Origin of the sequence: Flavobacterium bizetiae (assembly GCF_024271895.1) — a bacterium.
Taxonomy (GTDB): Bacteria; Bacteroidota; Bacteroidia; order Flavobacteriales; family Flavobacteriaceae; genus Flavobacterium; species Flavobacterium bizetiae.
In genome coordinates, this window is sequence record NZ_CP091861.1 from 1,675,927 (window position 1) to 1,906,612 (window position 230,686).

Genomic DNA, 230,686 nt, shown 5'->3' on the forward strand with positions numbered 1-230,686 from the left:
GTTGTTTGTTCGTTAACAACTCCTTCTTGCAGTGCAACTAAACCAGTTAAGATTTTAAAAGGTGAGCCAGGAGGATATTCTGCTAAAAGTCCTCTGTCATATAATGGTTTTGCAATCGAATCGTGATATAAAAGTGTATAGTTTTTAGATCTTTGTCTACCAACCAAAATACCCGGATCATAAGAAGGTGCAGTAACTAATGCTAGGATTTCACCTGATTTAGGTTCAATAGCAACAATTCCACCTCTTTTATTGATCATTAATTCTTCTCCGTATTTTTGAAGTTCAGCATCAATACTTAAATTAATATCTTCTCCGGCAACGGCAATAGTGTCGTATTTACCCTCTTTATAAGAACCAATTTCTCTATTGTATTTGTCTTTTTGAATGTATTTTACACCTTTTATACCGCGTAAAACATCTTCGTAGCTTTCTTCAACGCCCTGTTTACCAATTAAATCACCACTATTATAATAAGGGTTCTTTTTAATTAAGTTTTCGTTTACCTGAGTAATGAAACCAAAAATATTGGCGCCGTAATCTACTTCGTAATCACGAAGAGAACGTTTCTGGAAATAGAAGCCTTCATATTTTCTGATTTTTTCCTGAAAAGCAGCAAATTCGTTTTTGTTTAATTGAGATAAAAATACAGAAGGAAGTCTTGGGCTGTATACTTTAGCCTTGGCAATTCTTTTCTCGTAATCTTCTTTGGTAATATTTAATAAAGTGCAAAATTCATTAATATTAAGATCTTCTTTGATCTCTCTTGGGATAACCATGATATCATAAGAAGCCTGATTGGCAACTAATAATTTTCCGTTTCTGTCATAAATATAGCCTCTTTCGGGATAGTCATATAGCTTCTTTATTGCATTATTTTCTGATTTTAATTTAAAAGAATCGTCTATAATTTGCAAATAAAATACCCTCATCACTAGCAAAGATGCTGCAACGATAATTAAAGAGGGCAGCAGAATTTTTCTCATCGTTTATTGGGCTTAATAAGGTAAATTATGATAATTGAGGTAATTATTGTGAATATTGAGCTAAATAATGTTCGGAGTAAAATGTCCCAAATAAATTTAAATTGAAATGCTTCTAGTACGAATAATACAATGTGATGTAATAGAACAGATACTAAAATAAATGAAAACCTTTCAGGTGTTAATGAATCATTTAGTTTAATAGTTTGATATTCGTAACTCAGTCCAAATGAGAATTTAAAAATATAAGGTCTGTAGTAGGCAAGGATAACGCAGGCTGTTGCATGAATTCCGCCTGAATTACAAAACATATCCATTGTAAGCCCTAGTAAAAAGCTAGAGAAAATTAAACCTGCTCTGTTACTGTTTACCGGATACAAAATAATATATAGGATGTATGGGAAGGGACTTATGTACCCTAAAAAATTCATATTATTGAAGATAACAATCTGAATTGCTAGTAAAATAATAAATCGAAAAATATTGCCTAATACAGCGCTATTCATTTTTCTCCTTTTTTTCTAAATTAATAAGTTCTTCTCTGTCCTTACTCTTGATAATGTAAACGTGCCCTAAGTTTGTCATGTCGTTAAATAGTTTAACGTCTATAACATAGTAACTAGTATTCTTTTTAATGTAAATTTTAGAAACAGTACCAATATTGATTCCTTCCGGAAAAATTACAGATTGACCACCGGTAACAATTGTATCTCCTTTTCTGATAGAAGCTAATCTAGGTACATCTTCTAACTGAACAAATCCTGTGCTTTTTCCATCCCACGTTAAAGAACCAAAGTGATTTGATTTTTTCAATTTGGCATTAATGTGCGATTTCATGTTCAAAATACTTACCACTGTTGAGTATCTTGGCGAAGTATTATCGATTACACCAATAATTCCCAAACTGTTAATTACTCCCATATCTTGTTTAACTCCTTCGTTTGATCCCGAATTTAGTGTGATATAGTTCTCGTGCGTATTGTATGAATTGTGAATTACTTTTGAAACAATGATATCTGCAGGTTTTACTCCTTTTACGTTATTTGCTAAAGGTACTTTTGTAGTATCAGTATCTTGTTTGTTGAATAGAAGACTTTTTAATCTCGCGTTTTCAAGTACAAGCTCGTCATTTTCGGTTCTTAAATTCAAATACTCATTAATATGATTGATTTTTTCATAAACGCCTCCGCTTAAAAAATTAGCCGAGCTGATTACTCTGCTTCTATGAAAAGAATGCGCTTGAATTGTGAGAGCCAACGAAATGCCTAAAAGCAGCAAAAACAGCAATCGATTACTGTTTCTTATAATAAAATTAAAAATTTGCTGCATTTCTTGTTTGGTTATTTTGTTTCAGGATATGCTATTAAGTTTCAAATTTTATAAGAGTCAAATTCAATTAATTTAACTCTTATAAAATATATTTATTATTGGTTGAATCTTATTTAATTAAGATGCTTTTAAATTTTGCAATGTTTTTAAGAGCCATTCCGGTTCCACGAACTACAGCTCTTAACGGGTCTTCTGCAATGTAAACAGGTAAATCTGTTTTTTGCGAAATACGTTTGTCAAGACCTCTTAACATAGATCCACCACCAGCTAAATAAATACCAGTGTTGTAGATATCTGCAGCTAATTCCGGAGGAGTCTGAGATAATGTTTCCATTACCGCATCTTCAATACGCTGAATCGATTTGTCTAATGCTTTTGCAATTTCTCTATAAGAAACATCAACTTGTTTAGGTTTACCGGTAAGTAAATCTCTACCCTGAACAGACATATCTTCTGGCGGACCATCTAAATCTTCGATAGCGGCTCCAATTTGAATTTTTATTTTTTCAGCAGTACTTTCTCCCACAAAAAGGTTGTGTTGAGTACGCATATAATAAACGATATCATTTGTAAAAACGTCACCTGCAATTTTAACAGATTTGTCGCATACAATACCACCTAATGCAATAACTGCAATTTCTGTAGTACCACCTCCAATATCAACAATCATGTTTCCTTTAGGCTGCATAATATCGATACCAATACCAATTGCTGCTGCCATCGGCTCATGAATTAGGTAAACTTCTTTTCCGTTTACTCTTTCACAAGATTCTTTTACAGCACGCATCTCCACTTCGGTAATACCAGACGGAATACATACTACCATTCTTAAGGCTGGAGTAAACATTCTTTTTTTCAATGCAGGAATACTTTTGATGAACATGTTGATCATCTTTTCCGAAGCATCAAAGTCAGCAATAACACCGTCCTTCAAAGGCCTTATGGTTTTGATATTTTCATGCGTTTTACCTTGCATCATATTGGCTTCTTTACCAACAGCAATGATTTTGCCTGATATTCTGTCACGTGCAACGATTGACGGACTATCAATAACAACTTTATCATTATGTATGATTAAAGTGTTTGCGGTACCAAGGTCTATCGCAATATCCTCGGTCATGAAATCAAAAAATCCCATAAGTTTTTTAGGGGTTTAAAATGTTATAAATTATTTTGAACAAAGTTAAACAAATTAATGTTTAAAATGACGTGTTCCTGTAAATACCATTGCAAGATTATTTTCGTTGCAATAATTTATGCTTAATTCGTCTTTTATTGAACCTCCAGGCTGAATTACAGCTGTTATTCCTGCTTTTTTAGCTAATTCTACACAATCCGGAAATGGGAAAAATGCATCACTTGCCATAGAAGCACCGGTTAAATCAAATCCAAAAGCTTTAGCTTTATCTACAGCTTGTACCAAAGCATCAACTCTTGATGTCTGGCCAGTACCTGAAGAAATTAATGTTCCGTTTTTTGCAAAAACAATCGTATTTGATTTTGTGTTTTTACAAATTTTTGAAGCAAATATTAAGTCTTCTATTTCCTGAGCGGTTGGCTCAGTAATGGTAACGGTTTTTAAATGCTCTTTAGTATCTGTAATATTATTTCTGTCCTGAATTAACAAACCGTTAAGACATGTTCTTACTTGTCTTGAAGGTAATTCAACTTCATTTTGAACTAATATAATTCTGTTTTTCTTTTCTTGTAAAACTGCAATTGCATCATCATCATAACTTGGAGCAATTACTACCTCACAGAATAATTTATTGATTTCCTGTGCTGTAGCTAAATCAATTTTAGTATTTGCAATTAAAACTCCACCAAAAGCAGATGTTGGGTCGCAAGCCAAAGCAGCTAAATAAGCTTCGCTAATTGTTTTTCTTGAAGCTAAACCACAAGCATTGTTATGTTTTAAAATAGCAAACGTTGGTCCGTCAGTTTTAAACTCGTTGATTAAGTTTACAGCAGCATCAACATCTAATAAGTTATTATATGATAATTCTTTACCGTGAACTTTTTTGAACATCGCATCAAAATCTCCAAAAAAGAAACCTTTTTGATGAGGATTTTCTCCATATCTTAAAACCTGACCATCTGCAATGCTTTCTTTGTAGATAGTTTCATCAGTATTAAAATAATTAAAAATCGCACCATCATAGTGAGATGAAACGTGAAACGCTTTTGTAGCAAATAATCTTCTGTTTTCAAGAGTTGTTGCTCCGTTTTGCTCTGTAATTAAATCCAAAAGCAAGCTGTATTCGTTAACCGAAGCTACAATAACAGTGTCTTTGAAATTTTTTGCACCGGCACGAATCAATGAAATTCCACCAATATCAATTTTTTCAATAATATCCTGTTCGCTTGCACCTGAAGCAACCGTTTTTTCAAATGGATACAAATCAACAATAACCAGATCAATCTGAGGAATGTCAAATTCCTTCATTTGTTGAACATCACTTTCGTTATCCTGACGGTTTAAGATTCCTCCAAAAATTTTCGGGTGTAAAGTTTTTACTCTTCCACCAAGAATTTCAGGGAATGAAGTAATATCTTCAACAGGAACTACAGGAATTCCAAGATTTTTTATAAAATCTTCAGTTCCTCCAGTCGAATAAAGTGTTACGTTTTGCTCATGTAATTTTCTAACGATTGGCTCAAGTCCATCCTTAGAAAAAACAGATATTAATGCTGATTGTATTGTTTTAGTTGTGCTCATTGTGTAGTTATGATTTTTCAGACTGCAAAAGTAGTTTTTTTATATATTAATTTAAAGAAAATTAGTGTAACATTATGCTAAAAAAATCTACTGATGAGTAAGTTAACTTTTATTAGGATTTTGATTTTAATTTATTGAATTTTACTTTCATGAAAAATACACGTATATGCTGGTTTATCTAAGGTTATTAAAAGAAAGTTTCCGCTTTGCTATAAACGCTTTGAGGAATAATAAATTGCGTACCTTATTATCACTCTTAGGTGTTACTATTGGTATTTTTTCGATTATTGCAGTATTGGCAGCAGTAGATTCTTTAGACAGAAAGATTTCAAAAGACTTGAGCAGCTTAGATAAGAATACGATTTATTTGATGAAATATTGCTTCGGGCCTTCTGAAATTCCACAATGGAAAAGAGAGCAATTCCCAAATGTAAAATACGACGAATATATAAGTTTAAAAAATTCACTTAATAATACAGATCAGGTCGCTTACCAGCTTTTTGTAAAACATGAAACTTTAAAATACGATTCAAAAACCGTTAGTGATGTTAATATAGTACCATCTTCCAGCGAAATGGTCGATATTGAAGGGTTGAGTTTTGATAAAGGAAGATTTTATACTGAATCTGAATCAAATTCAGGAAGCGCCGTTATCGTTCTGGGTTATGATATAGCCGAAGGACTTTTTGGAACCAGCGATCCTATTGGAAAAAATATTCGTTTATACGGACAGCGTTTTACTGTAATTGGTGTAATTAAAAAACAAGGTGCTGGTTTTTTTGGCGACAGTAATGATACATCGGTTTATTTACCAACCAATTTTTTACGCCGAATGTACGGTGACAGTGACGCAATGACCCCGGTTATTGTTTTAAAGCCTGTAAAGGGAGTAGATATGGAGGCTTATAAAGCCGAAGTTGCGCAGAAACTACGTGCGATTCGCGGAATGAAAGCAGGGGAGTCTGATAATTTCTTTATTAATGTACTTTCCGGTTTTACTGATTTTGTGGATGGAATTCTTGGAAGTTTGAGATTTGGAGGAATATTTATAAGTTTCTTTTCGTTTTTAGTAGGAGGTTTTGGTGTAGCGAATATTATGTTTGTTTCTGTAAAAGAACGAACAAATTTAATTGGTATCCAAAAATCGTTAGGAGCAAAAAATCGTTTTATATTATTTCAGTTTTTATTTGAAGCTGTTATACTTTGTTTGATAGGTGGGATGATTGGTTTGTTGATTGTCTGGCTGATGTCGATACTTTTAACTAATTTATTAGATTTTGAATTTGTTCTAAGTTTCTGGAATATCATTATCGGGGCAGGATTGTCAATTTTGGTGGGTGTAATTTCAGGAATTCTTCCGGCAATTTCAGCAGCGAAATTAGATCCGGTCGAAGCGATTAGAACGGGAATGTAAAACTAATCCTAAATAAAAAAGAACCATTGCCACTTCAATTTTTACTTTGATGTTGAATTTTATTGTAATTTTAATAGCTTAATTCAAAAAAACAATAAAATGATACCAGTAAAAGCTTATGCAGCCTATGATGCTGAAAATCCGTTAAAACCTTATACGTTTGAAAGAAAAGAAGTTGGTGCTCATCAGGTTCAGATAGAAATTTTGTATAGTGGCGTATGCCATTCAGATATTCATACCGCAAAAGGCGATTGGGGACCTGTTGATTATCCTTTAGTTCCCGGACATGAAATTGTAGGCCGAATTGTTGCTGTTGGTAGCGAAGTCTCTAAATTTAAAGTTGGAGAATTAGCTGGTGTAGGTTGTTTTGTCGATTCGTGCAGAGTTTGCCCGAGTTGTAAGTCAGGCGAGGAGCAATTTTGCGATGAAGGAATGACAGGAACGTATAATAGTGTAGAAAGAGGAACTAATATTCCAACTCGTGGAGGATATTCGACCAGTATCATCGTTGATGAAAGCTATACGCTTCATGTTTCTGAAAAATTGGATATAAAAGGAGTTGCGCCACTATTATGTGCCGGAATTACAACTTATTCTCCATTACGATATTTAAAAGTAGGCAAAGGTCATAAAGTTGGGGTTTTGGGTTTGGGTGGTTTAGGACATATGGCGGTAAAATTTGCCGTTTCATTTGGTGCTGAAGTTACGATGTTAAGTCATTCTCCTTCAAAAGAAGCCGATGCTAAAAAATTAGGAGCGCACAAATTTGCTTTAACTTCAGATCCTGCAACAATGGAATCTTTAGCGAATAGTTTCGATTTTATTTTGAATACTGTTTCAGCAAAACACGATCATAATGCCTATTTGAATTTATTAACGACAAACGGAACCATGATTGTAGTTGGTGCTCCGCCGGCGCCCGCAGAAATCCCTGTTTTTACTCTGATCATGAAAAGAAGAAGTATTATAGGAAGTTTAATTGGAGGAATAAAAGAAACTCAGGAAATGCTGGACTATTGCGCTGAACACAATATTACATCAGATGTTGAAATTATAGATATGGCGTATATTAATGAAGCTTACGACCGTATGAATAGAAGTGATGTTAAGTATCGTTTTGTAATTGATATGGCTTCTTTGAAGTAGCTAAGGTTCTAAGGTGCTAAGTTTCTAAGTTTTTTGTGTTGAGTTTTATTTGGCTTTAGCTAAATAATTTCAACTTACTTTTTATGAAAATATATGATATGAAAAAAATCCTGAGAAATATTTTTCTCAGGATTTTTTTTAGTTCTTATTTCGAAACTTAATTTTGCTTCGATCCCATTTAATGGAATCAGAGTAATAGTAATCACTATTGGTTTTGTATTTTAAAACAGTATCTTCCTCTTGAGTTGTTCTTCTTATGTAGTACGTTTGTATAATGTTGCTTTTTAAAAAATCCAAAAAGTAAGGGGTTTTAATCGTATCGCTTTGTGAGCCTATTACTAAAATTTGTCTCCTTTTCTCTTTTGTTAAAATGTTTTCTGATAGAAAATCGTTTAGACATTTTTTCGGAATTTTGACAATGTCTTTTGGTTGTAAGTCAAGAAAATGAGGGAGTGTGTCCTTTCCACTGCCATAACTACAAAATTCAAGGAAATATCTTTTTTGATAAAAATAAAAATTTCCTTTTTTGTCAATTATTAATTGGCTTTCTCCATAGAAAAATCCTTTTGTCGATGGAGGAGGTACTGCTAATGAATCGTAATATTTTTCAAGTTTTTCATCTTCATAAGAGATAATGTAAGATTTGTTTTTCTCAACAATCTTTTCTTCTTTCCTATTACAATTCAAAAGAAGAGAACAAATTATAAAACCAAGAAAAAGTCTTGTCATAAAAGATGGATTTAAAATAAAGATATAAAAAAATCCCATTTGCCGGAGCAATGGGATTTTTTATATTTTTAGAAGTTTAAAACTATCTAATAGGATTATTTTGAATCAAATCGATATACAAATTAATTTTGTCTTTCAATTCTTTTCTTGGCGTGATAAAGTCTAAGAAACCGTGTTCTAATAAGAACTCAGCAGTTTGAAAACCTTCTGGTAAATCTTTTCCTGTAGTATCGCGAACAACACGAGGACCAGCGAAACCAATTAAAGCTCCAGGCTCAGAAATATTAATATCTCCTAACATTGCATATGATGCAGTTGTTCCTCCGGTAGTTGGATCTGTACAAAGCGAAATGTATGGTAATTTAGCTTCAGCTAACTGAGCTAATTTTACTGATGTTTTAGCTAATTGCATTAGCGAATAAGCAGCTTCCATCATACGAGCTCCACCTGATTTAGAAATCATCACAAAAGGTAATTTGTTTTTGATCGCATGATCAATACCTCTGGCAATTTTTTCTCCAACAACAGCTCCCATAGATCCGCCAATAAAGGCAAAATCCATACAGCAGATAACAAGTTCTTTTCCTTTAGATTTTCCCACTCCGGTACGCACAGCGTCTTTTAAGTGAGTTTTCTCCATTACATCTTTTAATCTTTCTGCATATTTTTTTGTATCCACAAAATGCAAAGGATCTTTTGATGTCATGTTTTTATCTAATTCAACAAATTCATTATTGTCGAATAAAATTTCAAAATAGGTTGCGCTTCCAATTCTAACATGAAAATCATCTTCAGGACTAACAAATAAGTTTCTGGCTAATTCGTCAGCATCAATAATTTTTCCAGTAGGAGATTTGTACCACAATCCTTTAGGAACGTCCATTTTATCTTCGGTCGCAGTCGTAATCCCTTTTTCTTGTCTTTTAAACCAAGCCATTTTTTTAATTTTAGAATGTAGATTTTAAATTTTAGATTTTTCAATCTGATTCAAAATTTAGATTTCAGGCTTTTTTAGAAGTCTGAAATCTAAAATCAGAAGTCTAAAATTTAAAGTGTATTTACGTTATTCAAGTCAGCAAAAGCTTGCTCAAGTCTTGTATTGAATGTCACTTCGCTTTCACGTACCCATCTTCTTGGGTCATAGTATTTTTTGTTAGGAACATCAGCACCTTCTGGGTTACCAATTTGAGTTTTTAAATAGTCAATGTTTTTAACCATATAATCACGAATTCCTTCAGTATATGCAAATTGTAAATCTGTATCAATGTTCATTTTGATAACTCCGTATCCAATAGCTTCTCTAATTTCTTCAAGTGTAGAACCTGAACCTCCGTGGAAAACGAAATCTACCGGGTTAGCACCAGTTTTGAATTTGTCTTGTACGAAATCCTGAGAATTTTTTAAGATTTTTGGAGTTAATTTTACGTTTCCTGGTTTGTAAACACCGTGAACGTTTCCAAAAGCAGCTGCAATTGTAAATTTAGGGCTAATTTTAGATAATTCTTCGTAAGCGTAAGCTACTTCTTCTGGTTGAGTGTATAATTTAGAACTGTCAACATCCGAATTGTCAACACCATCTTCTTCACCACCTGTAATACCAAGTTCGATTTCTAATGTCATTCCCATTTTACTCATTCTAGCCAGGTATTCTTTACAGATCTCGATGTTTTCTTCGATTGGCTCTTCAGACAAATCGATCATGTGAGAACTAAATAATGGTTTTCCTGTTTCTGCAAAATGTTTTTCAGAAGCATCTAATAAACCATCAATCCAAGGTAATAATTTTTTTGCACAGTGGTCAGTATGTAAGATTACGGTAGCTCCGTAAGCTTCTGCCAAAGTATGAATGTGTTTTGCTCCGGCGATTCCTCCAGCGATTGCTGATTTCTCGTTAGCGTTAGATAATCCTTTTCCAGCGTTAAATTGTGCTCCTCCGTTTGAAAATTGAATAATAACTGGCGCATTTAGTTTCGCTGCAGTTTCAAGAACTCCATTGATTGTGCTAGACCCAGTAACGTTTACTGCTGGTAAAGCAAAACCTTTTTCTTTTGCATAATTAAAAATTTCCTGTACTTGATCTCCTGTAGCTACTCCGGGTTTAATATTGTGTGCCATTGTAATTTTTTTTAGTTGTTTTTAGTTTTTAGGTTGCAAAAATAAGAATTAATTAGCATTAGAAAGGATAATTTATCCCAAAATTTAAAACCGAATGGCCAAAATTGTATTCTTTGAACCAACGGTCTCCCTTCTCATGCGCCGGATTATAAGTCTTAAAGCCTAAATCTAAACGAATAACAAAAAAGCTTAAATCGTAACGTAAACCAAATCCTGATCCTAAAGCAATTTCAGCTAAATCGTTTACGTTGTTAAATTTTGCCTTTTCGTCGATGACATTATCGAGCACATTCCAGATATTTCCGGCGTCTGCGAAGATCGCTCCCTTCACATCTCCAAAAACTTTAAAACGAAATTCTGCGCTCAATGCAATCTTCATATTCGCCTCATTAAAATCGTTTGCAGCGTTCGTGCTTCCCGGACCCAAAGAGTAAGGTTGCCATGCGCGGTTATCATTTGAACCTCCTGAATAATAACTTCGTGAGAACGGAATGTAATCTGAATTACCAAACGGAATGGCTATCCCGAAAAAGCTTCTCACGGCCAATACTTTTTCTTTTCCAAAATCCCAGTGTTTGATATAATCAAATTCGGTTTTAATGTATTCTGAATATTCTAAGTTGAAAATTTCGTAGTTACCTCTCGAGTTTTCAGGAAGTTTTGCAATGCTTGAAATAGCAGATAATAAAGTACCTGCAGATTCTATTTTGGTTTTAAACTGGTAAAAAGTATTATCAGCAAGATCCTTTTTAGTGGTTTTGGTAAACGTATAACTTGTTGCTAGAATAAAATCATTTTCTGTCAAACGAATTCTTCTTTCTTCTATGCTTTGTACGTCTTTATATTCTGCATCTCCTGGTCTTAATACAGTTTGGTCGGCTAATACTTCTTTCGTAAAGTTATTTGCTCCATCGGGAATTGTTAAGTTTCCATCATTGTCAATATTGCCTGGTACAGTATTGTAAGTTCCTGCAATGTTATTTAATTCATTATATGAAGAAGTATAAACCCTGAAATAGTTACTTGGATTTAAATTGCGTACAAATTGTGCATTAAGCAATTCAAGTTTTGCGGTGTTATTTCGTTTTGGAGACCAATTGTAAGCAATACCTCCTGTGAAATTTTCTTTATCTAAACCAATATTCCGTTGTTTAGAGAAACCTGCAGCAATACTTGTAGAAGGAATCATCCTTTTTGGAATAATTTTCTCCGTTCCAAAAGGCAATAGAATCCTCGGGAAGTTCAGTTTTAAATCAAGACCATATTCAGATACGTTAAAGAAATTATCGTTAGGATTGGCCATATCTTTTGACGAACCTACATTTAAACGCGCCGAAATTTCAAGTGTTTCAGCTCTGTTAAATACATTTCTAATCGTTTCAGAAATACTGGCTCCAATACCAAAATCCTGAATATTAGAGTGAGTTACGTCAAGCGAAGCGCCAAAACTATATTTCTTTCTGGGTGTCAAATAAACATTTGCAATTAAAGATTGTGCCGTTGAGTCGCGTTTGTCGACTTCGTATTGAATCGAAGGGTAGTTAAAGATTTTTAAGTTATTTAAATACCTTGAAGAAAGTGTTGTTCTCGTGTCAGAAAAAACACCTCCTTTATTGATGAAAACGGCATCAGTAATAGCGCGAGGTTTGTATTTTAATTTTTTGTGACTGTACAAATTAAAGTTGTTGTACGTTGTACTGTCTGTTATTTTTGTTTTTGCATTTGCAGCAGAATAGTCTGTGTAAATGTTAACATCACTTATTTTGTATAATTTAAAAGGCTCCGTTCTGCTTGAATCTCTTTCCTGAATATTGTTGTTGTTAACGATTAAAGTTACGTCAGCTTTATTCTTTTTACCAATGGTGTCAATATCAAAAGTAACATAAGTGGGTTGAAAGAAATAAGCTCCGTGATTTCTAAAATAGGTAGTAAGTCGATTTTTTTCATCTTCAAAATCAGCAGTTTTATATTGTTTTCCGGATTTTAAAAATGAAGGCTCATTGTTGGTTCTGTATAAAGAATCCAGAGCAGGAGTCTTGATATTAGTTTTAATCGTATCTAAAGTATAGGCCGGACCAGTTGTAATAAGATAATTTATTTTGGCTTTTTTTCTGGCAACACTATCAATACTATAATCAGTTGCTACATTAAAATAACCATTATTAAAGTAATAGAATTTTAAACGTAAAAGAGATTTTTTTGTTTTTGCGGTATCAATAACAACAGGAGGTTCTCCTGTACTTCTAAGGAATTCATGAATACCTTTATAAAGAAAAGATTGTCCAAGACGATCTACTTGCTTTGCTGATAATATTTTTGCCTGACGTTCGTATAAACCAGGATGATTTTTAAATTTTGCCTGATAAGTAGAATCCGGATTTAAGTTGGCTAAGTTGTATAAGTTTAAACGCAAACGATACCCAAGCAAAGTACCATTTGGTTTTTGATACATCTGATTAGACGCTATTTCATCGTTCGTAGCCTTTCCGTTTACGAGAATTGTGTTTTTTACAAGAAGGTTTTTTCCATCTGGAACTCTTTTTACAGCATTACAACCGCAAATAAATGTTGCTATTAGAATAAATGCTGTTATTTTTGTGGAATTCTTTTTCAAGTGTTCTTAAATATTTAATTCAAAAGTACATTATTTTATGGTTAGTAAAAACCAAATAAAACTTATATCAAGTTTACATCAAAAAAAGCAACGTTTTGCAAATCAATTATTTTTCGCCGAAGGAGTAAAAGTAATTCAAGAATTGTTGTTATCCAATTTTGAATTAGAGCATTTATATACGACTCTAAATGATTTTGAAGAAGTTCATTCTTCAAAACGTACGCTTATTTATGAGCAGGAACTTAAAAAAATTAGTGCCTTATCAACTCCAAATTCATGTTTGGCGGTTTTTAAAATTCCATCAGAAAATAAAATAACCAGTTCGGGTTTGATTTTAGCTCTCGACGATATTCGTGATCCCGGAAATTTAGGAACGATTTTACGTCTTTGTGACTGGTTTGGTATCAAACAAATTATTTGTTCTAAAGAAACTGTCGATATTTATAATCCAAAAGTAGTTCAGGCAACTATGGGGTCTATTGCCAGAGTAAATGTGAATTATGTTGATTTGAAAACTTTTATTGCTGAAGCTAATATTCCTGTTTTTGGAACTTTTATGGATGGCGAAAATATTTATCAATCTAATTTACCTCAAAGCGGAATCATTATTATGGGTAATGAAGCGAATGGGATTTCATCAGAAATTGAAAAAATAGTTACAAGCCGACTCACAATTCCTAGATTTGGAGAGCTGCAAAAAACCGAAAGTTTAAACGTAGCTACTGCAACAGCAATTATTCTTAGTGAGTTTAAACGAAATAGTTAAGAATTTGTTTTAATGAAAAGTAAAATTAATTAAAATAGCTCTTGACTTCATAGAATCGATATTATCGGTCCATGGGCTAGGTCCTTTTGCTGGATTATCGTGAATTAATTCATTCGTAATACCAAACATACCTCTGATAGAAGGAGAGAAGATAAAGTATTCAGAGAAGAAATCAATTCCAAAACCTACTTCGTAAGCTGCGGTCCATTGTTTTGTTCTAAACTTTCCTTCAAAGTTATCGTCTTTAGATTTTGCGTTGCTGGATAAATTTAGCGTTGTAGACATTCCTCCTACTAAATAAGGGCGAATGTTTCCGGTACGCAAAGACGAAAACTTTAATAATAAAGGAAAGTGAATATAAGTACTGTTTACTTCTCTTAAATAATCTTTCTCTAAAGGTTGATTTGGATAATACAAATCACGCTTAGTATAATACAAACCTGGCTCAAAACGCAGGTTAATATATTCCTGTAATCTTAAATCGGCTACAACACCTACATTAAAACCAGTAGTCTTTTTTACCTGAATATCCGGACCGGGAGTTTTGTAGTCAAATTTAAAATCAAAACTATTAAAACCTAAATAATATCCAAAATACAAGCGTTGTTTTTGCCAGTTTTCAAGATTTATAATGGGGTCCTTGCTGAACATGCTTTTAGCAAATTGAGAGTATCCGTTTGTCGTTAAGACTAATAAAAGTAAGACTACAGTTTTTTTCATACTATTTTTTAGATGCAGAATAAATGGTGGCAACCCCAAAAGTTTGAGGCATAGCTACAACATCTATAAACCCAATTTTTCTCAAAATATTGTTTAACGCTTCACCATAAGGAAAAGCAGCAGCAGATTCAGACAAATAACCATAGGCAGAATTGTCTTTAGAAAACAGTTTTCCAATAATAGGAAGTATGTTTTTGCTGTAAAATTTATAGCCTTGTTTATAAGGTGTTTTGTCCGGAACAGAAGTTTCAAGAATTACAAAAACGCCATTAGGTTTTAAAACTCTTAAAATTTCAGCAAATCCTTTTTCTAAATGCTCAAAATTTCGCACTCCAAAACCAACCGTTATAGCATCAAAATAATTGTCCTCAAAAGGTATTTTTTCAGAATCTCCCAAAACCATATCGATTAAATTCGATAATCCTTTTTCTGCGATTTTCTTTTTTCCAACTTCCAGCATTCCTGCAGAAATATCAAGACCAATAATTTTTTCTGCATTAGTTTGTGCCATTAAAATAGCCAAATCACCAGTTCCTGTAGCAATATCAAGAATAACTTTTGGTTTTTTATCCGAAACTATTTTTAATACTTTTTTTCTCCACTTAATATCGATTCCAAATGAAATTACGCGATTCAAATTGTCGTAGTTCCCTGAGATGTTATCAAACATTTGGGCAACTTGCTCTTTTTTACCTAAAGAAGAGTCTTTATATGGGGTTATTTTTTCAGACATTTTTTTTATTTACGCAAATATAATACAATCTGACTTAACTGTAATTGAGTTTTTGAAATTGTAAATTAATTGTTTTAGCAGGAGGCTTTTAATTGTTGATAGATGCTGGATTTTTGACCATCACCAAAAGTGGGTATTTTGAAAAAATCACTAAAAGTGGGTATTGTGGGACATAGATTTTATGGCCAACTTTGCTTCAGTTAAAAAGATAAAATTTTAATGATTGATTGAATTAATGACTTGAATCAAATGAATATTTTTTTCGCCTTGGTAATTTCATTTGTTCTTGTAAGTAGCTTTGAAAGTATTGTTCTTGGGGCCAATACTCTTTTTAAAGCGCGAAATACGTTCTTAGGATTAAATTTGTTTTTGGAAATTTTAATTTTCTTGCCTTTAATATCTTAGTGGTATTTGTTATTAAAGGCACTTTGAGATTCGTTCTCATTTAACATTAAATGTTATTCAGTTATTCAAATGTTTCTTAACATTTGTGATTTTTTTTCCAAAGCTATTACTCGAATGAGTCAGATTTAAAAATCAATCGTTTTAAAAAACATCCTTCACAAGAGGATGTTTTTTTTTGTTTTATTATTTTCTAATGTATGTTTCGTAAGTGTAGTCAAAAAGATGTTTTTCATCTTTAAAATTTTCTTCAGATTCTACCAGCTGCCACTCACTTTTATTGATTTTTGGAAAAAAAGCATCCGCTTCAAAAGTATGGTGAACTTTGGTTATTTCTATAATATCAGTATAAGGTAAGGCTAGATTGTAAATTTCGCCTCCGCCAATAATATACGAATCTTCGTTTTCAGGACAGGCAGCAATAGCTTTTTCGATGCTATCCACTACAATACAGCCTTCCGGATGATAATCTTTCTGGCGTGTTATTACAATATGAACTCTGTTTGGAAGTGGTTTCGGGAAGCTTTCAAATGTTTTTCTTCCCATAATAATATGATGATTCGTTGTAAGCGATTTGAATCTTTTAAAATCATTTGGTAAATGCCAAACTAATTCATTGTCTTTTCCAAGTGCGTTATTTTCGGCAACAGCCGCTATCATTATAATCATAGCAATCTAGTAACTAAATTTTATTTTCGGTATCCTCAATTATTCTGGATTCTAATTGACTAATTCTTTTTTGTTGTAGACCAACAAGTCTGTCAATTTGTTCTCTTTCCCATTTTTTATTCATGAACCTGTCTGTGATGTATACCTTGATAAAGTGCAAAATAAAGATAAAGAACCATATCGTAATTCCCCAAACACACCAGTTTTGTTCTGTGTTAGCGCCAAAACCGAAAAATCTGTTGGCAATAAATAAAAATAAACTTCCCAGGAGAAAAAGTACAAAATGAAAGTATAGAATCTTCTTTTGTCTAAGTCTTCTTCTGGCATATTCGTATTGTTCGTGCACTTCTTTTTCCATAAGATATTAATGAGGTTATAAAGTTAAAATTTATTTTCTAATGACCGTATTTAGATGCTGGAATATTTCTCCTTAAATGCGCTGAGAGTTTGAAATCCAAAATTTTAAGCAGATTTAATTATTAAATAGCTAAAAAAATATTCGGTTTTTGATATTATCATAAATCGGTTGTGAAGGTATCGAAAATTCATCTGAATTTGTGTAATTTAGTCTATGAATCTAAAAACTAAATAGTTATGTCTTTAAAGAAACAATTTATTAAAACGAAGCCGGTAGTTAAAGTTACATTTTCTATAGATGCTAAAGACGCAAGTTCGGCAGCGGTTGTTGGCGATTTTAACAACTGGAATGTTGAGGAAGGAACTTTGAGTAAGTTGAAAAATGGCACTTTTAAGGCCACTTATGACTTAGTTAAAGATGCAATTTACGAATTTAAGTACGTAATTGACGGGAGTTATGTAAATGATCCTGAAGCAGATTCTTATAAATGGAATGACTTTGCAGGAAGTGAAAATAGTGTTTTAGTAGTATAAAAAGACAGTATAAAAAAATCCGCTTAAATTTTTAAGCGGATTTTTTTATAATTTATACAGCAACACTTCCTTTTATTCCCGCATGCGGTTCGTAATCTACAAGTGTAAAGTCGTTATAATCAAAATCAAAAATATTTTTAATCTCTGGATTTAAGATCATTTTTGGTAATGGTTTGGGCTCACGTGTTAATTGCAATTCTAATTGTTCGAAGTGATTGTTGTAAATGTGCGCATCTCCAAACGTATGGATGAATTCACCATATTCTAAATCACAAACCTGTGCAATCATCATCGTTAACAACGCGTAAGATGCAATATTGAAAGGAACTCCTAAAAATATGTCAGCACTTCGCTGGTACAACTGGCAGGATAATTTTCCTTTTGTTTCTCCTTTTTCAAGATCAGGACTACTTACATAAAACTGAAAAAAGGCATGACAAGGAGGTAAAGCAGCTTTGTTATTGGCTACGTTTTCTTCAAATGACTTTTTAGTATCTGGTAAAACAGAAGGATTCCATGCGGAAACCAACATTCTGCGGCTATTTGGATTTGTTTTTAGTTCTGTGATTAATTCAGAGATCTGATCAATTTCTTCGCTATTCCAATTGCGCCATTGATGTCCGTAAACAGGACCTAAATCTCCATTAGAATCTGCCCAGGCATCCCAGATTTTTACTCCGTTTTCCTGAAGATATTTTATATTCGTATCACCTTTTAAGAACCAAAGTAATTCGTAAATGATCGATTTTAAGTGTAATTTTTTGGTTGTAACCATTGGGAAACCTTCACTTAAATCAAAGCGCATTTGGTAGCCAAAAACACTTTTGGTTCCTGTTCCTGTTCTATCTCCTTTTTGATTACCGTTTTCTAAAACGTGTTTTACCAGGTCTAAATATTGTTTCATTTTTTGTTTATTCGGTTATTCGTTTAATTGTTTAATCGATTTAACGAATAAACAAACCAACGATTAAACAATAATTTATCTTTTAGAGATTTCGTCTCTGATTTTTGCTGCTTTTTCATAATCTTCCTGCGAAACAGCCTGATCTAAAAGTTCATTTAATTCCTGTAAACTATGTTTTGCATAAACATCTCCGGATTGATTGCTTTCTTCTTCATGACCAAAAGTTTCCGGATTAGAAAGTACATCATCAATTTCCTGAGAACCCTGATCAGTTTCTGCAGTATTTGATTTTAAATAGATACCAGCTTTGTCTAAGATATTTTTATAAGTAAAAATCGGAGCGTTGAAACGTAAAGCCAATGCAATTGCATCAGATGTTCTGGCGTCGATAATTTCTTCGATTTTATCTCTTTCGCAAATTAAGCTCGAATAAAAAACGCCATCTACAAGTTTGTGAATAATCACTTGTTTTACGACAATATCGAATCTCTCAGCGAAGTTTTTGAATAAATCGTGCGTTAATGGGCGAGGAGGTTTTATTTCTTTTTCTAAGGCAATAGCGATTGACTGGGCTTCAAAAGCGCCAATAACTATTGGTAATTTTCGTTCGCCATCAACTTCGTTCAAAATTAAGGCATAAGCGCCATTTTGAGTTTGACTGTATGAAATTCCTTTTATGGATAATTTTACTAGACTCATATATGTGGGTAAAAAAGGGCAATTATTGCCTCATTTTAAGACTTTTTTTGATTGAAAAATAAAGGTGCAATTTTAATCAAAAAATATGGAACAAAAAAGCCACCTAAAACAAAGATACGATTATCTTGTTTTTAGGCAGCTATATTTTTATAGAGAATTTTTAAATTAAGAATGTTGCGCTTTAAAAGCTTTTAATTTCTCAATTAATTCAGGAACAATTGTAAAGGCGTCTCCAACAATTCCGTAATCAGCAACTTTAAAGAAAGGAGCCTCAGGATCGTTATTGATTACTAATTTTACTTTTGATGAGTTAATACCCGCAATATGCTGGATTGCACCAGAGATTCCTATTGCAATATATAAATTTGTTGCAACTGGTTTTCCTGTTTGTCCAACGTGCTCGCTGTGAGGTCTCCATCCTAAATCAGAAACAGGTTTAGAACATGCTGTTGCAGCGCCTAATACCGCTGCTAAATCTTCAACTAATCCCCAGTTTTCAGGACCTTTTAATCCACGTCCGCCAGAAACTACGATATCAGCATCAGCGATAGATACTTTTCCGCTTACTTTTTCTACAGATTCTACTTTTACCCCAAAATCATTGTCTCCAATTGATGGATTAAAATCTTCTTCAGTTGCAGATCCTGCACTTTCGAAAATTCCGTAAGAGTTTTTAGCTAAACCAAGAACTTTTACATCAGTATTGATCTCTGTGATATTGAAAGCTTTGTTTGAAAAAGCATTTCTTTTTACCTGAAAAGGTGAAGTGCTAACCGGTAATCCAACAACATTTGATGCGAAACCGGCATTTAAAGCCACGGCAACTAATGAAGAAAGATAAATACTGTCTGTAGTCGAAGAAAGTAAAACTACTTTTGTTCCTTCTTTTTCAGCAGCTTGTTTGATAACATCGGCGTAAGCCTTAGCAGTAAAACCAGCTAATTTATCGTTAGTTACTTTTAATACTTTGTCTACTCCGTATTTAGATAATTCGCTTACATCGCTAATGTTAACTGTTAAAGCGGTTACGGTTGTACCTAGAGTTTCTGCTACTTTTTTAGCGTAAGAAGCTAATTCAAAAGCAACTTTTTTAAATTTTCCTTCTGCAGATTCTGCGTATATTAATATTGACATAATAATTTTAGATTTTAGATTTTAGATTTCAGATTTTAAAAATTGAAATCTAAAATGATTATTGATTTTAGATTTGAAGTGAATCAAATGTTGAGTTTTAGATTTTGCGTTGCGATCAGCAATCTAAAATCTAAATGCTACAATCTTAAATCACCTTAGCCTCGTTGTGTAATAAATTGATTAACTCATCTAAATTATCAGGAGAAACTAATTTTACTGCTGATTTTGGAGCTGGTTTTTCAAATTTCACCGCTTTTGTATTTACAGGAGCGTCAACCGGCTCAAGAATAGTAAGTGCTTTTGTTCTTGCAGTCATGATACCTCTCATGTTCGGGATACGCAAGTCTTTTTCTTCAACAAGACCTTTTTGACCGCCAATGATTAATGGTAAAGTTGTGCTTACAGTTTCTTTTCCACCATCGATTTCACGAACCGCTTTTACATTGCTTCCGTCAACGGTAATAGCTGTACAAGAGTTTAAAAAGTTAGAACCTAAAATTCCTGCAATCATTCCAGGAACCATTCCACCATTATAATCAAGAGATTCTTTTCCTGCAATTACAAGATCATAACCTCCGTTTTTAATTACTTCGGCCAATTGTTTTGCAACAAAAAAACCATCAGTTGGGTTAGCATTTACACGAATAGCTTCGTTTGCACCAATTGCTAAAGCTTTACGCAAAGTTGGTTCAGTATCAGGTCCTCCAACATTTACTACAGTTACAGTAGCGCCTTGTTGTTCCTGAAACCAAATGGCACGTGTCAAACCAAACTCGTCATTAGGATTAATTACATATTGAACACCATTGGTATCGAATTCTGAGTCGCCATTGGAGAAGTTGATTTTTGAAGTAGTATCAGGCACGTGGCTGATGCAAACTAATATTTTCATAAGTATATATTTTATATTTATAATATGCTTTTACAAATTTAGAAATTAAAATCGGAATAAAATACTATGCATGCATAATATTATTTAAAAACTATTACGATTTCGCAGATTCTGAAATTTAGAAGCTGTTTTGCTATATCTAAAAATAAATAATTCATTCATTTCTGTTGATTCTTAGGAATTTTGCAAATCAGGCAATCTGCTCAAGTGTTAAAGTTTAGTCTAAATTATACTACTTTTCGAATTCTTACGTTCTAGTGAAAGAATTTGATAAAATAAAAATCAAACAAAAAGAGTTGAGTTTGTATGATAAGCACTTTATGAGCGAAATAATTACAATTATATCGATTTCGTAAATGTCACAATAAATTTTAAAAAGTTAAAAGCGCAAGGTATAAGGAAGTTCATGTGATTTTAAATCTAATTTATGCTTTTAAGTTATTTAAAATATTTATTTTTGCTCTTCAGAAAATTCAACATACAATATAAATATGAGAACAATACAATTTAGAGAGGCCATTTGCGAAGCGATGAGCGAAGAAATGCGTCACGATGAATCCATATATTTAATGGGCGAAGAAGTTGCAGAATACAACGGAGCATACAAAGCTTCAAAAGGAATGCTTGCTGAGTTTGGCGAAAAAAGAGTAATCGATACTCCAATTGCTGAGCTTGGTTTTACAGGAATAGCAGTAGGATCAGCTATGAACGGTTGTCGTCCTATTGTAGAGTACATGACTTTCAACTTCTGTTTAGTAGGTATTGATCAAATTATAAATAATGCTGCTAAAATGCGTCAAATGACAGGTGGACAATTTAATGTGCCTATCGTTTTCCGCGGACCAACTGCTTCTGCAGGTCAATTAGGAGCAACTCACTCACAAGCTTTAGAAAACTGGTTTGCAAATACTCCGGGTCTTAAAGTGGTTGTGCCATCAACTCCTTACGATGCAAAAGGACTTTTAAAAGCTGCGATTCGTGATAACGATCCGGTAATCTTTATGGAGTCTGAGCAAATGTATGGTGACAAAGGTGAAGTGCCAGACGGAGAATACACAATTCCTTTAGGAGTTGCTGATATTAAACGTGAAGGAACAGATGTTACTATCGTTTCTTTTGGTAAAATCATCAAAGAAGCTTTTATCGCTGCTGACGAATTAGCTAAAGAAGGTATTTCTTGCGAAATTATCGACTTAAGAACAGTTCGCCCGATGGATAAAGACGCGATCTTAAAATCTGTAAAAAAAACAAATCGTTTAGTGATTCTTGAAGAGGCTTGGCCATTCGCTAGTATTTCTTCTGAAATTACTTATATCGTTCAAGAACAAGCTTTCGACTTCCTTGATGCGCCAATTCAACGTATTACAACAGCAGATACTCCTGCACCGTATTCTCCGGTATTATTAAAAGACTGGTTACCAAATGCAGGTGATGTAGTAAAAGCAGTTAAAAAAGTGTTATACAAATAATACACATTTAAAATACTCACAAAACTTCATCATTCATAGTTAATTGATGAAGTTTTTTTTTGCCCAGACGATGAAAAGAATAATTTTACTCAGCCTATTTTTTGTATTCGCATTTGCGACGATTGCTACTGCACAAACTAAAGTGAGCGGAATTGTTTTGGACAAGTCTAATCAGCCGATACCTTTTGCCAATGTTGTGTTCAAAGGTTCAAACACCGGAATTGTTTCTAATGAAGACGGTCGTTTTTATCTCGAATCGCCAACAACTTACACTGCTTTATTGGTAAGTTCTGCAGGATTCTCAGATAGAGAAGTTTCATTAGACAAAGCGGTAAACTATGATTTTAAAATAGTTTTAAGCGAAGCTGAGGCATTAAATGAAGTAGTAATTTTTACCGGAAAAACATCTAAAAAAAATAATCCGGCATTAGACATATTGAGAAAAATTTGGGAACGAAAACGTAAAAACGGTTTGTACCAATTCAATCAATACCAAATGCAAAAGTACGAGAAGGTTGAGTTCGATATGAACACAATCGATAGTGCTTTTATGAAAAACAAACTCTTCAAAGGAATGGAGTTTGTATTTAAACATGTTGACACATCTGATGTTACGGGAAAAACCTATCTTCCAATTTTTATCAACGAATCAGTTTATGATGTTTACGGAGATAACAAATTAAAGAAAGTAAAAGAGAACATTACAGGAAATAAAATGTCAGGTTTTAATGGAAACCAACAAATTCTTTCATTCGTAAAAGACCTTTATTCAGATTATAATATCTACGACAATCACCTTAAGTTTTTCGATAAAAGTTTTACAAGTCCGCTTTCAAGAACCGGAATTGACGTTTATAACTATGTTTTAAAAGACAGTGCTTTTATTGATAAAAAATGGTGTTATAACATTGTTTTTTATCCAAGACGTAAAAACGAATTAACCTTCAAAGGAGACTTTTGGGTAAACGATTCTACTTTTGCGATCAAGAAAATTAATATGGGCGTTACCAAAAGTGCCAATATTAACTGGGTAAAAGATATTTATATCGAGCAGGAATTCGAGGTAGAAAACGATTCTGTTTTTCTGTTAACACGCGACTACATGATGTCGGATTTTGCTTTAAATAAAAAAGAAAAATCAAAAGGTGTTTACGGAAAACGAACAACGCTCTATCGTAATCATAAATTTAATATCCAGAAACCAGAGAAGTTTTATAAAGAAGAAGTCAATTATATAGACAATGCTGTTTATGAACGACCGCCTGAATTCTGGGAAGAAAATCGTTTCGAGAAATTAAATAAAGACGAAGCCGGTATTTACAAAATGCTGGATACGCTGCAAACCGTCAAGCGATTTAAACAATTATATAGTCTCGTCTCTATTTTAGGTAGTGGTTATGTCGAATTTAAAAACTTCGATTTTGGCCCCATATTCTCGACTTTTGGTTATAATGAAGTCGAAGGATTAAGACTTAGAGCAGGAGGAAGAACCTATTTCGGCCCAAATGATCCATGGCGTATACAAGCTTATACGGCTTACGGTTTTGATGATAATAAATTCAAGTACGGAGTTTCAGGAAAATGGATGCTTGACAAGAAAAAGCGAATCATTATTTCCGGAGGAAACAGACGTGACATCGAGCAAATTGGTGCCAGCTTAACCACAACAAATGATATTTTAGGACGAAGTTTTGCGTCATCAGCCTTATTTACAACAGGAAGCAACGGAAAACTAACCAATATTAATCTGAGCAACGTTTCGATCGAAATGGAACCTTTAAAGAACTTTGTTGTTCAGGCAGGTGTTTCATACAGGACATTAGAATCTGCTTCGCCAACTTTTAGTCTCGATTATTATACAACGCTGCCAACCGCCGCAAATCCTGCCGGAGTAGTACAAAGTGCAGTAAAGCAGTTCGAAGCCAATGTTCAGTTTGAGCTTATGCCAAATCGTAAAACTATTGGTTTTGGTGTAGAACGTAGTCTTGTAGACAGCCCGTTTAGTCATTTCTTTGTTAACTTTAGTTACGGACTAAAAGGAGTGATGCAAAGTGATTTCGCTTACGAAAAAATACAATTATTCTACAAACAACCTATTATAATTGGACCACTAGGAAGATCGAACATTATCCTTGAAACCGGAAAAACCTTTGGTACAATTCCTTTAGGATTAATGAGTGTTATTCCTGGAAACCAGACTTATTTTACAATCGAAAATACGTTTAGTAACCTGAATTTCTACGAATTTATTACAGATCAGTATACTACTTTACAATGGAATCATGATTTTGGAGGAAGATTATTCGCCAGAATTCCATTTATGAGAAAACTAAACTGGAGAGAATTTGTTGGAGTAAAAGGAGTTTACGGAACAATTTCAGATGCAAACAGAGCGATCAATGCTTCGGGATTACCGTACAATGCGCCAGAAAATGTATATTGGGAATACAACGCCGGGATAGGAAATATCTTCAAAGTATTCCGTATCGATTTCTCCTGGAGAGGAAGTTATTTAAACACTCCGGATGCTAATAAATTTGCAGTAAAAGGATCTTTCGGATTCTATTTTTAAGATAATTAGAGCGAAATAATCTCGCAGACACGCCAAGTCGCTAAGTTTTTATTACTAGCAACTTGGCGTGTCTGCGAGATTATTTTTTAATTTTAGGAGCTATTCCCGCTATCCGTTCCAATCTTTTGTGCTGAACCCCGGCACAAAAGGATTTCCACTTCTATCGGGGCTAAAAATCACGTCATGAAAGAAGCTATCGATTTTCTATCCACAAAAAATCCTGTATTTCAGGAAATCATCGATAAATATGGATTGCCGCCAATCCCAAAACGTCCGCAAGGTTTCGAAACTCTGGTATTATTGATTCTCGAACAACAAGTTTCTATAGATTCGGCGAAAGCCACCTTCTTAAAAATAAAAGCTTACACAACTTGCAATCCGGAAACGATGTCGGTTTTGACAGATGAAGAATTTCGTGTTTTAGGCGTAAGCCGGCAAAAAACAAAATACATCAAAATATTAGCCGGTGCTGTTTTAAACAAAGAATTAGATATAGAAAGTTTAGCTGTAAAATCAGCAAAACAAGTTCGGGAAGAACTCATCAAACTAAAAGGAATCGGAAATTGGACAATCGATATTTACTTAATGTTTTGTCTTCAGGAGCCGGATTTAATTCCGTTAGGCGATATTGCAGTCGTTAATACAATCAAAGAATTATTGAATATTCACGACAAAAACGAAATGGAAATTCATGCTCAGCAATGGAGTCCGTATCGATCTTATGCGACATATTTGCTGTGGCATTATTACTTAAATAAGCGAAATAGGAAAATTACATATTAACTGTCTGTTATTTAAAAGAAAAGTAGGCATATTAATGAAGTTTTTTATTGTAAAAAAGGATTGTTTAGTTACTTTTGCAATCGAAATTATAGAAAAAATAAAAAACGAAAATGACCGCAGACAAATTAACAACTTTCGATGTTTTAATCGAAATACCACGTGGAAGTAGAAATAAATACGAGTACGATTTTGAAATCAAAAGAATGCGTTTCGACAGAATGTTATTCTCTTCAATGATGTACCCGGCAGATTACGGATTTATTCCTGAAACTTTAGCACTTGACGGAGATCCTCTTGATGTATTAGTTTTAATCAATGAGCCAACTTTTCCTGGTTGTGTGATAGAAGTAAAACCAATTGGAGTTTTCCATATGGCAGATGATAAAGGACCAGACGAAAAAATTATCTGTGTACCAGTTTCAGATCCAATCTGGAATTCATTAAATGATCTTTCAGATATTAACGGTCACTTATTAAAAGAAATCGAGCACTTCTTCCAGGTTTACAAAGACCTTGAAAACAAACAAGTAGATGTAGAAGGTTGGGGAGATGTAAACGAAGCATTTGCAATTATTGCTGAGTGTACAAAGCGTTTTGATGATATTGAAAATAAACCAGAGGGATTATTTAGTATTAAATAATTTTTACCCTATTCTATTATAAAAAAAGCAATACTGCCGTCAGGAGTATTGCTTTTTTGTTTAAATTCGTTTTACATAGTTTATTGAATATTAACCAATAACCATTATAATATTATGAACGAATTTATGATTTACTTGCCAATTGTTATGGCAATTATAGGATTACTCTTCATGGCAATAAAAAGGACTTGGGTCCTAAAACAAGATGCTGGCGATGGCAAGATGAAAGAGATCTCAGATTACATCTACGAAGGCGCATTAGCATTTTTAAAAGCAGAATACCGATTACTAACCTTCTTTGTAATTGGTGCCAGTATAGTTTTAGCCGGAATTTCTTTTATTGTTCCTACAACACATATATTAATAGTAGTAGCATTTATTTTTGGTGCATTTTTCTCGGCTTTGGCTGGAAATATGGGAATGAAAATAGCCACTAAAACAAATGTTAGAACCACTCAGGCTGCCCGTACAAGTTTACCACAAGCATTAAAAGTGTCTTTTGGCGGTGGTACCGTAATGGGATTGGGCGTTGCAGGTTTGGCTGTTTTAGGTCTGACAGGATTTTTTATTGTTTTCTTTCAAATATTTATGAATGGGGTTTGGACTTCATCTGAAGATATGACTAAGGTTTTAGAAACTTTAGCAGGATTCTCTTTAGGTGCAGAATCAATCGCTTTGTTTGCCAGAGTTGGTGGCGGAATCTACACAAAAGCGGCCGATGTTGGTGCCGATTTAGTAGGTAAGGTAGAAGCCGGAATTCCGGAAGATGATCCTCGTAATCCTGCTACAATCGCAGATAACGTAGGAGATAATGTTGGAGACGTTGCAGGAATGGGAGCTGATTTATTTGGTTCGTATGTAGCAACTGTTTTAGCAGCAATGGTTTTAGGAAATTACGTGATCAAAGATATGGGCGGAAATATCCAGGATATTTTTGGCGGAATTGGACCAATTTTACTGCCAATGGCAATTGCCGGTTTCGGAATTTTATTTTCGATTATCGGAACGACATTAGTAAAAATATCGGATGACAATGCAAAAGAAGCACAAGTACAAAAAGCATTAAATATAGGAAACTGGGTATCGATTGTGTTAACCGCAATTGCTTGTTTCTTCTTGGTAAAATACATGTTGCCGGAAACCATGCAAATGAGCTTTTTTGGCGAAGGCGCTAAAGATATCTCATCAATGCGAGTTTTTTATGCAACTTTGGTTGGTTTAGTTGTTGGTGGAGCTATTTCATCAGTTACAGAATATTATACAGGATTAGGTACAAAACCAGTTATGGCAATTGTACAAAAATCATCTACAGGAGCAGGAACAAATGTTATTGCAGGATTGGCGACGGGAATGATCTCTACTTTTCCTACGGTAATTTTGTTTGCAGCAGCAATCTGGATTTCTTATGCGTTAGCAGGGTTTTATGGAGTGGCTTTAGCAGCTTCAGCGATGATGGCAACTACAGCTATGCAATTAGCCATCGATGCTTTTGGACCAATCTCTGACAACGCTGGAGGAATCGCCGAAATGAGCGAATTACCAAAAGAAGTTCGTACCAGAACCGATATTTTAGATTCAGTAGGAAATACAACTGCAGCGACTGGAAAAGGATTTGCAATTGCTTCTGCAGCTTTAACATCATTAGCATTATTTGCAGCTTACGTAACGTTTACAGGAATCGACGGAATTAATATTTTTAAAGCACCAGTTTTAGCCATGCTATTTGTGGGTGGAATGATTCCCGTGGTTTTCTCGGCTTTAGCCATGAATTCTGTTGGAAAAGCCGCTATGGATATGGTTTACGAAGTACGTCGTCAGTTTAAGGAAATTCCTGGAATTATGGAAGGAACCGGAAAACCTGAATACGGAAAATGTGTTGAGATTTCTACCAAAGCAGCTTTACGCGAAATGATGTTGCCTGGAATCCTGACAATTGGTTTCCCGATTGCGATTGTACTTTTAGGAAAATTAGTTTACGCAGATAACAATCAGTTAATTGCTGAAATGTTAGGTGGATATATGGCTGGAGTTACCGTTTCTGGTGTACTTTGGGCGGTTTTTCAAAACAATGCCGGAGGTGCGTGGGACAATGCTAAAAAATCTTTTGAAGCAGGAGTTCTAATCAACGGAGAGATGACTTACAAAGGTTCTGATGCACACAAAGCTGCCGTAACCGGAGATACAGTAGGAGATCCTTTTAAAGATACTTCAGGACCGTCAATGAACATCCTTATCAAATTAACTTGTTTAATAGGATTGGTAATTGCACCAATTTTAGGAGAAGGACATGCAAATGCAGGTTTGGTAGCAAAAGGCTCATGTTGTGCCAAGACAGAGATGCATGCAGGTATTTCTAAATGCGGTGATATGTCTGGAATGACAAAAGAAGAATGCATTAAAATGTGTAAAGAAAAAGGGTGCACGGCTGAAGAAACAGCGAAATGTTTAGCTCATTTTGATACCACTGGAAAATACCAAAAAACAGATTGTTTTGATACTAGTAAATATGATAAAACGTCAGTTCGTGTTGATTTAAGAAATGAAAACGGCAAAGCTGTCGGAACTGTAACAAAAACTGCAAATGGTAAAACAACCACCGAAGTTTACGAAGGAACAGAAGAAGAAGTTGAAGCAAAAATTAGTACAGCTACTGCTAAATAAAACAACTTTGTCAAAGTTTAAAACTTTGACAAAGTTTCTTAAAAACAAAAATGCCTCTAAATAATTTTAGAGGCATTTTTTATTTAATTAGAGCATATTCTTTGATTAAAGTTGCAGCTGGAATATGTAATTTTTCGTTTAAAACTCTAATTTGTGTTATTGTTAAAGCTCTTTTTCGTTTAAAAATTTCAGAGACTCGCGAACGGCTATTTAAAATTATTCCTAAATCGGCATCAGTAAGTCCATTTTGCTCCATCATAAATTTAATAGCTTCGATTGGATCAGGTTCAGGTATTGGATAATGAATTTGCTCATATTTTTCAATAAGTGTTACTAAAATATCTAATTCATCACCTTCATTTGTATTAGGTTTTGCGTCAAAAAGAATATTAATTCTTTCTAAAGCTGATTCATAATCCTTTTCTGTTTTTATAGGTCTTATTTCCATATTACAAATTTTTTATATCTTTTAAATTATCATATTCATTATGAGTTCCGATAAATAATATGTAGACAATTTGTGTATCGTAGTTAATCTTTACAATTAATCGATAGTGATTTCCACAAATATTAAATATTACTTTATTATTACCTACAAAATCTGCAGAACCAAAAATTGCTTTTATATCATTAGAATTGTCAAAATTATTCTTGTCAAGAATTTGATACCAGGATAATAATTGTTGTTTTGCATTTGGAAATCGTTCCCAAAAAACTTGCAAGGTTCTTTTAGCTATTATTCTCATAATTGATTAAGGCAAATATACTATATTTTCCCAATTTGGGAAATGTTTTTTAAATTAGTTATAAAAATAAGAAAATATTTACAATTAGTATTTGGTAAGCATAAAAAAATGCCTTTAAAATTATTTAGAGGCATTTTTTATTCGTGTAAATTCGTGTTTCTAAAACAACCCGTTCAATTCAGCATCAATTCTGTTAATGATGTTTCCTAAATCTTCAGGATTATCAACGAAATTTATATTATCAACATCAATAATTAATAATTTTCCTTTAGTATACGTTTGTACCCAGGCTTCGTATCTTTCGTTCAAACGGCTTAAATAGTCGATCGAAATAGAATTTTCGTAATCACGTCCGCGTTTATGAATTTGTCCAACAAGGTTAGGAATAGAGCTTCTTAGGTAAATTAATAAATCCGGTGCTTTTACCAATGATTCCATCAATTCAAAAAGCGAAGTATAATTTTCGAAATCGCGACTTGTCATTAATCCCATCGAATATAAGTTGGGAGCAAAGATATGCGCGTCTTCATAAATCGTTCTGTCCTGAACAATTTTCTTTCCGCTTTCGCGGATTTGCAATACCTGACGGAAACGGCTATTTAGGAAATAAATCTGCAAATTAAACGACCAGCGTTCCATTTGATGGTAAAAATCATCTAAATACGGATTATCAACTACATCTTCATAATGAGGTTCCCATTTGAAATGTTTGGCTAATAATTTAGTTAAAGTTGTTTTTCCTGCTCCTATATTTCCTGCTATTGCTATGTGCATTACGGTGTTACGATTTTATAATTTGTTATTTCTTTAGCTGTAAAAATAGATAAAATTTGGTCTTTGTAGTAGAATTTGTCAAACGATTTTTCTAAAATTTCAATTTCAGAAAATGCATTCGAATTTGTACTTGTAATGTCTTTAAAATACAACAAATTAGCTTTGCTAAAAAGATATTGATGATTATTGATTATTTCGATGGCATCAAAATCAGCTACTTTTCCTAAAGCAGTTGTTTTTCCAAAAATATCACAAGAAAACCAATTGTTTTTTTTATCGATCCAATAAAAAGTATTAAAGTAGGTTTGGTAATATTTTATGGTTTCTATCAATGGAGTAGAAACGGTTTTATATTCATTTTTCAAATAATCAAAAAGGCTTATTTGTTGGTTTAACGCGTTAAAAATCCATAATTGATTTTGTGTAGACATACCGATCGCCGAAACAACAATAGGTGTATTGTTGAGAGAAAAATTAATCTCGGTCACTTTATTCAGCTGATTGTCTAATAAAACCACGCTATTAAAATCTTCATAGAATAAAACAATCTTAAGCGGATTTTGTAAATCGACTTTGGTAATTTTTCCCAGCGATACATTTTTATACTCAAATACTTCTTTGTCTTTGGTTTTACTAAAAACATTGTTTTTAATCTGATAAGAATATCCAAAAGAATCATAACCTGAAAATTCATCAGCATCCGTCGAAAAATGAGAAACTGAAGAAGCTTTTATTTTTTGATTTTGCGAAAAAACAGCAGTAAAGGAACCGGCAATAAAAAGAAGATTTAAAAAAAAGTGTGCCGTTTTACTCATGATATTGGTTTTCTAAAGAGCCAAATTACAAAAAACCTTTGTAGAAATTAGTTAATTAAGAGACATTTACCGCTTAAATCCTATTATGCTGTAATAGTCTAAGTTATAGTCGGTTTTGTCTATATTTTAAAGGTATTGATATATTTAACTTTCTGTATTTTAAAATAAATAATACATTTGAGTAGTAAGTTGTATCAGGCTTAATCAATTTTAAAGAAAACACAATGAAAAAAGTATTTTACTATATGTCTTTTTTATTTGCTTTTACGCAAATGCAGGCTCAAAAAGATTTTCAGGGAATGGCCGTTTACGAGTCAAAAACACAAGCGCCAAAGTTTGAAGGCATGAGAGGCAATCGTGATATTACACCGGAAATGCAAAAAAGCATGGAAGAGCGAATGAAAAAAATGCTGGAAAAAACCTTTATTCTGAATTTTGATAAATCGGCTTCTATTTATAAAGAAGAAGAAAAACTGGAAAGTCCGGGGCAACAAGGAGGTTTTCGCGTTATGGTGAGTTCGATGATGGGAGGCGGAGGCACTTTTTATAAAGATGTAAAAACAAAATCATATACAGTTGATAAAGAATTTATGGGCAAGGAATTTCTTGTTGTGGATTCGTTGCCAAAATTAAATTGGAAATTAGAGCAGGAAACCAAACAAATTGGCGGATACAATTGCTACAAAGCGACTGCAGTAAAAGAACCAAGTAAAACCGATTTTAGAAACTTTAGACCTAAAAAAACCGATGATAAAAAGGATGAAGCCAAAAAGACTTCCGGCGAAACTAAAACCAATTTTTCGGATAATTTTGAGTTGCCAAAAGAAGTTGTAGTAACGGCCTGGTATACGCCTGAAATTCCTGTAAACCAAGGTCCGGAGAATTATTGGGGGCTTCCGGGTTTAATTTTGGAAATAAATGACGGATCGACTACAATTTTATGTTCTAAAGTTGTGTTGAATGCAAAAGATAAAGTAGACATTAAACCTTCTAAAAAAGGAAAAGTAGTAACTCAGAAAGATTATGACGAAACTGTAGTTAAAAAAATGGAAGAATTTAGAGATATGAATGGCGGGCGTGCAAGATCTGCTGCTCCTGTTATGATGGGAAGATAAAACGCATGATCTCAAAAAAATATTTATTCTAATCATTTTCTTAATGAACAAAACTCTTTTTATACTCGCCTTTTTATTTACTTCTATATGTTTTTCGCAAAGTGTTCGTTTTGATGGTTTTATTCAGGATGAGCAAAAAAATCCGTTAGAAATGGCCAATATAATGGCTATTAATGTTGCCACCAAAGCAATGGATTCGTACGGAATTACCAATGACAAAGGAAAGTTTCAGCTTACATTAAAACCAAATACTTCTTATTCTATTAAAGTAAGTTATCTGGGCATGAAGTCGAAAGAGATTTCAATTGCAACGCAAAGTGCCAATATTGCCCAGAACATTGTAATGGATGATGCCGGAATCGAACTTCAGGGCGTTGAGATTGTGCGTGAAATGCCGGTTTCTATAAAAGGTGATACCATTGTATACAATGCTGATTCGTTTAAATCAGGAACTGAGAAAAAGCTGGAAGATGTACTGAAAAAATTGCCGGGAGTAGAGGTAAATGCCGATGGTGAGATTGAAGTGGAGGGTAAAAAAGTGAGTAAACTAATGGTTGAAGGGAAAGATTTTTTTGATGGAGATACCAAGCTAGGTGTTAAAAATATCCCGGCCGATGCCATTGATAAAATTCAGGTATTAAGAAATTACAATGAAGTTGGAGCCCTGAAAGGTTTAGGAAATGATCAGGATAATGTGGCCATGAATATTAAACTGAAAGAAGGTAAAAAGAATTTTTGGTTTGGAGATGTAACTGCCGGAACGGGAGTTGGTGAACTCGACAGCCGCTATATTATTAATCCTAAACTATTTTATTACAGTCCTAAATACAGCATTAATGTAATTACTAATTTTAATAATATTGGAGAATTACCGTTGACAGCACAAGATTATTTTAAGTTCACAGGCGGATTTAAAAATATGATGCAAAAAGGCGGAAGTAATTTTAATATTTCATCAAATGATTTAGGAATTTCGATTTTGAGAAACAATCGCGCAAAAGAAATTGAAACGAAATTTGGTGCGACAAACTTTGCTTATTCCGTTACAAAAAAATGGAATATTAGTGGTTTCGCCATATTATCTACATCAAAAACAGATCTTGAGACGAAATCTCAAACGACAATTTTAGATTCGGGAGATGAACAAAAAAGAGAAGAAGAAACGCGTCAAAAAAATAATTTAGGACTTTTTAAACTGAGTTCTACGTATAAACCCAATGATAAATTTCAGTTTGATTATGACATCTTAACGAAGCTGTCGAAACAAAATGAAGATACTGATTTGTTACGTGAATCGGTGGTGAATAAAGTTTCAACTTTAGAAACAATCCTGACCAATAAAAAACAAGATCCAACATCTATAAAACAAGACTTGAGTTTGTACTATACTCAAAGCGATAAAAATATTTTTGCTTTTGAAATGCAGCATTTGTATCAGGACGAAAATCCTTTTTATAACGCCAATCTACGCACACAACCTTTTGATTTATCGGGTTATACTTCGGGACAGCAAAGAAATAACCTGAACCAGGATCGATTTGTAAAAACGAATAAATTAGATGCCAAACTCGATTACTACTATATGGTAACGCCAAAAAGCAACATCAATATTACACTTGGTAATACATTTTCATATCAGGATTTTAATTCCCATATTTTTCAAATGTTGGATAACGGAGACAGAAATGATTTAGATGATCCTCAAAACAATAATAAAGTCAACTATAATTTTAATGATGTATTCCTGGGATTTCATTATAAAATTCTGGCAGGAAAATTTACTTTGACTCCGGGAGTTAGTGTGCATTCTTATAATATGAAAAACACACAATTAGGAACTGATTATTCTCAAAATTTCGTAAAAGTATTACCTGATTTTTTCGCTTTATATCAAATCAAAAAATCAGAAAGTTTGACGTATAATTTTTCCTTAACGAATGATTTTACAGATATTAATCAGTTAGCTGCAGGTTATGTTTTGTCTGATTACAGTAGTTTGTTCCGCGGAAATCGTCTTTTAGAAAATGCTACTTCGCAAGTGCATTCGTTGCGTTATTTTAAATACAATATGTTCAATTTTGAAAATATTTTTGCCAATGCAACTTATACCAAAAAAGTAGACGCTATTAAAACCAGTGCAGATTTTACAGGAATAAACCAATCATCATCGCCTTATAATTCTAATTTGGCAGATGAAACTTTTACCGGAATGGGAAATTACGGACGCTCTTTTTTAAAGAATTATAAAGCATCTGTAAACGCGACTTTCAATTGGTCTAAGTTCAATAATATTCAGAATAATGAATTAGCGACTACAGAAAGTTTTAGTCAAAGTTATACCGTAAAAGCTTCAACAAATTATAAAAACTTACCCAATATTGAGTTTGGTTATAATGCTTTGATAAACAAATACAGCGGCTCAACTTATTATACAGACAAGCCTTTTGCAAGACTAGATTATTATTTCCTGGATAGTTTTTCGTTTGTGTCAGAATATGAATTTTACCATTATTACAATGGCAATAAAACAGTCGATAACGAATATGATTTTTTAAGTGCCAGTTTAATTTATCAAAAAAAGGATAGCAAATGGGAGTACAAAATATCGGCAACCAATTTATTAAATACAAAATATCTTAATGATGACAGCTTCTCGCAGTTTTCTACAAGAGTATCACAATACACGGTACAACCCCGCTACATCATATTTTCGATGAAATATAATTTATAGTATTTTAATTACATTATCTTATTTTTTTGATACTCTTTTTAAATAAGAAAGAAATATCTTTGTTTGAAATAGTAACAACTAAAATTTTAAGCATGCGTAATTTTATATGGAGTTTCTTCGCTTTCTTTTGTTTAATATCAGCCTCATTTTCTCAAACAAAAAATATCGAAAAAGGATCTTATTTGTCTACTAACAAAGGACAGAAGATCAAATTGAATTTATTAGAAGACAATAAATACGAATTGGTTTTTTATTCTGGTAATTATGAGATTAAAGGCGATTCGTTATTGTTTACCTCAAGTGAAAAAGCAGAAAATACTTTTGATCTCGCTTTTAAAAATGATAAAAAAGCAAAAAAGATAAAAATAAAATTCTTAGATGCTGTTTACTACTATTCATTTTACATTGGTACACAAAAAGGTTCAGAAGAAGTTCAATATCAAAGATTATCAGATATTAGAGAGAAAGTGAATCCTGAAGATGATAAACTTGATGTTGATTTTGAAATCGAACGTGCCGATTATTTGTATTTGGTTTATGAGGAGTATGGGGGAAAAAGTAGAGTGTCTAAATTTGCTTTACCAAAAGACGTTTCAGAAATTACAGTCAAATACCAGTCTGAATATTTAGGAGATTTAAACATTAGCGGTTTTTTTGATCCCAAAACAAATGAATTGACGATTTCTGAACATTCAGGAAAGAGTCCATTGGTTTTTCGTAATGCTAAAGACAAGCAACCTGATAAAGTTTCGAAAGTAATTGCGCTTGAAAATAAGACAATCTCAAATTGGACCTATCCGGGAAAAGAGGCTTTGGTAAGTGAAGATTTTGGCTTAGCAAGTGATTCTACAGCGGTAGCAGTCGAATCTTATACACCAACATTTGACTTTAAATTAAAAATTGAAAACAATCTTAAAAATGCTCTTTCATCCAATAAAAATGCAAAGAATAAATTTTTAGTAATTGTTGCTGATAGCAAAAATCCTTCGGCGAAAGCTGACTTTGATACTTTTATAAAAGATCAGGAAACTCAAATGAGTTATACGATGTACGACTCGTACCATCCGGAGTATGATTTGTATAACTATTACCTGACTACTGCTGATGATAAAAAATGGCTAAAAACAAATAAAATTACAGATGCTGAAAGTATCGTTATTCTGAATAATAATGGGGATGTTTTAGCTACTGCAAAATCTAGTTTGAAGGACAAGCAATATCTCTTTAATTATTATGACGGGCTTTATAAAAAATTACAAAGAGCAGATGGATTATTAGATTTTAGTAAAACATTAAAAAATAAAAAAGTGACTGATGCTGATTTGATTCAGGCTTTTAATAAAGTTGCAATTTTGGAGATACCGTATGATTACGACACAGATTATACCGTAACAACTGATGATAATGCTGCCGAATTTAAATTTGCCACTACAACATTAGACAAAAAAGAAATTGCCCAAATTTGGAAAAAGTTGATTGAAGCGCATCAAAAAGACACAAAGCCTAATATGTTTTTGGCGGAAACGATTGTGAGAGAAATTAAAAATCAGGGATTCTCGAAACAGTTTTTTAAAGAAGATAAAGTTTTAAATGATACTGATTTTCTGGCAATAGATTATTTGATAAAACATTATGATGCCATTGATGCGGAACGTGTAGCATTTAATGAAAAAGAAGGAGAGTTGCATGTAATAGGAAATTTAAGTACTGAGATTGCAACGGCTTTACAGCAAAACAACTATATTTCTGATAGCGTTACTACGGCGGTAAAAGATGATAGCAAAACGATTTCGGTTTACAAAAAATTAATTGCCGCAGGAAAAGGAAACTTTGAATGCTATCAAAATTACTTTACTTATTTGGCTGAGGTACAAGACAAAGACGGATCGAATACCAATTATTTAAAAGAGTTTACGACTTATTTTAATGCTAATCTTGCTACAGATAAAGGAAGTGTTATCGAAAAACTGGATACAATGTTTACTTCAATAGATGCGAACTCTGAATATTCGTATAACGGATGGAATGCCTTTAAAGAATACCATTCGAACTTATGCAACGATGCTGCATGGACAGTAGTTTCAAAACCGGGTAATACTGGTTTTATAAAGTCAGCGATTACATGGTCAGAATATAGTTTGATGATCAGTAAAAACAATACCTATTATTTAGATACTCTGGCACAGTTGTATTATAAAGACGGACAGAAAGAAAAAGCGATTGAAACACAAACTCTCGCCGTTAAATATTTAACGGATAATGTAGAAGAAGAAACCGCTACAGATATTCGTGAAACCTTAGCTAAAATGCAAAACGGAACGTACTAATTATAAAAAAAAATAATAGTAAGAAAGCCTGATAATTGTAAAATTATCAGGCTTTCTTACTTGTAATAATTTAGCTATAAATAATTTGAAAACATCTTTTAATCAGATATATTTGTAAGAATTATATGTATTTTTTAAATAAGATAGTTATGAAAAATTATGTGTTGTTGTGGTTGGTTTTTTTGTTGGTAAATACTTCTTCATTTGCCCAGCAAGAGACTTTAAAAAGTAAATCCTATTATTCGGTTGATAATTTAGGACGAAGAATGAAATTTAATTTATTGGATAATAATAAGTTCGAATTAGTACTTTCTTATGGAGATTATGAAGTAACAAACGATTCGTTATTGTTTAAAAACAAAGATGGAGATAAATCTGTTTTTGAAGTTCAATATATAAAAAACGCCAAAATTAAGCAAGATAAAATTAAGGTTAGTTTTGAGGAAGATAGTTCATTATATGGTATTTATATTGGTGCACAAAATGGTACAGATTCGATTCATTATCAAAAAGTATCAGATTTAACAGGATATGATGCAAATGGTGATTTTAATGAAAGTTTTGAAATGAATCGTACTCAATATTTATATTTCGTAAACGAAGGATTCGATTATGAGCCAAAACAAATATTTAAGTACGAAATACCAAATGCGATAACAGAACTAAAAGTAAAGGTGAACTATGTATTGCCTAATATAGCGATCAAAGGTTATTTGGACAGGAAAAGAAACGAACTGTCAATTGGTGCAGCAGATGATAATATGACTGTTTTTCATAGCGAAGAACCTATTGTTGATTCAGGTAAATCAATAATTCCGCCTTTAGAAAGAAAACAAGTTTTAAGTTGGACTTATCCCGGAAAAGAAGATACAGATGTTGCCTCTCCTGAAGAAAATGATGATTTACCAAAGACTGATTTTAAACTCAATATTGCAGCATCATTACCTAAAGCTTTACAACAGACAAAAGCTGACGGAAATAAATTTTTAGCAGTATATGCTGATCCAAAAAATACAGAAGCAAAAGCTGAGTTTGATGCTCTAATAGAAAAACAGGAACGCTACATAGGTTATATTTCTAATACTTATGATCCCCAATACGATCTTTATAATTTTTATTTAGCATCAAAAGAAGATGAAAGCTGGCTGAAGAAAAATAAAATGACAGATTCACCTATGTTAATGGTTTTAGATGCAAACGGAACTATTTTAGCATGGGCAAATTCAAATTTATCTCCGGATAAAATAGACAAGTTTATGTATTATGATTCTTTTAATGGTAAGCTGAAAAGAACTTTTTTAAAGAATAATTTTGCTCAAATAATAAATGATAAAAACTCAAAAGATGCTGAATTGATAAACGCATTTCATAATGTGTCGGCATTGGGAGCTTTGGGGGATTACGATTATGAATATAGTGAGGAGGACGGGAATAAAGACGATTTTAAGTTTATTAAATTCAATTTAGATAAAAAGAAAGCACGACAAGTCTGGAAAAAGATAATAGAAGCACATCAAAAAGACACCAGTCCGGATATGTTAGTTGTTCAGGCTATTTTTCAGGAAATAAAAAATGTTGGGTATACAAAACAAGTATATTTAGAAGATAAAATTTTAGACGAAGTCGATTTTAAATCTATAGATTATCTACTAAAACATTATGATGCAATCGAAGCACAACGTTCAGCATCAAATGATCAGGAAGATAATCTAATAAAAATAGGAAATATAAGCGCGGAAATTTCAAACGCATTACAAAATGCAACTTCTACATATAACGAAGACGGAAGCTATACCAAATCTGATCCAAAAAAAATAAAAGATACCTACGAGAAAATTTTATTGATTGATAAAGCAAATTTTCAATTTTATGCCAGTTACTTTAGCAGCCTGGCTGATTGGGCAGAAAAAACAAAGAGCAATAATGAGCGTATTAAAGAATTTGAAAAGTACTTCGATAAATATTTAGTAAATAAAGAAAACCTTATTCAGAATTTAGATAAAATATACGATACTGGTTTTGATGCTAATGCTTTATATTATTACGATTGGAAAGAGTTTAAAAAATATCATGCTGATTTGTTCAATGAAATATCATGGGCGGTTGTACAAGATTCAAAAAATCAGTCTTACATAAAGAAAGCTATAAATTGGTCTGAGTGCAGTTTGGCATTAAACAAAAACAACCCTTTTTATTTAGATACTCTGGCACAACTGTATTATAAAAACGGACAGAAAGAAAAAGCTATCGAAACACAAACGCTCGCAGTAAAACATTTAAACGATGAAGCTATGGAAGATGCAACAGCAAATGACATAAAAGAAACATTAAGCAAAATGCAAAAAGGAACGTACTAAGTTCTGTTTTCAATTTCAAAATAAAAAACCCGACAAAGTTGAAAATCTTGTCGGGTTCTTTTTTATTTTTTAATGCCAATCATCACTTTAATATGATAATTGCTTATGATTTTCTTTTCTTTTTCGATTTTACCATTCACACTAATATAGTTTAATGTAACTGTATATTTTGAATTTTCGATCTTTTGTATGACATTTTCATTTGTGTTATTGTTTCTTCTAAAGGCAGAATTCTTAGTAACAAAATCATTTATTTTTAAAGGGATAATGTCTTGATTAATTTGTAAATCCAGACCATAATCTGTATTTTTTGATTTTATGCTATATGCTTTTCCGTCTATCGAAGTACACTTATCGCAATTAAAATCAGTATTATTAGAGAGTGTAAATAAAAAATCTTGTCCGTGAATGTTTTCTACTGTATTATCATCATTTCCATAAAAATAATAATAGAAAGAGCCATCATCGTCATTTTTTCGTTCATATTGAGATCGGTATTCAAATCCCAAGCTTTTCATGATTTCATAATAACTAGGAGATTTTTGTTTTTTAAGAAGTGCTTCCAGTTTGTTTTTAGCATAAGGAACCATGCTTTCTACACCATAATTATTTTCTAAAAAAGAAACGATACTGCTTAAATCCTGTTCTTGTTCAAAAGTCAATTTTTGATTTGATTTTTGCATGTAAGATTCAAATCGTGATAACTGACTGTGTTTTGAAATGTAATTAGCACTTTGTGGTCCGGCAATAGAAAACAATCCGGCCAAACACATACTTATAGGAATGAATTTTATTTTTGGATGCTTTGAAATTAAAAAATACCCCACAACAATACTCAGCCATATTGATAATAAAAGAACATAATAACGTTCATGCGTAAAACCGTAAAGATTGATTCGGTATAAAATTGCCCAAAAAAGCAATCCCAATAACGGAATCAAAAGAAAATAAAACCAACGATTGAATGTTCTCATCCATAAATTATTGGTTTCGGTCGCAATAGGATGAACCAATAAAAAAGACAGAATTCCGAAAATGGCAAATACTAAAACAAGGTAGGAAACCCAGCCAACCGGTAAAGAAAGTGTTACTAATATTTTAGCTTCATAACAAATTAAAATGATGAGGTAGAGGCTTATTAGCGGTAATAAAACATATTGAGTAAAGTTTTTAAGTCCTTTTGGATAATTTAAAATCAAAGGATTCTCGCTGTTATTGGTTTCAGGAACTCCGTTTAAAAAGAAAGTCGTATTAAAAACTCCGGCGATAATAAAAAAGATATGAAGATAAATATGATTGTAAAATTCAACCTTAAATAATTTATCAATCGCTAATATGGCCAATGCTAAACCAGAATAGAGTACAATACTATAGAGTGCTGAGGTTAAAATTCGGAGAAAAAGCTGCTTGTTGAATTCCCAAAATTCATTCTGGTTATAAGTTCTTGGCAGAAATCCTGCAAACGAAACCAGTAAATGCAAAGCAATATTAAGCACTAAAAATTGCTGCATTTCTATTTCTGTAATGCGTTCATGAAAATTAAAAACAAAGAGTACCATCAAGCTGCCAAGTGCAATACTGGTAATATAACGTAGAATATTATTCTTTTTTGCCGCTATAAAAAACAAGCTAACCGAAAGAAATAAAACCAAACACAAAGAACTACTCATTAAAACTTTTTGATAAAACTCTTGTTTAGGATCATTGTAGTCTAACTCGTTAAGAACAATAGCAAATACAGTTCCTGCGATCGAAGTTATAATTTCTAACGGAAATCTGAGAACTGTTTTTAATGTTGCGTTTAGAACGTTTTGTAGCGAAGGAAGTCTGCTCATATTTTAATCAGTTATTTTGTATAAAGTAAGCTAAATTGTAAGGGATAACCAAATAAAAATAATAATGCAAAAAAAATATTCCTGTCATTTTATTGATTTAGCATTTCAGTACGATTTCGAACGAAAACTGACATTTTTCTCTCTATAAATTATTAAGTTTGGAATACTAAATTAAAACGTATGAAAAATAAAATGATGCTCGTTTTGATTGCTTACGGAGGAGTCGTTTTTTCGCAGGCAATTAAGAAACCGCTAGTTTCAGCAATTACAGATAAAGATCTAAAAACAGATATGTACCAGATGGCTGGTGATCATTTTAATGGTCGTGAAGCGGGAACTCTGGATGAACTGAAAGTATCGATGTGGCTGGCCAATAAAGCGAAAGAAGCAGGAATGGCTCCGGCTGGTGATGATGGAACTTATTTTCAGTTTTTTGATATGTACAGGCATCAGGTGACTCCAAATACAAAATTTAAAATTGGATCAAAAGAATATAAATTGTGGAAAGATGTTCTCGTAGCAGAAACTACAAATATTAAAGTAGATGCGCCATTAGTATATTTAGGTGCTGCAACAAAAGAAGAAATTGAAAAAGCAGACATCAAAGGAAAAGCGGTTGTTATATTAGCTTCTAAAGAAGGAATTGCTGATGATATCTCTTTATTCGAAAGACGTTATCCTGGTCTTGTTCGAAATAAATACTATGATCTTGTAGTAAAAAAAGGAGCATCGGCACTTATTATGGTGGCCGATCAATTGGCAGAAGAAAGCTGGTCTCAGGTCGAACCACAAATGACAAGAGGTGTTTATGGTATCGAAGGTGTTCGTGACAGAATTGGTTCAACAATGCCGGTTTTTTGGGTACACAATGATCAATTGGCTTATCTGAAAACGACTAAAGATCTTTTGTCTACAGAAGTAGTTTCTGAAACCTACAAATATCCATCTGTAAACGTAGTTGGAACAATTGCAGGAACAGATCCTAAATTAAAAAATGAATACGTTCTTTTTAGCGGACACCAGGATCATGATGGTGTAAGACAAAAATACGGTCAGGATTCTATTTATAACGGAGCTGATGATAATGCGAGTACTTGTGTGGCAATGCTGGCTATTGCAAGAGCGTATAAAAAACAACCCGGAAAAAGAACTTCTCTATTTGTATTTCATGGAGCAGAAGAACGCGGTTTATTAGGATCAAGATGGTATGCATCGCACCCAACAGTTCCGGAAAAAGACATTGTTGCCGTTTTAAACGGAGATATGATTGGTAGAAATAATGTAAACCAAGCAGCACTTTTAGGTTCGAGTTCTCCTCACGAAAACTCATCAGATTTGGTTGCGATTGCTAAAAAAGCCAACGATGAAGGTCCGAAATTCGATTTAGACAAACTTTGGGACAGACCAGAACATCCGGAATATTTTTACTTCCGTTCTGATCATTTGCCTTATGCAAAAAGAGGAATTCCATCTGTTTTTTATACCAGTGTTTTACACAGTCAATACCATACACCAATGGATGAATCCGAAAACATTGATTTCGTAAAATTGCATAAAATGACTGAATGGATGTACCGTACAGGATGGATTTTATCTAACGATGCTTCTCGTCCTAAAACATTACCTAATGTTCAATTAGAGCGATAAAGAATTATATTGAGTTTAATCTGTATTATTGTTTGAATGCTATTTGAACGCAGATGATACGGATTTACTTCGTAAAGACGGGGGTGAAAACGGATTTTATTTTATATTCTGCTCAAAGTAGAAAATAAATAAAGAAAAAAATCCGTTTTCATCCGCGTTTTCGCAATAGCGAATCTGTGTCATCCGCGTTCAAATCAACACCCAGATTTAAATATTATAAAATCTTACTAAAAGTAAAAGAGGCTATCTAAATAAATAGATAGCCTCTTTTTATGTTTAAGAGTAACTAGTTGTCGAAAAATCTAACAATCTAAGTTAGTCTAATAATCTAAATTTATAATCCAAATTCAGCTTTTACTTTGTCTACGAAATCAAGTTTTTCCCAAGTAAATAATTCAACAGTAACAGTTTTTGCATTTCCTCCCGGAGCAGAAAAAGTTTTAGTTACCACTTCTGGTTTACGTCCCATGTGTCCGTAAGCAGCAGTTTCACTGTAAATTGGGTTTCTTAATTTCAAACGTTGCTCAATAAAGTAAGGACGCATATCAAAAATAGCTTCTACTTTTTTAGCGATTTCACCGTTAGTTAAGTTTACTTTAGAAGTTCCGTAAGTATCAATAAAGATTCCCATTGGCTCAGCAACTCCAATTGCATAAGAAACCTGTACTAAGATTTCGTCAGCAACACCTGCAGCTACTAAGTTTTTAGCGATATGACGTGTAGCATAAGCAGCACTTCTATCAACTTTACTCGGATCTTTTCCAGAGAATGCACCACCACCGTGAGCACCTTTTCCACCGTAAGTATCAACAATAATTTTTCTTCCTGTTAAACCAGTATCTCCGTGAGGTCCTCCAATAACGAATTTTCCTGTTGGGTTAATATGGTAGTTAATTTTATCATTGAATAAATGCGCGTGTTCCGGATTTTTAGCAATGATTCTTGGAATCAAAATTTCGATGATATCTTTTTTGATTTTAGCCAGCATAGTAGCCTCTTCATCAAAATCATCGTGTTGAGTCGAGATAACAATCGCATCAATACGAGTTGGTTTGTTATCGTCGCTATATTCTAAAGTTACCTGCGATTTTGCATCAGGACGTAAATAAGTGATTTCGTTATTTTCACGTCTTAAAATTGCTAATTCCTGTAATAATTTATGAGATAAATCAAGTGCCAATGGCATGTAGTTTTCAGTTTCGTTAGTTGCGTAACCAAACATCATTCCCTGGTCTCCTGCACCTTGCTCTTCTGGCTTAGCTCTGTCAACCCCTTGATTAATATCTGCAGATTGCTCATGAATTGCTGAAAGAATTCCACAAGAATTTGCTTCAAACATATACTCGCTTTTTGTATATCCAATTTTACGGATTACATCACGGGCAATTTGCTGCACATCAAGATAAGTATTCGATTTTACTTCACCAGCTAAAATTACCTGACCTGTAGTAACAAGAGTTTCGCAAGCTACTTTTGAGTCAGCATCAAATGCCAAAAAGTTATCAATTAATGCATCCGAAATTTGATCTGCAACTTTGTCTGGATGCCCTTCACTAACAGATTCTGACGTAAATAAATAAGCCATAATAATTTATTAAATTAAAATTAAGTGAGGAAAAAAATTGCTTAAAAAGGGCTAAAGGAGATAGTCTGCTTTAGCATTTTTTAATGCCGAAATTTATCTTTCAGCATTCATAACGAACCGTTTCATTATGAAGAGGTTGCAATCAGTTCAAATTTTTCCTCCGTATTCGGGTGCAAAAGTACAAAACCATTTTGATTTGCAAATTAAAGTTCAACTTTTTTTATTTTTTATAGCAGAAATTTAACAGTAATATACTAATTTGATAGGGTAATGGAAAATATTTCAGTTTTTGTTTGGCTGATTAAAAAATAGTTTGCAAATTTGCCTCACGAAAATTAAAGAAAATGAAATTTACAGTTTGCAATATGATGTCTTGTAAGATGCCGGAGTTCTCCGCAGAGACGCTATTGTAATTTTTTTTCAAAAATATAAATAGAAACCTCTGCAGATCGCAGAGGTTTTTTTTTGTCTCGATAAAAATAACTGCAAATACTTTTTAAGCCAAAACCACTAAATTAATCTTAAAAGCAATGAAAAAAAATGTACTAATCGTTTTAGGTCTGCTCACGTTTTCAGGTGTTTATGCTCAGGAAAATAAAAAAGAACAAGATAGCCTGAAAAATAATGAGTTATCTGAAGTAACAATAGTAGGATCGAGGAGTAAAAACAGAGTAAAAACTGATGTTCCTGTTCCTGTAGATGTTTTTAATATTTCTGACATTACAAAAGGTTCGCCACAAACAAGCGTTACTCAGATTTTAAATTACGTTGCACCGTCTTTTACCAGTAATGCTACTTCTACTGCAGATGCTACAGATCACGTCGATCCTGCACAATTAAGAGGTTTAGGTCCGGATCAGGTTTTAATATTAGTAAATGGTAAACGCAGACATTCAAGCGCATTAGTAAATATTAACGGATCTCCGGGAAGAGGATCTGTAGGAACAGATTTAAATGCAATTCCATCATTCGCTATTGAAAGAATCGAAGTTTTACGTGACGGTGCAGCTGCTCAATACGGTTCAGATGCTATCGCCGGAGTAATCAATATTGTATTAAAGAAGAATGCTAACTTTATTTCAGGAGGCATTCAATATGGTACTAATTTATCTTCAGGATCTAATAATTTTAAAGGTGGAGCCGATGGACAAACCGTACAGGCAGATTTAAACTACGGAACGTCTTTAGGTAAAGAAGGAAGTTTTCTGAATATTACCGGAAGCGCCGTAACCAGACAAGCAACAAGCAGAGCCGGAATTAGAAACGGTACTATTTTTAATGCTTACAATGCAATAGAAAACAGAGCTGCTCAAAATGGAGTTGCTATCAATTCTTTGTTTAGCAATATTAATAACACGCCAAATACGTCGCAAATTCTTAGCACATTGCAGCAATATGCTCCACAAGTAAGTTATTTTACGCCGGCACAACAAACTGCAATTTCATCAGCTTCAACATTAGCTCAAATGCAAACGGCTTTGAATTTTGATGTTACTAATAATGAAATTGCTTACAGAGGTCAGGAAAGAAGCGATTATAATATGAGTGTTGGTCAGTCAGAATTGGCATCGGGACAACTATATTATAATACCAAATATCCGCTGTCTGATATTACATCTTTGTATTCTTTTGGAGGGCTTTCGTATAGAAATGGTAAATCTTATGCTTTCAACAGATTGCCAAATGGTTCGGGTACTTTCACACAAGTGTATCAAAACGGATTTTTACCAGAAATAGAATCGTCTATATTAGATGCTTCGGCAGCGCTTGGCGTTACGACAAATATATTAGGTTTTGATACCGATTTAAGTACAAATTTGGGGACAAACTCTTTTCAATACGATGTAAACAATACCATTAATGCAACTTTAGGAGTAAATTCTCCTTCTAGTTTTGATGCTGGTAAAGTATCATTTTTACAAAGTACCACCAATTTAGATTTCAGTAAAAAGTTAGATGTTCTGGAAGGATTAAACGTTGCTTTTGGTGGAGAATTCAGATATGAAAATTATCAGATAAAAGCTGGCGAAGAAGCTTCTTACGGATTGTATGACGTAAACGGAGCTTTGGTTTCAGGAATTCTGCCAAGTAATTCACCATTAATTGTAACAGATTTTTATGGTAACAAGCGTGGAGCAGGAGCACAGGGATTCTCAGGATTTCAGCCTTCTGATGCTAAAGAAAAAGACAGAAAAAGTGGTGCTGCTTATCTTGATTTAGAATTGAATGTTACTAAAAACTGGCTTTTAAACGGTGCCGCTCGTTATGAAAATTATTCAGATTTTGGAAGTACAGTAATCTTTAAACTGGCTTCTCTTTTAAAATTGAACGATAATATCAATTGGAGAATTTCCGGACAAACTGGTTTTAGAGCGCCATCATTACAGCAAAAATATTTCGAATCAAGCTCGACTCAGTTTATAAACGGTGCACCTTATCAGGTAGGTTATTTTACAAATGATTCTCAGGCAGCTAAAAGTATTGGAGTTGAAAGTTTAAAACCTGAAAAATCGAAAAGTATTAGTACAGGATTTACATTCAAAATTCCTGAAGCCAATATTACGATTGCAACAGATGCTTATTTTACAAGAATCGACGACAGAGTAGTTTTAACAGGCCAATACGCAAGACCAACAGATGCTCAGATCACGGCTGCAACATCACAACAGCAAAAAGATGCACTGACTTTGTTTCAACAAGCGTTTGATTTAAAAGGTGTAGAAAGAGCTTCGTTCTGGACCAACGGAATTAACTCTGAAACAAAAGGTATAGATGTAGTAATTTCTCAAAAATACGATGTAATCCAGGATTTTACTATTAGAAACGATTTTGCTTTAAGTTATAATACAACTAAAAGAGTAGGGAAATTGAACGTACCTCAGTCTATTATTGATGCAGGTGGAGATCCTTATATTTATTCATTTTTCCCGGAATCAAGCAGAGTTTATTTAGAAGAAGCAATTCCTAAATTGAAAGCAAATTTAATGACAACATTTAGTATCAAAAAACTGGATATTTATTTAAGAAACAGCTATTTCGGAAAAGTTACTGATCCGGGAGCAACAGATGTAAATCTTGACGGATCGTCTTCAGTTTATGAGCACCCGGAATACAGCGCAAAAATTGTTACCGATTTATCTTTAGGATATCAAATCAATGAGAAATTCAGATTTACAATTGGCCTTAATAATATAGGAGATGTTTATCCGGACAGAAACAATCCTGCAACTCCGGCCTTTACCAATACAACACCAACATTGTCTCCTGCACCAAGCACAGATTTAACAAACGCAAATCAGTTTGCTTATTCAAGAGCAGTATCACAATTTGGATTGAATGGAAGATTTGGTTTTGCCAGATTAAGTTTTAAGTTCTAAAAATATAAGATTGGCCACAGATTAAACGGATCGAACGGATTTGCACAGATTTTTTAATCATTTTAATCCCTTAATCTGTGGCTAAAATTTTAAGACAAGAGAAGATAATAAAAAGAACCTGTGCAAATCGGTTCAAATCCGTAAAACCCGTGGGCTATTTTTTTTACCGCTGAATACCAGTATTTACAGGGCTTCGAAAAAAATAATGTTAAATATCAATTTTTAATTTGGTAGATCTAAAAATACTTTATATATTTACTCTATCGAATTAGTCGAGTTTAAAATTAGAGATTAATTTTTAAATAAAATAAAAATGAAAACAATAGCGAAAAATATGATGATATGTTGTGAGATGATGCAAATATGCATCCCAATTCGCTGTTGCCAAAAGTGAAAGATAAAATCTTTGTTATAGTTAGAACTATAAGCCCTTTTGGTAGCCATCCTAAAGGGCTTTTTTTTATTTCAACACTTTTAAAATTTAAATTATGAAAACGCTAAACTCAATCGCAGTAGAATATTTATTAAGAAACGATTCTCAAAATAATACCAATAATAAATCTGAAGATATTACAAGAGAAGTGACAAGATTAAATGCAGAGCAAGCTGTAATAAGAAGTCAAAAATCATTATTGCTTTTAATGTATAATCTTGAAGAAGAAGGAGACGATTTTTTTATTCAATAAAATACCAATTTCAAAGAAACAATTTCAATAACAATATATATAGTATTAACAATACCTAAAAAATTAAGATCATGAGCACACAAAAATTCGCTACAAACGCACTACACGCAGGACACGATGTTACTAAAAATGCAGGAACCAGAGCAGTGCCAATTTACCAGACATCATCATATGTATTTAACGATTCAGATCATGCTGCCAATTTATTTGGTCTTGCCGAAGCCGGATTTATTTATACAAGATTAAATAACCCGACAAACGATATTTTAGAACAACGTCTTGCAGCGCTTGAAGGCGGAATTGGAGCTGTAGTTACAGCGTCTGGAGCATCGGCAATTTCTACAGCTTTATTGACTTTGCTAAAAGCAGGCGATCATATTGTTGCTTCGAATAGTTTATACGGAGGAACTTATAACTTACTAAATGTAACTTTACCACGTTTAGGAATTACAACCACTTTTGTAGATCCTTCTAAACCGGAAAACTTCACAAAAGCCACCAAAGAAAATACAAGAGCCTTTTTTGTAGAATCTCTGGGTAATCCAAAATTAGATGTATTAGATCTGAAAGGAATTTCGGCGGAAGCCAAAAATTTTAAAGTACCTTTTATTGTAGACAATACGGTTGCTACTCCTTATTTATTAAATCCAATTGAATATGGAGCAGATATCGTAATTCACTCTTTAACCAAATATATTTCAGGAAACGGAACTTCATTAGGAGGGGTTATCATCGATGCAGGAAAATTTGACTGGTCGAACGGAAAATTTCCTGAATTTACAGAACCTTCTGCAGGATATCACGGATTAGTATATCACGAAGCTTTAGGAAATGCAGCTTTCATAGCAAAAGCAAGAATCGAAGGTTTGCGTGATTTTGGCGCAGCTTTAAGTCCGTTTAATGCTTTCCAGATCATTCAGGGATTAGAAACATTACCAATCCGAATCAAGAAACATAGCGAAAATGCTTTGGCTTTAGCCTCTTGGTTAGAAAAGCAAGAAGAAGTGGTTTGGGTAAATTATCCAGGTCTTAAAAACAATAAGTATTATGATTTGGCACAACAATATTTGCCAAAAGGACAAAGTGGTGTAATTACTTTTGGACTTAAAGGTGGTTTTGATGCCGCTAAAAAAGTGGTTGATCAAACTAAATTGTTCTCACTTTTAGCCAATATTGGTGACACAAAATCATTAATCATTCACCCGGCAAGTACTACACACCAACAATTGTCTGATGCTGACCAACTAGAAACGGGAGTTTCAAAAGATTTAGTTCGACTTTCTGTCGGAATTGAAGATATCGAGGATTTAATAGCTGATTTGCAGGCTGCTTTCGCAAGCGTTACCCAGTCGCAATACAGTATTAATAAAAATTAGGTTTTTTTGTTTTTTGTTTGAAAAATTGCCTTTAGTAGCGTGAGTTCTGCTAGAGGTGATTTTTTATAAAAAACTATCTATATAAAAGTTTTTTCACCATATAAGTGATATAAGTTCGTATTAAGCGTTGCGCTCAGTTTCAGCTCTTTCTTAAATTACTTATATCACTTATATGGTTTAATTAACCCCCATTAAATTAAAAATTATGTCAAAGCTTAAAATAAATATCATCCTTTTTGGAATTGGAAATATCGGAAGTACTTTGATCAATCAGATTATCGAAAGTCAGGAGTTTTTTCTTGAAAGTAAAAATATCGATTTTCATTTTCCAATTATAACAAATTCAACCGTAGCATTTTTTGAGAAAGAAGGCGTTGGATATGCCTGGGAAACCAATTTTCTTGAATTGGCAGTTCCGTTTAAAGTGCAGGATATTATAGAATTTGCAAAAGAAAATGAGTTTGAAAATCTAATTGCCGTTGATGCTACAGCAAGCGATGAACTCATTCATCATTATAATACTCTAATCGAAAACGGATTTAATATTGTAGCGGTAAATAAAAAAGCCAATACACTGCCAATTGATCTCTATAAAGAGATTAGGGCCAATCTTAAAAAATACGACAAAGAATTTTTGTATGAAACATCAGTAGATACGGGTTTTCCGGTCTTGCAAACCTTAAGAGATTTGTATTATTCGGGCGAAAAAATCACAAAAATACGAGGTGTTTTCTCTGATAATCTAAGTTATGTTTTTAACCGTTTTGCGACCGAAGATGTTACTTTTTCATCTCTTTTAAAAGATGCCAGTTTACTCGGATTAATGCGATCAACTTTTAAAGAAGATTTGTCCGGAAATGATACTGCCAGAAAGCTATTGATTTTGACGAGAGAGATCGGGAAAGATTTCGATTTCTCGGATATAAAAATTAATTCTCTTATTACAGAAGAACATCTGGAGAAAAACGGAATTCTTAATAAAGATGCAATCGATAAATCGTTTAAAATTGCAAAAATAGCCCAGGCAGATAATCATGTACTGCGATATGTAGGCGAATTTGATTTACAGAAAAATACTTTAGAAGTCAAATTAGTTTCAGAACCAGTCTGGTCAGCCATTGGTCAGCTAAAAGGATCAGATACCATTTTTGAAATTTATACACAATCTTACGCAGATGTTCCAATAGCAATTCAAAGCGCTTCGGCATGTAAACAGGCAATCTCGAGAGGGATAATAACTGACATTTTAAAGGTAGCCGAAAAAATTAAAAATAAAGAAGCAGTTTGGCTGTAAGTGGTTTCGAATAGTAGTTAGTTGTTCTTTGATATATTGAAACAGGAAAGTTCATTACGTTTATTTTTGTAGGTTTTAACGTTCAATTATTGATCTCTTAAATTTGTAAGATGTTTTTTAACGTTAAAATGGTGTTTTTTAACGTTTTTTAAGATTAATTTGCTGATCCTCACTTGCGTAATTGAAAAAATATTCGCACATTTGTAATACCTCAAAATTACCAGAAAATAAATTTAGTATTCTGAATAATAGTTATGTCGATCGGGACAAAAGTTAAAGCAACTTTATTTCTTATTGATTAAAAAAAGAAGAATAAAGTAAAAATATTTCGGCAGTTTCCGGGAAGCTTATTAAAATAAAACAAATGCAAGAATTTTTTAAAATAGCAATTAAATCACAGATGAATAAATCCCTACAGATGAACAAGATGTTTAATGTCGCACGTATTTGTGTACACGTCTGTTGATACTAAAAGTATATATAAGTTGTAAAAAACTTAAACCCTTTTGGTATTTTAATCAAAAGGGTTTTTTTATTCCATTTGGTTGCCATAACAAAAAATTAAACAAACGATAAAGATTATAAAACGCAAACTAACATAAACTTAAATATCATGAGCACAATCAACTACTTAAGAAAAAAACTTTTCAGAAGCAAAATCGAAAGAAATAATCCTCCGCCAGTAAATGAATTAATTCATCCAAGTTTCGGAATAACTGAGACTGATAAAAAAGCGGAGAAAAAAGAACCAAATTCATTATTGTTTTTGATGTATTCAAAAGAAAATGAAACTCTTTTCATCTAACTTGAAAAGCACTCATAAATTAGGGTAATACCTGCTTAAATTTACTGGGCAAATTGTTCGGTAATTTTTTGCGTACAATAGTTTCTGATTGAATTATGTTTAAGAAATTGAGGAATCAGTTTCGATAAAATTTGTTAGTTTAAGAAATAAGTAGTTAATTTGCACCGTTAAGTTCAAATACGTATTGAAATGTTATAAAGAAAGGACGAGGGATTAGACCCGATGAATCCTTAGCAACCCTTCGTTAAATCGAAGAAGGTGCTGCATTCTACCACGCCCAAACGTGGAAAGATAACAACAAGAATTTTCTAGTTTCACTCTAGTACTTTCTTTCTAATATTTCCACATACAAATCAAAATTAAAAAGATTTGAAATTGGAAAATATACCAAGTCCCATTATAATTCAAGATTTCATCACAGAAAGTGGTGCATCATATCCATTATTGCCATTAAGCTTTACACTTTTTGGTTTACCATTGCATAGCGCGCCTATAGTTTTGGTTAATCATGCTTTGACCGGAAACGCTCAGGTTACCGGAGAAAATGGCTGGTGGAATGACTTAATTGGCGACGAAAAAACAATCGATACCAACAAATATACCATATTGGCATTCGACGTTCCTGGAAACGGGAATGATTCTTTTATCATCGAAAACTATCAGGATTTTACAACAAGAGATATTGCCCGAATTTTTATTAAAGGTTTAGAGGCTTTAAATATTGCCCAGGTACACACTATTATTGGTGGTTCTGTGGGTGGGGGAATTGCATGGGAAATTCTTGCATTAGAACCTAACATTACTCAAAACCTGATACCCATTGCAACCGACTGGAAATCGACTGACTGGATGATTGCAAATTGCTACCTGCAAGAGCAAATCTTGAACAATTCTTCAAAACCTATAGAAGATGCCAGAATTCATGCCATGTTGTGTTATCGCTCTCCTGAATCATTCAAAGAAAAATTTCAAAGAACAATCAATAACGAACTTTCTATTTTTAATATAGAAAGCTGGTTGGCGCATCACGGTCAAAAACTACAAAAGAGATACCAATTGGCATCGTATAAACTGATGAACCAATTGCTTAAAACCATAGATATTACCAGAAACAGTGAGGATTTCGAAACTTTATTGTCCAGAACAAATGCAGCGATTCATATTATCGGAATCAATTCAGATTTGTTTTTTACACCAAAAGAAAATCGGGAAACTTATCAGGAATTAAAAAAGTTCAAAGACAATGTTTTTTACAGCGAAATAGATTCGGTTCACGGACATGACGCTTTTTTAATCGAGTACAAACAATTAGATCATTTACTTGCCGATATTTTTAAGGCAGAAACAATAGAAAAATAAAATGAAAATATTAAAATTTGGAGGCAAATCGTTATCAAACGGAGAAGGACTTAACAAAGTAGTTTCAATCATTTCTGATAAAGTAAATCAAGGAGAACAAATTGCTGTTGTCGTTTCGGCTCGCGGAAATGCTACAGATGAATTAGAATATATTTTAAAACTTGCTGCAAAAAACGGTAATTACAAACCATTATTTGAGAATTTTAAAACTTATCAAGTTTCAGATTATCCGCAAGTAGATTTATCTGAAGAATTTAATATTTTAGAAAAGCTTTTTGAAGGCGTTAGCTTAATTGGAGATTACAGCAACAAAATCAAAGATCAGATTTTATCTAAAGGCGAATTGCTTTCGGCTAAATTATTAACATCTATTTTAAAAGAAAAAGGCGTTCCGGCTAATTTCGTTGATTCGAGAGATTTATTAAAAACCGATTCTAAATTTGGTGATGCACAACCATTAGAGCAACTTTCGAAGAAAAACGTGATCAATTATTTTAAAGAACATAATGGTTCAACTGTAAATATTGTAACGGGTTTTATAGGTTCAAACAACAATAACGACACCACAACTTTAGGAAGAAACGGAAGTAATTATACTGCATCATTAATTGCTAATTACTTAAATGCCGAAGAATTACAAAACTTCACACACGTTGACGGAATTTATACAGCAAATCCTGATTTGGTTGCTGATGCTAAAAAAATCGAATTTTTATCTTTTAATGAAGCGAACGAATTGGCGAATTTTGGTGCCACAATTTTGCACGCCAAAACCATAATTCCTCTATTAGAAAAAAATATTCCGCTTCGTATTTTAAATACATTCAATCATGAAAACCGCGGAACTTTAATCACTTCAGATTCTGCTAAAGAAGGAATTAAAACCCTATCGGTTTTAGAAAACGTATCATTGGTTAATCTTGAAGGACGTGGATTACTAGGGAAAGCCGGAGTCGATGCCCGAATTTTTAAAGTAATGGGCGATCATAACATCAGTGTAAGCATCATTTCGCAAGGTTCTTCAGAAAGAGGCATTGGGCTTGTTGTAGCGACAGAAAAAGCAACAACTGCAATGGTCGAATTAGAGAAAGAGTTTGAAAATGATTTTTATTCTAAAGATGTAAACCAAATTACGGTTACGGATAATGTTTCGGTAATTTCGATCATTGGTCAGGATTTAAGTACTTTTCATAAGCCTTATACCGCTTTAATCAAAAATAAAATAGTTCCAATATTGTTTAACAACACCGTTACGGGTAAAAACGTGAGTTTGGTGGTTAAAAAAGCAGAACTAAACAAAGCCTTAAACGTAATTCACGGAGAGATTTTTGGAGTTTCTAAGAAAATCAACATTGCGATTTTTGGTCACGGATTAGTAGGCGGAACTTTAATCAATCAAATCCTGGAATCTGCAGCAGCAATTGAAAAACGTAAAGACATTAAGCTGAATGTTTTTGCAATTGCGAATTCGAAGAAATTACTTTTAAATAAAAACGGAGTAACTGCTGACTGGAAAAATGATATCCAAAAAGGCGGATTAGAGTATACCATAAACGATGTAATTGAGTATGCAAGTCAGCATCATTTAGAAAACCTGATAGCAATTGATAATACGGCAAGTGCTGCTTTTGTAGAAAATTATATTACGCTTGCAGAAGGCAGCTTTGATTTGATTTCTTCGAATAAAGTAGCCAATACGTTAAGCTATGGCTTTTATAAAGAATTAAGAAAAGCTTTGGCCGAAAACCAAAAGAATTATTTGTACGAAACTAATGTTGGTGCAGGTTTACCATTAATTGATACGATAAAATTATTACACCTTTCGGGTGAAAATATCACAAAAATAAAAGGAGTTTTCTCAGGAACATTGAGTTATTTATTCAATAATTTCTCTGCAAAAGATGCTCCGTTTAGTCAGATTTTGCAAGAAGCAATTGATAACGGATATACAGAACCAGATCCGCGTGAAGATTTATGCGGAAATGACGTAGGAAGAAAATTATTGATTCTGGCAAGAGAATTAGATTTGCAAAATGAGTTTGAAGAAATCTCAATTCAAAATCTAATTCCGGAACATTTACGCGAAGGAAATGTTTCTGATTTCCTGACAAAACTAAAAGAATTCGACCCTATTTATGATAAAATAAAAGCAGATCAAAAGCCAAATCACGTATTAAGATACATTGGTGAGTTGTCTGGAGATTTGCAAAATGACAAAGGAATTCTGGAAGTAAAACTAGTTTCAGTGCCTTCTGATACTGCTTTAGGCGGATTAAAAGGATCTGATTCTTTCTTCGAAATTTATACAGAATCTTACGGAGATCGTCCAATCGTTATTCAGGGAGCCGGTGCAGGTTCTGCAGTAACAGCAAGAGGAGTTTTTGGAGATATCTTGAGATTATCTGATAAAGGGTAATTTGATTTTAAATTTTAGACTGGAGATTTTAGATTGTTAAAATTCAATTAATTAAGGAATCAAGGAATGAAAAACATATTAATTTTATTATTGTTCTCGAATATTTTAACGGCTCAAATTTCTAATGTTGTCAGAAATAAAGACAGTTATACACAGGAAATTTTTCCATATAAGGGAGTTAGGGCAATTCAGATAGATGAGGTAAGCTCTGTTGGGAACGAGGATAATGTTTTTATTTTTTCGAAGATTGAAAAAAACGCCAATCCTGATAAAATGTATTTTCAGCGGTTTACAAAAGTCAATGATAAATGGATTGTAAAATCTATTCTTGAAGTAAATCATAAAGGAATTATATCAGCATGGGGAAGCAGAAAAGCTTTTGGAGATTATAATAAAGATAAAAGTGTTGATGCTCTTTTTATTTACGGACTTTATGATGCTGATTTCAAACAACAATCAGTTCATTTAATCCTTTCTCAAAAAGATCAGTTTTATACGATTGAATCCAGTATTTCGGATAATTTTAAGACAGATAAATTTTCTCCCAATTTCAGTTCTTTAGATGCAGAGTCTAAAAAACACGTTTTAGATTATTGGGGTAAATTAGATAAAAAAGACAAATAACTTAGGAAAACAAAAAAACATGAAAGTAACCTTAAACAGAGTAAACGACGCGTTTCATTTTAAACTCAAAAATGAACGTGGACATGTAGTTGATGTTGATAGCAGAGCCGAATTTGGCGGAAGCGATTTAGGTGCAAGTCCGATGGAATTAGTATTAATGGGAGTTGCAGGATGCAGCGCTATTGATATGATTTCGATATTAAAAAAACAACGTCAGGAAATAACAGCATTTAATGCTGAGGTAGAAGGAGAACGCGTAAAAGTTGGAGAAGCAACACCATTTAAAGTAATCAATGTGGTTTTTTACTTGGAAGGAGATATCAATCCTGAAAAAGCAAAAAAAGCAGCACAGCTTTCTTTCGAGAAATACTGCTCCGTTTCTAAAACGGTTGAACCAACAGCTACGATCAATTACAAAGTTGTACTGAACAACGAAGCATTATAAAATTATAAAATGAGTCAATTTGAGAATTTTTAGATTGGCTGTAAAGATTCACTTGTTTAAGTTTAAGATGAAGATTTTGCTCATCGCGTAACCTGAAACTTTAAACCTGAAACAAAAAAACAAAAAAAATGAACGAACAAGAATTTGGCTTTGAAACTCTAGCCATACGTACACATTTAGAAAAAACACAATTTCAGGAACATTCAACACCTTTGTTTTTATCTTCAAGTTTTGTATTTGAAGACGCAGAGGACATGAGAGCTTCTTTCACCGAAGAAAAAGTCCGCAATATTTATTCTCGTTTTAGCAATCCAAATACAACAGAATTTGTTGACAAGGTTTGTGCGATGGAAGGTGCCGAAGCCGGTTATGCTTTTGCAACCGGAATGGCTGCAATATATTCTACTTTTGCTGCATTGTTAGAATCAGGAGATCATATTGTTTCTGCAGGAAGTGTTTTTGGATCAACTCACGCGTTGTTCATGACTTATTTTCCAAAATGGAAAATTGAAACTTCTTATTTTGATATCAATAAACCCGAAACAATAGAAAGTTTTATTAAACCAAATACTAAAATTCTATATGCTGAAACGCCTACAAATCCAGGTGTTGATGTAATTGATTTAGAATTATTAGGCGCAATTGCAAAAAAGCACAATTTGATTTTAATAATCGATAACTGTTTCGCTACACCATATATTCAGCAGCCTATTAAATACGGGGCGCATTTAGTAATTCATTCTGCAACAAAATTAATAGACGGTCAGGGTCGTGTTTTAGGTGGAGTTGTAGTGGGTGAAGGAGAATTAATTCGTCAGATTTACTTGTTTTCAAGAAATACAGGACCGGCAATGTCGCCATTTAATGCTTGGGTTTTGTCGAAAAGTTTAGAAACTTTGGCAGTTCGTGTTGATAAACATTGTGAAAATGCTTTAAAAGTAGCTGAATTTTTAGAAAGCCATCCAAATGTAAAAACGGTAAAGTATCCATTTTTGAAATCTCATCCAAAATATGAAATTGCCAAAAAACAAATGCTTTTAGGCGGTAATATTATTGCGATAGAAATTGAAGGTGGTCTTGAAGCAGGAAGAAAATTTCTGGACAAGATTAAATTATGTTCTCTTTCGGCAAATATTGGCGATGTAAAAACAATTGTAACGCATCCGGCTTCTACAACGCACAGTAAATTGTCTGAAGAAGATCAATTAGCAGTGGGAATTACTCAAGGTTTGGTACGTGTTTCTGTAGGTTTAGAAACAGTAGCAGATGTTATTGCTGATTTAAAGCAAGCGCTGGATTAAATAATTTTAATGATATATATGTCAGGCTGAGCGAAGTCGAAGCCAGGTTAGTGACTTCGACTTCGCTCAGTCTGACAATCATTGCTCTTTCAATATGAAACCAAGATTACTGATTTTATCGGATTTATTTGGAGGAAACAATCCGGAATGGATAAAAATGTATTCAGAAGTACTGGAATCTAAATTTGAGATTCAATATTATGATGTTCTTGAATTAGCAAATATTCCCTCAGATAATTTTATCGAAAGTGATGTTCATGATCAGCTTTTAAAAAGAGGAATTGATAAAGCAGTTGAAAACTTACTTCAGTTAGAAACAGGAAAAATAATGGTTCTGGGATTTAGTATCGGAGGAACAATTGCCTGGAAAGCATCTTTAAAAGGATTAGATATCACGCATTTATTTGCAGTTTCGTCAACAAGACTACGATACGAAACGGAAGCTCCAAATAGTATTATAAAATTATATTTTGGAGAAAAAGATCCTAATAAGCTTATCTCAAAATGGTTTTTGGATTTGGATTTAGAGAGTGAAATTCTCAAAGATAATTCTCACCAATTGTATTTAATAGAAAATAATGCTGCTTTAGTTTGTAGTGATATTTTAAAATCTTTACACTAATAGCGGTTTTTGATTGTAAATTCTATACCGTTAAAAAACGTCATTCTTCTTAACTATACTAATTTAGTAGAACTTACTTTTTCATTGTGTTATTTTTCTCATTCAAAAAGCTTATTTTTGTTGCAGAAAAATATGAAGTTTGTAATTTTAGGAATAAATCTAAAACTTACATTCTACAATCTAAAATATATATAAGTGCTTTCAAAGAAAACAAAATACGGAATTAAGGCTTTAACTTATTTGGCTAGACGTGAAAATAATGAACCTGTACAAATTGCCGAAATTGCTAAAAGTGAACATATTTCGATAAAATTCTTAGAAAGTATATTGTTATTGCTTAGAAATTCTGGTTTCCTTGGCGCTAAAAAAGGAAAAGGCGGAGGTTATTATCTGATAAAAGATCCAAAAGATATCAGTATGGCCAAAGTATACCGAATCCTTGAAGGTCCAATTGCGTTACTACCTTGTGCGAGTCATAATTTTTATGAAAGATGCGACGATTGTGATGACGAAACTACTTGCGCAGCAAGACGTTTAATGATGGAAGTTAGAGATAATACACTTAAAATACTAGAAAGTAATTCCTTGGCAGATATTGCATTTTAAAGGAAAAATTTAAACCATATAAGTGATATAAGTTCATTTAATTAAGCTATGCGGCAAAGTCTAAAATGAACTTATATCACTTAAATGGTGAAAGAAAGGTCTTAAAAAATCAGTTTGTATCCTGCTAGAAAAAGCATTACAGCAATAGCATTTCTAAGTAATGTGTCAGGAATTTTTCCGCTTAACATACTTCCAATAAAAATTCCGGGAAGCGATCCTAATAAGAGCTGGCCTAGTAAAACTAAGTCAAGATTTCCCATTGAAGCATGACCAATTCCGGCAACAAGCGTTAACGGAACAGCGTGAGCAATCTCAGTTCCTACCAAACGAGGTGTTGGCAAAAGCGGATATAGAAAGAATAAAGTTACGGTACCTAATGCTCCGGCACCAATAGAAGTTAAGGTTACGGTTGCTCCAAGTAAAACCCCAATCCCAATAGTCAGCATATTTTGAGTATGACTTTCGCTGTGAAATTTATCTCCGGCGTGTTTTTGAGAATATCTTAAAAGCTTCTTTTTGAATAAAATTGCAATAGAAGTAAAAAGCAATGCCCAGCCTAAGCTATATTTTATAACCGAATTTATAGTCGAAATATCGGTTTTGATGCTGTTTAAGATCCATAAAGTCAATAAAGCGGCAGGGACACTTCCTAAAGTAAGCCATCCCGTAATCTTCCAGTTGATGTTTCCTTTTTTATGATGCACAAATACACCTCCCATTTTGGTAAACGCAGCATATAATAAATCAGTTCCAACTGCTGTCGTTGGCGGAATTCCAAAATATAATAAAATCGGAGTCATTAAGGAGCCTCCGCCCACACCTGTTAATCCTACTACAAACCCTACTACTAAACCGGCAATTACAAGACCTATTTGAAAATCCATGAAAAAATATTTGCCGTAAAAATAAGAACAATTTTATAATAATCCGATAGATGTGGTAGACTTTAAAATACTATATTTGTAAACGAATATCTTTGACAGTTTATTTAGTTGTAATACAGACTTATACGATTTTTAACTTAACAAGCCAATTTGTTATATTATTTTAAGTTGCCGGATTCTTAATCAAAAGAGAATTAGAGTTGTAAAAAAATTAAATAATGTTTTGATATTTAGAAATAAGTACTAATTTTGCATAGTAATCTATTAACCCGATAGGGTAATAGATTTAGCAGCTCAAAACCAAGCCACTGAGTATGGAAAAAGAATTAAAAATTGCTAATTATGATGTTAGATCTGATGCATCGATAAAAGAAAAGTTGTGGGTTGTGATTCCTGTGGTTTTGTTAATAGGTTTGTTGTCCACGTTGATATACAAACATCACGCTGAATTTTCGATAGAAGGATTAGTTTCCGGATTTGATTCAGATTTTTTAATGTTTTTTGCTATTGGAGCTTTTGCTCAGTTAGTAGACGGGACATTAGGAATGGGGTACGGAGCAACTTCGACTTCATTTTTACTGGCTTACGGAGTTCCGCCAGTAATTAGCAGTACAGGAGTTCACGTTGCAGAAATGTTTACTACCGGAGCGTCGGCAATTTCGCATCATAAATTCGGAAATATTAATAAAAAGCTGGTAAAGCATTTATTAATTCCGGGAGTTTTAGGTTCTGTTATAGGAGCTTATTTACTGTCTGATGTTATTAGCGGAGATGTTATAAAACCATTTATAGCGGTTTACATGATTGTCTTAGCGGTTATTATAATTAGAAAAGCATTGGCTAAAACCATCGTTAAAAAGAAAACAAAAAAGCTTGGATATCTAGCGACTTTTGGAGGTTTTATGGATGCTGTTGGCGGAGGAGGCTGGGGCCCAATCGTAACGTCGACATTATTAGGACGCGGCAGAAATCCAAGATATACAATTGGTTCTGTAAATGCAGCTGAATTTGCGATTTCGTTTGCAAGCGGAATTACTTTCATGCTTTTTGGAGGAATTCACGGCTGGCAGGTTATTATAGGTTTAATTTTAGGAGGAGTAATTGCAGCACCATTAGGAGCTTATTTGGTAAATAAAATCAAAAGAAAACCAATGATGGTTGCAGTTGGAATTTTAATTATATTATTGAGTTTAAAAACATTATCTAAATTATTGTAATAAGTTTTTTAGAAAGGGAAAGAAAGAGATTATGAGTGCGACGATTATACAATCATTATTAGATAAAACAAAAGATTTTTCGCTGGAAGAAACGTTGGTTTTTTTAGCAAATGAATATCCGGAAAAAGTAATTTTTTCGACTTCTTTTGGTCAGGAAGATCAGGTAATTACAGATTTTATTGCAAAAAGTAATACTGATATTACCATTTTTACCTTAGATACCGGTCGATTATTTCAGGAGACTTATGATGTTTTTCATAAAACATTAAAAAAATACAAAAAACCAATCGAGGTATATTTTCCGGAAGCAACTGCAGTAGAAAGTTTACTACAACAAAAAGGGCCAAACAGCTTTTATGATTCGGTAGAAAACAGAAAAGAGTGCTGTTTTATTCGAAAAGTAGTTCCGTTACGAAAAGCTTTGGCAGGAAACTCAGTTTGGATTACCGGTTTAAGAGCCGAACAATCTGAGAATAGAAATGATCTGCAATTGTTTGAATACGATGGAGGTTTCGAAATTATAAAGTTCAACCCTTTATTAAAATGGACTTTAGAAGAAGTAGAAACGTATTTATCAGAAAATAATGTTCCTCAAAATGCCTTACACAAACAAGGTTTCGTAAGTATAGGATGTGCGCCATGCACAAGAGCAATTTTCCCTGGTGAAGATATTAGAGCTGGAAGATGGTGGTGGGAATCAAGCCATAAAGAATGTGGTTTGCATAGTGCTAAAAAAGAATAGAGAAGCGAGAGTTAAGAAAATAGAGAATAGATTAAAGTTCCGGAGGAACGATTTATATTGTAGCGCCGGATTTTAATCCGGTGGAGGTTGAAGATTGTAATGTGAAATTTCACCCCAATCAATAAATGAAGATTTATATTTTAGGATAGGGTTTCAACCCGATAGAGATTGAAGAAGATAACGTCTCGAACCAACGGATTTAATTCGTTGAAAAAACAAAAACAAAAAACACAGAATAACGATAGTTTATAGGTTTTAGATTAAACTCACAGCGATCTAAAAATTGAAAAACTATCAAGCATTAAACAAAATATCAAATGAGTTCAAGTTCAGTATTAAAAACAAACGCTTTAGAGAGTGAAGCGATATACATTTTCAGAGAAGTAATTTCACAATTTGACAAACCTGTTTTACTTTTTTCTGGAGGAAAAGATTCTATAACATTAGTGCGTTTGGCACAAAAAGCATTTTTTCCTGCTAAAATTCCATTTCCTCTTTTGCATGTTGATACAGGACACAATTTTCCTGAAACAATTGCTTTCAGAGACAAATTGGTAGAAGAATTAGGATTAGAATTAATCGTTCGTAATGTTCAGGATGCTATTGATGAAGGAAAAGTGGTTGAAGAAACTGGGAAATATTCTAGTAGAAACAGCTTACAGACCACAACACTTTTAGATGCAATCGAAGAATTTAAATTCGATGCTTGTATTGGTGGAGCGCGTCGTGATGAAGAAAAAGCAAGAGCTAAGGAACGTATTTTTTCAGTTCGTGATGATTTCGGTCAATGGGATGAAAAAAATCAAAGACCTGAGTTATTTGATATTTTGAATGGAAAAATAGAAAACGGACAAAACGTTCGTGTTTTCCCAATTTCAAACTGGACAGAATTAGATGTTTGGAGTTATATCGAAAAAGAACACATCGAAATTCCGTCTATTTATTTTTCACATAAAAGAAAAGTTTTTTTGAGAGACGGTTTAATCTGGTCGCATTCTCCTTATGTGTATCAGGAAGAAGACGAGCAAATCGAAGAAAGAATTGTTCGTTTCAGAACCGTTGGAGATATGAGTTGTACAGCCGCTGTTGAGTCTTATGCAGCAACAATCCAGGAAGTAGTAGGAGAAATTAGAGAATCTACCATTTCTGAAAGAGGAGCCAGAATCGATGACAAACGTTCTGAAGCTGCAATGGAGAAAAGAAAACAACAAGGATACTTTTAATAATTATGAGTTATGAATTGTGAATTATGAGTTCAATTCAGAATTAATTAAAAGTTAGAATCAAAAAAACAAAAACATACAGATTTATAAGTTTCGAAAGAACATGAAGCTTTAAACCTGAAACAATATAGTAAGAATGGAAGTTTTAAAAATAGCAACAGCAGGAAGTGTAGATGACGGAAAAAGTACTTTGATCGGGAGATTATTGTACGACACAAAATCATTGACGACTGACAAAATAGAAGCAATCGAAAAAAGCAGCAAACAAAAAGGATATGATTATCTTGATTTTTCATTAGCAACTGATGGTTTAGTGGCCGAAAGAGAACAAGGAATCACGATTGATGTTGCGCACATTTATTTTTCGACTGCAAAGAAAAGTTACATTATTGCCGATACTCCGGGACACGTAGAATATACAAGAAACATGGTTACAGGAGCTTCGACTTCTCAGGTTTCTATTATTTTAATTGATGCCAGAAAAGGAGTTATTGAGCAGACTTACCGTCACTTTTTTATCAATAATTTATTGAGAGTAAAAGAGGTAATCGTTGCCATTAATAAAATGGACTTAGTAGATTATTCTGAAGAAGTTTTCAATAAAATCAAAGCCGATTTTCAGGCATTAAACGCTAAAAGTACTTTTAAGGAACAAAACGTAAGTTATATTCCGTTAAGTGCAATCAATGGCGGAAACGTGGTGGATCAATCAGAAAATATGCCTTGGTATACAGGTCAGACTGTTTTACAGCATTTAGAAGGATTAGATGCCGAAGATGTTTTTGAAGCAGGAAAAGCGCGTTTTCCGGTTCAAACTGTTATTCGTCCTAAAACTGAAGAATACCATGATTTTAGAGGATACGCAGGGAAATTATACGGAAACTCAATAAAAGTTGGAGATGCCGTTACGGTTTTACCTTCTTTAACAGAATCTAAAGTTTCTAAAATTCACTTTTTCGACAAACAATTTGATGAAGCTGTTGCAGGTTCTTCGATTACAATCGAATTAGAAAATGATATCAATGTAACAAGGGGTGATATGATTGTAAAATCATCAGAACTTCCAAAAATTGAAAAAGAAATCAGTACAACAGTTTGTTGGATGGATAGCAAAAAACTGGTTGCAGGAACAAAATATATTGTACAACACAATACAAATTCAGTTTTAGCCAAAGTAGAGAGTATCAAAAATACCATCTCAACAGACTATTCAGGAACAAAAGAAGCATCGCAATTAGCGATAAACGAAATAGGAGAAGTAAGCATCAAATTAAGTAAGCCATTATATTTTGATGCCTATAATGATAATAAATCAAACGGCGCTTTTATCTTGATTGATACAGCAACCAATACCACCGCGGGAGTTGGATTTATTAGATAAAATGCGATAGACTTAGCCTTGAGCACAAAATAAGAAAGTTAAAGTTAGCTATAGCTAAAAGCCAAAAGCAAAAAGAAAATGGAAAGTTTTAGAACAGAAATAGAAAATCCGATTGTTCAGAAAGAGATCATCGATTTAGAAAAAAAGATTCACTTATTCCGTGGAGGAAAAATTGATGATGAGCGTTTTCGTAGTCTTCGTTTAGCACGCGGAATTTACGGGCAACGTCAGGAAGGCGTTCAAATGATTCGTATCAAGTTGCCTTACGGTAAAGTGACGAGCGAACAATTAGTGCGTATTACTAAAGTTTCTGATGAATATTCTACAGGACGTTTACATATTACAACACGTCAGGACATTCAGATTCACTATGTAAGTTTAGACAGAACTCCGGAACTTTGGGCAAATTTGGCTAAAGACGATGTTACCTTGCGTGAAGCTTGTGGAAACACCGTTAGAAATATTACAGGAAGCGAATTAGCAGGTGTAGACGTAAACGAACCATTTGATGTTTCGCCTTATGCACACGCTTTGTTTCAATACTTATTAAGAAACCCGATTTGTCAGGAAATGGGACGTAAATTCAAAATTTCGTTCTCATCTTCAGACGAAGATACAGCCTTGAGCTATTTACACGATTTAGGATTTATCCCTAAAATTGTTGATGGTGTTCGTGGTTTCAAAATTATGTTAGGAGGAGGTTTAGGATCTCAGCCGGCACATGCAGAATTGCTTACGGAATTCGTTCCGGCAAATCAAATCATTCCAACAGCAGAAGGCGTGATTCGTATTTTTGACAGATACGGAGAACGTGCAAAAAGAATGAAAGCTCGTATGAAATTCTTAATCAAAGAAATGGGAAGAGATGTTTTCCTTGATTTGGTTGAAAAAGAGAAAAAAGCAATCGCTTTCGAAACTTACGAAATCGACACAACAGCTTTTGACGGACCAATTCCTGAACCTTTATTAGAAGTGCCACAAGTTACAATCGAAGATACCAAAGCATATGAAGCCTGGAAAAAATCGAATGTAATTGCACAGAAACAAGAAGGTTATTATGCTATTGGAATCAAAGTTTTATTAGGAGATTTTTATACTGATAAAGCGAGATTATTAGCCGATTTAATTAAAAATTACGCAGCAAACGAATTACGTTTCACATTGCGTCAAAATATTGTAATACGTCACGTAAAAGAAGAGAATTTACCTTTCTTTTATCAGGAATTAGCCAAACTGAATTTTGTTCATTTAGGATATAATTCTACAGCAGATATTACGGCATGTCCGGGTACAGATACTTGTAATTTGGGGATTGCAAGTAGTACCGGTATTGCAGAAGAATTAGAAAAAGTTTTAAATGCAGAATATCCTCAATATTTAAACAATCAGGAAATTGAGATTAAAATTTCGGGTTGTATGAATGCTTGCGGGCAACACAATATGTCGGCAATTGGTTTTCAGGGAATGTCGATCAATTCAGGAAAATTAGTAGCTCCGGCTTTACAGGTTTTATTAGGAGGAGGAAGATTAGGAAACGGATCAGGACGTTTTGCTGATAAAGTAATTAAAATTCCAAGCCGTAGAGGACCAGATGCATTACGTACCATTTTAAATGATTTTGATACAAATGCAAACGGAGAAAAATTCCTTAATTATTACGATCAAAAAGGAGAGAAATATTTCTATGAAATTTTGAAACCTTTCGCAGACGTAACCAATTTAACCGAAGCTGATTTCGTAGACTGGGGTAACGCAGATAACTATGTAAAAGCAGTTGGAGTGGGAGAATGTGCAGGAGTTGTAATTGATTTGGTTGCTACATTATTATTAGAAGCTAAAGACAAATTGACGTTTGCTCAGGAATCATTCGACGAAGGAAAATGGTCAGATGCTATTTACCATGCTTATGCAGGATTTGTAAATGGTGCAAAAGCATTGTTGCTTTCAGAAAACGAAAAAACAAATAATCACGCAGGAATTGTAGACTTATTTGATACTGTTTTCATCGCAACATCTAAAATAGAATTGCCAACAACATTTAGAGAATTGGTATATCAAATCAATCAAAATGAGCCTTCAGAAGCATTTGCAAAAGCATATATTCAACAAGGAATTTCATTTTTTGATACTATCGAAAAATACAGAGCTCAAGAATTAGCAAATGCTTAATATTAAACCAAAAGTAACTTTAGTTGGCGCAGGTCCCGGCGATCCGGATTTGCTTACGCTCAAAGCCGTAAAAGCACTAGCTGAAGCAAATGTGGTTTTGTATGATGCCTTGGCCAATGACGAAATATTAGCACATGCACCTAAAAATGCCATCAAAATTTTTGTTGGAAAAAAGATAGGAAATCACGCCTATACGCAAGATCAAATCAATCAGTTGATTGTTGATAATGCTTTAACGTACGGAAATGTAGTGCGTTTAAAAGGTGGAGATCCGTTTATTTTTGGGCGTGGAAGCGAAGAAATAGAATTTGTAGAAAGCTTTGGAATCGAAACGTTTGTAATTCCCGGAATCTCTTCAGTTGTTGCTGTTCCTGCAAGTCAGGGAATTTCGATAACCAAAAGAGGTGTTTCAGAAAGTTTTTGGGCGATTACCGGAACAACTTCTGACAGAAAATTATCTTCAGATGTAGCTTTGGCTGCGCAATCTTCTGCAACAGTAGTTATTTTGATGGGAATGCACAAATTGCCTCAGATTATCGATTTATTCCAAAAAGAAGATAAAGGAAATCTACCCGTAGCGATCATTCAAAGCGGAACAACTTCTGATGAAAAAGTAGGAGTTGGAACCGTAGATTCGATTCTGAATGTTGTAAAGGAAAAAGAATTGAGTTCACCGGCTATTATTGTTTTAGGAGAAGTGGTTCGCGAAAGCAATAAACTAAAAGGATTTTACGAAGAATTTCTATCAAAAGAAATTGTGCGATAAAGTTCCAAAGGAACGGTGAAATATTGTAGCATCGTCCCGAGGCTTCGGGATTAAACCGATGTACGCATGACAATAACGGAGTTGATCAACCCAATGTTGCCAAAGAAAAATGTTCCATCAGGAACATCTCATTGGTAAATCATCTAATTTTGTTTAGATGAAATTAAATTAAAATGGAACAAAACGAATTATATCCAATATTCTTAAAACTTCACAATTTGAACGTTTTGATTGTTGGAGGAGGAAATGTAGGATTAGAAAAGCTTTCTTTTTTACTAAAGTCTAGTCCTAATGCAAATGTTGAGGTCGTAGCGCCAAATTTCCATTTAGAAATAAAGGTTTTGGCTGAGAAACATCCTTCGGTTACATTAACAAAATCGAAGTTTAAAAAGAAAATGCTCAAAAAACGTCATATGGTTATTGCTTGTACCGATGATTTAAAAGTCAATAAAAAGGTATACGACTTATCCCGAAAGCGTTATTTGATTTGCAATATTGCCGATACGCCAGATTTATGCGATTACTATTTAGGTGGAATCGTAACAAAAGGAAATGTGAAAATTGCGATTTCAACTAACGGAAAATCACCAACAACCGCCAAAAGGTTACGGGAATTTTTTGAAGAAGTTATTCCTGAGGATATCAATAAAATGGTCGAAAACCTCAATGAATACAGGAAAACTTTAAAAGGCAATTTTGAAGACAAGGTTAAAAGAATGAACGAGATTACCGATTCATTGAAAAATAAAAGGTAAGATAAGAGGTTCCGAAGGAACGATTTATATTGTAGCGTCGGGTTTTAAACCGATGGATGAAGGAGATTGCCGCTTCATTAAAAAATAAAGAGTAAAAAATTTCGCAAGGAAATCAATGATAAAAATCATTTGACATTAGAATATATTATTCGTTTCTTTGTATTATTAAGAATGATTATAAACAACAACATAATGATTAAAACAGATATACTTATAATTGGAGCAGGACCAACAGGTTTATTTGCCGTTTTCGAGGCAGGATTATTAAAATTAAAATGTCATATCCTAGATGCTTTGCCACAAGCAGGAGGACAACTTTCTGAATTATATCCTAAAAAACCTATTTATGATATTCCTGGTTTCCCGGAAGTTTTAGCAGGAGATTTAATTGATAACTTACAAGAACAAATTAAACAATTTGAGCCAGGTTATACATTAGGAGAGCGTGCTGAAACGATCGAAAAACAAGAAGACGGAAGTTTTATCGTAACCTCAAATAAAGGAACTAAATTTCACGCGCCTGTTATTGCTATCGCAGGAGGTTTAGGAAGTTTTGAGCCTCGTAAACCACTTATCGAAGATATCGAGTTTTATGAAGATAAAGGAGTAAAATACTTTATCAAAAATCCTGAAAAATTCAGAGATAAAAGAGTTGTAATTGCAGGAGGAGGAGATTCAGCATTAGACTGGAGTATCTTTTTAGCAAATGTTGCTTCAGAAGTAACTTTAATTCACCGTAGAAATGAATTTAGAGGAGCTCTTGATTCAGTAGAAAAAGTACAGGAATTAAAAACTGCCGGAAAAATTAAATTAATTACACCAGCAGAAGTTATCGGAATCAATGGTGCTGAGCACGTTGAATCATTAGATATCGAAGAAAACGGTGCACACCGTAAAATCGAAACAGATTTCTTTATTCCACTTTTCGGATTAACACCAAAATTAGGTCCAATTGGAGACTGGGGATTAGAAATCGAGAAAAATGCCATTAAAGTAAATAACTCATTAGATTACCAGACTAATATTCCGGGAATCTTTGCTATTGGAGACGTTAATACATACCCTGGAAAATTAAAATTAATTCTTTGTGGTTTCCACGAAGCAACTTTAATGTGCCAGGCAGCATACCAAATCATCAATCCAGGTAAAAAATACGTATTGAAATATACAACAGTTTCTGGTGTAGACGGTTTCGACGGAACTCGTAAAGAAGCTCCAAAAGCAGTTGTTAAGGCGATTGTTTAATTTGAGGTTCTGAGTTGCTAAGCGACTAAGGTTCTAAGATTTTTATATAGAAAGCTCAAACTTTTAAAGTTTGGGCTTTTTTTATTTACTGATTATTAAGAATCCCAGAGGGATGATATATTTATAGAATGGCATAATTGAATTTTTAAATAGAGCCCCAGCGGGGTGAAATATTATGTTCAAAACATGATCCCTATGTCGCTCCGCTGGAGCTTTATTTTGTGGGGATAATTTTTTTATAAATATTACGCTCCGCTGGAGCTTTTAATATAAGTAAAATATTAAACTTATAAACTCAGTATCTTAGAATCTTAGTCTCTCAGCACCTTAAAAAAAGAAACTTAGACCCTCAGAATCTTAGCCACTTAGAAACTTTAAAAAACACTTGCAATTGTTCAGGTTATGTCTTTACTTTGCACTGTTCTTAAAATTACTGAAAGTTATCACGAAAGGTGGAGGGAAAAGACCCAATGAAACCTTAGCAACCCTTTATCATAAAGAAGGTGCTACATTCTACTTTATACTGATCATAGTATTTAAGATAGATAACACAAATACATAAAAGTATTTCTCAAAACTCTTCCTGACAACTTACAATATAATTTTACCGAATTCACTTTGGTATCATGAGCGAATCATTGGCGCATTTTTGCCATCAATCGTTCCCGCTTTTCGTTGCAATCTTTTACTTTTTAAAGAAAAAAGCAAAAGGATTTCCACTTCAATCGGGGCTAATAAGCCAACAAAGTGAATTTTTGGAATTAATGTGAATCAAAATCGTATTAAAACCGACAGGTTATTAAAACGGAAATTATAATTAAATAAAAAACTTAGCAACTTAGTGCCTTAGTGTCTTAGCAGCTAAAAGTCAAAAGATATGTCAATAACAATTCAGGAAGCAATAAAAAAAAATATCCTAATCCTTGATGGAGCAATGGGAACCATGTTGCAGCGCTATAATTTCTCCGAAGAAGATTTTCGCGGAGAGCGTTTCAAAGATTTCCCGCATCCATTAAAAGGAAACAACGATTTACTATCCATAACACAACCACAAGCGATCCGCGATGTCCACGCCGCTTATTACGAAGCTGGCGCAGACATCGTAGAAACCAACACTTTTTCAGGAACGACAATCGGTATGGCCGATTACTTCCTGGAAGATTTGGTTTACGAATTAAATTACGAATCGGCTAAAATTGCCAGAGAAGTAGCCGATGAATTTACAGCCAAAAATCCGGATAAACCACGTTTTGTAGCCGGTTCAATTGGCCCAACAAACCGTACGGCAAGTATGTCACCAGATGTAAACGATCCGGGTTACAGAGCTGTAACGTTTGATGATTTACGTATTGCGTACAAACAACAAGTAGAAGCCTTAATGGATGGAGGTTGCGATTTACTTTTGGTAGAAACCATCTTTGATACTTTAAACGCAAAAGCGGCACTTTTTGCTATTGAAGAAGTAAAAGACGAACGTAATCTTGATATCCCGATCATGGTTTCAGGAACAATTACGGATGCTTCAGGAAGAACACTTTCAGGACAAACTGTTGAAGCGTTTTTGATTTCAGTTTCACATATTCCGTTATTGAGTGTAGGATTCAATTGCGCTCTTGGAGCTGATTTGTTGAAACCATACTTGAAAACATTAGCGCAGCATACAAGTTTTAATGTTTCGGCGCATCCAAATGCAGGTTTACCAAACGCATTCGGACAATATGATGAAACACCGGAACAGACTCAGGCATTCATCAAAGAATATTTAGACGATAATTTAATCAATATTATTGGTGGTTGTTGCGGAACAACTCCGGATCATATTCGATTAATTGCTGAAGTTGCGAAGGATTATAAGCCGAGAGTGGCGCCAGTATTGGTGTAAAAATTTATATAAAGAAAATATAGTTGTCCTTGAAGAATTAATATGAAATTAAAATATTTAGGTTTATTGGTCTTTCTTTCAATTTTACTTACGCAATGTGCTTCGTCAGCAAGCATTGAAGGGATGACGGTTAAAAATTATAAAGCAGAAAAAAAAATTGGAGATAAAATTTACATAAAATCTGTTACAGGCGGAAAAAAAACAAATCCATTATGGACGTCTAAGATTTCTAATGAAAATTTTGAAGAGGCATTTAAAAAGTCTGTTATTGAATCTGAAATATTTTCGAAAATAGATTCGATTACAAATGATGACGACTGGGTTCTTGAAATTAATTTAATCTCTGTAGATCAACCTTTTTTTGGTACGACTTTTACGGTCAAAACTACAATAGAGTATAAGTTTTATTACAAAAATGAATTAAAGTTTAGTAAGAATATTAAACAATCGGGGAGCGCTAAAATGTCAGATGCACTTATTGGGGCAAAAAGGTTACGATTAGCCAATGAAGTTTCGGCAAAAAATAATATAAATGAGTTACTTCGATCATTAAACGAAATTGCTTTGAATATTACAGCTAGCGCAAGCATCTCACCGGTGCCTGCAAAATAAAGGTTTTACGGAGGATTCGAAAAACGTGTTTTTATTGATTAAGAGTTTAATTGAAAATAAATGTTCCGTAGGAACAACAGATTGGTAGCAACGGAATTTATTCCGTTGAAATAATGAAAGCCAAAAAAATAATAGTTCCGTAGGAACGACAGATCGGTAGCAAAAGAGAAATTGTTTCAAAAACGATAATTGAAATCGTGAAGAATATAAAGTTATTTTGAAACCGAGTGTCGCGTGAGGGATAGAAGCGGCTAGCCCACAGCCTGACGAAGGAAGTGCGAGGACTAATAGCGGATAGCCCGATTCGCCGCGGCGAACACGCCCAAAATAAGATTAAAGTAGAATAAAGGTTAGTAAACCTTATAACATATACAATAAAACTTAGAACCTAAGCAACTTAGGATCTTAGTAACTTAGAAAAGAAATGGCAGAAAATAGAAGAGACCTTGTATTAGCAGGATTAGAACCGTTGATTATTACGCCTACGAGTGTTTTTGTAAACATTGGTGAACGTACGAATGTTACGGGTTCAAGAAAATTCCTTCGCTTAATCAAGGAAGAGAAGTATGACGAGGCACTTGATATTGCAAGACAACAGGTAGAAGGTGGAGCGCAAATCATCGATATTAATATGGATGAGGGAATGCTTGATGGGGTTCAGGCAATGACTAAATTTTTGAATTTAATTGCATCTGAACCTGATATTTCGAGAGTGCCGATTATGATCGACAGTTCGAAATGGGAAATCATTGAAGCAGGTTTAAAAGTAGTACAAGGAAAAAGCGTTGTAAACTCGATTTCGTTGAAAGAAGGTGAAGAAGCCTTTATTCATCATGCTAAATTAATCAAACGATACGGAGCTGCGGCTATTATCATGGCTTTTGACGAAGTAGGTCAGGCGGATAATTACGATCGTAGAGTTGAAATTTGTCAGCGTTCGTATGATATTTTGGTTAACAAAGTTGGTTTTCCTCCTCAGGATATTATTTTCGATTTGAATATTTTCCCAGTTGCAACCGGAATGGAAGAACATCGCTTGAATGCTTTGGACTTTTTTAGAGGTACAAAATGGGTTCGTGATAACTTGCCTCACGCGCATATTAGTGGTGGAGTAAGTAACGTTTCGTTCTCTTTTAGAGGAAACGATACGGTTCGTGAAGCGATGCACTCGGTGTTTTTATATCACGCAATCAAGAACGGAATGACAATGGGAATTGTAAATCCGGAAATGCTTTCGATTTATGATGATATCCCAAAGGATTTATTAGAACACGTTGAAGACGTGATTCTTGACAGACGTGATGATGCGACGGAAAGACTTTTGGACTTTGCTGAGAACGTAAAAGGCGAAGTAAAAAGTGATGAAAAAGCGATTCAGGAATGGCGTTTAGGAACGGTTCAGGAACGTATTACGCATTCATTGGTAAAAGGAGTTGATGCTTTTATTGAAGAAGATGTTGAAGAAGCTCGTCTTGCCGCAACAAAACCTATTGAAGTTATCGAAATCAATTTGATGACGGGAATGAATGTGGTTGGAGATTTATTCGGAAGCGGAAAAATGTTCTTGCCTCAGGTAGTAAAATCGGCACGTGTAATGAAAAAAGCCGTAGCGTATTTATTGCCATATATTGAAGCAAGTAAACAAGCGGGAGACAAACAAGGAAACGGAAAAATATTGATGGCAACCGTAAAAGGTGACGTTCACGATATTGGTAAAAATATTGTTTCGGTGGTTTTGGCGTGTAATAACTATGAGATTGTAGATCTTGGTGTTATGGTGCCTCCGGAAAAGATTATTGCTGCGGCGATTGAACATAATGTAGACATTATTGGTTTAAGCGGATTGATTACTCCTTCGCTTGACGAAATGGTGTATTTGGCCAAAGAATTAGACAAACAAGGAATTAAAATTCCGATTATGATTGGTGGAGCAACAACTTCTCGCGCTCATACAGCCGTGAAAATCGCTCCGCAATACAGAGAAACTGTAATTCATGTAAACGATGCTTCAAGAGCCGTAACCGTTGCAGGAAACCTATTAGATCATAACCGAAAAATATATGCGGCGGATATTCGTGCGGAATACGATTCTTTTAGAGAAACGTTTTTAAATCGTTCGAGAGATAAAAACTTCCTGTCGATTGAAGATGCCCGAAGAAATAAATTTCCGTTAGATTGGTCTGAATATACACCAACGAAACCAAAAGTAATTGGGAAACAAATTGTTGAAGTTGAATTAGATGTTTTGGTTCCGTATATCGATTGGACGCCATTTTTTCAGACTTGGGAATTGTACGGAAAATATCCTGCAATTTTAACGGATGAGGTTGTGGGAAAAGAAGCGACTTCGGTTTTTGCAGATGCTCAGGCAATGCTGAAAGTGATTTTGGCAGAGAAAAAACTAAAAGCAAAAGGTATTTATGGAATTTTCCCTGCGAATCAGGTGGATGATGACGACATTGAATTGCGTGATGAAAACGGAAAAGTTTTAGAGAAATTCTTAACACTTCGCCAGCAGTCCCAAAAAACAAAAGGTGCTCCAAACATTGCTTTAGCCGATTTTATTTTGCCGAAGGACTCAGGAATTACAGATTATATAGGGGCTTTTTGTGTAACTACAGGTTTTGGTGTAGATGAATGGGCAGCTGAATTTGAAAAAGATCTTGACGATTATAATTCGATCATGGTTAAAGCTTTAGCAGATCGTTTTGCTGAGGCTTTCGCCGAATATCTTCACGAAAGAGTTCGTAAAGAATTTTGGGGTTATGATAAAGAGGAATCTTTAACCAACGAAGAATTGATTAAAGAAAATTATAAAGGAATTCGTCCTGCGCCAGGATATCCTGCATGTCCGGATCACCTGGAAAAACCAACAATCTGGAAGCTTTTAAATGTAGCTGAAGAAATTGGAGTAACCTTGACAGAAAGTATGGCAATGTGGCCGGCTTCATCGGTTTCTGGATATTATTTCGGAAACCCAAAAAGCAGGTATTTCGGACTCGGAAAAATAAAAGAAGATCAGGTAGTAGATTATGCCAAACGACGTAATGTGCCAACAGATTACGCGATGAAATGGTTAAACCCTAATATAGCAGATTAAATTAATTTTTGATTTTAGAGTTCAGATTTCAGATTTTACTCTAAGTCATCATTTAAACAAAAAGATATTTGATTATGTTTTTTGATTTCAGATTTTTTACACAAACTAAAACTCAAAATTCATAACTCATAACTCATAACTTAAAAAATGAAAGTAACAGAACATATAGAAAACGCCAAAGGAAATACATTATTCTCATTTGAAATTATTCCACCTCAAAAGGGGAAAAGCATTCAGGAATTATACGATAATATCGATCCGTTGATGGAGTTTAAACCGCCGTTTATTGATGTAACAACTTCTCGTGAAGAGTATATTTATATTGATAAAGGCAACGGACTTTTAGATAAAAAACTAACTCGTATGCGTCCGGGAACGCTTGGAATTTGCGCTTCTATAAAACATAAATACAACGTAGATACCGTTCCTCACGTACTTTGCGGAGGATTTACAAAAGAAGAAACCGAATATCTTTTGGTAGATTGTAACTATTTAGGAATCGACAATGTGATGGCTTTGCGTGGTGATGCCATGAAAGACGAGCAATATTTTATGCCAAAAGCAGGAGGAAACGATTACGCCATTGATTTGGTGAAACAAATTAGTTTACTTAATCAGGGTAAATATCTTCATGAAGTGATGGATGCTGACAACAGAGCCAATTTCTGTATTGGAGTTGCAGGATATCCGGAGAAACATTTAGAATCTCCATCGCTACAGTCAGACTTAAAAAGACTAAAAGAAAAAGTAGATGCCGGAGCTGATTATGTGGTAACACAAATGTTTTTCGACAACTCAAAATATTTCAAGTTTGTAGAAAAAGCGAGAGAAATAGGAATCACGATTCCTATTATTCCGGGAATTAAACCCATTGCTGTTCAAAGACATTTACAGGTTTTGCCTCAAATTTTCCGTATCGATTTGCCTGAAGATTTAATTCATGCCGTAGATCAATGCAAGAGTAATGCAGAAATCAGACAAGTGGGTATCGAATGGGCAATTCAGCAATCATTAGAATTAAAAGCGGCCGGAGTTCCTGTTTTACATTATTACTCAATGGGGAAATCAGAGAATATTCGCCAGATTGCTAGCCATCTTTTTTAATGTCATTGCGAGGAACGAAGCAATCTCATGTTGCTTATCTTTTGTACTTTTGATAGTGCGGTTGCTTCGTTCCCCGCAATGACAAGCAAGGCTTGGAATTTGGATTTTTAAATTTGGATTTTAATTTTTACCATTATGAAACAAGAAGAATTACAAGCAATAGCTTCTCAGTTGAAGCATCCCACGGGAGAAAAAGGGATTGAAATGGGGAACATGATGAATGAAACCAACATCAACATGACACATCATTCGATTCAAAATCTACATATAACAGCAGGAAATACAATTCTTGAACTAGGTCACGGAAACGCAGGACATGTAGCATTTATATTCGAACAAGCTGAAAATATTAAATACTACGGACTCGAAATGTCTGAATTAATGTTTCAGGAAGCGCGCCAGATCAACAGGAATTTTGTTTCTCAAAAACAAGCCTTCTTTTCGATTTATGACGGAAATACAATTCCGTTTCAGGAAGCGTCTTTCGATAAAATTTTTACAGTAAACACGATTTATTTCTGGCAGGAACCTGAAAAATTGCTTTCAGAAATTTATAGGGTTTTAAAGCCAAAGGGAATCTTATGCCTCACTTTTGCCGAAGAAAGTTTCATGAAACAACTTCCTTTTACGCAATTCGAGTTTGAGCTTTACAGCACTGAAAAAGCCGAAGAATTAATAGCAAAATCGGAATTCAAAATCATCAATAAAGAGACTTTAACAGAGAAAGTAAAAAGCAAAACCGGCGAATTGGTCGACAGGGCTTTTACTACTTTAGTTTTAGAGAAATAATAGTTAGCGAATTCATTCTTTATTTTGTACCGTTAGGTACTAAATGTAGGTAAAAATCATGAATTAAAATAGATTTGGCGTCCCGTAGGTACGCAACAAACCGATATCTATTGTATACCTGTGACACATTTAATTCGCATAAGTTAAAAAATCATTTGAAATTCTTTTAATCAGTGGAATAAAAAAATAGTTTCAGCACTCTTTTTTTGACTAATTTAATTGATTTTTATTTCACGTTTCTATTTCCAAATTATTATACAATTAAACCATGGAGATTAAAAAAATCAATTTTCTAAAAAGTTACAGCAGCGTTTTATTACTTCTGGGAGGAATTATAATTGGAAGTATCTTCGGTTTAGTTTTTAAAGAAAAAGTCGCAGCTATAAAACCTGTTGGAGATATATTTCTGAACTTGCTTTTTACAGCCATTATTCCGCTTGTCTTTTTTACGATTACTTCTTCTATTGCCAATCTGGAAAAAACAGAAAAACTAGGAAGATTATTTGTAATCATGATCGCGGTTTTTTTAGGAACACTTCTTATTTCGGCTATCGTCATGATTATAGCCGTTTATCTTTTTCCTATTCATGAAAATATTATAATTACCAAAGTTCCTTTAGAGAATATTCAATCAGGAAGCGTGGGTGATCAGATTGCGCAATTGCTTACAACCAATGATTTTTACGAATTATTATCTCGAAAAAGCATGTTGGCGCTCATTATATTTTCATTTTTAATAGGATTTGCGACTTTGCAATCAGGTGAAAAAGGAAATGCTTTCAAGAGTTTTCTGGATTCAGGAAACGAAGTTATGAAACAGCTTTTAATGATGATTATGAAATTGGCTCCAATAGGTTTAGGAGCTTATTTTGCCTATCAGGTTAGTTATTATGGTCCGCAATTATTTGGTGTTTATGCCAAACCACTAGGTGTTTATTATCTGGCTTGTATTTTTTACTTTTTTGTGTTTTTTAGTTTGTATGCTTTAGTAGCTGGAGGAAAAAGAGCTTTTGTTGTTTTCTGGACTAATAATATCACGCCTTCATTAACAGCAATAGGAACCTGCAGCAGTATTGCGACAATTCCGGCAAACCTCGATGCCGCCGAAAAAATGGGAATCCCTAAACATGTCAGGAATTTAGTTATTCCGTTGGGAGCACCTTTGCACAAAGATGGTTCGAGTATGTCGTCTATCTTAAAAATAACCTTTCTTTTTGCGATGTTTGGTAAAGATTTTACTTCACCATCTACGATACTTTTAGCATTAGGAATTACCATAATTGTATCGATTGTCGAAGGCGGAATCCCGAACGGAGGTTATATAGGAGAAATTCTGGCCATTACCGTTTACGGTTTTCCAATGGAACAAGCTTTGCCGGTTGCCATGATCCTGGGTACTCTCGTTGATCCCATTGCTACTTTATTGAATGCTAACGGCGACGTAATTTCTTCTATGATGGTCTCGCGGTTTTCTGAAAAAACCAAGTGGTAATTTTTTTCCAAGAATAAATAAAAAATCAGTGTTAATCAGCTTAATCAGTGTTATTTGTGGGCAATGTCTACAACGGCACTTTTGTACAAGCATTTAAAAACTATAGAATGAATGCAATACTTCAACATGATCTGAATGATCTCGAAAATATACTAAATCAGGCCAAACAACAAAGTTTAGATTTTCTGAACGATTTGGAGAATATCCCAACTTCAACTAAAAATACAATTGATCCAACTCGACATTTAGATGAGGAAGGATTAGGATCATTAGCAGCACTAAAAGAATTTAAAGAACGATTGGCTCCATTGATGGTCGCTTCGCCTGGGCCAAGGTATTTGGGCTTCGTAACCGGAGGTTCAACTCCGGCTTCGATTGTGGGAGATTGGTTAGCATCAGTTTATGATCAAAATACGCAGGCAATAAAAGCGCAGGGAGGAGTTTCTGCTTTAATAGAATTTGAAACCATCAATTTGTTGCTGCAATTATTAGACTTGCCAAAATCTTTTTTAGGTGGTTTTGTAACAGGAGCAACCATGTCAAATTTTACTTGTTTGGGTGTTGCGAGACAATGGTTTGGAGCACAATCAGGAAAAGATTTTGCAAAGACAGGAATAACTGAAACCATCAATATTCTTACTGCAACGCCACATTCGTCTTCAATAAAAACATTGGCGATGTTAGGAATTGGAAGCAATAATTACACAACAGTTAAAACCATTGAAGGTAATCGTGAAGCTATTGATATTGATGATCTGGAAAAAAACATTCAAAATTTAAACGGGAAACCTTTTATCCTGATTTCGAGCGCAGGAACGGTAAACACAGCTGATTTTGATGATTTTATAGCCATTTCAAAACTAAAAGAAAAATACAATTTCTGGTGGCATATTGATGCTGCTTTTGGAGGTTTTGCGTCCGTTTCAGAAAAATTTAAACATCTTGTAAACGGTTGGGAAGGTGCTGATAGTATTACTATTGATTGCCATAAATGGCTAAATGTACCCTACGAAAGTGCTTTTTACCTGATTAAAGAAAAACATGTACATCTTCAAATAGAAACTTTTCAGAATTCGAACGCGCCCTATTTAGGGAATCCGCTAGAGAACTTTAATTACCTGAATGTATTACCCGAAAATTCTCGTCGTTTAAAAGCTTTGCCTGTTTGGTTTTCGCTAATTGCTTACGGAAAAGAAGGATTTACAGATATTATAGAAAAAAGTACAGCCTTAGCATTACACTTTGGAAATGAACTTATTGAAGATGATAGGTTTGAACTTTTAGCGCCCATTCGTCTTAATAATGTTTGTTTTACTTTAAAAGGAGATCACAATCAGGACAATGTAAGTCAGTTTTTAAGCCTTTTAAATGATAAAGGAAAAGTGTTTATGACACCAACAGTATATCAAAATCGAAAAGGAATAAGAGCTTCTTTTGTAAATTGGCGCACCTCTGAAACTGATATAAAAATAATAATTGAAGAACTAAAAGAAACGATTTTAGATCTGGAAATATAAAATTTATTATAATTTTTAAAAGCCCGCTTATCTTGTAAGCGGGCTTTTTTTTTTGACTTTTTTGTCTGGTTTTAATAAAATGGCACTTGATATTTTAACTTTTTAGATATTAAATTTTAAGCAAATCTTAAGTTAAGGTTAATTTTTTCTTAAGAATGATGCTTTTTTTTATAGATATCTCCGTTTAAAAGTTAATTAGTATTCTTATTTAGAATAATTAAAAATAGCTTGGAAAAACTCTTCTGAGACCTTAATTTTGTTGCTAATTTAATTTCAAAAATTAATTATCTGATGCAAATAAGTAGATTAATGCTCTTGATTACAATTTTCCTTTCTTCACTTCAAGGGTATTCGCAAAAAAACAAAGTAAACTTAACAGGAGTCATAGTGACAAACTTGGGTAAACCTGCTGAAGGGGTTTCGGTAACTTTAAAAGGAACGGCATATGCGACACTAACCAATAACAAAGGTGAATATAGAATTAGTGCTGAAGCAGGAGATTATGTTTTATTAGTTACTCATGTTGGTTATAAAATGACGCAGGCAGCAGTTTCGTTAAAACAAAACGGAAAGCCTACTCAAAATATCACAATGGAAGAAGATATGGCCAACTTAAATGAAGTTGCCATTACAGGAAAATCAAAAGTACAAAGAGTGCGAGAGCAGGCTTACAATATTACAGCTGTAGATCTTAAAAAAACGTACAATACATCTGCCGATTTAAATCAGATTTTAAATAAAACAACAGGAGTTCGTATTCGTGAATATGGAGGATTAGGATCTGCTTTTAATTTCTCATTGAATGGTTTTTCAGGAAATCAGGTTAAATTCTTCCTGGACGGAGTGCCAATGGATAGCTATGGTTCGGCCCTTACATTAAACAATATTCCGGTAAACATGGCCGAGAGAATTGATGTGTACAAAGGTGTAGTTCCTATTGAGTTAGGAGCTGATGCTTTGGGAGGTGCTGTTAATATCATAACCAATAAAAATGTAAATCGTTACATTGATGCGTCGTATAGTTTTGGTTCTTTTAATACGCACAGAGCAGCGTTGAATACCAGATTTTCTGGTCGCGACGGATTTATCGCCAACATTAATGCATTCGCTAATTACTCAGACAACGATTATAAAGTAGATGTAAGCGTTGTAGATAGAAACACTTCTAAATATTTACCGGAACAAAAATACAGACATTTTCACGATGCATACAAGTCCGGAACTATAATGGCAGAAGCAGGATTTAAGAATAAGAGTTTTGCAGATTATTTGCTTGTAGGTTTTGCAATGGCGGGCAACAATAAAGAGATTCAGCAAGGAAAAACAATGCAAACGGTGGTTGGGCAGGCTTTTACAAAAAGTGAAAGTTTTATTACTTCTTTAAAATATAAAAAAGACAATCTTTTTACAAAAGGACTATCTGTAAATATTAATTCAACTTATGCTTTAGTCAACAGTAAGGCTGTAGATACTTCTTCCCGAATTTATGACTGGACAGGAAACTATGTATACAGACAATTTGCAGGAACAAACGACAAAGGCGAATTAGACACTAAAAGAATAAAAGTTTTTGATGATGAGAATGCTCAGGTAACAACAAATTTGAAATACCAGTTAAATGATCAACACTCAATAGGTGTAAATTATTCTTTCACGGGTTTCAAACGTAAAGATACCGATGAATACCCAAAAATTGTTGAAGTGGGAGAACCAACAGTCAATAAAAATATTTTAGGATTAAACTACAGCTTTAGCGGTTTAGACAATCGACTAGCGATTTCAGGATTCGGTAAATTATTTGCTTTAGATTCAAAAATGATTGCTAAAGAAGAAATACAATATAAATCTTCAACTAATTATGGTTACGGAGCTACGGCAGCGTATCATTTATCAGACCAATTTCAAATAAAAGGATCTTATGAACATGCGTACCGTTTGCCATCACCTGAAGAGATGTTAGGAGACGGGTTGAATATAAATAGTAATGTAAATATACAACCGGAAAATAGTGATAATGCAAATTTAGGATTAGCTTTTCTTACACAGAAAAATAGCAATCAGTTTAGTGCTGAAACGAATGTAATATATAGAGAAGCTAAAGATTTTATTAGAGAGCAATTAGTGGGACCTAAATCTGTTTATGAGAATCTTGCAAATGTCCAGATAACAGGTATTGATGGTGTTTTGAGATATGGTTATAGAGATCTGGTAAATTTTGAAGTAAACGCTACCTATCAAAAAAGTCTCAATAAAAATAAATACAAAAAAGGAACCACTAGTCCTGATGCTTTATATGGTGCACAGTTGCCAAACGTACCCATTTTTTACGGAAACGCAGATTTGACTTTTAATTTTAAAAATATCAAATATCACGACGACAGACTTTCTGTAAATGTTAGTGCCAATTATATAGATGCTTTTTACTTAACGTGGCCAGTATTAGGAGGTTTAGAAACTAAGAAAGCAATTCCGGAACAATTTACTCAAAATGCCATGGTCGCTTATTCGTTTTTAAACGGAAAATACAATCTGGCTTTTGAATGCAGAAATATTACAGATGTAAAAGTGTACGACTACTTTAAGGTTCAAAAACCTGGGCGAGCTTTCTCTGTTAAATTCAGATACTTTCTTCAGTAATAATATAAAATTTTAATAATAACCCTTAATAAATATAAATCATGTTTGTAAACAAATTTCAAAAATGTTTTGCATTGGCATTACTATCGTTAACTACTTTTTCTTGTAGTAGTGATGATAATGCTCCACAAGAAGAGCCAAGTACAACTGATTCTAAATATGTAGCATCATATTGGTTAGACGATTATACTCAGTACATCTTAGATTTTAATTCTATAGATAAATTAATGACTGGAGAAATTAGTGCAAAGGGAGTAGGTATTGAACAAAACGGAAGTTGTTTTCCAGTAGAAAACACATTTTTTGCCTTGAGTACAGATGATGACGGATCAGCTTCATTTCATCTTAATAGCGCTGGTAAATTAGTGCAGGGAGGTAAACTTGCTTTTGAATCCTCTTATGCAGTTGGTTATACTGATGATAAAAGAATGATCAATATTGGAGCAACCTGGGATGGTAGTTCATCTGATTATGAATTGATGATTTACAACCCAACTACTATTTCTGTTGATGGTCGCAAATTCAATGATTTTAGTGTTGATCCATCAAACAAAAAAATATTATACTGGCCAACAGGAGCTGCCGTTTCTGGAGATAAACTTTTTGTTCCGGTGTATACTAAAGATGTTACTGACGGAACAAATAAAGTATTATCATCTGATGCTACTATGAGAATCTACAAATACCCTTCTTTAGATTATGTTACTACAATAAAGGATACTAGAACTACTGCTATTGGTATGTACTATACGAATACCGGAATTGTACAAACACAGTCAGGAGATATTTATACATTTTCATCTAATGCCCGTGCGGGTGGATATCCTGTTACAGCTGCTGCTTCTGGAGTTTTACGTGTTAAAAAAGGAGATGCAAAATTTGATCCGGGTTACTTCTTCGATCTTGAAGCAAGTACAATAAAAGGAAAAGTTTTAGCAGCATATCCATTAGGAGGAGAAAAAGTTTTTATTTCTTATATTCCTGTTAGTGTCGATCCGGACAAATCTGTTTATAGTTTTTTAAGTACACAAACTATTTTCAAGTCGGCAATTCTTGATTTGGCTAATAAAACAATCTTAGAGGTTACAGGATTGCCTGATCATGGTGGAGACGAATTCTTCGGATTAGGAAGTTTATTGGTTGAAGACGGAAAAGCATACAAAAGTTTTGTTACAGGTAAAGAAGCTCGTGTTTATCAAATCGATATCGCAACTGGTACTGCAAAAGCCGGAGCACTTCTTAAAGAAGGTCTTTACTTGCCTTCTATTGGTAAACTGACTTTCTAAATAAATCAATTTTTAATGGCTGGGGGTATTATCTAGGTAATCCTCTGGCCATTTTTTTAATTCGCTTGCCTATATAAAACATTACTTTCCAAATTACATCTCAATGAATATTTTTAAAAATCGTACCAAAAAACCACCCAACAAAGGAAAATCCCGTTTTAGTAAAATCAATGCCTGGTTGCATTTATGGCTTGGTTTAGCTTCAGGAATAATCGTTTTTATTATGGGAATTACCGGTTGTATTCTGGTTTTTGAACAGGAAATAAAAGAATTAACATCACCATATTTAAGTGTAGAAGCGCAAGGTCCTGAAAAATTGTTACCGCCTTCAAAAATTTACGCTGCAGTTCATAAGGCCTTGCCTAATAAAGAAATTCATGGCGTTTGGTATAATGGTTTAGATAAGTCAATTAGAGTCGATATCGAATCAGATTCGTTGATTTATGTAAATCCGTATAACGGTAAAATTACCGGAATGGTGCATCATGAAGATTTCTTTCATTTTATGGATGAAGGGCATCGTAATCTTTGGTTAGAGCGGGAGATAGGTTCTCAAATAACGGCCTGGGCAACAGTTGTATTCTTCTTTTTGTTAGTTAGCGGATTGATAATGTGGTTCCCTAAAAAATGGAATAAAACGACTCGAAACAGTAGTTTTAAAATAAAATGGGATGCCAAATTCAAACGTCTGAATTATGATTTGCATAATGTGCTGGGCTTTTATACACTCATTTTGGCTGTGCTTATTGCGTTTACAGGACTGTTAATGAGTTTTCACTGGTTACGGGAAAGTACGTATTGGGTAGCCGGAGGATGGGCCGATGAAAAGGATAAAAAAGAACAAGTTGTTGCAGTAAAAAAAGATACTTTATCTCAACAACAATTAGATAAGTTGGCTGGAGCCGATTTTATCTGGAAGAAAGTAAGAACAGAAATTGCTAAAGAAAATAAAGAAGCCGTTATCATTCATTTTCCGGATGAACCCAAAGATGATTATTATGCCTGTACAGATATGAATAAAGGAGTATGGAGAGATTTATACTTTAATTCTCAGACATTAGAATTGCTTCCAAACTCGCATCAGTATATTGGCGATGAACGTTTTGCTAAATGGCTGATGCGATCTAATTACAGCCTTCATATTGGCGCAATAGGCGGTATACCCACTAAGATTGTCTATTTTCTAGGCAGTTTAATATGCGCCAGCTTACCGGTTACCGGATTTTATATTTGGTGGGGAAGAAAGAAAAAACAAAAAACCAAAGCATAATCTGCTTTAATTTTATTTAATTTTTTTGTTGGTTAGTGTTTAAAAGTCTTTTGCGAGAAGTAACATTCTTCAAGAGACTTTTTTCTTGTTTAAAAGTAAAAGGAAAGTATCTATTTCAATTAGTTCTTCAAGTAATAATATTGTTTGTCAGACTGAGCGAAGTCGAAGTCTCATATGCTGAATCACTTCGCGGAACTTAGACTTCGCTCAGCCTGACAGTTTATATCAGTAAAATAAAAACCAGCCTAAATCCGCTTAAATCCGCGGCCCATTATCAATACCATTTGCGGTAAGTGTATTAAAACAGAAAGAGCCTGATAACTACAACAGGCTCTTTTCCATCAAAAAAAAACAAAAACAAGGGGGAAACTAAAAATCCAAAATATTAAATTCTGTATGTAAAGGCTATTGTAGCAATACGGTTATCAAGGTCATACCTTTTATTTATACTCGTTTGCGCAATAACTGAATTGATGTGAAAATTATTGGTATTGAAAATATCAGTAACATTCAATTTGATATTTCCTTTTTTGGCCAATACTTGTTTCGAAATTCCGATACTGAAATCAAAGAAAGCATCTCTTTCATAAATGCCAAGATTTGATTTTGACTGATATTGTGCGTTGGCTTCGGCTTTCCAGCTTTCTGTAATAGTAAATGAATTTTGTACACTTAAATTTAAAGTTACAATAGGATCGATTTTGTCGGTATTCACGACATTGCCCATAAATTTATTTTCGAAAATATTGAATAGTGTATTTACAGACCACCATTTATAAATTTCGGCTGTATTGGTAATATTGGCTCCATAATTATAAGACTTGTCAACATTAATTTGCGACGTAACGGTCGTGTTATTATCTGGATTATAAACATAAACTTCTGTAAAAACATCTTTGGTTTTGCTAAAGTATAACGAAGCCATAAAAGCGCTTTTCCAGGAATAACCAATTTCTGTAGAATGCGTAATTTCAGGAACCAGATTTGGATTTCCCTGAGAGTAATTAAAAGAATCATCATAAAAACGAAACGGATTCAAATCAAACTGGCTTGGTCTGTTGATTCTTTTACTATAAGAAGCATGTATCGAGTGGTTCGTGCTCAGTTCATATTTCATAGAAACACTCGGAAACCATTTTAAATAATCGTCTTTGTGCTCTTCATTGAGCGTTTTTTGTAAAATATTGATTGCAGTATATTCAGTACGTAAACCACCCTGAATATTCAATTTTTCCATCTGATATTTATAATTGGCGTAAGCTGCATAAATTTGTTCTTTATATTCAAAATGATTGGTCGAATTAAGATCTACAATCCATTGGTTATTGTCGTTGTATTCGTAAACAGATGGATTATCATTGTTTTTTACACTGGCTTTAAATCCCCATTCGATCGATTGTTTTTCCTTAAGCGGATTAGTAAAATCAATTTTTCCGGTAAAAACCTTCAATTGCGACGGAATAAAACCTCTTCTATCATTAATGTTAGTTGTGCTTAAAGGATCGATATTCTTTGCGCTCTGAAACTGATTCGATCTGAATTTTGAAGTTTCATATTCAAAATCGAATGACATATTTTTTCCTTCGGTATTAAATTTATGAACGCCTGAAAAAGCATAGGTGTAATCATTCCATTTCTCTTTACTGTCATTGTAAGTTGAGGCATCAAATTGTACCTGATCCATTGCATTAAGCAGCGTATTTCTACCATTGGCAATATTTTCATAACGTCCCAATTTAGCATCAACATATACTTCTAAATTCGTTTTAGGAGAAACTTCATAAGTTGTTCCTATTTTAAAATTGTTAGAAGTTAGTGGTTCATCAGTAGTTGAGGTTTGATGATTTTTTGTCGAAATCGTTTGGCGGGTTGCATCAGTATATTGATTTTGGTCAAACTTTTTACGTTCTTCTTCACCTCTAAAAGTGTAGCTGTAGTTTCCGTAAACACCAAATTTGTCTTTGTTGTAACTTAAGTTGGCGCCAGAATTGGTTCTGTTTTTTCGGCCTCTTCCGTAGTTGGTAAAAACGGTTCCTTTAAGTCCGCCTGCATTAGGTTTTTTTAAAATAATATTGATGATTCCGGCTTTTCCGGTGGCATCATATTTAGAAGAAGGATTTGTAATAACTTCTATTTGTTTGATATTTGATGAGGTAGTCGATTTTAAATAATTCGCCAGTTCCTTTTGCGAAAGCTGCGTTAATTTGCCATTTATCATTACACCAACACCTTGTTGTCCGCGAATCGATAATTCTCCATCCTGAGACACCACAACGCCCGGAGCACGCGATAAAACATCTAATGCGGTCCCACCTTCAGAAACAATGCTGTTTTCAACATTAAAAACTAATCGATCTGATTTTTGAGTATATAGAACTTTCTTTTTTGTAATTACAATTTCATCTAATGCATTGATCGAAGTTTCGACAATACTGTCGGTTTCTTTTTCGGTCTGCGAGTATCCGTAGACTGAAAATGCAAGCATAATAGATGTTATAAAATTCTTCATGATATCTGGATTTGATTTTTGTAATAGGGGTTTTAATGTAATGGTACGTTGAATTTGCGAAGCAGAAATAAGAACTAAATCTCTTTTAAATTGCTATTTTCTAATTTAAAATGATTTGTTCTACTTTGTCAGAAAGAGTTTTTCGAAGATTTGAAAAATAGTGAAAGAGCTTAGAAAATGGGGCTTTTGTAAAATTGATTGCAGAAAACATTATAGTGGCATTTGAAGTTTCAGTGTTCAAATATAACACTATTTATAACAAGTCTAAATAAAAATAGTTAAAATTTGATATGCGATTGTATAATGAATTGATAATTAATGCTTCGCGATTTCGAGAAAAATAGAAAATTGTAAAATAATAAGGTGATTATAAGGTAAAACTTTAAAGAATATAATGATTCCAGGCTTATAATATTTGGATAGATGGCATTAAAAAAGCCAATTCTTCACGAATAAAGAATTGGCTTTTGTATGTAAACTGAGACTGCGACTGAAAACTGCGACGCTCTATTTCGTAATTTCCCTAAAAACCGCTTCAAGGTTTTTATTTTTTTGATTGAGTTGTAATGTTTTTAAACCATTTTCGTTAGCGAAATCAAAAATAGCAGGACGCATATCTTTTTCGGCAACAAAAGTAAGTTCCCAGGTCATATCGTGAATATTTCGATATGACGTAATATTTTCAAGTCGGGCTAAAAGTTGTTCTTCGATCTGGTAATCAAATTCAACTTCGATAACTTGTTCTTTATTTTCAGATACTAAATGATCTAATTTTTTATCGGCAACAATTTGGCCTTTGTCAATAATAATGACACGGTCGCAAATGGCTTCGACTTCCTGCATAATATGAGTAGATAAAAAAACCGTTTTATCTTTCCCCACATTTTTAATTACGTTACGAATTTCCATTAACTGATTAGGGTCCAAACCAGTAGTTGGTTCGTCGAGAATCAAAACATCAGGATTGTGCAGCAAAGCATTCGCCAGTCCCACACGCTGGCGGTATCCTTTAGACAATTGACCTATTTTTTTATGGCTTTCCGGTGTCAGTCCTGTCAGTTGAATCACTTCTTCAATTCTTGATTTTGGAACCTGATACACATCGGCATTAAAAGCTAGATACTCACGAACATACAAATCCAAATATAGCGGATTATGTTCTGGTAAGTAACCAATAGAACGTTGCACTGCCTTTGCGTTCGTCATGACATCATGGCTATTTACAAGGGCTGAGCCATCATCGGCAAGTAAATAAGTAGTCAAAATTTTCATTAAAGTAGATTTTCCTGCTCCGTTTGGACCAAGAAATCCAACGATTTCTCCTTTTTGAATCGAGAACGAAATTGAGTTTAACGCTTTTTGAGTTCCGTAACTTTTTGATATGTTGTTTACTTCTATCGACATGACTTTTTATTTGCTACAAAAGTAAACAGAAATAGTTTTGATTACTAGATTTTGTCTTTTAAAGAATCGAATTTAAAATTGAATTATGAGGGAACAGTGGCATCTTTATTGTTAAAGGAGTATTAAAATTTATAAAATATCACAATGAAAAAAATGTTAGTTGTTCTTGCATTGGCTATGTTTAGCTTTGCAAATGCTCAAAAAGGTTCTATTTTGGTAATGGGAAGTATTGAATACAATTCTCAAAATGTATCAAATGCAGGTTCTGAAACCAAAGATAATTATTTTGGTTTTTCTCCTAAAGTAGGTTACCAATTTCACCAAAACTGGACTGCAGGTATTGAGGCAGGATTTGGTACTGCAAAAAAAGAGTTTGGTCGTGCTGAGAATAAAACAAATGATTTCTCATTAGGAGGTTTTTTACGTTATTCTAAGCCATTAAACCAAACCTTTTCTGCTTACGCTGATTTAGGAGTTGGTTATCAAAGTACCAAAAATACAATTACTGGTACACCACTTGCTGGAATTAACAAAGGTGATGGTTTTTATATTGATGTAACTCCTGCAATTTTTATTAATGTTAATAAAGGATTTGGTTTAAACTTCAATATTGGAGGTTTAGGCTATAATACTTATAATTTTGACGGAAATGACGGTAACGGAGATAACGTTAAAAACTTTAATTTCACTTTTGGAAAAGCATTTTCTGTAGGGATTTCAAAAAATTTCTAATTTTTAGAAATATATTTCAATTTCGAAAAAGCATCAGCTATAGCTGATGCTTTTTTTGTTTTGTAGCGTTTTTGTTGTGTTTTGTTATTGTTTGCTAAAACGTTAAAATGCGGATTTATAGATATTTGCCGTGTGATTTGTTTTTTGTAATGGCATTGTTGTTGTTAAAACAGTATTAAAATTTAAATATCACATTTATGAAAAAAATTCTAGTTATCGCTGCATTGGCTATGTTTAGCTTTGCAAATGCTCAAAAAGGATCAATTTTAGTTATGGGAAGTGTTGGGTATACTACTCAAAAAAGTGGTCATAATGATTTGGCAAACAAGTATAGTTATTTCAGTTTTTTACCTAAAGTAGGATATCAATTCCATGAGAACTGGACAGTAGGTCTTGAAGGAGGTTTTTCAACGGTAGAAGACAAGACCAGTACTGTCTATAAGTCTAAAACAAATGCATTTTCTTTAGGAGGTTTTTTACGTTATTCTAAGCCTTTAAATCAAACTTTTTCTGCTTATGCTGATTTAGGATTGGGGTATCAAAATAGCAAAGTTAGATCTAGAAATGGATTGTTTAACACAACTAATAAAGGCGATGGATTTTATGTTGGAGTTACCCCGGCAATTTTTATCAATGTTCATAAAGGTCTTGGTTTAAACTTTAATATTGGAGGTCTAAATTATGGGAGCATGAATTTTAATGGAGATAATGGAAATTCTAATGATCGAAGTACTTTTGATTTTACTTTTGGGAAAGCATTTTCTGTGGGGATTTCGAAGAATTTTTAAATCTATAATATGTTTCGATTTGAAAAAGCACTCCAATTGGAGTGCTTTTTTGTTTGTAATTATAATATCTTTTGAAAAATAAAAACGCCTCATTTAGCCCCGATAGAAGCGGTATCCTTTTTCTGGCTCTTTTAGCCAGGAAAAGATATAGCGGATAGCGGGACAGAAGTTGATTTGAAAACTGATTTTTTCTGCTTCAAAAAAAAACTAAACGCGATCAAACACAGCACAGGATTAGAGTTTTAGGGCTGTTTTTTATACAACGATTTCGTAAATTTATTCGGTGTTTTTGGCCCAAACACGATAAAAATCACGTTTTCTGTAAATTTCGACTTTTACATTTGTAAGACGCATTTTAAATGTTTCGTCTTATGATAAAAGCAAATAAGTGGATAATTGTATCGGCAGGAATGTTATTGCAATTATCAATTGGGTCTATTTACGCTTACAGTGTCTGGATTAATCCTATTCATTCTCTAAATGACTGGGATACGCATCAATTAAAACTATCTTTTAGTTTGGCTATTTGTTTTTTAGGACTTACAGCTGCTTTTATGCAAAAATTTGTTCGCAAAATCGGACCTAAAAAGGCAGGATTACTCGCTGCATTATTTTTTGGTATAGGATTAATGGGCAGCGGATGGGCTATTGCAGAAAAATCATTGCCGTTGTTTTATTTATTTTATGGCGTAATAAGCGGTATCGGATTGGGGTTTGGCTATATCACACCTATTTCGGTCGTTGTAAAATGGTTTCCTGAAAAGCCCGGTTTTGCAGGAGGATTGGTTATCATGTCGTTTGCCGTAGGCTCGATATTAGCCTCACGAATCATTTTACCATTAACACAATCAATAGGGGTTTCTCAAAGTTTTTATTTGTTGGGCGTTGCTTATTTTCTAATAATGGTTGTAGCTTCTTTATCCCTTTCTCTTCCTTCTTCTGTCACTTCGGCAGAAGATAATCTCAAAAACAATTCTCCTATTCCTTTAAAGGAATTACTAACTGATGTTCGTTTCTACAGTCTTTGGTTCATGTTGTTTTTAAATACGACTTGTGGTATTGCATTAATTTCTATTGCCGCTCCCATGGCAAAAGATATCATTCATATTGATGATCAACAAGCGATTAACTTTGTTGGATTCATTGGTTTTTTCAACGGATTTGGCAGATTGTTTTGGTCTAGTATATCAGATAAAATTGGCCGATGGTCTACTTTTTTTCTGTTTTTTGCCATTGGTGCCTGTTGTTTTCTGGTATTAAGCCAGAGCAATACTCCAATTGTATTCCAGCTTATGGTTTTTATTATTATAAGTTGTTACGGAGGTGCTTTTGCAGCAATGCCGGCTTTTGTTAAAGATGTTTACGGACCTTATAAAATGAGTTCTCCCTTTGGTTTTATATTAATTGCCTGGTCTGCCGCAGCTTTTGTGGGGCCGTGGTTAATTTCACTGACCAAAAATTATACTGCAATCTTCTATTTGTTTGCAGGAATTTTAAGTTTTACCGCAATAATGTGTCTAATGGTAAAACCAAGGCTTATTTATCGAAAATAATTACGATTTTTATAAAAATAAGTCTTATAAATGATTATTATCATAGTTTTCGGATTAAAAATTGCCGAAATTTGATCATATAATAAACGCAATTAAATTATTTGAGTTATGAAAGCAAATGTCGAAAAAAAGGTATTTACACCCGGAAAATGGGGAGCATCAGTGAACGTTCAGGATTTTGTGTTAAAAAACATTACTCCATATGAAGGAGATTCTTCTTTTCTAGCCGGACCATCATTAAAAACTACCAATTTGTGGAATATCTGTAAGGAAGCTTTATTAAAAGAACGAGCAAGTAACGGGTGTTTGGCAATAGATGTAGAAACAATTTCAACGATAAACGGATTTAAGCCAGGATATATTAAAAAGGAAGATGAAGTTGTGGTTGGTTTACAAACAGATCAGCTTTTAAAAAGAGCAATGAAGCCTTTTGGAGGAATTAAGCTGGTAGAATCTGCTGTAAAAGAGAGAGGATTAAAAGTGTCTGATCGTGTAATCGATATTTTCAACTATGCTAAAAATCATAACGAAAAAGTTTTTGATGCGTATGATAAAGAAATCAGAGATTATCGTTCTAAACATATATTAACAGGTTTACCTGATAATTATGCCCGCGGACGTATCATTGGAGACTTCCGTCGTATGGCTTTGTATGGAGTGAATCAGCTTATTGCCTTTAAAAAAGAGGATCATGCCAAAGTGGGTGGCGAAATGACAGAACATAAAGTGCGTTTGCGTGAAGAAATTTCAGCTCAAATTAGTGCCTTGCAAGATATGCTTGTAATGGCAGCAGATTATGGTTTTGATATTTCTCTTCCTGCACAAAATGCAAAAGAAGCAGTACAATGGGTTTATTTTGCTTATCTGGCTGCGGTTAAGGAGCAGGATGGAGCTGCAATGTCATTAGGAAATGTATCTTCATTTCTTGATATCTACATACAAAGAGACCTTGAAGAAGGATTAATTACTGAATTTGAAGCGCAGGAATTAGTAGATCAGTTTGTAATGAAGTTACGAATGGTGCGTCATTTAAGACCAGGTGCTTACGATGAAATATTTGGTGGAGACCCAACATGGGTAACAGAATGTATTGGAGGTATGTTTAATGACGGAAGAACGAAAGTAACCAAAACATCATTTAGATTCCTTCAGACATTGTATAACTTAGGAGCATCTCCAGAGCCTAATTTAACGGTTTTATGGTCAGAAGATCTTCCACAAGGATTTAAGGATTTCTGTGCACAAGTTTCAATTGATACATCATCAATTCAATATGAAAATGATGACTTAATGCGACCAAACAGAGGTTCTGATGATTACGGAATTGCTTGTTGTGTATCTCATCAGGAAATTGGTAAATCTATTCAGCACTTTGGAGCACGTGCCAATTTGCCTAAAGCATTATTAATTGCTTTAAACGGAGGTAGAGAAGAACGTGGCGGAGCATTAATCATGAAAGATATTCCGTTTATTCATGACGAAGTATTAGATTATAATGTAGTAAGCAATGTTTTCAAACGTACACTTAAAGAAGTTGCCAGAGTATATGCTAAATCTATGTATATTATTCATTATATGCATGATAAGTATTACTACGAAAGAGCACAAATGGCGGTGATTGATTCTGATCCTCACATTGATATTGCTTATGGTGCAGCAGGAATTTCTATTATTGCAGATTCATTATCAGCAATAAAATACGCTAAAGTAAGACCAATAAGAAATGAAAACGGAATTACAGTAGATTTTAATATCGAAGGTGATTATCCTAAGTTTGGTAATGATGACGACAGAGTAGATTCTATTGCTCAGGAAATTACCGCTTTCTTTATCAAAGAACTTAGAAAACATACTGCATATAAAAATGCAACACCAACACTTTCATTATTAACGATTACATCGAATGTAATGTACGGAACGAATACCGGAGCGACTCCTGACGGACGTAAAGATGGTGAGTCTTTTGCACCGGGTGCTAACCCAATGCACGGACGTGATTCTAGCGGAGCAATTGCTTCATTAAATTCTGTTGCAAAACTAGATTACAACGATGCGCAAGATGGTATTTCTAATACATTCTCTATGATTCCGAAATCATTGGGAGATACCAGAGAAGAGCAAGTAACCAATTTAGTGAATGTCATGGATGGTTACTTTGCACAAATGGCACATCACTTAAATGTAAATGTATTAAATCGCGAAACCCTTCAAGATGCCTATAATCATCCTGAAAATCATCCACAATTGACCATAAGAGTTTCGGGTTATGCTGTTAATTTTGTGAGATTATCAAGAGCGCATCAGTTAGAAGTTATAGCGCGTACTTTTCACGAAGCAATGTAAATCGGCCAAGCGTGAAATCAGAGATAGGTTGGCTAGAAATTAGCCAGCCTATTTTTTATTTTATTATTATTAACTTGTTGGGTGAATTAATAAAAAAAAAGAAACATATAGAAACATAGATTTTTTAGGCAAAAGAAGGAGAAAAAAGGAACTTATTTGGTTACACTATGTGTATTTCAAATAAGTGAAACGCCTTTTTAAGTACAGAAAAGCTATGTTTCTATGTGTTAAAATAATTACCCCCAATTCGTTATTATTGTTTTAATTTGATTTAAGAAACTATGTATTTTCCATTACAAGATATTGAAGCCGCCAAGCTAAACATTGATGATCCTGATCATTTAAGAATACATTCTCTGGAAACCTTTGGTACCCATGATGGTCCCGGTATCAGGATGGTGGTGTTTGTGCAGGGATGTCAGTTCAGGTGTTTGTATTGTCAGAACCCTGATACAATAGATGTTAAAGGAGGCTCATTGGTAGAAATAGAGGAATTAGTAAAAAGAGCCGTTCGTCAAAAAAGTTATTTTGGTAAAACAGGCGGAGTCACAGTTTCAGGAGGAGAACCTTTGCTTCAAAGAACCAAATTGCTTCACTTTTTTAAACGTTTACATGAAGAAGGTATAAATACGTGTTTAGACACCAACGGAAGACTAAATAATCATCAGGCACAAGAACTTTTTGATAATACCGATCTTTTATTATTAGATGTAAAACATATTAATGATAAAATACATCATGAATTAACCGGTTTAACCAATAAAAACACGCTTGAGGTTGCGGCATATAGAGAATCTACTGGAAAACCAATGTGGTTGCGCTATGTTTTAGTTCCCGGCTGGACAGACCAACCCGAATATCTGGAAGAATGGGGACAACATTTTACCCATTATAAAACTGTTGAACGCGTTGAGATTATTCCTTTTCACCAACTCGGATCTCAAAAATGGGAATTGCTGAATATGCCCTATGCTCTAAAAGATACTGTACCGCCAACAGCAGGAAGTAAAGACGAAGCATTTGCAATTTTTAGTAAATATTTCAAAAATGTCATACTCAAGTAGAAAGGTGCGTGTAGGCTGAATACACAGGAGGTTTATCTTTTAAATAGTATATTTTGTTGAATGAAATCCTAAATAAAACGTATTTTTGACGCTTAGATGAGAAATCTACAATCTACAATCTGAAATCTAAAATACAAAAATGAACTGGGAACAACTTTTATCACTCAAACGCCAAGGCGATACAAGCAAGAGATTACGTGTAGAACAAGATGATACCCGACTGGGTTTTGAGGTAGATTATGATAGAATTATTTTTTCGGCTGCATTTCGATCACTTCAGGATAAAACTCAGGTTATCCCGCTTTCAAAAACAGATTTTGTACACACCAGGCTAACACATAGTTTAGAAGTTTCGGTTGTGGGACGTTCTTTGGGGCGTTTAGTGGGAAAAAAAATCATTGAAAAATATCCCCATTTAAAAGAAATCCACGGTTATCATATGAATGATTTTGGTGCTATTGTAGCTGCGGCTTCTTTGGCACATGATATTGGGAATCCGCCTTTTGGTCATTCTGGTGAAAAAGCAATTGGAGAGTATTTCTCGATAGGAAACGGGTTACAATACAAAGATCAGTTAACAGCCAAACAATGGCAGGATTTAATTGATTTTGAAGGAAATGCAAACGGTTTTTCAGTTCTTACGGCAAGTCGCCCGGGAATCGAAGGCGGACTTAGGATTTCATACGCTACTTTAGGTGCTTTTATGAAATATCCAAAAGAAAGTTTACCTAAAAAACCAACAAATGATATTGCAGATAAAAAATACGGTTTCTTCCAGACTGATAAAACCTTTTTTGAAGAAGTCGCAAAAGATATGGGCATGATTGCCAATAAATCAGGGGACGATGTTGGTTTTGAGAGACATCCATTGGCTTATTTGGTAGAAGCGGCAGATGATATTTGCTATACTATTATCGACTTTGAAGACGGAATAAATTTAGGATTAGTATCTGAAGATTATGCTTTAGAATACCTGATAAAACTGGTAAAAGACAATATTGGAGTTGCCAAGTACAAGACTTTAACAACAAAAGAAGACAGAATCAGTTATTTGCGTGCGCTTGCAATAGGAACGTTAATCAACGATGCTGTAAATGTTTTTATAGAGAATGAAGAAGCGATTCTGGCCGGAAAATTTCCTTTTGCCTTAACAGATAAAAGTAAATATAAAGCGCAGATGAATGACATCATCAATTTAAGCGTTGATAAAATCTACCAAAGCCGCGAGGTTATCGAAAAAGAAATTGTGGGTTATCAAATCATTCAGACTTTATTGGATAAATTTATAACCGCTTTTAATAATAAATACGAAGGAACTGCATCGAACTACGATAAATTGATTCTGAAAATGTTGCCGGAAAAGCATCAATTAGAGAAAGAGAATTTATACGAGCGCTTATTGCATATTTGCCATTATGTTTCGCTTTTAACAGACGGAAACGCGCTGGAATTATTCGAAACCATTAACGGAAGAAAGAAGAATTAAACAAAAAATTTCCTCTTAGATATAAAAAAACACCCGATAGAAATTGTTTCTATCGGGTGTTTTTTTACTTAAAAGCGATACTGTTTTATTGAAAAGCGTATACAAGACCAACGCCTAAAACCTGTCTTAACTGAGCTCTTGGTCCGTCGTTTACCTGAGATGTAGATCCCGTGGCAGGGTCAACAACATCTTTTTTGGTTTTGATATCATCATCATATACTAAATGAATCCCGATATTCGCTTTTACATACGCATTTACAACAAGATCTAAGCGAGTATCATAATCGATATCGACATTCCCAAATTTGTTCAGATAATCGGTGTATAAGCTTAATCTGTTTTCGTAGAATATGTTTTTGTAGATTTCATTTTTCATATACCCAGTTAATAAAATACCAAACTCGGCTTTTACCTTCTGTCCGTTTTCAACTATAATCTGGCTGTTAGGATCCATCGGATCCGGCGCATAAATAGCTTTTTTAACACCAAAAGATCCCTGGTTCGCTAAATCCTGATCTAATACTAAAGTTGTTTTTAACGTAATTGGAGAGAAATAAAAAGTTCTGTTTTTCTTTTTATTTGAGTTTTCAGCTCCAGCTCCTAAAAATACATAAGCCGGTGCAAAAGGTTTCGAAATAGCTATATCCCTGTTTGGGTAATTATATCCATTTGTAAATTGCGTGTTGAAATTAAATTTAGCAGAATAGTACCAATTCGAAATCGTATCTTTTCTGAATCCGTAAGTAGAATTCAGCATAACAGCATCATCCGTTTTTCTAAGTTCAGTACCGTCTTGTTTATTTAAACCATATTTTATAATCAATTCGTTCGCCCATTTATGATTTCCTTTTATATAAGTTCTTCCAAATTCCCCTTTAAACAAACCTGAGATCGAACTTGTTCCCCCTGCGCTCCAGTTCACAAAAGCAATTTCAGAAATGTCAAACCCCAACTGATTTTTCTTAGTCCAATTAGATGGTGGCGGAGGCAGCTGATTAGGCGCTAAAGTCGTTTGAATGATTTGAGCAAAGTTATATGAGGTACACAAAAGCAATAAAAGCAAAAGGGTAGAACGCAATAATTTCATTATGAATTTAGTTTTTTAATAGTGCAAAATAATTATTTTGTCTCGTTTTCGAAAAGATTTACCAAACTTTTAACGTCTATTTTGCATAATTGTTGTAATTGATTAGCAGTTCCATGTTCAATAAACACATCAGGAACACCTAAAATTTCTATCTTATTTTTAAAATTATGTAATGCGGCAAACTCTAAAATGGCCGTTCCAAAACCTCCGTTTACAGTACCTTCTTCTATAGTTATAATCCTTTCAAAATTAGTAAAAATGCTATTTAAGGATTTGATATGTAATGGTTTAATGAATGGAAAGTCATAATGTGCAATTGTCTCAGAATTATTACATTCTTTAAGTGCTAAAATAACATTATTTCCAATAGTTCCGGTAGATAAAACCGCAGTTTTTGTTCCCGATTTTAATTGACTAGCCTGTCCTATAATAATTTTTTCATAATGTCCGAAATTTTCTACTTCCCAATTGGGTAAGACACCGCGACCTCTTGGATATCGAATCGCAATTGGATGATTTAATCCTAATTGAGCTGTATACAAAATGTTTTGCAACGCAATTTCGTTGATCGGGGCATAGATAATCATATTAGGAATTGCGCGCAAATAGGCAATATCAAAAACACCATGATGCGTTGCGCCATCTTCGCCAACCAAACCAGCTCTGTCTAAACAAAGAATAACAGGTAAATTTTGTAAAGCTACATCATGAATAACCTGATCATAAGCACGTTGTAAAAAAGTAGAATAAATAGTGCAATACACAATCATACCCTGAGTCGTCATTCCGGCAGCAAGTGTTACCGCATGTTGTTCGGCAATTCCCACATCAAAAGCGCGTTCCGGAATTTCATCCATCATGAACTTTAAAGAACTACCAGATGGCATTGCAGGCGTAATTCCGATAATTTTCTCATTTTTTCGGGCTAAATCTAAAACCGTCAATCCAAAAACATCCTGATATTTTGGAGGTAAATTATCTTCAGATTTTAAAATGATCTCTCCAGTCGAAGCATCAAATTTCCCGGGTGCATGATATTTTACCTGATTTTCTTCGGCTTGTTGCAAACCCTTACCTTTTGTGGTAACAATATGAAGGAATTTTGGTCCTTTTATATTTTTTAATCGGGTTAATTCTTTAATTAAAGTTGGAATGTCATGACCGTCAATTGGCCCCGAATAATCAAAATTCAGAGATTTGATCATGTTGTTCTTCTTCGGATTTTTTCCTTCTTTTACAGCAGTTAGGTATTTTTTTAGAGCACCAACGCTAGGGTCAATTCCAATAGCATTATCATTTAGAATCACCAGTAAATTGGCATCTGTAACACCGGCATGATTTAAACCTTCAAAAGCCATTCCTGAAGCAATCGAGGCATCGCCAATTACTGCAATATGCTGTTTGTCTAAATCGCCTTTTAATTGAGATGCAATTGCCATTCCGAGTGCGGCAGAAATAGAAGTGGAGGAATGCCCAACGCCAAAAGTATCGTAAATACTTTCGCTTCTTTTTGGGAAACCTGAAATGCCATCAATTTGCCTGTTGGTATGAAAAATTTCTCTTCTCTCAGTTAGGATTTTATGTCCATAAGCCTGATGTCCAACATCCCAAACCAATAAATCTTCAGGAGTATTAAAAACGTAGTGTAAAGCAATTGTCAATTCAATAACACCAAGACTAGCGCCCAAATGGCCTTCTTTTACAGAAACAACATCAATAATAAACTGACGCAATTCTTGCGCAATTTGAGGAAGTTGCGCTTCGGTTAATAAGCGTAAATCAGTTGGATTGTATATATTGGAAAGTAAGTTGCTTTTCATTGTAAGGTAAAAAGCAAATTTACGGTTTTAAATTTAAACTTATTGCTTTGAATTTTCAGAAGAGTCTTTTTCAAATGCTATTGGCATACTATATTTTGTTCTTGTTTTTTTTCCATTTTGTGTACCAGGTACCCAATTGGGTAATGTTTTTAAGGCGCGCGTTATTTCGGTTTTTATTTCTGGGTTTGTATTTTTTGAAAAATCAAAAGATGAAAGTGAACCATCTTTTTCTATTACAAACGAAACTATAATTCGATTATTTAAATTTTTAGTTTCTTCCGGTCGTTTAAATTCGTTTATAAATAATTGATAAAAATTATCAACTCCATTAGGGAAGCTTGGCATTGTTTCAATTGCCGCTCCCATAAAGTAAATTTCATTCTCTACTATAGAATCTTTAGCTATTTTATCTTTCCTTTTTGATAAAGATTCTTCATAAATAATCTCTGGGCAATTTATAGGGACTGGTTTTACAAGTTTTGCATTTTTAATTCTGGCTTTTCCCTTCACAAATTTAACCTGATCTATTTTTGGTGGAGGTGGAGGAGGTAAAAGAGGGGTGTTTGAATTACTAATTTTTGTATCACCAACAGAAATATGTTCTGTCGTAGGATCATTTTGAATAATTTCTACTTTGTCTATCTTTTTCTTATTTCCATCTTTATCAGCACAGCTAAATAAAGTCGTTCCCATAGCAATAAACAATGCCAGTAAAAACATTTTGTGATAATGTGTCTGTGTATAAAGAACGCGACTCGGGATTTGAATTGTTATCGTGTCTAACTGAGATTTTTTAAACCTTCCGCAAATATTGGTATTTTGATTTTGAATGAAAAAATGCTGTACTTCATCTGGTAACATGCTTGTGAAATCTACAACAGTTTTAGAACAACTTAAACAAAAACGCCCATTATCGCTTGGAGTCATTTTATTCCAGTCTTCATGGCAAGGTTTTGGAATTGTTATTTTAAAATTTCTTTCCATGATTAAAATCTAGTTTATTTGACTTATTTGGTTGTCATTTTCGTTAACACGATTAATTGAAACTATTTTCGAAAGTTTCCTTTTTCTTCTATCAGTATTCAGGCTATCTTTTTCTACAACAATATTCAATCTAATAAAAGTTGGAATTCCTTTTCCATCAGTTATTCCAGGGATCCATTTTTTAGATTCTTGTAAAACTCTAACCATTTCTTCTCCGGTTTCATAACCAATATTATCAAAAATCTTAATTTCATTTAAAGTTCCAGTCTTATTGATTACAAAAGAAACTTCAATTTCTCCCGTAATGCGTCTGGCTTTCTTAGGAATCTGAAATTCATTTTTAATAAACTCCGTAAATTTTTCAAACCCGCCCGGATAATCGGGAGCGAATGAAAGAAGTCCTGCACCCCCTAATGTGTAACCTGCTGAATTATAATCTCCTGATGTTCCAATACTCATTTCTGGGGGGAGGTTTACCGTTACTCCATACCTTCTATATTTAGATTTTTTAGGTAAAGATGATTTTTTGTTTAAACTGTCGTTTATTAATGGTTTATCATTAACAGTTGTTTTTGAAGAATCTTCAACAATTTCTATTTTATCAATTTTATTTATGTTTCCTTCTTTATCCTGACAACTAAATAAAGTTGTTCCCATAGCAATAAACAAAGCAAGTAAGAACATTTTATGATAATTCGTTTGTGTATACAAAACCTTAATTGGTATCTGAATGGTAATGGCTTCTAATTGTGAATTTTTAAATCTTCCGCAAATTTTCTCATTTTGATTTTGAATAAAAAAATGCTGAATTTCTTCTGGAAGCATCAAGCTAAAATCAATAACTGTTTTAGCACAATTCATACAAAAACGACCGTTTTCGTTTGGGATCATATTGTCCCAATTTTCCTGACAAGGTTCAGTAATCGTTATTTTGTATTTATTGTTCATTGCTTAATTGTAATGGGTAAAACGTAAGTTGATCGAACGATTTTGTTTTTTAATTTTCCAGGAATCCAATTTGGCGCCGTTTTTAAGACTCTAATAGCTTCTTCTTCTATTTCTTTCGGTGTGTTTTTAGCAATGTTGAAATTACTCAGACTCCCGTCTTTTTCGATAACAAATATAATAGAACATTTACCTTTAAATTCTTTGTCTGTTTTTGAAGTATTATAATTTTTGGTAAAAAAGGCAAGAAAATTTTCCATTCCTTTTTCCGGAACGGGTAAAACATCTAGATCAGTTGAATTATAAATAATGTCATAACTTAAAGGCTTTTCATGCATCATTATCATTCCAGTTGTAAAGCTGCCAACATGTTTTTCAGAATGTTTTTCTTTTTTAGATTCGATCTGATGACCGTAACACCAAGAAGTTGTTTCGCTTTCCTCTTGATTTTGAGCTGAATTATCTACAATCTCGATTTTATTAATTTTGTGTTTGTTTCCGTCCTTATCCTGACAACTAAACAATGTTGTTCCCATGGCGACAAACAAAGCCAATAAAAACATTTTATGATAATTGGTTTGTGTATATAAAACCCGACTTGGAATTTGGATGGTAATGGTTTCTAATTGCGAATTTTTAAATCTTCCGCAAATTCTTTTATTTTGATTTTGAATAAAAAAATGCTGAATTTCTTCAGGCAATAACGAACTAAAGTCAATAACCGTTTTAGAGCAGTTCATGCAAAAACGACCATTGTCCTGCGGAGTCATTTGGTCCCAGTTTTCGTGACAAGGTTCAGGAATCGTTATTTTAAATTTTCTATCCATATTATTGCTCAAGTGAAATGGGTAAAGCATACAATGTTCGAACAACATGATTGTCTAATTGGCCAGGAATCCATTTTGGGGCTATTTTTAAAACCCTGACAGCTTCTTCGCCAGTCCCGGATCCTGCATCTTTAATTATTTTGAAGGTACTCAGACTACCATCTTTTTCTATAATAAAGGTAATGTAAATTTTACCCGTAATTTTTTCTGTTTTATTGGGGTTAACGTAATTGTCATTAATAAAGCTATAAAAATTTTCAATTCCCTTTTCCGGAACGGGTGAGGTATCTAAACTTGCGGAATTAAAAATACCATCATAATCGACAGGGTCAGAAACTGAACTATGATCTACTGCAATTACTTCTCCTTTTGTAACATAAGATACCGCAGCAAAATTTGTTGAAGTTATTTTTGAAGGTTGCGATTTTTGGAGTAAAGAATCTTTAGCCGCTGGTAACTTTGTAGAATCTCTTCGGTTTCCGGTATCTTGAATAACTTCTATTTTATCAATTTTATGTTTGTTTCCATCTTTATTTTGACAACTAAATAATGTTGTTCCCATGGCGACAAACAAAGCCAATAAAAACATTTTATGATAACTGGTTTGTGCATATAAAACCCGACTTGGAATTTGAATGGTAATGGTTTCTAATTGCGAATTCTTAAATCTTCCGCAAATTCTTTTATTTTGATTTTGAATAAAAAAATGCTGAATTTCTTCAGGCAATAACGAACTAAAGTCAATAACCGTTTTAGAGCAGTTCAGACAAAAACGACCATTGTCCTGCGGAATCATTTCGTCCCAGTTTTCGTTACAAGGCTTAGGAATCGTTAATTTAAATTTTTGCTCCATATCTAAATTCAAATATAATAAAAATTAAAGTGTAAAGTTCTATTTTTGCAATTATGATAAATCCTTTTACCGACGAATATTTTATGAAAAAAGCTTTACAGGAAGCAGAAATGGCCTATGAAAAAGGCGAAATTCCTGTTGGAGCTGTAATTGTCGTTGCCGATAAAGTAATTGCAAGAAGTCATAATTTAACCGAATTGCTTAATGATGTTACGGCTCATGCCGAAATGCAGTCGATAACCGCAGCAGCAAATTTTCTGGGGGGTAAATATCTAAAAGATTGTACTTTGTATGTTACTCTCGAACCTTGCCAAATGTGTGCAGGTGCTTTGTACTGGAGTCAGATTTCGAAAATTGTTTTTGGCGCCCGAGATGAACAACGGGGTTTTATAACTATGGGAACAAAACTTCATCCTAAAACTACCGTGGTTTCAGGAGTTATGGCGAATGAAGCTGCAGATTTAATGAAAAGGTTTTTTATTGAAAGACGTAAATAATCTTATGAAAATGACTTCCTAGCCCTCCCGATAGTTATCGGGAGAAAGCGGCATCCTTTTTAGTGCTTCTTTAGCAGTAAAAAGATATAGTGGACAGCTGGAATATGCTCCTAAACACCTTTATAATAGTCTGAATACTTCAACAAAAGTTAAATAATCATTATTAGAGAATTTTCTTCTTAAAGCAATAGGAAAATATTTTATATTTATCTTACTTTAATTTGTAGTTTGATATTGTCGTTATAACGGTAAATCATGCTACATTTCTAATTTGCTAACCATTAACTCTAATAAAAGTGAAAGTAAAAGGATTAAGTCTCGTATTTTTTGTATTTTTTATTTTTCAGTCCTGCGGCAGAAAATCGGCGGCAGATTTCAATTCAGATTTTTCACTATTTAAAGAGTATATCACCAGTTTTACGGGTGGGATTGTTTCTTCGGATTCTGATATTCGTGTGGTTTTGGCTTTCGATAAAAACGACTGGAAACCCAATCAGGAATTAGATGACGATTTGTTTGATATTTCACCAAACGTTCGCGGAAAAATTGTAGCGCTTTCTACCAATACAATTGCATTTATTCCGGAGAAAAAACTCAAAGCAGGAACAGAATATCAGGTTACTTTAAACTTAGATAAACTGACTGCAATTCCGAAAGAAAAAGAAAAGGAGCTTTCTAAATTCAACTTTACGGTTAAAACGGTTAAACAGGATTTTACCATAAATACTGGCGATATTCAGTCGTACAGTAAAGAATATCAGTATTTAAATTGCGTTTTAAAAACAGCAGATAATATTGATCTTGAAACAGCTAAAAAATTAGTTGAAGCCAAACAAAAAGGCAATAATCTTAAAATTAAATTTGAGAAAACAACGGGTTCAGGTAAAGAATTCCGTTTTATAATCGACAGTATTCAACGTTATGCTGAAACATCAAATCTAGAAATTATATATGATGGAAATGATTTTGATATCGATCAGAAAGGACAAATCGATTTTCCTGTTACGAGCATCAACGAATTTAAAATTGTAAAAGTTGAGGTTCCGGATGGCAACAATCAATCGGTTTTAATTAATTTCTCTGAACCATTAGAAAAAGGTCAGGATTTTGCCGGATTGGTTTCTATTCAAAATACCAATAATTTGAAATTTTCTACTCAAGGAAATTTACTCAAGGTATATTTTACAAATGAAACGGCAGCCAGAAAAGAAAAGCCGGCACCAGTTGTAGAAGAAGTTGTTACCGCAACGGTAGATTCTGCAGCAGTTGCAGTAGATTCGGCATCTGTAGTGGTTGATACTGCTCAGGTTGAAGATATAGTAGAAGTTGTTCCTGAAGAAGAACCGGAACAAGTAATTACAGGGGAATTGCTTTTGGAGGTTTTCCAGGGAATTGAAAGCCAGTACGGCAAGAAAATGGAAGCCAACTATACAGAGAAAATCTCTTTTGATCAGATAAAACCAAGTGTTCGTTTTATTAAAAACGGAACAATCTTGCCAAGTTCAAATAATCTGAAATTGAATTTTGAGGCCGTAAACTTAAGCGCTGTTGATGTAAAAGTATATAAAATTTACAAAAACAATATTCTGCAGTTTCTTCAGTACAATGAATTGAATGGTGCGCAGAATCTCAAGAAAGTAGCGCAGCCAATTGCGAAAACGACTCTTAATTTAAAAGAAAGCACACTCGTAAATCTTACCAAATGGAATACGTATGCTTTAGATTTATCTAAAATTATCAAACCAGAGCCGGGAGCAATTTACAGAGTTGAATTTGAATATAAAAAGAAATATTCGCTTTATAAATGCGAAACATCAGACGGAGATCAGGAGGAAACAGAGGAAGAAGAAGTAGATGAAAATGACGTCAACTACAGCGGTAACTCTTACGACGATTATTACTATGATGATTACGACTGGAGAGAAAGTCAGGATCCGTGTACAGGATCGTATTATTATAATGCCAAAATTGCAACCAATATTCTGGCTTCAGATTTAGGCGTTATTGCCAAAAGAGGAGAAAATAAATCGTATTTATTTGCCGTAAATAATATCGTTACGACAGAACCAGTATCAAACGCAAGAGTTGATTTATATAATTTTCAACAACAAAAAATAGCATCGGAAGCGACAAGCAGCGAGGGAATTGCTTCTTTCCAATTGGATAAATTCGCTTATTTTGCGATTGTTACTTTGGGTGATCAGTCTACTTATGTGAAACTTGACGACGGACTTTCATTATCAGTTAGTAATTTTGATGTTGCCGGAGAGACTTTACAAAAAGGTTTAAAAGGATTTATTTACGGAGAAAGAGGCGTTTGGCGTCCAGGAGATAATTTGTATTTGTCTTTTATTTTAAATGATGCTTCGAATAAACTTCCAAAATCGCATCCAATTAAATTTAGACTGAATGATCCTAACGGAAAAACAGTTTATCAAACGGTTCAAAAAGCAAATGATTTAAATCACTATGCCTTTACGGTTCCTACCAATCAGGACGCGCCAACCGGAAATTGGGAAGCGATGGTAAGTGTAGGAGGAGCAAGATTCTATAAAAGCGTTAAAATAGAAACGATTAAACCAAATCGTTTAAAAATCAAAAATACGTTTACCAGAAAAACACTTTCATCATCATATCCAAATACAGATAATATAGAAGTAACCTGGCTTCACGGAGCAATTGCAAAGAACCTGAATGTAGAAATGCAGGCTAAGTTCTCGCAGCAGACTACGACTTTTAAAGGATATGAAAAATATACTTTTGATGATTTGGTTCGTCAGTTTAGTACCGAAGAAATCAATGTTTTTTCAGGAAAATTAAACGAAAGCGGAAAAGCATCTGTAAACATTCAGCCAAGATTGCAAGGTCAGGCGCCTGGAATGCTGCGTGCTTCGTTTATTACAAAAGTTTACGAAGAAGGCGGTGATTTTAGTACCGATGTTATTTCGACAACCTATTCGCCATACAAAACCTATGTTGGGCTAAAAGCACCTGAACCAAACAAATACAGTATGCTGGAAACCAGAACAGCAAATCGTTTTGATATTGTTACGGTTGATGAAAACGGAAGACCAAAAGCAGTTAGAAATCTGGAAGTAAAAGTCTTTAAAGTAGATTGGCGCTGGTGGTGGGATTCATCAAGTGATAATTTATCTAATTATAATTCTTCGAATGCTACAACTTCCTATAAAACTTTTATAGTTAATACGGATTCAAACGGAAAAGGAAGTATTCAATTTACGTTAACCGATGAAGAATGGGGACGTTACTTAATTAGGGTTTCAGATCAGCAAGATGGTCATGCCACGGCTTTAACCGTAAATATCGATTGGCCAATCTGGTCAGGAAAAACACGTAACAGAGATGCTTCTACAGCCAATATGCTAGTTTTCTCTACGGATAAGAAAAATTATGCTGTTGGAGAAAAAGCACAAATATCTTTCCCATCAAGTGAAGGTGGACGTGCTTTGATTTCGATAGAAAACGGTTCAAGAGTAGTGCAGACGCTTTGGGCAGAAACTAAAAATGGCGAGACAAAAGTCGAAGTTCCAATTACGGGAGCAATGGCGCCAAATGTTTATTTTAATATTACATTATTACAGCCTCACGCTTCGACCAAAAACGATTCGCCAATTCGTATGTACGGGATCGTACCAATTGAAGTAGTAGATAAAAATACCATTTTGGCACCAACTATTAATATGCCAGATGTCTTGAAACCAGAACAGCCATTTACGGTTAAAGTTGGCGAGAAATCAGGCAGAGAAATGACGTATACAATTGCGGTTGTTGATGAAGGACTTTTAGACTTAACCCGTTTTAAAACACCAAATGCATGGGATAGTTTTTATGTTCGTGAAGCTCTTGGAGTAAAAACCTGGGATGTTTACGATGATGTAATTGGCGCTTATGGCGGAAAAATAAACCAGATTTTCAGTATTGGTGGGGATCAGGATTTAGGCGGCGGAAAAGCTAAAAAAGCAAACCGTTTTAAACCGGTTGTATTGTATTACGGTCCGTTTAAATTAGGAAAAGGAGAAACGAAATCACATCAATTAAAATTACCAAAATACATTGGTTCGGTTAGGACGATGGTAGTTGCCGGAGATGCTGCAACAAGTGCTTACGGAAGCGTAGAAAAAGCCACTCAGGTTAAGAGCCCGTTAATGGTTTTGGCTTCGTTGCCAAGAAAAATTTCACCATCAGAAAAAGTGACACTTCCGGTGACTGTATTTGCTACTGAGAATAAGATTAAAAACGTTTCAATTCAGATAAAAACCAGTAACGGATTAAAAGTAGCTGGAAGTGCTGTTCAAACATTGAATTTTGCACAGCCAGATGAAAAAATGGCTTATTTCAATTTAGTTGTTGGCGCTGTAACCGGAATTGCAAAAGTGCAGGTTATCGCGACTTCGGGAAGTGAAAAATCGGTTTATGAGGTTGAAATCGATATGACCAATCCAAATCCGGTTACGAGTGCTTTTACTGATGTTATATTAGCTCCAAACAGCTCTAAAACACTTTCGTGGAAAACATTTGGAGTGGCTGGAAGTAATAAAGCCAGATTAGAAGTTTCGTCTATGCCATCAATGAATTTGAACGGAAGAATGCAATTTTTAATTCAGTATCCGCATGGATGTGTAGAGCAGACAACATCATCGGTTTTCCCGCAATTATTTTTAGGAGATGTTGCTGATATTGATGCTAAACGCAAAGAAATTATTCAAAAGAATATCACAGCCGGAATTGCAAGATTGGGTAATTTCCAGTTATCAAACGGAGGATTACCTTACTGGCAAGGAAATGCTATTGCAGATGATTGGGGAACTTCTTACGCTGGACATTTCTTAATTGAAGCAGAGAAAAAAGGATATGTACTGCCAATTAATTTCAAATCAAAATGGCTTTCGTATCAGCAAAAAGAAGCCAAACAATGGCGATTTGAACCAAAATATGGTAACGATCTGGCTCAGGCGTATAGATTATATACTTTGGCTTTAGCAGGAAATGCTGATTTATCTGCCATGAACCGACTTCGCGAAACAAAAGGTATTTCGAACGAAAGTAAACTTCGTTTGGCAGCTGCGTATGTTTTAGCCGGACAAAAATCGGCTGGGCAAAGTTTATTCCTAAAAACAAGTATTGACGGCGATTCAGACGGATACAATTATTACTATTATGGTTCAAGCGAAAGAAACAGAGCAATGGCGCTGGAAACAATGCTGCTTTTAGGACAAACGCAAAAAGCATTTGCAATGGCAACAAAATTAGCCAAAGAAATGTCTGCCAATCAATGGATGAGCACGCAGACAACTGCATATTGCTTGTATTCGATGTCGAAATTTGCCATCAGCAATGGTCCGAAAGGAATCAATATACAGTTTAGTAAAAATGGAAAAGGAGAAACAATAAACACTAGTAAATCGGTTGCAGATCGTAGTTTGTCTGTCGCTTCCGGAACAAATAGTATCACATTGAAAAATAATAAAGCGAATACAGTTTATGTTCGTGTATTGAATACCGGAATATTGCCAATAGGACAAGAAAATGCGGTTCAAAGTGATGTTTCGGCCAGTATTGTGTTCAAAGACAGAAAAGGAGGCATAATCAATGTTTCGAGAATTAGTCAGGGAACAGAATTTATTGCCGAAGTTACCATTAAAAACCAAAGAGGCGAAAGCGTTCAAAATGTGGCGTTATCTCAAATTCTGCCTTCCGGATTCGAAATTGTCAATACGCGTTTCACAGATTATGGGGATGCAGTAAATAACATCGCAGATTATATCGATATTCGAGACGATAGAACGAATTTCTACTTCGGAATGAAATCAAGAGAAACCAAAGTTTTCCGAATTCTGCTAAACGCATCTTATCTAGGGAATTATTATTTGCCTGGCTTACAATGTGAAGCGATGTATGATAATACATTCTTAGCCAGAACAAAAGGATTCTGGGTTGAAGTTGTGAAGTAAATTTATAGCCCACGGATTGTACGGATGAAACGGATTAACAAAGATACTTTTTAAATTACTCTGCGAAAACCCGTTTCATCCGTACAATCCGTGGGCTAAAACCTTTAAATACTTTGAAAAATAAACTTATAGCGTTTTTCCAACGCATTATAAACTGGATAAAAAGAAATAAAATAAAATCAGCAATTGCATTTGTGCTCTTGCTGATTTACTATTTTTCGATACCCCGAACTTTATTTAAAGAACCTTACTCGACGGTTATTGAAAGTAAAGAAGGAGAATTACTTGGAGCTAAAATTGCCCGCGACGGGCAGTGGCGTTTTCCAGCACAGGACAGCGTTCCGGATAAATTCAAAAAATGTATTGTTTATTTTGAAGACGAATACTTTTATAAACATCCGGGATTTAATCCGGTTGCCATGGTAAATGCTTTTAAACAAAACAGAAAAGCAGGAAAAGTGGTTAGGGGAGGAAGTACTTTAACCCAACAAGTAATCCGATTATCCCGAAAAGGAAAAAACAGAACCTATTTTGAAAAAATAATAGAAATTATTCTCGCAACCAGACTAGAGTTGGGTTATTCTAAAAATGAAATTCTCGAAATGTATGCAGCCCATGCGCCATTTGGAGGAAATGTTGTAGGGCTTGAAATGGCTTCATGGCGTTATTTTGGCGTGCAGTCCAATCAATTATCGTGGGCAGAAAATGCAGTTTTGGCGGTTTTGCCCAATGCACCAAGTTTAATTTACCCCGGAAAAAATCAGATAAAATTACTCAACAAACGCAATCAGCTTTTGCTAAAATTGCATAAAGAAGGAGTAATCGACAAGCAGACTTATGAGCTTTCGATAGAAGAACCTTTGCCTCAAAAACCGTATGATCTGCCGCAGATTGCACCGCATTTATTGCAGAGAACAGCCAAAAACGAAGAAGGAACCAGAGTAAAAACCACGATTGATTACGCACTGCAGAACAGAGTAAATCAAATCGCCAGGTATTATTACAATCAGTACAAACAGAATGAAGTTCATAATCTGGCTATTTTGGTAATTGATGTTCAGAATAGAAATGTAATGAGTTATGTTGGGAATGCTCCAACAGACAAAGATCATCAAAAAGATGTTGATATTATTGATGCGCCAAGAAGTACAGGAAGTATCTTAAAACCGCTTTTATACGGTGCAATGTTAGACGATGGCGAATTATTACCCAATACTTTAGTGGCCGATATTCCAACGCAGATTTCCGGATATACGCCTCAAAATTTCAATCTCACTTTTGATGGCGCGGTCCCTGCTCATAGAGCTTTGTCGCGTTCGTTGAATATTCCGGCGGTTTTAATGCTTCAGGAATTTACGGTAAACAAGTTTTATGAAGAACTGCAAAAATTTAAATTAAAGAACATTAATAAAACGCCGGATCATTATGGATTGTCACTTATTTTGGGCGGAGCCGAGAGTAATTTGTGGGATTTATGCCGAACCTACGCTAATTTATCTTCGACATTAAATTACTACTCTAAGCATCAGGATAAATATCGAACAAATGAGATTACAGAACTAAATTATAAAAATGATTTTAAGCCTGATTTTGGATCAGAAACAGACAAGAAGAGTATTTTGGGCGCGGGATCAATTTGGTTAACTTATAACGCAATGGAAGAAGTTAACAGGCCTGAAGGAGACGAAGCCTGGAAGTTTTATGACAGTTCCTTGAAAATTGCCTGGAAAACAGGAACAAGTTTCGGGAATAGAGATGCCTGGGCAATTGGAACAAATTCCAGATATGTTGTCGGTATTTGGGTTGGAAATGCAACTGGAGAAGGAAGACCAACTTTAACCGGAGTTACCAGCGCCGCGCCAATTTTATTCGACGTTTTTAATTTACTGCCAAGACAAAGATGGTTTGATACGCCTTATAAAGATCTGGCCGAAGTTGAGGTTTGCCGTTTAAGTGGTTATTTAGCAAAAGAAAACTGTCCAAAAATCAAACAATGGGTTTCTAAAAAAGGAAAATCGACAAAGGTTTGCCCGTATCACAGAACGATTCATTTAGATAAAACAGAACAATTTCAGGTAAACAGCAGCTGCGAAAGTGTAGAAAATATTGTAACAAAAAACTGGTTTGTACTGCCTCCTGTAATGGCGTGGTATTACAAAAGTCAGCACATCGAATATCTGCCTTTACCACCATTTAAAGAAGGCTGCGAAGGAACGCAAACCACTACAATGGATTTTATTTATCCAAAAGCAAACAGCAAAATTTACCTGACTAAGAATTTTAACAGCGAAGTACAGCCCGTAATTTTAAAAGTAGCGTATTCTGAAAGAGATAAAGAATTATTCTGGTATGTTGATGATGTGTATAAAGCCACGACCAAAACGTTTCATGAATTGCCCATTACGCCAACAGCTGGAATACATTATATTACGGTTATTGATGCTTCCGGGAATGAAATTAGACGCAGAATTGAGATTGTAAGAGAATAATAGATTAATATTTGAAATTTAAACGGAGATTCTTATTATCAGTGAATCTAATAGTGGCTCCAAATGTGAAGCCTTTTATTACTGGAATATTTTCCTGATTGAATGGAACAGAATAACCAATTCCCAAATCCATGATGCTTAATAATGAGAGACCGGCAATCGCGTAGGCGTTTCTGTGTGAGCCTCCAACTTTTGCAAAAAGCCATTTCTCGGAGAGATTATAAGAAAAATGAAAATCTGGCAAGCCATAAGTTTTGTCATCGTAGCGCATAATTCCATATCCTAAACCAAGAAGCAGTTTATTATCATTTTGGCAATCTAAGCAAAATTCCAGACCAGCTGTATATTGACTTTTTAATGCAATTGAATATGAGGTATAAAAAGCCGGGCTCAGGTCTACAGATTCTTTACTGAAAGAGTTTCGTTCAGTGGGAAATTTAACGGGTCCCATTAGTTTTTTGCGATATTCGCGTGGAGAGGTATTTTTAGATTGAATAAGATGACCATCTTCGCTATACCATTTTGCTTCACCTATCGAGGAGTATTCATTCAGGCTATATTTACCGGTTAAATATCCTTGAAACTGTAACTGATTGTTTTTTATGTAGTAATCTTTAACGGGGAAAATTTGAGAAGGAATAACGTAGTCGTTTTTCTTTGAAGTATAATTTAAAGCATCTTCTGTTTTAATTTCTTTATCAGAAATTCTATAATAAACAGCAAGTTCTTTTTTTGATTCTCTGTTCCAGTGCTTGTCAAAAAAAATAGTGTCATTTTGGGCTGTTATTTTAGAAGAAAATAAAAAAGCAAAGATGAGAAAATGTAAAACCATCTTTTTTTGATTCAGGAAGCAAAGTATCGGGTTTGTTGACATGTATTTCTTGAATTGGTAGTTAATAAATCATTGTAAACCTAGTTAAATACCTTTTTCATCCTGGTAATGAAAAGTTTTTTTTGTGCCGTTATAGGACGAAAAACAAATTTGAAATTTAATTTAAAAGCACAAAAAAACCGCCAGTCTTTCGAGAGGCGGTTTTTGTTTTTTATTCTGAAATAACATTTCCTTTTTTATCATAGAAATGGTATTCTAAGTACGTGTAAGCGTCACGAGGTATGATTTTCACCCATTTCTTATGTTCAAAAAACCATTTTGAACGTAATGATGGAAAACCTTTACTGAGGTATGCAGCCACAAACGGATGTACATTAAGTACAACACCCTTGTGGGTTTTTAAAATTCTGTCTAAATCAGATGCGATTCTGTCAATGATCAAAATTGGCGCTTCAATTTCGCCATGTTCATTGTTTGGATCTTCTTCTCTAGTCTTAATATTAACTTCGGGTCTCACGCGTTGTCTGGTAATTTGAACTAAACCAAATTTACTAGGCGGTAAGATTTTATGCTTTGCTTTATCGTCGCTCATTTCTTCTCGCAAGAAGTCGAACAAAACCTTCCTGTTTTCAGGATTAGACATATCGATAAAATCAACTACGATTATTCCACCCATATCACGCAAACGAAGTTGTCTGGCAATTTCAGCGGCAGCAATCATATTTACTTCCATGGCGGTGTCTTCCTGGTTAGTCGCCTTATTCGAACGGTTTCCGCTATTTACGTCTATAACGTGAAGAGCTTCAGTGTGTTCGATGATAAGATACGCTCCTTTACTCATGGAAACGGTTCGTCCAAATGAAGTTTTGATTTGTCTCTCTATATTGTATTTCTCGAAAATTGGAGTGTCATTTGATTGATAAAACTTAACAATCGATTGTTTTGAAGGTGCAATTTCTTGCAGATATTCCTTCGTTTGATGGTACAACTCTTCGTCATCTATCTGAATACCACTAAAGGTATCGTTGAATACATCTCTTAATATCGAAGAAGCTCTGTTGAGCTCTCCTAATACTTTTGAAGGATGATGAGCAGTTGGTAATTTTTTACACATTGCAGTCCATCTGCCAAGCAGGTTCTGCAAATCTTTTTCTAATTCGGCTACGTTTTTGCCTTCGGCTACTGTGCGAACAATAACACCAAATCCTTTAGGTTTGATCGATAGAACAAGTTTTTTTAAACGATCCTTTTCTTTTTTGTCTTCTATTTTTTGAGAAATAGAAACGCGGTCAGAAAACGGAACGAGAACAATAAATCTTCCTGCCAATGAAAGCTCAGCGCTTATCCTTGGACCTTTGGTCGATATAGGTTCTTTTACAACTTGAACTAAAACAGATTGATTGGCACTTAAAATATCAGTAATGATGCCATCTTTGTCAATCTCTTTTTCAAACTGAAAGGTTTTTAGGGAGAAATCTTTTATTTTACCTGCGCTTACAAGTTTTATGAATTTCAGTTGGGAAGCTAAGTTAGGTCCTAAATCGTGATAATGTAAAAAGGCATCTTTTTCGAAGCCTACATTTACAAAAGCAGCGTTAAGACCAGCAACGGGTTTTCGTATTTTGGCGATAAAAATATCACCAACCTGAAAGTTGCTTTTCTCTTCTTCCTTGTGTAATTCAATTAGTTTTCCATCTTTTAATAAGGCAAAATCTACGGCTTCAGAACTAGATCTAATGATTAATTCTTTATTCACACTGTAAATTTTTATCTGTTTTTTCAGAAAATAGAGTATAGAGAGAAGAGCATAGATTTAAAATAAATCTAAAATCTAGTGTCTAAGATCTAAAATCTTATCTACAGATGGATTAAACAATATTTTTTTAACAGGTATTGAACCCGGGGGAATGTTAGCTTGCAGTTTGCAGTAGCAGTAAACAGTTTTAAGCTGCAGACTGTGACAGCGTACTGAGACTAAATTCCAATTTCAATGAACGTTTAAAAAGAAAAAAGTAGTTTAAAACTACTTTTTCTTTTTGTGACGGTTAGCTCTCGCTCTTTTTTTTCTTTTGTGCGTAGCTACCTTATGTCTCTTTCTTTTTTTACCACTTGGCATATCGTGTCGATTTTATGATTAATTAATAGTATTATTTTGCTTCGTTATTTGTTTTTACTCCTTCTACAAAAACTTTTGCAGGTTTAAACGCAGGAATGTTGTGTGCTGGAATTTTGATAGTGGTGTTTTTAGAAATGTTTCTACCTGTCTTTTCAGCTCTGGTTTTTACGATAAAACTACCAAAACCTCTTAGGTAAACATTGTCTCCAGTTTCTAGTGAAGTTTTCACTTCTTCCATAAAAGTTTCTACTGTTGCTTGAACATCTCCTTTTTCAAGACCTAGTTTCTCTGAAATTTTCGCTACGATATCTGCTTTCGTCATTTTCTTTCCTATTTTATTTTATAAATGGTGTACTATTTTTTTGAGTTTGCAAATATAGGAATTAAAAAAATAATTAATCAAGCTAATTCGTTAAATTTTAATTACATAAACATTTACTTTTGTATTCTAAGTATTTTGCAATGAATTTTTCTAACATATTGATAAAATGGTATTTACAAAACAAACGTGATTTGCCATGGCGAAAAACGGCCAATCCATACCATATTTGGCTCTCAGAAATTATGTTGCAACAGACTAGAGTTGCGCAAGGAACGCCTTATTTTTTTGCTTTTACGGAGGAATTTCCTACTGTATTTGATTTGGCAAATGCCTCAGAAGAGCAGGTTTTGAAACTTTGGCAGGGATTAGGGTACTATTCGAGAGCCAGAAATTTACATAAAACGGCGCAACATGTCGCAAATGACCTTGTTGGAGTTTTTCCTTCGAACTATAAAGACTTATTAAAATTAAAAGGAGTTGGTGAATATACCGCAGCAGCAATTGCTTCTTTTTCTTATAATGAAGCCGTTCCTGTTGTTGACGGAAATGTATTTCGTGTACTTTCTCGTTATTTTGATATCGAATCAGATATTTCTCTGCCTGCAACAAAAAAAGAATTTACAGAGTTAGCTTATGAGTTAATGCCTAAAGATAATCCTGCGATTTTTAATCAGGCGATTATGGAATTTGGCGCTTTGCAATGCGTGCCTAAAAGTCCGGATTGTTCTGTATGTGTATTTAATGACAGTTGTCTGGCGCTTCAAAAAAAGAAAGTATCGGTTTTACCAGTAAAATCTAAAAAGCTTAAAGTAACGAATCGTTTCTTTAATTATTTAATCTTAGAAGATGTTTTAGGAAATACATTAATACAAAAAAGAACCGCTAAAGGTATCTGGCATAATTTATATGAGTTTCCACTTTTAGAAACTACTGAAATTGTTGATTTTGATATTGTTTCAAAAGCCGTCAAAAATGATGTTTTTCCTTCCTATACTATATTAGGTATAGAAGAATGTAATGAAACAACTGTAGTTCATAAACTTTCGCATCAACATCTTCATATTCAGTTTTGGAAGGTTAAAATAGCGGAAAAAATAGAAAACGGATTGAATTCCAGTCAATTAAAAACTTTTCCTTTTCCTGTTGTCATTTATAATTTTATAGAAAAGCAAGAAATAAATTGCTAAAAAAATGTATCTTTGGGATAAATACCACTATAAAATTATGAATGGAACATTAAATAAAGTGATGCTAATTGGCCATTTAGGCGATGATGTAAAAATGCATTATTTTGATGGCGGAAACTGTATAGGTCGTTTTCAATTGGCTACAAACGAGGTTTATATCAATAAAACGACCAATGAAAAAATAACTTCAACAGAGTGGCATAATTTAGTTGTGCGCAATAAAGCCGCCGAAATTTGCGAAAAATACCTTTCTAAAGGAGATAAAATCTATATAGAAGGACGTATAAAATCGCGCCAATGGCAGGCTGAAGACGGTACTACTAAATATACCACCGAGATTCAGGTGACTGAGTTTACTTTCTTGACTACCAAAAAAGAAACCGGAAATCATAAACCACATCAGGAATCAGAACCAGCAAAAAACACTAACTTTGATGCGACGAATGAAGGCTTGCCTATAAATGACTTGCCTTTTTGATTGTTTAACTAATCCTTTTTAATTTGGACCCGGAGCCCAGTTTATTTTTTAATACCACTTTAGACATCAATTTAATAATTGGTTTTGTCGGAATATTTATTTTGCTGTTTCTTTCGGCAATTGTTTCAGGTGCCGAAGTAGCGCTTTTTTCTTTATCGCAAAAAGACATTGATGAAACATTGCATGAAAATAATCCGAGAGGAAAAATTATTTCAAATCTTTTAGATAAACCCAAAAAACTTTTAGCCACCTTATTAGTCGCCAATAATTTCTTTAATATTGGAGTCGTTATTTTGTTCTCATTTATCGGGCAAAATATTTTTGCTAATGTAAGTTCGCCTGTCTTTAAGTTTATTCTTGAAATCGTTCTGGTTACTTTTCTTATTTTGCTGTTTGGCGAAGTTTTGCCTAAAGTTTATGCCAGCCGCAACAATATAAAATTCGCAAAACGCGTTGCATACCCAATCGCTATTTTAGATACATTGCTATCTCCAATAAGTTTGCCTATGCGAAGCGTTACGTTATATTTGCACAACAAATTAGGGAAACAAAAAAATAGTTTTTCGATAAATCAGCTTTCGCAAGCCTTAGAACTTACAGATTCTGAAGGAACATCAAGCGAAGAACAAAAAATATTAGAAGGAATTGTTTCCTTTGGAAATACAGATACGAAACAAGTTATGAGTCCCAGGATTGATATTTTTGCATTAGAAATATCAGAACCTTTTTCAGTAATTTGTCCTAAAATAATCGAAAAAGGATTCTCAAGAATTCCGGTGTACAGAGATAATATCGATCAGATCGAAGGTGTTTTATTCGTTAAGGATTTATTGCCTCATATTGATAAAGAAGAGTTTGACTGGTCATCCTTGATAAGAGAAGCGTTTTTTGTTCCTGAAAATAAAAAGCTCGATAATTTATTAAAGGATTTTCAGAGCCTTAAAAGCCATTTGGCCATTGTGGTTGATGAATACGGAGGAACTTCCGGATTAGTTTCTTTAGAAGATGTTATCGAAGAAATAGTAGGGGATATAAGTGATGAGTTTGACGATGAAAATTTGAATTTTTCTCAAATCGACGAAAAGAATTTTCTTTTTGAAGGAAAGATTAACATGAAAGATTTTTACAGAATCGTTGATGTCAACGAAGATGTTTTCGAATCGCATAAAGGAGAAGCAGAAACATTAGCAGGATTTATTCTTGAAATTCTGGGTAATTTCCCTAAAAAAGATCAAAAAGTAGCTTTTGATAATTGTGTCTTTACCATAGAAACAGTCGATAAAAAGCGTGTAAAACAAATAAAAGTAACAATAGATTAAATGTTTAAAAAAACAATTTCAATAGCAACAATTTTACTGGCATTGACTGTTTTAAGTTGTAAAGATGATGTGGTGCCTAAGCCATCAGGTTTTCTTCGTTTAGATTATCCCGAAGCTAAATATGTTAGTTTTGAAAATAATTGCCCGTTTGCTTTTGAAATGAACGAAGCAGCAGTTATAAAAGGTGAAAAAGATTGCGGATTTGCTATTACATATCCTAAAATGAAAGCCACTATTTACCTGACATATAAACCCGTAAATGGTAATATTGAGAAATTGCTTAAAGATGCTCAAAAACTAACTTATGAGCATGTTATTAAAGCTGATGACATCTTAGAACAGCCTTATTTAAACCCTCAAAAAAAGGTTTACGGAATGTTTTACCAAGTAGACGGAAATGCAGCTACAAACTCACAATTTTACGTTACAGATAGTACAAAGCATTTTATAACAGGATCAGTTTATTTTTATGCTAAACCAAACTTTGATTCTATTATGCCTGCAGCAAGTTATATCAAAAATGACATGCAGCGATTAATGGAAACCTTGAAGTGGAAATAGAAAATCAACTCATAAAAAAAAGGGCATTCAAAATGAGTGCCCTTTTTTTATACCTTAAAATTAAATCATAAACCCAAACTTTTGTTGGAATTTGGAATTTAAAAAATTATTGGAATTTAAATTTTTAAGATTTAGTATTCAAAACTTTATATGTTTTACCATCTCCCGTTGCCTGAACAACTTTGGTTAGGTTTTCTTGATTCTGCACCGTTTTATCAAATACAACAGTAGCTGTTTTTTTATCAAAATCAACAGTAGCTTTTTCTACTCCGTCAAGATTAGATAATTCTTTTTCGATTGTTTTTGCGCAACCCATAGCACAAGTCATTCCTTCGATTTCAAAACTTGCAGTTTGTACATTTTCTGCCGCAATTACTTTGTGTTCTTTAGGAGCTTCTTTTTCGGCTTGAGCCTTAATCAAAGCCATACTCTTGTCTTCTTCTTTTTTGCAGCTTACCAATACTAAACCTGCTATCGCGAAAGTGGCTATAATCTTTGTGAATTTCATTCTATATAATTTTAATTAGACAGTTGTGTTCTTTGCAAAATTAATAAAAAGGAGGAGGTCAGTTCATAAATTTATTACAAATTTGCATCAAAATGGTATTTATGGATGCAAAGCAATTAAAGTGGGCTTATTTATTTGTTCTTTCTCTTATTTGGGGAAGTTCTTTTATTTTAATAAAAAGAGGTCTGGTTGGTTTAACTGCTGTTCAGGTAGGTTCATTCCGAATTATTTTTGCAGCCCTTTTTCTATTGATTTTTGGTTTTAAAAGTCTGAAGAAAATTTCGCGCCGTCAATGGAAATTTGTTGCCATAACATCCGTTTTCGGAACTTTTACTCCTGCCTTTCTTTTTGCAATTGCCGAAACCCAGGTCGATAGTTCGATCGTAGCCATTTTAAATTCGCTTACACCATTAAATACTCTGGTTTTAGGAATACTTTTATTCGGAATCCAGTTTCAAAAACGACAGGTTTTAGGTGTTTTTGTTGGGCTAGTTGGGTGTTTATTGCTGGTTTTAAGCGGTGCATCGGCTCATCCCGGGCAAAATTATTATTATGTGGTTTTGGTGGTTATTGCAACACTTTGTTATGCTATCAATGTCAATTTAATCAAGAAATATTTATCAGATTTAAATTCAGTAAGTATCACAACCGGAAACTTTGCCGTTTTGCTTCTGCCGGCTTTGATTATTTTGAGTTTTACAGATATTACACAAAGAATAAGTTTTGATGCTGCACAACATTCCATTTTCTTTGTAATGATTCTGGGAATTGTAGGAACCGGAATCGCGAATGTTTTGTTCTTTAAATTAATACAAATATCTTCGCCTGTATTTGCAACATCAGTAACCTATTTAATCCCGATAGTAGCTTTCTTTTGGGGATTATTAGATAACGAAATGCTAACGCCAATTCAGTTTTTTGGAGCATTTATTATTTTAATCGGAGTTTATTTATCTGCTAAGAAATAAGACATTTTGTGATTTACCCGCATGTCATCCTGAGCGAAGTCGAAGGGCGACCCAATTGGAACTGGACTTCGACTTCGCTCAGCCTGACAAAACAGTGACTATAAGTAGTGTACATAAAAAAAAACTTTCTCAAGGTTTTGTCGCAAAGTTTATTACTATGATAAAATTAAATCTTTTTTTAGGAGCTAATCCCGCTATCCGTTCCAATCTTTTGTGCCGAACACCGGCACAAAAGGATTTCCACTTCTATCGGGGCTAGGGCAATCATTTTCTTAATAATGATTTTGTGTAGTTTGTCATCCCGAGGAACGAGGGATCTTCGCAAGTAGCTCCGTGACGTAAATCCAATCTTTGTCGGGTTTCTCGTGAAGATATGATGGAGTAAAAAAGGCTTCGATTCTGATCAGCCTGACAACAATAAGCAGAAATAATACGAATAAAAAAAAGCTTTGTCAAAGTTTTAAACTTTGACAAAGCCTCTAAAAATCTTAGTAAATCAGAACCTTTGCACCTCTGAACCTCTGTAACTTTGAACCTTCCTAAAAAAAATCTTTCTCAGAAACTCCTTCGTTAATTTTAATTTCAGACATTTTAATATCCAATTCAAAACCTACATTCTGAACTAAATTAAAAGGAACTTTTACTCCTTTTACCTCTCTGTAATCGTTGAAGTTTGTTATTTGCGAAGATGATTTTCCGTCTTGCTCACGAACTTTGCCTTTTGCTGTTTTTAAGCCTGATTTTACATCGTAATAATACGTTGTTTTTCCGTCTTTAATTACATAAGCATCGCTGCCGTTTACAGGTTCTATTCCTTCTATTTTTAAGTCTGTTCTTTTTTGTAATTGCAACTCTTCAAAAGGAGCAGCGCTGGCTTTCATATCAGCAAGATCTGCGCCTTCAAGATTCTTACGCTGACCTTGTTGCTCGATGTAAGCCCCTTTTTCGTTTACTACCTGTTTCATTAAATTCATAGTTCCCATTGCAAGCGAAACCATCATTTTTCCTTTCGAATCTAATTTAGATGTAAAAGTTAAAGGACCCGGAGCCTGAGGAACCGTTGTAGTTCCTGTCATGGCCAAAGTTTTAACAGCAGAAACCGCTTTTTCGCCTCCAATTGCTTTTAGGTAATTTTCGAAAACAGTCTTGGCAGTAATTCCTGCCGGAGCTTCTTTTTTAGTAACTGGTTTCTCAACAGGATTTCCGTATTTATCAAAATAGAAAATCGGAATTTGAAGTTTTTCTAAACCGCTAATAACATCAGAACCTTTTCCTGCAATTACAATTCGCATATTGTCTAATAAGAAATATTTGTTTGCAACGCGGTAAATATCTTCAGCTGTAACATTGTTTATGGTCTGAATGTATTTTTCGTAAAAATCAGCCGGAAGATTTTCTGTTTCAATGTTCAAAGCATATCGGGCAACAGTTTGTGGTTTTTCAACCTGCATTACAAATCGGCCAATATATCCCGCTTTTACATTTCTTAAAACTTCCTGAGGAACTTGTTCAGTTCTGATTCTTTTAATTTCTTTTATAAATTGAACTACCGCGCTATCGGTAACCGTGTTTCTTACAGCTGAAGATGCTTTAAATTTAGTTACATATTTTCCTGCTCCAATACTTGAGCTTGCGCCATAAGTCCAGGCATGTTGCTCACGTAAATTCATGTTTAAGTAGCTGTTAAAATCTCCTCCTAAAATTTGATTGGCAATAACTGCCGGGAAAAAATCAGGATCGCTCATTTTTAGATTCACAGTATTTACTAATGAAATTTCAGATTGTACCGCATTTGGAACATCTACAAAATCAATTTGAAGTTGAGACACATTTTCCGGATTTGGGTAAGTATTTTTTGGAGCAACTTGTTTTTTCCATCCTCCAAAAAGTTTTTCTACAGCTGCTTTTGTTTCTTTAAACTTAATATCACCAATAATTACCAAATAAGCATTTTCAGGAACAAAATAAGTTGCGTAATTCGCCTGAACATCAGCAAGCGTTACGTTTTTTACCGTTTCTTCTGAAAGATACTCTCCTGACGGATGATTTTTTCCAAAAGCCAAAACATCAACAACGCGGTTTGCAATTGCAGGAACGCTTTTTTCATCGGCTTTAAGCCCTTCGATTAATTTTGCTTTTTCTTTATCAAATTCAGTTTGAGTAAAATTGGGTTGCAAAGCACCTTCTGCCAAAAGCTCCAGAACACGTCCTGAATATTTAGAAAGTGAACTCGCATAAGCGCCTGTTGATGAGAAATTAATGCTTGCTCCGTAAAAGTCGATTTCTTCGTTAAAAGCCTCTTTGGTTGTTTTTTTAGTTCCGTTACCAATTAAACTGCTGGTAAGCTCATCAACACCTTTTTTGTTTCCTTCTGTAAAAGGAGCATTATTTAGAGTTAAATTAAAACTTACTCTTGGTAATTTATGATTTTCAACCACCAAAACTTTCATACCGTTTGCCAAAACAAAAGTTTGCGGTTTTTTGATATTGACTACTGGCGAAGGACCTGGTTTGGGTTGTGGACGATTTTGTGCTTGCATAATTCCAGTCAGGAATAAAAGGATTAAAAATGTATGTATTTTTTTCATGATTCGATAAGCTTAGTTTTGAACTTTAGTTGAAGGAACGTAGTCTAAAATTAAACGCTGGTTAGGGTTTAAGTACTTTTTAGCCACTTCTCTAATCTCTTCTCTTGTAATAGAGTGGTAAATATCAATCTCAGTATTGATTAAATTTACATCTCCGTAAAGTAGGTAATAAGAAGCCAGATTTTCGGCGATTCCCTCTACGCTTGCGTTAGCGTTCACAAAATTATTATCGAATTTGTTTTGTAGTTTTTCGTAATCTTTTTCAGAAATCAGGTCCGTCTGAATTTTTACAATTTCCTCATCCATTTCTTTTAAAATGTCGGCCGTTGTATTTGGCGCCATTGGCAAACCATATAAAATGTACATTCCGTAATCTTCCTGACTAAAACCTACCGCTCCAATTTGAAGCGCCATTTTTTTATCATCTACTATTTTCTTGTACAATTTTGAGCTTTTTCCGTCACTTAAATAAGAAGAGATTAAATCTAAAACTCTTGCATCTCTTGTTTTCATCGAAGGAGTTCTGTACGAAGCTACAATCATTGGGATCTGAATATTCGGATCTTCATAAGTTGCTTTTATCGTCTGGTTGATTGGTTCTTCGACAAAAGTCTGTTTTTTCACTTCCTCACCGCGCGGAATTGGAGCAAAATATTTCTGAATCCATTCTTTTGTTTTTACTTTATCAAAATCTCCGGCAACAACTAAAACCGCATTGTTTGGCGTGTAGAATTTTTTATTAAAAGCCTGAAATTCTTCCAGCGTTGCAGCATCAAGATCTTTCATAGATCCGATAGTTGTCCAGCGATACGGATGATTTTTGAACATGTTCTTTTTAACTTCCGGCAAAATGTTTCCATAAGGCTGATTGTCGTAACGCATTCTCTTTTCTTCCTTTACCACCTCATTTTGAGTTTCAACACCAATCTTATTGATTATTGGATGCATCAATCGCTCAGATTCCATCCATAGACCTAATTCTAAACTGTTTGATGGAAAAACTTCGTAGTAATACGTTCTGTCGTCAGAAGTATTGGCGTTATTTACTCCGCCATTTGCGGTAACGATTTTCATCCATTCGCCGCGTTTTATATTTTGAGTTCCTTCAAATAATAAATGCTCAAAGAAATGCGCAAAACCAGTTCGGTCCGGGCGCTCGTCTTTTGATCCCACGTGGTACATTACCGAAGTAATCACAACGGGAGCCGATGGATCGTTGTGTAAAATAACATGCATGCCGTTATCTAAATTATATTCTTCAAAAGCTACCTTTTGAGCATGAGCCACTCCGCCGAGCATTAGTGCTGCACTTAACATCATTATTGATTTTTTCATAAAGATTAATAATTTTTATTTACCTATATATGTAGGTAGCCAAGAGTTGATTATCGTTACATCAAAATTAACTTTTTTTAATTATCAATTATGGGTTAGGGTCTGTTTTGGTGATACTTTAACAGTATTATACGGCTAAATGTTTCTTTTTAAACCATGAAACGCCTTGAAAAACAGACTTTAAAACGAAATAAATATTTTTAGAATAAGAGATTGCACAGTAAATTATTAATTGTATATTTGCAACCTTAAAAATCAATAAATCAATTTGGTATGTATGCAATCGTAGAGATAGCAGGGCAACAATTCAAAGTAAGCAAAGACTTAAAGGTTTATGTTAACCGTTTGACTAATGAAGAAGGTTCAAAAGTTTCTTTTGACAAAGTTCTTTTATTAGACGATAATGGAAATGTAACTTTAGGCGCCCCAGCTATAGAAGGTGCTTCAGTAGAAGCTAAAGTGTTACAACACTTAAAAGGAGATAAAGTTATCGTTTTCAAAAAGAAAAGAAGAAAAGGATACAAAAAGAGAAATGGTCACAGACAATATCTTACTCAAATTGTAATTGAAGGTATTACTGCAGCTGGAGGAACTAAAAAAGCAGCAGCTAAGAAAGCAGTTGTGGCAGAAGAAGTAGCTACTGAAGAAGTAGAAGCTCCTAAAGCTAAAAAAGCAGCTCCAAAAGCAAAAAAAGAAGCTACTAAAGAATAATAACAATATTTAAACTCATACGTCATGGCTCACAAGAAAGGTGTCGGTAGTTCGAAGAATGGTAGAGAATCAGAATCAAAACGTCTAGGCGTTAAGATTTTTGGTGGACAAGCTGCTATTGCTGGGAACATCATCGTTAGACAAAGAGGTTCAAAACATAATCCAGGTGAAAACGTTTACATCAGTAAAGATCACACACTACACGCAAGAGTAGCTGGAGTTGTTAAGTTCCAAAAGAAAAAAGATAACAAATCTTATGTATCTATCCTTCCATTCGAAGCATAATCATTAAGACTACTTATTACAAAACCCGTTCTGAAAAGACCGGGTTTTTTGTTTTTATGACTTAACCAGATAAGTTATATAAGAAAATTTAAGGTTGCTGAGTTTTGTTATTTGTTTAAAGTAGAGGTAATTGGGTTTGTTTTGAGCCAATTCAAAAACCTGTAGAGAGAAAAAAAATTTACCGCAAAGAACGCAAAGTTTTTAAATGTTAAGTTTAGCAAAACAAAAACACAAAGTTCACAAAGCTTTGTGTGCTTTAATTGTGTAAACACGGATTAAATCTTAGTGAACTCTGCGAAAAATCTTTGCACTCTTTGCGGTAAAAAAATAGTGAGTTTTGTTTTTGCTATTGGAAATTGAAATTTTACCACAGTATTATTTGTATTTTTGATTGGATTAATCTACTCAAATTTTGAAAAAAATAGTATTCCTTTTATTTCTTTTCTGTACAAGCCTATTCGCAAAAGAAATTCATTCTGCTGAAAAAGTAGTATCATTAAACGATTCTCAAAAAAAGATTTTATACGAGTTTGCTGTTCTTCAAAAAAGCGGCTCCGATGCTAATGCCTATTGGCAGCAACATAAGAATCAGTTTTCTGCAATTAATGATTCGGTAAGAGATCAATTGGCGAACGAAATTTATGTCAATTCCCATATCGTTTATATTCCTGTAAAAGATTCTGCGATTCAATTGTGGATGCAGACACAAACGCTAACCAATTGGATGTTGTATCTGGCCGCCTTTACTGCCATATGTGCTATAATAGGTTTGTTACGCAATTATTGGAGTTCGCTTATTGATATTCTTATCAGGCAATTTGAGCCGGTATTCAGATTTTTATTCTCGGCAATTTTAGTAACCTACGAATTATTCTTTCTCGGAATTGTCTTTGTTATTGGCGGATGTTATATAGAAGAAATGACCCTGCGTACCGTAGTAATTCATGTAGGTTTGTTTTTGTTGTGGAGTCAGTCTACGGCAATTTTTACTCAGAAATATTTAGTGAAGAAATATATTTTTGAAATACGAAACACTTTCTGGGGAAGCAATAAGTGGGAAGTAGTAAAAACAATTTGTCTGCCTGCTATTATTGTTACGATCGCTCTTTTGTATGTATTGTATAAGATTCCGGAGGATATATTGTATAATTATGAAATTGTTGTATCTGGAATGGCGGTACTTTGTGCTTTGCCTTTCTGGCGTACATTAGATAAGTATTTTAGCCGAATTCTTATTCCGTACAAAGATACTTATATCGAAAGAAGTATTTATTCCCTTGCAGCCTGTGTTGTTTTGGCAATTGCCATTGATGGCTTTTTTATAATACAAAATAATCCACTTTTTTCTTATGTTGTAATCGCTTTGACAAGTTTGCTAATTATCTCATTTTTGATTTTATCACTTAAGGAGAATTTCAAACGCAATTATAAAAATTACTATTATATACAAATCATTACCATTCTTTTTCTTGTGTCAGTATTGTTTTATAGTTTTCGTATTCATTCCGCCCAGATTATTTGGGCGTCTTTAGTAGGAACAAGTATTTATATCATTATCAAATTTTGGGAGATTTTGTTCCTTTTCACGCGCTGGAAGAGAAACAGAATTACGACATGGGGATTTTTAGGAACGGCTGTTTTATTATGGTTGTTGGCGAAAGGTATTTTGTATGTTTCGGTAATGTTGTATGTGTAGTTTGAAATAGCAAGATTGCGAAAAAAAACCTTTGTCAAAGTTTAAAACTTTGACAAAGGTATATATCAGTAATTGGAATTTTAAATTTAAAAAATTGAAATTTTAATTCTCAGTATCTTTAGTCTCTTCAAGATCTTCTGTTTTGCGGCCCACTTTTACTTTAGGACTATTCTGTGTTCCTGTAACGGTTAGCGGAATACCAAAAATACCAAAAGGAGGTAAGCCTAAGCGCATTTTTAAGTTCAGTTTTCCGTCAAGACTTGTTGTGCCTTCGATTCTTGGTCTGAAGCCTGCAAACTTAAATTTAAAACGTTCTACAGTTATAATATTGTTTTTGATTGTAGTTTTAATGTCTACTTTCGATAAATCCGGATTCTTTATAGATTCAGTATTGGTTTCTTTGCTTACGGCGCTAAACATTTTTAATCCTCGCACTTTCACATCTTTTATAGAAAGTATTCCGCCACCCACAAGCGATGGATAAACAGGATCCATATTACCATTTAAACGACCTTTTAACTGGTAATCTACAGAAACAATTCCTTGTGCTTTTTCGGCAGCGCTGGCCATTTTTCTGAATACTTCAATTTCGTTGTAAGCTTTTTTAATATCAAAATCAGCTGCTTTAATAGCGTATTCAAAATTGGCTTTTTTAGACGTTACGGCCTGATATGTTGCGTTCATGCTAACTTTGCAGCCAATCAGGTCAAAACCGGTATTCTGCATGCTCAGTTTGCCTTTGTTCATATTTAAATTTCCAACTGCATTTTGAAGATTTAATTTATCAAAATTCACTTTTTGGGCATTCGCAACAAATTGCAAATTCAAATTGGTCGGAATAATAATTACGCCGGTTTGTTTTGCCTCTGTTGAAGTTGGGGCAGGAGCTTCGGTTTTAGTTTGCGTTACAGAAGTATTTGCAGGAGTGCTCGACATAAACTCATCTACATTGATGTATCTTGACGTAACTTTAAAAGAACCTCTTAAAACGCCTGTATTTGTAGTTACATAATTAAAAACATTCTGCAAATAACCATTCATCTTAAAATCTGACTGACCGTAAGCGGCCAAAAAGTTATTAAAAGACATTTTATCCTGATTGATTTTAAAGATTCCCTCTTTGATGATGAATTTCTTTGGCAGATATTCTGATGCAATACCAATGTTTCTTAGTTCAAGCGTTCCTTTGTTGTAAAGTTTACTATAACGTCCTTTTTCGGCGTCGCTTTGTTTGCCTTTCAAAACTAAATCGGCTTTTACGAAACCATCTAAATCAAGTCCTTTTTGAGAGAAAACTTTATAGATTTTGTTTACATCAAGTTCTCCTTTTGCTTTAATATCATAAGCCAGATCATCAAAATTACTCAAATCAGCCTCTACAAAAACAGGTTTTCCTTCAAAAGTAAACTTAGTTGGTTTTAAGCTCACTTTCAAAGCATCAAAAGTTCCTTTCTGATTCTCAATTTTAGATTTTATCGTAATATTTGTGATCGGATTTGGGTAATACGGAGTTTTTAAATATCCGTTTTCCAAATCGATAACGCCATTTGTAACCGGGAAAAGTTTCTTTTTTAGATCGAATTTTCCGTTTGCTTTCACATCTCCGGCGAGACTTCCTTTTAAAACAATATTCGGAATTCCGAGCGCTTTCATTAATTTTTCAAGATCAATTTTAGCCTTAAAATCAGCATCGATATTAGGAGTATTGATGCCTTCAACATAAAATTTAGACTTTAAGTAATCTTTGTTAATGTTTAAAGATACATTTTTAGCATCAACAATAACAAGATCCGGATTTAACGACGGAACCTTTGTTTTTACGTCTAAGTTTAAATTAGAAACCGGAAAAGTACTTTTGTTATAATTCACAAAACCGCTGTCTATTTTTACATCCAGATTAAGATCCGGCGCTATATTTTTTGATGCAATATAATCTCCTTTTAGTGTTAAAAGTAAATTGGTATTTCCCTTCAATTCGGTTTTAGAAAGCCATGTAATGTATTTTGGAGGGAAAGCAGTAAAAACATCATTCAATTTACTATTGTCAGATTTAATAACAAAATCCATGTTGTAACCATCTTTCAGGAAATCAAATTTTCCTTTAAAATCGACCAAAAGCTGATTGATTTTTAAGTTGTTTTGTTGAAAGAAAAAAGACAACGAATTTACATTTACTTTTGTGATCAGATCCGCATCAATTTTCTTGTTCATTAAATACGGTTCGCCTTCGTAAACAATATTTAGTTTCTCGATTTTAGCTTTCGAATACAAATCAAAAACAGCTTTATTTAAATCTCCTTTTCCTAAATAATTAAATCCAAAAGCGTCAAAATGAACTTTTGTCGATAAATCGTCATAGATTATTTTACTGTTCAAAATTTCAATTCGTTCCAGTTTTAAAGCCGTATCAGTACTGTCTTTAGCATCTGAAGCTTGCGCAGAAGATTTGTAAACGTTGTAATTTGCCTCTCCTTTTTGGTTTACTTTTACATTAATAAACGAATCAGATAAGTAAATCTGATCAATTTTTACTTCCTTGCTAAAAACTAAACTCGCCACATTTATTCCAAAAGAAACCTCTTTTGCAGTGATGAATTTTTCGCTTGTATAAGGCGCTGATCCGTTAAGACTTAAATCATTTAAGGTTAACGTTAGCGAAGGGAAATGATGAAAAAACGAAACCGAAACATCAGAATAATTCAATTCTGCGCTCAGTCTTTCGTTTGCTGTTTTTTTAATTTGCTCCTTAATTTTATCGGCAAAAACAATAGGAGTTAAAAACAATAATCCTATAATAACGACAAAAGTTATTCCAAGATATTTTGCTATTTTTAATAAAATCGACTTCGTTTTATTCGTAGACATAACAAATTGTGGTATTTATAGGTAAGATTTAAATTGAATATTATCCGTGAACAGTTTCGCTTTTACCATAATTGGTAATAATAGAACCTTCGTATTCAATCCATTCTTTCCAGCGTTTATCGATATCTATATTGTCTGTATATTTTCGTGCAAATCCTAAAAATGTTGTATAATGTCCCGCTTCAGAAATCATTAAATCACGATAGAATTTAGCTAATTCTTCGTCTTTAATATTCTCTGATAATACTTTAAAACGCTCGCAGCTTCTCGCTTCGATCATGGCCGAAAACAACAAACGATCGCAAAGTGCATCTTTTCTGCTTCCGTCTTTCTTCATAAATTTAAAAAGTTCATTTACATAATGATCTTTTCTTTCGCGTCCCAAAGTCAAACCTCTTTTTTTGATAATGTCGTGAACCATTTGCAAATGCTCTAATTCTTCTCTCGCAATTACAAGCATTTCAGTAACTAATTCTTCTAACTCAGAATTGTAAGTTACTAAACTAATGGCGTTTGAAGCTGCTTTTTGCTCACACCAGGCATGATCTGTCAATATTTCTTCGATATTCGACTCGACTATATTTACCCAACGAGGGTCTGTGGCTAATTTTAATCCTAACATAATTTTATTGAAAAAAAGTATTCTGCAAAATTAGTCATTTTTATCACTGAAATTTAGGAAATATCGTGTAAATACGCTCAAAAAAGCATTATTTTGTAGCTTGAAACGATATAAATGAATCAGATAAAAAAACTTTTAATCATTGGCTCCGTTTGGCCTGAACCAAATTCATCTGCAGCGGGCGGAAGAATGATGCAATTGATCTCTATTTTTAAACAAAATGGATTTGAAATCACATTTGCAAGCGCGGCTTTAGATAGTGATTTTATGGTTGATTTATCTGAATTTGGAGTAAAGAAAGTTTCAATAGAACTCAATAATGCCAGTTTTGATGATTTTGTAATCGAATTAAATCCTGATGTTGTTTTGTTTGATCGTTATACGATCGAAGAGCAATATGGCTGGCGTGTTGCTGAAAACTGCCCAAAAGCAATTCGTTTATTAGATACCGAAGATTTGCATTGTTTGAGAAAGACAAGAGAAAAAGCGTTTAAAGAAAAAAGGACTTTTGAGCTTCATGATTTATTGTCTGAAGATATTACAAAACGTGAAATTGCCAGTATTTTAAGATGCGATCTTTCTTTTATAATTTCTGAATTTGAAATGAAATTACTGAAAGATCTTTTTAAAATAGATACTGCTTTGTTGCATTATCTTCCTTTTTTAGTAGATGAAATGCCAGAAGAAGATCTTTTGAAATTACCATCTTTTGAAGAGCGAAAAAACTTTGTGTTCATAGGAAATTTTCTTCATGAACCCAATTGGAATACTGTACAGTACTTAAAAGAAACGATTTGGCCACTAATAAAAAAGCAATTTCCGGAAGCGGTTTTAGAGATTTATGGCGCCTATACTTCGCAAAAAGTATTGCAATTGCATCAGCCTAAAAACGGTTTTTTTATTATGGGAAGAGCAGCTGATGCCAATGAAATTGTAAAAAAAGCACGTGTAGTTCTAGCGTCAATTCGTTTTGGAGCAGGTTTAAAAGGAAAATTATTAGAAGCCATGCAATGCGGAACGCCAAGTGTAACTTCTACAATTGGTTCTGAAGCGATGCATGCCAATTTACCATGGAATGGTTTTATAACAGATGATGTTGAGTTGTTTGCAAAAAAAGCGGTTGAATTGTATCACGACGAAAACCTTTGGAAACAATCTCAAAAAAATGGAGTTGCGATTGTCAACGAATGTTATCAATTGAGTAAATATTCTACAGCATTAATAGCAGCAATCAATTCATTATTAAATGATTTTGAAAATCATCGTTTGTATAATTTTATGGGAAGTTTGTTACAGCATCATGCTTATAAAAGTACCATGTATATGTCAAAATGGATTGAAGCTAAAAATAAAAATTAATTTACCATTTTCCCAAATCCTACAGTTTCACGATACAATTGTGGCGAAACATCAGCATTCGTTTTAAAAAATCGGCTAAAATAATGTTCATCGTCATAACCCAGTTCGTACGCGATTTCTTTAATCGTTTTATTGGTCATGTACAATTCTCTTTTTGCTTCAATAATAATTCTTTCGGCTATTAAATCAGTAAGCGTTTTGTTGAAATAATTTTTCGATAATTTGGCTAAGGCTTTCGCCGAAATATTTAGCATTTCTGCATAATGTCCGGCAGAATGTTTGGTTTTAAAATGCACTTCAATAGCATCTTTTAAATCCTGAAGAATAAAAGGTTCTTTACTATCAGGAACCGCTTTCATTTCTTCTAATTGCTCGTTTTTAAGTCTTGATGCAGTGATTAAAAATATTTTCAAGTACGAAATCAATAACTCATATTGCGCCAATTCTGCATTTTGAATCTCGTTTTTCATCTGATCTAAAACCATTTTAAAAGTAGCGGCAGCTTCGTTTGTAATTCTTGTAAAAGGCGGTTGATATACATTATTAAACAAAACACCATTACAAGAAACCTCTTTTTGGTGGTAATGAATGCAGTAAAAATCAGGATGAAAATGAATTGCAATTCCTTCAATTGGTTCGCTTACGCAAAGCATAAAAGGCTGATAAGGAGAGAAGGCGAGGAGTGAGTTTTCTTCAAAATGATGTTCGGCAAAATCAGCTTTTACTTTGCCTTTTCCCTTCGTTACCCAAATTAAAGAGAAATAATTATTGCGTTGCAAATGATCAAAATGGCTGTTGTCATCAAACGGAAGCAGTTTGAAAGCCAGATTTCCGGTTTGCGGATTAATTAAAGTAAAAACATTGCTCATATTTTGTGCGTTTTTAAAATATAAAGATAGTTATGAAATGAATTCACAACTATCTTTATAATTCGTTTTTTGTCTCAATTATTTTTGAAGTTCTAAACTTGCAACCTCCGGGAAATCGATTTGAGTATTTGCAGTATTGTTAAAATAGTTCGTTAAAACATTCAAAGCTACGTGCGCTACAGTTTCTGCAATTTCCGCTTCTGAAGCTCCGGCATTTTTAATAGCCTGAACATCTTCGTTGCTTACCAAGCCATTTTTGCGAACTAATGTTTTAGCAAATTGTAGAATTGCTTCTGTTTTTGCGTCAGCAGAATTTCCTGTTCTCGCATCGTGCAAAACCTGTGCGTCTGCTTTTAATAATTTTCCGCCAATAAAAGTGTGGGCAGCTACGCAATAGTCACATGAATTGCTTTCAGAAACTGTCAAGGCTAATAATTCGCCGGTTTTTGCACTTAATTTTCCGTGGCTCAAAGCACCGCTTAGGTTTAAATATCCTTCAAGAACCGCCGGAGAATTTCCCATTGTTCTCATCATGTTAGGTACAACGCCTAATTTGGCCTGTACAGCGTTGAATAAATCTTTAGTTTTTCCTGTTGCTTCTTCTGGGTTTAATGCTGTTAATCGTGTCATTGTATTTAATTTTTTATGTTAATTATTAGTTGTTGTCTTTTGACATTACAAAGGTGCGACGATTGCAGGATCTGGAACATGGAGGATTTACGCTATGTGATGGACAATTTTCCCTGAGGTTGTTTTTTTTTGAATAGAAGACTATCCCGATTGTAATTTATCCCGTAAGGATTACATGTTGGTAGAGATTATCAAGTATTATAGCTATTTGTCCCGTTAGGGACTACATATTATTGCGTACTGGTGTAGTCCCTAACGGGACAAATGAAAAAAATGAATATTTTTTTTCTACCAACATGTAATCCCTACGGGATAAAAAAATCCCCGATTACAAGGTGTAACCGGGGATTTTTAGTTTTTACTTTTCAGTCTCAGTCTTCAGTACGATTGTAAACTGAAAACTGAGACTGCGACTGAAAACTGAGTCTGAAAACTATTTCAAAACGCCTTCAACCGCCTGAACAGTTGTAGCATGATAGCCTGATTTTGCTTTGTCGAAAATTTTGTTTGCCCAAACTTTTCCTTCCGGAGTTTTTGCCATTTCTTTATAAAGCATCATTACAGATCCGGTTCTGCTGCTTCCAATTAAAAATTGTTCAATTGCAGGATTGGCGGCTTTGTATTGGTGGCTGATTGCCTGAACAAACCATTGACGTTTAATGATGAAATTACCGCCATTGGTAAAGTTGAATTCTTTATCGATCGCTTCCATTTCTTTTGCTGTAATATCAGCCGGAAGATGGTCTATAAAATGCTGTTTTTCGGCTGTTGTAGTGATTTTTTTGCTTAAACCTGCAACGCCCGTTTCTCTCCAGCTTTTTTGGATTTTATCAATTGCATCAAAATCAGCAGAACTTACAGGAGTAATGTTTGACGGAATTCCGGGTTTGTAGATCCAGTCTTCTGCTTTTATTTTATCTGCAAGCGCTTTATCTCCTTTTATAAGATTCTCGTTGTAATATTTAAGGAAATCTTCTGTTGTGATGGATTTAAAAGCGTGTGCATCGAAATAATTTTTAATAAAAACGTCAAATTTTTCACGTCCAACAGCATTTTCGATTACTCTTAAAAAAGCATAACCTTTTACGTATGGAATCATGCTGATTCCGTCGTCAGGATTTCTTCCTGTCAGACTCACTTTTAATCTTGTATCAGGGCTTGTGTCTCCGTATTCGGCTACATTATCAACTAATTCTTTACGTGTAATAACGTTTTGCATTTCAAATTCTTTCTCTCCAAAAATAGCTTCGCCAATGCGGTGTTCTACATAAGTGGTAAAACCTTCGTTTAACCAAATATCATCCCAGGTTGCGTTTGTAACTAAATTTCCGCTCCAGCTGTGACCTAATTCGTGTGCCAATAAACTAGTTAAAGAACGATCTCCTGCAATTACTCCCGGAGTAAGGAAAGTTAAGTTTGGATTTTCCATTCCTCCGTAAGGAAAACTCGGAGGTAAAACCAAAACATCGTAACGTCCCCAACGGTAAGGTCCGTAAAGTTTTTCGGCAGCTACAACCATTTTTCCAAGTTCAGCAAATTCCCAAGCCGATTTTTTTAGCATAGATGGTTCTGCATAAACTCCGGTTCTGTTATCAATAGATTGAAATTCGATATCTCCAACCGCAATTGCCATTAAATAAGATGGAATTGCTTTGTCTTGTTTAAAAGTATAAACTCCGGTATCATTTTTCTTTTGAGGGTTTACAGCGCTCATTACAGCTAACAAATCTTTAGGAACGGTAACTTTTGCATTATACGTAAAACGAATCCCCGGAGAATCCTGACACGGAATCCAGGTACGAGACCAAACGCTTTCTCCCTGAGAAAATAAGAAAGGTTTCTTTTTGTCTGCAGTTTGTTCTGGTTTTAACCATTGTAATGCAACGGCATCTTTAGTGGTACTGTAGTAAATGTTTACTTTAGTAGTAGTAGGTTTGATGGTAATGTGAAGAGGTTTTCCGTGAAATTCCACGTCTTTTCCAAGTTCGAATTTAGTTTCTTTTTCATCATCACCTAAAGTTACTTTTGTAATGTTAAGCGTGTTTTCGTCAAAGATAATTTCGTTTCCTTTACTTATGTTGTCAATTAGCCAGGAAGCTTTTCCTGAAATAGTTTGCGTATCAAAGTCAACTTTTATATCCAGATCCAAATGTTTTACAACGGCAAGTTCTGGTTTAGAATAACTGTGTTCGTCTGTAACAGCAGCTGTTTTTTCGGTTTGTTCCTTTTTCTGACAGGCTATTACTGTCAGGAATAAAGTGGCAAGGATTAGTTTTTTCATTTTATGAAGAATTGAATTAGTGGAGGAAAATTAAACAAAAAATCCCGTTTTGAATAAACAAAACGGGATTTTATTATAAATAACCTTAAGCTTCGCTCAAAATGATCTTTTGACTTCGCTCAGGATAAACATCAAATTATGCTAACATTGTAACCGGGCTTTCGATGTATTGTTTTAATGTTTGTAAGAATTGAGCGCCAGTTGCACCGTCAATTGTTCTGTGGTCGCACGCTAATGATAACATCATTGTGTTTCCTACTACAATCTGACCGTTTTTAACTACTGGTTTCTCAACAATTGCACCTACAGAAAGGATAGCAGAGTTTGGTTGGTTGATGATTGAATTGAATTCAGTAATACCAAACATTCCAAGGTTAGATACTGTAAAAGTACTTCCTTCCATTTCTTGTGGTCCGAGTTTTTTGTTTTTAGCTCTTCCGGCAAGATCTCTTACTGAAGCACCAATTTGAGATAAACTCATAGCATCTGTAAATTTCAATACAGGAACTACTAATCCGTCTTCAACAGCTACGGCAACACCAATGTTAACGTGGTGGTTGATGATGATAGCATCTTCTTTCCATTGAGAGTTAATTTTTGGATGTTTTTTTAATGCTAAAGCACAAGCTTTAATTACCATATCGTTAAAAGATACTTTTGTATCCGGAACAGTATTGATTGTCGCTCTTGAAGCCATAGCTTCGTCCATGCTTACTTCGATCACTAAATTGTAGTGAGGTGCAGTAAACAATGATTCAGCCAAACGTTTAGCAATAATTTTACGCATTTGAGAGTTTTTGATCTCTTCGGTGAAAACTTCTCCGGCAGGAACAAATACTTTTGGCGCAGCAGGAGCAGCAGTTTCAGCTTTTGGTGCAGCAGCAGTTGCTGTTGCAGCTGGTTGCGCTTGTGCAGATGGAGTAAAGTTTTCGATATCGCTTTTTACGATACGTCCGTTTTCTCCAGAACCTTTAACCTGATTTAATTGGATTCCTTTGTCAGAAGCGATTTTCTTCGCTAATGGCGAAGCTAAAATTCTTCCGTTTGAAGTTTCAGCAACAGCTTCTGTAACTTTTTCAGCAGCAGGAGCAGCTTTTTCTTCAGTTGCAGGAGCACTTGCAGTTGTAGTTCCTCCGGCAGTATAATTGTCAGCAATTCCAGAAATATCAGTTCCGGCAGGTCCGATAATAGCTAATAAACTATCAACAGGAGCCGTGTTTCCTTCTTGAATTCCGATGTATAATAATGTTCCTTCGTTGAAAGACTCAAACTCCATAGTAGCTTTGTCAGTTTCAATTTCAGCAAGAATATCACCTTCGGCAACAGCATCACCTACTTTTTTCAACCATGTTGCTACAGTTCCTTCTGTCATTGTATCACTCAAACGTGGCATAGTTACTACTACAACACCCTTTGGTAATTCAGTTGCAGCTTTTGCAGGAGCAGCAGTTTCTGTTTTTGCTTCAGCAGCAGGAGCAGCATCCGCTTTTGGAGCTTCTGCAGCAGGAGCGTCACCACCAGCTAAAAGAGCAGAAATATCTTCTCCTTCGTTACCAATGATCGCTAATAATGAATCAACTGGAGCAGTTTCTCCAGCCTGAATTCCGATATGTAAAAGAGTTCCTTCGTTGAAAGACTCAAATTCCATTGTTGCTTTATCTGTTTCAATTTCAGCAAGGATATCTCCTTCGCTTATTTTGTCGCCTACTTTTTTTAACCAAGTCGCTACCGTTCCTTCCGTCATAGTATCGCTCAAACGAGGCATTGTTACTTTTATGGCCATAATATATTATAGTTTATGAGGTGTGAATGGATAGTCTTCTTGTGCGTATACTACATCGTATAATTGTTCTAATTCAGGATATGGAGATTCTTCGGCGAATTTCACACATTCTTCAACCAGGTCTTTTACTCTTTGGTCAATTACTTCAATTTCTTCTTCTGTAGCATACTTTTGATCCATAATTACATCTAAAACCTGAGTAATAGGGTCAATTTTTTTGTATTCTTCAACCTCTTCTTTAGAACGGTATAATTGTGCATCAGACATAGAGTGTCCTCTGTAACGGTACGTTTTCATTTCAAGGAAAGTTGGTCCGTCACCACGACGAGCTCTGTCAATAGCTTCAGTCATTGCTTCAGCAACTTTTACAGGATTCATTCCGTCAACAGGTCCGCAAGGCATTTCGTATCCTAAACCAAGTTTCCAGATATCAGTGTGGTTTGCAGTTCTTTCAACAGAAGTTCCCATTGCATAACCGTTGTTTTCAACGATAAATACAACTGGCAATTTCCATAGCATAGCCATGTTGAAAGCTTCGTGAAGAGAACCTTGTCTTGCAGCACCATCACCAAAATAGGTCATAGTAACTCCGCCAGTTTCAAAATATTTATCAGCAAAAGCTAAACCAGCTCCTACCGGAATTTGTCCACCTACGATTCCGTGTCCTCCGTAAAAACGGTGTTCTTTAGAGAAAATGTGCATAGAACCTCCCATACCTTTAGAAGTTCCTGTTGCTTTTCCTAAAAGCTCAGCCATTACACGTCTGGGATCAACTCCCATACCAATTGGTTGTACGTGATTTCTGTAAGCAGTAATCATCTTGTCTTTAGTCAGGTCCATAGCGTGCAAAGCACCCGCTAGTACAGCTTCCTGACCATTATATAGGTGTAAAAAACCTCTAACTTTTTGTTGAATGTATAATGCTGCAAGTTTGTCTTCAAACTTTCTCCAAAGTAGCATGTCTTCGTACCACTTTAAATATACTTCTTTTGTAACTTCTTTCATCTGAATTCTTTCTTTTGCTAAAGTTTGTTTGTGTTATCAATTGTTGCCTATAACGCAAAATAGTTTCCTCCCACAAATTTGCGCCCGAAAGGTCGGGATGCAAAAATAAGACATTCCTATTAAGAAGTAAAATTTAAAAGGGACTTTTTGGCTTTTTTTTACAAGAACTTTTTATCAAACATAAAAGGAAGCAAATTTTTTAGGGATGCTGATTTATAAACCTGACCAATTTCGCCCATAAAATAGATTTCTATTGGGGTGTCTTGCCTGATTTCGTATTCGGCAATAGATTGGCGGCAAGAACCACACGGCGGAATTGGCGCTGTAGTCTGATTCGTATCTGAAGCTGCCGTAATAGCTATTTTTAGAATTTTGGCTTCAGGATAAACGCTTCCGGCATGAAAAATGGCAACTCTTTCGGCACATAATCCGGATGGATAAGCGGCATTTTCCTGATTTGATCCCAAAACTATTTTTCCGTTATCTAATAATAATGCAGCTCCAACTCTAAATTGAGAATAGGGTGCGTATGCTTTTTTACGAATTTCTACAGCCTCATTCATTAAATCCTGAATGTCTTGTGAAAGTTCTTGTAAAGTATCGAAAACTATAAATGATGATGTAATGCTAATTTCTTTCATTCTTTTTATGGGAAAAAAAATCCAAATCTCTAAAAAGTAGAAATTTGGATTGTTATTATTTTTATTGTTTTATTCGTTTAGTAAACTTCGTATTTGTCGCCAAAGTTAAAGGTTAAAGAAAAGCGAAGTGTATTTTCTAAAGGATTTTTGATTTTTGAGGCCGAAAATAAATAAGAGACATCAAGTTTTACTACATTATATTTGAAACCTGCTCCTAAAGAGAAAAACTGAACGCCTCCTTTTTGTGGGCTTTGGTGGTAATATCCTGCTCTCATCGAAAAAGCATCCTGATAAGTATATTCTCCTGCTACACTATAGGTAATTTCTTTTAATTCTTCGCTAAAACCACCCGGAGCATCTCCAAATGATTTAAAAATTCCGGAAACCCAACCGATGTCATTGTAGTTTTTGTAGTTCATGGCATTTGCCTGTTCCTGAGAAATTTCTCCCGGATCATTATAATCACCATCTCCGTTTAAATCTACCGGAGTTCCAGGTCCCGGAGGAGTAGGTACTAAAAGTTTGGTAAACTCTACGCTTAGTCCCACTTTATTGTAGTCGTCCAGAATGAAGTCAAATCCACCACCTACTCTTAAGTTGGCTGGTAAAAAGTTTGAACTCAAGTCATCGTTGTCGTAGCTTATTTTTTGTCCAAGGTTTTGCATATTGAAACCCGCTCTCCATCTTCCGTTAAAGTCAGAATAAGCAATTTCTTCAGATTGGTAAAAACCTGCAATGTCAACTGCAAAAGTGCTGGCTGCCGAAGCATCGACATCTTCTGAAGCAATTTTTAGATTTGAATTAATGAATCTTGCTGCAACTGCCATAGAGAAAGTTTCACTTAATTTCAAAGAATAAGATCCGTCTAAGGCAAATTCGTTTGGTGATACTATTCTGGCAGCTTCATTTGGATCTCCGGTTGTTCTTAACTCGATATCTCCAAAACCAAAATAGCGAAGACTTCCTGCGAAGGCACTTCTTTCATTAATTTTGTTGTAATACGTTACCTGACCTAGCGAAATGTCGTTAGCTAAATCTGTTAAGTAAGGAGTGTAACTAATAGAAAACCCTTGCTTATCTACTGAAAAAGCGTATTTCGCCGGATTCCATTGTTGAGAAAATGCATCTGCTGATGTGGCTACACCCTGATCAGCTAAACCTGCTGCTCTGGCATCTGCTGCAACTAATAAAAAAGGAACTCCCGTTGTAATAGGTCGGTTGTCCTGGGCCTGTGCTTTAAAAAGAATAAAAGAACAAATTAAAAGTAGTGATATTTTTTTCATTTAGGGACTTAATGTATTTATGATACAAATATATATAATATTATAAGATGACAAGCTTTTCGTATTTTTCTGCCTTTTTATTTGTCAAATTAGATCTGACCGTAAGTTTATAAATATAAACACCTTTTCCTATCCGGTCGCCAAAATCATCTTTTCCGTCCCAAGTTATTTCTCTCGATAAGAACCCTTCTGTGGTGATGACCTGGTTTTTTGTCCAGACTACTTTTCCTGTAATAGTCATTACCTGAACCTGCACATCCAGGGGTTCGTAAGGCCTGTTGTGTGAAAACCAAAACTGTGTATAAGTAGAAAAAGGATTAGGATAATTAAGAACGTGAGTAAGTGTTAGCGATTCATCTCCAACAACTATAAACTGTATTTCGCTTGTAACCGGATTGTTATATACATCCCAGGCCGTAAAACTTATAGTGTGCATGCCGGGGGCTAAATTTCTTAACGGGAAACGCAAATTTCCGTTAGTATAATCGTCTAATTTTGTTTGATAATAATCATTCAAGATATAGGGATTACTAACATCTCCGTCCAGAATTGCTACAATGTCATGCCCGATTCCGCTTGCTGTATTTATGCCATTTTCATCTTCCAGAAACGCCAGTAAAAAGGGCGATTCGTTTGTGGTGCCACCAGATACAAAAGTTTCATCGTTCATATATAACTTAACTTTCGGACTTATATTGTCCTGAGGTGCATTTTCATTTATTCCTCCTATTTTTATGGTGGTATTGTAGCCGGTTTGATTTTCTAAAGCCTGATTTTTTTTCGAATAAAAACTAATTCGGCCATAATCAACAGGAACACGAATATCTCGAGGTACAACAAAGCTAAATTCGAACTGTCCATTGGTTACGGATGCATTTCCTCTAAAGATTGTTTCTCCCAGTATTTTAAATGACATTGCAGGGCTATAACCATCATTATTTAGGGTAGTTGTGGTGATTAATTTGTCGAAAATTGCCGTTGCCAATTCGCCATTATAATTACTTAAAAGATTGTTATTTTCGTCGGTAATCTCGCCTGAAATTTTAATTTTTGCCAAAGATTTAAAATCCGGAATTGTTTGTGAAATCACAACATCGTTAACTTTTGTTAGATTAATTTTTGGTTTCGGAATTGCAAGCATCAGGGCAGGATCTCCAATATAAAAAATGACATTACTGGCAGAACTTGGATTTTCGTTTTTAGAAATTCGAAGCGCTTCGGCAATGCTGGTGTATTGATTGGATCCGTACGAAAGCAGGTTTTTGCTTAAACTGTCATTAAAATCCTCGGCATTAAATTGTCCTATGGCACGAATGGTTGTTAGCATAGAAATTGCACCGCCTTTCGGATTCCAAAAAGTGTATTCTCCGGCTGTAGGTCTCGTAGGATCATCAAATCTTGAAAACTCACAAGTTATGGTTATAAATAAAGGATACTTATATTGATTGTTTAGGTTTTGACCGTCTGATTTTTCCCAGATACGTTCGCTTGCCAGACCATCTTCGCCGCCATGACCCAAATAATTAAAGATTAAAGCGCCTTTTTCGAAAGCATTAAATAAATCGGTTCTTGCTTTAGGATATCGTGATCCTCCGGCAGAAGCTTCCTGTGTGTAAGAATCCAGAATGATTTTGTCTACATTTAAAAAAGGTTTTTGAATACCTATATTATCCGCTAGATTGTTTTGATGAAATTGTAATGTTGCATCTGAGGTCTGGTCAGAATCATCACTTACCATAACAATGTTATTGCGCCAGTTTCCATAGGATTTTGTGTCGTGGTATTCCAGCACTTTATTGACCATTTCGCCTGCCTGTGCATTGTCTGAAACCAACATTCGGCCAACTGCAATGTCAATTCCGCCAAAAGGCGAAACGACCACTCCTTCATTATTGTCCATTAAACCATAAAAGTCATCAGATGCAAATGAGGCTTCTCCGGTCGAGTTGCTAATTACGGATTGATATATAGGTACAATATTATTGTTGTTTGGGATTCTGTCTTTATAATCAAAAGAAGCATCTCCAAATAAATTGAGATATTTTATTTTTTTGTCTGGTGATGATGCGTTGTCGTAAATGTATTTGATGCAATTTCGTATAGCGGCAATATCTTGTTTTCCGGAAGAAAATTCCTGATAGATATTTTCTAATGCAATTACTTTCACATTTAAATTAGAATGTGTTCTATGAAAATTAGCTAGTTTTTCGGCTTGAGAAACTAAAAATTTAGGTGTAACGATGGCATAGTCGATATCCTGAAAACTGTTTTGGTTATTCTTGAAAAGTGTTCCTTTCAAATTTTGATTGGCAATTTTTGATTGGTTTTCTTTTAAAGGAGTAAAAAAATCAGCGGCATCAATTGCGATGTATTTTCGAACTTCTCCCAAAGAAGCTTTAAAGCTAAAAGTTGCCAGATTGCTGTTTTCTAATTTTGATATATTATATAGGTCTGTAATATCCCAAATTTGAGAAATTCCCGAGGCATTACCAATAGTATAATTTACGATTCCGGCGGTTGAACCGGCTAAGTCGTATTGAAATTTAAATTGTTTGCCTGTACCTAATAATTTTCTTTTAGCTATTAAATTGATGTAGTCCAGATATCCTTTTGATCCCGGAACACCGTTATTATTATAGGTAAGTTTTATTTTTATGTTTTCGGCACCTGTAAACGTGCTGTTTGAGGGCAGCTTTTGCGTGTAGAATTTTAGTTCAGAATTAGAAACTAATGCCTGAAAATTGATAGTACCAATATTTTGACCATTGGCAGCAACAACAAATGACGTAGGGGTAAAGGCGGCAGAAGCTGTATTAACTTCTATTTTTACGGGAACTGAAGTTTCGATGTTCGGAAAGTTGAATTGAAATTCCTGTTCCTGATTAATGTCGAATGATTCCCCAAACCATTGACGGCCTAAATGAGCAATGTTGGTTTTGTCGATTTCGTGAAATTGATAGTCGTCAAAAGTGCTTAATTCTAAGGTGCTGTTTCCGGTTGGCTGATTGAAATTTGAAATACGTTTTCCTTCGTTTCCAGTGACAGTAACATAATAATAAGATCTTGTGGTGTATAAGTTAAGATTGGTTTGACTTTCAGTGCTCCAATTTTCGATTCCTTCGCCGTAAAAAAGAATATAATCTTCGTTATTAAAGATTCCGTCGTTTTCTCCAATAATCTGTATGGCATTTTCTGCTAAATCCTCAGGATAATATGTACTGTTAGCCAGAGGAAGCATTTTTCCGCCGTTTCCATAGATCTTAATTCTTCTTGGATCTACTTTTGAAGGGTCGAACCCAAGGCTTTGCAAAAATGACTTCGAAATTTTATAAACACCCGATTTTTCAATATAAAAACGATACCAGTCACCGGAAGCTAAAACTGAATTGTAAACGGAATTTGATTTTTGGAAAGTAGAAGAATTGCTGCTTTTTGACGCAGAGCTGCTTGTTGAATAAGAGAATGACCGGATTCGCTTATAGCTATTGCCTTCCTTTATTATAGGTGATAACGACAGGAAAGTTTGTTTCGTATCTCTGGAAATAGTTGTTTTTAACGTTTCATTTGGTTTTTCGGGTATGTTTTCAGGTGATAGGTCTCCCAAGTCAGTAACTGAAACCGATTCGTAAATTACGTTTGTAATTTGTACGGAATTATTGTTTGAAGAGCCCGATTCGCTTAGGTTTAGTAATAAGCTTATGTTTTTTTTAGTAGTATCGTATCGAAAACTGCTTCCTGAAAAGTATGGTATTTTGATTTTTGATTCGCCAAAACTCATCTCTTTTTTATTTTGCCAATCTATCGTAAAGCTCCCATTTACCTGAGAAAATGAGATGAACGGAATTAAAAAAAGGTATAAGTATAGGGCTTGTTTCATTGGTGTGTAAAACCGTTTTAAATTAAAAATATTTTAGTAAGTAAAAATATAGTATTTCATGTTATAGTAAATAATAAAAAGTATATTTTTGCGTTCGTAACTATAGGTTATTTTCTGGTAAAAAACAGCTAAATAAAATTATTAGAACAGATGTTGCTAATTAAATGTTAATTATTATATTGCAGCACCTAAATTTATCACCTAAGAATGAGTATGAAAGTAAACAAAATTGTAGTCTTGCAATTAATGATGTCAATGATATTGATGTTGGGCACGGCTAGTTGTAGCAAAAAATCGAGTTCCAGTCGTGCTTCCAGAGCAACTGGTTGGGATGTAGATAGTCAGAATGGAACGGCTGCTAGAAATGCAGGCAAAAAACAACAGGCTGGTCCTGGTTTAGTTTTTGTTGAGGGAGGTACATTTACAATGGGTAAAGTACAGGATGATGTTATGCACGATTGGAATAACACGCCAACCCAACAACACGTTCAGTCATTCTATATGGATGAAACCGAAGTTACGAATGGTATGTACTTAGAATACCTGGAGTGGTTAAAGAAAGTTTTCCCTCCAACAGAAGAAAACTACAAAAACATATACGAAGGAGCATCTCCGGATACTCTTGTATGGAGAAATCGTTTAGGATATAACGAAACGATGACTAATAACTACTTAAGACATCCATCTTATGCAAACTACCCTGTAGTTGGTGTTAACTGGATTCAGGCTGTTGAATTTGCTAAATGGAGAACTGACCGTGTAAATGAAGCAGTTTTAGAGAAAAACGGTTATCTTAAAAAAGGAGCTAAAACTCAGGATGTAAGCGCTGAAAGTATTTTTAATACAGAAGCTTATGTTGCATCTCCAAGTACTACTTACGGTGGTAATGAAGAACTTGTTTTAAAGAAAAATCCAAACGGAAGAAGACCAAAAGCTGGTAAAGACGGTGTAGTTCCGGAAGAAAAAAATGTTTACGCACAACGTTCTTCAGGTATTATCTTGCCAGAATACAGACTTCCTACAGAGGCAGAATGGGAATATGCTGCTGCTGCAGATGTTGGACAAAGAGAATACAATATATATAAAGGACAAAAGAAATATCCTTGGTCTGGAGATTATACACGTTCATCTAAACGTAAAAACAAAGGAGATCAATTGGCTAACTTTAAACAAGGAAACGGTGATTACGGTGGAATTGCAGGTTGGTCTGATGATGGTGCGGATATTACAAATGCTGTAAAAAGCTATGCGCCTAATGATTTTGGATTATACGATATGGCAGGAAACGTAGCTGAATGGGTTGCCGATGTTTACAGACCTATTATCGATAATGAAGCGAATGATTTTAACTACTTTAGAGGAAATCAATATGCTAAAAACAAAATTGGTAAAGACGGTAAAATCGAAATCATTACTAAAGATAATATTCAATACAAAACTTTAAGTAACGGTAAAAAAGTTGCAACAAACTTACCAGGAGAAATTGCTCAGGTTCCGGTTGACGAAAACGAAACTTACTTGAGACAAAACTTCACTACAAGTGATAACATCAACTATAGAGATGGTGATAAACAATCATCTAAATATTTTGACTTTGGAGATTCTGAGTCAGGAGCTAAAGCTGATCAGTCAATGTACAACTCTCCTAAACACAATGTAACAACAGACAGTTTAGGTCAGATGGTTAGAAAATATGATAGCTCTAGTAAACGTACTACATTAATCGATGATAATGTAAGAGTTTACAAAGGTGGTTCTTGGAGAGATAGAGCTTATTGGTTAGATCCTGCTCAAAGAAGATATTTCCCTCAGGATATGGCAACAGATTACATCGGATTTAGATGTGCTATGTCTAGAGTAGGTGCAAAAGCTGAAAAAAGAAAATCGCCTAGAAACTAAATTCTAGAAAATTCAATAAAAAAAATTCCAAATTCCAACTGATTTACTCAGCTTTTGGAATTTGGAATTTTTTTATTGCTTATTTTATAATATGTAAATATTTTTATAAATGAATATTCAGGACATTCATAACTTGTTTTTGCAATGTAAATCAGTTTCAATTGATACGAGAAAAATTGAAAAGGATTCTATGTTTTTTGCTATCAAAGGCGAAAATTTTGATGCGAATACCTTTGCTGCGACAGCATTGGAATTAGGTGCTTTATTTGTTATTGTTGATAATGCAGCTTATGTTATCGATGAGAGAACAATTCTTGTTGCAAACAGCTTAGAAACTTTGCAGGAACTGGCAAAGTTTCATCGTACTTATCTTAAATTACCTATTATTGCCTTAACGGGAAGTAATGGTAAAACGACGACCAAAGAACTTATAAATGTTGTTATTGCAAAGAAATACAAAACCAAAGCTACAGTAGGTAACTTAAACAATCATATTGGTGTTCCGTTAACTTTGTTGTCTTTTACTAAAGAAACAGAAATAGGTATTGTTGAAATGGGGGCAAATCATAAAAAGGAAATTGAATTTTTATGTGAAATTGCTCAGCCTGATTATGGTTATATTACCAATTTTGGTAAAGCTCATCTTGAAGGTTTTGGTGGAGTTCAGGGGGTTATTGAAGGTAAAAGTGAAATGTATCAATACCTGGCAAAAAATAGCAAATTAGTTTTTGTAAATCTTGAAGATCCTATTCAGATAGAAAGATCTGCAGGAATACAATCCTTTACTTTCGGAATAAATAATGATACTGCTGACTTAAAAATCAAAAATATCAAAGCCAATCCTTTTGTTGCTATAGAGTATGATAATTTTAGTGTAGAATCGCATTTAATTGGGCTTTATAATGCGAATAATATTAATGCGGCTATTGCGATAGGATATTACTTTAAAGTTACTGAGGCGGATATGAAACAAGCAATTGAAACCTATATTCCGGAGAATAACAGATCGCAATTGTTAAGAATTGATTCTAATCAAATTATTCTGGATGCCTATAATGCTAATCCTAGTAGTATGGCTGTTGCGATAACTAACTTTTTGCAATTAGAAAATCAAAACAAAGTGATGATTTTGGGTGATATGTTTGAGCTGGGTGATGAAAGTCCGCAAGAGCACAAACTAATTGTAGATTCTTTATTAAATCAGAATGAGTCCGAGTGTTATTTGATCGGTAAATCATTTTATGAAAATAAGGTTGTTAAAGATAATATTCAGTTTTTTGAAACCTTTGATGCTTTTGTCGAATATCTTAAAACAAGACATTTTAGCGAAAATACAATCCTTGTAAAAGGATCCAGAGGAATGGCGTTAGAGCGCACTCTGGAATATATTAAATAAAACAAAAGCCATCCTGATCAGGATGGCTTTTTTGTTTTTATATGCTCATTAAGAAGCCTATTAGATTTTCCTTTTTATTCAAACCAAGTTTTTTTCGTAATCGGTAACGGGCTAATTCGACACCTCCCGTAGAAATATTCATGATTTCGGCTATTTCTTTGGTCGACATATTCATCAATAAATAAGTAGACAAATCGAGTTCTCGTGGTGAAATTGTGGGATATTTTTCCTTTAATCTTTTTAAGAACTCAAAATGAACGTTTTTAATGTGTTTTTCTAAGTCTTTCCAGCTTTTGTCTGTATTTACTTCTTTTACAATGCTTTTGTTTAATTTACTCACCTGAAATTTTGTCGAATCGTCAAGTGCTTCAACGTCGATTTCTTTAAGTTTATGAATAATTCCGTTCAGGATTTTGTTTTTCTTTACAACCTGCAGAGAGTTGTTTACCAATTCTTTATCTTTTGCTAAAATTTTAATCTGAAGTTTATCGCTTTTCAGTTTTTCGATTTCTTTTTCAAGATCAAATTGTTCTTGTCTTATTTTCGATTCTTTCTCAAGATATAATCTACGCTGTTCGATCGTTTCGTAGTATTTGTTTTTACGAATTTTCATTTTTACCCTTGCGGAAATTAGATAAATCCCTACGATAATGAGTATGAAATAAATCATAAAGGCTAAAAAGTGTCGGTACCAAGGCGGAGATACCATAAAAGAAAGTGTCGAAGGTTCAGATTGAATCCCATAACTGTTTCTGACTTTTACCTTCATCGTATATTCACCTTCTCTTAAATTGGTATATTCTTTAATAGAAATTGTCGACCAATTGCTCCATTTGTCATCAAAAGGCTCTAGTTGGTAAGAGAATTCCACAGTTTCAAGATTTTCATATATAGGAGATGAAAATGTAAAACGTACATGGTTTGACGAGTAAGGTATACGAATGTTTTCGATCTTATTTTGATTGTTTCCTAAAACAATTGTATCGCCGGGAAATGAAAAACTTCTAATGAAAGCTTTAGGCTTAGTTACAAAATTGTTGAGCAATTCAGAATCGTAATGGGCCAAACCATCTGTTAATCCTATAAAAATGTTTTTTGAGTCGATCGTATTTACAGATAAATAGCTGCTCACCAAATTCCCCGTTAGGTTAGAAAAAGGTGCAACAACATTTTTATAATGATTATTTTGTTTCATTAATACGCCTAAAGATTCATCGAAGGCATACCACAAGTTTGATTGTGAATCTTCGCTCAAAGCGTTTATAACTGGAATATTTTTGAATATTGCGGATAGATTTTTGTCTTCATAAAACAAATCCTGTTCTTTTGAAAATTTGAAAAAGTGATTGTTGGTCTGAAAGTATATTTTTCCGTCTATTTTTTGAAGGCTTCCAATGTTTTTATATTTAGGAGATAATTGACTTATTTTTTTGATGGTTATAAATCGTGTCAAATCGCTGCTAAGCTGCATTTTGTATATAGATTCATCCTTTTTAAGCCATAAATAAGAATCGTCAAGCTCAAAACTATTAGACGATTTATCGAAACCGGCGATTTGATTTTTGAATACCAGTCCGTTTCCTGTTTTTTGAAAAATGGCAAATCCGTCGTAATTAGAACCAATAAAGTAGCCAGGATGATTAGGCATGCTTTTGAATCCGAAATATCCTTTAGTATCTATAATATGTGTTACTCTTCCGCCTTGTATTGCTAGAGCTCCTCTATTGTTAGAACAGATAAGTTCATTATCAATAACCTGAACATTCCATGATTGTGCAGTAGTTCCTTCAACAAGTTTAAAAACATCTTCCTTAAAACTATTGTTCCAGGCGTGATAAAAAACACCCTGATTTGTCGCTACATATAGGTTTCCCTGATGAATTACAGAAGCATAGACGGTACTAATATCATAACTAAATCCGAAATAGGTAAACGGAGAACTTTCGTTTAAAAAAGCTATACCGTTGTCCAGTCCAAGCCATAAGTTGTTCTTGTTATCAATAAAAGAGGTGAGGACTGTATTGTTTTGTAATCCTTTTTTTCTGTTTACATGCTGAATTATTTTGCCGTTAAAATCACAAATAATGATTCCGTCGAGTACCGAGTTTAAAACAATAAATTTTTTGTTTATGATGGCGCCTCCTAAAGAGTTGTTTTTCCTGACAAAATTGTTCGCTTCAGTTTCCCACGGTTTAACGGTATTGTTTTCGTAGATGAATAATCCTTTTTCGAGCGTTATAATAAGTGTTCTCTCTTTTGATAAGGAATACATTCCCCATATTTCGGTATTGTTTAAAACAGTGGTATTAGGTAAAGGATATAATTTATCATTTCGATATTCTAAAATACCTTTTTCGACATCCTGAAAGTAAAGTTTGTCATTAACTACAAATGAAAATTGAAATCGCTTAGGCGCTTTTAGGATCGATAATTTTCCGTTTTTTAAAATATAGGCCCGTGCAAAAGACTGAAAAATAGTCTCATTATTTAAAGTATGGATCTTCCAGATAAAATCGATGATTTTGATTTTGTTTTTGTCTACTTTTTGGGCTAATGATGTGTATTCTAGTTTTCCTTTATTGTTGGTTTTAAAGTACCCAAACTCATTATATCCGCCAACGAAAATTTTCCCTGAGTCATCAATTTTTAAACATCGTACAGAAGTGTGATTAGGTAGTGGATATTTTCGCCATGACGATCCGTCGAATTGAAAAAGACCATTATTGTTCGCAAAATATAAGTTTCCGTTTTTATCCTGACCAATATTCCAGTTTTGTGTCCCTCCTTTATATTCATTTCGTTTGTAATTTCTTACGTCTGGAAGACCTATACTTTTAACCTGGCCAAAAAATGTAATTGAGAATAATGTAAAAAAAGTTATAATAAAATATGATTTTATCAATTGCATGGGTTTTTGGTTTTTTTTAAATTTTTAATAGTTAATTATCTCTTTTGTAGTGTTTTATGTTTTGATTTTCTCTACTATCACGATGTAGGAAGCTGTTTTTTTTATAAAAATAAGCATTCTAATAGTAGTGTAGTGTTTATTTTTATAATTAACATTTTGATAACATCTTAAATTTTGTTTTTAAATATTTGTTAATCAATATTTTATATAAAATTTGATGTGTTTTTGTAATGTAATAAAATTTGATTTGATGTGTTTTTGTAGTGAAAATTAGTTGCGGGTAGTGAAAAATTAACATTATTATTGCATCAAATTACTAATTAATTAACCAAAATTTTTAGAAAAATGAAATTAACAAAATTACTTATTTTTTGTGTTTCGTCTTTGTTATTCTCGGTTATAGCTGTGGCCCAGGATGTCACAGTAAGTGGAATAATAAATGATGAAAGTGGAATGCCAGTTCCAGGCGCAACTATTCTATTAAAAGGTACTACAAAATCAACTGCATCAGATTTTGATGGGAAATTTCAGTTGCAAGTTCCTTCAAATGGAGTTTTAACAATTACTTTTATTGGTTATGCTACAGTTACTGAAGCTATAAACGGACGAACAAAATTATCGGTTCAGTTAAAACCTGAATCACAATCATTAAATGAAGTTGTTGTTGTTGGATACGGTACTCAAAAGAAAACAGTAGTAACAGGAGCGATCTCTAAAGTAAGAGCTCAGGATATCGAAAATTTACCGATAACGAGAGTTGAACAAACTTTACAAGGTAGGGTTTCAGGGGTTACAGTTGCAGCAAGTTCAGGACAACCTGGAGCTTCTTCTACTATTCGTGTGCGTGGTATCACTACATTAGGAAACAATGATCCTTTATGGGTTATAGATGGTGTAGTAGTTGATGCGGGAGGAATAGGTTACTTAAACCAGTCTGATATCGCATCTATGGAGGTATTAAAAGATGCAGCTTCTCAAGCTATTTATGGTGCAAGAGCAGCAGCTGGGGTAATTATCGTTACGACTAAAAAAGGAAAATCAGGTAAAATGAGTGTAAGCTATAATGGTTATACTGGTTTTTCTGGTCCTGCAAGAAAATTAGATCTTTTAAATGCTACGGAATATGCAACTTTAAGAAATGAAAAATATGCAAACGGATATGTTAAAAAATCTCCAACAGATACTTTTCAATTACCTTTTGCAAACCCTAGTTCATATGGAGCAGGAACAAATTGGCAATCAGAAATTTTTAACAACAGTGCAGCACGTATTGGACAAGAGTTAAGTTTATCAGGAGGAAATGATGTGTCTACTTTTTATGTGTCTTTTGGTCTTTTAGATCAGGAAGGTATTGTAACAACAGATATTTCTCATTACAACAGAAAAAATATTCGTTTAAACTCTACTCATAAAATAACTAAATGGATGACTTTTGGTCAGACTTTAGGTTTTTCTAGAGAGAAAACAGTAGGATTAGGAAATACAAACAGTGAATTTGGAGGACCATTAAGTTCTGCAATCAATTTAGATCCTATTACTCCTGCTATTGTAACAGATCCTACTATGGCTGCAAATGCACCTTATTCTGTAGGTATCGACGGGCATGGTAAAGGAATTTTAAGAGATCCTAACGGAAATCCTTACGGAGTTTCGACTATGGTTACTCAGGAAATGTCTAACCCATTAGCTTATACACAAACAAGATTAGGAAACTACAACTGGGCTGATAACTTTGTTGGAAATGCTTACTTAGAAATTGAGCCAATAAAAGGATTAAAATTCAGAACGACTGTAGGAGGTAAATTAGCGTATTGGGGTTATGAAAACTTCACACCAGTTTCTTACCTGAACTCAACAAATATTACACAGGTTAATAACCTTTCAAGAAATACCAATCAAGGTTTTGGATGGAATATTGAGAATGTTGCTTCTTATACAAGAAGTATAGGTGATCATAACTTTAGCGTATTAGTAGGTCAGGGAGCGTATGTAGACAATAGAAATAGTGGTACTACAATTACGTATACTAACTTACCAGTAGATAGCTATACAGATGCATCTTTTAACTTTGACCTTCCAAAAGATCAAATTAATGCTACAGCTAGTACAGGAAATGAGCATAGAGTAACTTCATTATTCTCAAGATTAACTTACGATTTCAAAGAAAAATACTTATTAACAGGTATTATTCGTAGAGACGGATCTTCAAGATTTGGATCAAACAATAAATACGGAACATTCCCTTCGTTCTCATTAGGTTGGGTTCCTTCAAAAGAAGCATTTTGGATTGAAAACAAAGTAGTAAACCAATTAAAATTCAGAGGAGGTTACGGTGTAACTGGTAATGATAATATTGGAGATTTCAAATATTTGGCAACTATTGGAGACGGTCGTAACTATACAATTGGTACATCTGGATCTGTAACTATTGGTAACAGCCCGAATGCACCTTCGAATCCGGATTTAAAATGGGAAGAAACAAGCCAAACGAATATTGGTTTTGATGCTACAATTTTCTCTGATTTTAATGTGTCTTTTGACTGGTATGTTAAGAAAACTAAAGGAATTCTACAGGAAATTGCATTGCCAGGTTATGTTGGTTCAGGAAACCCAACAGGAAACGTTGCAGACATGCAAAATAAAGGTATCGATTTAGAATTAGGATGGCGTAAAAAATTAGGACAGGTAAATCTTGGTTTAAGTGGAAACGTATCTTATTTGAAAAATGAAGTAACGTTTTTAGGACGTGGAGTTGGTTTCCTTGCAACAGGAGAACAATTTAAAGCGATGACTTATGATATTACAAGAACACAAGTAGGACAACCTTACGGATCTTTTTACGGATTCCAAACAGCAGGTATTTTCCAAAACCAAGCTGAAATTAATGCGTATAGAAATGCTTCAGGAGGATTAATTCAACCAGATGCTAAACCGGGAGATTTCCGTTGGACAGATGTTAACGGTGATGGTCAGATTACTGCAGATGACAGAAAATTTCTGGGCAGCCCAATACCAAAATATACTTTTGGATTTACAGTTAACGTAGATTACAAAAATTTCGATTTAATGATCTTTACTCAGGGAGCTGCAGGAAACAAAATCTTCCAGGGATTACGTAGGTTAGATATTGAAAATTCTAATTACCAAACTAAAGCTTTAGGTCGTTGGACAGGAGAAGGTACATCAAATACTTATCCAAGATTAACATCTGATGATACTAACAAAAACTTTAATAATCCATCTGATTTTTATCTTGAAAAAGGAGATTACGTAAGAATCAAAACAATTCAGCTTGGTTATTCATTGCCAATTAAAACGATCAGTCAAATTGGTTTAGACAAAACAAGAGTGTATTTAACTGGAGAGAACCTATTCACTTTTACTAAGTATACTGGGTATGATCCTGAAATTGGAGCAAATAGTGCATCAGGAAACGTTATGGGTATAGACAGAGGTATTTATCCTCAGGCTAGAACTGTAATGTTGGGAGTTAATTTACAATTTTAATAAAAAACAAGAATCATGAAACTAAAAAATATAAAATATTCACTTGTTGTTTGCGGAGCATTATTTACTGCCCTTTCATGCAGTGAGGATTTTTTAACTGTAGAGCCGAAAGGAACTTCACTAGAGGCTAATTATTACCAAAATGAAAGCCAGGCTTACGCAGGATTAGTGGCTGTTTATGATATAATTGGTAAGCAGTCTAAAGGATTTGAAAACATGATCTGTATGTTAAATGCAGGTTCAGATGATTTTAATGCAGCTGGTGGTGGTGCAACAGACGGTGCCGGAATACATGCATTTGCAGATTATTCATTAAGCCAGTCTACTATTCCAGGTAGTTTTTGGGGAGATTTTTATCAGGGAATTTTTAGAGCAAACGTATTGCTTCAAAAATTACCGGCAGTACCAATGGATGAAGCTAAAAAAGGAAGATTTGCTGCTGAAACCAAAGCATTACGTGCTTACTATTATTTTGAGTTAGTTCGTACGTTCAGAAATATTCCATTGATTTTAGAGCCAATTAAAACAGCTGATATATTCAATGTAGTTCAGTCAGCTCCGGAAGCAATTTACGCACAAATCGAAAAAGATTTAAAAGAAGCGATTCCAGGTTTACCAGTTAAAATTACAAATATGACTGAGGAAGCTGGTCGTTTATCTCAGGGAGCAGCAAAAGCATTGTTAGGAAAAGTGTATTTATACGAAGGGAAAAACGCATTATCAGCAGCAGAATTTGCTGATGTAAATGGTACTCCTGGAGGAACAAGTATGTACGGATATAAATTGGTAGATAAATTTGCTGATTTATGGAAAGTAAGCAACAAATTTAACTCAGAAGCTATTATCGAAATCGTTCATACAGATAAAAGTAATGCCAATTGGGATTTTTGGGGTGGAGGAAAAGATGAAGGAAACTCTGTTTGTATTATGGTAGGACCTAGAGGATATAACAGATCTACTAATTCAACTGCACCGGATTTTGTTTCAGGATGGAGTTTTAATACTGTAAGACAAGGTTTATATGATGTTCTAAAAGGAGATCCTCGTTTTGATGCTACAATTCTTGACATGAAAGCATTGAAAGATGCTGGACAAGCTGATTGGGCTCCTAACTATGATGATACAGGATATTTCCTTAGAAAATTCATGCCTTTAAACTCAGATACTTCTACAGGTAGTGGAGCAACAGCTTTAAATTATAAGCAAGATGTTTATGCAATTCGTTTAGCAGATACTTACTTGATGGAAGCTGAAGCATTAGGTGGTACAGGAGCAAGAGCGCAAGCGTTACTTGATGCTGTAAGAGCACGTGTAGGTTTAGGGTCAACTCCGGTTTCTTTAGATGCAATTGCATTAGAAAGAAGAAAAGAATTAGCTGGAGAAGGACACCGTTGGTTCGATTTAGTGAGAACAGGAAAAGCAGCTGCTGCATTGGCATCTAAAGGATTCCAGGCTGGCAAAAACGAAATTTGGCCAATTCCTTTCAAAGAATTAGAAAACACTAAAATTGTTCAAAACCCTAACTATAACAATTAAATAAAAATCATATGAGTTTAAATATAATTTTTAAAAAGAGTATATACCTAATGTTGGCTTTGGCAACATTAGGTACCATAATAGTAAGTTGTGAGCCTGATACAGCAGGTGCTGGCAACGGACTTGAAGATCCAAATGTTGATGCTTCATTTACAATTATTCCTGTAGCAGGAAAAGTAAATACATATTTACTGGAACCAGTTAAAAAGAATGTTCTGACTTCTTACTGGAAAGTAGGTAAGGTTGAATATTACGGAAAAATGGAATTGGAAATTTCTTTACCGGATAAAGGAACATATAAGATAGTGCACACTGCTGTAGGTCGTGGCGGAAAAACTAATGCTACTACTCAGGACCTTGTTGTTGCAGCAAATGATCCTGAAAAAGGAAATTTAGTTAAAGGAAGTAGCTTCTTAGACGCTGCTGACCAGGCTCAATGGACAAATTTACACCTTAACACTAATGGATTAGCTTCATGGACATTTACTCCTGGATTCGCAACAATAAATGCAAGCGGAACAACCTGGAATCAAGAAGGAATCTATCAGGCAATTGATGTTGTAAAAGATAAAGAATATACGATAGATATGTTTGTAGCTGCAACAAGCGGATCTCCGGACTTTTGGTTTGAAGTATACGCAGGAAAAACAGTTCCAACTTCAGGAGTTGAATATGGAGACAACAAAGTTATGGGATTAAGTTCTGGAGATGGTTGTGGAAAAGCAGCATTTGAAGGAAAACTATCACTGGTAGGATGTGTGAAAAACACTGTTGCCGGAAAAGTAAGTAATGTTGTGAAATTTACAGAAAGTGGTAAAGTATATCTGGTAATCAGAAGTGGTGGTAATGGATTTACGCCAACAGGAATTAAAATTACTGAAGTAGAATTCAGAGGAAAATAAGTTTAAGTTAAGTTAAGTTTAAGTTTGGTTGTAAATAGCCCATAATCAGTATGAGTATGGGCTATTTTTTAAATCCGTAAGCTGGCGGAAACTTTTTTAGTGGAGACGAGTTCACAAAAAGTTTCAATTTAGAATTTAAAAAAAATAAGGAAGAATGAAAAAAAATAGTTTAAAAGCGCTATGTTTTTTGTTTTCGTTAGCGGCCTTTGCCCAACAACCCAAAACAAAAAAAGAGTTTACAACCCATGGAAAAAAGATAACAGTTTATACCACAGCTGAAAATTCAAATTTAAGAATAACCTCTACAGATAATCTAACCTTTACTGCCGCTAAACAACCTCTGGAAGTAGAAACAGCTGTTTTTGTAGAACCTGCAAAGAAGTTTCAGACTTTTATAGGAATTGGAGGAGCTATTACAGATGCGAGTGCCGAGATATTCGCTAAACTTTCAAAAGAAAAACAAACAGAATTTTTGAATGCCTACTACGATAAACAAAAAGGAATAGGCTATTCATTGCTAAGAACCACGATACAAAGTTCTGATTTTAGCAGTGGAAGCTATTCTTATATCAAAGAAGGAGATAAAGAATTAAAAACGTTTACTATTGAACACGATAGAGAATTTCGTATTCCGTTAATTAAAAAAGCCATTCAGACTGCAGGCGGTAAATTAATGACCTATGCTGCACCATGGTCTCCAAATGCTTTTATGAAAAGCAACGGAAACGTATTAAAAGGCGGAACATTATTACCTGAATATTATCAAACCTGGGCAAATTTTTATGCCAAATTTATAAAAGAGTATGAGAAAGAAGGAATTCCAATTTGGGGGACTTCTACTCAAAATGAGCCAATGGCCGTTCAAACCTGGGAATCTTGTATTTATACAGCAGAAGCCGAAAGAGATTTTATTAAAAATTTCCTTGGCCCGACATTAAAAAAAGAAAAACTGGGCAATGTAAAAATTATCGCCTGGGATCATAATCGTGATTTAATGAACTACAGAGCAAATGTAATTTACTCTGATCCTGAAGCTTCAAAGTATGTTTGGGGAATGGGATTTCACTGGTACGAAACATGGTCAGGAGGATCGTCAATGTTTGAAAATGTTGCAAAAGTAAACGAAGCATATCCCGACAAAGGTCTAATGTTTACAGAAGGATGTGTTGAAAAATTTGATGCTGCCAAATATCAATTTTGGGGTAACGGAGAAAGATACGGTATCTCTATGATTAATGATTTTAATAACGGAACTGCCGGATGGACAGACTGGAATATTCTTTTAGATCAAAACGGAGGACCTAATCATGTTGGTAATTTTTGTTTTGCGCCAATTCATGCTGATACAAGAACAGGAGAGTTAATTTACACTCCATCATACTATTATATTGGGCATTTTTCAAAATTCATTCGTTTAAATGCAAAAAGAGTAAGCTCAGCAGTAAGCAGAAGTGCTTTATTAAGTACATCATTTTTGAATGCTGATGGTACAATGGCTACAATTGTCATGAACCAAACTGATAAAGCAATTGACTATAAACTAATTATAGGTGCTGAACAATCAGTAGTTAAGATTCCTGCACATGCAATACAAACGCTTGTGTATTAATGTTTTGTTAGTAATAAAACGAGGGCTGTTCTGAATGAATCATCCAGATTAGCCCTCAATTTAATTTAAATTAAATCGTTTTTTTTGAAAGTACAATGAAAATCATCAATAGAATTTTAATAGCCCCAATACTAGTTCTGCAATTAATTTGTTCTTCATCAAAGGTTGTTGGACAAAATGCTCATACATCAAAAAAAAATAAAAAAATAGAGGTTTATACTACTGCCGAAAACACAAATCTGAGATTATCGTTATCAAATAATTTCATTTCAAAACCAACTTCACAACAAAAAACTTCAACAGTATCTATAAATTTAGATCCTGAAAAAACAGATCAAACTTTTCTTGGCATTGGTGGAGCTATAACTGATGCAAGTGCTGAAGTTTTTGCCAAACTATCACCAAAAAAGCAAAAAGAGTTTCTTACCGCTTACTACGATAAGAACAAAGGAATTGGCTATTCTTTGGCCAGAACAAATATTCACAGTTGCGATTTTAGCAGCGACAGCTATACCTACGTTCAGGAAGGAGATAAAGATTTAAAAACCTTCAATATTGATCACGATAGAAAATACAGAATTCCATTAATCAAAAAAGCAATTGAAACAGCCGGCGGGAAATTAACTTTATTTGTTAGCCCATGGAGTCCCCCAGCTTTCATGAAAGACAATAATGATATTTTGCACGGCGGCGTTTTATTGCCTGAGTTCGCTCAGTCATGGGCAAATTATTATGTTAAATTTATAAAAGCTTACGAAAAAGAAGGAATTCCGGTTTGGGGATTAACGATTCAAAACGAGCCAATGGCAAAACAACGTTGGGAATCTTGTATTTATACTCCCGAAGCAGAAAGAGATTTCCTGAAAAACTTTCTTGGACCCACTTTAGAAAAAGAAGGACTTGGTGCTAAAAATGTTATCATTTGGGATCACAATCGTGGAGATATGCTAACAACAAGAGCCAATCTTGTGTTTTCAGATCCTGAAGTTTCAAAATATGCCTGGGGAATTGGATTTCACTGGTACGAAACCTGGAACGGCGGTGCTCCAAAATTTGAATCGGTAGGAGAGGTTCACAAAGCATTTCCGAATAAAAATTTAATATTTACCGAAGGTTGTATAGAAAAATTCGATGCAGCTAAATTTCAGTTCTGGGGAAATGCAGAACGATACGGACTTAATATGATTAACGATTTCAATAACGGAACCGTTGCCTGGACAGACTGGAACATCCTTTTAGACCAGAACGGAGGACCAAATCATGTGGGGAATTTTTGTTTTGCGCCAATTCACGCTGACACCACAAAAGATGAGCTAATTTACACACCAATGTATTATTATATCGGACATCTTTCAAAATTTATTCGCCCTGGAGCAAAGAGAATAATTCAAACCATAAGCGATAAAAATTTAATAAGCACTTCATTTAAAAATTCTGATGGCAAAATAATTACAATTGTCATGAACCAATCAGATAAGGAGATTGTTTATACCCTAATGAACCACGATTTGCAAAATACTATAACTATCCCGGCGCATGCTATGCAAACTATTGTATACTAAGTGCTAAACTAAAAACTATAAAATGAAATTAAACTTTAAAAACACCATAAAAGTATTGTTCCTGGCTCTGGCAGCTTTTGCTCAGGCAAATTGCTCTTCGTCTAGTGATGCTGCTGATCCGGTGGTGAAACCTCCAGTAGTAACTCCTCCGGTTGTAGTAACAAACGATGTCGATTTTTGGCTTACCAAAGGCGACCAAAGTGTATTACTGGCAAAACAAACCGGCGTTTTAGGATTTGGCACCACCAGTAATTCATATGCAAATATTGAAGTAAATGCTGCTCAAAAATACCAAACTGTCGACGGTTTTGGATATACTTTAACCGGCGGAAGTGCTGATGTAATTAATCAGTTAACAGCCACTAAGAAAAGTGCACTTTTGCAGGAGCTATTTGGTTCCGGAGAGAATTCTATTGGTATCAGCTATATTCGAATAAGTATTGGAGCTTCTGATTTGAATGCATCTCCGTTTACTTATGATGATCTTGCCACAGGAAGTACCGATTTAGATTTAGCAAAGTTTAGTTTAGAGAAAGACAAAACAGGAGTAATTGCTCTTTTAAAAGAAATTTTAGCTATTAATCCTAAGATCTTAATTCTGGCCACGCCTTGGTCAGCACCACTTTGGATGAAAGATAAAGACAGTTTTATTGGAGGAAGATTACAAACCCAATACTACGATGTTTACGCAAAATATTTTGTAAAATACATTCAGCAAATGAAAGCGGAAGGAATTGTTATTGATGCCGTAACGCCTCAAAATGAACCGCTTCATGGTGGAAATAATCCAAGTATGGAAATGTCAGCTTTAGAGCAGACTAATTTCATTAAAAACAATTTAGGTCCGGCATTTAAAGCGGCTAATATTGCGACAAAAATTATTGCTTACGATCACAATTGTGATAAGCCAGAATACCCCAAAACAATTTTAGGAGATCCTGCCGCAAACCCATTTGTTGATGGTTCAGCATTTCACTTATACGCCGGAGACATCAGCGCACTTTCAAATGTTTACAATGCTTATCCGGATAAAAATATTTATTTCACAGAGCAATGGACTTCTTCTACGGGAGATTTTGGCGGAGATTTAAAATGGCATCTTAAAAATGTAATCATTGGTTCAATGCGTAATTGGAGCAAAAATGCATTAGAATGGAATTTAGCCAATAATGCCTCTTTTGGACCGTACACTTCAGGCGGATGTAATAGCTGCAAAGGCGCATTAACAGTAACATCAAACGAAGCTTTTCAGCGTAATGTGGCTTATTATATTATAGCACACGCTTCTAAATTTGTTCCCGCCGGATCAGTACGAATTGCAAGTAATATAAGTGGGAATTTGCAAAATGTAGCTTTTATTACGCCATCAGGATCAAAAGTTTTAATTGTTGAAAATGACGGACAAGCGGCTGAAATATTTAATATCAAATTCGATGGTAAGTGGGTAACTACTTCTTTGCAAGGGGGATCTGTAGCCACTTATACCTGGAAATAATTTAAAATTCTGAAAGTTCCTTCGCTAAAGAGAAAACTCCACAGAAGGGCAAATTCACGTAAAATGATTCTGTAAGAATTTTATATTTAAAATATTTAATGCAGAGAGTGATGATAAATCTAATATTAACGATTCTAACATTCATAATTAACATAACTTTTAAATAAGTTTTTTTCTTTAAGGCTACAGAAACATTAGCTTTACCGATTAAAATTTTTTAAATATGAAAAAGATAAACAAAATTATTTTAGTAGTATTCCTACTTTTTGCAAGTGGATCATTCTATGGTCAAAATTTAAAAATCATGACCTATAATATTCGTTTAGATGTTGCTTCTGATGGAGAAAATGCATGGCCAAAACGAAAAGATTATTTTGCTTCTCAAATACAATTTTACAGCCCGGATGTTTTTGGAGTTCAGGAAGCAACCCCAGGTCAGGTAACAGATATTGCATCGGCTTTGCCAAATTATAACAAATTTGGAGTAGGAAGAGAAGAAGGAGGAACAGGAGAGGCGTGTACGATTTATTATAAAAAAGATCGCTTTAAAGTAGAGCAGTCAAATACATTTTGGTTATCAGAAACTCCAAATGTAGTGTCAAGAGGTTGGGACGCAGCTTGTAACAGAGTTTGCACATACGGGCTTTTTAAAGATTTAAAAACTAAAAAAACATTTTGGGTTTTTAATCTTCATCTTGATCACATGGGAGAAGAAGCAAGAATAAAAGGCGTACAGCTTGCTTTGAAAAAAATAAGCGAATTGAATACAAAGAAATATCCGGCATTTTTAATGGGAGATTTCAATTCAGAACCAGATACAAAACAAATTGCAGAAATTAAAAAAGTAATGGATGATACCAAAGATGTTTCGAAAGAAAAACCTTTTGGACCATCAGGAACGTTTAACGATTTCAAACACAACGAACCTGTAACATTATTACTCGATTATATTTTTGTTTCAAAAAACAGCGGATTAAAAATTCAAAAACATGCAGTTTTAAGTGATTCTAAAGATTTAAAATATCCATCGGATCATTTACCTGTTTTAATAGAAATAGATTAAAATGAAAAACATCAACAAAAAACTTCAAATTTTACTTTTACTGCCACTTATTGCAGTTCAGATAAAATGCGGAACTTCAAAAAATGCAGCAGCCACTTCTAATAAAGCAGAGTCGTGGATAACAACAACTGATGAGTCTTTAAAACTTCAAAAGCAAAATGATTTAGTTTTTAATGCAGAAACGAATTCAAACCAGACTATTGAAGTAAATCCTTCAGAAAAATTTCAGACCATCGAAGGTTTTGGATTTTCTTTGACAGGAGGAAGCGCTCAGGCCATTTTAAAACTGGATAAAGCAAAAAAAGAGGCTCTGCTTCAGGAATTGTTTTCGAGAAAAGATGATGCCATTGGTTTAAGTTACCTTCGTATTAGTATTGGAGCTTCTGATTTGAATGAAAAAGTTTTTTCGTATGATGATTTACCGGAAGGTGAAACTGATTTAAAACTGGAAAAATTTGATTTAGGTCCGGATTTAAACGACGTTGTGCCTTTGTTAAAAGAAATTTTAGCTATTAATCCAAAAATAAAAATTATGGGTTCTCCGTGGTCGCCTCCAGTTTGGATGAAAGACAACGGAAGCTCAAAAGGCGGAAGTCTTCAACCAAAATACTATCAGGTTTATGCGGAGTATTTTGTAAAATATATTCAGGCAATGAAATCGCACGGAATTGTAATTGATGCGATTACACCTCAAAATGAGCCATTGCATCCGGGAAACAATCCAAGTTTGTTAATGCTTGCTGAACAACAGGCAGATTTTATTGGCAATCATTTAGGTCCCGCTTTCGCGAAAGCTAAAATCAAAACCAAAATTGTGATTTACGATCACAACTGTAACAAACCCGAATATCCTTTAACGATTTTAAAAGATCCAAAAGCGAATCCTTTTGTAGCAGGTTCTGCATTTCATTTGTATGAAGGAGATATCAGCGCATTATCTACGGTTCATGATGCATTTCCAAATAAAGATTTGTATTTTACCGAACAATATACAGGATCAAAAAGCAGTTTCGAATCTGACTTAAAATGGAGTGTAAAAAATGTTGTTATTGGTTCTATGCGTAACTGGAGCGTAAATGCGCTTTCGTGGGGATTAGCAAATGATGAGTATTACAAACCATTTACACCAGGGGGATGCTCTACTTGTAAAGGAGCGTTAATGATCGATCAGGCTCAGAATATCAAAAGAGAAGTGGGTTATTATATAATAGGTCATGCATCAAAATTTGTTCCTGAAGGATCAGTAAGAATAGGAAGTAATATTAGCGGAAATTTATACAATGTCGCTTTTAAAACGCCATCAGGACAAACGGTTTTAATTGTAGAAAACGACGGAACTACAACAGAAACATTTAATATAAAATACAATCAAAAACAATTTTCAACTACCTTAAACGCAGGTGCTGTGGCTACTTATGTTTGGTAATCAAAATTAAATTCATGAAGAAATTAACCACATTTGCCTTGTTGATGGTATCGCTTTTTGCGGCAGCACAACAAGAAACAATAGATCAAAAAGTAAATGCTCTATTGAAAAAAATGACCATCGAAGAAAAAATTGGTCAGCTTAATCAATATACGGGAGATAATTCGGCAACAGGACCAATCACAATTAACCCAAACAAACAAGCCGAGATAAAAGCAGGACTTATAGGTTCTATGTTAAATATTGTGGGTACAAAATACACCAGACAATATCAGGAACTGGCAATGCAATCACGTCTTAAAATTCCGTTGTTATTTGGTCAGGATGTAATTCATGGTTATAAAACAACTTTCCCGCTTCCGTTGGCCGAGGCTGCAAGTTGGGATTTACAAGCCATTGAATTAGCTGCAAGAGTTGCTGCCGTAGAAGCTTCTGCAAGCGGAATTCACTGGACATTTGCACCAATGGTAGACATTAGCCGTGATCCTCGTTGGGGACGTGTTATGGAAGGTGCCGGAGAAGATACTTACTTAGGATCTAAAATTGCTTATGCAAGAGTAAAAGGATTTCAGGGAAATAAATTAGGCGATTTAAACTCAGTTATGGCTTGCGTAAAACACTTTGCAGCTTATGGTGCAGCAGTGGGCGGAAGAGATTATAACTCAGTGGATATGAGCGAAAGAATGTTATGGGAAACTTATTTACCACCATTTAAAGCCGCTCTTGATGCAGGAGCAGCAACTTTCATGAACTCATTCAACGATTTAAACGGAATTCCTGCTACAGGAAATGCACATTTACAACGTGATATCTTAAAAGGAAAATGGAACTTTCAGGGATTCGTAGTTTCTGACTGGGGTTCGATTGGCGAAATGGTAGCGCACGGATATTCGAAAGATCTTAAAGCCGCAGCACTTTCTGCAATTACTGCCGGAAGCGATATGGATATGGAAAGTAATGCTTACAGATATCATTTAGCTGATTTGGTTAAAGAAGGAAAAGTACCTGTTGAATTAATTGATGATGCAGTAAAAAGAATTCTTCGCAAGAAATTCGAATTAGGATTATTTGATGATCCATACAAATATTCAGATCAAAAAAGAGCTGATAAAGCCTTGAGCAATCCGGAACACAGAAAAGCAGCTCTTGATGTAGCGCAAAAAAGTATCGTTTTATTAAAGAACGAAAACGAAACTTTACCACTTTCTAAAAACCTGAAAACAATTGCGTTTATCGGGCCAATGGTAAAAGAGTACAAAGAAAATATGGGATTCTGGTCTGTAGAATTACCTGAAGTAGATTATAATAAATGGATCGTTTCGCAATGGGATGGTTTACAAAATAAAGTAGGTAAAAATACCAAGTTGCTTTACGCTAAAGGTTGTGAAGTTGACGGAGACAATAAAGATGGTTTTGCAGAAGCAGTTGCAACTGCCAAACAAGCTGATGTTGTTATTTTGAGTATTGGAGAAAGACGCGACATGAGTGGTGAGGCAAAAAGCCGAAGCGATATTCATTTGCCTGGCGTTCAGGAAGATTTAGTAAAAGCAATTCAGGCTACCGGAAAACCAGTTGTAGTTTTGGTAAATGCAGGAAGACCTCTTATTTTTAACTGGACTGCAGATAACGTTCCTGCAATTGTTTACACTTGGTGGTTAGGAACTGAGGCAGGAAATGCAATCGCTAATGTTTTGTTTGGAGATTATAATCCGTCTGGAAAATTACCAATGACTTTCCCGAGAGAAGTAGGACAAATTCCAATTTACTACAATCACTATAGTACAGGAAGACCAGCTAAAGACGAAGATTCAAAAAATTATGTTTCAGCATATATTGATTTAAAAAACTCACCTAAATTTCCGTTTGGATATGGTTTGAGTTATACTAAATTCAACTATTCAGATTTGAAGTTATCTTCGACTAAAATGAAAAATAATGAAACCATTAAAGTTTCATTTCAATTATCGAATGCTGGAAAAGTAGCCGGAGAAGAAGTAGTGCAATTGTACTTAAAAGATAAATTTGGATCAGTTGTAAGACCGGTTTTAGAATTGAGAGATTTTCAAAAGATAAAATTAAATGCAGGAGAATCTAAAACAATCGAATTTACAATCGACAAAGAAAAACTTTCTTTCTACAATGATAAATTAGAATTTGTTGCAGAATCGGGAGATTTCGAAGTAATGATTGGAGCTTCATCAGCAGATATCAAATTAAAATCTAATTTTGAGTTGTTGTAAAACAATTCAATAGCAATAAAAAAGGGCTTCAAAACGAAGCCCTTTTTTGTTATAATTATTTTACCAGTTTTTTGAAATTAAACTTCATTAAATTCATAAAGCCCTGTTCGATAATGTCAATTCCCAGTCCGAAATTGCTATCTGCAACCTCGTGATGCGCATTTCTAAATTCTTCAAAATCTGCAGGCGGAATTTCTAAATTAACCAATGGTGTAAAATCGATGTTTATTGTAGCGCCATTTTTTGTGATCTTTTTTCGGCTTGTATAATCAAAATACGGATTTTTAATGTTGCTTTCCTGAGCTGTAAATTTCTCTTCAACATCTATTCTTTGATCTGTGTAAAGGTTGATTTCGTACTTTTCGTTATCAAAATTATGCCAGAAGGCGATATCAGTATGCAAAAAGTCGCGAGCATTATTTTTAATCACATTTCGATCAAAATACATTAAGAAACGATTCTTTTGAGGATCTGTATAATATGGATCTTCAACCGTAGCTTTGTACTGAATGGTATATTCATTCAGCTTTTTATCATCACTTATTGTTTCGATTGTAGCATCCTTAAATATATTTCGAACATCAGTTCCGTTTCTGTCGTTATTGTAATTCAGCGTATAAAAAAAGAAATTATTCCAGCTGTCAATGATTTCTCTTTTATTGGTGTTTTTAAAATACTTACGCATATAATTGGCGCGATTTCCTTTGTAAGTAGTCGTTAGCGAAAGCTTTCCAGTATTATTCTGAACATTAAATTCAGCTTTTTCATTTATACCATAATAAGGAAATTTATGCGATTTTTTTATTTGTAAATCCTGATTAGGTTTTACTTCTAAATAATGCATGAAGTAAATAAAACCGCGATTTTCGATCAATCCAAATTCATCACGACTTGTAGCATCAATAAAATACGTTTCGCCTTTATAATCGATTTTTACAATAACATGATTAAAAGTCAATAAAGAAGGCAAGTAATATTTAAGGTAATGATCTGTATTGAAATTTACCAAAACCACAGACGAATCGACTTTGATATAATCTAAAATTACTTTTAGTAAAACACATTTTGCCTTGCAGTCTCCTTGTTTGTTTTGATACGTGATCGAAGGTTCCTGAGGTTTGTGCCCATTCATTTCATCAGCATTAAAAACATAATACACATGATTTTGCACATAATCTATCGCAAACTGCAATTGTTCATCTTTGTTGGTAATAGCATCCAGTTTTTCGACCAAGTTAGGAGCAAATTCCTGTAAAGACGATTTAGCATAAACCTCTTCATACAAAGGAGAAATATAATTCGATAAGTCGATCCAGTTACTATCAGTCGCAAAATCGATAAAAGGAGCAATTTCTCTATTCGTATCTACAAAATTGATGTAGTTTTCTTTTTCGATAGTAAATTTTTGACCCTTTTCTAAATAGTTAATTTCCGGAGCCAATACATTCCCCTCTTCATCTCTAAAGAACGTTTTTTTGTAAGCAATATTTTTTTTGCGATCATTGATAAAAGTAAACTTATAACTTCCGTAAGCCCAATAAGTACTTGGACTCACCCAAACGAACTTAGAAAATTCCTTACGTAAAAAGTCACGTTCTGTAAACACTTTTACTCTCGAATCTTCCATGATCAAAACATCGTAAAGACGTAAATCTTTTATCGTAATATTAATTTTTTTATTGCTGCTTAAAACACCGCCATCACTCTGGTTTTCGCTGTCTAATACTTTAATTTTCGTATCAGGAATTTTGTCAACCAAAACACCTTCTCTCAAAACGCTTATTCTGTGTATAATGTAAGTTTCATTTTCTTCGACTACAACATCCATCACCGAAGCATTTTCAAGATTAGCAGGCTCGTTAAGCGTATAAGCTACACAAGCATATTCGCTATTTTCCTCATCACTTGTATAATAAATTTTATCTAAAAAGTAGCAATAATCACGTCCTTCATCTATCTGTTTACTTGCAAAATCTGATTCCTTAATGTATTCAATAAGTTGATTGTCATTAATATTAGTAGCCCATTCTGCTGGTTTTTGAATTTTGTAATTCTCTGACTGAATAAGATTTTCCATCGATGTGTTTTTAATATTTTAATAATTAAGATAAGTATAATCTTATTTTTTATGACTGACAAAAATAAAGAGTTTTGAAATACTTAATGATTGTTAAAATTAATTAATTTAATTTTTCTTAATAAAATTGCGTCATTTTATTGACATTGACAATTGAAATTGTAAAAAATATCAATTTTTTATTACGGCTAAATTTTAATTTTAAATAAAAAAAAGCAGCAAGATTCTGTAATGTTTTATTGTAGAGGAATTTGTAAAAATAAAAAAACCTCGCATTTAGCAAGGTTCATATTTATTTGATTATTGATCTTAAAAGATTTATACATCTAGCAGAATTTGTTAATATCAGGATTTATTTTAAAACAGTATTTATAAAATCCATAGCGCCAATTCCTTTATAAGAGGCAAATAATGCTTTGTCAAAAGCTTCGCGTTTTGCTTTGGTATTTTTGGCATCAGTTTCAACAATCATTTCGTTGAAAATTTTTTCCTGCTCTTCGCTATACTTTATAGAAGCTTCTAAAAGATCATTTTTTGATACTAATCCGAAAGAAGAGTAAATCCTCTTCATAAATTTTTTATTGAGTTTTTCTAAATCAGGAATGCTCATATTCAAATCATTAATGGTTCTATACTCAGATAGATTATTTATTGTGATTTTTCGTTAAAAATTACAATTTTAAAACTGATAACTAATAGGTTATAACTTTTTTAAGACGCTTATAAGTTGAAAAAACAACAAAATAAATACTTAATGTGTTATTATGACGCAATGTACTTATTTTTTTAATTTGTTGTTTGTTTTTTAACTGAAAAATTGTGATTTTAACACTTCTTTTGAAGCCTGTTTTTTTCAGACTTATTAAGCTGAATTGGATAAAAATGTTTTGGTTTTATAAAAATGCTTTAAATTGCAGAGCCAAATCGAAAACGAAAGTTGTAATTAATAAGCAGTAAATGTTAAAAGACATTATAGAAAATAATCAAAATTATCAACCCGGACTTTCGATAGATTGTGTGATTTTTGGTTTTCATGACAATCAGCTAAAGGTTTTATTAATTAAAATTCCGCATAGCGAAAAATGGTCATTACCAGGTGGTTTTATCCCTATTGATCAGGATATTGATACCGCAGCGGTAACGGTTTTAAATGAAAGAACAGGAGTAGAAGGTATTTTCCTGAGACAATTTGCCACTTTTGGAAAGATAAAACGCAACGATCAGCATTTTAGCAAAGAAGTTTTAGAATTTTTAAAAATTGAAGAAGCAAAAGGAAAATGGCTCACACAGCGTTTTGTAACGATTGGGTATTATGCTTTGGTCGATTTTTTAAAAACAATTCCGAAATCTGCCAATAAAGAAGAAGTTATAGAATGGATTGATCATAAAGAAGTGCCTGAACTTATTTTAGATCACAAAGAAATTTTAGATAAAGCATTAGACACTCTCAGAATTGAACTGAATTTAATGCCGGTTGGATATAATTTATTGCCTGAAAAATTTACGATGCCGGAACTGCAAAAATTGTATGAAACGATTTTGGATAAAAAACTCGACAGAAGAAACTTTCTGCGTAAAATAAACAATATTGGCATCTTAAATAAACTCGACGAAAAGAAAAGTAACGTAGCACATAAAGCACCAAATCTTTATACTTTTGATAAAGACAAATACGAAGAAGTCCTTAAAAATGGCTTGAATCAAGGTTGGTAAATTTTGTGTTAGGCTTCAACAGCTACTAAATTAATACGATATGATAAATATTGACACATTTAGAAAATTAGCCTTATCATTCGAAAATGCAATCGAAGAACCACATTTCGAGAAGACTTCGTTTCGTGTCAACAAAAAGATTTTTGCCACTTTTGATGAAATGAATCATCATGCAATTTTGAAATTAAACGAAATAGATCAATCTGTTTTTTGTGCGTCAAGCGAAATGATTTTTTATCCGATACCGAATAAATGGGGCAAACAAGGCTGGACAATTGTTGAGCTTTCTAAAGTAAGACCAGAAATGTTCGAAGATGCGTTGAAACTATCTTATCAGAATGTTGCACCAAAAAAGAAGTAATTTCAATCTTTGAAATTTAAAAATACCACATGAAAGAAAAAGAAATCATATCCAAAACATTGTATGATTTATATAATGATTTAGGGCTTCCGGTAGATTTAATTCATCAGGATTCAGGATTTACGATTCATAATCTGATCGATATTCCGTTTGAGTTACCGTATCAATCGCCTGTTTTTCGTCCTAATTATTTTTCTTTTGTTTTTGTAAAAAGTGGTTCAGGACAATATACCATTGATGGAAATACTTTCGAAATTCTGCCCGGTTCTATCTATTTTACAAACCCGAGTAATTACAGAACTTTCAGATGGAATACGATCGACGAAATCTACCTAATTACTTTTGATGAAACTTTCCTGAAAGAGAATTTACATCACGATATTTTCAATGAATTTTCTTTTTTGCTAACAGAAACCATTCAGCCTAAAAAAATGGAAGTTGAGGCTTTCGCCGAAATGGAACGTCTGTACCTTCAGATCCATAAAGAATACCATGAGAATTCGATTTATAAATATAGAATCATTGGCAACTTATTTATTGTTATTCTTCTAAAAATAAAAGAACATTTCTGGAAAGATTACGACCCAATATACGAAGGAAACAGAAGTTCTCAAATCGTAAAAACCTTCAAACAAAATGTAGAAAACCATTACCGTGATTTAGTACATCATAAAACCGAAAGAATCTTTCGTGTAAACGATTATGCCGAACTCCAAAGTCTGCATCCTAATTATCTTAGTAATGTAATCAAAACCAAAACCGGAAAAACCATCATGACCTGGTTGTCCGAGAAAACTATTGCCGAAGCCAAATCATTACTTCAGAATTCAGAAATGAGTATCAAAGAAATTGCCTTTCTTCTGGGCTTTACAGAGTCGGCTCATTTTAGTAATTACTTCAAAAAAAATACCCAAACTACACCTGCCAATTACAAAAAGGAACACAAAAAAGCCTAATCTTAGAAATTTGCATCTTTTGCTGTAAAACGCGTACTTTTTCAGAAGCACCTCCATCGGATCTTTGTACTATAATTTTAAAACAAAGAAAAAATGGAAACGTTAAACGGAAAAGTAGTATTAGTTACAGGAGCTTCAAGAGGAATTGGAGCTAGAATTGCCAATCAAATTGCAGAGGCTGGAGCCAAAGTAATCGTGAACTATTCAGGTAACAAAGAGGCTGCTGATAAAGTAGTTGAACAAATTATTGCAAAAGGCGGAGATGCAATCGCAGTTCAGGCCGACGTAAGTAAAACTGACGAAGTAAAAAACTTGTTTGATATTGCAATAGCGCATTTTGGTAAAATAGATGTGTTGGTAAACAACGCAGGAATCATGATTACCAAACTCATCAAAGATACTACCGATGAGGATTTCTCCAGACAATTCGACATCAATGTAAAAGGCACTTTCAACACGATGCGCGAAGCTGCAACCCGTCTTGAAAACAACGGCAGTATCATCAATTTCTCGACTTCTGTAAATCGTATTATGTTGCCATCTTATGGAACTTATGTAGCTACCAAAGCTGCTGTAGAACAATTAACCCGAGTATTTTCTAAAGAAGTAGGAAGCAAAGGAATCAATGTAAACTCAGTTTCTCCGGGACCAACTAACACTGAATTATTTACCAACGGAAAACCTCAGGAAGTAATAGATCGTTTGGCTTCACTTTCTGCCTTCAATCGATTAGGAGAACCGGACGATATTGCAAAAATCGTAGTGTTTTTGGCGAGTGATAATGCCAAATGGATCACAGCACAAAACATTGGCGTAAACGGAGGAATGGCGTAAGCAATGGCAGTTTCAATGTCAAAAATCAATTACAATTTCAATGTCAAAAAATCTAAAAATCTAAATTATGAAAAATTTAAAAAATAAAGTAGCCCTTATTACAGGATCAGCAAGAGGATTAGGAAAAGCAATCGCAGAACGTTATGCCGCTTTAGGAGCAGATGTCGTTATTAATTATTCAAGAGACAAGGCTTCCGCCGATGAAGTTTTGAGTAATGTTCTGGCGATGGGCGTAAAAGCAATTGCGATAAAAGCAGATGTAAGCAAAGTAGCCGATTTAGAATATTTATTTAGTGAAGCCAAAAAAACTTTCGGAAAAATAGATATTGTGGTAGCCAATGCCGGAATCGAAATGGTCGAAGTTCCTGTAACTGAATTTACCGAAGAACAATTCGATAAAGTGTTTTCGATCAATACAAAAGGAACGTATTTTACTTTGCAACAAGCCGCAAAACACGTTGAAAATAACGGAAGAATTATCTATATCGCGTCAAGCACAACTTCTTTCCCAGTTCCGGGAATGGCGGTTTATGGCGGAAGTAAAACTACGCCGAGATACCTGGTAGATATCCTTTCTAAAGAAATTGGTCATAAAGGTATTACCGTAAATTCTATTATTCCGTTTGCAGTCGATCATTCCGGGATTTTTGCAGAAGCCAATAGTTATCCCGAATTAAGAAAACAATTACTAGACAGTTGCCCAATGCAGCGTTTGGCAGAAGTGGAAGATGTTGCCAATGTAGCTGAATTTTTTGCCAGCGATTTATCTTCTTTCGTTAACGGACAACATTTATTGGTAAATGGAGGAGCAACAAACTAAAAGACAAGAATCAAAAAGCAGTAAAATATCTCAATATTTTGCTGCTTTTTTTAATTTTAAAAATATGATATTAAAAATAATACATTCAGGATTATTGCTGTTTGTCGTTTTTATGGGAATAAAACAAGGGTATTCCATGATAAGTGGTTCGCCCCAAATAGTAAAAATGCTGGAAGATTTAAATTTCAATAATACTGAAATTCTGTTGTTCGGAATAGTTACTTTAATTAGTGCTATTTTGATAATTCATCCGAAAAGTTTTTTTATGGGCAATTTAATAATGGGAGCAACTATTGTACTTTTAATTTTCCTCCAAATTCAAAACCAAAATATAAAAGGAGCAGTTATCGAAATACCATTTTTATTAATGAATATTGTTTTGGTGTATTGGAAATATCCTTTTCTAAATTTCTTTTGAATTAACAAACCCGACAGGTTTCAAAAACCTGTCGGGTTTACAAATGTGTATTTATTCCACAATAGTTCTAAAAGTCAAATTTACCCGGGGTTTTTGTGTTGTTTTGGTGGGGGGTAAACGATGTAACCAATGCGTTTGTGTCGTGTCTTTCATCACCAATAAACTACCGTGTTCTAAGATTAATGAAACGGTTTCTTTTGTTTCTTTGTGTTTGAAAGCAAACTTTCTTTCAGCACCAAAACTTACAGAACCAATGGCGCCGTTTTTCTTTAAATCTTTTTCGGCATCACTGTGCCACGCCATTCCTTCATCGCCGGAATGATATAAGTTGAGTAAACAAGAATTGAATGTTTCGCCTGTTTCTTGTTCAATAATCGCTTTTAATTCCAGAAGTTCCTTTGTCCAAGGAAGGGCTTTTTTTGTGGTATTCGAATACGTATATTCAAAACCAGAATCTCCGTACCAGGCCACTTTTCGTTTGGTAAGAATCAATTTCCCGAAGATAATAGCTTCATCATTTTTCCATTCGATGGTATTCAAAAGTATGTCCAGATAATGATTTGCTTTTTCTCTCGAAAAAAGTTTACCATAATAATTTACAGTTCCGTCTTTAGGAAGTAAATTATCGTCAGTTTCGGGATTAAATAAGTCCATTTTTCCAGTTTTGATATTCGGTTTTCATGCAATGTCCGCAAGGTCTGAAACCATTTTGTCTGGCTTCATTTTCAGATAAAAAGAAAACCCGATTTTCACGTTTCATTCTTTTTCCTGACGAACATTTTAAAGTCCCGTAGATTTTTAGTTTTCGGTTTCCACCGAAGCAAATTTCTGCATTTTTAATTTTATTTCGGAGATCTAAATCTGAAATTTTGTTGTGTTGTAGCATAATGGTGTGTGTTTGGTTTTTCCGCCACGAATTCACGAATTAAATCAATTCTATTCGTATAGATTTTAAAAATAATTCGTGAATTCGTGGCAAAAGAACATGATGTCAGACGCACTGCTGTTAGCCTCTAAGGATATACGGTGTTTTGAAACCTCTGAGACTCTGAACCTTTGCGCCTTTGAACCTTAACTCAACGCATCATGAAAAATAATCCCTAACGTATGTCGTTCGCCTGAATGAATCTCACTCACGCCATGTTTCATATTTACACGATAATATCCCTTTGTGCCTTTTACGGGTCTGAAATTGGTTGTAAAAACTAAAATATCACCTTTTTTGGGTTTCAGGACAATAGCTTTCGATTGTGCTCGTGGAGTTTGTTGCGTCAAAACAAATTCGCCACCGGTAAAATCTTCATCAGGTTCGTTGAGGAAAAGTACAATTTGAATGGGGAAATAAACATCGCCATACAAATCCTGATGTAACGTATTAAATCCGCTTTTGCCGTATTTTAAAATCAAAACCGTTGCTTTGAGCTGATTATTGGCGTGACATTGTTCTAATAGTTTTTCATGTGCTTCAGGAAAAACGGTATTTATATTTAAGACTTTCATCCAGGCATTTGCAATTGGTGCTAATTTAGGATAAATACTAGTTCGAATACTTTGGATTAAATCCGGCAATGGATAATTGAAGTATTTATATTCGCCTAAACCAAATCGGTAACGTTCCATAACAACCGTTTTTCGATATAAAGTCGGGTTATCATAATCGAATTTTAAATCTTCGCATTGTTCGTTATTGAGCACGTTTGGAATAATTGCAAACCCATTTTCGTGCATAGATTCGGTGATGCTTTCCCAATTAAGAGAAGCAATTTTTGATTGTATATTTTGCATAATAATTTTAGATAAGATTAAATGCCAAAGAATTTTTTGCGTATTTTTTTATTGTAGAGACGCACAGCAGTGCGTCTAACGTGACGTATTGCCACGAAGATTTTTGTCGACAATCTTTGTGTAGACGCACTGTTGTGCGTCTCTACGATATACTTTGTGTTGAAAATATTATATCAATCGTAACAATTGATAATATTTTTAGATTGTTGGATTTATCTGCGCGCCTTCCCAACCAATAATAGCCGTTTTACGGGTGTTTCCCCACATGTAACCGCCAAAGGTTCCTGAAGACTGAATAACACGATGACACGGAATTAAAAAGGCAACTGGATTGCTGCCAATCGCAGTTCCGACAGCTCTTGATGCATTTGGTTTCTCAATTTGCTGTGCAATCGAACCGTAAGTAGAAAGTTGTCCCATTGGGATTTTTAGTAATGCTTCCCAAACTTTCAATTGAAAATCAGTTCCTTTTAAGTGCAGTTTGATTTCAGATAATTTACTCCAGTCGTTTTGGAAAATAAATAAAGCATTTTGTTGTGCTAGATCCAATTTTCGGGAGAATGATGCATTTGGGAATTTGGCTTTTAAATTCTGATATCCGGTTTCTTCATCTTCGGCGAAAGCCATAAAACAAACTCCTTTATTGGTCGACGCAACGATAATATTCCCAAACGGACTTTCGGCAAAACTGAAATTAATTTCGAGATTTTTACCACCATTTTTATATTCGGCGGGAGTCATTCCCTCGATATTTACAAACAGATCATGAAGTCGGCTTGTTCCGGATAATCCGGTATCAAAAGCGGCGTCAGATAAAGTGGCTTTGTTTTCTTTGAGGATTTTTTTGGCGTGTTCGACACTAATATATTGCAAAAACTTTTTAGGGCTTGTTCCTGCCCATTCGGTAAACAAGCGCTGAAAGTGAAACGGACTTAAATGCACTTTCTCGGCAACCTCATCTAAGTTGGGTTGTTCCTTAAAGTTAACTTTGATATAATCGATCGCATCGGCTATTCGATTATAATTGATGTTTTCCTGTGTGTTCATTTTCGTTCAATTTTATAATGCAAATATCGATTGGTTTTTGCGGGCATAAAATCCGAAACTTGCTGTCTTTTTTTTTAACCGCAAAGTACGCTAAGGTTTACGCAAAGCTCGCGATAGTTTTGCTCGCAAAGACGCGAAGGCGCAAAGTTTTTTTTCAATATTGTCACTCTGAGCGAAGTCGAAGGGCACAAAGTATGTTCATAAATATTGACTTAAATTTTAAAATAGAACTTTGCGACTCTGCGTCTTTGCGAGAGATTATTACAATAAATGCTTTTCCATTTTGTAATTAATCAATTCAATACCTAATCTTATGTTTTTTTGCTCAGCTTTTACAATGTATCCTTTCTTTTCAAAGAATGGTTTTGCGGTTATGCTAATATCTGATGTTATGATTTTTGAATTGTGATTTTTCACCTCAAGTTCAAGTGCAGTTAAAAGTTTATTGGCAATTCCTTGTCGTTGAAAATCTTTATGTATGTAGAAGAAATCAATATAATTTCCATCTTTTAAAGTTCCGAAACCAGCGATTTGATCTTTAATGATGGCTAATAAAACAAATTGTGTTTCGATAACTTCTGTCCACCGCTCGGTATTGTTTACACCGGAACTCCAGGCTTCTCTTTGCGCAACATTATAATCGTCTTTGCATACAGATTGTATGGTTTCGATATACAATTGCTGCATTTCTTTCAAATCTGAAATTTTGGCTTTTTTGAAAAACATCAATGATTTGATTTTTAAGGTAATAATGTTTGTGATAGGATCAAATGATACTATCATTTGTTGATTTGAAAAGTTTTAATGCGCCGTAGTTTTAGAAAAAACATTAATTACAATAACGCCAATTATAATTAAAGTCAATCCAATTATAGCGGGTAAATCAGGTATTTCTTTGAAGAATATTGCGCCAATAGTAGTAATTAATACAATACCAACTCCGGACCAAATGGCATAAGCAAATCCGACAGGAATGGTTCTGATAGCAAAACTTAAAAAGTAAAACGCAGCAAAATAGCCTATAAGTGTAATAATACTTGGGATAAGCTGAGTAAATTGTTCCGACTTTTTTAATGCGGTTGTTGCGATGATTTCGAAAATAATAGCAATGAATAAAAATAAAAAGTTCTTCATGATTGACGTTTTTTACAAAGTTACTTTTTTCATGAGATTTATTTACCTCAGATGAATTTCTAATTCTTTGTTTTTTGCCTCATCAAAACAGTCGGCGCATAACATTTTAAAATCGGCATTGGTTTTAAAAACATCAGTCCATTCTTCGCCGTTATCCAATAGCCATTGTTCGCATGCTCCGCACCAGGCAATTTGCGGGAGATCTTCTTCGGCTTCTGAATAATAAAAGCCTACTTTTTCTTTTTCGTCTAATGCCATTGCAATATGTATGCAGGCAAAAGACATGTCTTTAGAACCGTGTTGGTCGCATAAAACTTTCTCGATCATATTTTTATTGTTCTGAAATTGTAAAAGAGGTTATTATTTTTTCTTGTCTTGTTTTTCTTTTTCTTTTTTAGCTTTTTCCTCTTCTTTTAATCTTTTTTCCTCTTCTTTGGCCTTTTTCTCTTCTTCGTGTTTTTTCTCTAATTCTTCTTTTTTGATTTTATCGGCCTGTATCTGGTTTTGTAAATCCTGAATTTTATTGGAACTTTTTTCGATTTCGGTTTTTGATTCGCTTATTTTTTCTTCAGACTTGGCAACTTCTTTTTTAGATTTTTCGATAGTTTTTAAAGTGGTTGCATTAGTATCAGCATTGGTTTCTAGAGTTTTTAGTTCCTCGTTTTTTGTTTTTAAATCAGCTTCTCTTTGTTTTGATTTTTCCTGAAGTTTTGTGCGTTTTTTTTCTTCTTTGGCTAATTTCGATTCTTTGGTTTCGATGTTGTTCATCATGGTTGCCAGAGCGCGTTGTTGCTGTTGCTGCTGCAAAAACATCTGATTTTGTTGTCTTAACATTGCATTCGAGGCTTGCATTTGCCTTTGCATGCTAGATTGGGCGTTGGTAAAAAAAGGCAACAGTAATAATAGGGTTAAAGTAAGGCGTGTTCTCATAGGTAGGTTTTGGATATTGGGGATTTGAATTTCAAATGTAAAACTTAAACTTAAGAATATACTGAATATCTGATTAAAATTGATGTTCTTAATTTATGTGAGCGTGAGGGATAGGAGCAGGCTACCGAAGTAGCGTGGATAGCCCGACAGCGTCCCGGTAAGAGGGCGTATAAGCGCAAAGTAAGTTGCCCTCTTGACGGGATGGTGGCACGCCCAACTTATTTTTAGATTTCTGAGTTTAGATTTTAGATTGAAAGGGGAGCTTATTTATGGATTGAACGATAATCCTACGCTAAAAAATAACCTTACTTTATCGATATTATTGATCCATGAAGTATCGAAATGTATAGGGCCCAAAATGGATTGATAGGAAATTGCGGCGCCTCCGGATATTACTAGGCTAGGGTCGAAACCATCATCCCATTTTCCTTTTGGACTAAAGGCTTTGTTAATGTATTTGTCGAAAGATTCAAAACCAACGGTTGCGATATTAAAATGGGGAGTTAGGTAGATTTTGCCCATAAGGTTGATCTGAGAAGCTAATTTTAAGCCCATATATTGCGAAACATTGAGCTCGTCTTCGTGCAGGCCGGGAAATGAAAAACGATTGCTGCCGGAGCTTGGTATGATGCCGCCTAAGAAATATTTTGAGGCATAACCAAAATCTGAATAAGGGATTTGATCGTCTTTGTATTTATCTTCAAAAATAAAATAAGAATCGAACCCAACGATTCCTGTAATTTTCTTTCTTAAAAGTGCTCTTTTTTGATAACTGAAACCAAATTTTGTATAACCATTGGTTGCACCAGATATGCTTGAATGCTCAGGATCGTTAAAAGAGGTGTAGACATCTGTTAGCAATGATCGGGTGATATTGGCTTTCATAATTGTTCCGTTTTCAGCAAAGAAAACTTTATCCATATCATTGTAAGCATAGTGCGCATTTATTTCTATAGTATTTAAATTATAATTAGAAATGTTGGGAGAGTTGGGATTGTATTCTCTGTCGTATTTTGGTTTTAGATTAGAATATTGATAGTGTAAGCCATAACCAAAATAGCTTTTAAGGGAGTTTATATTTCTGTTGATCTCATTAGTAAATTCGACAGAATTATACAGTACGTTATCTGAAGCTTTACCATTAAAGAAGATTTCTTGTCTTAATAAGGCTCCATAAAGTTCAGATGACCACCACCAATCTCGGTTTCCTCCAAAATTTTTCTGATAATTGATTCTTGCTTTGGGTTGTTCGGCGATATCGATCGTTACCAGAAGACGGGATGCTCTGGCGAGAACATTTCTGGCGGTGTAATTAAAAATGATTCCAACGCCTCGATAAGTGTCATAATGCACCGATGTATTCAGTTGGTTTTTGGCACGTTCATGACCAAAGATGGTAACGCCTAGTTTATTGTCGTCTTTGACGAAATAGTTGTACGTAATCTCGTCAAAAAGATTGGTACCCATTGCTCTGTTAATACCTGCTATTAAATCTTGTGTGGTGTATTTTACATGTGTTTTAAGATTTATTCTTCCTAATACCAGCGCAAGGTTCTCCGGACTGATTTTTTTGTATACAATCGTATCCAGAATAATTTCTGAAGGCATGTGTGGTAATTCGTGAACTCGTTGCTGATATCCTTTTAATTTTTCGGATAATGCTACTAAAGCCGGAAGATTCTCGTTGGTTGCAATTTTACCATCTTTATAGATTTCGGCACTATCTGAAAAATCTGCCGTCGAAAAACGAAGGTTGGGCATGTGATCTACTAAGATATCGCAGAGTTTTCTATTCGCAGGATTTTTAATGTTACTAGGGAACATACTGGTTTGTGTCAGTATGGTTAAAACATTATTCAGTTTGTCTATGGGCTCTAATCCGCCACCCACATCACTACCAATAATAATGTCAGCGCCCATTTCTTTGGCAACATCTGTAGGGAAATTATTCAAAACCCCTCCATCAACCAAAACTGTTTTTTCGTATGACATAGGTTTGAAAATAGCCGGAAGCGACATACTGGCTCTCATTGCATAAGCTAAGCTTCCTTTGCTTAAAATAACCTCTTTTCCTTCAGACAAATCAGTTGCCATGGCTCTAAACGGAATAGGAAGGCTGTCAAAATCTCTAATATTATATACCGGATACGTGAGTTCAGAAAGATATTCTCTTAAATTTTGATCATTTAATAAAGAGCCAATACTGTTGAGTCTTTTGTTTTTAATCCCAATTCCGACTAAATACCGCTGAAATTCTCTTTTTTCTTCTACGCTTACAGATTGCAGCGATTGACCTCCGCCAAGTAGTTTATCCCAATTAATGTTTTTGGTTAGTTTTTCGATGCTGTCACCAGAATATCCCATGGCGTACAAACCGCCTATAATGCTTCCCATACTGTTACCCACAATAAGGTCCGGAACGATATGAAGAGAATCCAGTTTTTGCAAAAGCGGAATGTGTGCAATTCCTTTTGCACCGCCACCACTTAGCACTAAAACAACTTTAGGCTTTTTTTCCTGCGAAAAAATTACGTGCGGAAGACACAACAAAAACAATAAGACGAATAAATAAGATGTTTTTTTCAAGAGTACAGTTTTTATGTAGTTGAGAAATAGTAACTTATTCTGATTCTTAAAATTAAGGAGTTATTCTTTAAAAAGTATGTTTTTTATAGAAATCTTTTTTTATCCGGAAATAAGCCTCTCATTTTTAAAAACAAAACCCGACAAGTTTTAAAAACCTGTCGGGTTTGATATGTAATTAAAGAAATCTAAAATCAGAAATCTTCAATCTAAAATTTACTAGTATCTGTAGTATTCTGGTTTGAAAGGACCTTCAACCGGAACACCAATATAAGCAGCCTGATCGTCACGTAAAGTTTCCAATTCAACTCCTAATTTAGCTAAGTGCAAAGCAGCAACTTTTTCATCTAAATGTTTTGGTAACATGTAAACGTCGTTGTTGTAAGCAGCGCTGTTGTTCCATAATTCGATTTGAGCCAAAGTTTGGTTTGTAAATGAGTTACTCATTACAAAACTTGGGTGACCTGTAGCACAACCAAGGTTTACTAAACGACCTTCAGCAAGAATGATGATATCTTTTCCAGCGATAGTATATTTATCAACTTGTGGTTTGATTTCGATTTTAGATGCACCGTGGTTTTTGTTCAACCAAGCCATATCAATTTCGTTATCAAAGTGACCAATGTTACAAACAACAGTTTTGTCTTTCATTTGCTCGAAGTGCTCTCCAAGAACGATATCTTTATTTCCAGTAGTTGTAATGATGATATCAGCATTAGCAATTACAGTGTTTAATTTTTTAACTTCATAACCGTCCATTGCAGCTTGTAAAGCACAAATCGGGTCAATTTCAGTAACAGTTACAATAGATCCTGCACCTCTAAAAGAAGCAGCAGTTCCTTTTCCAACATCACCGTATCCACAAACGATAACTCTTTTTCCAGCTAACATTAAGTCAGTTGCACGACGTACAGCATCTACAGCAGATTCTTTACAACCGTATTTGTTATCAAATTTAGATTTAGTAACAGAATCGTTAATGTTGATTGCAGGCATTGGTAAAGTTCCCGCTTTTACTCTTTCGTAAAGTCTGTGAACTCCAGTTGTAGTTTCTTCAGATAATCCTTTAATTCCAGGAACCAATTCTGGGAAACGGTCAATAACCATATTAGTTAAATCTCCACCATCATCTAAGATCATGTTCAATGGTTTTCTGTCTTCACCAAAGAATAAAGTTTGCTCAATACACCAGTCAAATGATTGCTCATCTAGACCTTTCCAGGCATAAACCTGAATTCCCGCAGCAGCAATAGCAGCAGCAGCCTGATCCTGAGTAGAGAAAATGTTACAAGAAGACCAAGTAACCTCTGCACCAAGAGCGATTAAAGTTTCGATTAAAACTGCAGTCTGGATCGTCATGTGTAAACATCCAGCGATACGAGCACCTTTTAAAGGTTGTTCGTCTTTATATTCAGCGCGAAGTGCCATTAAACCTGGCATTTCAGCTTCAGCCAATTCAATTTCTTTTCTTCCCCAAGCCGCTAGAGAGATGTCTTTTACTTTGAAAGCCACAAAAGGCGTAGTTGTAGTACTCATTTATAGTATATTTGTATATTGTAAAATTTTTGCAAATTTACGGAATAGGTTTTTAATTTTGACTACTTTCTATAAGATTTGTGAAATGTTTAATTTCTTAATCTTTTGAACTTTAGCTAAATAATTTACTTGTTGTAAGATGATTTTGAAAATAAGGAGCTATTTCCTGCTGTCCGCTATATCTTTTCCTTGCTAAAGGAGCAAGAAAAAGGATGCCGCTCCCATCAGGGCTAGAAACACGAGACATTAAATAAGAAGTTTCGTTTTCAAATCAGGAAAATAATTCATAACTTAAAACTCATAATTCATAATTAAAAAGCAATGCCTTTATTCGAAACCATACAATTCAACGAAACTACCAAAATCTTAATTTGGCACATAACAGAATCTTTTGAAGAGTTGTCTGGCAAAGTAGTTTTAAAAGAAAAAACGCAGCAAAGACTTAACGGAATGAAGTCGCAAATGCACCAGCGTGCTTTTTTGAGCGTTCGTATGTTAATACAGGAAATGGGTTTTACAGATCATGAAATGCATTATGACGAGTTTGGAAAACCTTACTTTAATTGTCACAATCATATTTCGATTACACATTCGCACGATTTTGCCGCCATTATCATTAGCGACGAAACCGTAGGAATCGATATGGAATTGCAACGCGAAAAGATTCTAAGAATCGCCGATAAATTTGTTGATACCGAAACCAGTTATTTAAACACTCAAAATACTCCTGATTACATCAAGGAACTAACCGTAATTTGGGGAGCAAAAGAAGCCATCTTTAAAATCAGAAACGAAAAAGGAATCAGTTTTAAAGATCATATCAGAGTAAATGCTTTTTCATTAGATAAAAATCTAACCGAGGCTAGTTTGCATTTTAATGATCTTGTAGTAGATTTTGATGTGCATTATAAAGAAATAAAATCAAATACTTCAGGGCAGGATTTTACTTTGGTTTATGCTTTTGAGAAGTGATTTTTAGTCACAGTTTTCAGTGGCAGTTTTCAGTGAATAGCGACAATTTTGTCATTTCGATTTCTATAATAAAAATCAAAATTGAGAAATAATTCCGGAGGAACGAAATATATTTGTAGGGATGGATTTTAATCCATCCTGCGAAATGTAACCACGATTTTGTCATTGCGAGGAACGAAGCAATCTCATCTGCTAAATCAATCATAATGAGGTTGCTTCGTTCCTCGCAATGACAGCAGAATAATTAAATCTCACTTTCTTTTTGTCTGTGCTTAAACATACTCATGTATAAAAAAGTACTCATTTTACGCGCACGTCTTTTTAATGTTTCTACGTTTTCGCCTTCAAAATGTTCGTCTAAAGTCTGAAACCAATAGTTAAGCCAGATGCCAAATTCATTCGACGTGATTTTTTCATTAAAATGCTCGTCTACTTCATTATGCGCTACATGCGGATCGCCTTTGTATTTTTTTACGGCAAACAAATTGGTTTCCCAAAAATCCGTTAGTTTTTCAAGGTGAAGGTCCCAATCGGTTATTATTTCATTAAAATAAAAGCCGATTTCTTTATCGGCTCTTATTTTATCATAGAACTGATGTACTAAAAAAGAAACATCAGCTCTATTTTCTATTTGTTTTCTCATACTATAAAGTTGTTCAGGATGATCAGTAAAATACTTAGTATAACGCTGGTAAGAATAAAGTTAAAAACTACTTTGTGTTTCATCTGCGCCAGGATAGATGTATTGGCCAATATACAAGCCAAAACAATCACACCCAATTGCAGCATTTGACCAATAGAGGTTCCGTGAGATAGAATATACATAGCTGCAGCTGCACCTAAACAGCTTTGACCAATGACAGCCATTGTTGCAGAACCAATATAATTTTTATTGAAATTTTCGAATGTTGTTTGATAAAGTGTCATAATATTTGTTTTTAGAGTAACAAAGGTACAGGCACTTTAGAGCTTGTATTTATGATTAAAATCATAAAACAAGAACTTTTTTATCGGTATACTTTTCTGTTTATAATTTTTAGAACGCCCTTTTTTTCTAATGCTTTTATGGTCCTAATTACGGTTTCTACCCTTAAACCGGTTAGATCGCCTATTTGCTGTCTGGTAAAATTGATGAGGTATCCGTTTTCTTCTTTCTTAAAATTAAAATAAGCAATTCCGTGATCGATTAGTTTTAGAATACGATGTTCCGGTTCCTGCGTAGACATTTCTGCCGCCATAACCGATTTGTAATACAATCGCTGCGCTAAATTCTCGATTATTTTAATGCTAACGGTTGCATTTTCTTGCAGTAACTTCATAAAGTTGTGTTTGGGTAGTAAAAGAATTTCGGCATCTTCTACGGCAATTGCATTAGCAGGATAATTTTGGTTCAGGAATAAAGGAGGTTCGCCAAAAGATTGTTCTTTATAAAAAATACCCTGAATAAATTCGCGGCCGTCATCATTATAATTGCTCATTTTTACTTCGCCGGAAATGATCTGATAATAATGCGTAGGAAGATTGCCTTCTTCAAAAATAATGTCATTTTTATCGAAAGTTTTTTTCAACGCACCATATTTTTCCAGCAGATCAATTGCAATCATAATTTTGTTTTAGGTATAACACAAATATAATTCATTCAAAATAGTTCTTCTACATTAAAAAACTTTTACTTTTACGCCCGTTATGAGACAAAAAATACCCAATATACGCCAGCAAATTCTGGAAGCTAAAAGTAACGGACAAAAATTGCTGGCCATACTTTTGGATCCTGATAAAATTGTTTGGGAAAATTTAGATCATTTATTGCTTAAAATAAATCAATCTCCTGCAACACATATTTTTGTGGGAGGAAGTATCGTAGAATCGACAATTTTAGAAGATTTAATTGCAGCATTAAAACAAAAAACAAAGTTGCCTGTGGTGATATTTCCGGGCAATCCGTCGCAGATTTCACCTCAGGCCGATGCTATTTTATTTTTGTCTCTGTTATCAGGCCGAAATCCGGATTATCTGATAGAATATCAGGTTCAGGCAGCGCCAATTCTTAAAAAGACAAATCTTGAAGTGATTTCTACAGGATATATTTTGATCGAAAGCGGTAATGAAACTGCCGTAGCACGTGTAAGCAAAACAAAACCATTAAACAGAGAAAATTTTGATTTGGTTTTGGCCACTGCACAAGCGGGAGAAATGCTGGGCAACCAGTTAATCTATTTAGAAGCCGGAAGCGGAGCAAAACAACCCGTTCCGCTGGAAATGATACAGTTAATAGCTCAAAATGTTGATATTCCTATTATTGTTGGAGGAGGAATTGTAGATTTGCACGGAATTCAAAATGCGTACAAAGCCGGTGCAGATTTAGTAGTTATTGGAACTGCTTTTGAAAACGACAGTCACTTTTTTGAATCATAAATTAAGAACAACCAAAAACAACCATCCAAAATGATAGATTTTTTTCTTGAAAGTTACAAAAACGCTCCTCTTTGGCATATTGCCCTTGAATTTTTGGTTTTTGTTTGTGGGATTTTGAGTGTTTGGTTTGCAAAAAAAGAAAACATTTGGGTATATCCAACAGGTTTAATTGCAACCGTAATTTCGGTATACCTGTTATATATTGCCGGATATATTGGCGATATGATTATTAATGGGTATTTCTCTATCATGAGTATCTACGGTTGGTATGTTTGGGCAAAAGGAGGAGCCGTAGAAGATAATTTGCCTATTACGAGAACGAATGTTAATGAAAAAATAATTGGAGTTATACTATTTTTTGTAACTGTTTTTGTAGTTTTCGGAATTTATAAATATTTTGATTACGAAATACATAAGGACAATTATGTCGACATGATTTCGTCTGGAATATTTTTTGCAGGAATGTGGTACATGGCCAGAAAAAAGATCGAAAACTGGACACTTTGGATCATTGGCGATATTATTGTAGTGCCTCTTTATGCCTATCGCGGTTTAGGGATGTTGTCGTTACAATATTTAATTTTTACAATTTTAGCTATTTCAGCTTATTTAGAATGGAGAAAAATCTTAGACAGCAAAAAACAGCTATCATAAAAATTGCTTTATTTGGCCCTGAAAGTACAGGAAAAACCACATTGGCAAAACAACTTGCAGACTATTACGAAACCGAATGGGTTCCTGAATTTGCACGCGATTATTTGCAGGAAAAATGGGAAGAGAACCAGCACATTTGTGTTGCTGATGATATGTTGCCTATTGCATATGGACAAGTTGCATTAGAAAATAAAAAACTGACTTCAGCAAAAAAGTATTTGTTTTCTGATACTAATTTGATGGTGACCAAAGTTTTTTCTGAAATGTATTATGGTTTCTGTGATCCGCTTTTAAACGAAGCTGCATTAGAACATGATTACGATTTATTTTTCCTTACTGATATCGATGTTCCCTGGGAGAAAGATGATATTAGGGATACTCCTGACGGAAGAGAATCTGTGTTTTCTGTATTCAAACAAACTTTAATTGATACCAAAAAGCCTTTTATAACACTTTCTGGTAATAAAGAAAGCCGTTTGGCTAAAGCAACTGCAATAATTGATGCTTTATCGATGGCAAAACAGCACGGTTTTTCATCAGCTGATTTTGTGCAGATATACAATCACGGAATTTCGTTTGATAAAATTCTAAAACAACTTGAAATTTTTAAGAACGGAATTTTAAAAAGCAATTTAATAAGTCCGGCTACCATCAATAACGGAATTTTAAGTCTCTCAGAAGCTGAATTTGAAGAAAGAGCCAATTTTTTTGATCTTCAAAAAGAAAAATTAAAACTAAAAAAGTTTGTTCCGGCATCAGGCGCGGCAAGCAGAATGTTTAAGTTTTTAAGTGCTTTTTTGAATGATTTTGACATTAAAAAAGAAACAATAAACGCGTATATCAACAGAAAAAAAGACAGTGATTTGTCTATTTTTATTGTGGCAATGGATAAGTTTCCGTTCTTTAAATCAGTAGATGAAAAGCTTAAAGAGGTTTATCCTGATTTTGAAACTTTAGACCGCGATTATAAAAATTATTATTTCGTAAAAATATTACTGGATCCTGATTATTTTGATTTTGCAAACAAGCCTAAAGCAGTTTTGCCATTTCATCAATATAAAACTCACATTGCAAACCCAATAGAAGAACATTTGAACGAATGTGTACATTATGCTTCTTCTAATCAGGTTTCTAATTTGCATTTTACCGTTTCTGAAATTCATCAAAATTTATTTGAAAATGAAGTTGAGGTACTTAAGGAAAAAGTAGAGGCAGACTCAGGAGTTGAAATAGCGATTAGTTATTCGTACCAAAACAAAAGCACAGACTCTATTTGTGTAGATGCTAAAAACATTCCTATCAGAGATAAAAACAATAATTTGGTTTTTAGACCAGGAGGACATGGCGCATTAATCGAGAACTTAAAAGAACTCGATTCAGATGTTATTTTTATAAAGAACATCGATAATGTAATTCAAAATCATATTGATACAATTGCATTATACAAAAAAGCTCTGGCAGGAGTTTTAATAAAAGTACAGCAAAAAGTTTTTGGCTATTTGAATGCAATTGAGCAAAAGGAAATTAAAGAAGAGAACATCGAAGAAATGGTTGCTTTTTTAATGCAAAAACTCAATATCGAATTAAGCAGCGATTTTAATAAGTTTACTTTCGAAAATAAAGTCAATAAAATCAAAGAGTTATTAGATAGGCCAATTCGCGTTTGCGGAATGGTAAAAAATGAAGGAGAACCTGGTGGAGGGCCATTTTGGGTAAGAAATGATAAAGGAGCTGTTTCGTTGCAGATTGTAGAAACATCTCAAGTAGATTTAGCCAATAAAAAACAAACAGAAATTCTTGCTGAAGCCACTCATTTTAATCCTGTTGATTTAGTTTGCGGGATTAAAAATTATAAAAATGAAAAGTTTGATTTACTGCAATTTGTAGATCAAAAAGCAGGTTTTATAGTAGAAAAAAGTGTCGACGGAAAAATAGTTAAAAGCTACGAATTACCGGGCTTATGGAATGGTGCAATGGCAAACTGGCTAACAATTTTTGTAGCAGTACCTTTAATTACTTTTAATCCGGTAAAAACAGTAAACGATTTATTAAAAGCAGCACATCAACCGCAATAATGGATAGCGAAAAAATCATATCAGAGTTAAATTTTAAAGCTGTTCGAAGTAGTGGTGCGGGCGGACAAAATGTAAACAAAGTATCATCAAAAGTGGTTTTGACTTTTGATCTGAATACTTCTCAGGCTTTATCTGAAGAAGAGAAATTGCTTTTATTAACCAATATTGCGCCACGTTTAACCACGGAAAATATCTTAATTTTAAATTGTGACGAAGACAGAAGTCAGCTTAAAAACAAAGATATTGTGATAAAACGTTTCCTGGAGATTATCAAAAAAGGATTGTTTGTGCCTAAAATTCGTAAAGCAACCAAGATTCCAAAATCGGTAATTAAAAAAAGAATCAAAGACAAAAAGAATATTTCTGAAAGAAAACAATCTCGAAGAAAGCCGGATTTGGAATAAAATTAAAATTAGAATTCCAATTTATAAATTCCAAATTCCAAAAGGCTCACCTGAAGCGGGCTTCAATTGGAATTTGGAATTTGTTTTTTATAGTTTTAAAATTGAAGATTTGTAAGTTTTGGAATTTGGAATTTAATTTTTGGAATTTGTTTTTTAACACTACATTTGCACTGTCTCAAAGGGGTGCTCTAAATAACGAGCTGAGATCATACCCAAAGAACCTGAGCGAGTAATGTTGCTAAGGGAAAAAACGACAATTTTAGCGTGCACACTATATTTTGTCGTGAAACATTTTATTAATTTAACAAAGAATAATTCCCCCTTTTATTCGTAATTCTTTACGAATGAAAACTATTTTTAAAGGTACTGAGGTACTAAGTTGCAAAGGTTCTAAGCTTCAAAAAGTGAGCAGAATCAAATCTATTTTCTTTATTCTATTTTCTTTCCTCTATTCTCTTTCTTCTTTTTCACAGGAACAAGATTCAACCAAAGTCAACAAGCTTGATGATGTGTTAGTTTCGGCAGTTCGTGTTACTACAAAAACTCCGGTTACGTTTAGTAATATGGATAAAAAAGAAATTAAATTTAGAAACTTAGGACAGGATATTCCTGTTTTAATGAATTATCTGCCATCTGTAGTAACAACTTCTGATGCGGGAGGCGGAATAGGTTATACCGGAATCAGAGTGCGTGGTAGTGATGCTACTAGGGTAAATGTAACCATCAACGGAATTCCGTATAATGATGCTGAAAGCCAGGGAACTTTTTGGGTAAATATGCCCGATTTTGCTTCTTCTGTAGAAAGTCTGCAATTGCAGCGTGGAGTAGGAACTTCTACTAACGGATCTTCTGCTTTTGGCGCGAGTTTAAACATGCTTACCGATAATTATGCATCAAAACCAACGGGAGAAATTTCGAGTTCTTACGGAAGTTTCAATTCAAATAAAAATACTGTAAAATTTAGTACAGGTTTATTAAATGATCATTTTGAATTGGCAGGACGTTTATCAACCATTAAATCTGATGGTTATATCGATCGCGGAAGTTCAGATCTTAAATCTTATTTTCTTCAGGGAACTTATGTGGGTAAAACCACTTTGATTAAAGCTTTGGTTTTTGGCGGAACAGAAGAAACTTACCAATCCTGGAACGGAATTGATGGCGAAACTTTAAATTCAAACCGCACCTATAATTCAGCAGGTAAGTATAAAGATGAAGCAGGAAATGTTCATTTTTATAATAATGAAACCGATAATTATAAACAAAACCATTATCAATTGCATTGGAGTGAATCATGGTCTGATAAATGGAGCAGTAACTTCGCTTTGCATTATACAAAAGGACTAGGGTATTACGAAAATTATAAATACGATGAGCCAATCGCAGGATATGGACCAATTCTGCCAACAAAAATGGTGGAGAATGATTTAGGAGAACTAGTTCCCGGAACTGATTTAATTCGTCAGAAATGGTTAGATAATAATTTCTACGGAACTACTTTTTCAGTAAAATACAAAGAAGAAAAACTTGATGCTATTCTTGGTGGTGGCTGGAACAAATATGAAGGAGATCATTATGGTAAAGTAATTTGGGCTAGAAATTCAGGACCTTCAGAATTGGGAGATCATTATTACGATGATTATTCATCAAAAACAGACGGAAATATTTTCGCAAAAGCAAATTATCAGTTTACAGAAAAACTAAGCTTTTATGGCGATTTACAATATAGAAGAGTGCAATACAAAGCAAATTCAAAAGAAACAGGTTTGGTAAATGATACTTTCAATTTCTTTAATCCAAAAGCGGGTTTAAACTACGAAATCGATCAAAAAAGTACGCTTTATTTTTCATACGCACGTGCCAATCGTGAACCTAACAGAACCGATTACGAAGGCGGAAACGTAAAACCTGAGAAATTAAATGATTTTGAATTAGGCTGGAGATTCAATTCAGAAAAATTCCAATTGAATTCTAACTTCTATTATATGGGATATAAAGATCAGTTGATTTTAACCGGAAGATTAGATGATGTTGGAGCGCCAATTCGTGCGAATACTGAAAAAAGTTACCGTTTAGGTTTTGAAGTTGATGCCACAATTAAACTTTCGGAGAAATTTATTCTTAGACCCAACTTTACTTTAAGCAGCAATAAAAATGTTGATTTAGCGGTAGAAGGACAGTATTACGGAACGACTAAAATTGCATATTCTCCGGAAATTATTGCAGGAAATATAATTGTTTACAGCCCTTTAGAAAGTCTACACATTTCGCTATTGCAGAAATATGTTGGCGAACAATACATGAATAATATCGAATTGCCTTCAGCAAAATTGGCAGATTATTTTGTAAATGATTTGAATGTATCTTACGAAATAAAACCAAAATCTGTTTTTAAATCCATTACAATTACTGGTTTGGTAAATAATATTCTGGATAAAAAATATGTTTCAAACGGAGCCATGTGGGATATCTATCCATATTATTATCCTCAGGCAGGAATTAATTTCTTAGCCGGATTGACATTGAAATTCTAATACTTATCAAAATAAAAAAAGCCTGAAAGTGTAAATTTTCAGGCTTTTTTTATTAATTATAAACGTGAATGACGCTTCCGCCTACTTCAACGCGATATTGTTTTAGTGGATATTCTTTTCCTCCAAGTCCGGTAAATAAACTGTACTCTGTTTTATCGCAGGAACAAACCGCATTGATACCATTAATTGTCATAGCAATACATGAAGTAACAACCTGATTAGGACAAGCAGCATCAAATGCATTATAGCCGCTTCCTGTATTAAAAATAATAATTCCTTTTGCTCCGTAATTAGGAACAATAACACCGTTACTTGCAAACTTAAGATTTGAATACGCCGGTAAGTTCATGTCAACTGTCAGGTTAACAGGATAACTAGGTATGTTTGGGTTTTTGTTGCTAACGCCATTATCGCTACAAGAGAAGAGGATAGAAACAAACGCAATTAAGATCCAGAATTTTTTCATTATTTTAATAAGAATTAGTGAAACAAAAATAATTTATTTAGATTTGATTTTTATATGATTAACATATAATTATGTACTATAAAAAATAATAGTATATTTGTAATACAAAATCCCGTCCCGATGGGATTTTTTGTATTTATATAAACGACGAAGTTATGAGTAAAGTATCTTATTATACAGCAGAAGGATTAAAAAAATTAAAAGATGAGTTGGAGCATTTGAAAAGTGTAATGCGTCCAAAGGCATCTCAAGATATAGCAGAAGCAAGAGACAAAGGTGATTTATCTGAAAACGCCGAATATGATGCCGCAAAAGAAGCACAAGGTTTACTTGAAATGAGAATTTCTAAACTGGAAGAAGTGTATTCTAATGCAAGATTAATAGACGAATCTCAATTAGATGTTTCGAAAGCGTTGGTACTTTCTAATGTAAAAATTAAAAACCAAAGCAACGGAATGGAAATGAAATATACGCTTGTTGCAGAAAGTGAAGCAGATCTAAAAACAGGAAAAATTTCTGTAACATCTCCTATTGGAAAAGGTTTACTAGGAAAATCTGTTGGAGAAGTAGCTGAAATCACAGTACCAAACGGAGTTTTGAAATTCGAGATTCTTGAAATTACAAGAGACTAAATTATTGCGAAGAACGAAGCAATCTCTCTATTAAGATTTTAAAAGTTTATTTGTTTAATCGGTTAAAACGATTAAACGATTCACCAAATTAACGATTACACGATGAGCATATTCACTAAAATAGTAAACGGAGAAATTCCTGCATACAAAATCGCTGAAGACGATAATTTTTTGGCTTTTTTAGATGTAAATCCAAATGCAAAAGGACACACACTTTGTATTCCTAAACAAGAAATCGATAAGATTTTTGATATGGATGATGAGTTGTATTTAGGGCTAATGAAGTTTTCTAAGAAAATTGCAATCGCTTTAGAGAAAACTGTTCCTTGCAAAAGAGTAGGTATAGCCGTTGTAGGATTAGAAGTACCTCATGCGCACGTACATTTAATTCCGCTAAACGAAATGGATGAAATGCGTTTTCATAATAAAGTAAAACTTTCTAAAGAAGAGTTTGAAGCTTTGGCTAAAAGTATTCAGGCGAATTTGTAAAAATATAGAGGCTTCGATTTCGCTCAAGCCTGACATTTAAACATAAAAACAAAGTGTAGTAAAGTAATTTTTGCTACACTTTTTTATTTAGAGAAATCTGAAATGTAGTTCCTTTTCCAATTTCAGAATGTAAAACTTTTATTTTACCGCTATGATATTCCTCAACGATTCGTTTGGTTAAAGAAAGTCCCAATCCCCAACCGCGTTTTTTAGTCGTAAAACCAGGTTCGAAAATGGTTTTAAACTGGTTTTTGGCAATTCCGGTTCCGGAATCCTTTACGTTTATTTTTACATGATGTGCATCTTGTTCAATTCGAAGATCTAAGCTGCCTTTTCCCTTCATGGCATCAATAGCATTTTTGACTAAATTTTCGATCGTCCAGCTGTGCAGCGTTGGATTTATCATGACTAAAATAGGTTCTTTTGGAGCATTATAAGAAAAAGTAACCTGTTTAGAAAAACGGGATTGCAAGTATTCGTAAGTACGCAATGTTTCCGTAATAATATCATGTTGTTCTAAAACAGGAACCGATCCAATTTTAGAAAAACGATCTGTAATGGTTTGCAATCGCTCGATATCTTTTTCTATTTCAGTGGTTATAGACTGATCAATTTCTTCTGTTTTTAATATTTCAACCCAGCCAATCAAAGAAGATAAAGGTGTTCCGATTTGGTGCGCCGTTTCTTTGGCCATTCCCGCCCAGAGTTTATTTTGGGTTGCCATTTTATTACTTCTGTAAAAGTTATAAATCAAAGCGCCAAACAAAAAGATAATCAGCAATAAAGCCACCGGATAATATTTGAGTTTATTAAGTAATGCCGAGTTTCCGTAATAAACCTCCTGATGTTTTCCCGGTGCGTATTCGATTATGATGGGCTCATTTTCGCTTTTTAAACTATTCAGATAAGACATTGATTTCTTTTTGTCTGCCAGTACTTCTTCGGGAACATTTACAGAACTAATCACTTTGTTATACATGGTAAGCATAACAGGAACCGAAGTGTTGTTGTTTAAAATATCGAGAGGTAAATCTAAATCAGTATTTTCATCTGCGTTAACTAATGTCTTTTGCGCATTCGCCCAAAGATTCATCTTTAGTCTTTCTTCATTTTTAAAAATTTGAAAAAAAGTATAAGTGTTCCAAAGAATCAACGAAATGATTAAAAAGGAAATAAAAATAATAATCCAACGGGTTGTATTTCTTCTTTCGGAAAAAGACATAAATATTTTTTTGTGGTATAAATATAACGAAATAAACACATTTAATATTTTATAAACAGCTAAAGATTTTTTGTTTTTAAATCTAAAACTATTTCTTTTGAATAAACCATTTCTCTACTTTTGCAGTTACCAAAATGAGATTTGGTAAAAAAGAAAATTCTATGATTAGTATCGATCCTAAAGAAATACCAACGGCAAAACTGCAGGGTTATTTGCAAAGTGCTGTGGGGCCAAGGCCTATTGCATTTGCAAGTACCATTAGTACAAAAGGAATCCCGAATTTGTCGCCATTTAGTTTCTTTAATGTGTTCAGTGCCAATCCGCCAATTTTGGTTTTTTCGCCAGCACGTCGTGTACGTGATAATACTGTAAAACATACTTTGATCAATGCAGAGGCAACCCGCGAAGTGGTAATTAATGTGGTCAATTATGATATTGTACAGCAAACCTCATTGGCAAGTACGGAATATGGAGAAGGTGTAAACGAATTTATCAAAGCAGGCTTAACACAAATCCCTTCGGATTTTGTTAAACCTTATCGTGTAAAAGAGTCGCCGGTGCAGTTTGAATGCAAAGTCACGCAGATAATTCCTTTAGGAACAGAAGGCGGAGCAGGCAATTTGATCCTTTGTGAAGTAGTGAAAATTCATATTCACGAAGCTATTTTAGATGAAAACGGAGCCATCGATCAGCATAAAATTGATCTGGTTTCGAGATTAGGAAGTAACTGGTATTCAAGATCGAATGAAGGACTTTTTGAAGTGCCAAAACCCTTAACAACGCTGGGGGTTGGAGTAGATGTGATCCCGAATCATATCAGACAAAGTCCCGTTTTTAACGGAAATGACCTGGGCAAATTAGGTAACATTGAAGCCTTGCCTACAACGGAAGAAGTTAGTATATTTGTGAAAGAAAATTTTTCAGTAAAAGGAGTATTAAGTTCCGATGATCAGGAAAAGGTGCACTTAGAAGCGAAAAAATATCTCAATAAAGATGATATTTCATCGGCATGGAAAGTGCTTTTAGCAAAGAAATAGAGAAAAGAAACAATAATTAATATAGAAGAAGATGGAAGTTACAGGAAAAGTAAAAGTGGTTAACCCAGAGCAACAAGTTAGTGCTGCATTCAAAAAAAGAGAGTTGGTTGTTACCACAGATGAGCAGTATCCACAGCATATTTTGATCGAATTTACACAAGATAAATGCGATTTATTAAGTAGCTACAAGCAAGGTGAAGCCGTAAAAGTTTCTATCAATTTAAGAGGAAGAGAATGGGTTAATCCACAAGGAGAAACCAGATATTTCAATAGTATTCAAGGTTGGAGAATCGAAAGATTAGCACCAGAAGGTCCTGGACAAACTCCAGCTATGCCAGCTGCAGAAGCTTTTGCTCCGGCAACTAACTTAAACGAAGACGAACCAGACGATTTACCGTTCTAAAAGTTTAAAAATCAAGAAATAAATTCCAAATTCCAATTCATAAATATGCAATTGGGGTTTGGAATTTTTTGTATTGAAGACTCAACGCATTTTATGTCATTCCGAAGAATGAGGAATCTTCGTTTGCAGCATCCGTAATGTTTGACGCAATGTTGTCATTTCAAGGAACGAGAAATCACACACTAAAATCGTCAAAGAATATCGACAATTGTTATAGAGCAACTAGTGCGATTTCTCCCTTCGGTCGAAATGACAAGATTGTGTACATAAACCTTTGTCAAAGTTCAAAACTTTGACAAAGGTTTTCACTAAGTTTGGAATTTGGAATTTAAAAATTTTGGAATTTAAAAAATGTACTACGTATTCAACGATTTATTTTTCCCTCCGGTTTCAGAGTCTGATGAAGAAGGAATTTTGGCCATTGGTGGCGACTTAAATCCGGAACGATTGAAGTTGGCTTACAAAAGCGGAATTTTTCCTTGGTTTAATGAAGGAGATCCAATTCTTTGGTGGTCACCGGATCCAAGAATGGTTTTGTTTCTGGATGAATTGATTGTGTCTAAAAGTATGCGTAATATCCTGAATAGGAATCAGTTTAAAGTTACGTTTAATCAAAACTTTGCGGCTGTTATTTCGAATTGCCAGAATATAAAACGCGATGGTCAGAACGGAACCTGGATTTCAAACGAAATGATTGATGCTTATTGTAAACTGAACGAACAGGGAATTGCAAAGTCTGTTGAGGTTTGGCAAGATGAGGTTCTGGTTGGAGGTTTGTACGGAATAGATTTAGGCCATGTTTTTTGTGGAGAAAGTATGTTTTCAAAAGTGTCAAATGCTTCAAAAGTAGCTTTTATTGCTTTGGTTAATCATCTAAAAAAAGAAAATTATAAACTTTTAGATTGTCAGGTTTATAATCCGCATTTAGAAAGTTTAGGTTGCCGCGAAATCGATCGTGAAGAATTTATGTCTATTATAGAAAATAAGGAATAATGAGCGCAATTTACAGTGTAAAAGAAATTTATATCTACCCAATAAAAAGTCTGGCCGGAATTAGCTGTCAAAATGCTTTAGCCGAAGAAATGGGATTCGAAAATGACCGCAGATGGATGTTGATCGATGCTGAAAATCAAATGATAACGCAAAGAGAACATCGCATTATGAGTCAGTTTTATCCGCAAATTTCAGACGGAAAAATTAGTATTACTTTTCAGGATCAAAAGCATGAATTTTCTATTGATGAACATTTAGAAAATTCTATAACAGTGAATGTCTGGGATGATAAAAGTGAAGTTATAGAAGTAAATAAATCGACTTCTAAATGGTTTAGTGAACATTTGGGTTTTGAATGTAAATTGGTTAAAATCATTAAAAACGGAGATCGCAAACACGAAAGTTCGAAACTAAAAGAAACCTTCAATGTGAGTCTTGCCGATGGTTATCCTTATTTAATGATAGGAAGTCAAAGTTTAGATTTTCTAAATGAAAAATTAGCGGATAAAATTACCGTTTTAAGATTTCGTCCTAACATTGTAATCAGCAGTCAAAGTCCGCATGAAGAAGATGATTTTACGACTTTTAAAATAGGAGAAGTTCAATTTAAAAACGTAAAACCTTGCGGAAGATGCATTATGGTAAATAATGATCCTGACAATGGTAAATTAAAAAAAGAACCGCTGAAAACCTTAAGCAAATACAGAAATGTAAATAATTCAGTTTTATTTGGAACCAATATTGTGAGTTTAAATTCAGGAATTATTAATGTTGGGGATGAAATTGTTTTCTAGAAATTCAGTTTTGTAAAATTCCAATTTAAGGTATTAAAAAGGACTAATTCATTTTTTAAAGTAGGTAATTCCAGAATTAATTTAAGGGTTTCGTGCGCCATCATAGTACCGATCATACCGGGTAAAGTTCCTAAAACGCCATTTAAATTACAATTCGGAACATTTTTTGGATCTGGCATTTCAGGAAATAAATCGCGTAAATTTTTGCTTCCGTTATGATTGAAAACGGCAACCTGTCCTTCAAATTTTAAAATACTTCCGTAAACTAACGGTTTTTGTAAAGCTACGCAAGTATCGTTAACCAAATAACGCGTGGTAAAATTATCACAACCATCTACCACAATATCATATTGTTCAATGATACTTGATGCATTTTCTAAAGTCAGTTTTTCAGTAATAGCTTCCACTTTTATCAAAGGATTTAATTCTGAAAGAACTTCTTTGGCAACAACAGCTTTCAGTTGACCAATCTCATTTTCGGTATATAAAATCTGACGGTGCAAATTGTGAATTTCGATAGTATCAAAATCAATAATGCCAATAGAACCAACTCCGGCAGTCGAAATATATTGTAAAATCGGACAGCCTAAACCTCCGGCACCAATAACCAAAACTTTAGCTTTTTTTAGTTTTTCCTGCCCTTCGTCACCAATTTCGGGTAAAATAGTTTGTCTGTTATAGCGGAGGAATTCTTGTATAATACTCATTTTGTAATTTTAGATTGTTGATTTTAGATTTTAGATTGTTGAAATAGGATTAAAAAAATCAGAAATCTAAAATCTAAAATTTGAAATAAAATTTCTGTCCCAATCTTTCCAAACAGGTTCATAGCCTGAGTTTGTTATGATTTGGGCAATTTCTTTTGCTGAACGTTCGTCACTGATTTCAAATTGTTCCAAAGATTGCGGATCAACGACATAACCACCCGGATTAGTTTTAGATCCCGCGCTCATACTTGTAACGCCAATTGGGATAATATTGTTTCTGAATTTTTCGTTTTCGCGGGTAGAAATAGAGATTTCAAGATCTTCATTCCACAAACGATATGCGCAAATAAGTTGGGTCAAATCTTTATCATCCATAATAAAATTAGGTTCGATAATGCCTTCGGCAGGACGTAATCTGGGGAAAGAAACGGAGTATTTCGTCTGCCAGTATTTCTTCTGAAGATAATCCAGATGCAAGGCATTAAAAAAACTATCCGTTCGCCAGTCTTCCAATCCTAATAAAACGCCTAAACCTATTTTGTGAATTCCCGCCGTTCCAATTCGGTCAGGCGTTTCTAATCGATAATCGAAATTTGATTTTTTGCCTTTTGTATGATACTTTTTATAAACCTCCTGATGATACGTTTCCTGATACACCAAAACCGAATAAACACCAGCTTCATGCAATCGTTCATAATCTTCAGTAGAAAGTGGCTGAACTTCAACCGAAATAATTGAAAACTCTTTTCGTATTAAAGCAATAGCATTCAGGAAATAATTGATGTTTACGGTATAATTTGCTTCACCTGTAACCAATAAAACATGATCGAACCCCAGATCTTTTAGAGCTTCCACTTCAAGTTTAATTTCTGCATCAGAAAGGGTTTTTCGTTTGATTTTATTGTCTAAACTAAAGCCACAATAAGTACAAATATTTTGGCATTCGTTACTTAAATAAAGCGGCGCATACATTTGAATGGTTTTACCGAAACGTTTTTTGGTGATTTCGTGGCATTCCTGCGCCATTTGCTCCAGATAATTTTGGGCAACAGGAGAAATTAAAGCTAAAAAGTCATCGAGATTTCGTTTGGTTTTGGATAAAGAGCGTTCTACATCTTTTGATGTGGTTTGGTATATTTTAGATTGAATAGTATCCCAATCATAGTTCTCAAAAACCGATTTGAATGTTTTCATTGGATTGTGTTTTAACTGCGAGTTTTTTACCGCAAAGTGCGCTAAGATTTACGCAAAGTTCGCTAAGCTTTGTGTTATTTATGTTTGTCTAAAAGTTCGCAAAGCTTAGCGAACTTTGCGAAAAAACCTTGCGAACTTTGCGGTTAAATTATTCGTAAAGAAATGATGTCAAAGGACTAGAAGCCACAGCATAATTATGCTGATTCGCAATACGTGCTTCAAAAGCCTTTCGGCCTGCTATTACAGCCTCCTTAAAAGCCTCCGCCATTAATTTCGGATTTCCGGCTACGGCAATTGCGGTGTTTACCAAAACAGCATCGGCACCAATTTCCATTGCTTTTGCAGCATCAGAAGGGGCGCCAATTCCGGCGTCTACAATTACGGGAACATTGCTTTGTTCGATTATAATCTCGAGAAAATCGATTGTTTTAAGACCTTTATTGCTTCCAATTGGCGAACCCAAAGGCATAACGGCCGAAGTTCCTGCGTTTTCTAAATGTTTGCACAAAACAGGATCAGCATGAATATAAGGGAGAACAAAAAAGCCAAGTTTAGCGAGCTCTTCCGTTGCTTTTAAGGTTTCAATAGGATCCGGCATTAAGTATTTAGGATCCGGATGAATTTCTAATTTCAGCCAGTTTGTTTCTAAAGCTTCTCTCGCTAATTGTGCTGCAAAAACGGCTTCTTTTGCATTTCTTGCGCCCGAAGTATTCGGTAATAAATGAATATTAGGATGTTGTAAATGCGACAATATAGTATCCGTTTCTGTCTCTAAATCAATGCGTTTTAGAGCAACAGTCACTAACTCACTTCCTGAGGCTAAAATAGCTTCTTCCATTTCAAAGTTTGAACCAAATTTACCCGTGCCTAAAAATAGGCGGGAGGTTAAGGTTTTGTCTCCAATTTTAAACAATGACGTTTGCATATAACTTTTCGTTTAATTGTTGAATTAATTTTTTCTTTTGATCGCTGTTTGTAATCATTCCCGAAACTGCAATGCCATGAATTCCTGTTTCCATTAACGGACTTATATCTTTTAAATCGATTCCTCCAATGGCATACACCGGGATTTCTATTTTATTTTTTTTCATTTTTTCAAGAATATCAAAATACCCTGATAAGCCTAAAATGGGACTTAATTTCTCTTTTGTACTGGTGAATCTAAATGGTCCTAAACCAATATAATCACAGCCATTTTTTACGTGATTTTCGATATCTTCAAAAGTATTGGCAGTTCCTCCAATGATCTTGGTGCTGCCTAAAATGGCTCTGGCTTCCTCTATTTTCATGTCTGTGAGTCCTAAATGCACGCCGTCGGCAGCAATTTGCTGTGCGAGATAAATATTATCGTTTACAATAAAATTGGCGAGATATTCTTCGCATAAAAATTTTACGGCCTCCGCCAATGCAAAAGTATCTTTGGTGCTTTGATTTTTAAATCGCATTTGTACCCAATCACAGCCAGCGTCTAATGCCTGATGAATGTTGTACAATTGTTCTTCGATTGTATTTCCTTGTGAGATGTATTGCAATTTATGGTACATAGTGATATCCGATTAAATTTGAAGTTGAACTCAGGTATTTTTCAATGTAGGTTTTAGCATTCTTACACGCTTCGATTAGGGGAAAATTCAAAGCTAAATTTGCTGTAATTGCAGACGATAATACACAGCCAGAACCGTGTTTCTCAAAACATTTTTCTTTAGACGGAAGCAAGTCAATAATTTCATTTTTAAAAAATAGACGATCTGTTCCTGTTTCAGTAGGATTGTGTCCGCCTTTTAATAAAACAGAAGTTGGAATTTGATTTTGTAACCAAAGTTTCTCTGAAATAAATCCCGGAAATAAAACCTCCATTTCGTTGTAATTAGGTGTAATCAAATCTATTTTAGATAAAACCTGATTTAAGACGAATTGATCTTTCATCTTCATAAATTCAAATTTTGTAGTCGATTTTAAAACCGGATCCCAGACAATTTTTGTTGCTGGAGATAAGGCTTTTATTGTCGAAAGAATTTGGTTTAAATAGTCTAACGAAGGAATTATTCCAATTTTTACAGATTGAATGTTGTAGTTTTTAAACAAGGTCTCGATAGATCGAATTACAAAACTCAAATGGGTCCATTCAATGTCAAGAAATTCATTTTCTGTCTGGATGGTATTCGCAGTTGTAATCGCAAATCCGGTAGCCTGATGTTGCTCAAATGTTTTGACATCAGCCAAAACACCTGCACCGCCAGTGGGGTCAAAACCTGCTATACTGAGTACGAAAGGGCGATTTGTTGACATAATTTGAATTGTTTTATTGGGTTTTCGTTATTCCAGATACTTCCTAAAAGAGCCACATCATCAAAACCGTTTTCAAGTGCTTTTTGAATGTTTTTAGAGTCGATTCCTCCTAAAGCAATGACTTTTGTATTGTGGTTTGTTCTTGATTGTAAAGCTTCAAAAAGGTTTGTTTTTGGATGATAATTTTCTTTGGAAATACTTGTAAAAACAGGACTTAAAAAGGCGTAATCAAAATCATTTTCTAAGGAATTGAAATCCTCAATAGAATGTGTTGATGTTGAAAATGTCTTTTGATCCGAACGAATTGAAAAACTGTTTTCTCTGTTCTTTTCGGAAAAATGAATTCTGTGAATCCCGAAATCTTCGGCTAAATCGTGATGTTGGTGTATTACCAAACGATCCCGATATTCGGGTTTTATCTGATGAATAAACTGAGCCATTTCGATCGCAGAAAAATGGGGTTTTCTAATATGAAGTAAAGACAATCCTTCCTTAAACAAGGAATCAATACTACTGATTTCGTTTGCAATTGCAGAAGGATTGGTAATTACGATCATATCTATTCTCTATATTCTTTGTTCTATAATCTCTCGTCTATTTTCTCTTAGATATAAATCTCTTTTCCTTGCTCGATAAACTCTTCTGATTTCTCCTGCATTCCTTTTTCGGCAGCAGCGACATCACGTATTTCTTGAGATATTTTCATAGAGCAGAATTTTGGTCCACACATCGAACAGAAATGCGCTACTTTTGCGCCATCTGCAGGAAGGGTTTCATCGTGAAATTCTCTCGCTGTATCTGGATCTAATGATAAATTAAACTGATCTTCCCAACGGAATTCGAAACGGGCTTTACTTAGAGCATTGTCGCGATATTGTGCTCCCGGATGACCTTTGGCTAAATCTGCGGCATGAGCAGAAATTTTATAGGTGATAACACCATCTTTTACGTCTTTTTTATTGGGTAAGCCAAGGTGTTCTTTTGGGGTTACATAACACAACATAGCGCAACCGTACCAACCAATCATAGCGGCTCCAATTGCTGATGTAATATGATCGTAACCCGGTGCAATATCAGTCGTTAATGGCCCTAAAGTATAAAACGGCGCTTCATGACAATGTTCTAATTGTTTGTCCATGTTTTCTTTGATCATGTGCATAGGCACGTGACCCGGACCTTCTATAAAAACCTGTACATCATGTTTCCAGGCAATTTTGGTTAGTTCGCCAAGAGTTTCCAATTCGGCAAATTGAGCGGCGTCGTTAGCATCTGCAATCGAACCCGGACGTAGACCATCGCCTAAAGAAAAGGCTACATCATATTGTTTCATGATTTCGCAGATTTCTTCGAAATGGGTGTATAAAAAGTTTTCTTTGTGATGAAATAAACACCATTTTGCCATGATCGATCCGCCACGAGAAACGATTCCGGTAACACGATCTGCGGTTAAATGAATGTAACGTAATAAAACTCCGGCATGAATGGTGAAATATGAAACACCTTGTTCTGCCTGTTCGATCAAAGTATCGCGAAAAACTTCCCAGGTTAAATCTTCGGCGATTCCTTTTACTTTTTCTAAGGCCTGATAAATAGGAACGGTACCAATTGGAACCGGTGAATTACGAATGATCCATTCTCTGGTTTCGTGGATATTTTTTCCTGTCGATAAATCCATAATCGTGTCAGCGCCCCAACGGCAAGCCCAAACGGCTTTTTCTACTTCTTCTTCGATGCTCGATGTTACTGCGCTGTTCCCAATATTGGCATTTATTTTTACCAAGAAGTTACGTCCCACAATCATAGGTTCGCTTTCGGGATGGTTGATGTTGTTAGGGATAATGGCTCTTCCGCAGGCAACTTCAGAACGAACGAATTCCGGTGTGATTTTGCTTTTTGGCGTGTTGGCTCCAAAGCTATGTCCGTTGTGTTGGCATTGCATGGCTTTGGTTTGTTCGTTCAACAATTCGATACGCTGATTTTCACGAATCGCGATATATTCCATTTCCGGAGTTATAATGCCTTGTTTTGCGTAGTACAATTGTGTTACGTTGGCGCCTTTTTTGGCGCGTTTTGGCTGATGTAAATATTCGAAACGAAGATGATTTAGGCTTTCATCTTTTAATCGGGTTTGTCCGTAATCTGATGTTATTTCGCTTAGGATTTCGACATCATTTCGGTTTAAAATCCATTCTTCTCTTAATCTTGGTAATCCTTTGCGAATGTCAATTTCGATGTTAGGATCGGTGTATGGTCCTGAAGTGTCGTAAATTGTTACGGATGGATTTTTCTCGATTCCGCCATTAGAAAGCTTGGTGTCGCTAAGTATTACTTCGCGCATGGCTACTTCTATTGGGTGAATTTCGCCTTTTACATAAACTTTTTTGGAATTAGGAAAAGGGGTTCTGGAGATTTGTTCTTCTGTAGTCATAGGAAAAGAAGTTATGAGTTATACGTTATGAGTTATTGTAGAGACGCAAAGCAGTGCGTCTTTTTCAGTTATTCTTTTATTGAAATTTGCAATTTATTTCTTGGGATTTGTTTTTCTGCCAGGGATAGAAGTGAAAAGCCCGTAAAGGAGAAAACCGTAAAAAATAAGGATTAGGAAAGCGACCAACGGAAGATTTGCTAAGACTATATTTTTTGGGTTGACGACTGCGGACTTGAAACGGATAGCCCGTTTAGGCAGCCGTATTATCCTCCTTGTGTTGCTGAAATAATTAAAATTTCGTCGGTTTCGTGTACGAGATGTTGGTTCCAGTTTGTTTTTGGAACAACGGTGTTGTTGATGGCAACGGCGATTCCGTTTTGTTTGTGCGGAATTTCGAGATCGAGCAATGATTGAACGCTTAGCGATTCAGCATTGAAATGTTTTGTTTGTTGATTGATTTTTAGTTCCATTCCTTTGTTTTTTTGGTTTATCTAAGATTCACTTGGGTGAATCTATACCTTAGGAATGGCTACAATTGCGCATAGAAATGCGCGCAGAAGTCATCTTACTTTTCCCTACGCTAGTATGAACTAGATCAGGTTCAGAGGGTAAAATCTCAGCCTACAATGTTGTAGACACCCCTAAAGTGTGAAGCAAATATAATGTTTTTTTTAAAGTTTTCAGTTTTCAATAACAGTTTTCAGTCTTTACCTTAAAATATTAGTTTTCAAAAAACTGAAAACTGAGACTGTGACTGAGACTAAAAACTGAGACTATTTCTCGTTTCTGGTAAAGCAATCTTCGATATGATCGTTAACCATTCCGGTGGCTTGCATGTGCGCGTAAATTACGGTTGAACCTACGAATTTAAAGCCTCTTTTTTTTAAATCCTTACTGATTTCGTCTGAAAGTGGAGTAGTGGCAGGAACGTCTTTTAATGTTTTGGGATTGTTGTTGATGGGTTTTCCGTTGGTGAATTTCCAGATATAAGTAGAGAAACTGCCAAATTCTTCCTGAATTTTCATGAAGGCCTGAGCGTTTGTAACTGCTGAACGGATTTTTAATTTGTTGCGAATAATTCCGGTGTCCTGAAGTAATGCTTCGATTTTTTCTTCGGGATACTGGGCTATTTTTTTATAATCGAAATGATCAAAAGCGGTTCTGAAATTTTCTCTTTTGTTTAGAATTGTGATCCAGCTTAATCCTGCCTGAAAGGTTTCGAGAATTAAAAACTCGAATAATGACTCATCGTCGTAAACGGGTTTGCCCCATTCTTCGTCATGGTATTTTTTGTATAAATCGCTGGCAGAACACCAACCGCATCTTACTAGATCTGTATTTTCCATTATTTTCCAATTTTCCAGTGATACCCTTTTACAGAAGGAATATAGGCTGAGTTCCCGATGATGATTAAATCGTTGTAAATCTTTTTGTTGTACTTTATTCCGATTGCTTTTCCCGAGGTGTACATTTTGTTAGCTTCGAATTTAATTTTCATTCGCGCATCTGTAAATTTAGCATCCGAAATTTTTTCGACAAACCAGGTCGATTTCCATTTAATGGCTATTTCGTCTTCGGCAGTTTTAGTGATGCTTTTAATTAATTTTACGCCTTCTTTCGGGATGTTATGGTCTTCGATTAATTCTTTTTGGGTTAATGTTTCTCCGGTTTTACAAGTCAACAGTAATTTTCTAAAATAGCTAAAACCTTTGAGTTTTTCGTTATCCGGATTTTCTATTTCAATACTGTCTTTTACAATGCTTGCCTCTTCTGTAATAGTTTTGTTGTTTTTTATTTTCTTTGGCACAAATGTTTTTGTAATCGAATCTGTAACAGCTGTTATGGTTTCGGCCGTGCTTTTTGAAATGTCTTTTATCTTGTCAGAAATGCTTGTAGTTGATTGTAATATTTTTTCGCGATCATTTTTATTACAACCAATAAGAAGACAGGAAACGAAAACTAGTACAATTAGATTTTGATTTTTCATTCGATAGTATCTTCTTTTTTCTCTGCAGATTTCTCTTCGTCAAGATATTTTTTAATTAAATGATGTCCAACATAAATCAGCGGAGTCAATAAAATAGCTATCGTTAATTTGAATGTGTAGCCAATTAAAGCAGAGGAAAGAAAGGTGTCGAAATTGATTTTTCCGGGTAACCAAAAGGCGATTCCGAGTACAATAAAAGAATCAAATAGTTGCGAAACTACAGTTGATCCGGTTGTTCTAAGCCAAATTTTTCTTTCTCCGGTTCGTCTTTTAAAGAACCAGAAAATCCAAACATCAATTAATTGTGATGCCATAAAGGCAATTAAGCTACCTACAATTATCCACATACTTTGCCCAAAAACGGCTAAAAATTGCTCGTCGTTTACGGGGCTAATTCCTTTTGCGGCGGGAATTACAATTGCCATAAATAGTATTAGAAAAGCATAAGCAATTAGACAAGCGGTAATAAAAGATAGTTTTTTCACTCCTTTTTCGCCAAAATATTCATTGATTAAATCTGTGGTTAAAAAAACGACAGGCCAAGGCAAAATACCAATACTCATTACAAATGGTCCAACCTGAATTAATTTTCCTCCAATTAGTTCAGCGACAACAGCATTCGTTATAAAGATTCCTGCCAGAACGACAAAAACAATTTCTTTTCGGGTTTTAAACATCTTAGTGGTAAATAATATGCCAAATTTAAACTATTTCTTTTATAATTGAGAATGGTTAATTATTAAATTAAATAAGGTGTGAGGTAAATGTGAAAGTTAAAATTTTATTTTGAATGCTGATTTTTAGTTACATTTGAAACAATAACATGTTTTATTTTATTTTAAATCAAATTAATGATAATGAAGAAATTAATTACAATTTTTCTCATGGGGACAACTTTATTTACGGCCACTGCGCAAAACAATTCTGATAATCCATTGTTGAAAAAATGGACAGGTCCTTATGGTGGAGTTCCTGCTTTTAATGAGTACAAGGTTTCAGATTTTAAACCAGCACTTGAATTTGCGATTCAGGAAAAACTAAACGAGGTTGATGCTATTGCAAATAATCCGAAAGCACCAACTTTTGATAATACAATTGCTGCTTTAGAGCGTTCAGGAAAAACAATATCCAGAATTTATACCGTTTACGGAATTTATGGTTCTACTTTAAGTACTCCTGAATTTGACGCTGTCGAAACGGAAATGTCTCCTAAACTTTCTGCTTTTAATGACAAAGTTTTACAAAATAAAAAATTATTTACCAGAATAGAGACTTTATACAACTCAAAAGAAAGCAAAAAACTTACGAGTGAGCAACAACGTTTGATTTGGTTGTACTACACTGATTTTGTTCGTGAAGGAGCTAAATTAAGCGTACAGGACAAAGAAAAAGTAGCTAAGATTAATCAGGAACTGGCAAGTCTTTTTACTAAATTCAGTCAAAATTTATTAGCAGAAGAGCACAATCAATACGTGGCTTTAAAAACCGAAAGTGATTTTGATGGTTTACCGGCTGAAGTAAAAAATGCTGCAATTGCTGAAGCAAAAAGCAGAAAGTTAGATGTTTTAGGTTGTGTTGCAAACACACGTTCGTCTATTGAGCCATTTTTGACTTTCTCGACCCGTAGAGATTTAAGAGAAAAAGCATTTGACATTTTTGTTAAGCGTGGTGATAATGGTAATGCAAACGATAATAACGCTACATTAGTTTCTATTTTACAATTGCGCACACAAAAAGCAAAATTATTAGGTTTCCCTACTTTTGCTGATTGGAGTTTGTCTAACAAAATGGCAAAAGATCCTAAGAAAACAATAGATTTAATGATGTCCGTTTGGGAACCGGCTGTAGAAAAAGTACATCAGGATGTTGCCGAGATGCAGAAGATTGTTGATGCCGAAGGTGGTAAATTTAAAATTCAGCCTTGGGATTACCGTTATTATGCTGAAAAAGTTAGAAAAGCAAAATACGATTTAGATCAAAATGAGGTGAAGCCTTATTTGCAATTAGAAAACTTACGTGAAGGTATGTTTTGGGTTGCGGGAGAATTGTTCAATTTAAGTTTCAAACAAATTACCGATGTTCCAGTTTATCATCCAGATGTACGCGTTTGGGAAGTAAGCAACAAGCTAACCGGCAAAGTTGTTGGATTATGGTATTTTGATCCTTATGCACGTGCAGGAAAACGTTCTGGTGCATGGATGAATGCATATCGTGATCAACAAAGAATGGATGGCGAGGTTCTGACAATTGTGTCTAATAACTGTAATTTTATAAAAGGAACAGGAAACGAGCCAGTTTTAATTTCTTGGGAAGATGCAACAACTCTTTTTCATGAATTTGGGCACGCGCTTCACGGATTATGTTCTAATGTAACGTATCCAAGTCTTGCAGGAACATCTGTTGCGAGAGATTATGTAGAATTCCCGTCTCAATTATTAGAGCACTGGTTGGCTACTCCTGAAGTGTTGAATAAATTTGCTTTAAATTATAAAACAAATCAACCATTGCCACAATCATTGGTAGACAGAATCGAAAAAGCATCTAATTTTGGTGAAGGTTTCTCTACTGTAGAAACGATTTCTAGTTCTTTGATCGATATGAAGCTACATTTAACGACTTCACCTATTGATCCTCATAAATTCGAAAAAGAGACATTAGAGGCGCTTCGTATGCCGTCAGAAATTGTAATGCGTCATAGAATTCCTCAATTCGGACATATTTTCTCTGGTGATGGTTATGCTGCCGGATATTATAGCTATTTATGGGCTGATGTTATCAATGCAGATGCTTGGGAAGCTTTTACAGAAGGAAAAGGTCCTTATGATAAAGATGTGGCAAAACGTCTTTATGATAATGTTTTTAGCGTAGGAAACACTATCGATCAGGAGAAAGCTTATGAAAACTTTAGAGGAAGAGCTCCTAAATCTGATGCTTTAATGCGTGCAAGAAATTTCCCGATTAAGGATAAAAAATAAGAGATTAAATTTTTAATAAAATCCCTGCATATTATTTTATGCAGGGATTTTTTTATGAGGTTGATAGTTTTTTTTTTAAAGATCTTAAGTCGTTTTAGTTTTGCACAAAATAACCACAGTCATTGTCATTTCGAGGAACGAGAAATCTTCGTGAGTAACTCTACAAAGCTAGGGCTCTCGTTGCGGAGCTTCTTGCGAAGATTTCTCGTTCCTCGAAATGACAAAAATGAGTATATCTGCTTAAAATTTGAGTTTTATAAAAAAATATTGGAATCAAAGTTTTAAACTTTGACAAAGCTCTTTTGAAAACCATTAAAACAAAAAAAAGCCCTGAATAAATAAATATTCAGGGCTTTTTATATTGAAATAATATATTAACCTAAAGTAACTCTTTTGAAACCTGTGATTTCAACGTTGAATCCTTTAACGTAATCACCAACTTTTTTACTATCATCTTTGATAAAGTTTTGATCTAACAAAGCTTTCTCTTGATCTAAAGTAGTGTTGTCAGAGATAAAACGTTGCACTTTTCCTGGGATAATTTTGTCCCAAATTTGTTCTGGTTTACCTTCAGCTTTTAATTCAGCTTTAGCATCTTCTTCAGCTTGTTTTAAAACTTCTTCAGTCAATTGAGAGAAAGAAATATATTTAGGAACATTTTTTAAAGTTTTTCCTAAACGTTTAGCTTCTTCATTATCTTTTTCGATTACAGCAATACGAGCAGCAAGTTCAGATTCAACGAAAGCAGGATCAAAATCTTTGTAAGATAATGTATCAGCTCCCATAGAAGCAACTTGCATAGAAACATCTTTAGTTAAAACGTCAGCGTTAGGAATTGCAGCAGAAATTGCAGTTAATGCAGCAATTTTGTTAACGTGAACATAAGATCCAACGAAAGCACCTTCTAAAATTTCGAAACCACCGATTTCGATTTTTTCTCCGATAACTCCAGTTTGCTCGATTAATTTTTCAGCAACAGTAATTCCGTTGAAATCTGAAGCTAAAAATTCTTCTTTAGAAGAGAAGTTAATAGCTCTTTCTACTAATTCTTTAGCTAAAGTTACGAAAGCCTCATTTTTACCTACGAAATCAGTTTCGCAGTTTAAAGTGATGATAGCTCCTTTAGTATTGTCAGCATTGATAAAAGAAACAGCAGCTCCTTCAGAAGACTCACGGTCAGAACGGTTAGCAGCAACTTTTTGTCCTTTTTCTCTAAGGACTTGTATAGCTTTATCGAAATCTCCGTCAGCCTCAACTAAAGCTTTTTTACAGTCCATCATTCCGGCACCTGTAGATTGTCTTAATTTATTTACGTCTGCAGCAGTAATTGTTGCCATAATATTTTGAATTTTAATGTTAAAAGTAAAAATTCCATCTTTTAAATTCTAAACTCCAATTTTATTAAATTATCAACATAACGTTTTTAATTTGTGTTTGGATTTTAGAATTTAAAATTTGGAATTTAAATTTGATTTATTCTTCAGTTGCAGGAGCAGCAGCTTCAACAGCTGGCGCAGCTTCTACAGCAGGAGCAGCAGTAGCTTCTTCTGTTGTAGCTTCAGTTTCTTTGTCAGAACCTCTGTCAGAAAGACCGTCGATTACAGCAGCAGTAACTAAAGATAAAATTTTGTCAATTGATTTAGAAGCATCATCATTTGCAGGAATAACGTAATCAACCTCTCTTGGGTCAGAATTCGTATCAACCATTGCGAAAACTGGAATGTTTAATTTTTGTGCTTCTTTTATTGCGATATGTTCAGCTTTGATATCTACTACGAACAATGCAGCTGGTAGTCTAGACATGTCAGCAATTGAACCTAAGTTTTTCTCTAGTTTCGCACGTAGACGATCAACTTGCAAACGCTCTTTTTTAGATAACGTCATGAAAGTACCATCTTTCTTCATTTTATCAATAGAAGACATTTTTTTAACTGCCTTTCTGATAGTTACAAAGTTAGTTAGCATTCCACCAGGCCATCTTTCAGTGATGTAAGGCATGTTTGCAGCTTTTGCTTTTTCAGCAACGATGTCTTTTGCTTGTTTTTTGGTAGCTACGAATAAGATTTTTCTACCTGATGCAGCGATTTTTTTCAAAGCTTCGTTAGCTTCTTCAATTTTAGCTGCAGTTTTATATAGATTGATAATGTGAATACCATTACGCTCCATATAAATGTAAGGGGCCATGTTTGGGTCCCATTTTCTAGTCATGTGTCCAAAGTGAACACCTGCTTCTAGTAAGTCTTTTACTTCTATTTTGTTTGCCATTTTTGTACTAGTTTACGTTCTGTTGATTAGCAATGTATAAATGGCGGTTTCCCAGGCTTTATACATTTAGATGCTAAACTATTTCCTACCTCGATAGGAGAGCAACAACAACTGTGTTTTTTAATTTCAATAAATAATTGATCATGTCTTGTTCTAATTGAACAAGACAGGTAATATTAACGTTTAGAGAATTGGAATCTCTTACGAGCTTTCTTCTGACCGAATTTCTTACGTTCAACCATTCTTGGATCTCTTGTTAATAAACCTTCTGGTTTAAGGATACCTCTGTTTTCAGCATTTACTTCACACATAACACGTGCTAATGCCATTCTTACAGCTTCTGCCTGACCAGTTGAACCACCTCCGTAAACGTTTACTTTTACATCAAAGTTGTTTACATTTTCTGTCATAGACAATGGTTGTAAAACTTTGTATTGTAAAGTTGCAGTTGGAAAGTAAGTTGCGAATTCTTTTTTGTTTACAGTGATTTTTCCTGTTCCTTCAGAAACATATACACGTGCAACAGCGGTTTTTCTTCTACCGATTTTGTGAATAACTCCCATTACTTAAGATCGTTTAGGTTAACAGTTCTAGGTTTTTGAGCTCCTTGTTTGTGCTCAGATCCTACAACAACATTTAGATTTCTAAAAAGTTCAGCACCTAATTTGTTTTTAGGTAACATTCCTTTTACAGCTTTTTCTACTAATAATGCAGGGTTTTTAGATTGCAATACTTTAGCAGTTAAAGTTCTTTGTCCTCCTGGGTAACCTGTATGACGCATGTAAATTTTGTCATTCATTTTTGTACCTGTAAGGTTAATTTTTTCTGAGTTGATAACAATTACGTTATCTCCACAGTCAACGTGTGGTGTGTAACTTGGCTTGTACTTACCTCTTAAGATCATTGCAACCTTTGAAGCAAGACGACCTAAGTTATGACCCTCTGCATCAACAACAATCCACTCTTTAGTTACAGTGGCTTTGCTAGCTGAAATTGTCTTGTAGCTTAATGCGTCCATAATATTATTTTAATTAAACATTCCATCCCCAATAAAGGGGATGCAAAAGTACAATTAATTATTTTAAAACCAAATACCTTAAAAGAATATTTTATATGCTGAAAATCAGCGTGTCAGTTTTGTATTTAAAACAATAAAAAAAAACCACCTTCACAATAACGCGAAGGTGGTTCAATATTTAGAATTGTTTTTGCTAAACAATGAATAAATTGGCAATATCAACAACTTGTTGTGTGTTAAGCGGCTCGTCGTAAGCTTCTGATCCTGCGGCAGCTCCAAATGCTGCGGCTGTGTTGAATCCTGCCTGAACAGTTACTCCTTCGCCAGCATAAACTGCTTGTGTTGCAGATGGCATTCCTGCGCCTCTTTCGTCATTTGTAATCCATCCTTTTAATCCGCGTAGTCTTCGTACTTCAGAGGCATGACGCGCTTCTACAGAATGAATTTGTAGTGCAGCAGTCAATAAGTCTGGCGTAGAAATTAAATTTCCTGCCTGACCTTTGTATGCTCTTACTCCTGTGTCTTCAAAAGCTTGTGCCAATGCTAAAAAGGTTTGATAGTTGCCAAACGGGTCAAATGCTCCGCCCACAGTAAAATCAAAAGTAGGTTTAGCAACGAAGTTTGCACCTCCTGGTCCTCCCAATCCTGCAATTAAAAACTTAACATGACTTGACTCATGTGCTGCTATTTGCTGAAAAACTTTTAAATCCCGCCCGCCATTTTCTGATGCAGGAATTACTCCTGAATCTAATGCCATAGCATAAAATTCGTTTTCCAGGTATTCTAAGGTCAATGCAAATTGCAAAGCTCCAATAGGTGTAGCCGGTGTTGGAGTAATATCTTTTGCTAATGCTTTATTAGCCATGGCAGATAATCCAAACGGAATTGATGCATATGCCAAAGTTTTTCCTATGTTTCCAAACTGATTAAAACTATCTCTTCTAGAGCCAGTGCTTCTCATTAAGCTGTCATCAGTAAATGTTTCTATAAATTTTAAAATATTCATAATTTCTAAGTTTTAGCTAGTTAAGATTAAGGTAAGTATTTGGCAGTAAATTTTGTGGTAATAAAGCCTCCGGCAATTGGTAAAATTTTAGAAGGATCTTTAGCAACATCCAAACCAGTAGAGGTGCTAATAATATCGTCACCAGCAAAATCCTTAGAATTAGGATTGATCAAACTTCTAATAGCGGATGCATGTCGGGCTTCTACCGAAACAATTTTTCCTGCTAATAGTAAATAGTCGGCGCTTTTAATTAGTTTTCCGGCTCCATTATAAGCAGCAACTCCTGTGTCTTCTAAAGCTTTTGCTGTAGCAAGAACTTCAGTACGGCTGTTGAAATTTAAAGAACCATAATTAAAAGCTAAAGTAGGAAGTAATTGCGCGCTTGGATTTGGTAGTGCCCCGGATAAAGCAGCTTTGAAAAAATCTCTGTGAATTACTTCGTGATGATACAAATCAGTTAGAACCTGACGTTCAATATCATTAAATGTAGTATTGAAACTTGTAGAGTTTACAACTTTAGTATAAAAGTCGGCTTCTAGTTGTTCAAGAGCATAAGCATAGGTTAATACTCCAAAATCTCCAGAGCCTAAATCAAAAACACCATTTTTTACACCTGGTAATGATGTGTCTTCCATATCGTTATCATGATCATTGTCGCTGCAGCCAGCTATTACAAGACCTGCGCCTGCTAGTGCTAAGCCACTGAGCTTTAAGAAGCTCCTTCTGTTATTCAATGAAGGATCAACTTCATGAATTTTAACTTCGTTTTTCATAATCTAGGTTTTTTAAAAAAGGTTAATAACATGTATTAAGTTATTAACGTAATTTTAAGAGAGGCGGTTTTGAAAAATGGCACTATTTTAAAATTATTTTAAAAAGACCTTACAAATTCAAATACTGGTAGGTGTTTTTTGTTTTATTTTAGGTAATTCTACTATATTTGTATTAATTACATAAAAATTATTTTTAAATGAAAGCTAAAGCAACTCTAAAACAAATTGCGAAAGAATTAGGTGTTTCTGTTTCTACAGTTTCTAAGGCGTTAAATGACAGTCCGGAGATTAGTGAGCAAACGAAGGTGAAGATTAAGGAGTATGCCAAACTCAAAAATTATAAGCCGAATGTTATTGGTTTAAATTTAAAGAACCGTAAAACGAAAACAATTGGTGTAATTATACCTAATATATTAAACTCCTTTTTTGCTAAGGTGTTTAGTGGTATCGAAAAAGTAGCCGATAAAAAAGGATATAACGTAATTACATGTATTTCGAACGAATCTTTAGAGAAAGAAATTCATACACTTGAAATGTTGAGTAACGGAACAATTGACGGATTCATTTTGTCTGTTTCTGAAGAGGCTCAAAAATTACAGGATTATACTCATTTCTCTGCAATTATAAACGACGGAACTCCAATCGTGATGTTTGATCGTATTGCTGATGAAGTAGAATGTGATAAAGTGGTAGTTGATGATTTCGATTCAGCTTTAAACTCAACGCAGCATTTGATTAATTTGGGATGTAAAAATATCGCCTTAATTTCTTCGGTTGATAATTTAAGTGTTGGAAAATTAAGAGCAGATGGATATTTAAAAGCTTTGGCTGATAATAATATTCCGGTAAATGAGAAGATTATTCTACGTACCGATTCTGAGGATGATATGAAAGCTAAAATTGATGCTATTTTCGATAACAAAATCGACGCTATTTTTGCTTTGGATGAAAATGATTCAGTTGCTGCATTACGTGTAAGTTTGAAAAAAGGATATAAAGTTCCTGAAGATATTTCGATCATTGGTTTTGCCGATGGAATTTTAGCTTCAAGACGTTTATCACCAAGTTTAACAACCGTAAGTCAACACGGAATCGAAATTGGAGAAGTTGCAGCTAAGCAATTAATAAAACGTTTAGAAGAGTCTGAAGAAGAAACTTCGGATTATGAAACTATCGTTATTAAGACGAAGTTGAAAGAAAGAGAATCGACAAGAAAAAAATAATATTAAATAAAAAAACCATCAGTTTCTGCTGATGGTTTTTTTTATGATTTATTAATTGGTTCCATCAAATTCATAAGAACTTCCGTAGCCATTTTTACATTCTACAAAGATTTTTTTAGGCAGCCCATTTTTGAAACTTACTTTTGAAAAAATCTTTTTATCACACTCAGAATCGGTATTATTAAAAACTAAAATACCATTTTTAATTTCTTTTGGTAAATCACTCTCTGTTGAAATATAATAATTTCCTAAATATTGATTTTTACTATTGAATATTAAAATTCTGCTAGTAGACCTGTATGATAAACCCCAAGTCCAGACATACTTCATAATCTTATAAGTTTTTCCTTTGTCTGTTTTTAAGCTTCCTAGATAGGTTAAAGAGGTTTCTGTTCCCCCTTTCTCATTCCATTTTCCAAAAACAAATTCTTTTCCGACAACATTTTTATGAAGAACTTTTAATCTAATATTTTCATCATTTATTTGAGCATTACCAAATTCGGGAATTCCCAATATCATTAAAATAAAAAATATCTTAATTAAGATTTTTCTTTTCCTCATTAAAAGCCACAATTTAGTTTGTTTATAAATCTAAAATAAATTAATGCGCTTCTAACCAGTCTTTACCTAAACCAAGTTCAACATCTAAAGGAACACTCATCATAAATGCATTTTCCATTTCGTGTTTAATCATTGGTTGAATTTTTTCTAGTTCATCATTGTGAACATCGAACACAAGCTCATCATGTACCTGAAGTAACATTTTAGATTTCCAGTTTTCTTCTTTTAATTTTTTATGAATGTTGATCATCGCGATTTTAATAACATCGGCAGCGCTTCCCTGAATTGGTGCGTTTACGGCATTTCTTTCGGCAGCGCTACGAACTACAGCATTGGCAGAATTAATGTCTTTTAAATATCTGCGACGACCTAGGATGGTTTGTACATATCCTTTTTCGCGTGCAAACTCTATTTGTTCATTAATATAAGAACGCAATCTTGGATATGTTTTGTAATACGCTTCGATCAAAGCGGCACTTTCGCTACGGGATAATGAAGTTTGATTGCTTAACCCAAAAGCAGAAACACCATATATAATACCAAAGTTTACCGTTTTGGCATTGCTTCTTTGTTCGCGTGAAACTTCGTCTAACGGCACATCAAATACTTTTGAAGCCGTAGCTTTGTGAATGTCTTCTCCGTTCTGGAAAGCGGCAATCATATTTTCTTCTCCACTTAAGGCAGCAATAATTCTTAATTCTATTTGCGAGTAATCGGCAGAGATTAAAGTATGGTTTTCATCGCGAGCGACAAAAGCTTTACGAATCTGGCGGCCTCTTTCAGTACGAATCGGGATATTTTGTAAGTTCGGGTTATTAGAACTCAAACGACCCGTTGCAGCAACAGTTTGCATATAATCAGTATGAACGCGTAAAGTCTTTTTGTCTACTTGTTCCGGTAAAGCCAAAATATAAGTACTTTGAAGTTTTACCATCTGACGCCAATCCAGAATTTGTTTTACAATTGGATTGTCATTTGCCAAATACGTTAAAACTTCTTCGCCAGTCGCATATTGACCAGTTTTGGTTTTCTTTTGTTTAGCTCCACCAATTTTCATTTTATCAAATAAAATATCTCCTAATTGTTTTGGAGAAGCAAGATTAAATTTCTCACCGGCAGTCTCGTATATTTTTTCTTCAAGAGATTTAATCTCAATGTCCATTTCTTTAGACATTACACTTAAAAACTCAACATCCAAACGAATTCCTTCTGTTTCCATGTCGGCTAAAACGCTTACTAACGGAATTTCGATTTCGTCAAATAACTTTTTAGTTTCGGTTTTGTCTAATTCAGTAGTAAAAAGTTCTTTTAATTGTAATGTAATATCGGCATCTTCAGCGGCATATTCCTTGATGTCTTCAAGAGCGACGTCACGCATGGTGATTTGGTTTTTACCTTTTTTGCCAATTAAAGTTTCAATTGATTTTGGAGAATATTTTAGATACGTTTCGGCTAAAATATCCATATTATGACGCATATCCGGATTAATCAAATAATGCGCAATCATGGTATCAAAAAGTTTTCCTTTTACAACAACGCCATAATTAGAAAGGATTTTTAGATCGTACTTTAAATTCTGACCAATTTTTTCGATGTTTTCATTCTCAAAAAACGGTTTAAATTTATCTACTAAAGTCTGAGCTTCTTCCTGACTTTCCGGAAACGGAACGTAAAATGCTTTTCCTTTTTCGTAAGCAAAAGACATTCCTACCAATTCAGCATGTAAAGCATCTAAACCAGTAGTTTCGGTATCAAAACAAACGGCAGTCTGTTTTTGTAAATTTTGAATTAGTAATTTAATTCCTAAATCGCCTTCAACAGCCTGATAGGAGTGAGGTGTATTTTCTAAATTATTGTAAAATGAAGTTCTTTCCTCAGTGTTTTCATCGGTAGTTGCACCGCCTCCAAAAAGATCAAATTGATCCTCGTTTTTAGGTTGTGGTTTTTTATATAATTTAGGGTCTGCTGGCTGTGCTGTATTTGCAAGTTCATTTCCGCCGCCTACTTTAAATAAATTATCAAATTGTTCCGCCATTCTTCTAAATTCCAATTCCTGAAAAATAGCGTCAGTTTTTTCGATATCAGGACGGGTTAACTCGTAATCATCTTCATTAAAAGTTACCGGGCAATCTAATAATATTGTGGCTAATGTTTTAGAAAGTAATCCTTTCTCTTTATTAGCTTCAATATTCTCTTTCATTTTTCCTTTCAGCTTATCTGTATTCGCTAAAAGATTTTCCATTGTTCCAAATTCTTTCAAAAGTTTCTTGGCTGTTACTTCTCCAACTCCCGGAAGTCCAGGAATATTATCGGCAGCATCACCCATCATACCCAGAAAGTCAATTACCTGTTCCGGTCTTTCGATTTCAAATTTGGCCAGAACCTCAGGAACACCCCAAATTTCAATACCATTACCCATACGGGCTGGTTTGTACATGAAGATATTCTCTGATACTAATTGAGCAAAATCCTTATCAGGAGTTACCATAAAAACTTTATAGTTCTCTTTTTCAGCTTGTTTGGCAATTGTTCCAATCAAATCATCGGCTTCAAAACCTTCAACCTGAATAATCGGAATGTGCATGGCTTTTAATAGCTCACATATATAAGGTACGGCAATTTTAATCGCTTCGGGCGTAACGTCGCGATTTGCTTTATATTCAGGGAATATTTCGTTACGTAATTGGCTTCCGCCTTTGTCAAAAGCTACAGCCAAATGGTCTGGTTTTTCACGTTTAATAACATCTAAAAGCGAATTCATGAATCCCATGATCGCTGATGTATCCATTCCTTTTGAATTAATTCGGGGGTTTTTTATAAAGGCATAATAACCACGAAAAATTAGTGCATAAGCATCGAGAAGAAAAAGACGTTTTTGAGTTGACATAAAAAAAAATATTAGTCTGTAAAAATAAACAATTGGGTTTTAAAAATGATTCGGTTCTGAAAATTTAATTTGTTTTCAACTATATAGGTAATATAAGTTCATTCTAGTAGCGCACATTCTGTAAAGAAGCACAGGATTGTAGAGACGCACAGCAGTGCGTCTAACATTTCATTGATAAAATTAAATGAACTTATATTACTTATATGGTGAAAAAAGCACCAATAGTTAATGTCAAGTTAAAATAATTATGATAAGAGATTTCTTCATTTTGTCTTCATATTACAGGGGTACATTTGATCTATAAAATAAAAGGAATTAATTTTTTAAATAATAGAAATCATGAGAAATTTATTGATGTTATTAGTGGCAGTTTTAGGCACAAGTGTAATGGTTAGTGCGTTTCCTGCAAAAGATGTTAAAGCAGCTCCTGCAAAAGAAGTTAAAGCAACAAAACATCCAAAAACAAAATCTGATAAAAAAGTAAAATCAGAAAAAAGCGAAGCTACTAAAGTAGAGACTGCTAAAGTAAAAAAATAAGAAAAGGTTATTATAAAACAAAAGGTTAATTAATTTAAAAATTTAGAAATCATGAAAAAATTATTGATGTTATTAGTAGCAGTTTTAGGAACAACTGCAATGGTAAGTGCTCAAACAACTCCAGCTCCGGCAGCGCCTGCAAAAGAAGTTAAAGCAACAAAACACCACAAAAATAAAGCTGATAAAAAAGCAAAAACAGAAGCTCCAAAAGCAGAGGCAGCTAAAGTAAAATAATAGAAATTGTTTTCGTTTTGCTTTCGAAGAATTGTAAAGGAGGCAAAACAGAAGTAATGATTATGAGAATGCAGATGGCGAAAGCTGATAAAGAAATTTATCAGCTTTTTTTGATTCGTTAATTTTTTTAATATTGCGCAATATTTTTTTTAGAATTGCTTAAATTTAGTTGCGCTTAAACGCTGTATTATGAATATTCTAATTGTTGAAGATAATAAAGAACTTGCCGTAGAGGTTTATGATTTTTTATGCAACGTAGGTTACGTTTGCAAGATTGCTCATAATTGCAGCGATGCTCTTGAAGAAGTAAATAGTAACGATTATGATGCGATGCTTCTTGATCTTGGCTTGCCTGACGGAGATGGATTTGAGGTTTTGCAAACAGTTCGAAAAACAAAATCAAAAATAGCTGTTATTGTGCTTACGGCCAGAGGAGAGTTAGACGACAGAATAAATGGGCTGCATTTAGGAGCCGATGATTATTTGACCAAACCTTTTGCGCTAACGGAACTTAGTGCAAGATTATTTGCTGTAATTCGAAGAATTCATGGTTTTACCGTGAACAGCTTGAGCATTCATGGTTTTTTATTACAGCTTCAGGATTATAAAGTGAGTTACGATAATATTCCGATCAGTCTTACCAAAAAAGAGTTTGATATTTTTCAGTATTTAGTGCTTAATAAAAATCGCGTAATTACCAGATTACAATTAACCGAACATATTTGGGGCGATATTCTCGAAGTAAATTCAGATTCTAATTTTATTGATGTTCATGTTCGAAATCTTCGAAAAAAACTAGACAAACACACCACTATAGATTGGTTTGAAACCGTTAGAAATGTTGGTTATCGTATTAATGAGTAAATAAAACATTGTGAAGATAAAGCATCAATTGGCTATTTTTAATGCGCTAACCAGATTGTTAGTGATTTTGGTTTTATGGCTAATGTTGCCTATTCTGGTAGAAAATGTTGTTTACCGACATATTAATAACGGATTGCTGGAGAAGAAACAAAAGTTCATACAGCATTTGGATCGAAATGAAATTGATGATTTTATAGAAAATGAAGACGATTCGACTGAAACCTACTCGCAATTTTCTACACTACACAGTGAGTTTTTAGTACTTTCTAAATCTTCTGTAAAAAAAGCAAATCAAAAGAAAGCTGTTTTTACCAATGAATATCGCATTATAGAAGGAGAAGAAAATGAGTATCGCATTCTTCAGTATCATTTTACATACGATAATCAGGGATATCAACTCGAAATAGGAAGTAGTCTTGGTGAGGTAAAAGATCTTACTTTTATCATCAGGTTCTTTATTATAATTGTCTTTGTGGTTATTTTGCTGATTACTTTTTTGGCCGATACTTTTTATATTGAATATTTACTGAAGCCTTTCTACAAAATTATTGATACTAAAATAAGACGTGTCAACGAACCTGAAGCTTTTGATCATACACCCATAAAAGCAAGATCGAGAGATTTTAGGGAACTTGATTTTGTTTTAAATCAGATGATGGATCGTATTGCGGAACTTTTTAAAAAAGAAAAACAATTTATATCAAATGTTTCGCATGAATTGTTGACGCCTATTGCGTTGCTTAAAAACAAGTTCGAGAATTTGCTTCAAAATGATTCTTTAGATGATAATGCTTTTGATAAAATTGCGGGTTCATTGCGAACTCTTGATATGCTAAAAAAAATCATCAATAATTTATTGCTGATTTCCAGAATCGAAAACAATCAGTACGAAGCGAATGAAGAAGTGAATTTTCATGAAATTATTACAGATCTTCAGGAAGATTTGCAAGATCGAATTGATGATAGGGAAATTCAGTTTATAAATAAAATGGAGCATGATTTTTCCTTTACAGGAAATAAAACCCTGATTCATATTTTAATTTATAATCTGGTAACGAACGCCATAAAGTACAATAAACCAAACGGGAGCATTATAGTTACAGATGGTTTTGTAGAGGAACGTTATTTTATTTCGATAGCAGATTCCGGAATTGGAATGAATGCTTCTCAAATCGAAAAAATATTCAGCAGGTTTGCCAGAATTAGTTCAGATCAGGAAGGGCAGGGGTTAGGGCTTGCTATTGCTGATAGTATTGCCTCTTTTCATCATATCGAGATAAAGGTTTCTTCGACTCCTGATGAAGGTACAACCTTTGTATTGCTGTTTCCTGAGATTATAAAACACAATTAAACGTTAATTTTTTCAAAGTAGTGCAATCTTCATTTTGTCTTCATTTAGCGTATATATCTTTGAGGTATAATAAATGAAAATAATAATAATCATAAACACTTCAATCATGAAAAAATTAGTAATGTTAGCAGTAGCTGTTTTAGGAACAACTGCAATGGTAAGCGCTCAAACAACTCCAGCACAAACAACTCCGGCAAAAGAAGCAAAAGCTCCTAAAAAAGAGAAAAAAGCAGACAAAAAAGCGAAAAAAGCTGAAGTTAAAGCAGAAGCAGCTAAACCAGAAGCTAAAAAATAAAACAATACAGGTTTGATGTAAACCGTGTTGTGGATTATAAAGGTTTTAAAAAATTTGGTAGAGAAAAAGCTGGTAGAGAAATCTATCAGCTTTTTGTTCTTATTGAGTTAAATTTTTGATAATAAAAACCATTTGAAATTTCATTCTTTGTTACTTTGCTTAAAACTATAAATAATGATCATTCGTTTTATAATTCTATGTGCTCTTTTTTTATTTATTGAGTTCTATTCTTATCAAGCCTTTCGTACCTTAGTGAAATTGAGATGGGTTTTGGTGAGTTATCAAATTATAAGTTTACTGCTTTTAATTTTTATCATTTACTCTTTTACGCAATTTGATCGTTCTGTTGGGCAAACCAAGCAAACCATGTTTACAATGGGGTTGATGTTATTGGTTTATGTGCCAAAAATAGTTTTGACACTTGTGATGTTTGGAGAAGATATTTTTAGAATAGGAGCAAGTATCCTGAATTATTTCATGTATAACACACCGCGTTCTGAGATGATGCCAAACAGACGAAAGTTTGTGAGTCAGATAGCATTAGGTTTGGCTGCTGTTCCTTTTTTATCGCTGATTTACGGAATTTTTGAAGGTAAATATAATTTTAAAGTTTTCAGGCAGACGATTTATTTTCCTGATTTACCGGACGCTTTTGATGGGTTTAAAATTACTCAGATTTCAGACGTTCATAGCGGAAGTTTTGATAATCCGGACAAAATAAATTATGCCATTGATTTGATTAATGAGCAAGAGGCAGATATGATTTTATTTACCGGAGATATTGTAAATACTCATGCTAAAGAAATGCATCCGTGGTTGGAGACTTTTAATAGAATAAAAGATTATAAATACGGGAAGTTTTCAGTTTTAGGAAATCATGATTACGGCGAATATGTAACGTGGCCTTCTGAAAAAGAAAAAGACGAAAACTTCAAAGAAATTAAAAATCTTTACGGACAAATAGGTTTTGAGCTTTTATTAAACGAACATACTTATATTCAAAAAGGCGATGATAAAATTGCGCTGATTGGAGTAGAGAATTGGGGTCACAATTTTAAAAAGGCCGGAGATTTAAATAAAGCCTCTCAAAACGTGCATCAGGACGATTTTAAAGTCTTAATGAGTCATGATCCGAGTCATTGGGAGTATGAGATTAAAAATCATCCTAAAAACTTTCATTTGACTTTAGCGGGTCATACTCATGGAATGCAGTTTGGAATTGAAATTCCGGGATATTTTAAATGGAGTCTGGCGCAGTACATTTATAAACAATGGGCCGGATTATACGAAAATGTTGGCCGATACGTTTATGTAAATCGCGGATTTGGTTTTCACGCTTATCCGGGGCGAGTTGGTATCATGCCTGAAATAACAGTGATTGAACTAAAAAAAGGGAACAATGTGGCTTAATTCGTTAAAAATGCTACATTTGTATATAATTATCTCTTTTTAACAGAATAAAAAAGAATTAAATTTTTGGTTTTATGTCAAAATTTGGAGAACTTATAAATGCTCAGGTTCCGGTGTTAATTGATTTTTACACAGATTGGAACGAATCATCTGTATCGATGCATCCTGTTATTAAGGATGTTGCGGCTGCGCTAGGCGATAAAGCCAAAGTGATTAAGATTGATGTAGATAAAAATCAGGAGCTTGCAGAAGCTTTACGTATAAAAGGATTGCCTACTTTAATGATTTATAAAGAGGGGCAAATGATCTGGAGACAATCCGGAGAACTTGATGCCAATACCATCATCGGAATTGTCCAGGAACAATTCAATCAATAAAATACTACTTTTTGTTTGAGGTTATTTAGTGAATAATGTCAAATGTATAGCCATTTTCCTTTAAAAAGTGTAAAGTTTTAGGCAAGGCAAACTTTAAATTAGGTGACGCTTTTATGCTGTCATGAAACACAATTACGCTTCCTGATTTTACATTTTTAGTAACATTTTCAAGGCACTTTTCAGGAGTAATCGTCTGATCAAAATCAGCGCTTAAAACATCCCACATAATAATCTTGTACCCCAATTTTCTTAGGATTTTAGATTGTGCTTTTTTAATTTTCCCGTAAGGCGGGCGAAATATAAGGTTGCATGTTTTTTCTTCTTCTAAAACGGCAGCACAATTCTTAACGTTTTCAATATAGTCGTCATTGTTGCTTTTCCATCCATTAACGTGGTTCATGGTATGGTTTCCTATTGCGTGTCCGTCTGTAAGAAGTTTTTCGAATAAAGCTAAATTGGCTTTTATGTTTTTTCCAATACAAAAGAAAGTAGCCTTTGCATCAAACTTTTTCAATTCAGATAAAACCCAGTCTGTAATCTCGGGAGTTGGGCCATCATCAAAGGTTAGGTATATTTTCTTTTCGTTGTTTGGAATGTCCCAACAATATTTAGAAAATACCCTTTTGATGAATGAATTTGTTTTTACCCAATAAAAGCTCATTTTAATTTGTTTTACAGATATGTAAAAATAAAAAATGCAGCGCTATTTATCAAGTTGCGCTGCATTTTTTTAATTGCTATGTTTTTCGTATATTATTATTCTTTTTCTCTTCCAAAACGTTCAAAGACATTTACATAAGTATTAAATGTTACTTTGTGTTTTTCGTAGAAAGCAAGATCTTTATTTTCTTTCATAACTTGTAGCAAGCTTCTGTAACGCTCAATATCAGTAATGATATCAATCGCTAAATCGCTTTGGTCGCCAGGTGTTAAAGTCGCATAATAATTTAACTCCTCTTTGTATTTATTCACAAGTTTGTTTAGTAAATCATGTGCTTTGGCAGTTTCTCCAACTTTATAATATCCTCCTGCAAATGGTTCTACTAAAGAGTAGTATCCAAATTTATCCAAAGGCATTTTTGTTATTGCTAAGTTGATAATGTTTTTGGCTTTATCAATTTTACCTTCTGCAATAAGTTGGTTCATTAAACGTGATAAGTTTGTACGGTATGTGATGCTGTTTCTTCTGGTTTCAGGATCATGATAAATATTACCATTACTATTTCCCCAGTCCCATTTCATTACAATATCATACATTTTATCAGCATCAATTTGTCCCATATCCATTGGTCCGCCATCTTTAGAAGGCTTGTTTCTAATAGGAACTAACTTGTAAACCATTCCGTCTAGCTGTAAATAATCTTTCAGCCATAAATAATCTTCATCGTCAAAAGCACCTCCACTAAAATAAATTGGTCTTTTCCAGTTATTGTTAGCTAAGATATCCAGCATCATTAAGCGGTTTTTGTACAGCGCACTTCCTTTAATGTCAATATCCATATAAGGAACAATAGAGTCATTGTATTTTGGATTAACCACTTTATTTTTAATAATGGTTGCTTTATCAACGTTAAGTCTGATTTTATTTGTTGGATAAAAATGAATTGTTTGTCCGTTTTGCAAACCTACAGTCGATTTTGGATTTTTGATAAAATCAATAAAATCAGTGATGTTCCAACGTGTTTCAATTTTAGGAATATGAGCAACATAATCTAAATTATCCCCTACATACTGATCATGTGTGAAAGATATTGGTAAAGGATCAGACTCGTAAGCTTTTGCTTTCATTTGATCGATATACCAATCTGTCATAAATAAACTTGTATTTACGATTTTCACATCAGTTCTAATGCCTTCAATTTCCTGAGCATACCATAGCGGGAACGTATCATTGTCTCCAATGGTAAACAAAATGGCGTTTTTGTCGCAAGAATTTAAGTATGCTTTTGCCATTGCAACGGCAGTATATTTTCCTGATCTGTCGTGATCATCCCAGTTTTGAGATGCCATTAAAACAGGAGCTGCCAGTAAACTTACAGCGATGACAACCGGACCTGCAATTTTAGGAGCAATGTATTTTTGAATGGTTTCGTAGAGCGAATAAACTCCAAAACCTATCCAGATCGCAAATACATAAAAAGATCCTACAAGTGCATAATCTCTTTCTCGAGGCTCGAATGGTCTTTCGTTCAGGTATATTTTTAATGCGATTCCGGTAAATAAAAATAACGCCAGAAGTACATAAAAGCTCTTAAGATCTTTGTTGGCGTGATACATTAATCCGATAAGACCTAAAATAAATGGTAAGAAGAAATAAACGTTTCTTCCTTTGTTATTTAAAACGTCTGACGGTAAATTGTCCTGAGAACCAAGGTGTAGAGAATCAAGTGCTTTGATTCCGCTGATCCAGTTTCCGTCAAGATTATCGTATTTTCCCTGAACATCACTTTGGCGTCCAACGAAATTCCACATTAAATATCTCCAGTACATGTATCCAAATTGGTATTCGAACATGAAACTGAAATTATCTACAGTAGTTGGTTTTTCGATAATTAAATAATCGCCATAGCTTTTTAAGAATTTAACGTAACCTTCGTTATCAATTTGTTTTTGAGCATACGCATTTCTGAATTCAGAAATTGTTTTTTCAACCTCATTACGCAATTGTGCTGTGGCTTTGTTGTATTCTTCTTCGGTTAATTGGCTTGCGTCAATTCCGTATTTCCCTAAATCCTGTTCGTAATCGTAGTTAGGATTTATTTTGAATTTTGGAGGGTTTGTAAAACTGATATAGTTTTGAATATGTCCTGTTTCAGTACTCCACATTCTTGGCAAAATTGCTTTTTGATTGTCGTCTGAATTTTGACTGGCGTTTTTATAATTATTGGTAATAATATATTTGCCTGTTTTATAATCTCTCTCGTAGTTAGGTTTTTTGTCTGAGTATGGGTTTTTTGCATCAAGACCGGCAAAAACTTCTGTGTACTGAGGTCCGTAAAATAAAGGATTTACACCATATTGTTCACGGTTGTAGTAGGCTAAAACTTCGGCAGCATCAGATGGTTTGTTTTCGTTAATTACAGGATTTGCATTCGCACGAACCGGTAGCATCATCCAGGTTGAGAAACCAATAAAGATAAATAAGATGCAAAGAATTATAGTGTTATAGAAAACTAAGCCTTTTTGTTTTGTGAATTTTAATCCAAAATAAAAGAAAGCAATTAAAACCAATGCTACAAATATAGTTCCTGAGTTAAATGGCAATCCAATGCTGTTTACCATGAAAACCTCAGTATCAGCAAATGCTTCCATAGTTAATGGTAAAAGCAATTTGAAGATGAATAATAAGATACCAATTACTACAACATTGGCAATAAGAAAGTTTTTGATAGTAACTTTTTCATAATGTTTAAAGTAGTAAAGAAAACCTATTGAAGGAATGGTCAATAAAGCCATAAAGTGAACTCCAAAAGAAAGTCCTACAACTAAAGAGATTACTAATAACCATTTGTTTCCTTTAGGTTTGTCCATGTCTTGCTCCCAACGAAGACCAAGCCAGAAAAGCAATGCAATCAATAGAGATGCCATGGCGTAAACTTCGGCTTCAACGGCATTAAACCAGAAACTGTCAGAGAAAGTATAAGCTAGAGCTCCAACAAAAGAACTTCCTAATATTACAATAGAATTGTTTTGATTGATTTCTGAAAAACGTTCTATAATCTTTTTCAAAATCATAGACGAAGACCAAAACATAAATAGAATAGTAAAGGCACTTGAGAAAACAGACATCATATTTACCATTACAGCGACATGTTGGGCATCTATGGCAAACATGGCAAAAAATGCGCCCATCATCTGGAATAAAGGAGCCCCGGGTGGGTGACCAACTTCTAGTTTAGCTGCTGTGGCAATATATTCGCCACAATCCCAGAAGCTCATAGTTGGTTCAACAGTTAATGTATAGGTAGTTAAAGCGATTGCAAATGCAAACCAACCAATAATTGTATTCCATTTATTGAAATTGAATTGTGCCATATTTAGGTGTTATAATTATGTGTATTTTCTATCTTACAAAGAAAATGTTTTTTTGTTGAAAGAGAAGAGCATTAACATAAAATTCTACAAAAGTATTTGTTTGAAGTAATGTATTGTTTGTGAAATACTTGTGAAATCGTTACGAGTTGGAGAGAAAGAAAAATGAAAAAAAATGATTTTTTTTAATGAAAAAGTTTGCGCAAACTAAAAAAAGCTCTAAATTTGCACTCGCTTAACAGCAACGCTGGTCTATGGTGTAATGGTAACACAACTGTTTTTGGTGCAGTCTTTCAAGGTTCGAGTCCTTGTAGACCAACATAAAAAGCCTCTCTGCCGAGAGGCTTTTTTATTCAAAAAAAAAGTTGTGCAAACTAAAAAAAGCTTTAAATTTGCATTCGCGTAAGCATTATTATTGGTCTATGGTGTAATGGTAACACAACTGTTTTTGGTGCAGTCTTTCAAGGTTCGAGTCCTTGTAGACCAACATAAAAGCCTCTCAATCGAGAGGCTTTTTTTATGGAATAAACTCTTTTAGAAAATTCAATTTTTAAATCCCAAATTCCAAATTTCTGGAACGGGTAGGGAATGGGTAGGTTTTGTGAAATTTATTTTACGTCTATACTCCGTGGTTTTACACTTGGGAACTAGAATTATAACGGCTTCTAAGTTTGTGCAGTTTGGAATTTGGAATTAAAAAATTGGAATTTTTGCTTTCCGTTATTATTTCGAAAATAAAGAAGACGGAACAATGCCGAATTTCTTTTTAAATGAAAATGAAAAATGAGATAAGTCTTCAAAGCCAACGCCGATATAAACTTCTGATGGTGGTCTTCCCTGATTAATTAGGTAATAAGCTTCTTGCAATCTTTTATTTAAAAGCCATTTTCCCGGTGTCTCCCGAAATACTTTTTGAAAATCTCTTTTAAAAGTAGCCAAACTTCTTCCGGTGAGATAAGCAAAACGGGTAAGATGTACATTGAAATGGAAGTTTTTATTCATGAATGCTTCTAAGTCAATTTTGCCAGGCTCATTAAAATCAAATAAAATATCTTTCAGTTCCGGATTTACTTTAAGCAAAAGGTGAACGGCTTCTTTTATTTTTAAATGAAAAAGAGCTTCGTTGTTTTCTTGTTCTACTTCGAGATAAGAAATCAGCGATTCCATAAAAGATTTATATAGCGGATTTGGAGCTAATGAAATCATGGCTTCCGAATCTGTTCTTTTGTTGATTTTAAAGTTGTATTCGGTACTAATTTCGCGCAGGATTTCCTGATCTAAGAAAAGTGATATGGTTTTAAATTCACCTCCTTCGGGCGGAATCTTGACGAATTTTGCTAAATGATTTCTTCTGCTAAAACGAAAATCTCCTTCTTTTGAAGTATAAGTGTTCTTGCTGTCGGAAGCAATCATTTCTCCTGAAATCTGATAGCTAAATACATGTTCGGGTATGAAATTCTCGCCTTCGCGACTACGCGAATAGTAGCAGGAGTAGAGTATTTGGGGTTTTGTTGTTGATTTTGCTGTCATAGTGTAAAGTTACTAAAAGATCCGGAAATCTTTGTTAAAGAAGATTTTCCGGATCTTTGTTTTTTATCGAATTAATGCTTTTGGTTCGAGATAAGCTTCAAGTCCCATTGTTCCAAATTCTCTGCCTATTCCGGATTGTTTAAATCCTCCAAACGGAGCCATCGGATCATGTCCTATTCCGTTTATCTGTACACGTCCCGCATTTATTTGAGAGGCAATTTTATGAGCTCTTTTTTCATCTGATGAACTTACATAAGCTTGTAATCCGTAGGTGGTGTCGTTGGCGATTTCAACAGCTTCTTCTTCGGTTTTGTATGTTATAACAGATAAAACTGGTCCGAAAATTTCTTCTCTGGCAATTCGCATTTGATTGTTTACATTGACAAAAACAGTTGGTTTTACAAAATTTCCTTTTTCTAATCCTTGAGGTTTTCCTAATCCTCCAGTTAAAATTTCTGCGCCTTCGTTAATCCCGGTCTGGATATAGCTTTGAACGCGTTCGTATTGTTTTGCGCTTACCATAGGTCCGACTGCTGTGGTTTC

General features: G+C 34.2%; 189 protein-coding genes, 2 tRNA genes and 3 riboswitches (2 of these 194 running past the window's edge). Of the genes, 102 read left to right on the top strand and 89 right to left on the bottom strand.

From position 1 onward, the window contains the following. The 5 genes from mrdA to purH form a co-directional block, all read right to left on the bottom strand. Window positions 1-986: the 5' portion of a penicillin-binding protein 2 gene (gene mrdA / locus L0669_RS07495; RefSeq protein ID WP_263762472.1), read on the bottom strand. Its footprint begins 964 nt before the window's first position; the window shows 986 of its 1,950 coding nt (coding positions 1-986); its start codon is at window positions 984-986; its stop codon lies off the left edge, out of view. Next, window positions 983-1,489: a rod shape-determining protein MreD gene (locus L0669_RS07500; protein WP_263762474.1), complete on the bottom strand. Its 507-nt coding sequence runs from the start codon at window positions 1,487-1,489 to the stop codon at window positions 983-985. Before L0669_RS07500 ends, mrdA begins: the two co-directional genes overlap by 4 nt. Then, a complete protein-coding gene (mreC, locus tag L0669_RS07505) occupies window positions 1,482-2,312 on the bottom strand; it encodes a rod shape-determining protein MreC (protein ID WP_263762476.1) in 831 nt (276 codons plus the stop codon). The genes L0669_RS07500 and mreC overlap by 8 nt, the downstream gene beginning before the upstream one ends. A gap of 109 nt (window positions 2,313-2,421) precedes the next feature. Next, window positions 2,422-3,450: a rod shape-determining protein gene (locus tag L0669_RS07510; RefSeq protein WP_007804822.1), complete on the bottom strand. Its 1,029-nt coding sequence runs from the start codon at window positions 3,448-3,450 to the stop codon at window positions 2,422-2,424. A gap of 54 nt (window positions 3,451-3,504) precedes the next feature. After that, on the bottom strand, window positions 3,505-5,031 hold the full coding sequence (purH, locus tag L0669_RS07515) for a bifunctional phosphoribosylaminoimidazolecarboxamide formyltransferase/IMP cyclohydrolase (RefSeq protein ID WP_263762478.1): 1,527 nt from the start codon (window positions 5,029-5,031) through the stop codon (window positions 3,505-3,507). Between the two features lie 166 nt (window positions 5,032-5,197). Here purH and L0669_RS07520 point away from each other — a divergent pair, with 166 nt between their 5' ends. Next, entirely contained in the window at window positions 5,198-6,445 is a 1,248-nt protein-coding gene (locus L0669_RS07520) for an ABC transporter permease (RefSeq protein WP_173970870.1), read from the top strand. A 99-nt stretch (window positions 6,446-6,544) separates the two neighbouring features. Further along, a complete protein-coding gene (locus L0669_RS07525) occupies window positions 6,545-7,591 on the top strand; it encodes an NAD(P)-dependent alcohol dehydrogenase (protein WP_232067356.1) in 1,047 nt (348 codons plus the stop codon). A gap of 138 nt (window positions 7,592-7,729) precedes the next feature. On the opposite strand, the gene L0669_RS07530 is transcribed toward L0669_RS07525, so the two are convergent. The 4 genes from L0669_RS07530 to tamL all read right to left on the bottom strand — a co-directional run bounded on the left by L0669_RS07530 (window position 7,730) and on the right by tamL (window position 13,049). Then, window positions 7,730-8,320, bottom strand: coding sequence for a hypothetical protein (locus L0669_RS07530; RefSeq protein ID WP_263762480.1), 591 nt, complete (start codon window positions 8,318-8,320; stop codon window positions 7,730-7,732). 82 nt (window positions 8,321-8,402) lie between these two features. Beyond that, window positions 8,403-9,257, bottom strand: coding sequence for an acetyl-CoA carboxylase, carboxyltransferase subunit beta (gene accD, locus L0669_RS07535; RefSeq protein WP_173970872.1), 855 nt, complete (start codon window positions 9,255-9,257; stop codon window positions 8,403-8,405). A gap of 110 nt (window positions 9,258-9,367) precedes the next feature. Further along, complete coding sequence (gene fbaA, locus L0669_RS07540; protein WP_173970873.1) at window positions 9,368-10,435, bottom strand: class II fructose-bisphosphate aldolase; 1,068 nt, start codon at window positions 10,433-10,435, stop codon at window positions 9,368-9,370. A gap of 58 nt (window positions 10,436-10,493) precedes the next feature. Then, window positions 10,494-13,049 (bottom strand): translocation and assembly module lipoprotein TamL, encoded by a 2,556-nt coding sequence (tamL, locus tag L0669_RS07545; protein WP_263762482.1) that lies wholly within the window; start codon window positions 13,047-13,049, stop codon window positions 10,494-10,496. A gap of 37 nt (window positions 13,050-13,086) precedes the next feature. Here tamL and L0669_RS07550 point away from each other — a divergent pair, with 37 nt between their 5' ends. Then, window positions 13,087-13,815 carry a TrmH family RNA methyltransferase gene (locus L0669_RS07550; protein ID WP_263762483.1) on the top strand — a complete coding sequence of 243 codons (729 nt, stop codon included), beginning with the start codon at window positions 13,087-13,089 and terminating at the stop codon, window positions 13,813-13,815. Between the two features lie 9 nt (window positions 13,816-13,824). On the opposite strand, the gene porT is transcribed toward L0669_RS07550, so the two are convergent. The 4 genes from porT to L0669_RS07570 all read right to left on the bottom strand — a co-directional run bounded on the left by porT (window position 13,825) and on the right by L0669_RS07570 (window position 16,697). After that, entirely contained in the window at window positions 13,825-14,535 is a 711-nt protein-coding gene (porT, locus tag L0669_RS07555; RefSeq protein WP_263762485.1) for a type IX secretion/gliding motility protein PorT/SprT, read from the bottom strand. A gap of 1 nt (window position 14,536) precedes the next feature. After that, on the bottom strand, window positions 14,537-15,268 hold the full coding sequence (gene ubiE / locus L0669_RS07560; protein ID WP_173970877.1) for a bifunctional demethylmenaquinone methyltransferase/2-methoxy-6-polyprenyl-1,4-benzoquinol methylase UbiE: 732 nt from the start codon (window positions 15,266-15,268) through the stop codon (window positions 14,537-14,539). Window positions 15,269-15,856: 588 nt separating this feature from the next. Next, complete coding sequence (locus L0669_RS07565; RefSeq protein ID WP_173970878.1) at window positions 15,857-16,339, bottom strand: dihydrofolate reductase; 483 nt, start codon at window positions 16,337-16,339, stop codon at window positions 15,857-15,859. A gap of 13 nt (window positions 16,340-16,352) precedes the next feature. After that, entirely contained in the window at window positions 16,353-16,697 is a 345-nt protein-coding gene (locus L0669_RS07570; RefSeq protein ID WP_173970879.1) for a 2TM domain-containing protein, read from the bottom strand. A 236-nt stretch (window positions 16,698-16,933) separates the two neighbouring features. Between L0669_RS07570 and L0669_RS07575 the strand changes: the two genes are divergently transcribed. Beyond that, window positions 16,934-17,230 carry an isoamylase early set domain-containing protein gene (locus L0669_RS07575; protein ID WP_173970880.1) on the top strand — a complete coding sequence of 99 codons (297 nt, stop codon included), beginning with the start codon at window positions 16,934-16,936 and terminating at the stop codon, window positions 17,228-17,230. A 52-nt stretch (window positions 17,231-17,282) separates the two neighbouring features. Here L0669_RS07575 and L0669_RS07580 read toward each other — a convergent pair whose 3' ends face one another. The 4 genes from L0669_RS07580 to L0669_RS07595 all read right to left on the bottom strand — a co-directional run bounded on the left by L0669_RS07580 (window position 17,283) and on the right by L0669_RS07595 (window position 20,859). Next, the gene (locus L0669_RS07580; protein ID WP_263762487.1) at window positions 17,283-18,134 is read right to left on the bottom strand and encodes a thymidylate synthase; all 852 of its coding nucleotides are present in this window, start codon (window positions 18,132-18,134) and stop codon (window positions 17,283-17,285) included. Window positions 18,135-18,209: 75 nt separating this feature from the next. Beyond that, on the bottom strand, window positions 18,210-18,833 hold the full coding sequence (locus tag L0669_RS07585; protein ID WP_042566126.1) for a bifunctional nuclease family protein: 624 nt from the start codon (window positions 18,831-18,833) through the stop codon (window positions 18,210-18,212). Between the two features lie 165 nt (window positions 18,834-18,998). Further along, the gene (locus L0669_RS07590; protein WP_173970882.1) at window positions 18,999-19,967 is read right to left on the bottom strand and encodes an electron transfer flavoprotein subunit alpha/FixB family protein; all 969 of its coding nucleotides are present in this window, start codon (window positions 19,965-19,967) and stop codon (window positions 18,999-19,001) included. Window positions 19,968-20,112: 145 nt separating this feature from the next. Further along, window positions 20,113-20,859 carry an electron transfer flavoprotein subunit beta/FixA family protein gene (locus tag L0669_RS07595; RefSeq protein WP_173970883.1) on the bottom strand — a complete coding sequence of 249 codons (747 nt, stop codon included), beginning with the start codon at window positions 20,857-20,859 and terminating at the stop codon, window positions 20,113-20,115. 491 nt (window positions 20,860-21,350) lie between these two features. Here L0669_RS07595 and L0669_RS07600 point away from each other — a divergent pair, with 491 nt between their 5' ends. From L0669_RS07600 to L0669_RS07620, 5 genes are all read left to right on the top strand, one after another. Continuing rightward, window positions 21,351-22,328, top strand: coding sequence for a pyruvate dehydrogenase complex E1 component subunit beta (locus L0669_RS07600; RefSeq protein WP_173970884.1), 978 nt, complete (start codon window positions 21,351-21,353; stop codon window positions 22,326-22,328). A 70-nt stretch (window positions 22,329-22,398) separates the two neighbouring features. After that, window positions 22,399-24,900 carry a DUF5686 and carboxypeptidase-like regulatory domain-containing protein gene (locus L0669_RS07605; RefSeq protein WP_263762489.1) on the top strand — a complete coding sequence of 834 codons (2,502 nt, stop codon included), beginning with the start codon at window positions 22,399-22,401 and terminating at the stop codon, window positions 24,898-24,900. 183 nt (window positions 24,901-25,083) lie between these two features. After that, window positions 25,084-25,683, top strand: coding sequence for a DNA-3-methyladenine glycosylase family protein (locus tag L0669_RS07610; protein WP_263762491.1), 600 nt, complete (start codon window positions 25,084-25,086; stop codon window positions 25,681-25,683). A gap of 110 nt (window positions 25,684-25,793) precedes the next feature. Beyond that, window positions 25,794-26,324, top strand: coding sequence for an inorganic diphosphatase (locus L0669_RS07615; RefSeq protein ID WP_065449271.1), 531 nt, complete (start codon window positions 25,794-25,796; stop codon window positions 26,322-26,324). A gap of 114 nt (window positions 26,325-26,438) precedes the next feature. Beyond that, window positions 26,439-28,985: a sodium-translocating pyrophosphatase gene (locus L0669_RS07620; RefSeq protein ID WP_263762493.1), complete on the top strand. Its 2,547-nt coding sequence runs from the start codon at window positions 26,439-26,441 to the stop codon at window positions 28,983-28,985. Window positions 28,986-29,064: 79 nt separating this feature from the next. Here the strand turns inward: L0669_RS07620 and L0669_RS07625 are convergent, their stop codons facing one another. The 4 genes from L0669_RS07625 to L0669_RS07640 all read right to left on the bottom strand — a co-directional run bounded on the left by L0669_RS07625 (window position 29,065) and on the right by L0669_RS07640 (window position 31,320). After that, the gene (locus L0669_RS07625; RefSeq protein ID WP_263762495.1) at window positions 29,065-29,433 is read right to left on the bottom strand and encodes a helix-turn-helix domain-containing protein; all 369 of its coding nucleotides are present in this window, start codon (window positions 29,431-29,433) and stop codon (window positions 29,065-29,067) included. 1 nt (window position 29,434) lies between these two features. Continuing rightward, window positions 29,435-29,731, bottom strand: a complete 297-nt coding sequence (locus L0669_RS07630; RefSeq protein ID WP_263762497.1) for a type II toxin-antitoxin system HigB family toxin — start codon at window positions 29,729-29,731, stop codon at window positions 29,435-29,437. Between the two features lie 159 nt (window positions 29,732-29,890). Next, window positions 29,891-30,505, bottom strand: coding sequence for a deoxynucleoside kinase (locus L0669_RS07635; protein ID WP_121327165.1), 615 nt, complete (start codon window positions 30,503-30,505; stop codon window positions 29,891-29,893). Further along, complete coding sequence (locus L0669_RS07640) at window positions 30,505-31,320, bottom strand: hypothetical protein (protein WP_263762499.1); 816 nt, start codon at window positions 31,318-31,320, stop codon at window positions 30,505-30,507. The genes L0669_RS07635 and L0669_RS07640 overlap by 1 nt, the downstream gene beginning before the upstream one ends. A 224-nt stretch (window positions 31,321-31,544) precedes the next feature. Between L0669_RS07640 and L0669_RS07645 the strand changes: the two genes are divergently transcribed. The 4 genes from L0669_RS07645 to L0669_RS07660 all read left to right on the top strand — a co-directional run bounded on the left by L0669_RS07645 (window position 31,545) and on the right by L0669_RS07660 (window position 39,850). Further along, the gene (locus L0669_RS07645) at window positions 31,545-32,435 is read left to right on the top strand and encodes a GLPGLI family protein (protein WP_173970889.1); all 891 of its coding nucleotides are present in this window, start codon (window positions 31,545-31,547) and stop codon (window positions 32,433-32,435) included. A gap of 43 nt (window positions 32,436-32,478) precedes the next feature. After that, window positions 32,479-35,166 carry a carboxypeptidase-like regulatory domain-containing protein gene (locus L0669_RS07650; protein ID WP_263762501.1) on the top strand — a complete coding sequence of 896 codons (2,688 nt, stop codon included), beginning with the start codon at window positions 32,479-32,481 and terminating at the stop codon, window positions 35,164-35,166. Between the two features lie 92 nt (window positions 35,167-35,258). Beyond that, window positions 35,259-37,493: a hypothetical protein gene (locus L0669_RS07655; protein WP_263762503.1), complete on the top strand. Its 2,235-nt coding sequence runs from the start codon at window positions 35,259-35,261 to the stop codon at window positions 37,491-37,493. Between the two features lie 149 nt (window positions 37,494-37,642). Further along, window positions 37,643-39,850 (top strand): fungal specific transcription factor domain-containing protein, encoded by a 2,208-nt coding sequence (locus tag L0669_RS07660; protein ID WP_263762505.1) that lies wholly within the window; start codon window positions 37,643-37,645, stop codon window positions 39,848-39,850. A 62-nt stretch (window positions 39,851-39,912) separates the two neighbouring features. On the opposite strand, the gene L0669_RS07665 is transcribed toward L0669_RS07660, so the two are convergent. Then, the gene (locus L0669_RS07665; RefSeq protein WP_263762507.1) at window positions 39,913-41,685 is read right to left on the bottom strand and encodes a DUF4153 domain-containing protein; all 1,773 of its coding nucleotides are present in this window, start codon (window positions 41,683-41,685) and stop codon (window positions 39,913-39,915) included. Window positions 41,686-41,865: 180 nt separating this feature from the next. Between L0669_RS07665 and L0669_RS07670 the strand changes: the two genes are divergently transcribed. After that, window positions 41,866-43,332 carry a M28 family metallopeptidase gene (locus tag L0669_RS07670; protein ID WP_263762509.1) on the top strand — a complete coding sequence of 489 codons (1,467 nt, stop codon included), beginning with the start codon at window positions 41,866-41,868 and terminating at the stop codon, window positions 43,330-43,332. A 334-nt stretch (window positions 43,333-43,666) separates the two neighbouring features. On the opposite strand, the gene metK is transcribed toward L0669_RS07670, so the two are convergent. Next, entirely contained in the window at window positions 43,667-44,917 is a 1,251-nt protein-coding gene (gene metK, locus L0669_RS07675) for a methionine adenosyltransferase (RefSeq protein ID WP_173970895.1), read from the bottom strand. Window positions 44,918-45,447: 530 nt separating this feature from the next. Here metK and L0669_RS07680 point away from each other — a divergent pair. The 12 genes from L0669_RS07680 (at window position 45,448) to L0669_RS07735 (ending at window position 59,828) form a co-directional block, all read left to right on the top strand. Further along, on the top strand, window positions 45,448-48,294 hold the full coding sequence (locus L0669_RS07680) for a TonB-dependent receptor plug domain-containing protein (protein WP_263762511.1): 2,847 nt from the start codon (window positions 45,448-45,450) through the stop codon (window positions 48,292-48,294). 488 nt (window positions 48,295-48,782) lie between these two features. Next, the gene (locus L0669_RS07685) at window positions 48,783-48,980 is read left to right on the top strand and encodes a hypothetical protein (RefSeq protein ID WP_263762513.1); all 198 of its coding nucleotides are present in this window, start codon (window positions 48,783-48,785) and stop codon (window positions 48,978-48,980) included. Window positions 48,981-49,051: 71 nt separating this feature from the next. Continuing rightward, window positions 49,052-50,356: an O-acetylhomoserine aminocarboxypropyltransferase/cysteine synthase family protein gene (locus tag L0669_RS07690; RefSeq protein ID WP_263762515.1), complete on the top strand. Its 1,305-nt coding sequence runs from the start codon at window positions 49,052-49,054 to the stop codon at window positions 50,354-50,356. A gap of 205 nt (window positions 50,357-50,561) precedes the next feature. Then, window positions 50,562-51,650 (top strand): homoserine dehydrogenase family protein, encoded by a 1,089-nt coding sequence (locus L0669_RS07695; RefSeq protein ID WP_263762517.1) that lies wholly within the window; start codon window positions 50,562-50,564, stop codon window positions 51,648-51,650. Window positions 51,651-52,263: 613 nt separating this feature from the next. After that, window positions 52,264-52,455, top strand: a complete 192-nt coding sequence (locus tag L0669_RS07700; protein ID WP_121327140.1) for a hypothetical protein — start codon at window positions 52,264-52,266, stop codon at window positions 52,453-52,455. 189 nt (window positions 52,456-52,644) lie between these two features. Further along, window positions 52,645-52,753: riboswitch (SAM riboswitch) on the top strand. A gap of 77 nt (window positions 52,754-52,830) precedes the next feature. Next, window positions 52,831-53,814 carry an alpha/beta fold hydrolase gene (locus L0669_RS07705; protein ID WP_263762519.1) on the top strand — a complete coding sequence of 328 codons (984 nt, stop codon included), beginning with the start codon at window positions 52,831-52,833 and terminating at the stop codon, window positions 53,812-53,814. A 1-nt stretch (window position 53,815) separates the two neighbouring features. Continuing rightward, a complete protein-coding gene (gene thrA / locus L0669_RS07710; RefSeq protein WP_263762521.1) occupies window positions 53,816-56,230 on the top strand; it encodes a bifunctional aspartate kinase/homoserine dehydrogenase I in 2,415 nt (804 codons plus the stop codon). A 66-nt stretch (window positions 56,231-56,296) separates the two neighbouring features. Continuing rightward, window positions 56,297-56,854 carry a hypothetical protein gene (locus L0669_RS07715; protein WP_263762523.1) on the top strand — a complete coding sequence of 186 codons (558 nt, stop codon included), beginning with the start codon at window positions 56,297-56,299 and terminating at the stop codon, window positions 56,852-56,854. A 19-nt stretch (window positions 56,855-56,873) separates the two neighbouring features. After that, window positions 56,874-57,299: an OsmC family protein gene (locus tag L0669_RS07720; RefSeq protein ID WP_173970902.1), complete on the top strand. Its 426-nt coding sequence runs from the start codon at window positions 56,874-56,876 to the stop codon at window positions 57,297-57,299. Between the two features lie 128 nt (window positions 57,300-57,427). Next, window positions 57,428-58,600 (top strand): trans-sulfuration enzyme family protein, encoded by a 1,173-nt coding sequence (locus L0669_RS07725; RefSeq protein ID WP_173970903.1) that lies wholly within the window; start codon window positions 57,428-57,430, stop codon window positions 58,598-58,600. Window positions 58,601-58,694: 94 nt separating this feature from the next. Next, on the top strand, window positions 58,695-59,222 hold the full coding sequence (locus tag L0669_RS07730) for an alpha/beta hydrolase (RefSeq protein WP_263762525.1): 528 nt from the start codon (window positions 58,695-58,697) through the stop codon (window positions 59,220-59,222). Window positions 59,223-59,417: 195 nt separating this feature from the next. Then, window positions 59,418-59,828, top strand: coding sequence for an RrF2 family transcriptional regulator (locus L0669_RS07735; protein ID WP_055097114.1), 411 nt, complete (start codon window positions 59,418-59,420; stop codon window positions 59,826-59,828). Between the two features lie 101 nt (window positions 59,829-59,929). On the opposite strand, the gene L0669_RS07740 is transcribed toward L0669_RS07735, so the two are convergent. Further along, the gene (locus L0669_RS07740; RefSeq protein WP_263762527.1) at window positions 59,930-60,712 is read right to left on the bottom strand and encodes a sulfite exporter TauE/SafE family protein; all 783 of its coding nucleotides are present in this window, start codon (window positions 60,710-60,712) and stop codon (window positions 59,930-59,932) included. Window positions 60,713-61,026: 314 nt separating this feature from the next. Between L0669_RS07740 and L0669_RS07745 the strand changes: the two genes are divergently transcribed. The 18 genes from L0669_RS07745 (at window position 61,027) to L0669_RS07830 (ending at window position 85,899) form a co-directional block, all read left to right on the top strand. Continuing rightward, complete coding sequence (locus tag L0669_RS07745; protein ID WP_263762529.1) at window positions 61,027-61,929, top strand: sulfite exporter TauE/SafE family protein; 903 nt, start codon at window positions 61,027-61,029, stop codon at window positions 61,927-61,929. A gap of 31 nt (window positions 61,930-61,960) precedes the next feature. Next, window positions 61,961-62,671 carry a phosphoadenylyl-sulfate reductase gene (locus tag L0669_RS07750; protein ID WP_263762531.1) on the top strand — a complete coding sequence of 237 codons (711 nt, stop codon included), beginning with the start codon at window positions 61,961-61,963 and terminating at the stop codon, window positions 62,669-62,671. A 317-nt stretch (window positions 62,672-62,988) separates the two neighbouring features. Then, entirely contained in the window at window positions 62,989-63,894 is a 906-nt protein-coding gene (gene cysD, locus L0669_RS07755) for a sulfate adenylyltransferase subunit CysD (RefSeq protein ID WP_173970907.1), read from the top strand. Window positions 63,895-64,030: 136 nt separating this feature from the next. After that, window positions 64,031-65,275, top strand: coding sequence for a sulfate adenylyltransferase subunit 1 (locus tag L0669_RS07760; protein ID WP_263762533.1), 1,245 nt, complete (start codon window positions 64,031-64,033; stop codon window positions 65,273-65,275). Window positions 65,276-65,353: 78 nt separating this feature from the next. Continuing rightward, the gene (locus L0669_RS07765; protein WP_263762535.1) at window positions 65,354-67,444 is read left to right on the top strand and encodes a HEPN domain-containing protein; all 2,091 of its coding nucleotides are present in this window, start codon (window positions 65,354-65,356) and stop codon (window positions 67,442-67,444) included. Further along, a complete protein-coding gene (gene cobA / locus L0669_RS07770) occupies window positions 67,437-68,210 on the top strand; it encodes a uroporphyrinogen-III C-methyltransferase (RefSeq protein WP_263762537.1) in 774 nt (257 codons plus the stop codon). The genes L0669_RS07765 and cobA overlap by 8 nt, the downstream gene beginning before the upstream one ends. A 173-nt stretch (window positions 68,211-68,383) precedes the next feature. Then, on the top strand, window positions 68,384-68,965 hold the full coding sequence (locus L0669_RS07775; protein ID WP_263762539.1) for a precorrin-2 dehydrogenase/sirohydrochlorin ferrochelatase family protein: 582 nt from the start codon (window positions 68,384-68,386) through the stop codon (window positions 68,963-68,965). Window positions 68,966-69,157: 192 nt separating this feature from the next. Beyond that, window positions 69,158-70,210, top strand: coding sequence for an NAD(P)/FAD-dependent oxidoreductase (locus L0669_RS07780; RefSeq protein WP_263762541.1), 1,053 nt, complete (start codon window positions 69,158-69,160; stop codon window positions 70,208-70,210). A gap of 437 nt (window positions 70,211-70,647) precedes the next feature. Continuing rightward, window positions 70,648-70,762, top strand: a riboswitch (SAM riboswitch). A gap of 325 nt (window positions 70,763-71,087) precedes the next feature. After that, window positions 71,088-72,092 (top strand): homocysteine S-methyltransferase family protein, encoded by a 1,005-nt coding sequence (locus tag L0669_RS07785; RefSeq protein WP_173970913.1) that lies wholly within the window; start codon window positions 71,088-71,090, stop codon window positions 72,090-72,092. 42 nt (window positions 72,093-72,134) lie between these two features. Continuing rightward, window positions 72,135-72,704 carry a hypothetical protein gene (locus L0669_RS07790; RefSeq protein WP_263762543.1) on the top strand — a complete coding sequence of 190 codons (570 nt, stop codon included), beginning with the start codon at window positions 72,135-72,137 and terminating at the stop codon, window positions 72,702-72,704. Window positions 72,705-73,128: 424 nt separating this feature from the next. After that, complete coding sequence (metH, locus tag L0669_RS07795; RefSeq protein ID WP_263762545.1) at window positions 73,129-75,804, top strand: methionine synthase; 2,676 nt, start codon at window positions 73,129-73,131, stop codon at window positions 75,802-75,804. A 147-nt stretch (window positions 75,805-75,951) separates the two neighbouring features. Next, window positions 75,952-76,908, top strand: a complete 957-nt coding sequence (metF, locus tag L0669_RS07800; RefSeq protein WP_263762547.1) for a methylenetetrahydrofolate reductase [NAD(P)H] — start codon at window positions 75,952-75,954, stop codon at window positions 76,906-76,908. Window positions 76,909-77,043: 135 nt separating this feature from the next. Beyond that, window positions 77,044-77,697, top strand: coding sequence for a class I SAM-dependent methyltransferase (locus tag L0669_RS07805; RefSeq protein WP_263762549.1), 654 nt, complete (start codon window positions 77,044-77,046; stop codon window positions 77,695-77,697). A gap of 268 nt (window positions 77,698-77,965) precedes the next feature. Then, complete coding sequence (locus L0669_RS07810) at window positions 77,966-79,189, top strand: dicarboxylate/amino acid:cation symporter (protein WP_263762551.1); 1,224 nt, start codon at window positions 77,966-77,968, stop codon at window positions 79,187-79,189. A gap of 107 nt (window positions 79,190-79,296) precedes the next feature. Continuing rightward, window positions 79,297-80,706 carry a pyridoxal phosphate-dependent decarboxylase family protein gene (locus L0669_RS07815; protein WP_263762553.1) on the top strand — a complete coding sequence of 470 codons (1,410 nt, stop codon included), beginning with the start codon at window positions 79,297-79,299 and terminating at the stop codon, window positions 80,704-80,706. Between the two features lie 291 nt (window positions 80,707-80,997). Beyond that, window positions 80,998-83,343: a TonB-dependent receptor gene (locus L0669_RS07820; RefSeq protein WP_263762555.1), complete on the top strand. Its 2,346-nt coding sequence runs from the start codon at window positions 80,998-81,000 to the stop codon at window positions 83,341-83,343. A 41-nt stretch (window positions 83,344-83,384) separates the two neighbouring features. Further along, window positions 83,385-84,629, top strand: a complete 1,245-nt coding sequence (locus L0669_RS07825) for a DUF4374 domain-containing protein (RefSeq protein ID WP_263762557.1) — start codon at window positions 83,385-83,387, stop codon at window positions 84,627-84,629. A 103-nt stretch (window positions 84,630-84,732) separates the two neighbouring features. Then, window positions 84,733-85,899: a PepSY-associated TM helix domain-containing protein gene (locus tag L0669_RS07830; protein WP_263762559.1), complete on the top strand. Its 1,167-nt coding sequence runs from the start codon at window positions 84,733-84,735 to the stop codon at window positions 85,897-85,899. Between the two features lie 385 nt (window positions 85,900-86,284). Here the strand turns inward: L0669_RS07830 and L0669_RS07835 are convergent, their stop codons facing one another. Next, window positions 86,285-88,408 (bottom strand): outer membrane beta-barrel family protein, encoded by a 2,124-nt coding sequence (locus tag L0669_RS07835; protein WP_263762560.1) that lies wholly within the window; start codon window positions 88,406-88,408, stop codon window positions 86,285-86,287. Window positions 88,409-88,915: 507 nt separating this feature from the next. Next, the gene (gene gldA / locus L0669_RS07840) at window positions 88,916-89,812 is read right to left on the bottom strand and encodes a gliding motility-associated ABC transporter ATP-binding subunit GldA (protein ID WP_173969748.1); all 897 of its coding nucleotides are present in this window, start codon (window positions 89,810-89,812) and stop codon (window positions 88,916-88,918) included. A 144-nt stretch (window positions 89,813-89,956) separates the two neighbouring features. Here gldA and L0669_RS07845 point away from each other — a divergent pair, with 144 nt between their 5' ends. The 6 genes from L0669_RS07845 to L0669_RS07870 all read left to right on the top strand — a co-directional run bounded on the left by L0669_RS07845 (window position 89,957) and on the right by L0669_RS07870 (window position 97,778). Then, window positions 89,957-90,544 (top strand): outer membrane beta-barrel protein, encoded by a 588-nt coding sequence (locus L0669_RS07845; protein WP_263762561.1) that lies wholly within the window; start codon window positions 89,957-89,959, stop codon window positions 90,542-90,544. Window positions 90,545-90,741: 197 nt separating this feature from the next. Then, window positions 90,742-91,332 carry a porin family protein gene (locus tag L0669_RS07850; RefSeq protein WP_263762562.1) on the top strand — a complete coding sequence of 197 codons (591 nt, stop codon included), beginning with the start codon at window positions 90,742-90,744 and terminating at the stop codon, window positions 91,330-91,332. 371 nt (window positions 91,333-91,703) lie between these two features. After that, entirely contained in the window at window positions 91,704-92,885 is a 1,182-nt protein-coding gene (locus tag L0669_RS07855; protein WP_263762564.1) for an L-lactate MFS transporter, read from the top strand. 108 nt (window positions 92,886-92,993) lie between these two features. Then, entirely contained in the window at window positions 92,994-95,228 is a 2,235-nt protein-coding gene (gene pflB, locus L0669_RS07860; RefSeq protein ID WP_263762566.1) for a formate C-acetyltransferase, read from the top strand. A gap of 281 nt (window positions 95,229-95,509) precedes the next feature. Then, window positions 95,510-96,292, top strand: a complete 783-nt coding sequence (gene pflA, locus L0669_RS07865; RefSeq protein WP_263762568.1) for a pyruvate formate-lyase-activating protein — start codon at window positions 95,510-95,512, stop codon at window positions 96,290-96,292. 139 nt (window positions 96,293-96,431) lie between these two features. Then, window positions 96,432-97,778 (top strand): deoxyguanosinetriphosphate triphosphohydrolase, encoded by a 1,347-nt coding sequence (locus L0669_RS07870; protein WP_263762570.1) that lies wholly within the window; start codon window positions 96,432-96,434, stop codon window positions 97,776-97,778. 85 nt (window positions 97,779-97,863) lie between these two features. On the opposite strand, the gene L0669_RS07875 is transcribed toward L0669_RS07870, so the two are convergent. From L0669_RS07875 to L0669_RS07900, 6 genes are read right to left on the bottom strand one after another with little or no spacing between them, the layout of a single operon-like run. Beyond that, window positions 97,864-98,865, bottom strand: a complete 1,002-nt coding sequence (locus L0669_RS07875) for a DUF3078 domain-containing protein (protein WP_263762572.1) — start codon at window positions 98,863-98,865, stop codon at window positions 97,864-97,866. A 32-nt stretch (window positions 98,866-98,897) separates the two neighbouring features. Further along, complete coding sequence (locus L0669_RS07880) at window positions 98,898-100,685, bottom strand: 1-deoxy-D-xylulose-5-phosphate synthase (RefSeq protein WP_263762574.1); 1,788 nt, start codon at window positions 100,683-100,685, stop codon at window positions 98,898-98,900. Window positions 100,686-100,724: 39 nt separating this feature from the next. Next, window positions 100,725-101,669, bottom strand: coding sequence for an energy transducer TonB (locus L0669_RS07885; protein WP_263762576.1), 945 nt, complete (start codon window positions 101,667-101,669; stop codon window positions 100,725-100,727). A 9-nt stretch (window positions 101,670-101,678) separates the two neighbouring features. Further along, window positions 101,679-102,617 carry an energy transducer TonB gene (locus L0669_RS07890; RefSeq protein WP_263762578.1) on the bottom strand — a complete coding sequence of 313 codons (939 nt, stop codon included), beginning with the start codon at window positions 102,615-102,617 and terminating at the stop codon, window positions 101,679-101,681. Next, a complete protein-coding gene (locus tag L0669_RS07895) occupies window positions 102,614-103,441 on the bottom strand; it encodes an energy transducer TonB (protein ID WP_263762580.1) in 828 nt (275 codons plus the stop codon). Before L0669_RS07895 ends, L0669_RS07890 begins: the two co-directional genes overlap by 4 nt. Before the next feature lies 1 nt (window position 103,442). Further along, complete coding sequence (locus L0669_RS07900) at window positions 103,443-104,294, bottom strand: energy transducer TonB (RefSeq protein ID WP_263762582.1); 852 nt, start codon at window positions 104,292-104,294, stop codon at window positions 103,443-103,445. Between the two features lie 53 nt (window positions 104,295-104,347). Between L0669_RS07900 and L0669_RS07905 the strand changes: the two genes are divergently transcribed. From L0669_RS07905 to pbpC, 3 genes are all read left to right on the top strand, one after another. Continuing rightward, a complete protein-coding gene (locus tag L0669_RS07905) occupies window positions 104,348-104,791 on the top strand; it encodes a nucleoside deaminase (protein WP_263762584.1) in 444 nt (147 codons plus the stop codon). Between the two features lie 296 nt (window positions 104,792-105,087). Beyond that, window positions 105,088-110,763 (top strand): alpha-2-macroglobulin family protein, encoded by a 5,676-nt coding sequence (locus tag L0669_RS07910; protein ID WP_263762586.1) that lies wholly within the window; start codon window positions 105,088-105,090, stop codon window positions 110,761-110,763. Window positions 110,764-110,876: 113 nt separating this feature from the next. Further along, on the top strand, window positions 110,877-113,252 hold the full coding sequence (gene pbpC, locus L0669_RS07915) for a penicillin-binding protein 1C (RefSeq protein ID WP_263762588.1): 2,376 nt from the start codon (window positions 110,877-110,879) through the stop codon (window positions 113,250-113,252). 4 nt (window positions 113,253-113,256) lie between these two features. Here the strand turns inward: pbpC and L0669_RS07920 are convergent, their stop codons facing one another. From L0669_RS07920 to L0669_RS07930, 3 genes are all read right to left on the bottom strand, one after another. Then, complete coding sequence (locus L0669_RS07920; protein WP_263762590.1) at window positions 113,257-114,084, bottom strand: hypothetical protein; 828 nt, start codon at window positions 114,082-114,084, stop codon at window positions 113,257-113,259. A 211-nt stretch (window positions 114,085-114,295) separates the two neighbouring features. Beyond that, window positions 114,296-115,840, bottom strand: coding sequence for an Rne/Rng family ribonuclease (locus tag L0669_RS07925; RefSeq protein WP_194615975.1), 1,545 nt, complete (start codon window positions 115,838-115,840; stop codon window positions 114,296-114,298). 391 nt (window positions 115,841-116,231) lie between these two features. Then, window positions 116,232-116,522, bottom strand: a complete 291-nt coding sequence (locus L0669_RS07930; RefSeq protein ID WP_007805026.1) for an HU family DNA-binding protein — start codon at window positions 116,520-116,522, stop codon at window positions 116,232-116,234. A gap of 140 nt (window positions 116,523-116,662) precedes the next feature. On the opposite strand from L0669_RS07930, the gene mutY reads away from it, so the two are divergent. From mutY to gldD, 4 genes are read left to right on the top strand one after another with little or no spacing between them, the layout of a single operon-like run. Further along, entirely contained in the window at window positions 116,663-117,709 is a 1,047-nt protein-coding gene (gene mutY, locus L0669_RS07935; RefSeq protein ID WP_263762592.1) for an A/G-specific adenine glycosylase, read from the top strand. Window positions 117,710-117,746: 37 nt separating this feature from the next. Next, window positions 117,747-118,187, top strand: coding sequence for a single-stranded DNA-binding protein (locus tag L0669_RS07940; RefSeq protein ID WP_065448112.1), 441 nt, complete (start codon window positions 117,747-117,749; stop codon window positions 118,185-118,187). Window positions 118,188-118,210: 23 nt separating this feature from the next. After that, the gene (locus tag L0669_RS07945) at window positions 118,211-119,506 is read left to right on the top strand and encodes a gliding motility-associated protein GldE (RefSeq protein ID WP_263762594.1); all 1,296 of its coding nucleotides are present in this window, start codon (window positions 118,211-118,213) and stop codon (window positions 119,504-119,506) included. After that, the gene (gldD, locus tag L0669_RS07950) at window positions 119,507-120,067 is read left to right on the top strand and encodes a gliding motility lipoprotein GldD (RefSeq protein ID WP_173969770.1); all 561 of its coding nucleotides are present in this window, start codon (window positions 119,507-119,509) and stop codon (window positions 120,065-120,067) included. A gap of 124 nt (window positions 120,068-120,191) precedes the next feature. On the opposite strand, the gene L0669_RS07955 is transcribed toward gldD, so the two are convergent. Further along, a complete protein-coding gene (locus L0669_RS07955) occupies window positions 120,192-120,575 on the bottom strand; it encodes a heavy-metal-associated domain-containing protein (RefSeq protein ID WP_263762596.1) in 384 nt (127 codons plus the stop codon). A gap of 101 nt (window positions 120,576-120,676) precedes the next feature. Here L0669_RS07955 and L0669_RS07960 point away from each other — a divergent pair, with 101 nt between their 5' ends. After that, a complete protein-coding gene (locus L0669_RS07960) occupies window positions 120,677-121,543 on the top strand; it encodes a DMT family transporter (RefSeq protein WP_263762598.1) in 867 nt (288 codons plus the stop codon). Between the two features lie 539 nt (window positions 121,544-122,082). Here L0669_RS07960 and L0669_RS07965 read toward each other — a convergent pair. Both L0669_RS07965 and L0669_RS07970 read right to left on the bottom strand, forming a co-directional pair. Continuing rightward, window positions 122,083-124,131 carry a M16 family metallopeptidase gene (locus L0669_RS07965; RefSeq protein WP_263762600.1) on the bottom strand — a complete coding sequence of 683 codons (2,049 nt, stop codon included), beginning with the start codon at window positions 124,129-124,131 and terminating at the stop codon, window positions 122,083-122,085. A gap of 12 nt (window positions 124,132-124,143) precedes the next feature. Beyond that, window positions 124,144-125,466 carry a M16 family metallopeptidase gene (locus L0669_RS07970; protein WP_263762602.1) on the bottom strand — a complete coding sequence of 441 codons (1,323 nt, stop codon included), beginning with the start codon at window positions 125,464-125,466 and terminating at the stop codon, window positions 124,144-124,146. A gap of 273 nt (window positions 125,467-125,739) precedes the next feature. On the opposite strand from L0669_RS07970, the gene rplU reads away from it, so the two are divergent. From rplU to L0669_RS07985, 3 genes are all read left to right on the top strand, one after another. Beyond that, complete coding sequence (rplU, locus tag L0669_RS07975) at window positions 125,740-126,177, top strand: 50S ribosomal protein L21 (RefSeq protein WP_194658520.1); 438 nt, start codon at window positions 125,740-125,742, stop codon at window positions 126,175-126,177. A gap of 24 nt (window positions 126,178-126,201) precedes the next feature. Next, window positions 126,202-126,462: a 50S ribosomal protein L27 gene (gene rpmA / locus L0669_RS07980; protein ID WP_017497241.1), complete on the top strand. Its 261-nt coding sequence runs from the start codon at window positions 126,202-126,204 to the stop codon at window positions 126,460-126,462. A 412-nt stretch (window positions 126,463-126,874) separates the two neighbouring features. Beyond that, complete coding sequence (locus L0669_RS07985; RefSeq protein ID WP_263762604.1) at window positions 126,875-128,158, top strand: hypothetical protein; 1,284 nt, start codon at window positions 126,875-126,877, stop codon at window positions 128,156-128,158. Between the two features lie 102 nt (window positions 128,159-128,260). Here the strand turns inward: L0669_RS07985 and L0669_RS07990 are convergent, their stop codons facing one another. Together L0669_RS07990 and L0669_RS07995 are read right to left on the bottom strand one after the other, a co-directional pair. After that, window positions 128,261-131,023 carry an AsmA family protein gene (locus L0669_RS07990; RefSeq protein WP_263762606.1) on the bottom strand — a complete coding sequence of 921 codons (2,763 nt, stop codon included), beginning with the start codon at window positions 131,021-131,023 and terminating at the stop codon, window positions 128,261-128,263. A gap of 40 nt (window positions 131,024-131,063) precedes the next feature. Next, window positions 131,064-131,645 (bottom strand): MiaE family protein, encoded by a 582-nt coding sequence (locus tag L0669_RS07995; RefSeq protein ID WP_035685975.1) that lies wholly within the window; start codon window positions 131,643-131,645, stop codon window positions 131,064-131,066. 114 nt (window positions 131,646-131,759) lie between these two features. Between L0669_RS07995 and L0669_RS08000 the strand changes: the two genes are divergently transcribed. Next, window positions 131,760-133,004 carry a glycosyltransferase family 4 protein gene (locus tag L0669_RS08000; RefSeq protein WP_263762608.1) on the top strand — a complete coding sequence of 415 codons (1,245 nt, stop codon included), beginning with the start codon at window positions 131,760-131,762 and terminating at the stop codon, window positions 133,002-133,004. On the opposite strand, the gene L0669_RS08005 is transcribed toward L0669_RS08000, so the two are convergent. The 8 genes from L0669_RS08005 to porU all read right to left on the bottom strand — a co-directional run bounded on the left by L0669_RS08005 (window position 133,001) and on the right by porU (window position 145,373). Then, window positions 133,001-133,873 (bottom strand): helix-turn-helix domain-containing protein, encoded by an 873-nt coding sequence (locus L0669_RS08005; RefSeq protein WP_263762610.1) that lies wholly within the window; start codon window positions 133,871-133,873, stop codon window positions 133,001-133,003. The genes L0669_RS08000 and L0669_RS08005 overlap by 4 nt on opposite strands. A 78-nt stretch (window positions 133,874-133,951) precedes the next feature. Further along, window positions 133,952-134,503 carry a carboxymuconolactone decarboxylase family protein gene (locus tag L0669_RS08010; protein ID WP_263762611.1) on the bottom strand — a complete coding sequence of 184 codons (552 nt, stop codon included), beginning with the start codon at window positions 134,501-134,503 and terminating at the stop codon, window positions 133,952-133,954. Between the two features lie 433 nt (window positions 134,504-134,936). Then, entirely contained in the window at window positions 134,937-136,784 is a 1,848-nt protein-coding gene (locus tag L0669_RS08015) for a hydrolase/aminopeptidase (RefSeq protein WP_263762613.1), read from the bottom strand. A gap of 136 nt (window positions 136,785-136,920) precedes the next feature. Next, a complete protein-coding gene (locus L0669_RS08020) occupies window positions 136,921-138,567 on the bottom strand; it encodes a pyruvate dehydrogenase complex dihydrolipoamide acetyltransferase (RefSeq protein ID WP_263762615.1) in 1,647 nt (548 codons plus the stop codon). 6 nt (window positions 138,568-138,573) lie between these two features. After that, window positions 138,574-139,572, bottom strand: coding sequence for a pyruvate dehydrogenase (acetyl-transferring) E1 component subunit alpha (gene pdhA / locus L0669_RS08025; protein ID WP_173969782.1), 999 nt, complete (start codon window positions 139,570-139,572; stop codon window positions 138,574-138,576). A 158-nt stretch (window positions 139,573-139,730) separates the two neighbouring features. Next, on the bottom strand, window positions 139,731-140,213 hold the full coding sequence (cdd, locus tag L0669_RS08030; protein WP_263762617.1) for a cytidine deaminase: 483 nt from the start codon (window positions 140,211-140,213) through the stop codon (window positions 139,731-139,733). A gap of 77 nt (window positions 140,214-140,290) precedes the next feature. Beyond that, entirely contained in the window at window positions 140,291-141,496 is a 1,206-nt protein-coding gene (gene porV / locus L0669_RS08035) for a type IX secretion system outer membrane channel protein PorV (protein ID WP_173969784.1), read from the bottom strand. Window positions 141,497-141,536: 40 nt separating this feature from the next. After that, entirely contained in the window at window positions 141,537-145,373 is a 3,837-nt protein-coding gene (gene porU / locus L0669_RS08040; protein ID WP_263762621.1) for a type IX secretion system sortase PorU, read from the bottom strand. Between the two features lie 213 nt (window positions 145,374-145,586). On the opposite strand from porU, the gene gldJ reads away from it, so the two are divergent. Together gldJ and L0669_RS08050 are read left to right on the top strand one after the other, a co-directional pair. After that, window positions 145,587-147,272 (top strand): gliding motility lipoprotein GldJ, encoded by a 1,686-nt coding sequence (gene gldJ, locus L0669_RS08045; RefSeq protein WP_173969799.1) that lies wholly within the window; start codon window positions 145,587-145,589, stop codon window positions 147,270-147,272. A gap of 109 nt (window positions 147,273-147,381) precedes the next feature. Continuing rightward, window positions 147,382-148,668, top strand: coding sequence for a UDP-N-acetylmuramoyl-tripeptide--D-alanyl-D-alanine ligase (locus L0669_RS08050; protein WP_263762624.1), 1,287 nt, complete (start codon window positions 147,382-147,384; stop codon window positions 148,666-148,668). A 37-nt stretch (window positions 148,669-148,705) separates the two neighbouring features. On the opposite strand, the gene L0669_RS08055 is transcribed toward L0669_RS08050, so the two are convergent. Beyond that, a complete protein-coding gene (locus tag L0669_RS08055) occupies window positions 148,706-151,576 on the bottom strand; it encodes a triple tyrosine motif-containing protein (RefSeq protein ID WP_263762627.1) in 2,871 nt (956 codons plus the stop codon). A 345-nt stretch (window positions 151,577-151,921) separates the two neighbouring features. On the opposite strand from L0669_RS08055, the gene L0669_RS08060 reads away from it, so the two are divergent. From L0669_RS08060 to L0669_RS08100, 9 genes are all read left to right on the top strand, one after another. After that, on the top strand, window positions 151,922-155,083 hold the full coding sequence (locus L0669_RS08060; protein ID WP_263762630.1) for a SusC/RagA family TonB-linked outer membrane protein: 3,162 nt from the start codon (window positions 151,922-151,924) through the stop codon (window positions 155,081-155,083). Window positions 155,084-155,098: 15 nt separating this feature from the next. Beyond that, entirely contained in the window at window positions 155,099-156,619 is a 1,521-nt protein-coding gene (locus tag L0669_RS08065) for a RagB/SusD family nutrient uptake outer membrane protein (protein WP_263762632.1), read from the top strand. 11 nt (window positions 156,620-156,630) lie between these two features. Further along, window positions 156,631-157,521, top strand: a complete 891-nt coding sequence (locus L0669_RS08070) for a hypothetical protein (protein WP_263762634.1) — start codon at window positions 156,631-156,633, stop codon at window positions 157,519-157,521. Between the two features lie 154 nt (window positions 157,522-157,675). Further along, entirely contained in the window at window positions 157,676-159,130 is a 1,455-nt protein-coding gene (locus tag L0669_RS08075; protein WP_263762636.1) for a glycoside hydrolase family 30 protein, read from the top strand. A gap of 95 nt (window positions 159,131-159,225) precedes the next feature. Continuing rightward, complete coding sequence (locus L0669_RS08080; RefSeq protein WP_263762638.1) at window positions 159,226-160,692, top strand: glycoside hydrolase family 30 protein; 1,467 nt, start codon at window positions 159,226-159,228, stop codon at window positions 160,690-160,692. Window positions 160,693-160,714: 22 nt separating this feature from the next. Next, entirely contained in the window at window positions 160,715-162,187 is a 1,473-nt protein-coding gene (locus tag L0669_RS08085; protein ID WP_263762640.1) for a glycoside hydrolase family 30 protein, read from the top strand. Window positions 162,188-162,410: 223 nt separating this feature from the next. After that, the gene (locus L0669_RS08090; RefSeq protein ID WP_263762641.1) at window positions 162,411-163,250 is read left to right on the top strand and encodes an endonuclease/exonuclease/phosphatase family protein; all 840 of its coding nucleotides are present in this window, start codon (window positions 162,411-162,413) and stop codon (window positions 163,248-163,250) included. Window position 163,251: 1 nt separating this feature from the next. Beyond that, window positions 163,252-164,676, top strand: a complete 1,425-nt coding sequence (locus L0669_RS08095; protein ID WP_263762642.1) for a glycoside hydrolase family 30 protein — start codon at window positions 163,252-163,254, stop codon at window positions 164,674-164,676. 14 nt (window positions 164,677-164,690) lie between these two features. Further along, window positions 164,691-166,916 (top strand): glycoside hydrolase family 3 N-terminal domain-containing protein, encoded by a 2,226-nt coding sequence (locus L0669_RS08100; protein ID WP_263762643.1) that lies wholly within the window; start codon window positions 164,691-164,693, stop codon window positions 166,914-166,916. 55 nt (window positions 166,917-166,971) lie between these two features. Here L0669_RS08100 and L0669_RS08105 read toward each other — a convergent pair whose 3' ends face one another. After that, window positions 166,972-168,993 carry a DUF3857 domain-containing protein gene (locus L0669_RS08105; protein ID WP_263762644.1) on the bottom strand — a complete coding sequence of 674 codons (2,022 nt, stop codon included), beginning with the start codon at window positions 168,991-168,993 and terminating at the stop codon, window positions 166,972-166,974. Window positions 168,994-169,345: 352 nt separating this feature from the next. Beyond that, window positions 169,346-169,564 (bottom strand): hypothetical protein, encoded by a 219-nt coding sequence (locus L0669_RS08110; protein WP_232067452.1) that lies wholly within the window; start codon window positions 169,562-169,564, stop codon window positions 169,346-169,348. Window positions 169,565-169,950: 386 nt separating this feature from the next. On the opposite strand from L0669_RS08110, the gene L0669_RS08115 reads away from it, so the two are divergent. From L0669_RS08115 to L0669_RS08140, 6 genes are all read left to right on the top strand, one after another. After that, entirely contained in the window at window positions 169,951-170,706 is a 756-nt protein-coding gene (locus L0669_RS08115) for an NUDIX hydrolase (RefSeq protein ID WP_263762645.1), read from the top strand. A 40-nt stretch (window positions 170,707-170,746) separates the two neighbouring features. Then, entirely contained in the window at window positions 170,747-171,067 is a 321-nt protein-coding gene (locus L0669_RS08120) for an MmcQ/YjbR family DNA-binding protein (RefSeq protein ID WP_263762647.1), read from the top strand. Window positions 171,068-171,096: 29 nt separating this feature from the next. Continuing rightward, on the top strand, window positions 171,097-172,023 hold the full coding sequence (locus tag L0669_RS08125) for an AraC family transcriptional regulator (RefSeq protein WP_263762649.1): 927 nt from the start codon (window positions 171,097-171,099) through the stop codon (window positions 172,021-172,023). A 93-nt stretch (window positions 172,024-172,116) separates the two neighbouring features. After that, window positions 172,117-172,857 carry an SDR family oxidoreductase gene (locus L0669_RS08130; protein ID WP_263762651.1) on the top strand — a complete coding sequence of 247 codons (741 nt, stop codon included), beginning with the start codon at window positions 172,117-172,119 and terminating at the stop codon, window positions 172,855-172,857. A gap of 67 nt (window positions 172,858-172,924) precedes the next feature. Beyond that, entirely contained in the window at window positions 172,925-173,677 is a 753-nt protein-coding gene (locus tag L0669_RS08135) for an SDR family oxidoreductase (RefSeq protein WP_263762654.1), read from the top strand. A 64-nt stretch (window positions 173,678-173,741) separates the two neighbouring features. Next, window positions 173,742-174,095 carry a hypothetical protein gene (locus tag L0669_RS08140; protein WP_263762656.1) on the top strand — a complete coding sequence of 118 codons (354 nt, stop codon included), beginning with the start codon at window positions 173,742-173,744 and terminating at the stop codon, window positions 174,093-174,095. Between the two features lie 51 nt (window positions 174,096-174,146). Here L0669_RS08140 and L0669_RS08145 read toward each other — a convergent pair whose 3' ends face one another. The 10 genes from L0669_RS08145 to ahcY form a co-directional block, all read right to left on the bottom strand. Further along, a complete protein-coding gene (locus tag L0669_RS08145) occupies window positions 174,147-174,749 on the bottom strand; it encodes an alpha-ketoglutarate-dependent dioxygenase AlkB family protein (protein WP_263762658.1) in 603 nt (200 codons plus the stop codon). Then, on the bottom strand, window positions 174,736-174,981 hold the full coding sequence (locus L0669_RS08150) for an Ada metal-binding domain-containing protein (RefSeq protein WP_263762660.1): 246 nt from the start codon (window positions 174,979-174,981) through the stop codon (window positions 174,736-174,738). The genes L0669_RS08145 and L0669_RS08150 overlap by 14 nt, the downstream gene beginning before the upstream one ends. Window positions 174,982-175,166: 185 nt before the next feature. Beyond that, window positions 175,167-175,880 (bottom strand): 2OG-Fe(II) oxygenase, encoded by a 714-nt coding sequence (locus L0669_RS08155; protein WP_263762662.1) that lies wholly within the window; start codon window positions 175,878-175,880, stop codon window positions 175,167-175,169. A 198-nt stretch (window positions 175,881-176,078) separates the two neighbouring features. Continuing rightward, on the bottom strand, window positions 176,079-176,927 hold the full coding sequence (locus tag L0669_RS08160) for a bifunctional helix-turn-helix domain-containing protein/methylated-DNA--[protein]-cysteine S-methyltransferase (RefSeq protein WP_263762664.1): 849 nt from the start codon (window positions 176,925-176,927) through the stop codon (window positions 176,079-176,081). 261 nt (window positions 176,928-177,188) lie between these two features. Then, a complete protein-coding gene (locus L0669_RS08165; RefSeq protein ID WP_263762666.1) occupies window positions 177,189-177,710 on the bottom strand; it encodes a GNAT family N-acetyltransferase in 522 nt (173 codons plus the stop codon). An 18-nt stretch (window positions 177,711-177,728) separates the two neighbouring features. Beyond that, window positions 177,729-178,061, bottom strand: coding sequence for a DMT family transporter (locus tag L0669_RS08170; RefSeq protein WP_263762668.1), 333 nt, complete (start codon window positions 178,059-178,061; stop codon window positions 177,729-177,731). 42 nt (window positions 178,062-178,103) lie between these two features. Beyond that, on the bottom strand, window positions 178,104-178,388 hold the full coding sequence (locus L0669_RS08175; RefSeq protein WP_263762670.1) for a hypothetical protein: 285 nt from the start codon (window positions 178,386-178,388) through the stop codon (window positions 178,104-178,106). Window positions 178,389-178,421: 33 nt separating this feature from the next. Beyond that, a complete protein-coding gene (locus L0669_RS08180) occupies window positions 178,422-178,991 on the bottom strand; it encodes a hypothetical protein (RefSeq protein WP_263762673.1) in 570 nt (189 codons plus the stop codon). 267 nt (window positions 178,992-179,258) lie between these two features. Beyond that, a complete protein-coding gene (locus L0669_RS08185) occupies window positions 179,259-181,577 on the bottom strand; it encodes a patatin-like phospholipase family protein (protein ID WP_263762675.1) in 2,319 nt (772 codons plus the stop codon). Between the two features lie 216 nt (window positions 181,578-181,793). Beyond that, entirely contained in the window at window positions 181,794-183,110 is a 1,317-nt protein-coding gene (gene ahcY / locus L0669_RS08190) for an adenosylhomocysteinase (RefSeq protein WP_263762677.1), read from the bottom strand. 321 nt (window positions 183,111-183,431) lie between these two features. On the opposite strand from ahcY, the gene L0669_RS08195 reads away from it, so the two are divergent. After that, on the top strand, window positions 183,432-184,082 hold the full coding sequence (locus tag L0669_RS08195) for a 4'-phosphopantetheinyl transferase family protein (RefSeq protein ID WP_263762679.1): 651 nt from the start codon (window positions 183,432-183,434) through the stop codon (window positions 184,080-184,082). A gap of 244 nt (window positions 184,083-184,326) precedes the next feature. On the opposite strand, the gene L0669_RS08200 is transcribed toward L0669_RS08195, so the two are convergent. From L0669_RS08200 to L0669_RS08210, 3 genes are all read right to left on the bottom strand, one after another. Further along, the gene (locus L0669_RS08200) at window positions 184,327-184,725 is read right to left on the bottom strand and encodes a group III truncated hemoglobin (RefSeq protein ID WP_263762681.1); all 399 of its coding nucleotides are present in this window, start codon (window positions 184,723-184,725) and stop codon (window positions 184,327-184,329) included. After that, window positions 184,722-185,009, bottom strand: a complete 288-nt coding sequence (locus L0669_RS08205) for a hypothetical protein (protein WP_173969220.1) — start codon at window positions 185,007-185,009, stop codon at window positions 184,722-184,724. Before L0669_RS08205 ends, L0669_RS08200 begins: the two co-directional genes overlap by 4 nt. An 80-nt stretch (window positions 185,010-185,089) precedes the next feature. Continuing rightward, on the bottom strand, window positions 185,090-185,686 hold the full coding sequence (locus tag L0669_RS08210) for a Crp/Fnr family transcriptional regulator (RefSeq protein WP_263762684.1): 597 nt from the start codon (window positions 185,684-185,686) through the stop codon (window positions 185,090-185,092). A gap of 82 nt (window positions 185,687-185,768) precedes the next feature. Between L0669_RS08210 and L0669_RS08215 the strand changes: the two genes are divergently transcribed. The 5 genes from L0669_RS08215 to L0669_RS08235 all read left to right on the top strand — a co-directional run bounded on the left by L0669_RS08215 (window position 185,769) and on the right by L0669_RS08235 (window position 192,164). Then, the gene (locus L0669_RS08215; RefSeq protein WP_263762686.1) at window positions 185,769-186,497 is read left to right on the top strand and encodes a phosphoglycerol geranylgeranyltransferase; all 729 of its coding nucleotides are present in this window, start codon (window positions 185,769-185,771) and stop codon (window positions 186,495-186,497) included. 30 nt (window positions 186,498-186,527) lie between these two features. Beyond that, window positions 186,528-187,151: a nicotinamide riboside transporter PnuC gene (pnuC, locus tag L0669_RS08220; protein ID WP_263762688.1), complete on the top strand. Its 624-nt coding sequence runs from the start codon at window positions 186,528-186,530 to the stop codon at window positions 187,149-187,151. Then, window positions 187,112-189,226, top strand: coding sequence for a DUF4301 family protein (locus L0669_RS08225; protein ID WP_263762690.1), 2,115 nt, complete (start codon window positions 187,112-187,114; stop codon window positions 189,224-189,226). Before pnuC ends, L0669_RS08225 begins: the two co-directional genes overlap by 40 nt. After that, window positions 189,226-189,630, top strand: a complete 405-nt coding sequence (gene arfB, locus L0669_RS08230; RefSeq protein WP_263762692.1) for an alternative ribosome rescue aminoacyl-tRNA hydrolase ArfB — start codon at window positions 189,226-189,228, stop codon at window positions 189,628-189,630. Before L0669_RS08225 ends, arfB begins: the two co-directional genes overlap by 1 nt. A 344-nt stretch (window positions 189,631-189,974) precedes the next feature. Beyond that, complete coding sequence (locus L0669_RS08235) at window positions 189,975-192,164, top strand: TonB-dependent receptor (protein ID WP_263762694.1); 2,190 nt, start codon at window positions 189,975-189,977, stop codon at window positions 192,162-192,164. Between the two features lie 52 nt (window positions 192,165-192,216). Here L0669_RS08235 and L0669_RS08240 read toward each other — a convergent pair whose 3' ends face one another. Continuing rightward, a complete protein-coding gene (locus L0669_RS08240; RefSeq protein ID WP_263762695.1) occupies window positions 192,217-192,630 on the bottom strand; it encodes a Rieske (2Fe-2S) protein in 414 nt (137 codons plus the stop codon). Between the two features lie 155 nt (window positions 192,631-192,785). Here L0669_RS08240 and greA point away from each other — a divergent pair, with 155 nt between their 5' ends. After that, window positions 192,786-193,262 carry a transcription elongation factor GreA gene (gene greA / locus L0669_RS08245; RefSeq protein WP_173969212.1) on the top strand — a complete coding sequence of 159 codons (477 nt, stop codon included), beginning with the start codon at window positions 192,786-192,788 and terminating at the stop codon, window positions 193,260-193,262. A gap of 102 nt (window positions 193,263-193,364) precedes the next feature. Beyond that, window positions 193,365-193,751, top strand: coding sequence for an HIT family protein (locus tag L0669_RS08250; protein ID WP_173969211.1), 387 nt, complete (start codon window positions 193,365-193,367; stop codon window positions 193,749-193,751). Window positions 193,752-193,824: 73 nt separating this feature from the next. Here the strand turns inward: L0669_RS08250 and L0669_RS08255 are convergent, their stop codons facing one another. Further along, window positions 193,825-194,973: a sensor histidine kinase gene (locus L0669_RS08255; protein WP_173969210.1), complete on the bottom strand. Its 1,149-nt coding sequence runs from the start codon at window positions 194,971-194,973 to the stop codon at window positions 193,825-193,827. Between the two features lie 161 nt (window positions 194,974-195,134). On the opposite strand from L0669_RS08255, the gene L0669_RS08260 reads away from it, so the two are divergent. From L0669_RS08260 to L0669_RS08275, 4 genes are all read left to right on the top strand, one after another. Further along, window positions 195,135-196,010 (top strand): flavin reductase family protein, encoded by an 876-nt coding sequence (locus tag L0669_RS08260; RefSeq protein ID WP_263762697.1) that lies wholly within the window; start codon window positions 195,135-195,137, stop codon window positions 196,008-196,010. Window positions 196,011-196,041: 31 nt separating this feature from the next. Beyond that, a complete protein-coding gene (locus L0669_RS08265) occupies window positions 196,042-196,413 on the top strand; it encodes a DUF3127 domain-containing protein (protein ID WP_121322382.1) in 372 nt (123 codons plus the stop codon). 351 nt (window positions 196,414-196,764) lie between these two features. Beyond that, window positions 196,765-197,406, top strand: a complete 642-nt coding sequence (gene aat / locus L0669_RS08270; RefSeq protein ID WP_263762699.1) for a leucyl/phenylalanyl-tRNA--protein transferase — start codon at window positions 196,765-196,767, stop codon at window positions 197,404-197,406. Next, window positions 197,406-198,200 (top strand): MOSC domain-containing protein, encoded by a 795-nt coding sequence (locus L0669_RS08275; protein WP_263762701.1) that lies wholly within the window; start codon window positions 197,406-197,408, stop codon window positions 198,198-198,200. The genes aat and L0669_RS08275 overlap by 1 nt, the downstream gene beginning before the upstream one ends. Here L0669_RS08275 and L0669_RS08280 read toward each other — a convergent pair. The 11 genes from L0669_RS08280 to L0669_RS08330 all read right to left on the bottom strand — a co-directional run bounded on the left by L0669_RS08280 (window position 198,197) and on the right by L0669_RS08330 (window position 207,482). Continuing rightward, on the bottom strand, window positions 198,197-198,907 hold the full coding sequence (locus L0669_RS08280; RefSeq protein ID WP_263762703.1) for a HesA/MoeB/ThiF family protein: 711 nt from the start codon (window positions 198,905-198,907) through the stop codon (window positions 198,197-198,199). The genes L0669_RS08275 and L0669_RS08280 overlap by 4 nt on opposite strands. A 66-nt stretch (window positions 198,908-198,973) precedes the next feature. Then, window positions 198,974-200,101 (bottom strand): 2-iminoacetate synthase ThiH, encoded by a 1,128-nt coding sequence (gene thiH, locus L0669_RS08285; protein ID WP_263762705.1) that lies wholly within the window; start codon window positions 200,099-200,101, stop codon window positions 198,974-198,976. A 148-nt stretch (window positions 200,102-200,249) separates the two neighbouring features. After that, window positions 200,250-201,026 (bottom strand): thiazole synthase, encoded by a 777-nt coding sequence (locus L0669_RS08290; RefSeq protein ID WP_302774267.1) that lies wholly within the window; start codon window positions 201,024-201,026, stop codon window positions 200,250-200,252. Further along, window positions 201,007-201,645, bottom strand: a complete 639-nt coding sequence (locus L0669_RS08295) for a thiamine phosphate synthase (protein ID WP_263762707.1) — start codon at window positions 201,643-201,645, stop codon at window positions 201,007-201,009. The genes L0669_RS08290 and L0669_RS08295 overlap by 20 nt, the downstream gene beginning before the upstream one ends. Continuing rightward, window positions 201,635-202,390 (bottom strand): hydroxymethylpyrimidine/phosphomethylpyrimidine kinase, encoded by a 756-nt coding sequence (locus tag L0669_RS08300; RefSeq protein WP_263762709.1) that lies wholly within the window; start codon window positions 202,388-202,390, stop codon window positions 201,635-201,637. The genes L0669_RS08295 and L0669_RS08300 overlap by 11 nt, the downstream gene beginning before the upstream one ends. Beyond that, window positions 202,357-202,947 (bottom strand): thiamine phosphate synthase, encoded by a 591-nt coding sequence (locus L0669_RS08305; protein WP_263762711.1) that lies wholly within the window; start codon window positions 202,945-202,947, stop codon window positions 202,357-202,359. The genes L0669_RS08300 and L0669_RS08305 overlap by 34 nt, the downstream gene beginning before the upstream one ends. Before the next feature lie 47 nt (window positions 202,948-202,994). Beyond that, entirely contained in the window at window positions 202,995-204,818 is a 1,824-nt protein-coding gene (gene thiC / locus L0669_RS08310; protein WP_263762713.1) for a phosphomethylpyrimidine synthase ThiC, read from the bottom strand. A gap of 263 nt (window positions 204,819-205,081) precedes the next feature. After that, window positions 205,082-205,288: a sulfur carrier protein ThiS gene (thiS, locus tag L0669_RS08315; RefSeq protein WP_173969200.1), complete on the bottom strand. Its 207-nt coding sequence runs from the start codon at window positions 205,286-205,288 to the stop codon at window positions 205,082-205,084. An 85-nt stretch (window positions 205,289-205,373) separates the two neighbouring features. Further along, window positions 205,374-205,471, bottom strand: a riboswitch (TPP riboswitch). Between the two features lie 120 nt (window positions 205,472-205,591). Then, a complete protein-coding gene (locus L0669_RS08320; protein WP_263762716.1) occupies window positions 205,592-206,164 on the bottom strand; it encodes a DNA-3-methyladenine glycosylase I in 573 nt (190 codons plus the stop codon). After that, a complete protein-coding gene (locus tag L0669_RS08325) occupies window positions 206,164-206,805 on the bottom strand; it encodes a hypothetical protein (RefSeq protein WP_263762718.1) in 642 nt (213 codons plus the stop codon). The genes L0669_RS08320 and L0669_RS08325 overlap by 1 nt, the downstream gene beginning before the upstream one ends. Continuing rightward, window positions 206,802-207,482 carry a queuosine precursor transporter gene (locus L0669_RS08330; protein WP_263762721.1) on the bottom strand — a complete coding sequence of 227 codons (681 nt, stop codon included), beginning with the start codon at window positions 207,480-207,482 and terminating at the stop codon, window positions 206,802-206,804. Before L0669_RS08330 ends, L0669_RS08325 begins: the two co-directional genes overlap by 4 nt. A 180-nt stretch (window positions 207,483-207,662) precedes the next feature. On the opposite strand from L0669_RS08330, the gene L0669_RS08335 reads away from it, so the two are divergent. Further along, on the top strand, window positions 207,663-209,780 hold the full coding sequence (locus L0669_RS08335) for a M3 family metallopeptidase (RefSeq protein WP_263762722.1): 2,118 nt from the start codon (window positions 207,663-207,665) through the stop codon (window positions 209,778-209,780). A 374-nt stretch (window positions 209,781-210,154) separates the two neighbouring features. Here the strand turns inward: L0669_RS08335 and tsf are convergent, their stop codons facing one another. The 6 genes from tsf to L0669_RS08365 form a co-directional block, all read right to left on the bottom strand. Then, window positions 210,155-211,117, bottom strand: a complete 963-nt coding sequence (gene tsf, locus L0669_RS08340) for a translation elongation factor Ts (protein ID WP_263762724.1) — start codon at window positions 211,115-211,117, stop codon at window positions 210,155-210,157. Between the two features lie 136 nt (window positions 211,118-211,253). Continuing rightward, entirely contained in the window at window positions 211,254-212,045 is a 792-nt protein-coding gene (gene rpsB / locus L0669_RS08345) for a 30S ribosomal protein S2 (RefSeq protein ID WP_083693453.1), read from the bottom strand. A 176-nt stretch (window positions 212,046-212,221) separates the two neighbouring features. After that, the gene (gene rpsI / locus L0669_RS08350) at window positions 212,222-212,608 is read right to left on the bottom strand and encodes a 30S ribosomal protein S9 (RefSeq protein ID WP_099710716.1); all 387 of its coding nucleotides are present in this window, start codon (window positions 212,606-212,608) and stop codon (window positions 212,222-212,224) included. Beyond that, window positions 212,608-213,063 (bottom strand): 50S ribosomal protein L13, encoded by a 456-nt coding sequence (gene rplM / locus L0669_RS08355; RefSeq protein ID WP_007808911.1) that lies wholly within the window; start codon window positions 213,061-213,063, stop codon window positions 212,608-212,610. The genes rpsI and rplM overlap by 1 nt, the downstream gene beginning before the upstream one ends. A 193-nt stretch (window positions 213,064-213,256) precedes the next feature. After that, window positions 213,257-214,069, bottom strand: coding sequence for a ferritin-like domain-containing protein (locus L0669_RS08360; RefSeq protein ID WP_263762726.1), 813 nt, complete (start codon window positions 214,067-214,069; stop codon window positions 213,257-213,259). Between the two features lie 26 nt (window positions 214,070-214,095). After that, window positions 214,096-214,842, bottom strand: a complete 747-nt coding sequence (locus L0669_RS08365) for a ferritin-like domain-containing protein (protein ID WP_173969194.1) — start codon at window positions 214,840-214,842, stop codon at window positions 214,096-214,098. 197 nt (window positions 214,843-215,039) lie between these two features. Here L0669_RS08365 and L0669_RS08370 point away from each other — a divergent pair, with 197 nt between their 5' ends. Further along, entirely contained in the window at window positions 215,040-216,065 is a 1,026-nt protein-coding gene (locus L0669_RS08370; protein ID WP_173969193.1) for a LacI family DNA-binding transcriptional regulator, read from the top strand. A 51-nt stretch (window positions 216,066-216,116) separates the two neighbouring features. On the opposite strand, the gene L0669_RS08375 is transcribed toward L0669_RS08370, so the two are convergent. Then, window positions 216,117-216,626: a hypothetical protein gene (locus tag L0669_RS08375; protein ID WP_263762728.1), complete on the bottom strand. Its 510-nt coding sequence runs from the start codon at window positions 216,624-216,626 to the stop codon at window positions 216,117-216,119. A 40-nt stretch (window positions 216,627-216,666) separates the two neighbouring features. Then, window positions 216,667-219,513 carry a DNA polymerase I gene (polA, locus tag L0669_RS08380; protein WP_263762730.1) on the bottom strand — a complete coding sequence of 949 codons (2,847 nt, stop codon included), beginning with the start codon at window positions 219,511-219,513 and terminating at the stop codon, window positions 216,667-216,669. Window positions 219,514-219,852: 339 nt separating this feature from the next. Here polA and L0669_RS08385 point away from each other — a divergent pair, with 339 nt between their 5' ends. The 7 genes from L0669_RS08385 to L0669_RS08415 all read left to right on the top strand — a co-directional run bounded on the left by L0669_RS08385 (window position 219,853) and on the right by L0669_RS08415 (window position 224,581). Continuing rightward, entirely contained in the window at window positions 219,853-220,050 is a 198-nt protein-coding gene (locus L0669_RS08385) for a hypothetical protein (protein WP_263762732.1), read from the top strand. Window positions 220,051-220,101: 51 nt separating this feature from the next. Continuing rightward, complete coding sequence (locus L0669_RS08390) at window positions 220,102-220,284, top strand: hypothetical protein (RefSeq protein WP_263762734.1); 183 nt, start codon at window positions 220,102-220,104, stop codon at window positions 220,282-220,284. 189 nt (window positions 220,285-220,473) lie between these two features. After that, window positions 220,474-221,148, top strand: coding sequence for a response regulator transcription factor (locus tag L0669_RS08395; RefSeq protein ID WP_263762736.1), 675 nt, complete (start codon window positions 220,474-220,476; stop codon window positions 221,146-221,148). A gap of 10 nt (window positions 221,149-221,158) precedes the next feature. Beyond that, complete coding sequence (locus tag L0669_RS08400; RefSeq protein ID WP_263762738.1) at window positions 221,159-222,499, top strand: sensor histidine kinase; 1,341 nt, start codon at window positions 221,159-221,161, stop codon at window positions 222,497-222,499. Between the two features lie 106 nt (window positions 222,500-222,605). Further along, complete coding sequence (locus tag L0669_RS08405) at window positions 222,606-222,794, top strand: hypothetical protein (RefSeq protein WP_065448131.1); 189 nt, start codon at window positions 222,606-222,608, stop codon at window positions 222,792-222,794. A gap of 174 nt (window positions 222,795-222,968) precedes the next feature. After that, window positions 222,969-224,204 (top strand): metallophosphoesterase, encoded by a 1,236-nt coding sequence (locus tag L0669_RS08410; RefSeq protein ID WP_173969188.1) that lies wholly within the window; start codon window positions 222,969-222,971, stop codon window positions 224,202-224,204. Window positions 224,205-224,278: 74 nt separating this feature from the next. Continuing rightward, entirely contained in the window at window positions 224,279-224,581 is a 303-nt protein-coding gene (locus tag L0669_RS08415; protein WP_026728605.1) for a thioredoxin family protein, read from the top strand. Between the two features lie 25 nt (window positions 224,582-224,606). On the opposite strand, the gene L0669_RS08420 is transcribed toward L0669_RS08415, so the two are convergent. Continuing rightward, window positions 224,607-225,242, bottom strand: a complete 636-nt coding sequence (locus L0669_RS08420) for a polysaccharide deacetylase family protein (RefSeq protein ID WP_173969187.1) — start codon at window positions 225,240-225,242, stop codon at window positions 224,607-224,609. 95 nt (window positions 225,243-225,337) lie between these two features. After that, complete coding sequence (locus L0669_RS08425) at window positions 225,338-228,616, bottom strand: glycosyltransferase family 117 protein (protein ID WP_263762740.1); 3,279 nt, start codon at window positions 228,614-228,616, stop codon at window positions 225,338-225,340. A 245-nt stretch (window positions 228,617-228,861) separates the two neighbouring features. On the opposite strand from L0669_RS08425, the gene L0669_RS08430 reads away from it, so the two are divergent. After that, window positions 228,862-228,932 (top strand) — tRNA-Gln (locus L0669_RS08430). A gap of 97 nt (window positions 228,933-229,029) precedes the next feature. Beyond that, window positions 229,030-229,100, top strand: a tRNA-Gln gene (locus tag L0669_RS08435). Window positions 229,101-229,336: 236 nt separating this feature from the next. Here the strand turns inward: L0669_RS08435 and L0669_RS08440 are convergent. Next, entirely contained in the window at window positions 229,337-230,143 is an 807-nt protein-coding gene (locus tag L0669_RS08440) for a helix-turn-helix domain-containing protein (RefSeq protein ID WP_263762742.1), read from the bottom strand. A 63-nt stretch (window positions 230,144-230,206) separates the two neighbouring features. Further along, on the bottom strand, window positions 230,207-230,686 hold the 3' end of the coding sequence (locus tag L0669_RS08445) for an aldehyde dehydrogenase family protein (RefSeq protein ID WP_263762744.1). The gene runs 936 nt beyond the window's last position; the window shows 480 of its 1,416 coding nt (coding positions 937-1,416); the start codon falls outside the window, past its right edge — the gene reads right to left on this strand; its stop codon occupies window positions 230,207-230,209.

Excerpts from the sequence above, each read along its gene's own strand:
- polA (WP_263762730.1), bottom strand. The coding sequence starts at position 219,513 with ATGTCAACTCAAAAACGTCTTTTTCTTCTCGATGCTTATGCACTAATT.
- L0669_RS08305 (WP_263762711.1), bottom strand. The coding sequence starts at position 202,947 with ATGATCGTAATTACCAATCCTTCTGCAATTGCAAACGAAATCAGTAGT.
- L0669_RS08375 (WP_263762728.1), bottom strand. The coding sequence starts at position 216,626 with ATGAGGAAAAGAAAAATCTTAATTAAGATATTTTTTATTTTAATGATA.
- L0669_RS07895 (WP_263762580.1), bottom strand. The coding sequence starts at position 103,441 with ATGGATAGAAAATTTAAAATAACGATTCCTGAACCTTGTCACGAAAAC.
- L0669_RS07620 (WP_263762493.1), top strand. The coding sequence starts at position 26,439 with ATGAACGAATTTATGATTTACTTGCCAATTGTTATGGCAATTATAGGA.
- L0669_RS08060 (WP_263762630.1), top strand. The coding sequence starts at position 151,922 with ATGAAATTAACAAAATTACTTATTTTTTGTGTTTCGTCTTTGTTATTC.
- L0669_RS08295 (WP_263762707.1), bottom strand. The coding sequence starts at position 201,645 with ATGTACCATAAATTGCAATACATCTCACAAGGAAATACAATCGAAGAA.
- L0669_RS07730 (WP_263762525.1), top strand. The coding sequence starts at position 58,695 with ATGAAACCAAGATTACTGATTTTATCGGATTTATTTGGAGGAAACAAT.
- L0669_RS07990 (WP_263762606.1), bottom strand. The coding sequence starts at position 131,023 with ATGTCTACGAATAAAACGAAGTCGATTTTATTAAAAATAGCAAAATAT.
- L0669_RS07500 (WP_263762474.1), bottom strand. The coding sequence starts at position 1,489 with ATGAATAGCGCTGTATTAGGCAATATTTTTCGATTTATTATTTTACTA.
- cobA (WP_263762537.1), top strand. The coding sequence starts at position 67,437 with ATGCTTAATATTAAACCAAAAGTAACTTTAGTTGGCGCAGGTCCCGGC.
- metH (WP_263762545.1), top strand. The coding sequence starts at position 73,129 with ATGGCAGAAAATAGAAGAGACCTTGTATTAGCAGGATTAGAACCGTTG.
- rplU (WP_194658520.1), top strand. The coding sequence starts at position 125,740 with ATGTATGCAATCGTAGAGATAGCAGGGCAACAATTCAAAGTAAGCAAA.
- L0669_RS07940 (WP_065448112.1), top strand. The coding sequence starts at position 117,747 with ATGAATGGAACATTAAATAAAGTGATGCTAATTGGCCATTTAGGCGAT.
- L0669_RS07775 (WP_263762539.1), top strand. The coding sequence starts at position 68,384 with ATGGAACAAAACGAATTATATCCAATATTCTTAAAACTTCACAATTTG.
- L0669_RS07805 (WP_263762549.1), top strand. The coding sequence starts at position 77,044 with ATGAAACAAGAAGAATTACAAGCAATAGCTTCTCAGTTGAAGCATCCC.
- L0669_RS08000 (WP_263762608.1), top strand. The coding sequence starts at position 131,760 with ATGAATCAGATAAAAAAACTTTTAATCATTGGCTCCGTTTGGCCTGAA.
- L0669_RS08275 (WP_263762701.1), top strand. The coding sequence starts at position 197,406 with ATGAGCGCAATTTACAGTGTAAAAGAAATTTATATCTACCCAATAAAA.
- L0669_RS07600 (WP_173970884.1), top strand. The coding sequence starts at position 21,351 with ATGAGAACAATACAATTTAGAGAGGCCATTTGCGAAGCGATGAGCGAA.
- L0669_RS08405 (WP_065448131.1), top strand. The coding sequence starts at position 222,606 with ATGAAAAAATTAGTAATGTTAGCAGTAGCTGTTTTAGGAACAACTGCA.
- L0669_RS08335 (WP_263762722.1), top strand. The coding sequence starts at position 207,663 with ATGAAGAAATTAATTACAATTTTTCTCATGGGGACAACTTTATTTACG.
- L0669_RS08250 (WP_173969211.1), top strand. The coding sequence starts at position 193,365 with ATGAGCATATTCACTAAAATAGTAAACGGAGAAATTCCTGCATACAAA.
- L0669_RS07630 (WP_263762497.1), bottom strand. The coding sequence starts at position 29,731 with ATGAGAATAATAGCTAAAAGAACCTTGCAAGTTTTTTGGGAACGATTT.
- L0669_RS08390 (WP_263762734.1), top strand. The coding sequence starts at position 220,102 with ATGAAAAAATTATTGATGTTATTAGTAGCAGTTTTAGGAACAACTGCA.
- L0669_RS08065 (WP_263762632.1), top strand. The coding sequence starts at position 155,099 with ATGAAACTAAAAAATATAAAATATTCACTTGTTGTTTGCGGAGCATTA.
- L0669_RS07760 (WP_263762533.1), top strand. The coding sequence starts at position 64,031 with ATGGAAGTTTTAAAAATAGCAACAGCAGGAAGTGTAGATGACGGAAAA.
- L0669_RS08130 (WP_263762651.1), top strand. The coding sequence starts at position 172,117 with ATGGAAACGTTAAACGGAAAAGTAGTATTAGTTACAGGAGCTTCAAGA.
- L0669_RS08050 (WP_263762624.1), top strand. The coding sequence starts at position 147,382 with ATGAATATTCAGGACATTCATAACTTGTTTTTGCAATGTAAATCAGTT.
- L0669_RS07660 (WP_263762505.1), top strand. The coding sequence starts at position 37,643 with ATGAAAAATTATGTGTTGTTGTGGTTGGTTTTTTTGTTGGTAAATACT.
- L0669_RS07590 (WP_173970882.1), bottom strand. The coding sequence starts at position 19,967 with ATGTCAATATTAATATACGCAGAATCTGCAGAAGGAAAATTTAAAAAA.
- L0669_RS07740 (WP_263762527.1), bottom strand. The coding sequence starts at position 60,712 with ATGGATTTTCAAATAGGTCTTGTAATTGCCGGTTTAGTAGTAGGGTTT.
- L0669_RS08160 (WP_263762664.1), bottom strand. The coding sequence starts at position 176,927 with ATGAACACACAGGAAAACATCAATTATAATCGAATAGCCGATGCGATC.
- L0669_RS07610 (WP_263762491.1), top strand. The coding sequence starts at position 25,084 with ATGAAAGAAGCTATCGATTTTCTATCCACAAAAAATCCTGTATTTCAG.
- L0669_RS07845 (WP_263762561.1), top strand. The coding sequence starts at position 89,957 with ATGAAAAAAATGTTAGTTGTTCTTGCATTGGCTATGTTTAGCTTTGCA.
- L0669_RS08140 (WP_263762656.1), top strand. The coding sequence starts at position 173,742 with ATGATATTAAAAATAATACATTCAGGATTATTGCTGTTTGTCGTTTTT.
- L0669_RS07785 (WP_173970913.1), top strand. The coding sequence starts at position 71,088 with ATGTCAATAACAATTCAGGAAGCAATAAAAAAAAATATCCTAATCCTT.
- L0669_RS07530 (WP_263762480.1), bottom strand. The coding sequence starts at position 8,320 with ATGACAAGACTTTTTCTTGGTTTTATAATTTGTTCTCTTCTTTTGAAT.
- L0669_RS08070 (WP_263762634.1), top strand. The coding sequence starts at position 156,631 with ATGAGTTTAAATATAATTTTTAAAAAGAGTATATACCTAATGTTGGCT.
- L0669_RS07580 (WP_263762487.1), bottom strand. The coding sequence starts at position 18,134 with ATGAAACAATATTTAGACCTGGTAAAACACGTTTTAGAAAACGGTAAT.
- rplM (WP_007808911.1), bottom strand. The coding sequence starts at position 213,063 with ATGGACGCATTAAGCTACAAGACAATTTCAGCTAGCAAAGCCACTGTA.
- pflB (WP_263762566.1), top strand. The coding sequence starts at position 92,994 with ATGAAAGCAAATGTCGAAAAAAAGGTATTTACACCCGGAAAATGGGGA.
- L0669_RS08020 (WP_263762615.1), bottom strand. The coding sequence starts at position 138,567 with ATGGCCATAAAAGTAACAATGCCTCGTTTGAGCGATACTATGACGGAA.
- L0669_RS08330 (WP_263762721.1), bottom strand. The coding sequence starts at position 207,482 with ATGTTTAAAACCCGAAAAGAAATTGTTTTTGTCGTTCTGGCAGGAATC.
- L0669_RS08180 (WP_263762673.1), bottom strand. The coding sequence starts at position 178,991 with ATGAGAACACGCCTTACTTTAACCCTATTATTACTGTTGCCTTTTTTT.
- metF (WP_263762547.1), top strand. The coding sequence starts at position 75,952 with ATGAAAGTAACAGAACATATAGAAAACGCCAAAGGAAATACATTATTC.
- L0669_RS07595 (WP_173970883.1), bottom strand. The coding sequence starts at position 20,859 with ATGAAAATATTAGTTTGCATCAGCCACGTGCCTGATACTACTTCAAAA.
- thrA (WP_263762521.1), top strand. The coding sequence starts at position 53,816 with ATGAAAATATTAAAATTTGGAGGCAAATCGTTATCAAACGGAGAAGGA.
- L0669_RS07820 (WP_263762555.1), top strand. The coding sequence starts at position 80,998 with ATGCAAATAAGTAGATTAATGCTCTTGATTACAATTTTCCTTTCTTCA.
- gldD (WP_173969770.1), top strand. The coding sequence starts at position 119,507 with ATGTTTAAAAAAACAATTTCAATAGCAACAATTTTACTGGCATTGACT.
- L0669_RS08215 (WP_263762686.1), top strand. The coding sequence starts at position 185,769 with ATGAGACAAAAAATACCCAATATACGCCAGCAAATTCTGGAAGCTAAA.
- L0669_RS07615 (WP_065449271.1), top strand. The coding sequence starts at position 25,794 with ATGACCGCAGACAAATTAACAACTTTCGATGTTTTAATCGAAATACCA.
- rpsI (WP_099710716.1), bottom strand. The coding sequence starts at position 212,608 with ATGGGAGTTATTCACAAAATCGGTAGAAGAAAAACCGCTGTTGCACGT.
- aat (WP_263762699.1), top strand. The coding sequence starts at position 196,765 with ATGTACTACGTATTCAACGATTTATTTTTCCCTCCGGTTTCAGAGTCT.
- porV (WP_173969784.1), bottom strand. The coding sequence starts at position 141,496 with ATGAAAAAAATATCACTACTTTTAATTTGTTCTTTTATTCTTTTTAAA.
- L0669_RS08280 (WP_263762703.1), bottom strand. The coding sequence starts at position 198,907 with ATGAGTATTATACAAGAATTCCTCCGCTATAACAGACAAACTATTTTA.
- purH (WP_263762478.1), bottom strand. The coding sequence starts at position 5,031 with ATGAGCACAACTAAAACAATACAATCAGCATTAATATCTGTTTTTTCT.
- L0669_RS07920 (WP_263762590.1), bottom strand. The coding sequence starts at position 114,084 with ATGGTTTTACATTTTCTCATCTTTGCTTTTTTATTTTCTTCTAAAATA.
- L0669_RS08360 (WP_263762726.1), bottom strand. The coding sequence starts at position 214,069 with ATGAATATTTTAAAATTTATAGAAACATTTACTGATGACAGCTTAATG.
- L0669_RS08320 (WP_263762716.1), bottom strand. The coding sequence starts at position 206,164 with ATGGAAAATACAGATCTAGTAAGATGCGGTTGGTGTTCTGCCAGCGAT.
- L0669_RS07635 (WP_121327165.1), bottom strand. The coding sequence starts at position 30,505 with ATGCACATAGCAATAGCAGGAAATATAGGAGCAGGAAAAACAACTTTA.
- L0669_RS07645 (WP_173970889.1), top strand. The coding sequence starts at position 31,545 with ATGAAAAAAGTATTTTACTATATGTCTTTTTTATTTGCTTTTACGCAA.
- L0669_RS07965 (WP_263762600.1), bottom strand. The coding sequence starts at position 124,131 with ATGAAAAAAATACATACATTTTTAATCCTTTTATTCCTGACTGGAATT.
- L0669_RS08055 (WP_263762627.1), bottom strand. The coding sequence starts at position 151,576 with ATGCAATTGATAAAATCATATTTTATTATAACTTTTTTTACATTATTC.
- L0669_RS08145 (WP_263762658.1), bottom strand. The coding sequence starts at position 174,749 with ATGGACTTATTTAATCCCGAAACTGACGATAATTTACTTCCTAAAGAC.
- L0669_RS07880 (WP_263762574.1), bottom strand. The coding sequence starts at position 100,685 with ATGAAAAGCAACTTACTTTCCAATATATACAATCCAACTGATTTACGC.
- porT (WP_263762485.1), bottom strand. The coding sequence starts at position 14,535 with ATGAAAAAAACTGTAGTCTTACTTTTATTAGTCTTAACGACAAACGGA.
- L0669_RS08095 (WP_263762642.1), top strand. The coding sequence starts at position 163,252 with ATGAAAAACATCAACAAAAAACTTCAAATTTTACTTTTACTGCCACTT.
- L0669_RS08090 (WP_263762641.1), top strand. The coding sequence starts at position 162,411 with ATGAAAAAGATAAACAAAATTATTTTAGTAGTATTCCTACTTTTTGCA.
- greA (WP_173969212.1), top strand. The coding sequence starts at position 192,786 with ATGAGTAAAGTATCTTATTATACAGCAGAAGGATTAAAAAAATTAAAA.
- L0669_RS07885 (WP_263762576.1), bottom strand. The coding sequence starts at position 101,669 with ATGGAAAGAAATTTTAAAATAACAATTCCAAAACCTTGCCATGAAGAC.
- L0669_RS07725 (WP_173970903.1), top strand. The coding sequence starts at position 57,428 with ATGAACGAACAAGAATTTGGCTTTGAAACTCTAGCCATACGTACACAT.
- L0669_RS08410 (WP_173969188.1), top strand. The coding sequence starts at position 222,969 with ATGATCATTCGTTTTATAATTCTATGTGCTCTTTTTTTATTTATTGAG.
- L0669_RS08225 (WP_263762690.1), top strand. The coding sequence starts at position 187,112 with ATGGAGAAAAATCTTAGACAGCAAAAAACAGCTATCATAAAAATTGCT.
- L0669_RS07605 (WP_263762489.1), top strand. The coding sequence starts at position 22,399 with ATGAAAAGAATAATTTTACTCAGCCTATTTTTTGTATTCGCATTTGCG.
- L0669_RS07715 (WP_263762523.1), top strand. The coding sequence starts at position 56,297 with ATGAAAAACATATTAATTTTATTATTGTTCTCGAATATTTTAACGGCT.
- L0669_RS07855 (WP_263762564.1), top strand. The coding sequence starts at position 91,704 with ATGATAAAAGCAAATAAGTGGATAATTGTATCGGCAGGAATGTTATTG.
- mutY (WP_263762592.1), top strand. The coding sequence starts at position 116,663 with ATGAATTTTTCTAACATATTGATAAAATGGTATTTACAAAACAAACGT.
- L0669_RS08370 (WP_173969193.1), top strand. The coding sequence starts at position 215,040 with ATGAAAGCTAAAGCAACTCTAAAACAAATTGCGAAAGAATTAGGTGTT.
- L0669_RS08120 (WP_263762647.1), top strand. The coding sequence starts at position 170,747 with ATGATAAATATTGACACATTTAGAAAATTAGCCTTATCATTCGAAAAT.
- L0669_RS08265 (WP_121322382.1), top strand. The coding sequence starts at position 196,042 with ATGGAAGTTACAGGAAAAGTAAAAGTGGTTAACCCAGAGCAACAAGTT.
- L0669_RS07830 (WP_263762559.1), top strand. The coding sequence starts at position 84,733 with ATGAATATTTTTAAAAATCGTACCAAAAAACCACCCAACAAAGGAAAA.
- L0669_RS07900 (WP_263762582.1), bottom strand. The coding sequence starts at position 104,294 with ATGGAGCAAAAATTTAAATTAACGATTCCTAAGCCTTGTAACGAAAAC.
- L0669_RS07780 (WP_263762541.1), top strand. The coding sequence starts at position 69,158 with ATGATTAAAACAGATATACTTATAATTGGAGCAGGACCAACAGGTTTA.
- L0669_RS08075 (WP_263762636.1), top strand. The coding sequence starts at position 157,676 with ATGAAAAAAAATAGTTTAAAAGCGCTATGTTTTTTGTTTTCGTTAGCG.
- L0669_RS08420 (WP_173969187.1), bottom strand. The coding sequence starts at position 225,242 with ATGAGCTTTTATTGGGTAAAAACAAATTCATTCATCAAAAGGGTATTT.
- L0669_RS07745 (WP_263762529.1), top strand. The coding sequence starts at position 61,027 with ATGGAAAAAGAATTAAAAATTGCTAATTATGATGTTAGATCTGATGCA.
- L0669_RS08175 (WP_263762670.1), bottom strand. The coding sequence starts at position 178,388 with ATGATCGAGAAAGTTTTATGCGACCAACACGGTTCTAAAGACATGTCT.
- porU (WP_263762621.1), bottom strand. The coding sequence starts at position 145,373 with ATGAAACAAGCCCTATACTTATACCTTTTTTTAATTCCGTTCATCTCA.
- L0669_RS07970 (WP_263762602.1), bottom strand. The coding sequence starts at position 125,466 with ATGAAAAAATCAATAATGATGTTAAGTGCAGCACTAATGCTCGGCGGA.
- ubiE (WP_173970877.1), bottom strand. The coding sequence starts at position 15,268 with ATGTCTGAAAAAATAACCCCATATAAAGACTCTTCTTTAGGTAAAAAA.
- L0669_RS08150 (WP_263762660.1), bottom strand. The coding sequence starts at position 174,981 with ATGCTACAACACAACAAAATTTCAGATTTAGATCTCCGAAATAAAATT.
- L0669_RS07890 (WP_263762578.1), bottom strand. The coding sequence starts at position 102,617 with ATGAACAATAAATACAAAATAACGATTACTGAACCTTGTCAGGAAAAT.
- L0669_RS07790 (WP_263762543.1), top strand. The coding sequence starts at position 72,135 with ATGAAATTAAAATATTTAGGTTTATTGGTCTTTCTTTCAATTTTACTT.
- L0669_RS08115 (WP_263762645.1), top strand. The coding sequence starts at position 169,951 with ATGTTAAAAGACATTATAGAAAATAATCAAAATTATCAACCCGGACTT.
- L0669_RS07575 (WP_173970880.1), top strand. The coding sequence starts at position 16,934 with ATGTCTTTAAAGAAACAATTTATTAAAACGAAGCCGGTAGTTAAAGTT.
- L0669_RS08080 (WP_263762638.1), top strand. The coding sequence starts at position 159,226 with ATGAAAATCATCAATAGAATTTTAATAGCCCCAATACTAGTTCTGCAA.
- L0669_RS07875 (WP_263762572.1), bottom strand. The coding sequence starts at position 98,865 with ATGAAATTATTGCGTTCTACCCTTTTGCTTTTATTGCTTTTGTGTACC.
- L0669_RS08200 (WP_263762681.1), bottom strand. The coding sequence starts at position 184,725 with ATGAGAAAACAAATAGAAAATAGAGCTGATGTTTCTTTTTTAGTACAT.
- rpmA (WP_017497241.1), top strand. The coding sequence starts at position 126,202 with ATGGCTCACAAGAAAGGTGTCGGTAGTTCGAAGAATGGTAGAGAATCA.
- L0669_RS08325 (WP_263762718.1), bottom strand. The coding sequence starts at position 206,805 with ATGAAAAATCAAAATCTAATTGTACTAGTTTTCGTTTCCTGTCTTCTT.
- L0669_RS08155 (WP_263762662.1), bottom strand. The coding sequence starts at position 175,880 with ATGCAAAATATACAATCAAAAATTGCTTCTCTTAATTGGGAAAGCATC.
- L0669_RS07930 (WP_007805026.1), bottom strand. The coding sequence starts at position 116,522 with ATGACGAAAGCAGATATCGTAGCGAAAATTTCAGAGAAACTAGGTCTT.
- L0669_RS07655 (WP_263762503.1), top strand. The coding sequence starts at position 35,259 with ATGCGTAATTTTATATGGAGTTTCTTCGCTTTCTTTTGTTTAATATCA.
- L0669_RS08385 (WP_263762732.1), top strand. The coding sequence starts at position 219,853 with ATGAGAAATTTATTGATGTTATTAGTGGCAGTTTTAGGCACAAGTGTA.
- L0669_RS07650 (WP_263762501.1), top strand. The coding sequence starts at position 32,479 with ATGAACAAAACTCTTTTTATACTCGCCTTTTTATTTACTTCTATATGT.
- thiS (WP_173969200.1), bottom strand. The coding sequence starts at position 205,288 with ATGGAACTAAAAATCAATCAACAAACAAAACATTTCAATGCTGAATCG.
- L0669_RS07955 (WP_263762596.1), bottom strand. The coding sequence starts at position 120,575 with ATGAAATTCACAAAGATTATAGCCACTTTCGCGATAGCAGGTTTAGTA.
- L0669_RS08085 (WP_263762640.1), top strand. The coding sequence starts at position 160,715 with ATGAAATTAAACTTTAAAAACACCATAAAAGTATTGTTCCTGGCTCTG.
- L0669_RS08210 (WP_263762684.1), bottom strand. The coding sequence starts at position 185,686 with ATGATTGCAATTGATCTGCTGGAAAAATATGGTGCGTTGAAAAAAACT.
- arfB (WP_263762692.1), top strand. The coding sequence starts at position 189,226 with ATGGATAGCGAAAAAATCATATCAGAGTTAAATTTTAAAGCTGTTCGA.
- L0669_RS07640 (WP_263762499.1), bottom strand. The coding sequence starts at position 31,320 with ATGAGTAAAACGGCACACTTTTTTTTAAATCTTCTTTTTATTGCCGGT.
- L0669_RS08365 (WP_173969194.1), bottom strand. The coding sequence starts at position 214,842 with ATGAAAAACGAAGTTAAAATTCATGAAGTTGATCCTTCATTGAATAAC.
- L0669_RS07825 (WP_263762557.1), top strand. The coding sequence starts at position 83,385 with ATGTTTGTAAACAAATTTCAAAAATGTTTTGCATTGGCATTACTATCG.
- thiH (WP_263762705.1), bottom strand. The coding sequence starts at position 200,101 with ATGAAAACATTCAAATCGGTTTTTGAGAACTATGATTGGGATACTATT.
- L0669_RS07670 (WP_263762509.1), top strand. The coding sequence starts at position 41,866 with ATGAAAAATAAAATGATGCTCGTTTTGATTGCTTACGGAGGAGTCGTT.
- L0669_RS08005 (WP_263762610.1), bottom strand. The coding sequence starts at position 133,873 with ATGAGCAATGTTTTTACTTTAATTAATCCGCAAACCGGAAATCTGGCT.
- L0669_RS08235 (WP_263762694.1), top strand. The coding sequence starts at position 189,975 with ATGAAAACTATTTTTAAAGGTACTGAGGTACTAAGTTGCAAAGGTTCT.
- pnuC (WP_263762688.1), top strand. The coding sequence starts at position 186,528 with ATGATAGATTTTTTTCTTGAAAGTTACAAAAACGCTCCTCTTTGGCAT.
- cdd (WP_263762617.1), bottom strand. The coding sequence starts at position 140,213 with ATGAAAGAAATTAGCATTACATCATCATTTATAGTTTTCGATACTTTA.
- L0669_RS08195 (WP_263762679.1), top strand. The coding sequence starts at position 183,432 with ATGCCTTTATTCGAAACCATACAATTCAACGAAACTACCAAAATCTTA.
- L0669_RS07905 (WP_263762584.1), top strand. The coding sequence starts at position 104,348 with ATGATAAATCCTTTTACCGACGAATATTTTATGAAAAAAGCTTTACAG.
- L0669_RS08105 (WP_263762644.1), bottom strand. The coding sequence starts at position 168,993 with ATGGAAAATCTTATTCAGTCAGAGAATTACAAAATTCAAAAACCAGCA.
- L0669_RS08015 (WP_263762613.1), bottom strand. The coding sequence starts at position 136,784 with ATGAAAAAACTAATCCTTGCCACTTTATTCCTGACAGTAATAGCCTGT.
- L0669_RS08415 (WP_026728605.1), top strand. The coding sequence starts at position 224,279 with ATGTCAAAATTTGGAGAACTTATAAATGCTCAGGTTCCGGTGTTAATT.
- L0669_RS07525 (WP_232067356.1), top strand. The coding sequence starts at position 6,545 with ATGATACCAGTAAAAGCTTATGCAGCCTATGATGCTGAAAATCCGTTA.
- ahcY (WP_263762677.1), bottom strand. The coding sequence starts at position 183,110 with ATGAGTACTACAACTACGCCTTTTGTGGCTTTCAAAGTAAAAGACATC.
- L0669_RS07665 (WP_263762507.1), bottom strand. The coding sequence starts at position 41,685 with ATGAGCAGACTTCCTTCGCTACAAAACGTTCTAAACGCAACATTAAAA.
- L0669_RS08205 (WP_173969220.1), bottom strand. The coding sequence starts at position 185,009 with ATGACACTTTATCAAACAACATTCGAAAATTTCAATAAAAATTATATT.
- pdhA (WP_173969782.1), bottom strand. The coding sequence starts at position 139,572 with ATGAAAGAAGTTACAAAAGAAGTATATTTAAAGTGGTACGAAGACATG.
- accD (WP_173970872.1), bottom strand. The coding sequence starts at position 9,257 with ATGGCTTGGTTTAAAAGACAAGAAAAAGGGATTACGACTGCGACCGAA.
- L0669_RS07510 (WP_007804822.1), bottom strand. The coding sequence starts at position 3,450 with ATGGGATTTTTTGATTTCATGACCGAGGATATTGCGATAGACCTTGGT.
- L0669_RS07720 (WP_173970902.1), top strand. The coding sequence starts at position 56,874 with ATGAAAGTAACCTTAAACAGAGTAAACGACGCGTTTCATTTTAAACTC.
- L0669_RS08290 (WP_302774267.1), bottom strand. The coding sequence starts at position 201,026 with ATGCAAACGTCATTGTTTAAAATTGGAGACAAAACCTTAACCTCCCGC.
- metK (WP_173970895.1), bottom strand. The coding sequence starts at position 44,917 with ATGGCTTATTTATTTACGTCAGAATCTGTTAGTGAAGGGCATCCAGAC.
- L0669_RS08395 (WP_263762736.1), top strand. The coding sequence starts at position 220,474 with ATGAATATTCTAATTGTTGAAGATAATAAAGAACTTGCCGTAGAGGTT.
- pflA (WP_263762568.1), top strand. The coding sequence starts at position 95,510 with ATGTATTTTCCATTACAAGATATTGAAGCCGCCAAGCTAAACATTGAT.
- L0669_RS07700 (WP_121327140.1), top strand. The coding sequence starts at position 52,264 with ATGAGCACAATCAACTACTTAAGAAAAAAACTTTTCAGAAGCAAAATC.
- L0669_RS07695 (WP_263762517.1), top strand. The coding sequence starts at position 50,562 with ATGTCAAAGCTTAAAATAAATATCATCCTTTTTGGAATTGGAAATATC.
- L0669_RS08300 (WP_263762709.1), bottom strand. The coding sequence starts at position 202,390 with ATGTCAACAAATCGCCCTTTCGTACTCAGTATAGCAGGTTTTGACCCC.
- cysD (WP_173970907.1), top strand. The coding sequence starts at position 62,989 with ATGAGTTCAAGTTCAGTATTAAAAACAAACGCTTTAGAGAGTGAAGCG.
- L0669_RS07550 (WP_263762483.1), top strand. The coding sequence starts at position 13,087 with ATGGTTAGTAAAAACCAAATAAAACTTATATCAAGTTTACATCAAAAA.
- L0669_RS07680 (WP_263762511.1), top strand. The coding sequence starts at position 45,448 with ATGAAAAAAAATGTACTAATCGTTTTAGGTCTGCTCACGTTTTCAGGT.
- L0669_RS08255 (WP_173969210.1), bottom strand. The coding sequence starts at position 194,973 with ATGTCTTTTTCCGAAAGAAGAAATACAACCCGTTGGATTATTATTTTT.
- L0669_RS08135 (WP_263762654.1), top strand. The coding sequence starts at position 172,925 with ATGAAAAATTTAAAAAATAAAGTAGCCCTTATTACAGGATCAGCAAGA.
- L0669_RS08170 (WP_263762668.1), bottom strand. The coding sequence starts at position 178,061 with ATGAAGAACTTTTTATTTTTATTCATTGCTATTATTTTCGAAATCATC.
- L0669_RS08125 (WP_263762649.1), top strand. The coding sequence starts at position 171,097 with ATGAAAGAAAAAGAAATCATATCCAAAACATTGTATGATTTATATAAT.
- L0669_RS08010 (WP_263762611.1), bottom strand. The coding sequence starts at position 134,503 with ATGACACGATTAACAGCATTAAACCCAGAAGAAGCAACAGGAAAAACT.
- L0669_RS07690 (WP_263762515.1), top strand. The coding sequence starts at position 49,052 with ATGAGCACACAAAAATTCGCTACAAACGCACTACACGCAGGACACGAT.
- L0669_RS08425 (WP_263762740.1), bottom strand. The coding sequence starts at position 228,616 with ATGGCACAATTCAATTTCAATAAATGGAATACAATTATTGGTTGGTTT.
- L0669_RS08260 (WP_263762697.1), top strand. The coding sequence starts at position 195,135 with ATGATTAGTATCGATCCTAAAGAAATACCAACGGCAAAACTGCAGGGT.
- L0669_RS08165 (WP_263762666.1), bottom strand. The coding sequence starts at position 177,710 with ATGATAGTATCATTTGATCCTATCACAAACATTATTACCTTAAAAATC.
- thiC (WP_263762713.1), bottom strand. The coding sequence starts at position 204,818 with ATGACTACAGAAGAACAAATCTCCAGAACCCCTTTTCCTAATTCCAAA.
- L0669_RS07750 (WP_263762531.1), top strand. The coding sequence starts at position 61,961 with ATGAGTGCGACGATTATACAATCATTATTAGATAAAACAAAAGATTTT.
- L0669_RS08240 (WP_263762695.1), bottom strand. The coding sequence starts at position 192,630 with ATGAAAAAATTCTGGATCTTAATTGCGTTTGTTTCTATCCTCTTCTCT.
- gldA (WP_173969748.1), bottom strand. The coding sequence starts at position 89,812 with ATGTCGATAGAAGTAAACAACATATCAAAAAGTTACGGAACTCAAAAA.
- L0669_RS08440 (WP_263762742.1), bottom strand. The coding sequence starts at position 230,143 with ATGACAGCAAAATCAACAACAAAACCCCAAATACTCTACTCCTGCTAC.
- L0669_RS07570 (WP_173970879.1), bottom strand. The coding sequence starts at position 16,697 with ATGGAAAAAGAAGTGCACGAACAATACGAATATGCCAGAAGAAGACTT.
- gldJ (WP_173969799.1), top strand. The coding sequence starts at position 145,587 with ATGAAAGTAAACAAAATTGTAGTCTTGCAATTAATGATGTCAATGATA.
- L0669_RS07995 (WP_035685975.1), bottom strand. The coding sequence starts at position 131,645 with ATGTTAGGATTAAAATTAGCCACAGACCCTCGTTGGGTAAATATAGTC.
- rpsB (WP_083693453.1), bottom strand. The coding sequence starts at position 212,045 with ATGGCAAACAAAATAGAAGTAAAAGACTTACTAGAAGCAGGTGTTCAC.
- L0669_RS07960 (WP_263762598.1), top strand. The coding sequence starts at position 120,677 with ATGGATGCAAAGCAATTAAAGTGGGCTTATTTATTTGTTCTTTCTCTT.
- L0669_RS07850 (WP_263762562.1), top strand. The coding sequence starts at position 90,742 with ATGAAAAAAATTCTAGTTATCGCTGCATTGGCTATGTTTAGCTTTGCA.
- L0669_RS07815 (WP_263762553.1), top strand. The coding sequence starts at position 79,297 with ATGAATGCAATACTTCAACATGATCTGAATGATCTCGAAAATATACTA.
- L0669_RS08110 (WP_232067452.1), bottom strand. The coding sequence starts at position 169,564 with ATGAAGAGGATTTACTCTTCTTTCGGATTAGTATCAAAAAATGATCTT.
- L0669_RS07835 (WP_263762560.1), bottom strand. The coding sequence starts at position 88,408 with ATGAAGAATTTTATAACATCTATTATGCTTGCATTTTCAGTCTACGGA.
- L0669_RS07520 (WP_173970870.1), top strand. The coding sequence starts at position 5,198 with ATGCTGGTTTATCTAAGGTTATTAAAAGAAAGTTTCCGCTTTGCTATA.
- L0669_RS07625 (WP_263762495.1), bottom strand. The coding sequence starts at position 29,433 with ATGGAAATAAGACCTATAAAAACAGAAAAGGATTATGAATCAGCTTTA.
- L0669_RS07685 (WP_263762513.1), top strand. The coding sequence starts at position 48,783 with ATGAAAACGCTAAACTCAATCGCAGTAGAATATTTATTAAGAAACGAT.
- L0669_RS07565 (WP_173970878.1), bottom strand. The coding sequence starts at position 16,339 with ATGATTATAATGATAGCGGCTGTTGCCGAAAATAACGCACTTGGAAAA.
- L0669_RS07765 (WP_263762535.1), top strand. The coding sequence starts at position 65,354 with ATGGAAAGTTTTAGAACAGAAATAGAAAATCCGATTGTTCAGAAAGAG.
- mreC (WP_263762476.1), bottom strand. The coding sequence starts at position 2,312 with ATGCAGCAAATTTTTAATTTTATTATAAGAAACAGTAATCGATTGCTG.
- tsf (WP_263762724.1), bottom strand. The coding sequence starts at position 211,117 with ATGGCAACAATTACTGCTGCAGACGTAAATAAATTAAGACAATCTACA.
- L0669_RS08100 (WP_263762643.1), top strand. The coding sequence starts at position 164,691 with ATGAAGAAATTAACCACATTTGCCTTGTTGATGGTATCGCTTTTTGCG.
- L0669_RS07870 (WP_263762570.1), top strand. The coding sequence starts at position 96,432 with ATGAACTGGGAACAACTTTTATCACTCAAACGCCAAGGCGATACAAGC.
- fbaA (WP_173970873.1), bottom strand. The coding sequence starts at position 10,435 with ATGGCACACAATATTAAACCCGGAGTAGCTACAGGAGATCAAGTACAG.
- L0669_RS07810 (WP_263762551.1), top strand. The coding sequence starts at position 77,966 with ATGGAGATTAAAAAAATCAATTTTCTAAAAAGTTACAGCAGCGTTTTA.
- L0669_RS07585 (WP_042566126.1), bottom strand. The coding sequence starts at position 18,833 with ATGAGTCTAGTAAAATTATCCATAAAAGGAATTTCATACAGTCAAACT.